The 224399-nt window shown below is 60.5% G+C and carries 220 protein-coding genes, 1 tRNA gene, 2 pseudogenes and 1 riboswitch (2 of these 224 running past the window's edge); of the genes and pseudogenes, 109 read left to right on the forward strand and 114 right to left on the reverse strand.

Features of this window, described 5'->3' with window-relative positions:
* Positions 1-1215 carry the 5' portion of a tetratricopeptide repeat-containing sulfotransferase family protein gene (locus ACR0NJ_RS00290; RefSeq protein WP_480815138.1) on the reverse strand. It extends 570 nt beyond the left edge of the window, so 1215 of the gene's 1785 nt are visible here — the first part of the coding sequence; the start codon lies at positions 1213-1215; its stop codon lies beyond the left edge, outside the window.
* Here ACR0NJ_RS00290 and ACR0NJ_RS00295 point away from each other — a divergent pair.
* Positions 1139-1801 (forward strand): SOS response-associated peptidase, encoded by a 663-nt coding sequence (locus tag ACR0NJ_RS00295; protein WP_480815139.1) that lies wholly within the window; start codon positions 1139-1141, stop codon positions 1799-1801. The two genes, ACR0NJ_RS00290 and ACR0NJ_RS00295, sit on opposite strands and share 77 nt — an antisense overlap.
* 43 nt (positions 1802-1844) lie before the next feature.
* Positions 1845-2897, forward strand: coding sequence for a tRNA 2-selenouridine(34) synthase MnmH (gene mnmH / locus ACR0NJ_RS00300; protein ID WP_480815140.1), 1053 nt, complete (start codon positions 1845-1847; stop codon positions 2895-2897).
* Here the strand turns inward: mnmH and selD are convergent.
* Genes selD through ACR0NJ_RS00335 form a run of 7 tightly spaced genes read right to left on the reverse strand, consistent with a single transcriptional unit; the run spans position 2888 to position 10965 of the window.
* Complete coding sequence (selD, locus tag ACR0NJ_RS00305; protein WP_480815141.1) at positions 2888-5047, reverse strand: selenide, water dikinase SelD; 2160 nt, start codon at positions 5045-5047, stop codon at positions 2888-2890. The genes mnmH and selD overlap by 10 nt on opposite strands.
* 5 nt (positions 5048-5052) lie before the next feature.
* Positions 5053-5439 carry a Na+/H+ antiporter subunit G gene (locus tag ACR0NJ_RS00310; RefSeq protein WP_480815142.1) on the reverse strand — a complete coding sequence of 129 codons (387 nt, stop codon included), beginning with the start codon at positions 5437-5439 and terminating at the stop codon, positions 5053-5055.
* A 7-nt stretch (positions 5440-5446) separates the two neighbouring features.
* A complete protein-coding gene (locus tag ACR0NJ_RS00315; protein ID WP_480815143.1) occupies positions 5447-5716 on the reverse strand; it encodes a K+/H+ antiporter subunit F in 270 nt (89 codons plus the stop codon).
* Positions 5713-6210, reverse strand: coding sequence for a Na+/H+ antiporter subunit E (locus ACR0NJ_RS00320; RefSeq protein ID WP_480815144.1), 498 nt, complete (start codon positions 6208-6210; stop codon positions 5713-5715). Before ACR0NJ_RS00320 ends, ACR0NJ_RS00315 begins: the two co-directional genes overlap by 4 nt.
* Positions 6210-7739 carry a monovalent cation/H+ antiporter subunit D gene (locus ACR0NJ_RS00325; RefSeq protein ID WP_480815145.1) on the reverse strand — a complete coding sequence of 510 codons (1530 nt, stop codon included), beginning with the start codon at positions 7737-7739 and terminating at the stop codon, positions 6210-6212. Before ACR0NJ_RS00325 ends, ACR0NJ_RS00320 begins: the two co-directional genes overlap by 1 nt.
* Positions 7736-8095 carry a Na+/H+ antiporter subunit C gene (locus ACR0NJ_RS00330; RefSeq protein WP_480815146.1) on the reverse strand — a complete coding sequence of 120 codons (360 nt, stop codon included), beginning with the start codon at positions 8093-8095 and terminating at the stop codon, positions 7736-7738. Before ACR0NJ_RS00330 ends, ACR0NJ_RS00325 begins: the two co-directional genes overlap by 4 nt.
* Positions 8095-10965, reverse strand: a complete 2871-nt coding sequence (locus tag ACR0NJ_RS00335) for a monovalent cation/H+ antiporter subunit A (RefSeq protein ID WP_480815147.1) — start codon at positions 10963-10965, stop codon at positions 8095-8097. Before ACR0NJ_RS00335 ends, ACR0NJ_RS00330 begins: the two co-directional genes overlap by 1 nt.
* A gap of 220 nt (positions 10966-11185) precedes the next feature.
* Between ACR0NJ_RS00335 and ACR0NJ_RS00340 the strand changes: the two genes are divergently transcribed.
* On the forward strand, positions 11186-11659 hold the full coding sequence (locus tag ACR0NJ_RS00340) for a rhodanese-like domain-containing protein (protein ID WP_480815148.1): 474 nt from the start codon (positions 11186-11188) through the stop codon (positions 11657-11659).
* Complete coding sequence (locus tag ACR0NJ_RS00345; RefSeq protein ID WP_480815149.1) at positions 11656-12480, forward strand: CE1 family esterase; 825 nt, start codon at positions 11656-11658, stop codon at positions 12478-12480. Before ACR0NJ_RS00340 ends, ACR0NJ_RS00345 begins: the two co-directional genes overlap by 4 nt.
* On the opposite strand, the gene mdoH is transcribed toward ACR0NJ_RS00345, so the two are convergent.
* From mdoH to cbiE, 13 genes are all read right to left on the reverse strand, one after another.
* Positions 12481-14349 (reverse strand): glucans biosynthesis glucosyltransferase MdoH, encoded by a 1869-nt coding sequence (mdoH, locus tag ACR0NJ_RS00350; protein WP_480815150.1) that lies wholly within the window; start codon positions 14347-14349, stop codon positions 12481-12483. It lies immediately after the preceding gene.
* Positions 14346-15845: an OpgD/OpgG family glucan biosynthesis protein gene (locus ACR0NJ_RS00355; RefSeq protein ID WP_480815151.1), complete on the reverse strand. Its 1500-nt coding sequence runs from the start codon at positions 15843-15845 to the stop codon at positions 14346-14348. The genes mdoH and ACR0NJ_RS00355 overlap by 4 nt, the downstream gene beginning before the upstream one ends.
* On the reverse strand, positions 15842-17059 hold the full coding sequence (locus ACR0NJ_RS00360; RefSeq protein WP_480815152.1) for an OpgC family protein: 1218 nt from the start codon (positions 17057-17059) through the stop codon (positions 15842-15844). The genes ACR0NJ_RS00355 and ACR0NJ_RS00360 overlap by 4 nt, the downstream gene beginning before the upstream one ends.
* A gap of 28 nt (positions 17060-17087) precedes the next feature.
* Complete coding sequence (locus ACR0NJ_RS00365; protein ID WP_480815153.1) at positions 17088-18458, reverse strand: tetratricopeptide repeat protein; 1371 nt, start codon at positions 18456-18458, stop codon at positions 17088-17090.
* Between the two features lie 179 nt (positions 18459-18637).
* Positions 18638-19822, reverse strand: a complete 1185-nt coding sequence (locus ACR0NJ_RS00370) for a CaiB/BaiF CoA transferase family protein (RefSeq protein WP_480815154.1) — start codon at positions 19820-19822, stop codon at positions 18638-18640.
* The gene (locus ACR0NJ_RS00375; protein ID WP_480815155.1) at positions 19809-21428 is read right to left on the reverse strand and encodes a thiamine pyrophosphate-binding protein; all 1620 of its coding nucleotides are present in this window, start codon (positions 21426-21428) and stop codon (positions 19809-19811) included. The genes ACR0NJ_RS00370 and ACR0NJ_RS00375 overlap by 14 nt, the downstream gene beginning before the upstream one ends.
* A 79-nt stretch (positions 21429-21507) precedes the next feature.
* Positions 21508-21972, reverse strand: coding sequence for a DUF302 domain-containing protein (locus ACR0NJ_RS00380; protein ID WP_480815156.1), 465 nt, complete (start codon positions 21970-21972; stop codon positions 21508-21510).
* A gap of 106 nt (positions 21973-22078) precedes the next feature.
* Complete coding sequence (gene cobF, locus ACR0NJ_RS00385) at positions 22079-22822, reverse strand: precorrin-6A synthase (deacetylating) (RefSeq protein WP_480815157.1); 744 nt, start codon at positions 22820-22822, stop codon at positions 22079-22081.
* The gene (gene cobA, locus ACR0NJ_RS00390) at positions 22815-23543 is read right to left on the reverse strand and encodes a uroporphyrinogen-III C-methyltransferase (RefSeq protein ID WP_480815158.1); all 729 of its coding nucleotides are present in this window, start codon (positions 23541-23543) and stop codon (positions 22815-22817) included. The genes cobF and cobA overlap by 8 nt, the downstream gene beginning before the upstream one ends.
* Positions 23540-24868: a cobyrinic acid a,c-diamide synthase CobB gene (locus ACR0NJ_RS00395; protein WP_480815159.1), complete on the reverse strand. Its 1329-nt coding sequence runs from the start codon at positions 24866-24868 to the stop codon at positions 23540-23542. The genes cobA and ACR0NJ_RS00395 overlap by 4 nt, the downstream gene beginning before the upstream one ends.
* On the reverse strand, positions 24861-25655 hold the full coding sequence (gene cobM / locus ACR0NJ_RS00400) for a precorrin-4 C(11)-methyltransferase (RefSeq protein ID WP_480815160.1): 795 nt from the start codon (positions 25653-25655) through the stop codon (positions 24861-24863). The genes ACR0NJ_RS00395 and cobM overlap by 8 nt, the downstream gene beginning before the upstream one ends.
* A complete protein-coding gene (locus ACR0NJ_RS00405) occupies positions 25652-26020 on the reverse strand; it encodes a cobalamin biosynthesis protein (protein ID WP_480815161.1) in 369 nt (122 codons plus the stop codon). The genes cobM and ACR0NJ_RS00405 overlap by 4 nt, the downstream gene beginning before the upstream one ends.
* A complete protein-coding gene (gene cbiE, locus ACR0NJ_RS00410) occupies positions 26017-27216 on the reverse strand; it encodes a precorrin-6y C5,15-methyltransferase (decarboxylating) subunit CbiE (RefSeq protein ID WP_480815162.1) in 1200 nt (399 codons plus the stop codon). Before cbiE ends, ACR0NJ_RS00405 begins: the two co-directional genes overlap by 4 nt.
* Here cbiE and ACR0NJ_RS00415 point away from each other — a divergent pair.
* Positions 27215-27964, forward strand: coding sequence for a cobalt-precorrin-6A reductase (locus tag ACR0NJ_RS00415; protein ID WP_480815163.1), 750 nt, complete (start codon positions 27215-27217; stop codon positions 27962-27964). The two genes, cbiE and ACR0NJ_RS00415, sit on opposite strands and share 2 nt — an antisense overlap.
* Here the strand turns inward: ACR0NJ_RS00415 and cobJ are convergent.
* Genes cobJ through ACR0NJ_RS00450 form a run of 7 tightly spaced genes read right to left on the reverse strand, consistent with a single transcriptional unit; the run spans position 27937 to position 35893 of the window.
* Complete coding sequence (gene cobJ, locus ACR0NJ_RS00420) at positions 27937-28689, reverse strand: precorrin-3B C(17)-methyltransferase (RefSeq protein WP_480815164.1); 753 nt, start codon at positions 28687-28689, stop codon at positions 27937-27939. The genes ACR0NJ_RS00415 and cobJ overlap by 28 nt on opposite strands.
* Positions 28686-29414, reverse strand: a complete 729-nt coding sequence (locus ACR0NJ_RS00425; protein ID WP_480815165.1) for a precorrin-2 C(20)-methyltransferase — start codon at positions 29412-29414, stop codon at positions 28686-28688. The genes cobJ and ACR0NJ_RS00425 overlap by 4 nt, the downstream gene beginning before the upstream one ends.
* Complete coding sequence (locus tag ACR0NJ_RS00430; RefSeq protein WP_480815166.1) at positions 29411-30040, reverse strand: precorrin-8X methylmutase; 630 nt, start codon at positions 30038-30040, stop codon at positions 29411-29413. The genes ACR0NJ_RS00425 and ACR0NJ_RS00430 overlap by 4 nt, the downstream gene beginning before the upstream one ends.
* Complete coding sequence (locus ACR0NJ_RS00435; RefSeq protein ID WP_480815167.1) at positions 30040-31167, reverse strand: cobalamin biosynthesis protein CobG; 1128 nt, start codon at positions 31165-31167, stop codon at positions 30040-30042. Before ACR0NJ_RS00435 ends, ACR0NJ_RS00430 begins: the two co-directional genes overlap by 1 nt.
* On the reverse strand, positions 31164-34457 hold the full coding sequence (gene cobN / locus ACR0NJ_RS00440; protein ID WP_480815168.1) for a cobaltochelatase subunit CobN: 3294 nt from the start codon (positions 34455-34457) through the stop codon (positions 31164-31166). Before cobN ends, ACR0NJ_RS00435 begins: the two co-directional genes overlap by 4 nt.
* 3 nt (positions 34458-34460) lie before the next feature.
* Complete coding sequence (gene cobW, locus ACR0NJ_RS00445) at positions 34461-35516, reverse strand: cobalamin biosynthesis protein CobW (protein ID WP_480815169.1); 1056 nt, start codon at positions 35514-35516, stop codon at positions 34461-34463.
* Positions 35513-35893 carry a DUF1636 family protein gene (locus ACR0NJ_RS00450; RefSeq protein WP_480815170.1) on the reverse strand — a complete coding sequence of 127 codons (381 nt, stop codon included), beginning with the start codon at positions 35891-35893 and terminating at the stop codon, positions 35513-35515. Before ACR0NJ_RS00450 ends, cobW begins: the two co-directional genes overlap by 4 nt.
* Before the next feature lie 83 nt (positions 35894-35976).
* Positions 35977-36180, reverse strand: a riboswitch (cobalamin riboswitch).
* A gap of 34 nt (positions 36181-36214) precedes the next feature.
* On the opposite strand from ACR0NJ_RS00450, the gene ACR0NJ_RS00455 reads away from it, so the two are divergent.
* Entirely contained in the window at positions 36215-37282 is a 1068-nt protein-coding gene (locus tag ACR0NJ_RS00455) for an NAD(P)-dependent oxidoreductase (protein ID WP_480815540.1), read from the forward strand.
* 41 nt (positions 37283-37323) lie between these two features.
* Here the strand turns inward: ACR0NJ_RS00455 and ACR0NJ_RS00460 are convergent.
* A tRNA-Cys gene (locus ACR0NJ_RS00460) sits at positions 37324-37397 on the reverse strand.
* Positions 37398-37625: 228 nt separating this feature from the next.
* Here ACR0NJ_RS00460 and ACR0NJ_RS00465 point away from each other — a divergent pair.
* From ACR0NJ_RS00465 to ACR0NJ_RS00475, 3 genes are all read left to right on the forward strand, one after another.
* Positions 37626-38279, forward strand: a complete 654-nt coding sequence (locus ACR0NJ_RS00465) for a protein-L-isoaspartate O-methyltransferase family protein (protein ID WP_480815171.1) — start codon at positions 37626-37628, stop codon at positions 38277-38279.
* Between the two features lie 95 nt (positions 38280-38374).
* Complete coding sequence (locus tag ACR0NJ_RS00470; protein WP_480815172.1) at positions 38375-39793, forward strand: TolC family outer membrane protein; 1419 nt, start codon at positions 38375-38377, stop codon at positions 39791-39793.
* 74 nt (positions 39794-39867) lie between these two features.
* Positions 39868-40692 (forward strand): hypothetical protein, encoded by an 825-nt coding sequence (locus ACR0NJ_RS00475; RefSeq protein WP_480815173.1) that lies wholly within the window; start codon positions 39868-39870, stop codon positions 40690-40692.
* A gap of 3 nt (positions 40693-40695) precedes the next feature.
* On the opposite strand, the gene ACR0NJ_RS00480 is transcribed toward ACR0NJ_RS00475, so the two are convergent.
* The gene (locus tag ACR0NJ_RS00480) at positions 40696-42150 is read right to left on the reverse strand and encodes a cobyric acid synthase (protein ID WP_480815174.1); all 1455 of its coding nucleotides are present in this window, start codon (positions 42148-42150) and stop codon (positions 40696-40698) included.
* Between the two features lie 61 nt (positions 42151-42211).
* On the opposite strand from ACR0NJ_RS00480, the gene ACR0NJ_RS00485 reads away from it, so the two are divergent.
* Entirely contained in the window at positions 42212-42781 is a 570-nt protein-coding gene (locus ACR0NJ_RS00485; RefSeq protein ID WP_480815175.1) for a cobalamin biosynthesis protein CobQ, read from the forward strand.
* 67 nt (positions 42782-42848) lie between these two features.
* Here the strand turns inward: ACR0NJ_RS00485 and ACR0NJ_RS00490 are convergent, their stop codons facing one another.
* The gene (locus ACR0NJ_RS00490; RefSeq protein WP_037310273.1) at positions 42849-43169 is read right to left on the reverse strand and encodes a DUF6280 family protein; all 321 of its coding nucleotides are present in this window, start codon (positions 43167-43169) and stop codon (positions 42849-42851) included.
* 218 nt (positions 43170-43387) lie between these two features.
* On the opposite strand from ACR0NJ_RS00490, the gene efp reads away from it, so the two are divergent.
* Positions 43388-43951: an elongation factor P gene (gene efp / locus ACR0NJ_RS00495; RefSeq protein WP_480815176.1), complete on the forward strand. Its 564-nt coding sequence runs from the start codon at positions 43388-43390 to the stop codon at positions 43949-43951.
* Positions 43952-43997: 46 nt separating this feature from the next.
* Here the strand turns inward: efp and ACR0NJ_RS00500 are convergent, their stop codons facing one another.
* Positions 43998-44945 carry an ABC transporter transmembrane domain-containing protein gene (locus ACR0NJ_RS00500; protein WP_480815177.1) on the reverse strand — a complete coding sequence of 316 codons (948 nt, stop codon included), beginning with the start codon at positions 44943-44945 and terminating at the stop codon, positions 43998-44000.
* Positions 44946-45048: 103 nt separating this feature from the next.
* Positions 45049-45786 (reverse strand): CAF17-like 4Fe-4S cluster assembly/insertion protein YgfZ, encoded by a 738-nt coding sequence (gene ygfZ, locus ACR0NJ_RS00505; protein ID WP_480815178.1) that lies wholly within the window; start codon positions 45784-45786, stop codon positions 45049-45051.
* A 73-nt stretch (positions 45787-45859) separates the two neighbouring features.
* Between ygfZ and ACR0NJ_RS00510 the strand changes: the two genes are divergently transcribed.
* Complete coding sequence (locus tag ACR0NJ_RS00510; RefSeq protein ID WP_480815179.1) at positions 45860-46534, forward strand: TIGR04283 family arsenosugar biosynthesis glycosyltransferase; 675 nt, start codon at positions 45860-45862, stop codon at positions 46532-46534.
* Positions 46535-46544: 10 nt separating this feature from the next.
* Here ACR0NJ_RS00510 and ACR0NJ_RS00515 read toward each other — a convergent pair.
* Positions 46545-47300: pseudogene (locus ACR0NJ_RS00515) on the reverse strand (hypothetical protein); the annotation flags it as partial.
* Between the two features lie 105 nt (positions 47301-47405).
* Between ACR0NJ_RS00515 and ACR0NJ_RS00520 the strand changes: the two are divergent.
* Positions 47406-48176, forward strand: a complete 771-nt coding sequence (locus ACR0NJ_RS00520; RefSeq protein WP_480815180.1) for an alpha/beta hydrolase — start codon at positions 47406-47408, stop codon at positions 48174-48176.
* A gap of 12 nt (positions 48177-48188) precedes the next feature.
* Here ACR0NJ_RS00520 and ACR0NJ_RS00525 read toward each other — a convergent pair whose 3' ends face one another.
* The 3 genes from ACR0NJ_RS00525 to ACR0NJ_RS00535 form a co-directional block, all read right to left on the reverse strand.
* Complete coding sequence (locus ACR0NJ_RS00525) at positions 48189-48470, reverse strand: hypothetical protein (protein WP_480815181.1); 282 nt, start codon at positions 48468-48470, stop codon at positions 48189-48191.
* 1132 nt (positions 48471-49602) lie between these two features.
* A complete protein-coding gene (gene parE / locus ACR0NJ_RS00530) occupies positions 49603-51561 on the reverse strand; it encodes a DNA topoisomerase IV subunit B (protein ID WP_480815182.1) in 1959 nt (652 codons plus the stop codon).
* A gap of 100 nt (positions 51562-51661) precedes the next feature.
* Entirely contained in the window at positions 51662-52603 is a 942-nt protein-coding gene (locus ACR0NJ_RS00535; protein WP_480815183.1) for a YHYH protein, read from the reverse strand.
* A gap of 168 nt (positions 52604-52771) precedes the next feature.
* On the opposite strand from ACR0NJ_RS00535, the gene ACR0NJ_RS00540 reads away from it, so the two are divergent.
* The 3 genes from ACR0NJ_RS00540 (at position 52772) to ACR0NJ_RS00550 (ending at position 55950) form a co-directional block, all read left to right on the forward strand.
* On the forward strand, positions 52772-53380 hold the full coding sequence (locus tag ACR0NJ_RS00540; RefSeq protein WP_480815184.1) for a carboxymuconolactone decarboxylase family protein: 609 nt from the start codon (positions 52772-52774) through the stop codon (positions 53378-53380).
* A 166-nt stretch (positions 53381-53546) separates the two neighbouring features.
* Positions 53547-54470, forward strand: coding sequence for a polyphosphate kinase 2 (ppk2, locus tag ACR0NJ_RS00545; RefSeq protein ID WP_480815185.1), 924 nt, complete (start codon positions 53547-53549; stop codon positions 54468-54470).
* A gap of 127 nt (positions 54471-54597) precedes the next feature.
* Positions 54598-55950, forward strand: coding sequence for an MATE family efflux transporter (locus ACR0NJ_RS00550; RefSeq protein ID WP_480815186.1), 1353 nt, complete (start codon positions 54598-54600; stop codon positions 55948-55950).
* A 2-nt stretch (positions 55951-55952) separates the two neighbouring features.
* On the opposite strand, the gene ACR0NJ_RS00555 is transcribed toward ACR0NJ_RS00550, so the two are convergent.
* Complete coding sequence (locus tag ACR0NJ_RS00555; RefSeq protein WP_480815187.1) at positions 55953-56354, reverse strand: hypothetical protein; 402 nt, start codon at positions 56352-56354, stop codon at positions 55953-55955.
* 12 nt (positions 56355-56366) lie between these two features.
* Positions 56367-57569, reverse strand: a complete 1203-nt coding sequence (locus ACR0NJ_RS00560) for a pyridoxal phosphate-dependent aminotransferase (protein WP_480815188.1) — start codon at positions 57567-57569, stop codon at positions 56367-56369.
* 92 nt (positions 57570-57661) lie between these two features.
* Here ACR0NJ_RS00560 and ACR0NJ_RS00565 point away from each other — a divergent pair, with 92 nt between their 5' ends.
* From ACR0NJ_RS00565 to ACR0NJ_RS00575, 3 genes are all read left to right on the forward strand, one after another.
* Positions 57662-58054, forward strand: a complete 393-nt coding sequence (locus ACR0NJ_RS00565; RefSeq protein WP_480815189.1) for a helix-turn-helix domain-containing protein — start codon at positions 57662-57664, stop codon at positions 58052-58054.
* Positions 58051-58308, forward strand: coding sequence for a succinate dehydrogenase assembly factor 2 (locus tag ACR0NJ_RS00570; RefSeq protein ID WP_480815190.1), 258 nt, complete (start codon positions 58051-58053; stop codon positions 58306-58308). The genes ACR0NJ_RS00565 and ACR0NJ_RS00570 overlap by 4 nt, the downstream gene beginning before the upstream one ends.
* A gap of 78 nt (positions 58309-58386) precedes the next feature.
* Complete coding sequence (locus ACR0NJ_RS00575) at positions 58387-58884, forward strand: MarR family winged helix-turn-helix transcriptional regulator (protein ID WP_480815191.1); 498 nt, start codon at positions 58387-58389, stop codon at positions 58882-58884.
* On the opposite strand, the gene ACR0NJ_RS00580 is transcribed toward ACR0NJ_RS00575, so the two are convergent.
* From ACR0NJ_RS00580 to ACR0NJ_RS00590, 3 genes are read right to left on the reverse strand one after another with little or no spacing between them, the layout of a single operon-like run.
* Positions 58885-59595: a DUF1194 domain-containing protein gene (locus ACR0NJ_RS00580; protein WP_480815192.1), complete on the reverse strand. Its 711-nt coding sequence runs from the start codon at positions 59593-59595 to the stop codon at positions 58885-58887.
* Entirely contained in the window at positions 59592-60293 is a 702-nt protein-coding gene (locus ACR0NJ_RS00585; protein ID WP_480815193.1) for a DUF1194 domain-containing protein, read from the reverse strand. The genes ACR0NJ_RS00580 and ACR0NJ_RS00585 overlap by 4 nt, the downstream gene beginning before the upstream one ends.
* On the reverse strand, positions 60290-60718 hold the full coding sequence (locus tag ACR0NJ_RS00590) for a VOC family protein (RefSeq protein ID WP_480815194.1): 429 nt from the start codon (positions 60716-60718) through the stop codon (positions 60290-60292). Before ACR0NJ_RS00590 ends, ACR0NJ_RS00585 begins: the two co-directional genes overlap by 4 nt.
* A 177-nt stretch (positions 60719-60895) precedes the next feature.
* Between ACR0NJ_RS00590 and thyX the strand changes: the two genes are divergently transcribed.
* On the forward strand, positions 60896-61807 hold the full coding sequence (thyX, locus tag ACR0NJ_RS00595) for an FAD-dependent thymidylate synthase (RefSeq protein WP_480815195.1): 912 nt from the start codon (positions 60896-60898) through the stop codon (positions 61805-61807).
* Positions 61808-61962: 155 nt separating this feature from the next.
* Here the strand turns inward: thyX and ACR0NJ_RS00600 are convergent, their stop codons facing one another.
* Positions 61963-62169 (reverse strand): cold-shock protein, encoded by a 207-nt coding sequence (locus ACR0NJ_RS00600; protein ID WP_008758035.1) that lies wholly within the window; start codon positions 62167-62169, stop codon positions 61963-61965.
* Positions 62170-62384: 215 nt separating this feature from the next.
* Between ACR0NJ_RS00600 and ACR0NJ_RS00605 the strand changes: the two genes are divergently transcribed.
* Entirely contained in the window at positions 62385-62702 is a 318-nt protein-coding gene (locus tag ACR0NJ_RS00605) for an ArsC/Spx/MgsR family protein (RefSeq protein WP_480815196.1), read from the forward strand.
* A gap of 41 nt (positions 62703-62743) precedes the next feature.
* Positions 62744-63111, forward strand: a pseudogene (locus ACR0NJ_RS00610) (hypothetical protein).
* A 1-nt stretch (position 63112) separates the two neighbouring features.
* Here the strand turns inward: ACR0NJ_RS00610 and ACR0NJ_RS00615 are convergent.
* From ACR0NJ_RS00615 to thrS, 5 genes are all read right to left on the reverse strand, one after another.
* Positions 63113-63631 carry a hypothetical protein gene (locus tag ACR0NJ_RS00615; protein ID WP_480815197.1) on the reverse strand — a complete coding sequence of 173 codons (519 nt, stop codon included), beginning with the start codon at positions 63629-63631 and terminating at the stop codon, positions 63113-63115.
* 2 nt (positions 63632-63633) lie between these two features.
* Positions 63634-64389 carry an HvfC/BufC N-terminal domain-containing protein gene (locus tag ACR0NJ_RS00620; RefSeq protein ID WP_480815198.1) on the reverse strand — a complete coding sequence of 252 codons (756 nt, stop codon included), beginning with the start codon at positions 64387-64389 and terminating at the stop codon, positions 63634-63636.
* Positions 64386-65243, reverse strand: a complete 858-nt coding sequence (gene bufB / locus ACR0NJ_RS00625; protein WP_480815199.1) for an MNIO family bufferin maturase — start codon at positions 65241-65243, stop codon at positions 64386-64388. The genes ACR0NJ_RS00620 and bufB overlap by 4 nt, the downstream gene beginning before the upstream one ends.
* A gap of 70 nt (positions 65244-65313) precedes the next feature.
* On the reverse strand, positions 65314-65616 hold the full coding sequence (locus ACR0NJ_RS00630) for a BufA1 family periplasmic bufferin-type metallophore (RefSeq protein WP_480815200.1): 303 nt from the start codon (positions 65614-65616) through the stop codon (positions 65314-65316).
* Positions 65617-65838: 222 nt separating this feature from the next.
* Positions 65839-67830, reverse strand: a complete 1992-nt coding sequence (thrS, locus tag ACR0NJ_RS00635) for a threonine--tRNA ligase (protein ID WP_480815201.1) — start codon at positions 67828-67830, stop codon at positions 65839-65841.
* 221 nt (positions 67831-68051) lie between these two features.
* Here thrS and ACR0NJ_RS00640 point away from each other — a divergent pair, with 221 nt between their 5' ends.
* From ACR0NJ_RS00640 to ACR0NJ_RS00655, 4 genes are all read left to right on the forward strand, one after another.
* Positions 68052-68801: an alpha/beta fold hydrolase gene (locus tag ACR0NJ_RS00640; protein WP_480815202.1), complete on the forward strand. Its 750-nt coding sequence runs from the start codon at positions 68052-68054 to the stop codon at positions 68799-68801.
* Positions 68801-69793, forward strand: a complete 993-nt coding sequence (locus tag ACR0NJ_RS00645; RefSeq protein WP_480815203.1) for an alpha/beta hydrolase — start codon at positions 68801-68803, stop codon at positions 69791-69793. Before ACR0NJ_RS00640 ends, ACR0NJ_RS00645 begins: the two co-directional genes overlap by 1 nt.
* Before the next feature lie 46 nt (positions 69794-69839).
* Positions 69840-70454 (forward strand): hypothetical protein, encoded by a 615-nt coding sequence (locus ACR0NJ_RS00650; protein ID WP_480815541.1) that lies wholly within the window; start codon positions 69840-69842, stop codon positions 70452-70454.
* Between the two features lie 85 nt (positions 70455-70539).
* The gene (locus ACR0NJ_RS00655; RefSeq protein ID WP_480815204.1) at positions 70540-71256 is read left to right on the forward strand and encodes an alpha/beta fold hydrolase; all 717 of its coding nucleotides are present in this window, start codon (positions 70540-70542) and stop codon (positions 71254-71256) included.
* Here ACR0NJ_RS00655 and ACR0NJ_RS00660 read toward each other — a convergent pair.
* Together ACR0NJ_RS00660 and phaZ are read right to left on the reverse strand one after the other, a co-directional pair.
* A complete protein-coding gene (locus tag ACR0NJ_RS00660; protein WP_480815205.1) occupies positions 71247-71831 on the reverse strand; it encodes a DUF6151 family protein in 585 nt (194 codons plus the stop codon). The genes ACR0NJ_RS00655 and ACR0NJ_RS00660 overlap by 10 nt on opposite strands.
* A 5-nt stretch (positions 71832-71836) precedes the next feature.
* On the reverse strand, positions 71837-73108 hold the full coding sequence (phaZ, locus tag ACR0NJ_RS00665) for a polyhydroxyalkanoate depolymerase (RefSeq protein ID WP_480815206.1): 1272 nt from the start codon (positions 73106-73108) through the stop codon (positions 71837-71839).
* Between the two features lie 111 nt (positions 73109-73219).
* Here phaZ and ACR0NJ_RS00670 point away from each other — a divergent pair, with 111 nt between their 5' ends.
* From ACR0NJ_RS00670 to ACR0NJ_RS00685, 4 genes are all read left to right on the forward strand, one after another.
* The gene (locus tag ACR0NJ_RS00670; protein WP_480815207.1) at positions 73220-75022 is read left to right on the forward strand and encodes a PHA/PHB synthase family protein; all 1803 of its coding nucleotides are present in this window, start codon (positions 73220-73222) and stop codon (positions 75020-75022) included.
* Between the two features lie 130 nt (positions 75023-75152).
* Positions 75153-75599: a phasin family protein gene (locus ACR0NJ_RS00675; RefSeq protein ID WP_480815542.1), complete on the forward strand. Its 447-nt coding sequence runs from the start codon at positions 75153-75155 to the stop codon at positions 75597-75599.
* Positions 75600-75734: 135 nt separating this feature from the next.
* Positions 75735-76286, forward strand: coding sequence for a polyhydroxyalkanoate synthesis repressor PhaR (gene phaR, locus ACR0NJ_RS00680; protein WP_480815208.1), 552 nt, complete (start codon positions 75735-75737; stop codon positions 76284-76286).
* Positions 76287-76297: 11 nt separating this feature from the next.
* On the forward strand, positions 76298-77053 hold the full coding sequence (locus tag ACR0NJ_RS00685; RefSeq protein ID WP_480815209.1) for a trypsin-like serine peptidase: 756 nt from the start codon (positions 76298-76300) through the stop codon (positions 77051-77053).
* Between the two features lie 3 nt (positions 77054-77056).
* On the opposite strand, the gene ACR0NJ_RS00690 is transcribed toward ACR0NJ_RS00685, so the two are convergent.
* From ACR0NJ_RS00690 to ACR0NJ_RS00720, 7 genes are all read right to left on the reverse strand, one after another.
* Complete coding sequence (locus tag ACR0NJ_RS00690) at positions 77057-78271, reverse strand: DegT/DnrJ/EryC1/StrS family aminotransferase (RefSeq protein ID WP_480815210.1); 1215 nt, start codon at positions 78269-78271, stop codon at positions 77057-77059.
* A 115-nt stretch (positions 78272-78386) separates the two neighbouring features.
* The gene (locus ACR0NJ_RS00695) at positions 78387-79691 is read right to left on the reverse strand and encodes an NAD(P)/FAD-dependent oxidoreductase (RefSeq protein ID WP_480815211.1); all 1305 of its coding nucleotides are present in this window, start codon (positions 79689-79691) and stop codon (positions 78387-78389) included.
* A gap of 57 nt (positions 79692-79748) precedes the next feature.
* Positions 79749-81107: a glutamine synthetase family protein gene (locus ACR0NJ_RS00700; protein WP_480815212.1), complete on the reverse strand. Its 1359-nt coding sequence runs from the start codon at positions 81105-81107 to the stop codon at positions 79749-79751.
* Positions 81107-81787, reverse strand: coding sequence for a type 1 glutamine amidotransferase (locus ACR0NJ_RS00705; protein WP_480815213.1), 681 nt, complete (start codon positions 81785-81787; stop codon positions 81107-81109). The genes ACR0NJ_RS00700 and ACR0NJ_RS00705 overlap by 1 nt, the downstream gene beginning before the upstream one ends.
* A gap of 59 nt (positions 81788-81846) precedes the next feature.
* Positions 81847-83166 (reverse strand): glutamine synthetase family protein, encoded by a 1320-nt coding sequence (locus ACR0NJ_RS00710; RefSeq protein ID WP_480815214.1) that lies wholly within the window; start codon positions 83164-83166, stop codon positions 81847-81849.
* Between the two features lie 135 nt (positions 83167-83301).
* Positions 83302-85488, reverse strand: a complete 2187-nt coding sequence (locus ACR0NJ_RS00715) for a xanthine dehydrogenase family protein molybdopterin-binding subunit (protein WP_480815215.1) — start codon at positions 85486-85488, stop codon at positions 83302-83304.
* Positions 85489-85491: 3 nt separating this feature from the next.
* Entirely contained in the window at positions 85492-85956 is a 465-nt protein-coding gene (locus ACR0NJ_RS00720; protein ID WP_480815216.1) for a (2Fe-2S)-binding protein, read from the reverse strand.
* A gap of 139 nt (positions 85957-86095) precedes the next feature.
* Between ACR0NJ_RS00720 and ACR0NJ_RS00725 the strand changes: the two genes are divergently transcribed.
* Both ACR0NJ_RS00725 and ACR0NJ_RS00730 read left to right on the forward strand, forming a co-directional pair.
* Entirely contained in the window at positions 86096-86710 is a 615-nt protein-coding gene (locus ACR0NJ_RS00725; protein WP_480815217.1) for a TetR/AcrR family transcriptional regulator, read from the forward strand.
* 92 nt (positions 86711-86802) lie between these two features.
* Positions 86803-87801, forward strand: a complete 999-nt coding sequence (locus ACR0NJ_RS00730; protein ID WP_480815218.1) for a GlxA family transcriptional regulator — start codon at positions 86803-86805, stop codon at positions 87799-87801.
* A 13-nt stretch (positions 87802-87814) separates the two neighbouring features.
* Here the strand turns inward: ACR0NJ_RS00730 and ACR0NJ_RS00735 are convergent, their stop codons facing one another.
* From ACR0NJ_RS00735 to ACR0NJ_RS00750, 4 genes are read right to left on the reverse strand one after another with little or no spacing between them, the layout of a single operon-like run.
* Positions 87815-88375 (reverse strand): sarcosine oxidase subunit gamma, encoded by a 561-nt coding sequence (locus ACR0NJ_RS00735; protein ID WP_480815219.1) that lies wholly within the window; start codon positions 88373-88375, stop codon positions 87815-87817.
* Positions 88368-91322, reverse strand: coding sequence for a sarcosine oxidase subunit alpha family protein (locus ACR0NJ_RS00740; protein ID WP_480815220.1), 2955 nt, complete (start codon positions 91320-91322; stop codon positions 88368-88370). Before ACR0NJ_RS00740 ends, ACR0NJ_RS00735 begins: the two co-directional genes overlap by 8 nt.
* Positions 91319-91606, reverse strand: coding sequence for a sarcosine oxidase subunit delta (locus ACR0NJ_RS00745; protein ID WP_480815221.1), 288 nt, complete (start codon positions 91604-91606; stop codon positions 91319-91321). The genes ACR0NJ_RS00740 and ACR0NJ_RS00745 overlap by 4 nt, the downstream gene beginning before the upstream one ends.
* 12 nt (positions 91607-91618) lie before the next feature.
* Positions 91619-92869, reverse strand: a complete 1251-nt coding sequence (locus ACR0NJ_RS00750) for a sarcosine oxidase subunit beta family protein (protein WP_480815222.1) — start codon at positions 92867-92869, stop codon at positions 91619-91621.
* A 196-nt stretch (positions 92870-93065) separates the two neighbouring features.
* Here ACR0NJ_RS00750 and dusA point away from each other — a divergent pair, with 196 nt between their 5' ends.
* The 4 genes from dusA to ACR0NJ_RS00770 are packed head-to-tail and all read left to right on the forward strand — an operon-like array spanning position 93066 to position 96471.
* Positions 93066-94061, forward strand: coding sequence for a tRNA dihydrouridine(20/20a) synthase DusA (gene dusA, locus ACR0NJ_RS00755; RefSeq protein WP_480815223.1), 996 nt, complete (start codon positions 93066-93068; stop codon positions 94059-94061).
* A 41-nt stretch (positions 94062-94102) separates the two neighbouring features.
* Positions 94103-94927 carry a sulfite exporter TauE/SafE family protein gene (locus ACR0NJ_RS00760; protein WP_480815224.1) on the forward strand — a complete coding sequence of 275 codons (825 nt, stop codon included), beginning with the start codon at positions 94103-94105 and terminating at the stop codon, positions 94925-94927.
* Positions 94924-95706, forward strand: a complete 783-nt coding sequence (locus ACR0NJ_RS00765) for a hypothetical protein (protein WP_480815225.1) — start codon at positions 94924-94926, stop codon at positions 95704-95706. The genes ACR0NJ_RS00760 and ACR0NJ_RS00765 overlap by 4 nt, the downstream gene beginning before the upstream one ends.
* Positions 95707-95742: 36 nt before the next feature.
* Entirely contained in the window at positions 95743-96471 is a 729-nt protein-coding gene (locus ACR0NJ_RS00770) for a SpoIIAA family protein (protein ID WP_480815226.1), read from the forward strand.
* A gap of 353 nt (positions 96472-96824) precedes the next feature.
* Here the strand turns inward: ACR0NJ_RS00770 and ACR0NJ_RS00775 are convergent, their stop codons facing one another.
* Genes ACR0NJ_RS00775 through ccmI form a run of 3 tightly spaced genes read right to left on the reverse strand, consistent with a single transcriptional unit; the run spans position 96825 to position 98766 of the window.
* Complete coding sequence (locus ACR0NJ_RS00775; RefSeq protein WP_480815227.1) at positions 96825-97058, reverse strand: DUF1289 domain-containing protein; 234 nt, start codon at positions 97056-97058, stop codon at positions 96825-96827.
* Positions 97059-97075: 17 nt separating this feature from the next.
* Positions 97076-97540 (reverse strand): Holliday junction resolvase RuvX, encoded by a 465-nt coding sequence (gene ruvX / locus ACR0NJ_RS00780; RefSeq protein WP_480815228.1) that lies wholly within the window; start codon positions 97538-97540, stop codon positions 97076-97078.
* Positions 97537-98766 (reverse strand): c-type cytochrome biogenesis protein CcmI, encoded by a 1230-nt coding sequence (gene ccmI / locus ACR0NJ_RS00785; protein ID WP_480815229.1) that lies wholly within the window; start codon positions 98764-98766, stop codon positions 97537-97539. Before ccmI ends, ruvX begins: the two co-directional genes overlap by 4 nt.
* 176 nt (positions 98767-98942) lie before the next feature.
* Between ccmI and ACR0NJ_RS00790 the strand changes: the two genes are divergently transcribed.
* From ACR0NJ_RS00790 to ACR0NJ_RS00815, 6 genes are all read left to right on the forward strand, one after another.
* A complete protein-coding gene (locus tag ACR0NJ_RS00790) occupies positions 98943-100187 on the forward strand; it encodes a sarcosine oxidase subunit beta family protein (protein ID WP_480815230.1) in 1245 nt (414 codons plus the stop codon).
* Positions 100187-100522 carry a hypothetical protein gene (locus ACR0NJ_RS00795; RefSeq protein ID WP_480815231.1) on the forward strand — a complete coding sequence of 112 codons (336 nt, stop codon included), beginning with the start codon at positions 100187-100189 and terminating at the stop codon, positions 100520-100522. The genes ACR0NJ_RS00790 and ACR0NJ_RS00795 overlap by 1 nt, the downstream gene beginning before the upstream one ends.
* Positions 100523-100526: 4 nt before the next feature.
* On the forward strand, positions 100527-100856 hold the full coding sequence (locus ACR0NJ_RS00800; RefSeq protein ID WP_480815232.1) for a sarcosine oxidase subunit delta: 330 nt from the start codon (positions 100527-100529) through the stop codon (positions 100854-100856).
* A gap of 67 nt (positions 100857-100923) precedes the next feature.
* Complete coding sequence (locus tag ACR0NJ_RS00805; protein WP_480815233.1) at positions 100924-103938, forward strand: sarcosine oxidase subunit alpha family protein; 3015 nt, start codon at positions 100924-100926, stop codon at positions 103936-103938.
* On the forward strand, positions 103931-104497 hold the full coding sequence (locus tag ACR0NJ_RS00810) for a sarcosine oxidase subunit gamma (RefSeq protein WP_480815234.1): 567 nt from the start codon (positions 103931-103933) through the stop codon (positions 104495-104497). Before ACR0NJ_RS00805 ends, ACR0NJ_RS00810 begins: the two co-directional genes overlap by 8 nt.
* A gap of 201 nt (positions 104498-104698) precedes the next feature.
* A complete protein-coding gene (locus tag ACR0NJ_RS00815) occupies positions 104699-105124 on the forward strand; it encodes a hypothetical protein (RefSeq protein WP_480815235.1) in 426 nt (141 codons plus the stop codon).
* Between the two features lie 120 nt (positions 105125-105244).
* Here ACR0NJ_RS00815 and ACR0NJ_RS00820 read toward each other — a convergent pair whose 3' ends face one another.
* The gene (locus ACR0NJ_RS00820; RefSeq protein WP_480815236.1) at positions 105245-106006 is read right to left on the reverse strand and encodes an FkbM family methyltransferase; all 762 of its coding nucleotides are present in this window, start codon (positions 106004-106006) and stop codon (positions 105245-105247) included.
* 100 nt (positions 106007-106106) lie between these two features.
* On the opposite strand from ACR0NJ_RS00820, the gene ACR0NJ_RS00825 reads away from it, so the two are divergent.
* The 3 genes from ACR0NJ_RS00825 (at position 106107) to ACR0NJ_RS00835 (ending at position 108475) form a co-directional block, all read left to right on the forward strand.
* A complete protein-coding gene (locus ACR0NJ_RS00825; protein ID WP_480815237.1) occupies positions 106107-106706 on the forward strand; it encodes a superoxide dismutase in 600 nt (199 codons plus the stop codon).
* Positions 106707-107038: 332 nt separating this feature from the next.
* On the forward strand, positions 107039-107770 hold the full coding sequence (locus ACR0NJ_RS00830; protein WP_480815238.1) for an ABC transporter permease subunit: 732 nt from the start codon (positions 107039-107041) through the stop codon (positions 107768-107770).
* Between the two features lie 243 nt (positions 107771-108013).
* A complete protein-coding gene (locus tag ACR0NJ_RS00835) occupies positions 108014-108475 on the forward strand; it encodes a host attachment family protein (protein WP_480815239.1) in 462 nt (153 codons plus the stop codon).
* Positions 108476-108513: 38 nt separating this feature from the next.
* Here ACR0NJ_RS00835 and ACR0NJ_RS00840 read toward each other — a convergent pair whose 3' ends face one another.
* Positions 108514-109065, reverse strand: a complete 552-nt coding sequence (locus ACR0NJ_RS00840; RefSeq protein ID WP_480815240.1) for an LOG family protein — start codon at positions 109063-109065, stop codon at positions 108514-108516.
* Positions 109066-109191: 126 nt separating this feature from the next.
* On the opposite strand from ACR0NJ_RS00840, the gene ACR0NJ_RS00845 reads away from it, so the two are divergent.
* The 3 genes from ACR0NJ_RS00845 to ACR0NJ_RS00855 all read left to right on the forward strand — a co-directional run bounded on the left by ACR0NJ_RS00845 (position 109192) and on the right by ACR0NJ_RS00855 (position 112979).
* A complete protein-coding gene (locus tag ACR0NJ_RS00845) occupies positions 109192-110652 on the forward strand; it encodes a LysM peptidoglycan-binding domain-containing protein (RefSeq protein ID WP_480815241.1) in 1461 nt (486 codons plus the stop codon).
* Positions 110653-110729: 77 nt separating this feature from the next.
* The gene (locus ACR0NJ_RS00850) at positions 110730-112535 is read left to right on the forward strand and encodes an ABCB family ABC transporter ATP-binding protein/permease (RefSeq protein ID WP_480815242.1); all 1806 of its coding nucleotides are present in this window, start codon (positions 110730-110732) and stop codon (positions 112533-112535) included.
* Positions 112536-112577: 42 nt separating this feature from the next.
* Positions 112578-112979, forward strand: coding sequence for a DUF2147 domain-containing protein (locus ACR0NJ_RS00855; protein WP_480815243.1), 402 nt, complete (start codon positions 112578-112580; stop codon positions 112977-112979).
* Positions 112980-113029: 50 nt separating this feature from the next.
* Here ACR0NJ_RS00855 and ACR0NJ_RS00860 read toward each other — a convergent pair whose 3' ends face one another.
* Complete coding sequence (locus tag ACR0NJ_RS00860) at positions 113030-116815, reverse strand: efflux RND transporter permease subunit (protein ID WP_480815244.1); 3786 nt, start codon at positions 116813-116815, stop codon at positions 113030-113032.
* Positions 116812-118044, reverse strand: coding sequence for an efflux RND transporter periplasmic adaptor subunit (locus ACR0NJ_RS00865; RefSeq protein WP_480815245.1), 1233 nt, complete (start codon positions 118042-118044; stop codon positions 116812-116814). Before ACR0NJ_RS00865 ends, ACR0NJ_RS00860 begins: the two co-directional genes overlap by 4 nt.
* A gap of 225 nt (positions 118045-118269) precedes the next feature.
* Here ACR0NJ_RS00865 and ACR0NJ_RS00870 point away from each other — a divergent pair, with 225 nt between their 5' ends.
* From ACR0NJ_RS00870 to ACR0NJ_RS00890, 5 genes are all read left to right on the forward strand, one after another.
* Positions 118270-118941, forward strand: a complete 672-nt coding sequence (locus ACR0NJ_RS00870) for a hypothetical protein (protein WP_480815246.1) — start codon at positions 118270-118272, stop codon at positions 118939-118941.
* 42 nt (positions 118942-118983) lie between these two features.
* The gene (locus ACR0NJ_RS00875; RefSeq protein ID WP_480815247.1) at positions 118984-120306 is read left to right on the forward strand and encodes a PQQ-like beta-propeller repeat protein; all 1323 of its coding nucleotides are present in this window, start codon (positions 118984-118986) and stop codon (positions 120304-120306) included.
* Between the two features lie 48 nt (positions 120307-120354).
* Entirely contained in the window at positions 120355-121818 is a 1464-nt protein-coding gene (der, locus tag ACR0NJ_RS00880) for a ribosome biogenesis GTPase Der (RefSeq protein ID WP_480815248.1), read from the forward strand.
* 164 nt (positions 121819-121982) lie between these two features.
* Entirely contained in the window at positions 121983-122969 is a 987-nt protein-coding gene (locus ACR0NJ_RS00885; protein ID WP_480815249.1) for a fatty acid desaturase, read from the forward strand.
* A gap of 91 nt (positions 122970-123060) precedes the next feature.
* On the forward strand, positions 123061-123666 hold the full coding sequence (locus tag ACR0NJ_RS00890; protein WP_480815250.1) for a helix-hairpin-helix domain-containing protein: 606 nt from the start codon (positions 123061-123063) through the stop codon (positions 123664-123666).
* 57 nt (positions 123667-123723) lie between these two features.
* Here ACR0NJ_RS00890 and serS read toward each other — a convergent pair whose 3' ends face one another.
* Complete coding sequence (gene serS, locus ACR0NJ_RS00895; protein ID WP_480815251.1) at positions 123724-125016, reverse strand: serine--tRNA ligase; 1293 nt, start codon at positions 125014-125016, stop codon at positions 123724-123726.
* A 298-nt stretch (positions 125017-125314) separates the two neighbouring features.
* Here serS and yajC point away from each other — a divergent pair, with 298 nt between their 5' ends.
* The 10 genes from yajC to ACR0NJ_RS00945 all read left to right on the forward strand — a co-directional run bounded on the left by yajC (position 125315) and on the right by ACR0NJ_RS00945 (position 132347).
* Positions 125315-125602, forward strand: a complete 288-nt coding sequence (gene yajC, locus ACR0NJ_RS00900) for a preprotein translocase subunit YajC (RefSeq protein WP_480613639.1) — start codon at positions 125315-125317, stop codon at positions 125600-125602.
* Between the two features lie 33 nt (positions 125603-125635).
* Entirely contained in the window at positions 125636-127300 is a 1665-nt protein-coding gene (secD, locus tag ACR0NJ_RS00905) for a protein translocase subunit SecD (RefSeq protein ID WP_480815252.1), read from the forward strand.
* A 1-nt stretch (position 127301) separates the two neighbouring features.
* Positions 127302-128270: a protein translocase subunit SecF gene (secF, locus tag ACR0NJ_RS00910; RefSeq protein ID WP_480815253.1), complete on the forward strand. Its 969-nt coding sequence runs from the start codon at positions 127302-127304 to the stop codon at positions 128268-128270.
* Positions 128263-129009: a TSUP family transporter gene (locus ACR0NJ_RS00915; protein ID WP_480815254.1), complete on the forward strand. Its 747-nt coding sequence runs from the start codon at positions 128263-128265 to the stop codon at positions 129007-129009. Before secF ends, ACR0NJ_RS00915 begins: the two co-directional genes overlap by 8 nt.
* Positions 129010-129018: 9 nt before the next feature.
* The gene (locus tag ACR0NJ_RS00920) at positions 129019-129372 is read left to right on the forward strand and encodes an Mth938-like domain-containing protein (RefSeq protein WP_480815255.1); all 354 of its coding nucleotides are present in this window, start codon (positions 129019-129021) and stop codon (positions 129370-129372) included.
* Positions 129373-129554: 182 nt separating this feature from the next.
* Positions 129555-130169 carry a heme ABC exporter ATP-binding protein CcmA gene (ccmA, locus tag ACR0NJ_RS00925; protein ID WP_480815256.1) on the forward strand — a complete coding sequence of 205 codons (615 nt, stop codon included), beginning with the start codon at positions 129555-129557 and terminating at the stop codon, positions 130167-130169.
* Positions 130166-130822: a heme exporter protein CcmB gene (gene ccmB, locus ACR0NJ_RS00930; RefSeq protein ID WP_480815257.1), complete on the forward strand. Its 657-nt coding sequence runs from the start codon at positions 130166-130168 to the stop codon at positions 130820-130822. The genes ccmA and ccmB overlap by 4 nt, the downstream gene beginning before the upstream one ends.
* A 61-nt stretch (positions 130823-130883) precedes the next feature.
* Positions 130884-131657 (forward strand): heme ABC transporter permease, encoded by a 774-nt coding sequence (locus ACR0NJ_RS00935; RefSeq protein ID WP_480815258.1) that lies wholly within the window; start codon positions 130884-130886, stop codon positions 131655-131657.
* A complete protein-coding gene (gene ccmD / locus ACR0NJ_RS00940; RefSeq protein ID WP_480815259.1) occupies positions 131654-131812 on the forward strand; it encodes a heme exporter protein CcmD in 159 nt (52 codons plus the stop codon). Before ACR0NJ_RS00935 ends, ccmD begins: the two co-directional genes overlap by 4 nt.
* A complete protein-coding gene (locus ACR0NJ_RS00945) occupies positions 131805-132347 on the forward strand; it encodes a DsbE family thiol:disulfide interchange protein (RefSeq protein WP_480815260.1) in 543 nt (180 codons plus the stop codon). Before ccmD ends, ACR0NJ_RS00945 begins: the two co-directional genes overlap by 8 nt.
* 167 nt (positions 132348-132514) lie before the next feature.
* On the opposite strand, the gene acnA is transcribed toward ACR0NJ_RS00945, so the two are convergent.
* Entirely contained in the window at positions 132515-135205 is a 2691-nt protein-coding gene (gene acnA, locus ACR0NJ_RS00950) for an aconitate hydratase AcnA (RefSeq protein WP_480815261.1), read from the reverse strand.
* A 227-nt stretch (positions 135206-135432) separates the two neighbouring features.
* On the opposite strand from acnA, the gene ACR0NJ_RS00955 reads away from it, so the two are divergent.
* The gene (locus tag ACR0NJ_RS00955) at positions 135433-136134 is read left to right on the forward strand and encodes a DUF1223 domain-containing protein (protein WP_480815262.1); all 702 of its coding nucleotides are present in this window, start codon (positions 135433-135435) and stop codon (positions 136132-136134) included.
* On the opposite strand, the gene ACR0NJ_RS00960 is transcribed toward ACR0NJ_RS00955, so the two are convergent.
* The 5 genes from ACR0NJ_RS00960 to purB all read right to left on the reverse strand — a co-directional run bounded on the left by ACR0NJ_RS00960 (position 136135) and on the right by purB (position 140559).
* The gene (locus ACR0NJ_RS00960) at positions 136135-137058 is read right to left on the reverse strand and encodes a lysophospholipid acyltransferase family protein (protein ID WP_480815263.1); all 924 of its coding nucleotides are present in this window, start codon (positions 137056-137058) and stop codon (positions 136135-136137) included.
* 114 nt (positions 137059-137172) lie between these two features.
* The gene (locus ACR0NJ_RS00965) at positions 137173-138246 is read right to left on the reverse strand and encodes a flagellar motor switch protein FliG (protein ID WP_480815543.1); all 1074 of its coding nucleotides are present in this window, start codon (positions 138244-138246) and stop codon (positions 137173-137175) included.
* Between the two features lie 96 nt (positions 138247-138342).
* Entirely contained in the window at positions 138343-138882 is a 540-nt protein-coding gene (locus ACR0NJ_RS00970) for a tetratricopeptide repeat protein (protein ID WP_480815264.1), read from the reverse strand.
* A gap of 104 nt (positions 138883-138986) precedes the next feature.
* On the reverse strand, positions 138987-139139 hold the full coding sequence (locus tag ACR0NJ_RS00975) for a chitin-binding domain-containing protein (RefSeq protein ID WP_480815265.1): 153 nt from the start codon (positions 139137-139139) through the stop codon (positions 138987-138989).
* 115 nt (positions 139140-139254) lie between these two features.
* Positions 139255-140559: an adenylosuccinate lyase gene (gene purB, locus ACR0NJ_RS00980; protein ID WP_480815266.1), complete on the reverse strand. Its 1305-nt coding sequence runs from the start codon at positions 140557-140559 to the stop codon at positions 139255-139257.
* An 89-nt stretch (positions 140560-140648) separates the two neighbouring features.
* Here purB and ACR0NJ_RS00985 point away from each other — a divergent pair, with 89 nt between their 5' ends.
* The 5 genes from ACR0NJ_RS00985 (at position 140649) to ACR0NJ_RS01005 (ending at position 143106) form a co-directional block, all read left to right on the forward strand.
* Complete coding sequence (locus ACR0NJ_RS00985; protein ID WP_480815267.1) at positions 140649-140981, forward strand: hypothetical protein; 333 nt, start codon at positions 140649-140651, stop codon at positions 140979-140981.
* A complete protein-coding gene (locus tag ACR0NJ_RS00990) occupies positions 140978-141400 on the forward strand; it encodes a DUF6314 family protein (RefSeq protein WP_480815268.1) in 423 nt (140 codons plus the stop codon). The genes ACR0NJ_RS00985 and ACR0NJ_RS00990 overlap by 4 nt, the downstream gene beginning before the upstream one ends.
* Positions 141401-141475: 75 nt before the next feature.
* Entirely contained in the window at positions 141476-142063 is a 588-nt protein-coding gene (locus ACR0NJ_RS00995; protein ID WP_480815269.1) for a biotin transporter BioY, read from the forward strand.
* A 141-nt stretch (positions 142064-142204) separates the two neighbouring features.
* On the forward strand, positions 142205-142765 hold the full coding sequence (locus tag ACR0NJ_RS01000) for a hypothetical protein (protein WP_480815270.1): 561 nt from the start codon (positions 142205-142207) through the stop codon (positions 142763-142765).
* Positions 142766-142776: 11 nt separating this feature from the next.
* Positions 142777-143106, forward strand: a complete 330-nt coding sequence (locus ACR0NJ_RS01005; protein ID WP_480815271.1) for a hypothetical protein — start codon at positions 142777-142779, stop codon at positions 143104-143106.
* 37 nt (positions 143107-143143) lie between these two features.
* Here ACR0NJ_RS01005 and ACR0NJ_RS01010 read toward each other — a convergent pair whose 3' ends face one another.
* Positions 143144-144358 (reverse strand): bifunctional alpha/beta hydrolase/OsmC family protein, encoded by a 1215-nt coding sequence (locus ACR0NJ_RS01010; protein WP_480815272.1) that lies wholly within the window; start codon positions 144356-144358, stop codon positions 143144-143146.
* Between the two features lie 203 nt (positions 144359-144561).
* Here ACR0NJ_RS01010 and ACR0NJ_RS01015 point away from each other — a divergent pair, with 203 nt between their 5' ends.
* Positions 144562-144756 (forward strand): hypothetical protein, encoded by a 195-nt coding sequence (locus ACR0NJ_RS01015; protein ID WP_480815273.1) that lies wholly within the window; start codon positions 144562-144564, stop codon positions 144754-144756.
* A 7-nt stretch (positions 144757-144763) separates the two neighbouring features.
* Here the strand turns inward: ACR0NJ_RS01015 and dddP are convergent, their stop codons facing one another.
* Positions 144764-146107, reverse strand: coding sequence for a dimethylsulfonioproprionate lyase DddP (gene dddP, locus ACR0NJ_RS01020; protein ID WP_480815274.1), 1344 nt, complete (start codon positions 146105-146107; stop codon positions 144764-144766).
* 123 nt (positions 146108-146230) lie between these two features.
* Here dddP and ACR0NJ_RS01025 point away from each other — a divergent pair, with 123 nt between their 5' ends.
* Complete coding sequence (locus ACR0NJ_RS01025) at positions 146231-146971, forward strand: heme-dependent oxidative N-demethylase family protein (protein ID WP_480815275.1); 741 nt, start codon at positions 146231-146233, stop codon at positions 146969-146971.
* Positions 146972-147007: 36 nt separating this feature from the next.
* On the opposite strand, the gene ACR0NJ_RS01030 is transcribed toward ACR0NJ_RS01025, so the two are convergent.
* Together ACR0NJ_RS01030 and ACR0NJ_RS01035 are read right to left on the reverse strand one after the other, a co-directional pair.
* Complete coding sequence (locus ACR0NJ_RS01030) at positions 147008-147907, reverse strand: hypothetical protein (RefSeq protein WP_480815276.1); 900 nt, start codon at positions 147905-147907, stop codon at positions 147008-147010.
* A 198-nt stretch (positions 147908-148105) separates the two neighbouring features.
* Entirely contained in the window at positions 148106-148903 is a 798-nt protein-coding gene (locus tag ACR0NJ_RS01035) for a lytic murein transglycosylase (RefSeq protein ID WP_480815277.1), read from the reverse strand.
* A gap of 189 nt (positions 148904-149092) precedes the next feature.
* Between ACR0NJ_RS01035 and ACR0NJ_RS01040 the strand changes: the two genes are divergently transcribed.
* A complete protein-coding gene (locus ACR0NJ_RS01040; RefSeq protein WP_480815278.1) occupies positions 149093-150454 on the forward strand; it encodes an MFS transporter in 1362 nt (453 codons plus the stop codon).
* 49 nt (positions 150455-150503) lie between these two features.
* Here the strand turns inward: ACR0NJ_RS01040 and glnA are convergent, their stop codons facing one another.
* Positions 150504-151910: a type I glutamate--ammonia ligase gene (gene glnA, locus ACR0NJ_RS01045; protein WP_480815279.1), complete on the reverse strand. Its 1407-nt coding sequence runs from the start codon at positions 151908-151910 to the stop codon at positions 150504-150506.
* Between the two features lie 30 nt (positions 151911-151940).
* The gene (locus tag ACR0NJ_RS01050) at positions 151941-152279 is read right to left on the reverse strand and encodes a P-II family nitrogen regulator (RefSeq protein WP_170472761.1); all 339 of its coding nucleotides are present in this window, start codon (positions 152277-152279) and stop codon (positions 151941-151943) included.
* Positions 152280-152448: 169 nt separating this feature from the next.
* Between ACR0NJ_RS01050 and ACR0NJ_RS01055 the strand changes: the two genes are divergently transcribed.
* Both ACR0NJ_RS01055 and tig read left to right on the forward strand, forming a co-directional pair.
* Positions 152449-154074: an NAD(P)H-hydrate dehydratase gene (locus ACR0NJ_RS01055; RefSeq protein ID WP_480815280.1), complete on the forward strand. Its 1626-nt coding sequence runs from the start codon at positions 152449-152451 to the stop codon at positions 154072-154074.
* Positions 154075-154260: 186 nt separating this feature from the next.
* Positions 154261-155592, forward strand: coding sequence for a trigger factor (tig, locus tag ACR0NJ_RS01060; RefSeq protein ID WP_480815281.1), 1332 nt, complete (start codon positions 154261-154263; stop codon positions 155590-155592).
* Between the two features lie 97 nt (positions 155593-155689).
* Here tig and ACR0NJ_RS01065 read toward each other — a convergent pair whose 3' ends face one another.
* The 6 genes from ACR0NJ_RS01065 to rpsF all read right to left on the reverse strand — a co-directional run bounded on the left by ACR0NJ_RS01065 (position 155690) and on the right by rpsF (position 159451).
* Entirely contained in the window at positions 155690-156544 is an 855-nt protein-coding gene (locus ACR0NJ_RS01065; protein ID WP_480815282.1) for an acyl-homoserine-lactone synthase, read from the reverse strand.
* Positions 156545-156651: 107 nt separating this feature from the next.
* The gene (locus tag ACR0NJ_RS01070) at positions 156652-157353 is read right to left on the reverse strand and encodes an autoinducer binding domain-containing protein (protein ID WP_480815283.1); all 702 of its coding nucleotides are present in this window, start codon (positions 157351-157353) and stop codon (positions 156652-156654) included.
* 224 nt (positions 157354-157577) lie between these two features.
* A complete protein-coding gene (locus tag ACR0NJ_RS01075; protein ID WP_480815284.1) occupies positions 157578-158057 on the reverse strand; it encodes a lytic transglycosylase domain-containing protein in 480 nt (159 codons plus the stop codon).
* A gap of 152 nt (positions 158058-158209) precedes the next feature.
* Positions 158210-158830, reverse strand: a complete 621-nt coding sequence (gene rplI, locus ACR0NJ_RS01080; protein WP_480815285.1) for a 50S ribosomal protein L9 — start codon at positions 158828-158830, stop codon at positions 158210-158212.
* Between the two features lie 12 nt (positions 158831-158842).
* Positions 158843-159070: a 30S ribosomal protein S18 gene (gene rpsR / locus ACR0NJ_RS01085; protein ID WP_005982441.1), complete on the reverse strand. Its 228-nt coding sequence runs from the start codon at positions 159068-159070 to the stop codon at positions 158843-158845.
* Positions 159071-159097: 27 nt separating this feature from the next.
* Positions 159098-159451 (reverse strand): 30S ribosomal protein S6, encoded by a 354-nt coding sequence (gene rpsF / locus ACR0NJ_RS01090; protein WP_039529890.1) that lies wholly within the window; start codon positions 159449-159451, stop codon positions 159098-159100.
* Between the two features lie 285 nt (positions 159452-159736).
* Between rpsF and ACR0NJ_RS01095 the strand changes: the two genes are divergently transcribed.
* Complete coding sequence (locus ACR0NJ_RS01095; protein ID WP_480815286.1) at positions 159737-160255, forward strand: hypothetical protein; 519 nt, start codon at positions 159737-159739, stop codon at positions 160253-160255.
* Positions 160256-160382: 127 nt separating this feature from the next.
* A complete protein-coding gene (locus tag ACR0NJ_RS01100; protein ID WP_480815287.1) occupies positions 160383-160955 on the forward strand; it encodes a YceI family protein in 573 nt (190 codons plus the stop codon).
* 52 nt (positions 160956-161007) lie between these two features.
* Here the strand turns inward: ACR0NJ_RS01100 and ACR0NJ_RS01105 are convergent, their stop codons facing one another.
* The gene (locus tag ACR0NJ_RS01105) at positions 161008-162234 is read right to left on the reverse strand and encodes a cytochrome b/b6 domain-containing protein (protein ID WP_480815288.1); all 1227 of its coding nucleotides are present in this window, start codon (positions 162232-162234) and stop codon (positions 161008-161010) included.
* Between the two features lie 175 nt (positions 162235-162409).
* On the opposite strand from ACR0NJ_RS01105, the gene fabD reads away from it, so the two are divergent.
* The 7 genes from fabD (at position 162410) to mltG (ending at position 168746) form a co-directional block, all read left to right on the forward strand.
* Positions 162410-163348: an ACP S-malonyltransferase gene (gene fabD, locus ACR0NJ_RS01110; RefSeq protein ID WP_480815289.1), complete on the forward strand. Its 939-nt coding sequence runs from the start codon at positions 162410-162412 to the stop codon at positions 163346-163348.
* Positions 163349-163390: 42 nt separating this feature from the next.
* A complete protein-coding gene (gene fabG, locus ACR0NJ_RS01115; RefSeq protein ID WP_480815290.1) occupies positions 163391-164128 on the forward strand; it encodes a 3-oxoacyl-[acyl-carrier-protein] reductase in 738 nt (245 codons plus the stop codon).
* A gap of 210 nt (positions 164129-164338) precedes the next feature.
* Complete coding sequence (locus ACR0NJ_RS01120) at positions 164339-164572, forward strand: acyl carrier protein (protein WP_039529899.1); 234 nt, start codon at positions 164339-164341, stop codon at positions 164570-164572.
* A gap of 139 nt (positions 164573-164711) precedes the next feature.
* Complete coding sequence (locus ACR0NJ_RS01125; protein ID WP_480815291.1) at positions 164712-165251, forward strand: GNAT family N-acetyltransferase; 540 nt, start codon at positions 164712-164714, stop codon at positions 165249-165251.
* A 123-nt stretch (positions 165252-165374) separates the two neighbouring features.
* The gene (locus ACR0NJ_RS01130; protein ID WP_480815292.1) at positions 165375-166118 is read left to right on the forward strand and encodes a 1-(5-phosphoribosyl)-5-[(5-phosphoribosylamino)methylideneamino]imidazole-4-carboxamide isomerase; all 744 of its coding nucleotides are present in this window, start codon (positions 165375-165377) and stop codon (positions 166116-166118) included.
* A gap of 204 nt (positions 166119-166322) precedes the next feature.
* A complete protein-coding gene (gene fabF / locus ACR0NJ_RS01135; protein WP_480815293.1) occupies positions 166323-167588 on the forward strand; it encodes a beta-ketoacyl-ACP synthase II in 1266 nt (421 codons plus the stop codon).
* Positions 167589-168746 carry an endolytic transglycosylase MltG gene (gene mltG, locus ACR0NJ_RS01140; protein ID WP_480815294.1) on the forward strand — a complete coding sequence of 386 codons (1158 nt, stop codon included), beginning with the start codon at positions 167589-167591 and terminating at the stop codon, positions 168744-168746.
* Positions 168747-168798: 52 nt separating this feature from the next.
* Here the strand turns inward: mltG and ACR0NJ_RS01145 are convergent, their stop codons facing one another.
* A complete protein-coding gene (locus ACR0NJ_RS01145; protein ID WP_480815295.1) occupies positions 168799-170058 on the reverse strand; it encodes a DEAD/DEAH box helicase in 1260 nt (419 codons plus the stop codon).
* Between the two features lie 327 nt (positions 170059-170385).
* On the opposite strand from ACR0NJ_RS01145, the gene ACR0NJ_RS01150 reads away from it, so the two are divergent.
* From ACR0NJ_RS01150 to ACR0NJ_RS01165, 4 genes are all read left to right on the forward strand, one after another.
* On the forward strand, positions 170386-171273 hold the full coding sequence (locus ACR0NJ_RS01150; RefSeq protein ID WP_480815296.1) for a DMT family transporter: 888 nt from the start codon (positions 170386-170388) through the stop codon (positions 171271-171273).
* Positions 171274-171475: 202 nt separating this feature from the next.
* A complete protein-coding gene (locus ACR0NJ_RS01155) occupies positions 171476-171820 on the forward strand; it encodes a hypothetical protein (RefSeq protein WP_480815297.1) in 345 nt (114 codons plus the stop codon).
* A gap of 100 nt (positions 171821-171920) precedes the next feature.
* Positions 171921-174191: a phage tail protein gene (locus ACR0NJ_RS01160; protein ID WP_480815544.1), complete on the forward strand. Its 2271-nt coding sequence runs from the start codon at positions 171921-171923 to the stop codon at positions 174189-174191.
* A gap of 8 nt (positions 174192-174199) precedes the next feature.
* Positions 174200-174496, forward strand: a complete 297-nt coding sequence (locus ACR0NJ_RS01165) for a DUF7742 family protein (protein WP_480815298.1) — start codon at positions 174200-174202, stop codon at positions 174494-174496.
* Here ACR0NJ_RS01165 and ACR0NJ_RS01170 read toward each other — a convergent pair.
* Complete coding sequence (locus ACR0NJ_RS01170; RefSeq protein ID WP_480815299.1) at positions 174477-174815, reverse strand: TraR/DksA family transcriptional regulator; 339 nt, start codon at positions 174813-174815, stop codon at positions 174477-174479. The genes ACR0NJ_RS01165 and ACR0NJ_RS01170 overlap by 20 nt on opposite strands.
* Before the next feature lie 84 nt (positions 174816-174899).
* Here ACR0NJ_RS01170 and cysE point away from each other — a divergent pair, with 84 nt between their 5' ends.
* Positions 174900-175709, forward strand: coding sequence for a serine O-acetyltransferase (cysE, locus tag ACR0NJ_RS01175; RefSeq protein WP_480815300.1), 810 nt, complete (start codon positions 174900-174902; stop codon positions 175707-175709).
* Between the two features lie 18 nt (positions 175710-175727).
* Here the strand turns inward: cysE and ACR0NJ_RS01180 are convergent, their stop codons facing one another.
* The 6 genes from ACR0NJ_RS01180 to ACR0NJ_RS01205 all read right to left on the reverse strand — a co-directional run bounded on the left by ACR0NJ_RS01180 (position 175728) and on the right by ACR0NJ_RS01205 (position 181629).
* Positions 175728-175970, reverse strand: a complete 243-nt coding sequence (locus tag ACR0NJ_RS01180) for a hypothetical protein (protein WP_480815301.1) — start codon at positions 175968-175970, stop codon at positions 175728-175730.
* Between the two features lie 156 nt (positions 175971-176126).
* Positions 176127-177428 carry a pyruvate dehydrogenase complex dihydrolipoamide acetyltransferase gene (locus ACR0NJ_RS01185; protein WP_480815302.1) on the reverse strand — a complete coding sequence of 434 codons (1302 nt, stop codon included), beginning with the start codon at positions 177426-177428 and terminating at the stop codon, positions 176127-176129.
* Between the two features lie 14 nt (positions 177429-177442).
* Complete coding sequence (locus ACR0NJ_RS01190; protein ID WP_480815303.1) at positions 177443-178813, reverse strand: pyruvate dehydrogenase complex E1 component subunit beta; 1371 nt, start codon at positions 178811-178813, stop codon at positions 177443-177445.
* Between the two features lie 15 nt (positions 178814-178828).
* Positions 178829-179818 (reverse strand): pyruvate dehydrogenase (acetyl-transferring) E1 component subunit alpha, encoded by a 990-nt coding sequence (pdhA, locus tag ACR0NJ_RS01195; RefSeq protein WP_480815304.1) that lies wholly within the window; start codon positions 179816-179818, stop codon positions 178829-178831.
* A gap of 175 nt (positions 179819-179993) precedes the next feature.
* Positions 179994-180293 (reverse strand): FtsB family cell division protein, encoded by a 300-nt coding sequence (locus tag ACR0NJ_RS01200; RefSeq protein WP_480815305.1) that lies wholly within the window; start codon positions 180291-180293, stop codon positions 179994-179996.
* 145 nt (positions 180294-180438) lie between these two features.
* Positions 180439-181629 (reverse strand): phosphoglycerate kinase, encoded by a 1191-nt coding sequence (locus ACR0NJ_RS01205; protein ID WP_480815306.1) that lies wholly within the window; start codon positions 181627-181629, stop codon positions 180439-180441.
* 134 nt (positions 181630-181763) lie between these two features.
* Here ACR0NJ_RS01205 and ACR0NJ_RS01210 point away from each other — a divergent pair, with 134 nt between their 5' ends.
* Complete coding sequence (locus tag ACR0NJ_RS01210) at positions 181764-182270, forward strand: peptidylprolyl isomerase (protein ID WP_480573455.1); 507 nt, start codon at positions 181764-181766, stop codon at positions 182268-182270.
* The gene (locus ACR0NJ_RS01215) at positions 182263-182820 is read left to right on the forward strand and encodes a peptidylprolyl isomerase (RefSeq protein WP_480815307.1); all 558 of its coding nucleotides are present in this window, start codon (positions 182263-182265) and stop codon (positions 182818-182820) included. The genes ACR0NJ_RS01210 and ACR0NJ_RS01215 overlap by 8 nt, the downstream gene beginning before the upstream one ends.
* Positions 182821-182891: 71 nt before the next feature.
* Here ACR0NJ_RS01215 and aqpZ read toward each other — a convergent pair whose 3' ends face one another.
* The 5 genes from aqpZ to ACR0NJ_RS01240 form a co-directional block, all read right to left on the reverse strand.
* Complete coding sequence (gene aqpZ, locus ACR0NJ_RS01220; RefSeq protein ID WP_480815308.1) at positions 182892-183581, reverse strand: aquaporin Z; 690 nt, start codon at positions 183579-183581, stop codon at positions 182892-182894.
* Between the two features lie 644 nt (positions 183582-184225).
* Entirely contained in the window at positions 184226-184726 is a 501-nt protein-coding gene (locus ACR0NJ_RS01225; protein ID WP_480815309.1) for a bactofilin family protein, read from the reverse strand.
* A complete protein-coding gene (locus ACR0NJ_RS01230; protein WP_480815310.1) occupies positions 184716-186047 on the reverse strand; it encodes a DUF5930 domain-containing protein in 1332 nt (443 codons plus the stop codon). Before ACR0NJ_RS01230 ends, ACR0NJ_RS01225 begins: the two co-directional genes overlap by 11 nt.
* Before the next feature lie 180 nt (positions 186048-186227).
* A complete protein-coding gene (locus ACR0NJ_RS01235) occupies positions 186228-187046 on the reverse strand; it encodes a ferritin-like domain-containing protein (protein WP_480815545.1) in 819 nt (272 codons plus the stop codon).
* Positions 187047-187130: 84 nt separating this feature from the next.
* Complete coding sequence (locus ACR0NJ_RS01240; RefSeq protein ID WP_480815311.1) at positions 187131-187592, reverse strand: peroxiredoxin; 462 nt, start codon at positions 187590-187592, stop codon at positions 187131-187133.
* 68 nt (positions 187593-187660) lie between these two features.
* On the opposite strand from ACR0NJ_RS01240, the gene ACR0NJ_RS01245 reads away from it, so the two are divergent.
* The 4 genes from ACR0NJ_RS01245 to ACR0NJ_RS01260 all read left to right on the forward strand — a co-directional run bounded on the left by ACR0NJ_RS01245 (position 187661) and on the right by ACR0NJ_RS01260 (position 194196).
* On the forward strand, positions 187661-191035 hold the full coding sequence (locus ACR0NJ_RS01245; RefSeq protein ID WP_480815312.1) for a YhdP family protein: 3375 nt from the start codon (positions 187661-187663) through the stop codon (positions 191033-191035).
* 44 nt (positions 191036-191079) lie between these two features.
* On the forward strand, positions 191080-192126 hold the full coding sequence (queA, locus tag ACR0NJ_RS01250; protein ID WP_480815313.1) for a tRNA preQ1(34) S-adenosylmethionine ribosyltransferase-isomerase QueA: 1047 nt from the start codon (positions 191080-191082) through the stop codon (positions 192124-192126).
* Positions 192127-192237: 111 nt separating this feature from the next.
* The gene (locus ACR0NJ_RS01255) at positions 192238-193509 is read left to right on the forward strand and encodes an MFS transporter (protein WP_480815314.1); all 1272 of its coding nucleotides are present in this window, start codon (positions 192238-192240) and stop codon (positions 193507-193509) included.
* A gap of 108 nt (positions 193510-193617) precedes the next feature.
* Positions 193618-194196, forward strand: coding sequence for a DUF924 family protein (locus ACR0NJ_RS01260; RefSeq protein WP_480815315.1), 579 nt, complete (start codon positions 193618-193620; stop codon positions 194194-194196).
* Here the strand turns inward: ACR0NJ_RS01260 and ACR0NJ_RS01265 are convergent.
* Positions 194193-194627, reverse strand: a complete 435-nt coding sequence (locus tag ACR0NJ_RS01265; RefSeq protein WP_480815316.1) for a hypothetical protein — start codon at positions 194625-194627, stop codon at positions 194193-194195. The two genes, ACR0NJ_RS01260 and ACR0NJ_RS01265, sit on opposite strands and share 4 nt — an antisense overlap.
* A 215-nt stretch (positions 194628-194842) precedes the next feature.
* Here ACR0NJ_RS01265 and lpdA point away from each other — a divergent pair, with 215 nt between their 5' ends.
* Positions 194843-196237: a dihydrolipoyl dehydrogenase gene (lpdA, locus tag ACR0NJ_RS01270; RefSeq protein WP_480815317.1), complete on the forward strand. Its 1395-nt coding sequence runs from the start codon at positions 194843-194845 to the stop codon at positions 196235-196237.
* Between the two features lie 134 nt (positions 196238-196371).
* Here lpdA and ACR0NJ_RS01275 read toward each other — a convergent pair whose 3' ends face one another.
* A complete protein-coding gene (locus ACR0NJ_RS01275) occupies positions 196372-197757 on the reverse strand; it encodes a M20/M25/M40 family metallo-hydrolase (RefSeq protein WP_480815318.1) in 1386 nt (461 codons plus the stop codon).
* A gap of 332 nt (positions 197758-198089) precedes the next feature.
* Here ACR0NJ_RS01275 and hemA point away from each other — a divergent pair, with 332 nt between their 5' ends.
* The 4 genes from hemA to ACR0NJ_RS01295 all read left to right on the forward strand — a co-directional run bounded on the left by hemA (position 198090) and on the right by ACR0NJ_RS01295 (position 202675).
* Complete coding sequence (hemA, locus tag ACR0NJ_RS01280) at positions 198090-199313, forward strand: 5-aminolevulinate synthase (protein ID WP_480815319.1); 1224 nt, start codon at positions 198090-198092, stop codon at positions 199311-199313.
* A gap of 129 nt (positions 199314-199442) precedes the next feature.
* Positions 199443-200651: a helix-turn-helix domain-containing protein gene (locus tag ACR0NJ_RS01285; protein WP_480815320.1), complete on the forward strand. Its 1209-nt coding sequence runs from the start codon at positions 199443-199445 to the stop codon at positions 200649-200651.
* 71 nt (positions 200652-200722) lie between these two features.
* The gene (gene ispG / locus ACR0NJ_RS01290) at positions 200723-201844 is read left to right on the forward strand and encodes a flavodoxin-dependent (E)-4-hydroxy-3-methylbut-2-enyl-diphosphate synthase (protein ID WP_480815321.1); all 1122 of its coding nucleotides are present in this window, start codon (positions 200723-200725) and stop codon (positions 201842-201844) included.
* A 138-nt stretch (positions 201845-201982) separates the two neighbouring features.
* Positions 201983-202675 (forward strand): DUF1194 domain-containing protein, encoded by a 693-nt coding sequence (locus ACR0NJ_RS01295; protein ID WP_480815322.1) that lies wholly within the window; start codon positions 201983-201985, stop codon positions 202673-202675.
* Here the strand turns inward: ACR0NJ_RS01295 and ACR0NJ_RS01300 are convergent.
* Together ACR0NJ_RS01300 and ACR0NJ_RS01305 are read right to left on the reverse strand one after the other, a co-directional pair.
* Positions 202672-203430 carry a DsbA family protein gene (locus tag ACR0NJ_RS01300; RefSeq protein ID WP_480815323.1) on the reverse strand — a complete coding sequence of 253 codons (759 nt, stop codon included), beginning with the start codon at positions 203428-203430 and terminating at the stop codon, positions 202672-202674. The genes ACR0NJ_RS01295 and ACR0NJ_RS01300 overlap by 4 nt on opposite strands.
* Positions 203427-204809 (reverse strand): M48 family metalloprotease, encoded by a 1383-nt coding sequence (locus tag ACR0NJ_RS01305; RefSeq protein WP_480815324.1) that lies wholly within the window; start codon positions 204807-204809, stop codon positions 203427-203429. The genes ACR0NJ_RS01300 and ACR0NJ_RS01305 overlap by 4 nt, the downstream gene beginning before the upstream one ends.
* Here ACR0NJ_RS01305 and ACR0NJ_RS01310 point away from each other — a divergent pair.
* The 3 genes from ACR0NJ_RS01310 to ACR0NJ_RS01320 all read left to right on the forward strand — a co-directional run bounded on the left by ACR0NJ_RS01310 (position 204808) and on the right by ACR0NJ_RS01320 (position 209842).
* The gene (locus ACR0NJ_RS01310) at positions 204808-205971 is read left to right on the forward strand and encodes a pyridoxal phosphate-dependent aminotransferase (protein ID WP_480815325.1); all 1164 of its coding nucleotides are present in this window, start codon (positions 204808-204810) and stop codon (positions 205969-205971) included. The genes ACR0NJ_RS01305 and ACR0NJ_RS01310 overlap by 2 nt on opposite strands.
* Positions 205972-206037: 66 nt before the next feature.
* Positions 206038-207258, forward strand: a complete 1221-nt coding sequence (locus ACR0NJ_RS01315) for an N-acetylmuramoyl-L-alanine amidase (RefSeq protein ID WP_480815326.1) — start codon at positions 206038-206040, stop codon at positions 207256-207258.
* A 94-nt stretch (positions 207259-207352) separates the two neighbouring features.
* A complete protein-coding gene (locus ACR0NJ_RS01320) occupies positions 207353-209842 on the forward strand; it encodes a penicillin-binding protein 1A (protein WP_480815327.1) in 2490 nt (829 codons plus the stop codon).
* On the opposite strand, the gene ACR0NJ_RS01325 is transcribed toward ACR0NJ_RS01320, so the two are convergent.
* Complete coding sequence (locus ACR0NJ_RS01325; RefSeq protein WP_480815328.1) at positions 209836-210669, reverse strand: aminoglycoside phosphotransferase family protein; 834 nt, start codon at positions 210667-210669, stop codon at positions 209836-209838. The two genes, ACR0NJ_RS01320 and ACR0NJ_RS01325, sit on opposite strands and share 7 nt — an antisense overlap.
* 71 nt (positions 210670-210740) lie before the next feature.
* On the opposite strand from ACR0NJ_RS01325, the gene prfB reads away from it, so the two are divergent.
* The 3 genes from prfB (at position 210741) to ACR0NJ_RS01340 (ending at position 214180) form a co-directional block, all read left to right on the forward strand.
* A complete protein-coding gene (prfB, locus tag ACR0NJ_RS01330; RefSeq protein WP_480815329.1) occupies positions 210741-211868 on the forward strand; it encodes a peptide chain release factor 2 in 1128 nt (375 codons plus the stop codon).
* A 104-nt stretch (positions 211869-211972) separates the two neighbouring features.
* Positions 211973-213373: an amidase gene (locus ACR0NJ_RS01335; protein ID WP_480815330.1), complete on the forward strand. Its 1401-nt coding sequence runs from the start codon at positions 211973-211975 to the stop codon at positions 213371-213373.
* A 24-nt stretch (positions 213374-213397) separates the two neighbouring features.
* Positions 213398-214180, forward strand: coding sequence for a DUF2189 domain-containing protein (locus ACR0NJ_RS01340; RefSeq protein ID WP_480815331.1), 783 nt, complete (start codon positions 213398-213400; stop codon positions 214178-214180).
* A gap of 12 nt (positions 214181-214192) precedes the next feature.
* Here ACR0NJ_RS01340 and ACR0NJ_RS01345 read toward each other — a convergent pair whose 3' ends face one another.
* From ACR0NJ_RS01345 to ACR0NJ_RS01355, 3 genes are all read right to left on the reverse strand, one after another.
* The gene (locus tag ACR0NJ_RS01345; protein ID WP_480815332.1) at positions 214193-214936 is read right to left on the reverse strand and encodes a helix-turn-helix domain-containing protein; all 744 of its coding nucleotides are present in this window, start codon (positions 214934-214936) and stop codon (positions 214193-214195) included.
* Between the two features lie 317 nt (positions 214937-215253).
* Positions 215254-215814 (reverse strand): acetolactate synthase small subunit, encoded by a 561-nt coding sequence (ilvN, locus tag ACR0NJ_RS01350; RefSeq protein ID WP_480815333.1) that lies wholly within the window; start codon positions 215812-215814, stop codon positions 215254-215256.
* Positions 215815-215881: 67 nt separating this feature from the next.
* A complete protein-coding gene (locus ACR0NJ_RS01355; RefSeq protein WP_480815334.1) occupies positions 215882-217633 on the reverse strand; it encodes an acetolactate synthase 3 large subunit in 1752 nt (583 codons plus the stop codon).
* A gap of 415 nt (positions 217634-218048) precedes the next feature.
* Between ACR0NJ_RS01355 and ACR0NJ_RS01360 the strand changes: the two genes are divergently transcribed.
* Together ACR0NJ_RS01360 and ACR0NJ_RS01365 are read left to right on the forward strand one after the other, a co-directional pair.
* Entirely contained in the window at positions 218049-218894 is an 846-nt protein-coding gene (locus tag ACR0NJ_RS01360) for a HalD/BesD family halogenase (protein WP_480815335.1), read from the forward strand.
* Positions 218895-218932: 38 nt separating this feature from the next.
* Positions 218933-219316: a bleomycin resistance protein gene (locus tag ACR0NJ_RS01365; protein ID WP_480815336.1), complete on the forward strand. Its 384-nt coding sequence runs from the start codon at positions 218933-218935 to the stop codon at positions 219314-219316.
* 126 nt (positions 219317-219442) lie between these two features.
* On the opposite strand, the gene ACR0NJ_RS01370 is transcribed toward ACR0NJ_RS01365, so the two are convergent.
* From ACR0NJ_RS01370 to ACR0NJ_RS01390, 5 genes are all read right to left on the reverse strand, one after another.
* Positions 219443-220798: a dicarboxylate/amino acid:cation symporter gene (locus tag ACR0NJ_RS01370; RefSeq protein ID WP_480815337.1), complete on the reverse strand. Its 1356-nt coding sequence runs from the start codon at positions 220796-220798 to the stop codon at positions 219443-219445.
* Between the two features lie 267 nt (positions 220799-221065).
* Positions 221066-221458 carry a VOC family protein gene (locus tag ACR0NJ_RS01375; protein ID WP_480815338.1) on the reverse strand — a complete coding sequence of 131 codons (393 nt, stop codon included), beginning with the start codon at positions 221456-221458 and terminating at the stop codon, positions 221066-221068.
* Between the two features lie 7 nt (positions 221459-221465).
* On the reverse strand, positions 221466-222290 hold the full coding sequence (locus ACR0NJ_RS01380; protein ID WP_480815339.1) for an arginyltransferase: 825 nt from the start codon (positions 222288-222290) through the stop codon (positions 221466-221468).
* A gap of 75 nt (positions 222291-222365) precedes the next feature.
* Complete coding sequence (locus ACR0NJ_RS01385; RefSeq protein WP_480815340.1) at positions 222366-222797, reverse strand: RDD family protein; 432 nt, start codon at positions 222795-222797, stop codon at positions 222366-222368.
* A 66-nt stretch (positions 222798-222863) separates the two neighbouring features.
* A complete protein-coding gene (locus tag ACR0NJ_RS01390) occupies positions 222864-223286 on the reverse strand; it encodes a DUF2852 domain-containing protein (protein ID WP_480815341.1) in 423 nt (140 codons plus the stop codon).
* Between the two features lie 142 nt (positions 223287-223428).
* Here ACR0NJ_RS01390 and ACR0NJ_RS01395 point away from each other — a divergent pair, with 142 nt between their 5' ends.
* Positions 223429-223818 (forward strand): DUF4440 domain-containing protein, encoded by a 390-nt coding sequence (locus tag ACR0NJ_RS01395; protein WP_480815342.1) that lies wholly within the window; start codon positions 223429-223431, stop codon positions 223816-223818.
* A 49-nt stretch (positions 223819-223867) separates the two neighbouring features.
* Positions 223868-224399, forward strand: partial view of a [protein-PII] uridylyltransferase family protein gene (locus tag ACR0NJ_RS01400; protein ID WP_480815343.1) — the 5' portion only. It continues 2264 nt past the right edge of the window; the window shows 532 of its 2796 coding nt (coding positions 1-532); the start codon lies at positions 223868-223870; the stop codon falls past the right edge of the window.

The following is a 224399-nucleotide window of genomic DNA, read 5'->3' on the forward strand; positions in this document are numbered from 1 at the left end:
GTCGAAGGTTCGTCGGTCCTGCACGAACTCAGCCGAAAGGTCAGCGCCCAGCATGAGCTCTCCACACCCGGTGATGTCTGGTGCAGAGCTCAGCATCATTTCCATCAGGGTCGTGCCGGATCTGGGTTGCCCGATGACGAAGATGGGCAGGGGCGCTTCTGCCAGATCAGAGGCTGGCAGGTCGACACCGACGGGAAACATTCCGGTAATCTGCTCAAACTTCTTATCTTCATCGGAATAGCGATACGGGTTGGTCTCGTGCTGGGCCGCGTTGGCGCGGGCAAACTGCGGCAAGGCGGCATCCAAGCCTTCGCTTTTCGATATCAACTGGGCCTTGGCGAATTCCAGGTCGGACAAGACGTTTTCATTTTCCTGAATTGCATCTTCGACAGACTTTAGCAGGTCTGGAACATTGTCTTTGTCCACAATCGAAGACATCTGAAAAAGCGCTTGTCTATGGTGGGGCTGAATCTCCAGAACGTCTTGCAGAATTTTCGTGCTGCCTGGCTTGTCGCCGCTTTGGTGTAGATTCAGTGCTTTTGCGAAAGCCACTTTTGGATCTGTCGGGGCTAACTCGTAAGCTTTAGAAATATCGCGTGTATTTTCCACAACGAAGCCAACACGAGCATAAGCGCGGGCGCGTTTGGTCAGAAGCTCAGGGTTGTCCGGGTCAGATTTCAGTTTTTTGGTCGCGTAGTCGATTATGGATCGCCAGTTTTGCCCCTTGAGTTTGATCTCCTCGATAACGCGGGCCAGTTCTTTGTTGTTTGGGAATTTCTCTGCCTTTTGTTCCGCATAAGTCAAGGCTCGGTCAATCTGCCCTGTCTGCATCAGCGCATTGGCCAGGTTTTCGACGAATTGCGGATCGTCCGGTTTCATCCGCGACGCTTCGACAAAATGCGGGATCGACCGTTTGTATTGCTTCATTTCGGTCAGAACAAATCCGGCAATTGCCTGATAGTCTGAATCCTTGGGGAATTTCTTGATACCCAGCTGCGCCTTTTTCAGCGCCTGCGGCAGTTTCCCGGCATCCAAAAGCTGAACTGCCTTGCTCTTCAGGGATTTCGTTGTTTGATTTTCCATATGACCCCGTGAGATTCTGTGCCTGTATGAAAAGCTTGTCGATGGTTCATTACCCATGTGCGGACGGTTTGCAATAACTCTTCCCTCCGACGCGATGGCTCGCCTGTTTTCGGCGCGGCCCGCGAATTTCATGCCGGATGTGCCGCACTTTAATGTTTGCCCGACAAATCAGGTGCATATGGTGCGATCCAATGGGCATGAGCGTAGATTGAGCGCGCTGAGATGGGGGTTTTTGCCACACTGGTACAAATCCGAAACGGCAGGTCCCCTGTTGATCAATGCTCGCGCCGAGACACTGGCTGACAAACCCGCCTTTCGGTCCGCCTGCCGGGAAAGGCGGTGTCTGATCGTGGCGACGGGGTTCTATGAATGGACCAAGACGGAACACGGAACCCGGCTGCCGTGGTACATCCACCGGCAGGACGGGGCTGCCATTGCCTTTGCGGGGGTCTGGCAGGATTGGGGCCCGGAAGAGGCCCGGATGGGAACCTGCGCGATTGTGACTACGGCGGCCAACCAAAATCTTGGCGCGATCCACCACCGGATGCCGCTGATCCTTGAGCCCGCCGACTGGCCGCTCTGGCTGGGAGAAGGCGGCAAGGGGGCCGCGCGCCTGATGCGACCGGGGGCCGAGGATATTCTGACCTTCCACCGGGTCGACCCGGGTGTGAACTCCAACAAGGCCAGCGGTCCGAAACTGATCGAGGCGGTGCAGTGAACCCGGCCTTTCTTTCCCCAGACCGGCAGGCTAGACCTTTGGTATGTCGCTGTCTTTCACCAATCTGCCCCAGCTTTATGCCCACCCGTTCGACAGCGTGATCGACGTGCGCAGCCCGGCGGAATTTGCCGAGGATCATCTGCCTGGCGCGATCAATCTGCCGGTGCTCAACAACGAAGAACGCGCGCGGGTTGGCACGGTTTACGTGCAGGACAGCCCGTTTCTGGCGCGCAAGCTTGGCGCCGCTTTGATGTTTCGCAATGCGGCCAATCACATCGAACAAAGTCTGAGCCATCATGAGGGCGGCTGGCGACCCTTGGTCTATTGCTGGCGCGGGGGGCAGCGGTCGGGGTCGTTCACCTGGATGCTGCAACAAATCGGCTGGCGTGCCGAGGTGGTCGAAGGCGGGTACCGAACCTATCGCCGTCTGGTGAACGCCTATCTGTACAAGGACGCCTTGCCGCACCGGTTGGTGGCGCTGGATGGGTACACGGGAACGGCCAAAACCGAGCTTTTGGACCACCTCGGCGCGCGCGGGGTTCAGGTGCTGGACCTTGAGATGCTGGCCAACCATCGCGGCTCGTTGCTGGGGGAACGGCCCGGCGGGCAACCCAGCCAGAAGGCGTTTGAATCCGCGCTGGCTGCCGCCCTGTGCGGGCTTGATCCAACGCGTCCCGTCGTTGTCGAAGCCGAGTCGTCCAAGATCGGCAACCTGATCCTACCGCCCAGTCTTTGGGCCGCCCTGTGCGCCGCGCCTCGGGTGCAAATCGCGGCTTCGATTGAGGCGCGTTCGACCTATTTGGCTGAGGCCTATGACGACATTCTCTCAGATTCTGAGCGCCTGCGCGACCGCCTCTCGCCCCTGCGGTTCCATCGTGGGCATGAGGTTGTTGATGGCTGGCTGAAGCTGATCGAGGCGGGCGACAGGCGGGCGTTGACCCGGGCGTTGATGGAGCAGCACTATGACCCGGCCTATGCGAAATCCCGTCGTTCTCAGCGCGTTGATGTTCTTGCGGAAATCGACATCGAAACGCTGGATGACGCGGGGCTTAGGGTTGCCGCGGCACAGATCGAAAGCCTGTTGGATCAGGTTTGAAGGCGCAGGCCGGGCGCTTCTGTCAATTGGCCAATGATCGCAGCTGGATAGCCTGTCTTTTGCAATTCCCCCAATAGCGCATCGGCCCGTTCCGGGTCGACAGCGGCCAGCAAACCGCCGGCGGTTTGCGGATCGAACAGCAGATCGGCCTTACCGCCTGTTGGCAATTCCGGCGCGTTGGAGCGGTTGTCTGCATAGATCGTTGATCTGACGCCCTGAGTGCTCAGTTCGAGCGCGCCATCCATAACCGGTACGGCGTCCAAATTCAGGGTCGCGCCGCAGCCCGAGGTTTCGCAGAGGCCAAGCAAATGACCGGCAAGGCCAAATCCGGTGACGTCTGTCATCGCGTGGGATTCCGCAAGAATGCGTGCGGCCTTGCCTTGCGGCTGGCACATCTGACGCAGCGCGGCGGCAATGTCTGCGCCGTTTGCCTGACCAGCCATTTCTGCCGCCATCATCACGCCGCTGCCCAAGGGTTTGGTCAGGATCAGGGCGTCTCCGGGCCTGCCGTTGGACAAGGTGATCGGCTCCCCATCGCACAGGCCGGTCAGAGTGAAGCCGAGGGTCATCTCATCCCCCATCGAACTGTGCCCGCCGACGATTTCGGCCCCGGCCTCGCGCAAGACCTCGGTGGCGACCGCCATGATCTCGGCCATCGTGCGCTGCTGCAGCGCGGGCGACATACGAGGCAGGATGATGGTGACCGTCGCGGCCTGAGGGTTGGCCCCCATCGCCCAGATATCCCCCAGCGCATGTACAGCAGCGATGCGGGACATCATGGCAGGGTCGGTGACGAAGGCGCGCAGGTGGTCAGAGGTAATCACCTGTTTCGCGCCGCCGGTGGTCAGCAGGGCCGCGTCATCGCCGGGCAGAGGCGTAATGTCGGGTCGGGTGGGGCCGGGCAGCCCGTCCAATGCCTCTCGCAGGGCACCGCGCCCAACCTTCGCGCCGCAGCCGCCGCACATGGGCTTGTCGCCCAACGTTTCGCGCAGACCCGCCGCATGATCGCGCGGCAGCGCCGGCGGCTTCATCTGTGGCAAATCGCGAAACCTGTTCATGAAGGACTGGTCGATGTGGTTCTTCCATTTCCACATCAACGGACCGCTGAGCGACGTTCCAAATCGCTCGGCCAAGGCGGATTTGCCGCCCAGTGAGATCAGTTTCAGGTAGTCCTTCTGCGGCACATAGGCCCGCATCTGACCGGCCCCCAAAGCCGCCCGCAGGTTTTGGTAGAGGACCGGAGCCTCGCGCACCGCGTAAACGCCCGCCTTCGGGCGCGGGTTCTCCGTTAGGTGCGCGCAGTCGCCAGCCGCAAATATCGCCGGATCGCTGGTCTGCAAGTGCCCGTTCACCTTCACGAACCCATCATGAAGCGCCAGACCGGTGTGCGCGACCCACTCATAGGGGCGGGCCCCGGCGGCCCCGGTCACGAAGGCGGCAGGGATTTGGCGACCGTCCGATAGGTCCACGTGATCACCGGCAATCCGCGTGATCGCGGCGTCTTCGATGACATCAACGCCCAGGTTGTGCATCACCTGCCGGATGGTGGCCGCAGCCTTAGGTTTCGTCGCCGTCAGGGCCTGCGCATTGTCGATCAGAGTCACCTGCGCCGCCCGCCCTTTGGATCGTAGCGCGTGGGCCATCGCCATGACCAGTTCCACCCCGGCGACGCCTCCGCCAATCACAACGACCGAGGCCGGTCCGCTGCCCGCAAGATACTCGGACCAGCGCGCGGCAAGCGGCCCGAGTGGTTTGGCCGGAACCGCGTGTTCGGCAAATCCGGGCATCGATGGCATGTCGGACGTGATCCCGACATTGATCGAGGCGACATCGAAAGCAACGGGTGGGCGCCCGGGCACGTGGACCTCTCGCCGGTCCGTGTCGATCCCCTGGGCCGAGCCAAGAATGACCCGGGCCCCGGCGAATCTTGCCAGCCGCACCAGATCGATATCCAACTCCCACCGGTCATAATGGCCTGCGACAAACCCGGGCAGCATGCCGGAATAAGGCGCGGTGGGGCCGGGGTTGATCACCGTGACGCGCGCGCCGGGCAGCGGGTTCATGCCCCATTTGCGCAGCAACAGCGCATGTGTGTGGCCTCCGCCTATCAGAACCAGATCGCGGGTCAGGGGCAGCGGAGGATTATGCATTGGACCTAGTTCGTGCTGTGATCAGGGACGTCTTCGACCTGCTCGACCGCGTGGGTGGCCCACAACTCGTCCTCGCCCGCGTCCGGCAGATCGCTGGGCTTTTCATGGCGGTGAATGTGCCATTTGGCAATAAACAGCGCCGTGATCGGGGCGGTCAGGAACAGGAACAAGGTGATCAGCAGTTCATGCAGCGACAGATACCCCTCGATCAGAACCGAATGGGTGATCGAGGCCAGCACCACCCCACCCACGCCCAACGTCGTCGCCTTGGTCGGCGCGTGCAGGCGCGACATCGGGTCCTTGAGTTTGATCATACCGAACGACCCGACAAAGCCGAAGATGCCCGAGACGATCAGGAATAAGGCGATCAGCAGTTCGAAGATGAATGTCATGCCGCCCTCACTCGATGATGTTGCCACGCAGCATGAAGCGCGCGTAGGCCACGGTTGAGACAAAGCCCAGCATGGCGATGATCATGGCGGCCTCGAAGAATATCTCGGTGTTCTGCGACAGGCCGTACAGGATCATCAGGGCGATCGTGTTGATCACCATCGTATCCAGAGCCAGAACGCGGGTGCCGACGCCATCCGCCGTGATGATCCGCCACAGGCACATCATGATTGCCGCCCCGAAACAGGCAAAAGCAAAGTAAATCGCGTATTCCATCATTCGAAGATCTCCTTCAGGCGGCGTTCATAGCGGTGCTTGATCTGGTCGCGCACCTCGTCCGGGTTCGGCGCGTCCAGGCAATGGACAAGCAGGTTGTGACCTTGCGCAGACAGATCGCAACTGACCGTACCGGGCGTCATCGTGATGGTGCCGGCCAGCACCGTGATCGCCTCGGGCGTGCGCAGTTCCAGCGGGATGCTGATCCAGTTCGGGTGCCGGTCGTCGTTCCGTTTGAACAGTATGATCCGGGCGACGGTTATGTTGGCCATCACGATATCCCAGAGCACCACCAGCATGTATTCGGCGATCATTGGCCAGTTGCGCAGCTTTGGCCGGTCGGGCCAGTAGGGCTGTGTGACAAAGGGGATGATAATCCCCAGTATCAGACCGAAGACCAGCGAGTTGAGCGACGGTTTGTTCGCCAGAAACATCCAGACCAGCGTCAGCAGGAACGTCAGTTGAGGATGCGGGAATATACGGTGCAGCAGCTTCATTACTCTTCCCTTCCCAAAACGGCCGAGATGTACTGATCGGGCGTGAACAATTGTTCGGCTGTGTTGCTTGTGTATTCAAGCGCCGGTCCCGCAAACAGCGTCAGCAGGATCAGACCGGCCACAACACCAAAGACCGAGCTGAAGGCGAGGCCCGGTTTGGGCTCTGGCGCGGTGGGCGCTTCTTCCGCGTCAGTATCGTCGCTGTATTCAGCCGCGTGGCTCTTCCAGAAGATCAGTGACCCAGCCCGTGCCAGTCCGACGATTGTGACAAAGGACCCGATCAGGATCACGGCCCAGACCCAATGGGCGTCCGGCGCGCCCCGCGACGCATCCAGAACCAACAGCTTGCCGATGAAGCCAGACAGGGGCGGCATCCCGGCCATCGCGATTGCGCCGACAAAGAACAGGGCCGCGATAAGGCCGCTTTGTGCCATGGGTCTTGTGGGCTCGATCACGCCGCCGCGCCGTTCCATGACCAGATCAGCCACAAGGAACAGCAGCGCGGTCGCCAGCGTCGAGTGAAACACGTAGTAAAGCGCCGCCGCCGTGGCACCCGGTGTGAACTGTGAAATCGCAATCAGCAGCGTGCCCATCGAGGTGATCGCGCAGAACGCCACCATCCGGGCGATATGCTGCGATCCCAGAATGCCGACGGCCCCAACCGCCAGCGTCACAAGTGCCGCCGGTTGCAGCCAGGCTCCGACCAGTCCTTGGGTCGCTTCAACCTCGGGGCCGAAGGCCAGCGTATACATCCGCAGGATCGAATAAGCCCCGACCTTGGTCATGATGGCAAATAGCGCGGCCACGGGCAGGGGCGCGTTGGCATAGCTGGCAGGCAGCCAGAAATGCAGCGGCAGAACAGCGGCCTTGATGCAAAAGACCAGCAGCAGAAGGACCGCGCCGACCCGCAGTAATGCCGTATCCTCGGGCGGAATTTCGGCCACGCGCACGGCGATATCCGCCATGTTCAGCGTGCCGGTCACAGCATAGAGTGTGCCCAGCGCAAACAGGAACAGGGTCGAGCCCAGCAGGTTGTAGGCCACGTACTGAACACCTGCTTTCAGTCGCACCGCACCGCCGCCATGGGTCATCAGGCCGTATGAGGCGATCAGCAGCACCTCGAAGAACACGAACAGGTTGAAGGCGTCGCCGGTCAGGAAGGCACCGCAGACACCCATCAGTTGGAAATGGAACAGCGCGTGGAAGTGTTTCCCGCGCTCGTCCCAGCCCGATGCAATGGCGTAAAGCACAATGGGCAAGGCCAGCAGGGCGGTCAGTAGGACCATCATGGCGGACAGCCGGTCCAGCACCATGACGATGCCGAACGGTGCGGGCCAGTCGCCCAGTTCGTAAATCTGAATGTCCCCTCCGGCGGCCTGCGCGGTGATCGTCAAGGCAATCCCCAACAACCCGACAACGCCTGCGACCGAGAAGATGCGCTGCAGATCCAGATGGTATCGCAGGACCATGATGATGAACGGGGCCAGGATCGCGGGCAGGACGATCGGCGCAACGATCCAGTGGTTCATGCGTCTTCTCCCGGCGCGTCCACGCTGTCGCTGGCGCTCATGTCGATATGGTCATTCTTTGCGGACAGATAGGCCGAGAGCGAGATCATCACGATCACCGCTGTCATCCCGAACGAGATCACGATGGCCGTCAGCACCAGCGCCTGCGGCAGAGGGTCGGTATAGGGGACCTCTTCGTATTTGTTCAGCACGGCCGGGGCGTTCAGCGCCAGTCGGCCCGTTGCGAACAGGAACACGTTCACCGCATAGGTGATCAGGGACAGGCCCAGGATGACGGGGAAGGTTCGGCGGCGCAGGATCAGGAAGATCCCGGCGGCGGTCATGATGCCTACGGCAGAGGCTACGAGCGCTTCCATCAGGCCTGCTCCTTTTCTTCGTCGTCTTCCGGCGGATCATCCCGCAGCGGGTTGATATCCATCGGGAACTCCTGCGCCATGCCCGGCTGCCAGGCAAAGCGCGAGAGGCTGTCGAGCGCCAGCATCACCGCACCCAGCACCGCAAGGAAAACACCGGTGTCGAACAGCATGGCGGTAGCCCATTCGAACTCTTCCAGCGGCGGCCAGTTGATGTAGCCGAAATCGCTGGTCAGGAAGGGACGCTCGTTGAACCACGCGCCGAGGCCCGTGGCGGCGGCGATCAGGACGCCCCAGCCGATGGTGCCGTGATAATAGAATCGCTGCCGTTCGATGGCCCATGTGTAGCCGCTGGCCATGTACTGCATCAGATAGGCGATGGCGACGATCAGGCCGGCGATGAAGCCGCCGCCGGGCTGGTTGTGGCCCCGAAAGAAGATATAGGCCCCCACCATCAACGCGATTGGCATCATCACACGGGTTACGACCACCATCATCAGCGGGTGCGAGTCGCCGGATTGAGGCCAATGCGGTTTGCGGTTCAGCAGGTAGCCGCGCACATTCGTGCTCAGCACCGCCTCGGTCAGGGCAAAGATGATCAGGGCTGCGATGCCGAGCACGATGATCTCGCCGAAGGTATCAAAGCCCCGGAAGTCCACCAGGATCACGTTGACCACATTGGTGCCGCCTCCGCCTTTGTACGAGTTCGCAAGGTGGAATTCCGATATCGTCGGAAACGCAAAGTCGCGCATCATGATCGCATAAATCAGCGCCCCGGTTCCTAGACCGGCCACTACCGAAATTGCTGCATCGCGCCAGCGCCGCGCGGCGGAACTGTCCCAGGGCGTTTCGGTCGGCAGGAAGTTCAGCGACAGCAGCAGCAGGATCATCGTCACCACCTCGACCGAAATCTGCGTCAGCGCGAGATCGGGGGCCGAGAGGTAGTTGAACGCAATCGACACGATCAGGCCGACGACACCGATCAAAACCAGCGACAACAGGCGGTTGCGGTGGAACCACATAATGGCCAGCGTTGCACCAACCAGACAAATCCAGCCGATGATCGGAATGATCTGCGCCGGAAGCGGCACGCGCGTTTCGACGCCGATGGTGCCGGTCGAATAGGCGTAGTAGCCCAGCCCGACCGTGAAGGCGACGAATATGATCGCATAGCGGCTTAGGACACCGTTATGCAGCTCGTCCGTAATCCAGCGGCTGAGCTTGGTGAGGGCGAGGATCACCGCCTCGAAAATTGCCTTGGCCTCGGGGCGGGGCAGGGCGTTCCAAATCTGCTCGCCACGCTTATGTGCGGCCAGCAGGGCCAGACCGCCAACCGTTGCTGCGGCTGACATGAACAGCGCAGGCGTGAACCCGTGCCATAGTTTCAGCGAGTAATAGGGCAGCTTTTCGCCCCCGATCACCGCGCTGGACACGACTGCGACCAGCGGCCCGACAATGGCAGCGGAATAAAGGCCAATCAGGATTACCAGAATGACAAGGAACGCAGGAGCAAGCCACAGCCCGACCGGTGGGTCATGCGGGTGCGCAGGGTAATCGCCGCGCTTGGGCCCAAGGAAGACATGGCTGACAAAACGGAAGGAATATGCGGCTGAGAACAGCGCAGCCAGAACCGCCAGCCCCGGCACCAGATAGTGCGAGTGCAGCCATGTGGTGTGGACCGTTTCCTCCAGCATCATTTCTTTCGACAGGAAGCCATTCAGCGGCGGCAGGCCCGCCATTGACAGGGCGGCGATGGTGCCGATGGTGAAGGTGATCGGCATCAAGTGGCGCAACCCGCCCAACCGCTTGACGTCGCGCGTTCCGGTCTCGTGATCCACGATCCCTGCGGTCATGAACAGCGCCGCCTTGAAGGTCGCGTGGTTGATGATGTGAAACACCGCGGCGACGGCTGCAAATTTTGTGCCGAAGCCTAGCAGCATAGTAACGAGCCCAAGGTGAGACACCGTGGAAAACGCCAACAGCGCCTTCAAGTCGTCTTTGAACAGGGCGATCACGGCCCCGATCAACATCGTCACCAACCCGGTGGTTGCGACGATGTAGAACCACGCGTCGGTCCCGGCCAGCACCGGCCACATGCGCGCCATGAGGAACAGTCCGGCCTTCACCATCGTGGCTGAGTGCAGATAAGCCGAAACCGGCGTCGGCGCGGCCATGGCATGCGGCAGCCAGAAATGGAACGGGAACTGCGCCGATTTGGTGAAACAACCCAGCAAGATCAGGATCAGCGCGGGCATGTAGTGGGGCGAGGCCTGAATCAGCTCCTTGTTCTGCAGAATGACGCTCAGGTCATAGGACCCCACGATATTGCCAAGGATCAGCATCCCCGCGATCATCGCAAGACCGCCACCGCCGGTAACCGCCAGCGCCATCCGTGCGCCCTGCCGCCCTTCGGGCAGGTGTTTCCAATAGCCAATCAGCAGGAATGAGCTAAGCGAGGTCAGCTCCCAGAAAACCAGCAAAAGCAGGATGTTATCGGACAAAACGATGCCCACCATCGCACCCTGAAACAGCAGCAGATAGGTGTAGAACTGCCCCATTGGGTCTTCGCGCGACAGGTAGAAACGGGCATACAGGATGATCAGCAGACCAATGCCAAGGATCAGCAGCGCGAACAGAAATCCAAGCCCGTCCAGCATGAAATTCGCGTTCAGCCCCAGCCCCGGTATCCAGTCGAAACGGGCGGTGACGACCTCGCCGCGCATGACTGCGGGGATGTGGATCAGCAGGCCCATCAGCGCGAGGAACGTTGTCAACCCCGCCGCCGAGGCTGCTGCGTTTCGTCCAGCCCGGATCAGAAGGGCTGGAAAGACAGCGCCGAGAAAGGGAAGGGCCGCGATAAGGAATAGGGACAAGTGCGATACTCCGGTCTGGGCGGTCTGTGTTCTGCCGATTTCTAAGGATAATTTATTGGCTGTCCAGATATTGCAAGTAATTCACAGAGTTCTAGGTGCGGAACCTCCCATTCAGTTTGGTGCTAAAAATGACGCGAACTTGATCCCGAGGTCTGATTTCAACGCGGCAATGCGGCCCCGGCTGTGGTAAAAGCGACCTGTCGGCGCAGGAGAACACGACATGGCGAACACAGGAACAAAAACCCGCAGGTGGGTAGTGTTGGGCGGTTGCACAGCGATCGCTGCGGGTTTTGCGATCCGCGAATATCGCCTGATCCCCGAAGCCTATGGGGGTGGCCAGCTTGATGTTGCCCGGGCCCACAGGCAGGCTTTAGCCCGAGAGATACTGCTGGTGGATATCCGCACGCCGCACGAATGGCGGGCGACCGGTGTGGGTGAAGGAGCCCACCCGCTTGACATGCGGCGCGACGATTTCGTGGCAGCTTTGACGCAGCTTGTGGACGGTGATCGGGGTGCGCCCGTGGCGCTGATCTGCGCGCGCGGTGTCCGCTCGGCCCGGTTGAGCAATCAACTGACTCAGGCCGGGTTTACCAACATCATTGATGTGCCAGAAGGCATGTTGGGGTCAGCGGCGGGTCCGGGGTGGGTGCGCACCGGGTTGCCGATTGAGACATACACAGAGGATGACGGATGAGCGTGAAATACGGGTTGGCCCTGTGCCTTGCGATTGCCGGCCAAGCGGCCACAGCCGCGTGCGGTGACGCCGACCAGATGTGCGAAACCGCATCCGGCGGATATTTCATAGAATTGCCCGAGGTCGAAAACCCGCCGCTTGTCGTGTTCCTGCATGGCTATGGCGGCAGCGCCACGGGGACGATGAAAAATCGTGGCATGGTGGACCCTCTGTTGGCGCGGGGATACGCGGTGATGGCACCCGAGGGGCTGGAACGCGCAAACCGGCCCGGGGTCAAAAGCTGGAACTTCTATCCAGGTTTTGGCGATCGGGATGAAACCGCCTTTCTGACCGAGGTTGTGCAGGACGCCGCAGACAGGTTCGGCATCGACGCGGAGCGGTCCATTCTTGGCGGGTTCTCGGCAGGGGCGTTCATGGTCTATTATCTCGCCTGCGCGGCGCCCGATACGTTTGCGGCCTATGTCCCCGTGTCTGGCGGGTTTTGGCGACCGCACCCCGAGGCCTGCGATGGCCCGGTCCGCATGTTCCACACCCACGGCTGGATCGACAACGTTGTACCGCTTGAAGGGCGGCTATTGGGCGGTGGCAGGTTCCATCAGGGCGATATCTTTGCCGGTCTGGAAATCTGGCGCGTTGCCAATGGCTGCGTCGATACCAAGCCCAGCGGGTTTTCCACCACGGATCAGTTCATGCGCCGCTACTGGAACGGCTGCGACGAAGGTGGTGCGCTGGAATTTGCCCTGTTCCCGGGCGGGCACACCGTTCCCAAAGGCTGGGCGGACATGATGGTGGACTGGTACGAAGGGCTGCCGGGCGGCTGATCACTCGGCCGGGGTGACGATGCCCTTGCCTTCGATCAGGCGCTTTAGCTCGTCCCGGTGACGGCGGGCCGAGCGGGTGATCGCAGGCTCACGTACATCCTCGCGCATGCCAACCATACGCCGCGCCGCGCCTGCAGATACGCCGCTCAGCGCGGATAGCGGGATGGCCAAAGCAAGGCTGATGGCAATCGGGGCCAACCAGACTGAGACCAGCCCAGCCAGAATGCCCACGCTCAGCGCCACGCCGCTGATGGTCTCGAGCGTGTGGCACAGGATCAGCGTACGCAGGTTATACGTGCCGCCGTCGCGCGCCTGTGGCGTCCAGCCTTTCTGGATGCCAAAGGCCGTCCGGATCACCGCGATCATCTGCTGTACCATCAGGATCGGCGCGTAGAGGATCGACAGCACGACCTCAGCCAAAAAGGACGTCAGGAATTTGCGCCCGCCGCCGAACTCGGAATAGCGCACCCCGCTCAAGGGCAGCGCCACTACGCCCAGCACCTTGGGCGCCAACAGCATCGCGTACATCACCAGAATGATCAGCACGTGCCGGGTTTCCGACATCTCGGGCCATTGCGGGAAAAGTGGGTTGTCGGGGCTGAAATAATGCAGGACCGAGGCGTCCTTGCCCTCACCAATCAGCGCCCACATCACCAGCAGAGCAAACCACAGCGGCGACATCAGATATCCGACCGCGCCGTGGAACATGTGGAACCGCGACACGGCGCGGAAGCCTGCCGAGCCCAGCAGTTTCAGATGTTGCAGGTTGCCCTGACACCAGCGCCGGTCGCGCAGGGCGTGGTCGATGAGGGTGGGTGGTGTCTCTTCATAAGAGCCCCGAATGCGCGGCAGGAAGCGCACGCCCCATCCGGCGCGGCGCAGCAGACCGGCCTCGACGAAATCGTGGCTCATGATCAGCTTTTCCTGACCGTTCAAGGCGCGCAGTTTCGGCAGACCGGCGCTTGAGGCAAAGGCCCGCGTGCGAATGATGGCGTTGTGACCCCAATAATTGCCCTCTTGCCCGCACCAGCGGGCGAGCCCTTCGGCGAAGGCGATGCCATAAACGCCGTTGGCGAACTGCTGCATCCGGGCAAAGACCGACTGCGCGCCGATCAGTTGCGGATAGCTTTGGATCAGGCCTGCGCCGGGATCGCGCGCCAGCGCATCGGTCAGGCGGGTGATGGCGCGCCCGGTCATCAGACTGTCGGCATCAAGCACCAGCATCGCGTCCCAATCGGCCCCCCAGCGGCTGACCCAATCGGTGATGTTGCCCACCTTGCGGTCAGTGTTCTGTTCGCGGCGACGGTAATATAGCTCCAGACCGGGCGCGAGGGTGGTGCGCAGCGCCTCGATACTGGCCTGTTCCTGCGCTGCGATCTCGGGGTCGCGGGTGTCGGACAGGATGAACATCGCGTAGTGATGCTGACCGCCCCGCGCGCGCAGGTCTTCCAGCATCGTGCGGGCGTTGCCTAGCACGTTCCACGGCACTTCGTTGTAGACCGGCATCAGCAGCGCCACACGCAGGGGTTGCGGGCGGCCCTGCCGTTTGGGCTGCTCCTGCCGCGAGAGCGATGCCATGCCCAGTAAAACAGTGCAGACCGTAAAGGTGATCCAGAAGAAATTAAACGAGATCAGCGTCAGCAGGATGCCTTCGACCAGATTGATCCCCTCGGCCCCGAACCAGTCGCTCATGACCCATAACAGGCCGAGCGCCGCCGCCATCGCGGGCGAAAACGCCAAAGCGCGCCAGAACCCGGCCGAGGTGCGCTTGCCCTGTGGCACCTGCGCATCGCGGAAGCCTGCGTTGAAATCTTGCGCAGGCATCGCCAGAGGAGCCTCGGGCGGCATGATATGCAGATCGCGGTTCATGTGGTCCAACGGTAAAGCCAGACTTCGGAAGCTGGCTGTTTGTCCTTCAACAACTGCGCGCGCAGCTCGACATAGGTGCGTTCTCCGGGTTCAAACGAAAATGCCAGCCGCAGACCGCCCGTGTCGGGGTTGCGTTGCAGAACACCATCCGAGGTTTCGGCGTGGGGCGAGTTCACAAAGATCGTCATCGCCTCGGGGTCGTCGAAGAGCTCGCTGTCCTCAAAGTCGATCACGGCCAGACGGCCCTCGCCAAAGGTGTTCTCGCCCATTGCCGTGTTGATCACACGCGGCATCGGGGTGCGCTGGGGCTCCTCGCCCCAGATCAGGCGGTAGGACAGATCAACCTGACTGCCTGCCGCATAGGGCTCCATCGGGCGCCAGTAGGCGACGATGTTGTCATAGATTTCCTGATCCGCCGGAATCTCGACCAGCGTAACGGTGCCTTTGCCCCAGTCGCCATTGGGTTCGACCCACAGGCCGGGGCGCTTGTGGTAATTCGCCTCAAGGTCCGCATAGTCCGAAAACTTGCGCTTGCGCTGCATCAAGCCAAACCCGCGCGGGTTCATGTCCACGAAGGACGAAATTTGCAGGCGTGTCGGGTTCGCCAGGGGCCGCCACAGCACCTCTCCGGCGCCGTTGCGGATCAGCAGGCCATCGCTGTCATGCACGGCAGGGCGGAAATCGTCGAACCGGCTGTGGTTCGTTTGATCGAACAAGAACATTGAGGTGCCGGGGGCGATGCCCACATGCGGCAGTTCCTCACGCGGGAACAGCGTGGCCTCGACATCCATGATGCAGTCGGCACCGGCAGTGACGTTGAAGCGATAAGCCCCGGTCACGCTGGGGCTGTCCATCAGCGCGTGGACGACCATGTTGCGCTGGCCGGGCTTGGGACGTTCCAGCCAGAAGCGGATAAATTCGGGGAATTCCTCGCCGTCCGGGTCGCCGGTTTTCAGGGCCAGTCCTCGGGCGGACAGGCCGTAGACCTCATGCAGACCGATGGCGCGGAAATAGCTGGCCCCCTGCCAGACGCAGAATTCATCGGTTTTGCCTGGGCGGTGCATCTCGGTCCGCAGGCGCAGACCGGAAAAGCCCAGCGTGTCGTCGATGGGGAGGGTCGGCACATCCTCGGACTTGTCGAACATTCCCAGATCGAAGGCGACCGGGCTGGTCATCCCGTCCTCGACGGTCGAAACCTTGACGGTGCGCGGGAAATAAAGGCCGGGGGTGAAGAAATCGACGTTGAAGGGCGTCTCGGTCTCGTACCACAGCGCGCGGTCCAGCCGGAAGCGGATGGAACGATACTGCTGATAGGTCAGGTCCTGCCATTCCTGCGGGACCATCTCGCGCTCAGAATAGGGGCGGCTGGCCATCTCGCGGGCCAGCGCGATCACGTCGTTGCGGTCAAAGGGAACATCCCCGCCCACGGCAAAGGTGGCCGGGGCAAAGGCGAGTGCCGAGGTTGATGCCAGAAATGCGCGACGCGTAAAATTCATTTTTTCGATTTCCAGGGTTGAGACTTAAACCAAGCGGCCAGATAGGCCACACCGATAATCATGGCAAAGCCAATCATGTTGGCTGCAAACACACTGGCAACATCCCGCCCGGTCTGGTCCAGCACCACGCCGATCAGACGGGCCGCAGCCATCGAGAATACGAAAACCGCAAGGGATTGCTGGCCGACCTTGGTGATCAGGGTCAGCAACACCTGCCAGACCCGCGCCGCAGCACTGTGCCCCGAAGCGATCAGGCGGTGGCCATGTTCCCCTGCCACAACCCAGCCCAGATAGGCCAGCGACAGGAAGTGGATGTAACGGAACAGCCCAAACTCGGTCTTGTTGCGAAGCTCCTTGGTGATCGGCCAGACCTTGCGGATTTCCTCGGCCAGATCAGGAAATGCCGCGTTGATCCAGGTAAACACTTTCCACGACCCAAAGGGCATGGACAGGATCAGGAACAGCGCAGCCGCCCAGATCAGCGTTTTTGATACCGGCGGGGCCGGTATCCAGCCGCGCATGAAGGCAAACCCGGTGAAGAACAGCAACTGCCAACCGAAGGGGTTGAAGAACCACTGTCGCTCCGACCACGGCTCGGCAGGCAGGGCCAGAACGCCGAACTGGGCCACCAGCCAAATGGCGATTGACGTCACCGCAACCGCCCAGAACCCGATCCGGTGCAAACCCATGAACAACGGCATCATCGCCAGAACCACCAGATACATCGGCAGGATGTCAAAGTAGTTCGGCACATAGGTCAGCGTGAACAGACCCACCATCTGCGGCAGGGGATCGTTGAAGAAATGCTGCAGGTTCAGGGACGAGACATAACTTTTCTGGAACAGGCCCGAGTTATCCAGCGCCGCCATGGTCATGGCGACAAAGAAGAACAGGCAGATATGCGCCCAGTAAACCTGCCAGATCCGAAACGCGACCCGGGCCGTGCCCATCAACCAGCCTTTGCGCGCAAAGGCCCCGCCAAAGGCAATGGCCGAGGCCATGCCGGAGCAGAACACAAAAATCTCGGTCGCGTCTGAAAAGCCGAAGCGCGCCGGAATCCAGTTGGCCCAGGGGTCGTTGGGAATATGCGCGATCAGGATGATGAACATCGCAATGCCGCGATAGAAATCCAATCGCGGATCGCGCGCGCGGGCAGGAGTGGCGGCCGAGGCCGCCACAGGCGCAAAATCAGAAGCGGGCGATACTGTCGCCATACGGTTTCTGTCCTTCTTGGTCTTTTTGTTATTCAGCCGGGACGCTTTGTGCGTCTCCGTTGTCGCGGGCCGCGTCGATCAATGCGCGGCGCGCCAGAGCGTAATTGTCCTCGCCTCCGTCCCGTTTGGCGCGGCGGTCGTCCAGGATGCGCTCGACAGCATCCAGACGACCGGCGCGCAGGCCGGAATCAATTGTGATGCGCTCGAATACATCACGTTGGGCGTGGCTGCCACCTGCCAATTGCATTCCGTCGCGTGCATTTGACAGAAAATCAAAGGCTTGGCCATAGAGACCGTCGCCAAAGGCTTCCAAACCCTTGGCCGCCGCGATGCCCGGGTCGGACATGCGAACAGGTGTGTCGCCTTGATTGCGCTGCGCGTCTTTCTGAATGCGCTGCAGCATCTGGCTTGTCGCCTCGGTGCGGTTGTCGCCGGTTAGGGCCAGCAGATAGTGCAGATCGGCGAAGATCAGGCAGCCATCCTCGGTCCGGGTGGCGCTGAGGTCGGCCAGTTCTTCCCAGCGGTTGCCGACATTGACACCCTCCAACTCCAGTCGCGACAGCAGCGAGGTCGCGTTGGAGATGTCGCGGTAATCGTCGGTTTTGTCTTTGCGGATATGTTCGTCATACAACTCCATCACGCGATCGACCTGAGCCAGATCCAGATGCATCAGCGCCTTGTGCCACCAGACGTGATAGCGGAAGTTGTTGCAATGCGCCCAAGCGTCCTCGCGCCCGGCCAGCCAGTCCAGACCCAGTTGCGCGTTGCCGGTCATTTCGTGCACATGGGCCACGGCGTGCAGGCCCCAGGCATCGTCCGACACCATCCACAGGGCCTGACGACCAGCGATCTCGGCCTTTTCATAAGCACCAGTTTCTTCCAGCGCGAAGGAATGGCAACCCAGCAGATAGCCGCGCCCGGGATGATCCGGCGCATAAGCGGGCAGAACCCGTTCAATCGACCGGCGCATGCCCGCGGAATCGCCCAGAACGAAACGGGTCGCATGGCTGAGCTTCATCGCCAGCGTGTCTTCGGGATGGGCGCGCAGAATCTCTTCGAATTTCTGAATGGCCTGCGAGGGCAGGTCGGCCAGATACATTTCGAGCGCCTCGACATACAGCCGTTCGCGCGCCGAGACCGGCTGACGCTCCATTGCGGATTTGGCCGCGTTCAGCGCGTCGATCGCGACCGCAATCATCTCGCGACGGCCCAGCAGAACCATGAACAGGCCCTTGGTGGCGTGACCCAGAGCAAAATCGGGCTCAAGCTCTAGCACTTTGCCCAGATGCTGAGGTGTGATTGCTGCGTGCGCCATGAACCCAAGCAGAACACCATTCCAGGCATCGACACTGGCCGGCTGGGTCAGGGTGTTCATTTGTCCAAAAACGTCTTGTTTCATGCTTGGGTCCAATCTGATTGCGACATGTGACACTGTCCGATTTATCAGAGTGTGCGAATGCGTCGTATCAGTATCGACCCTGCTCTCGAATTGGTGAAAACCCGTGTGCGCAAAAAGCGAAAAAAACCGCCGATTCAAGGGCATGTTTCAGCAACATGCTGCCGAAAAAGGCAAGTGTTTCAGTCTTCGAACGGATTTTCAGCGCCTAAAATAGCGTCAGTATCGGCCCCAAAGACCGGCGGTGCGTTGCGATATGTTACAGGCGTGCGCGACAGGTTCAGGGGATTCCCGATCAACTGCACCGTGCCGGGGTCGGCCTGCATCTCGATTTGCATCTGTCTGGCCGCGACCTGATCGGTGGCAAAGACCTGATCCAGGGACTGCACGGGACCGACCGGAACTTTGACCGCCTCAAGCTGAGAGATCACCGTTTCCGTTGCCAGCGCCCGCAGTGCCGGGCGAAGCACATCGTTCAGCGCGTCGCGATGTTCCAGCCGGGCCGGGTTGGTGGCAAAACGGGTGTCATCGGCAAGTTCGGGCATCTGAATAAAGCCGCAGAACCGTTTGAACTGGCTGTCATTTCCGACCGCCAGAATCACATGGCCATCCGAGGTCTCGTAAACCTCGTAAGGAACAATATTGGGATGCCCGTTGCCCCGCCGCTGGGGCACGCTGCCCGAGGTCAGGTAGTTCACCCCTTCATTGATCAGCCACGCGATCTGGGCATCCACGAGGGCCAGATCAATCTGCTGGCCTTCTCCCGTCAGGTCGCGGTGGCGCAGTGCTGCCAGAATGCCCACCGCTGCATACATGCCGCACATGACATCCGCGATCCCGACGCCGACTTTCATCGGCATACCCTCGGGGTCACCGGTCAGAGACATGATCCCGCCATAGCCCTGCGCCATCAGATCGTAGCCGGGTTTGTCAGAGTTGGGTCCGGTCTGGCCATAGCCCGAGATCGAGCAATAGACGAGGCCCGGCAACTCCTGCGACAGGGTTGCATAGTCCAACCCGTATTTCGCCAGCCCGCCGGGTTTGAAGTTCTCGATCAGAATGTCCGCATGCGAGGCCAGCCGTTTGATTTCCGCCTGTCCTTCGGGTGTTGCAATGTCGATGGCGACGGATTTCTTGTTGCGGTTGGCGGACATGAAATACGCGCTCAGGTCTGATCGGTTGCCCTCGGCATCTTCCACATAAGGCGGGCCCCATTGGCGGGTGTCGTCGCCGCCCGTTGCCGGGTTTTCGATCTTGATGACGGTGGCCCCCAGATCGCCCAGCAACTGGGTACAGGTCGGCCCGGCCAGAATGCGGGACAGGTCCAGAACCTTGACGCCTTTCAGTGGTCCTTCAGATCCGGCCATCATATCCTCCGCGCTCAATTTCGGCGGCGATAACGGTGAAACGGTCAGCCTTCAAGGCCTCATTCAGGGCGGCGCGCAGTTCTGAGCGGTTGCGCACGGTATGGCCATAGGCGCCAAAAGCCCGCCCCATCGCCGCGAAGTCATGGCGGTCGAAATCCACACCTCGGTTGCCCATCTGGCGCTGGCGCTGTTTCAACTCGATCAGCGCGAGGCTGGCATCCACGAACACAAGAAAGATCGGGTTGCCGCCCATCTCGGCAGCGGTCGACAGTTCTCCGGCGACCATCAGGAACCCTGCATCACCGGAAAAGCTGATCACCGGACGGTCCGGTTCGGCCAGTTTCAGGCCAATCGCCATCGGCACAGCACAGCCCATGGTGCAAAGCGCCGAGGACTGGATCAGGCCGCGCTCCTCGGAACAATTCCACATCTGGCTTAGCAGAATGCGATGCGCGCCGCTGTCTGCCGTGGCCAGCGATTCCGGGGGCAGGACAGCACGGGTTTCGGCGATCACAGCCGCCGGGCCCCAGTCGTCATCGGTTGGGAAGGCCTGCGCCAGCGCCGCCTTGACCTTGGCCGGTTCCCTTCCGGGCCATGTCTGGCGCGCGGGGTTGCCTTTGGCGACGGCTTCCAGCGTGGCACCGGTATGGGCGACCAGATTCAACCCGGCCTGATGCATGTAGTGGTCGTTGGGCACGGCCGAGATGTCGATGACGCGCTTGTCCTCGGGGTCCCAGATCTCGCGCCAGCCAGGGCGCATTTCGATGGGGTCGTAGCCCAGACACAGCACCAGATCCGCCTGTTCGATCAGCGGCACCAGATGCTTGTCGGCCAGCGGAGACAGTCCCGCGCCACCAAGGCACAGCGGATGATCCTCGGGCACGACGCCCTTGGCCTTGTACGTGGTCACGAAGGGAATGCTGAAGTGTTCCAGAAACGCCTGCACCACATTGCGCGAGTCGTCATAGAGCACGTCCAGACCGACAATGGCGATGGGCCGCTCGGCCTCGGTCACCCAGCGGCGGGCCTTTTCAACGCAGTTCCCCTCGGGCGCGACAGCGGCGATCTTGGCGCGGCGGCGGCGCTTGACGCCCGATACCCGCGTATCGGCGACCGAGATCGGCACGTCGATATGCACCGGGCCGGGGCGGGGCTGGTTGGCCAGCGTGACCGCCTTGTCCGCGACGATATCCGCGCCCTCGGCCGTCATCAGGAACGTGCCCTTGGTGATCGAGCGATAGACCTGTGCGTGGTCCATCACCTGATGGGTGTAGGTCAGCGCCTCATCCGCGTCGACGCAGCCGGTCAGCACGATCATCGGCACCCGGTCCTGCAGCGCATTGGCGACCACATTGATCCCGTTCATCGCACCGGGGCCAAGCGTTGCCACCAGAATCGCAGGCGCGCCATCACGGTGATGCACGGCCTCGGCCATGAACCCGGCGGAATTTTCGTGCTTGGCCAGATGAAAGGTGATCCCCGCCTGTTCCAAGGCATCCACCAGAGTTAGAACCTCGCCCCCGGGCATGCCGAACGCGTGGCGGCATCCGGCCTCGTACAGTCGTTGTGCCAGAAGATCAGCGGCGCGGGGGGGCAGGTCCTGCATCAATCGTGCTCCGAATTCGTTATTTCAATGCAGATTGCGGAGGATGCCCCCGGAAGCAAGCCGGATCACGCCAGTGTGACTATTTGACTGCGCTTTCCGCCACCGCCTGAAACTTTTCGTCCAGTTCCAGCGCGATATCGCTCAGGGGCTCGCCGCCCTCGTAAACGTAGGGCGCAAAGACAAAGCTCGGGGTTTTGTAGGACAGCGTGGCCGTTCCGTCCTCGTTCTCGGTCACATAGAACCGGATCGGCGCTTCGATCATCGCGGCGGTCGAGGTTCCTAGAACGCGGACGGCGTAGTCATTGTTGAACGCCCCGATGACCCGGTTGCCCGGAATGGTGATCCCGCGCGAGGCAGCAGCTTTGGTCGGTCCGGCCTGAGTGACCACGATCAGCCCGTTTTCCTTCACGGCTGCCTTGGTGTCATCGACCAGTTGCGCATAGCTTTTGCCGGTTGGATAGACGGCCCATCCTGCGGGCGGTTCCGCAATCTCGGCGCTGACGGGCAGGGCCAGAACACATAACATCGACCAGAACGCTTTCATCGGGGCAACCTCCTTGGCTAAGGGTGCGTGATTGATGCCAGAAAGCGGCACAAACGGCAGTCACATTCTTGTGTCCCCGGCGGCAATTCTTTGCAGACCGGGTGCGTCAGGTCCCACGCTTTCTCAGCACATAGATGTCCATGATCCAGCCGTGATCGGCGCGGGCCCGGGCACGGGAGTCGAGTATCTGCTGAGCCACCTCCGCCAAAGGACCGTGGATCAGAATTTCTTCTGTCATGCCCACATACGCCCCCCACCAGATGTCATAATCCGCCATCTCAAGGCTCTGGAATGAGCATTCGCCATCCAGCATCACCGCCACGTTCGATCCCGCTACGGGCCAGCCTTCCTCGCGGATGCGCCGCCCGGTGGTGACCACATAAGGCGCGCCGATATCGTTGATCGGGATCGCGTGGGCGGCTGTCAGGGCCTGCAAGGCGGTGATGCCGGGGATCACTTTGGTCGGCGGTTGCGGGTCCAGCCGCGCCGCGATGCGCAGGGAACTGTCATAGAGCGAGGGATCGCCCCAGATCAGCAGCGCGACGCTGCGCGCCTCGGGATGCGCCGCAATTGCCTCCTGCCAGCGCAGGGCGATGGCATCATGCCATTCATCCACGCCGCGCAGATAGCCGTCTTCCGAGCGGCGTTTGGGAATGTCGAAATAGGCGATTTTGGGGGGTGTCTCTGACACCTGCGCGATGATCTCCTCGCGCAGCCCGGCCAGATCGGCCTTGTTCTCACCCTTGCGCGGGATCAGGATCAGGTCCGCCGCACGGATGGCCTGCGCGCCCTGAAAGGTCACGTGATCGGGGTTTCCCGTGCCGATGCCGATCAGGGTCAGGTCATACATCGTCGAACTCTGCCAGAGGGCCATACAGGATCAATGCGGGGGCCATACCGATCTCGGACTGTAACTGGCCTGCCAACGCGCCGACCGTCGAGCGTTGCAGGGATTGTTCGGGCGTCGACACTGACTCGGCCATCAGCGCGGGTGTGTCCAGCGGCAAGCCGTGGGCATGCAGCGCCTCGACCAATAGCGGGAAAGTGCGTTTGCCCATGAACACAACCGTCGTCGCACCGGGGTCGGCGAGGGCGGGCAGGTTCAGGTCCTCGGGCAATTTGCCACTGACATCGTGGCCGGTGACGAACTGCACCCGCCGTGCCGTCAGGCGGCGGGTCAGCGGTATGCCTGCTGCCGCTGCCGCTGCCACGGCCGAGGGGATGCCCGGAATGATCTCATACTTGATCCCGGCGGCGCGCAGGGCCACCAGTTCTTCCTCAAGCCGTCCGAACAGCCCGCCATCGCCGGATTTCAGCCGAACGACGCGCTGCCCGGTCTGGGCGTATTCCACCAGCAACCGGCTGACATGATCCTGCTTGGGTGAGGGGCGACCGGCCCGTTTGCCCACGCCAACCAGATCAGCATCCTCACGCGCATGGGTCAGGATCGGCCCGCTGCTTAGGTCATCGAACAGCACCGCATCAGCCTTTTGCATCCGGTCCACAGCCTTCAGCGTCAAAAGCTCCGGGTCGCCGGGGCCGGAACCGATGAACGACACGAACCCGCTCATGCCGAGGCCTCGGCAATCAGGTGAAAGAACGTGCCGGTCACATTGCCCCGGACGGAACCAGTCTGAGGCCCCTCGGTCCCTTCGGCGTCAAAGACCCGCGCCAAAGGGGCATCCGGCTGGTCGATGATCGAGGAATAGTGGAACTCATGCCCCCGCAGCGCGGTGCCCACAGCAAGACCCGGCATCGGGGCCAGCAATTCTGCCCGGCGGTAGCCCAAGTTGAACTTGCGCTTTTCATAAGACGTCACAAGACCCAACAGCCCGGCCATCGCATGACGGGTTCCGTCTTTGTCGATCAGCCCCTCGCCCAAGGCCATATAGCCCCCGCATTCGCCGTGAACGGGTTTTGTCTCGGCATGCTTGCGCAGCCCGGTCAGAAAGGTATCAGCCGCGGCCAGCTTGCCAGCATGCAGTTCCGGGTATCCCCCCGGCAACCAAACCAGATCGGCATCCGCTGCCGGAGCCTCATCGGCCAATGGCGAGAACGGCAGAATATCCGCCCCAGCTGCGCGCCAGCCTTCCAGCAAATGTGGATAGGTAAAGGAAAACGCCTCATCCCGAGCCAGCGCAATCCGCTGGGCCGGAGGGCGCGGCAGCGCGGCTGACGATGGCCCAACAGGGCCTGAGGAGGCCGCCCGCTTGATCGCCTCAAGGTCCACATGTTCGCGCAAAAACGCGGCATATCCGGCAATGGCGCTTTCCAGATCGGGATGTTCCACCGCCTGTATCAGGCCCAGATGGCGTTCCGGCAGCGTCAGATCGCCCCGACGCGGCAGCACGCCCAGTACAGGCAGGCCCGCGCGTTCCATCCCCAAACGGGTCAGGCGTTCGTGACGCGGGCTGGCGCAGCGGTTCAGGATTACACCGGCAAAGGGCAGGTCCGGGTTATACATCCGAAACCCCAGCGCCGTGGCGGCCGCTGATTGTGCCTGACCGCCCACATCCAGAACCAGCACCACCGGCCAGCCCATGCGCAGCGCAGTCTCGGCACTGGAGCCGTGCCCTAGCTCCCCGGGCTTCGCGACGCCATCAAACAGGCCCATCGAGCCCTCGGCCACCACGATATCCGCGCCCCCGGCCTGCGCCGAAATCGCGCCTAAAAGCGGCTCACCCATCGCCCAACTGTCCAGATTGAACGAGGCACGCCCTGCCGCCGCCCGGTGAAAGGCCGGGTCGATGTAATCCGGGCCGCTTTTGAATGGTTGCACGGTCAGACCATCCTCGGCCAGAGCCCGCAACAAGCCCAGCATCACCGTCGTTTTGCCAGTGCCGGACGAAGGCGCCGAGATCAGAACGCCCGGAGGGTTCGCCATCACCTCAGTCATCGCCATGTCTCCAGCTTGACCACGGGCTGTCCGCGCTTTGCGGGCGGTAGCGGCGGTCGTAGGTTTTAGAATAGAGGCAGCTTTCGTCGAAGCCCTCACCGGCCAGCGCGGGGCCGACCATGATCAGGGCGGTGCGCGAGATGCTCTCGTCCAGCGCGCCCTTCAGGGTGGCCAGCGTTGCGCGAATTACCCTCTCATCCGGCCAACTGGCGCGGTAGACCACAGCGACCGGGCACTCCGCGCCATAGGCCGGGGTCAGATCGGCGATCACCTTATCCAGATTGCCGATCGACAGATGGATCGCCAAAGTCGCGCCAGTACGGGCGAAGTTCTCCAGTGTCTCGCCTTCGGGCATTGACGAGGCGCGGCCCGGCGTCCGCGTCAGAACCACCGATTGCGCGAGGCCGGGCAGGGTCAGTTCCGCGCCCAGCGTCGCTGCCGCAGCAGCAAAGGAGGGCACGCCGGGGGTGACGCTGACCGGGATGCCCATCTGTTTCAGCCGCCGAATCTGTTCCCCCATCGCCGACCAGACCGACAGATCGCCGGAATGCAGGCGCGCCACGTCGTGACCGGCGTCATGAGCGGCTTTGATCTCGGCCATGATCTGATCCAGATCCATCGGCGCGGTGTTGACGATCTTCGCGCCATCAGGGCAATGGCCCAGAATCTCATCCGGCACCAGCGAGCCCGCATACAGGCACACTGGGCAGGACGCGATGATATCGCGCCCGCGCAAGGTCAGCAGGTCGGCAGCGCCGGGACCGGCGCCGATGAAGTGAACGGTCATGTCTGTCCTCCGATGGCGACGGCGCAGGTGGCCAGCCGGTCGTCCGAAATCTGTCTGGGGGCAAGCAGCCGGGCACCGGGTCCGGCGGCAGCAAGGGCGGATGCCTCTGCCACGCTGCCGGTGCCATGGGTGGCCCGGCTGCGGGGCGAGCAGGTGAGCGTGCGCTGCCCGTCCAGATCGCCCGGCGCAACGTAATGCAGGGGCAGAGCGGTGTCTTCGGCGAAGGCGGCAAGACCAGCATGGCCCCGCTTGTCGGCTACAGTGGCCAGCGCGTCGACATGCTGCCCTGCGCAGGCCAGGTCAAACGCCGCCCGTAGGCTGTCGGCTGTAGCTGCCGAGGAAAACCCGAACCCCGCAACGATCATAAGGTCACGCTCCACTGCACAACCGGGTACGCGGATTTCCAGCCGCGCCGGGGGCCCAGCGGGGCCGAATGCGCGAGTTCGATGCGCAGCAGATCGCCCCCCAGTTTGTCGTGCCACTGCGCCAAAAGCGCCTCGCTTTCCAGCGTCACGGCGTTGGCAACCAGCCGGGTGCCAGCGGGCAGATTGGTGTGCAGCCAGTCCAGCAAATCCGTACTCAGCCCACCGCCGATGAAAACCACATCCGGATGGGGCAGACCGGGCAGAGCATCGGGCGCAGTGCCATGTATGACATCCAGCCGATCCTGCCCCAGCGTATCGGCATTGCGGCGGATGCGATCCGCACGGTCCTCCAGCGGCTCGATCGTTGTGGCCGTCAAGGTCGGGTCGCACATCAGCCATTCTATACTGATCGAGCCGGTGCCGCCGCCGATATCCCACAGATGCTCCCCGCGCCGTGGGGCGAGCGCCGACAGGGTCAGCGCGCGGATCGGGCGTTTGGTGATCTGGCCGTCGGTCTCAAAAATCTCGTCCGGCTTGCCCGAGGCCTTGTGTAACGCTTGTCCGTTACCACGCACCTCTAACCCTACACAGACCGGATGTTCGAACGTTCCCAACAGAGCCTCTGTCAGCGACACGCTGCGCGACCGTTCGCGCGGCCCGCCGAGGGCTTCCATGACGTGCAACGCGCTGTCGGCGAACCCGGTCTCCGTCAGATAGGTCGCAAGCTCTGCCACCGCTTTGCCGTCGCGCAGCAGCAAAATGGCGTGCAGACCCGAAGACAGGTGAGGCCGCAAACGCGTCAGGGGCGCGGCATGCAAACCGAAGGTCAGCGTGGTTTCCAGCGGCCAGCCCAACCGGGCCGCCGCCAGCGAAAAGGTCGATTGGCCGGGCAGGGCGCTCCACTCGGCGGCATCGAAATTGCGCGCGACGACTGAGCCTGCGCCGAACCAGAACGGATCGCCCGAGGCCAGCACCACAGTGCGCCGCCCGCGCAACCTTGTCAGGATCGGCAGGCCATCGGCAAAAGGAACAGGCCATTCAATGCGGTCCGCCTGGCCTTCGGGGATCAGCGAGAGGTGGCGTGGCGGGCCCATGATGACCTCGGCCCGGTCCAGCACTTGACGGCTTGCGGGCGACAGGCCATCCAGTCCATCTTCGCCCAACCCCAGAACGGTCAGCCACGGAGCTTCACGCATGTCTCACCTCCTGATCCTTGGTGGCACGACTGAGGCCAATGCCCTTGCCCGCGCAGTGGCAGAGCGCGGCGTTGCGGCGACCTATTCCTACGCGGGCCGGGTCGATACTCCGCGCGCGCAGCCCATCCCGGTGCGGGTGGGCGGTTTTGGCGGGGTCGACGGGCTGGCTCGCCATATCCGCGATCATCAGATTACCCATGTCATCGACGCAACGCATCCCTTTGCTGCGCAGATGAGCCGAAATGCGATCGAGGCTTGCGGTCAGACCGGCGTGCCGCTGGCTGCGCTGACCCGTCCCGCTTGGGTGAAGCAAGAGGGTGACAACTGGCAGCACGTGCCCGACATCCCCGCAGCGGTGCAGGCGCTGGCGGGTGCGCCGCGCCGCGTGTTTCTGGCCGTGGGCCGGATGCATCTCGAGGATTTCTCGGCCCAGCCCCAACACCACTATCTGCTGCGGCTGGTCGATGAACCCGCCGTGCTGCCGCTGCCGGATTGCGAGATTGTTGTGTCCCGAGGGCCATTCACCGAGGCCGGAGACCGCGCGCTGATGCACCGGCACGGCACGCAACTGGTCGTGTCCAAGAACGCAGGCGGCACCGGCGCGCGGGCCAAGCTGGATGCGGCGCGGGCGCTGGGGGTGACGGTGCTGATGATCGACCGACCGGCCTTGCCGCAGCGGACCGAGCTGGAAAGCGTCGCGCAGGTTCTGGACTGGCTCGCTCATTCCGGCGTGAACCTCGGGGTGTAGACGATCGGGGGGGCGTCGCGTTGGATCACACGGGTCAGGGATGACCCGACGATGACCACCGTCTGCATGTCCGCCATCTCGGGCGTTGCCTCGGCCAGCGTGGAAATCCGGATCGCCTCGTCCGGGCGTGAGACCGCGCGGGCGAACAGGATCAGTCGTTCGGGTTCACATTCCTCACGCAGGATTTCCAGCGTTTTTACAAAGCCTTCCGGGCGGGACTTTGAGCGCGGGTTGTAGAAGGCCATGGCGAAATCGCCCTGCGCTGCCAGCCGCAGACGTTTCTCGATCAACGCCCAAGGCTTGAGGTTGTCGCTGAGGTTTATGGCGCAGAAATCATGCCCCAGCGGTGCCCCGGCACGTGCCGAGGCCGCAAGCATCGCCGTGATCCCCGGCAGCACGTCAATCGGAGTGTTACGCCATTCGGACGGTCCGTTTTCCAGTGCCTCGAACACCGCAGCCGCCATGGCGAACACGCCGGGGTCACCCGACGAGACCACCACAACTCGTTTGCCATCGACCGCCATCTGCAAAGCGTGCTGCGATCGGTCGATCTCGACCCGGTTGTCGCTGGCGTGCAGGGTCAGGCCGGGGCGTTCGGCTATGCGGGCGACATAGGGGACATAGCCGACGACATCGGTGGCCTCAGCCAAAGCGGCGGTCACTTCGGGTGTGACCAAAGCCTCATCACCCGGGCCAAGGCCCGCGATCTTGACCCAACCGCTCATGGCCGCCGCCCCTGACCGTGGACCAGGATGATCGAAAAATAGGGGGTGATCCTGTCACAGGCGTCGGACAGTTTTGTCACCGTCTGGTTGGGCATCTGGGCGTATTCCACGATCCACGCACGGTCATAAAGACCGGCAGACTTCAGCGCCCGCGTCACCTTGTCGATATTGCGCCCGATCTTCATCACGACCAGAGCGTCCGTCTGCGTCATCCGCTCGGCCAGCGTGTCTTCGGGCAAGGTGCCCATCAGCACGGTCAGCACATCGTCGCCCCATGTGATTGGATCTCCGGTCGCGGTCCAAGCGCCGGACATACCGGTGATGGCAGGCACAACTTCTACATCAGATATGGTGCGTAAGCGGCTGTAAAGATGCATGAAAGAGCCGTAGAAGAACGGGTCACCCTCACATAATACAACCACATCCTCGCCTTGCTCGGAGAGCGCCTTCAGATGCGCCGCGCAGTCTTCGTAAAAGGCCGAGAGCAGCTTGTTATAGCGAGGATCGGTCAGTGGAATTTCCGTTGTGACGGGGTATTCCATCGGGAATTCCACAGCATCCTCGGGGATCATCCCGTTGACGATCTTGCGCGCCTGACCGCTGCGGCCCGGTTTACGGAAAAACGCCACATGCCTTGCGTTGCGCAGCAGACGATCTGCCCGCACACTCATCAGGTCCGGATCGCCGGGGCCGAGGCCGACGCCGTATATCTTGCCCGCGCTCATTCCGCGCGGCTCGCGATGGCGTTGACGGCGGCGACGGTGATGGCGCTGCCGCCCAGACGGCCTTTGACAATGCAGCACGGCACCGGTTGCGCAACCCACAGGGCGTCTTTCGATTCCACCGCGCCGACAAACCCCACCGGGCAGCCGATGATGGCGGCCGGGCGCGGGCAGTCGGGGTCCTCCAGCATATTCAGCAGGTGGAACAGGGCGGTTGGAGCGTTGCCGATTGCAACCACAGCGCCCTGCAGATGTGGACGCCAGAGTTCAAGCGCCGCAGCCGAACGGGTGTTGCTCATCTCGGCAGCCAAGGGGCGCACACGTTCGTCATGCAATGTACAGATCACCTCATTCTCGGCAGGCAGGCGAAAGCGTGTGACGCCCTCGCTGACCATGCGCGCGTCACACAGGATCGGCGCGCCGCCTTCCAGCGCAGTACGGGCGGCCTGCACAAAACCGGGCGAGAAATGCACGAATTCCTCCAGCCCGACCATCCCGGCGGCGTGGATCATGCGGACGGCAACCTGTTCCTCGTCGGTATCAAACCGGGCCAGATCGGCCTCGGACCGGATGGTGGCAAAGCTTTCCTTATAGATCGCCGCGCCATCGGTTTCATAAGTGTAGGGCATCAGGTGAAGTCCATGGTCATGAGTGTTTCTTCGGTGAGGCCGGTCTGGCAGGGCTCATCCCCTGCGCGGCCTTGTTTGACAAGATCAAATCGTCCATCTCGGCCGACCAGAGTGATATCGGCAGTCCCCATCCGGGCGCATCCTTTGGCACAACCTGAGACATGCAACGTACCGGGGGCGCGCGGGGCCAGTGCTCGTGCGATGTCGCGGGTTTCCACTTGCGCCTGCGGGCAGAACGGCGCGCCGGGGCAGGCGTCGGTGGTCATAAGCGGATCGGTGCCGTCCGTGACAAAGGCCGGGGCAGGTATCGCCGCCCCGCCTTCCAGCAGGATCAGCCGCCATGGGGTGACCCGCAGGGCCGTTGCGCCGCTTTTCTCTATCAAACCGGCAAGCTCGCGCGCAGGCAATTGCCCGAACGCCGCGCCGTAAAAGGTCCCTTGCGCGCAAGCGCCGGGTTCCAGCGCTGCGCCAATCGGTCCGGGCGCGGTGCCTTGCAACTCTGGCGGTAGACCATGTGCGGCGACGGCCCGCGCCATGCGGCGGGTCTCGGGGGTGTAGGTCTTGGCGAACCATCCGGCCAACGTGATTAGTTGATCGACGGCCTCAGCCTTGGACACGGTTCGTCCTGTCTCGGCCCCGTCAGCGCGCAGGATCAGGCCATCGGGTCTGGATTCCAGTCGGATATCCGCCGAATCCGCTGCAAGAAGGCGCGCGGGGCCAGTGTCGATGGCAAAGCCGAACTTGGCGGGCAGGTCGGGCAGGTCGGCCAGCCGGTCAATCAGTTCCTGTGTCAGACGCGTCGTCAGGTCGCCTGCTTCGTAGAGCGGGGTGACAAGAATATTGCGCCGTACCTCGATGCCCGGCTGCGCATCCAGCAAGTCTAGCGCGGCCAGTTCTGCCAGCAGCGGTTGATGATCTGCCTCCGCCACCCCGCGCAGTTGCAGATTGGCGCGGTTGGTCAGGTCGATGGTTCCATTGCCGAAGCGTTCGGCCAGCGCACATAAGCCGACTGCCTGCGCGGCGTCGAGACGGGCCAGTCGCGGGCGCACCCGCACAACCAAGCCGTCGCCCGACATCATCGGGCGGTGTGCGCCGGGGCACCATCCCTGAACGATGGGGGCGCTCATCGCAACCCCTCCAGATCGGCGCGGATCGAATTGCGGCGGGTGTCCCAAAGACCGGCCTCCAGCAGGGCGCGGAACCGGTCCTGCATGGCCTGATACGCTTGCGGATTGGCTTCTTGCAGAAAACTGTCGACCTCGGCATCGCCAAGCGTGGCGTCGTGGTACAGGTCAAACAGATGCGGCGCGACGGTGCCCGAAAGATGTGCGAATGAGGCCATGTGATCCAGGGTTGCTGCGATCTCGGCAGCCCCCCGGAAGCCGTGCCGTTGCATCCCTGCGATCCATCCCGGATTGGCGGCGCGGGCGTGAACGACACGGCTGATCTCTTCAGGCAAAGTGCGGGCGCGGGGGTTTTCGGGGTTGGTATTGTCCAAGTGGTAAAGCTGCGCGCTGCCGCCGGTGATCTTTTTGGCGGCGGCGAACCCGGCCTCGTGCGTGGCGTAGTCGTTGGCCAGCAACAGGTCGGTTTCAGTCAAATCCTGTAGGTGAACAAAGCCGTCGGCATTGGCCACGCGCTGCGTGATCCCGTCTTTGTCCTGCGCGACATGCTCGCCTTCCAGCGCAAAGGAACTGGCGTCCAGCCACGCCTCGCCCGCCTGCGCGCGGGCCTCATCAGTATAGGTTTCGGACAGGTGGGTCATGTTCAGACCATAGCTGCCGGGGGCCGGGCCATAGACGCGGGCCGCCGGTTCCTGACCGGCATAGGGGTTCCAGTCCGGAGCCTCATCCCGCGCCGACAGGGCGCGGACGGCTTGACCATAAAGCGCGGAAAGCGTCGGGAACACGTCGCGGAACAGGCCCGAGACCCGCAGCGTCACGTCCAGACGCGGGCGGCTGAGGTCGGTGATCGGCAGCACCTCGATGCCCGAGACCCGCTCGGACCCCTTGTCCCAGACCGGTTTGACCCCCAGCAGATGCAGCGCCATGGCGAATTCCTCGCCCGCCGTGCGCATCGTGGCCGAGCCCCAGAGGTCAACGATCAGACCCTTTGGATAATCGCCTTCCTCTTGCAAATGCCGCCGCACCAATTCCTCGGCCAGCTTCACGCCTTGGGTATAGGCGCCGCGGGTCGGCACCGAGCGCGGGTCGGTGGTGTAGAGGTTCCGCCCCGTCGGCAGCACGTCAGAGCGCCCGCGATAGGGGGAGCCAGAGGGACCGGCCTCGATCCGCTTTCCGGCCAGTGCGGCCAGCAGGCCCTTGCGTTCGGCATGGGCCGAGGGTGCGGGGTCGAAATTACCAGTGACCTCGGGCACCCGGCCAAAGATGTGCAAGCCATCGCCGAACTGGCTTTCCTTGATGTCACAGACAAAGCGGTCAATGCGGGTGATCGCCTCGGCGGTGCAGGTGGCTTGATCCAGCCCCAAATCACTTTCCAAACCGATAGCCTGTGCCTCGTCCCGGATATCTTCCTGCAGTCGGTCGCGGCGTTTGGGGTCGAGCCCATCTGCGTTCGAGAACTCGTCCAGCAACGACTCCAGCCGCACCATCCGATCTGGCGTGCCGCTTTCCTTCAGCGCGGGCGGGATGTGGCCCAGTGTGACGGCTCCGATCCGGCGTTTGGCCTGTGCGGCCTCGCCGGGGTCATTGACGATGAAGGGGTAGATCACCGGAAGGTCACGGATCAGCGCCTCGGGCCAGCAATCGGCGGACAGGGCGACCGATTTGCCCGGTAGCCATTCCAATGTGCCATGCGCGCCGATATGGATCAGTGCATCGGCGTGCAGGCTTTTGCGCAGCCACAAATAAAACGCAACATAGCCGTGGCGCGGGGTGCGAGACAGATCGTGGTAATCGTCATCGCGCAGTTCGGGCGTACCGCGTTCGGGTTGCAGCGCGACAAGGCCCTTGCCCCGGCGCAGAGCGGTGAAGTGGAAGGCACCATCAGTGCAGGCGGGGTCGTCTTCGGGTTTGCCCCAGACGGTTTGCAGGTCTGTGCGCAACTGTTCAGGCAGGTCCGCCAGCGCGGTTTGATACTCCGAAAGGGGCCACGACAACCAGACATCCGGCAGCGTTTCAGCAATCGGCTCGGCCGGCGCAGTGCTGTAGCCTTCGGCCTGCAAGTCGGACAGTATGGCCTCGGCCGAGGCCAACGCGTCCAGACCCACCGCATGTGCCATCTGCCAATCCTTGCCGGGATATGTGGACATGACCAGCGCGGGCACCCGATCCGCCTTGGGCTTGTCGTTCAGGTTTAGCCAGCCGGTCACGCGGTCGATGAGGGCCTCAATCCGTTCAGGCTCTGCGCGGTGGGCAAAGCGGGAGTATTCCAGATGTGGGTCGCGTTTGCCGGGTTCTTTGAACGACGCGATGCCTGCGCTGATCCGCCCGTCCACCTCGGGCAGAACGACATGCATCGCGAGGTCGGCAGGAGATAGACCGCGTTCCGCTTCGGCCCATGCTTTGCGGCGCGAGGTGGCCAGCGCGACCTGAAACACTGGCACATTCGCCGCGTCCAGAGGCGAGGTGCCCGACGCGCCTTTACCTGAGAACGACGTGGCGTTGATGATGGCAGACGGGTTCATGGCCGCAATGGTGTCGCGCAGCCAATCGGCGGCTGCGGGCGCTTTCAACGAGGGGGCGAAGAGGCCCACAGCCTCCAGACCCCGCGCGCGCAGGCTGCGGATCAGGGCTGCGACCGGGGCGGTATCAGCGGAGGTCAGATAGGCGCGGTAGAAGGTGACGAGGATGCGTTTGGTATCGCCGGAGAACGCCTCATCTACCGGGATCACACCGCGATCCGGGCACCATGCACCGCATTCGGGGATGGTTTTTGCCCCCATCACGGGACCTGCGTAAAGCCCCGCTGCCAGCGCCATCTGCGCCAGTGCCGCCTGCGCTGCAACCTCTCCGCCCGTGTCGCAGAGATGCGCCAAACGGCGGAGGGTCGAGACGGGTAAGGTGGAATACTCATCCAGCCGCGTGTCTTCGCGCCCATCGGCAGGCAGGACGGCCAAAGCGATCCCTTTGGCCTGCGCCAGCGCCAGAACCTGCTGCAAACCGTAGGACCAATAGGGCACCCCTCCGATCAGACGGATCAGGATGCCTTTGGCCCCTTCCAGCGTCTGCTCGACATAGGTGTCGATGGACAAGGGATGTTTCAGCGCCGTCAGATTGGCCAGCCGGAGGGTCGGCATCCGCCCTTCTGGGCCGCCGCCACGATGCCAGCCTGCCGCGAAAGCGCCGAGGTCACTGTCAGAAAAGGACAGCACCACCAGATCCGCCGGGCTTTGGCCCAGATCGGTCGGGGTCTCGGTTTCCTCGAGCCCGTGGCTTTCGCGGAAGACGACGTGCATGGCTTACTCGGCGGTCTCGGTCACGCCCACAAGGATATCGCGGATTTCGGCCTCTTTGATGTCGTCATGCTCAGCAATGACCACAAGGCGCGAGCGGCGGTCTTCGCCGGGCTCCCACGGACGGTCATACTGATGACGCACACGCGCACCTACGGCCTGCACCAGCAGGCGCATGGGTTTGCCCTGAACGGCGGCATAGCCTTTGACGCGCAGGATGTTGAGTTCCTTGGCCAGACGTTCGATCTTGGCAACCAGATCCAGCGGGTCGGCCTGTTCCGGCAGCTCGACGATGATGCTTTCGAAATCGTCATGCTCGTGATCGTGATGGCCGTCGTGATGGGAGGGACGAGCGTCCATGTCATCTTCGGCGGCGGCCTCAAGGCCCAGCACGACGCGCACGTCTACGGCACCTTCGGCCACCTCAACGACGGGCAAAGGGCGCGGGGCTTCGGCGGCGATGATCTCTCGCGCTTTCGCGACACCTTCGGGACCGGCCAGATCGGGCTTGGTCAGCAGGATGATATCGGCGCAGGAAATCTGATCTTCGAATACCTCGGACAGCGGTGTTTCGTGATCAATCGAGTCATCGGCCAAGCGCTGCGCGTCCACCGCCTCGACATTGGGCGCGAAACGACCCGCAGCGACGGCCTCGGCATCGGCCAGAGCGATCACGCCATCGACCGTGATCTTGGACCGGATATCCGGCCAGTCGAAGGCTTTCAGCAGCGGCTTGGGCAGGGCTAGGCCGGAGGTTTCGATCAGGATGTGATCGGGGCGCGGCTCCAGCGCCATCAGGGCCTCAATCGTGGGTATGAAATCGTCAGCCACGGTGCAGCAGATGCAGCCATTCGCCAGTTCCATGATGTTCTCGGCCGGGCAATCCGGGATGGCGCAGGATTTCAGGATATCGCCATCTACGCCCACATCGCCGAACTCGTTGACCACAACGGCCAGACGCTTGCCCTGCGGGTTCTGCATCAGATGACGGACCAGTGTCGTTTTGCCCGAGCCCAGAAAGCCGGTGATCACGGTGACGGGCAGTTTTTCGAGATTGCTCATTTCAGGGCTCCAATCGGGGGAATGCGGGCCGCACAGTTTTTGCGGAAATGTTCGGGACGCTCGCGCCATTTAACGAGGCCATCCTCGGTCGCGAGATACTTGGTGGCGCCGTCAACGATCACGTCAATGTGGTCGACCTCGTTCAGATGCTCGTACACGAATGTCCAGCGATCCGGGCCACCACGCAGCACGATGGAACAGCCCTCGTCACAGTTCGACAGGCATTCCACGGCTTTCAGCGTGATCCCTTCGGGCAGGTCCGCCTGTTCCAGCGCCTTGTGCAACAGGGTGCCGGGGCGTTGCGCGTCATCTTCGACGGGCAGCCCGCGACGGCAAGTGGTGCAAACCAGCAATTCGACCGGAGCGGTCTCGGTCATGTCTCTCATCCCCCCAAATCCTCATCGTGGGGGACGGGGTTTCATGCGGGTCCATTGACCCGACACCGGAACACCCCGTCCGGTTTCATTCTCGGGTGTTGGCAGGTCTCCCGGCTTGCGGATGTCAGAGGTGGTCCTCTGTCGGATGTCCCGCCTTCCCGGCATTCGCCAGTGGCTTGGGCACCCTCTCCGGTCACGGTCGCGGGGGCGGCTGCGTTTGGCGGATGATCCGCTGACGCATTCCCTTTTCATCTGCTGTCGCAGACACCAACGAAAGGGACATGCGGCAGGGTTGCCCCGCTTGTCAAGCGCAACACGCTGATCCGCGATCACGCGGGTAAAAAGCGACCTGTCCGGGTCGCTGGGCGGCATGATCCGGTTGGGCCGACGTGCTGGCATGGTTCGCAAGACGCGAACAGGAGGGTGCGGCGCATGAAAGTAGGGTTTATCGGGCTGGGCAATGTGGGGGGCAAGCTCTCGGGATCGCTGTTGCGCAACGGGATCGATCTGACGGTGCATGATCTAAACCCCGATCTGGTGGCCGCGTTTGTCGCCCAAGGGGCCAAGGCCGCTGAAAGCCCGGCCCAACTGATGCGCGATTGCGATGCGGTGATCACTTGTTTGCCATCCCCCGCTGCCTCGGACGCAGTGATGCAGGAAATGCTGCCCGAGGTCACCCCCGGCAAAATCTGGATGGAGATGTCGACCACCGACGAGGCCGAGGTCAAACGCCTTGGCGCGATGGTGATCGAACGGGGCGGAACTGCGGTGGATTGCCCGGTCTCGGGCGGCTGCCATCGGGCCGCGACGGGCAATATCTCGATCTTCGCGGGCTGTGATCGACAGACGTTCGAGCGCATCCTGCCCTTCCTGACCACCATGGGGCGGCGCATCCTGCATACGGGTGAATTGGGTTCGGCCTCGGTGCTGAAAGTGCTGACCAACTATCTCGCTACCGCCAACCTGATCACCTGCGCCGAGGCTTTGGTCACCGCCAAAGCCGCCGGGATGGACCTTGGCACCACCTATGAGGCGATCAAGATTTCGTCGGGGACATCCTTTGTGCATGAGACGGAAAGTCAGGTCATCCTGAACGGTTCGCGCGATATCTCGTTCACCATGGATCTGGTGAAAAAGGATATCGGCCTGTTTCAAGAGGTCGCCGATCGCGCCGGAGTGCCGCTGGAGATCAACCCGCTGATGATCAAGATTTTCGAAGACGGGATCGCGCGCTACGGCGACCGCGAACTGTCGCCGAACATCATCAAACGGCTGGAAGAGTCCACCGGCCTGGACATCCGCGCGCCCGGTTTTCCGGCTGAAATGGAGGATGATGAGCCTGAAGAGCCAGGGTATGAGGTGATCCCGCAAGGGCGCGCCGCAGAATAATGCGAGCAACCAGACCGCAAAACCAAGGTGTTTCAGAGAGATGGAGGCGAGTACCGGAATCGAACCGGTGTACACGGATTTGCAATCCGCTGCGTCACCACTCCGCCAACTCGCCTTTTCAAGTAAAATCAAATACTTGCCGTGGTGTGGAGGGCGTTTTAGCAGCTTTCGCTGGGGGCGTCCAGTGGGAAGAATGTAAAATCGGCGCTCGCCTCGCAAATTGAACGCCCTCGCCCCGGTAGCAAACCCGTCACAAAACCTCGGTTGCGGCATCTGGGCCGTTGCCGGTGCTCAAGGGATGTGGCACAAGCCAGATAATCAAGGGCTCAAGACGAGAGATCACATGACAGATTTCGCCACCCGGCGCCGCACGATGGTTGACACGCAGGTTCGGCCCTCGGACGTCACAAAATTTCCGATCATCGACGCTATGCTGAATGTGCCGCGCGAGAGCTTTGTGCCCGCGTCACAGCGTGAGGCGTCTTATGCCGATGGCTTGATCGACCTGGGAAACGGGCGCTGCATGCTTGAGCCGCGGACGCTGGCTAAGATGCTGGATCTGCTGAATATCTCTGGTGACGAAGCGGTGTTGGATATTGGTTTGGCGCTTGGCTATTCCACTGCTGTTGCGGCGCGTATGGCCGAGTTGGTTGTGGGTGTCGAGGAAGACGAAACCCTTGCGTCCGAGGCGCAAAGCCTGCTCAGTGACGTGAATGCCGACAATGCGATTGTCCATGTGGGACCTCTGGCGCAGGGTGCGGCTGAACATGGGCCGTATGACGTGATCATGATCCAGGGGGGCGTCGAGGAAGTACCGGACGATCTGCTGGGCCAGCTCAAGGATCATGGCCGCATTGTTTGCCTGTTTATCGAAGGCAATCTGGGAACCGTCCGGATCGGCCGCAAGTCCGGCGAACGGGTTAGTTGGCGAGATGCCTTTAACGCCAGCGCACCGGTTTTAGAAAGTTTTTCCGCAAAGTGTGCATTTTCGCTATAGTTGTTTGACAGATATTTTTGCCGCCTTGATTAGTTGAAAACAAAGACGCAAACTGCCGGAGAGGCAGCGTTATTTCGATTTGAGAGGATTTGGATATGCGTGGTACGGCGACAGGTAAGCTGGTCAGGGCGTTGGCTTTGACCGCTGGCATTGCCATCAGCGTGGTTCCCGGACGTGCAGCATGGGCGGACAATATTACAGATGCGTTCATCGGCGCGTATAACACCAGCGGCCTGCTGGAACAGAACCGGGCCCTGTTGCGTGCAGCGGATGAAGATGTGGCGATTGCTCTTTCGGCCCTTCGCCCGATCATCAACTGGACGGTTGATATCAGCCAGGAATACACAAGAACACGCACCGGAACGACGGTAACGACGACCAACCCGGCCCGGTTCTTCACCGGGCTGACTCTGACCCAGCTGATCTATGACGGCGGCGCGTCGGTGTTGGGCAAGCAATCTGCGCAGGAGACTGTTCTGTCGACCCGGCAAACGCTGATCGACATCGAACAACAGATTCTGTTCCGCGCGGCGACCGCGTATCTGAGCGTGCTTCTACAGGAAGAAACGGTTCAGATTCGCCTGAACAACGTGGACGTATCCAGCGAGGAACTGCGCGCCTCGAACGATCGGTTCGAAGTGGGTGAGGTGACGCGAACAGACGTTGCCCTCTCCGAGGCGCAATTGGCCAGTTCGCGTGCGGATCTGGCGGATGCGCGCGGTGATCTCAGCACCGCGCAGGCCGAATATGTGAACGCGGTCGGCAAGTCCCCGGGCCGGACGGCCGGTCAGCCGGGCCTGCCCAATCTGCCCCGCTCGCAGTCCGAGGCGGTTAGCCTGGCGCAGCGCAACCATCCGGCCATCCTGTCGGCCCAGCACCAGGTGCGGGCCTTGGACCTGATCGTACAGCAGCAACGCGCCAATCTTGGCCCGAACGTTAGCTTTGGGGCGAATGCCGGTGTGCGGGAAAACTTTGACGATGACGATTACCAGAACACGGCAGGCGTTGCGCTGACGCTCAATCAGTCGATTTACGCCGGTGGCCGTCTGGCAGCCGAGGTGCGCCGGGCCATGGCGACCCGTGATGCATCCCGCGCCAACCTGTTGAACGTGCAAAAGGACATCACGCAAGGTGTCGCCGATGCCTTCGCCCGCTTTGACTCTGCAACCGCCAGCCTGACAGCCTCGACCGAACGGGTGCGGGCATCGCAGGTCGCGTTTGACGGGATTCGCGAGGAGGCCACCTTGGGTGCCCGGACCACGCTTGACGTTCTGAACGCCCAGCAGGATTTGCTGGATGCGCAATTGGCCGAAGTCGCCTCGCGCACGGAACGGTCGCTGGCAGCCTATCAGTTGCTGCAGGCGCAGGGGCTGCTGACTGCGGAACGTCTGGGCCTTGCGGTGCAAATCTATGATCCGACACTGTATTACAATTTGGTCAAGAAAGCGCCGGCACGCGTCAGCAAGCAGAGCAAGGATCTGGATCGGGTCCTCAAAGCATTGCGGCGGGACTAAGGGGCGATACTACCTGTTGTGAGGTCTGCATTGTTTGGCTACACTCAATCCCGAGGATAGAGCGGTAGAGAACAATGACGGATAATGTCGTAAAAGCCGGTATCGAAGATGTCCTGTCTTCGGTGAAACGTCTTGTCAGCGAAGAAGCCCGGAAAGAGCCGGGATCGGACCCGAAAGCTACCGCGCGCAAGCCCGGGCGGCTGGTTTTGACGGATGCCCTGCGCATTGGCAAATCTCCGAAAGGGGATGCGGCACCGCTGAAGCTTGAACCGGAATACAGCGCCGAGAAATCGGCGAAGCCGATGCTGTTGCGGACCTGCGATATTGTTCGTGCGGGCACTCCGGCCAATCGGGATGACAAGGCTCCAGCGGTTGCTGAGAACCCTGTGACGGAAAGCGAACCGGCGGCCTCGCAAGACAATCCGACAGTCAGCCTGAGCGCCAAGATCGAAGCGCTCGAGGCTGCGATCGCCCGAACCGAGGATCAGTGGGAACCCGATGGCGACAGCGATGACGCCTATTCCGGTACGCCTGTTCAGTCCTTGCCGTGGAACGCGGAAAAAGGCTTTGCCGCTGAGAAGCCGGAAACACAGGATGAGCCAGAGTCATTCGTCTTTGTAAAAGAACCTGAGGCCGCGGCGACCTTCGTCCGAAGTTCAACAGTCTCAGCGCCCGAACCGGAACAGGTCGAGCGGGAAACGCCTGAGTCGGCAATCGACCCGGCGGAAGAGGCTGAAGCTCAGGCCTTACCCATTGATGAAGATGCCCTGCGCGAATTGATCGCGGATGTCGTCCGGCAGGAATTGCAGGGCGCGCTGGGCGAGCGCATCACCCGAAACGTCCGCAAAATGGTGCGGCGCGAAATTCATCGCGCTCTGGCCGCGCAGGACTTGGAGTAAGGCCTAGCGCCGGGGCGTCTGCGCCAGTTTCAGCAACTGATCCAGATCCATGTGCTGTTCCAGATGGTCGGCCAGAGCGTCCAGCGTTTGTTCGACCCCGTCCTCATAGGCGTTGTCCGACGTGACCCCCAGCTTTGACAGATAGCTGGCGCGGAAGGCGTCTGACGAAAAGATACCGTGCAGGTAGCTGCCCAGAATGCGACCGTTCGGGCTGGCCGCACCTTCGGGGCGGCCCTCGACCTCAAGCCACGCACGGGTGCAGTCGGGGCCCTCGGTTCGTCCCATGTGGATTTCATAGCCGCTGACAGGTTCTCCGCCGGGTATGGCGCGGGCCTCGGTCAGCGTGACCTGCTTTTTGCCCGCCATGACCGTGTCCACGTCCAGCAGGCCCAAGCCTTCGACTTTGCCGGGGCGACCGTCGACCCCGTGCGGGTCCGAGATGGTTTTGCCCAGCATCTGATAGCCGCCGCACAGGCCCAGAACATGCCCGCCCCGGCGCAAATGGGCATAGAGGTCAATCTCCCACCCCTGCGCCCGGAAATAGGCCAGATCGCCAATGGTGGACTTGCTGCCGGGCAGCAACACAAGGTCCGCATCGCCGGGCAGGGGGCGGCCTGCGGGGATGATTTCAACGCTAAGGCCGGGTTCCGCAGACAGTGGGTCCAGATCGTCGAAATTGGCCATACGTTCAAGCTGAGGGACAACTACCTTGCAGGCACCGCCCGTATGGGATCGGATATCCATCATATCTTCGGCGGGCAGCTTCCAGGCGTCATGGAACCACGGCACGACCCCTAGGCAAGGCCAGCCAGTGCGGGTAGCGATATCATCGCGCCCGTCATCGAACAGGGATACGTCGCCTTTGAAGCGGTTGACCGCAAAGCCCCGGATCAGTGACAGGTCATCTGCGTCCAGCACGGCCTGCGTGCCCACGATCTGCGCGATCACGCCGCCGCGATGAATGTCACCGACCAGAACCACGGGAATTTCAGCGGCACAGGCAAAGCCCATATTGGCGATGTCGCCCTTGCGCAGGTTAGTCTCGGCCGGGCTGCCCGCGCCTTCGATCAGCACAAGATCGGCATCGCTGCACAAGCGATCAAAGCTTTCCAGCGCCGCGCCCAGCAGTTTGGATTTGTCCTTTCGGTAGTCGCCCGCCTTCATCGTACCCGCGCGCTGGCCCTGCACGATGATCTGCGCGCCGGTATCGGTTTCAGGCTTCAGCAGGATAGGGTTCATATCCGTATGCGTCGGACGCTTGGCCGCGCGCGCCTGCAGCGCCTGCGCGCGCCCGATCTCACCCCCGTTTTCGGTCACGGCGGCATTGTTGGACATGTTCTGGGGCTTGAACGGAGCCACCCTGAGCCCCCGCCGCGTATAGGCCCGCGCCAGCCCGGCCACCAGAACCGATTTCCCGACATTGCTGCCGGTGCCCTGAATCATGATGGCGCGAACCATGGCCGTCTCCTATACGTTGAGGCGCAGATGACCTGATTTGGCCGAAAAGGGAAAGCCCCGGATGAACACGCCCGCTCATCTTTTGATCGGTGCCGCCGTTTTCGCGCGCCCTGCAAGGGGGGCAACCCTGTGGGCCGCGCTGCTGGGTTCGCTTTTGCCCGATCTGTCATTGTATCTGATGGCCGGGACGTCGCTTTACGTTCTGGGCATCCCACCGCAGGTGGTTTTCGACCAGCTTTATTTCTCAACCGCATGGCAAACGGTCTTTGCCATCGACAACTCGTTCATCCTTTGGGGGCTGGCCCTTGCGCTCGGCCTCTGGCGCGGGTGGAGGTTTCTGACGGTCGCGGCAAGCGCAGGTTTGCTGCACCTTGCATTGGATTTCTTCCTGCACGCAGGGGATGGCAGGCCGCAGTTCTGGCCGCTCAGTTCATGGGTCTTTCACAGCCCGGTCAGCTATTGGGACAGCTCCCATCATGCCCTGTGGGTCGCGCCGGTTTCGGCTGCGGCCTGTTTGGCGGCCTACGTTGTTTTGTGGCGGCGGGGGGCACCCGTCTGGGCCAAGCTGCTCTTTACGCTCATGCTGGCTGCCGAAATCTGGGTGGCCCGGCAGTGGCTGCTATTCTTCTGAGGTTAGGGTAAAAGAAAAACGCGCTCCGGTTATGGGAGCGCGCTTTTTCATCAGAATACGCCGTGGATCAGGCGGCTTCTGCCTGCTGAGCAGCGTTACGACGCTCGCTTTCTTCGCGCGACAGCGCGACCGAGGTGCGCACGCCACGGCCAACGAACTCCATCAGTCCGCTAACAACCCGTTCGTTCGGGTCGATACCGGCGCAGGACAGCACCTCGCGCCCATCGCGCGAGCGGGCCCAGCGGGCGATTTGTTCGGGGCCATTGCCGTACTTCTTGTCATCGGCGATGGCGTCATCCAGAGCAGCCAGCACAACGGCCGCGAAAAGTTTGCGTGCACGATTGCCTTGCTCGTTGTTAAAGGCAGTGCCGTCAACGAAATCTCTCATCTCGTCTTCCTTGTTGTTCTTGCTCTTGCATTTTCGGCGTGACGGTCCTTATGACCTATTAGGTGCGATTCGGATACACCTAAAATGCATATCTACGTTGCGTCATTTGCATGGCTTGCTGCAAGTGCAGCACTAGGTCTCGTTGTCTTGTCAGGTGTGGTCCCGCCAGATATAGGGACGGCAACTGACGCATCAACCGTTTGTGAAGGATTTATGTCATGCCCAAGATAAATGGGAACGAAATTCGCCCCGGCAATGTGCTTGAGCATAATGACGGGCTGTGGGCCGCTGTCAAAGTCGATCACGTAAAGCCCGGTAAAGGCGGTGCTTTTGCGCAAGTCGAGCTGCGCAACCTGCGCAACGGGTCCAAGCTGAACGAACGTTTCCGGTCGGCGGATAAGGTCGAACGTGTGCGTCTGGAACAGAAAGATCAGCAGTTCCTCTACGAATCTGACGGCATGCTGGTGTTCATGGATACCGAGACCTATGAGCAGATCGAACTGCCCGCCGATCTGCTGGGTGAACGCCGCCCGTTTCTGCAGGACGGCATGACTATTGTGGTCGAGTTCTACGAATCCGAGGCGCTGAACGCGACGCTGCCGCAGAAAGTCACCTGCAAGATCGTCGAGACCGAGCCGGTGGTCAAAGGTCAGACCGCTGCGAACTCGTTCAAGCCCGCGGTTTTGGACAACGGCGTCAAGGTGATGGTGCCGCCGTTCATCGGTCAGGATGAGATGATCGTGGTGAACACCGAGACCATGGAGTATTCCGAACGCGCGTAACGTTTGGCGATTTCAGGAGAATGACCGTGTCAGCAGGGCTGCGCGGTCATTTTTTATGTCTGGTGTATTTGCGATATCGCGCGGGATCGGGGCCAAACAGGCCGCGCATCAGGTCGAACTTGATCCGGTTGGCGCTGACTTGCCGGTAAAAGGCGATCAGAAAGGCTGTTGGCCCTTGTATCCGCGCAAGCCCGCTGGTGGCCGCCACCACGGTGCCCACATCGGTACGCCCCTGCAGAACCAACCAGCCGCCCAGCATCAGAACGCCAACCATTCCGGCCCCGTTAATCGCGCTGAGCAGGAATTTGGTGGACAGCTTCCAGACAAACATCCGACGCCGTGTCTCAAAGATGTCATCGAATTTAGCCTCGACATCCGCGACGGTGTTTTCGATGTCCTCGGTCGTCAGCGTGTCAGTGGCGCTGCGCAAGATATGGACCCGCTCGGCGACAAAGACGTTCACCTTGCGCTGCGAGACCAGAACGATGACGATCTGCGGCGCGATCATCGACAGGGCGATCAGGCCCAGCCCCGGTTGTGTTGAGGTGATGAAGCCGATGACGGTGATCAGGGTGCCGATCTGAACCACCGGGTCAGAAAAGGCTCCGCCCGCGAACTTGCCCAATTCCTCTGCCTCGGCCGAGATTGCAGTGGTCATGGTGCCCTTGCGGACGGTTTCACCGGTTTGACCCATATCGGCCGAACGGGCCAGCAGCCGCAGGCGTATCATCCGGATCAGATCCTCACCCAACGTGCCCGCGCGGTAGCCCAACAGCCACTTGAGCGCGAGGCTCAGCAGAACCACGGCCAACATTCCCGCGCCCAGCAAAAACAGGCGGTTTGTGTCAATATCGTCTGATGTCAGCTGGTTGATGATATTGCGCTGAAACTCCAGCGGCGCGGCAGCCAACCCCGCCACGGCCAGCGACAGTAGGATCAGGATGATCTGACGCCCGGCGCTGGCGCGCCAGATGGCGGCGTATAACTGAAACATGCAGGCACCCGTGTTGATCGTTTGCCTGCACTGTGACAGGACCGCTGGCACGGTTCAAATAGTCGCTGAATATCCGGTGTGCCGCGCGCGCAACAAACGGCGCCTAACCTGACAGCGTGATCCTGGCGTCGTCGGCCTGCATCTCGTCCCCGGCGCGGTCGAGGCGCAGATAGGCAATCGCCTGATCCCCGGACTGCGTGAACAACGTGCCCGCAGGTTTCCCGCCGGACAGGATTGCCGTTCCCACCGGGGCGCTGCCGTCGATATTCACCCGGCGCAGGCCTTTGCGCAACTCGGTCTTGTGCTTCATGCGGGCGGTGACTTCCTGACCGACATAGCAGCCTTTCTTGAAATCAACGCCATTCAGAACCTCGAACCCGGATTCCAGAATGTAGCTGTCGGGGGTCAGTTCGATCCCGCTTTCGGGGATGCAGTGGCGCACGCGGATTGCCTCCCAATCGGTGCCATCATCTCCTTCGGGCTCGGGGGCATACGCACGCCAGCCCAGATCGACATGGCGCGGATCGGGCAGGGCCCCGTCGGGCGCAGGACCGGTTCCCTGCTGCAGGTTCAGGTCGGTCGCCTCGATCGCGACTTCCGCGCGCAGCTTGTACATGCTGAGGCGCTTGAACAGCCCATCCGCCAGATCCTCGGCCACGTCCAGCAGGATCGCCTCTGCGTCCCGTTTCAGAAAGAAATCGGCCAGATACTTGCCCTGCGGCGTCAGCAACGCAGCATAGACCAGCCCGTTGTCCAGCCCGCGAATGTCATTGGTGATCAGGTCCTGCAAAAAGCTCTCGGCGTCCGAGCCGGTCAGGCGCAGAATGCGGCGGGTGGGCATGGCTTGGTCCTCGTCAATTGCTTGGGCACCGTGATATAGGAAGTCTCGCCGCCAAGACCAGAGGTTATCCGACGTGCCCGCGCCCATCAGCATCGTGATCCCGACCCTGAACGCGCAATCCGCCTTGCCCGATTGCCTGCAGGCGCTGATGGAGGGGTTGCACGCAGGTCTGATCCGCGAGCTTGTGATCAGCGATGGCGGATCAGCGGACCATACCCCCGAGATGGCCGAGGAAGCAGGGGCCGAATTCGTCACAGGCCCAGCATCCCGAGGCGGCCAACTGCGCCGGGGATGCGCGCAGGCCAAAGGCGATTGGCTGCTGATTGTGCACGCCGACACGGTGTTGCAGGAGGGGTGGACGAAAGTGGTCGCGGACCACCTGCAAACCGGCAAACCTGCTGCCTTTCGGCTGGCCTTCCACGCCAAGGGCTTCGCCCCGGCTTGGGTGGCCGGGTGGGCCAACCTGCGCAGCCGCATCTTCGGATTGCCCTACGGGGATCAGGGCCTGCTGTTGCCCCGCCACACCTATCTGGCCACAGGCGGATACCCCGACCAGCCGTTGATGGAGGATGTCGGGCTGGCCCGCAAACTGCCCCGCATCACCCTGTTGCCATCCCACGCGGTTACGAGTTCGGAACGGTACGAGAGGGCGGGCTGGTTTCGGCGCGGGGCGCGGAATCTGTGGACTCTGCTGCGCTACTTTCTTGGGGCCGACCCAAAGGCGCTGGCGCAGGCTTACCGGCGTTAAGCCGTGCGCCGCGCAGCTCGACCAGCGATTTGCCCAATCGGAACGGCGCGGCGAAGCTGACCAGACACAGGGCGATGATCTGCAGCACCAGAATATGGGCGTTGGCCTGCAGGTATTCCCATTCATCCTTCAGCTTGCTGACCTGGTCGATCAGATCGTCATATGCCTGCGCCAGGATCAGATAGTCGCCCGCAATCGCAGGTACCTTGCGGCGCATGTTGTCGATGGCGGCCTGTGTTGGCTCGTCCAGCGAGGTAAAGACCAGAAACTGATCGATGTCGAACGCGTCGGCCTTGGCGGCCATGCCCCGGATTTCCTCCATGTCATCTTTCGCCTGACGCCCGAACAGGAAGTGCAGACCCTGCAGTGGCGCGACCTCATTCGTGACCGCAATGAACAGGGGCAGATCGGCGTTGCTTGCGGTTGAGGCCGACAGGAACTCGACCTTTTCACACAAGACGGCGGTATCGGGGTCATAGGCCGGGTCGCAGAACCGCAACCGGAATCGCGCCGCGTCGCGGTCAAAGGCCAGTGTGGCGGCGTAGGCCACGTCAATCTGCCGGTCCAGCCGCGAACTGTCCGCCGAATACAGCCCCGCCAGAACCGCCACCAGCGCGCCGATACCGCCCAGCACGACCCAGACCAGATCGGCCACCTTCCACGCCCGGTGTCCCGCAGGTTTGCGGAACAGAAAACCGGTGCCCACCGATCCGATCAGAAAGAACAGAATCAGCAGAGGCAGTTGATTGTCCGTCACAAAACTCATGGCCTCAAGTGTAAGAAGTCCGATCCGTGACGCAACAGTGATCACGTTCAGTTGTAACCCGCTGCAGGATAGAGATACTGGGCCTGCGCAGAGGGAGAATGACCCATGACCAAAGAAATCGTTCTGATCCACGGGGCCTTTGCAGGGCCGTGGTGCATGCGGGACTATGCCGGGTTCTTTCGCGACCGCGGCTGGACGGTGCACACCCCCGCGCTGCGCTATCATGGCGGAGATCTAAGGGCCGAGCCCGATCCGGGCCTGACCGACACCAGCGTCAAGGACTACGCCGATGACATCGCCGATTTCGTGCAGGGGCTGGACAGCAAACCGGTGCTGCTGGGCCATGCCATCGCGGGCGTCGTCGCCCAGCAGGTGGCGTCTCGCGGGTTGGCCAGCGCCATCGTCCTGATCAACCCGAATGCGCCCTGGGGCACCTTGCCCGAAACCGACGACGAACGCGCCGTGCCGCGTGCGTTGATGGAGGGCGGGGCCTTCTGGAAACAGTCCATGCGCGTCGATTTCGATCTGATGGCCCCCTTTGCGTTGAACAAAATGCCCGAGGCGCAGCAGCACGAAGTGTTCGACCAACTCGGCCCGGAAAGCGGGCGGGCGATGTTTGAGATGTTCTTTTGGATGTTCGACGATCACCACGCGATGAAGGTGGATATCGACAAGGTAGACTGCCCGGTGCTGATCGTCTCAGGCACCGAGGACCGGGCCGTGAACCCCAACACCTGCCGCGCGCTGGCGAAGCTCTACGGGGACCGCGCGACCTTTCTGTCGGTCAAAAACCACGCGCATTTCCTGTTCATGGAGCCCGGCTGGGAAGGCCCCGCCGGGCAGATCTCCGGTTGGCTGGACGAAAAGCTGGGCTAAACCGGCCCGACGTCAGTTGTTGGTCGAAAACGTGCTTTGCGGTTTCCATTTGAGCGTATCGTCACTTTCGCGATGACAGCGCAACAGGCGTTCCTGCACCGTGCTGACCGTACTGGTGACGGTGTTGTCGCCCGTCAGCAAGACAAAGGCGTCCTCGGAATAGGCCAGACCTTCGTAATAGCAAAACCGCTTCTCCGCGCCGTCCGGAATGGGTGAGGCAAGGCTCAGCGTCTGCTGCGCTGCGGCTGCCGAGGCCAGCAGCGTCAGCGCCAGCCCGAGGGTTACTGTTTTCATATCGTCCTCCCGTTCGGAAATTGTCGTTCGAATTGGGTCTTGGACGCCCGGAACCTCAGATGTCGTTCTTGGATGACGGATTGAGGGTAAGTGTGAACGAGATCAACAGGTTAGGCAAGGGGGTGTTGGTGGGGATGTCCCTAGCGCACCCTCTTTAAACGCAAAGCACAGTGTAGGAATTAGCGCTCAAAGGACAAAAGGGGGTGTCGGTACAGCTAATAGTAAGGTGCCTACCGCTTGCGTGCCTGCCGCGTCGTCAATTTGCCAAAGTAAACAAACTAGGCTCTCAATGCAGGCTTATCGACCGCACTTTGAGCTCTTTGTGGGCGGCACCAATATAGCTTTTTTTACAAGCCAAATTTCCTTGTTCTTTTTTGCGTGTGATCTGCACAATGGAGCGAGCCAGTTCAGCTTGTCCCTTCTATCGTCGGCGCTTTTCACCAAGCAGGCTGCGGAAGGTTTTCCAGAGCACGAAACCGCAACACATTTTCTTGCCTGTGACTGGGTGGAATAGTGGCTCAGAGCATCTTTGCATCCACAGGTCGCTTTGTTGGAAACTCCAGTAACTATTACAACAAAGTTATCATTCTTGTTTACCGCTGAACCTTTCTTGCAATAGCTTTGTTTTTTCTCCAGAATCCATGTGCAATTCCCTTTAATGTAGAAAGGGTTGGTAAATCGACTTCTGTTGTGTGTTTCGCACATCGGCACAATATAAGACTGTCCAATCGGTCGACCTTCTGATGTCGCGCGTCTTATATGAGCGCCATCAACTGCATTTGAGTTACATCCAAGGTAGGAGCACTTCGCTCTCTTTGATTTGGCTCCTTTTTTCCAGTGATCCAATCGGCTTTCGCAGCCGCAACTTGGCAGTTTTCCAGAACCTTGGTGATGAACAACAGGCCAAAGTTCGGGGTCAAACTTTTGTTCTCCTCTCATTCCGTATTTTATATGTCGTGGCATTTTGGTTTTTCGAAAACCCTTTTGGTCACGAGAACAATAGCTTCGCAAATAAAAAATAAAATTAACGCTAACATATATGTCAATTGAACGCAAACTTCATCAGTTAGACTGCAACAGAAGAGTACTTTAGGTTTCAATAAACCTATCTATTCCAGTCTGAACCTCTTCCTCAAACATCCAACTCTTCTACAAACCGCGCGTTCTCCTGAATGTATTGGAACCGCAGTTCGGGCTTCTTGCCCATCAGGCGCTCGACGAGGTCTCCGGTTTCGCCGGGTTCGTCCTCGTCAATCGTGACGCGGATCAGTTTGCGGGAGGCGGGGTCCATTGTGGTCTCTTTCAGGTCCTTGGCGTCCATCTCGCCCAGACCCTTGAAGCGCGAGACGTCGATTTTGCCTTTGCCGCCCAGACCTTTTTCCAGCCATTCGTCACGCTCGGCCTCGTCCAGGCAATAGACGCGTTTGGCGCCTTGGGTCAGGCGGTAGAGGGGCGGGCAGGCCAGATAGAGGTGACCCGCGTCGATCATAGGCCGCATCTGGGTGAAGAAGAACGTCATCAGCAGCGAGGCGATATGCGCGCCGTCCACATCGGCGTCGGTCATGATGATGATCTTGTCATAGCGCAGGTCGTCGACGTTGAACTTGGTGCCAAGCCCCACGCCCAAAGCCTGCGTCAGGTCGTTGATCTCGGCATTGGTGCCCAGTTTCGAACTGGCCGCGCCCAGCACGTTCAGGATTTTGCCGCGCAGGGGCAGCAGGGCCTGGGTTTTGCGGTCGCGACCCATTTTGGCGGAACCGCCCGCTGAATCACCTTCGACGATGAATAATTCGGTGCCGTCGCGTGTTGAACTTGAACAGTCCACCAGCTTGCCGGGAAGACGAAGTTTTTTAGTGGCGGACTTGCGTTGTGTTTCTTTCTCGGCCCGTCGGCGCAGGCGTTCCTCGGCCCTTAGGATGAGGAAATCCAAGATCGCGCCGGCGGATTTTGTGTCGGCGGCCAGCCAGTTGTCGAAATGGTCGCGGACCGAGTTTTCGACCAGCCGTTGTGCCTCGACCGTGGCGAGGCGGTCTTTGGTCTGGCCGACGAATTCGGGTTCGGAGATAAAGCACGACACCAGCGCGCAGCCGCCGGTGATCAGGTCGTCGCGGGTGATTTGACCGGCTTTTTTGTTGTTGATCAGCTCGCCATAGGCCTTGATGCCTTTGAGGACGGCGGCCCAGAAGCCTGCCACGTGGGTGCCGCCTTCGGGGGTGGGGACGGTGTTACAGTAGGATTGGATGAACCCGTCGCGCGAGGGCGTCCAGTTGATCGCCCATTCGACCTTGCCGGGGGTGCCGAATTTTTCGTTGAAATCCACGGTTCCGGCAAAGGGTTGCTCGGCATAGGTGGAGGAGCCGTTCATCGTTTCTTTGAGGTAATCGCTGAGGCCACCGGGGAAGTGGAACGTGGCCTCGGTCGGGGTTTCCCCGTCGTCGATATGGGATTTCCAGCGAATCTCGACGCCCGAGAACAGGTAGGCTTTGGAGCGGATGGATTTGAACAGGCGGGCCGGTTTGAACTTGTGGTGGCCGAAGATTTCGGCATCGGCGTGGAAGGTCACGGTGGTGCCGCGCCGGTTGGGGGCCGCGCCGATCTTTTCCACGGGGCCCAGAGGGATGCCGCGCGAGAAGCGTTGTTCGAACAGCGTCTTGTCGCGCGCCACTTGCACGACCATCGAATCCGACAGGGCGTTGACCACGGACGCGCCCACACCGTGTAGACCGCCCGAGGTCTGGTAGGCTTTTCCTGAGAATTTGCCGCCCGCGTGCAGAGTGCACAAGATGACCTCCAACGCGGATTTGTCCGGGAATTTGGGGTGCGGATCGATGGGAATGCCGCGCCCATTGTCGCGCACGGTCAGGGCGTAGTCTTCGTGCAGTTCGACCTCGATCCGGTTGGCATGGCCCGCGACCGCTTCGTCCATCGAGTTGTCGAGGATTTCGGCGACCATATGGTGCAAAGCGCGCTCATCCGTGCCGCCGATGTACATGCCGGGGCGTTTGCGGACCGGTTCCAGACCTTCGAGCACCTCAATGGACGAGGCGTCATAGGCGGTCGTGTTTTCGGGCGTCAAAAGATCGTCGGGCATGGGTGCTGCTCTTGTTTTCAAGTTTTCCCCATTATGGCAGGTGATGTGGTCCGGGGGAAGAGGGGCGCGAGGTGTTGTGCTCCTCTTTGACCGGAAACGATCACTTTCTGAAAGACGGATCGGGAGTGCCGACGTAACAATTCATGATCCAGGGATAGGTCGTGGTGACGTAGTAGCCGTATTGGCCGTCAACGGTCATGCCGTTGCATTCATCCAAGTCTCCTTTGCCAGTAAACGTGTAGTCCTCAATATACGTGCCGTCGGGCATCCCGCCCGGGCCGTTTGGCGGGGCGGGGCGCTCTTGCGTTTTCAACTCGTACCCCGAGGTCGCGGCCCGGATCGTGCCATCAGCATCTTTGAAGATGGTTCCGAAGATCGGAAACCCGTCCGATGCGAAGCCGATCACGGGTGAGGGCTCGGTGACTTCGCGGTCGACAAACAGCGCGTTTGGGTTCGAGTGATAGTGATACCGGCCATCGGGCTGGGTATGGGCATTGTGCAAATCCACACCGAAATACTTGTCGTATGAGGGCGGGTCGATCAACCACGGGTCCCGGACCGTGCAACCGGCCAACACATTGCCGTTGTTGTCCGCGCGCGGCCCGTCCGGGCGGTAGCACCCGGCAGACAGCAAATCGACCGGCACGCCGTTGAACAGGACCGCGTTGTATGCCCGTTGTCCCAAAGGGGTTGGCTTTGCCGCTTTCTTTGGGTTTCGCGGTATTTGGAACTCGGAAATCAGAGGTCTGAAATCATTGGCGAAACGCGCGGTTGCCCCGTTGAAATCGTGGTTGGGGGTGCCGTTGGACGCAAGGGTGCAGGTTTCCTCGTCAGCCACGATTTTGACCTGAGCCCAATAGGTCGTTGATTTTTGGATGTCTTCGACTGTGGCAGAGTACGCGCCCACGTAGTCCGCGCAGTCTCCGGATCTGTTGGTGAATATTTTGTTTGTGATGTCGGTTCCGGCAACCTCTTGCGCAAGGGCAGAGAGTGGCAGGAGCGTTGTCAGGCCGGACAGTTTTATCAGTCTTGCGAATGTCATAGCTGTTAACCAATCGCTTTTTGGGGGTACGGGCAGCGTAGACGAGCCGATGTACTTATCAAGGGCTACTCAACGGCAGAATGGGCGGTTGTGTAATTTCATTGCTTGCACAATGACTTGCGCTGCAACAGCTTAAGACCAGAAACACGACTATCAAAAAGGGCGATCATGAGCTGGATCAAAACCATTCCCTTCGACCAGGCCACCGGCAAGCTGAAGAAGCTGTACGAGCGGGTGACTGGCCCCGACAACAATGTGGACAACATCATGATGGCGCATTCCCTGCGGCCGCATTCGATGGAAGGCCATATGGCGATATACAAGAACGTGCTGCACCATTCGGCCAATCAGGTTCCCAAGTGGTTTCTTGAGGTGCTTGGCGTCTGGGTCAGCTCGCTGAACCGTTGCGGGTATTGCGTCGAACATCATTTCAGTGGCTTACAACGGTTGTTGGGCGATGCCACGCGCGGGGACGAAATCCGTGCGGCAATTGAGGCGCGCGCGCCCGAGCAGGCCCCGTTGGACGCGGCGCAGATTGCGGCGATGCACTATGCGCGCAAGCTGACCGAGGCCCCGGCGGATTTGACGGAACAGGACGTGATCGCGCTGCGTGAAGCCGGGTGGGACGACGGCGAGATACTCGAGATCAATCAGGTCTGCGCGTATTTTTCCTATGCCAACCGGACGGTGCTGGGGTTGGGGTGTTCGACCGAGGGGGATGTGTTGGGCTTGTCGCCGAACAATTCGGATAATCCAGACGATTGGGGACATCGGTAGGGGCGAGGGGCCAGCCCCTCGCGCTCCCCGAAGTATTTTTGAACAGAAGAAGGGGTGGTCCGTAGATATTTTATCTGTACCAGACTCAGGTTTGATACCAATCAAAGCGCGTCTTGGCCTTTTCTGCTAGCCGTCACTGCGAACAGTGAACGCTAGGAGATTTTGCATGGACGCAGTTGCCAAGGTCGAAACAAAACCCCAGAAAATTACCGCTGAGCCGGTCGGCAAAACAGGGGCGGTTGCGCCCAATCTGGAAAAAATCCGGCAGGCTTTTGAAAGTGGCAAATACCCTTACGGGCGCAAAATGGCGCGCTCGGTTTACGAGGCCGAGAAAGCGCAGCTTCAGGCCGAGCTTTTGAAGGTTCAGCTATGGGCGCAAGAGACCGGGCAACGTTTTGTGCTGTTGTTCGAAGGACGCGATGCGGCCGGTAAGGGCGGCACGATCAAGCGTTTCATGGAGCATTTGAACCCGCGTCAGGCCCGTGTGGTTGCGCTGAACAAGCCGACCTGGGAAGAGAAGGGGCAGTGGTACTACCAGCGCTATGTGCAGCAACTGCCCACCGTGGGCGAGATGGTGTTCTATGACCGGTCCTGGTACAACCGCGCCGGGGTTGAGCGGGTGATGGGTTTCTGTTCACCCAACGAGTATCTGGAATTCATGCGGCAGACGCCCGAGTTGGAGCGGATGTTGGTGCGCTCGGGTATTCAGCTTTACAAGTATTGGTTCTCGGTCACGCAGGAAGAGCAGCAGCGTCGGTTCAAGAGCCGCGAAACCGATCCTTTGAAACAGTGGAAACTGTCTCCGATCGACAAGGCGAGCCTGAGCAAATGGGATGACTACACCGAAGCGAAGGAGGCGATGTTCTTCTATACCGACACCGCCGATGCGCCCTGGACCATCGTCAAATCCAATGACAAGAAACGCGCGCGCCTGAATTGCATGCGTCACTTCCTGTCGACGCTGGATTACCCGGACAAGGATCATAAAATCGTCGGCGAGCCCGATCCGTTGATCGTCGGGCAAGCGCATCATGTGATCCACCGCTCCGAACACATTCTAGGCACGGCCCTGCATCCGGAAGCGCGCTAGCTGGCGCAGCATCGTCATCACGCCGGGGAGCCCGGCGGGATGGCCGTTTGTCTCATATTGAAATTTTAGCGTTCCGCTCTTGTCCCGGCTTCGGCCCGCGCATATGGCTGGGGCGATGATGAAAGTGATGACATATCCCGCCCATGCGCGCGCGATTGCGGTGCTGGGCCTACCTCTGATCGGCGGGCATCTGGCGCAGTATGCGATCGGTCTGACCGACACCATCATGCTGGGCTGGTACGGGGTGGAGGCCTTGGCCGCGGTCACGCTGGCCAGCAGCTATTTCTTCGTGCTTTTTCTGTTTGGTGCGGGCTTCGGCTGGGCGGTGATGCCAATGGTGGCGACTGCCGCGGCAGAGGAAAACGAGACGAGCATTCGCCGGTCAACCCGCATGGGCCTGTGGTTGTCGCTGATCTATGCCGTCGTGGTCATGCCGCTATTGTGGTGGTCCTATCCGATCCTGATCGCCCTGAAGCAAGAGCCGCAAATTGCTGAAACCGCAGCACAATACCTGCGGGTGGCAGGTTGGGGACTGTTCCCGGCGCTGCTGGTGATGGTGTTGAAATCCTATCTGGCTGCGCTTGAGCGGACCCAGATCGTGCTGTGGATCACGGTTGTGGCCGCCGTGGTCAACGGGGTGACGAACTATGCGCTGATCTTTGGCAACTGGGGTGCGCCCGAGCTTGGCGTAATCGGTGCAGCCATCGCCTCGGTCCTGACGCAGGTCGTGTCGCTGGTGGCGGTTGTGATCTATGCGGTTAGGGCGCTGCCCGAGCACAGCCTGTTCCAACGCTTCTGGCGCGCGGATTGGGAGATGTTTTTTAGCGTCCTGCGCCTGGGCGTGCCCATCGGTCTGACAACGCTGGCCGAGGTTTCTTTGTTCGCAACCTCTGCCGTGATGATGGGCTGGCTGGGGCCGGTGCCCCTGGCGGCGCATGGGATCGCGCTGAACCTCGCGTCGGCGACGTTCATGGTGCATCTGGGCCTGTCGAATGTGGCCACCATCCGGGCGGGCAATGCGCTGGGTCGGCGGGACCGGGCGCATCTGGAAAAGGGGGCGATTGCGGTGACCGGGATGTCTCTGGTCATGTCGGTGCTGACGGTGATCCTGTTTCTGACCTGCGCCGAGCCTCTGATTTCGCTGTTCATGGAAAGCGACGATCCGCAGCGCCCGCAAATCCTGTTGATCGGAACCGGCCTGCTGGCCATGGCGGCGCTGTTCCAACTGGTGGACGGGGCGCAGGTGATTGCGCTGGGTCTGCTGCGCGGCCTGCAGGACGCCAAGATTCCGATGGTCATGGCGGCGCTCAGTTATTGGGCCGTGGGCATCCCGGCCTCGTATTACTTTGGATTTGTCCAGGGGATGGACGGGATCGGTGTGTGGACGGGGCTGGTGCTGGGGCTGGCCTGCGCGGCGGTGCTTCTGATGGCCCGCTTCTGGCTGCGATCTGTGCGGGAAATCGGCGTTCCGGCAGAATAAATCTAGTCCTTCTCCAGCCGGTCCGCCTTTTTCCGAACCAGCACCGAGCGCAGATCGTGCATCGCCATCAACAACCGGTCGGTCACATCCTCAAGCTGCTGATCCGACGCCTTTGACTGCGCCCACTGCGCGGTCAGGTTCAGGTAGTCAACAGCGCGGTGAATGTCGTCGATATCCCGCTGCGCCAGAAGCGTCTTGCGCGCGTCCATCCAGCGGGTGATCTCGGCCCTATCCGCCTCGGTCAGCGTGCGCTGGCCATGGGGTTTGACCTCGCCGTTGCGGATGTTGATCACCGCAATCTGGTCCATTTCGATGCGGCGAAACCGGTTCTCGGTGTCGATCCGGAACACAACGGCCCCGTTTTCGCGCACGCGGAAATAGTATTCGGGCAACTCGGTGGACATGTGCGGCTCCGGTCAGGTCAAGGCGGCGCAGAAGCGTTGGATACGGGTGCAGGCCTCTTTCAGCGCCTCGTCCGAGGTCGCATAGCTGACGCGGAAATTGGGCGACAGGCCGAAGGCTGCGCCGAACACCACGGCCACGTCGGCCTCTTCCAGCAGGGCGGTTGCAAAGGCTTCGTCGCTGTCGATGACGGTTCCGGCGGGGGTGGTTTTGCCGATCAGCCCGGCGATCGAGGGGTAGACGTAGAACGCGCCTTCCGGCGTGGGGCAGGTGATGCCGTCAATGGCGCTCAGCATGTCGACCACCAGATCGCGGCGACGTTTGAAGGTTTCGTTGTTCGGGGTCAGAAACGCCTGCGTACCATTCAGCGCCTCAACCGCGGCCCATTGGCTGACCGAGCAGGGGTTCGAGGTGGATTGCGACTGGATCTTGCGCATTGCGGCGATGATCTCGACCGGTCCCGCCGCGTAGCCGATGCGCCAGCCGGTCATGGCATAGGCTTTGGAGACGCCATTGCAGGTCAGCGTGCGGTCATAAAGCCCGGGCTCAATTTCAGCCGGTGTGTAGAACTGGAACCCGTCATAGGCGAGGTGTTCATACATATCGTCCGACATGATCCAGACATGGGGGTGGCGCATCAGGACATCCGTCAGCGCCTTCAGCTCTGCCGGGCTATAGCCCGCGCCGGTGGGGTTAGAGGGCGAGTTGAAGATGAACCACTTGGTCTTTGGCGTGATTGCGGCTTCCAACTGCTCGGGCGTCAGCTTGAAGCTGTTCTCCAGCGTGGTTTCCACGATGACCGGCGTGCCGCCCGCCAACAGCACCATATCGGGATAGCTGACCCAATAGGGCGCAGGGATGATCACCTCATCCCCCGCGTTCATCGTTGCCATCAGCGCGTTGTAGAGCGTCTGCTTGCCGCCGGTGCCGACCGAGATTTGCGCGGGCGTGTAATCCAGCCCGTGATCGCGCTTCATCTTGGCGCAGGCGGCCTGTTTCAACTCGGGGATACCGTCCGGCGCAGTGTATTTCGTCTTGCCAGCCGCGATGGCCGCCACTGCCGCATCCTTGATGTTCTGGGGCGTGTCGAAATCCGGCTCGCCTGCGCTGAGCCCGATAACATCGCGCCCAGCGGCCCGCAACTCGGCGGCTTTGGCCGTCATTGCAATGGTGGGCGACGGTTTAACGCGTGACAGTGTCGCAGACAGGAAACTCATGGTCGTCCTCGGTTTGAATGATCAACCTTTTCTGTCATAGGGTGCGCCCGAATGACGATCAAGAGATATGAGGCCGAGAAATGGAGACCCTGATGAGCAATGAAACCGACTGGTACGGTCCGGACTCAGCAACGTTCGGAGACCGGCTTGCGGGCGCGCGCGAGGCTGCGGGGATGACCCAATCCCAGATGGCCCGCCGACTGGGCGTTAAAAAGGCCACAATTGCCGCGTGGGAGGATGACCTGTCCGAGCCGCGCGCAAACCGCTTGTCGATGATGGCGGGGATGATCAACGTGTCGATCATGTGGTTACTGACCGGCGAAGGCGATGGAATGGATTCGCCGCAAGACACCGTTGAAGGCGATATCGATCTTGCCGATGCGGTTGCCGAATTGCGGGCGATCCGGGGCGAGATGCGGTCCAGCGCGGAACGCGCCGCGCGCCTTGAGAAAAAGCTGCGCGTGATGCAGGAGCAGGCAGTTTGACCGAAACACGCGACGTCCGTATCAAACGCATGAAAATGCGTTCGATGCGGCGTGGGATAAAAGAGATGGACCTGATCCTTTCCGCCTATGCGGATCGCAATCTGGACCATATGGATGCAGCCGGGCTGGATATGTATGACGCGCTGTTGCATGAAAACGATCAGGACCTGTATCAATGGGTCACGGGTCAGGTTCAGCCACCGGCCGTTTATGCCGATCTGATCGCGAATATCGGACAGACCTTTCAAAAATAACAGAAAATCCGGCTTAACCGATTATTGGTGAATTCGGTGCATCGTGTGTGAAACCGCGCGACTGAATCGGAGGGTCGGATGAGTATGGAAATGCAGGTCTCGGTGCCGGAAACCAAGGGGTTCATGACCAGCTATCTTGAGGCGCTGGCCCTTGTGGAACGGCTGCACCGGTTGCTGCTGGACGTCATCAAGGACGAATTCGAACGCGTCGGCGTGTTGGAAATCAACGCCGTGCAGGCGCTGCTGCTGTTCAACATTGGCGATCATGAGGTTACGGCGGGCGAGTTGAAAAGCCGTGGCTATTATCAGGGCAGCAATGTCAGCTACAACCTCAAGAAACTGGTCGAGATGGGGTATATGCACCATCAACGGTGCGAGATTGACCGACGCTCGGTCCGGGTGCGACTGACCCCGCGCGGGCGCGAGATACGCGATGTTGTGTCCGACCTGTTCTCGCGCCATGCCGAGGGGCTGCAGGGCCGGGGCGTTCTGGGGCTTGAAGGGATTGAGGATATCACCACCTCGCTGCGCAGGGTTGAGCGGTATTGGACAGATCAAATCCGTTACATCTACTGATCAGGGGCGCGCGTCTGACAGCACCAGACTGTCAAGCTCCCGGATTAGCTTAAGCACCATCGCGTCACCGTAGGCCTCGAAACCCAATGCAACCTCGACAAAGGCGTCGGGACCCAGAATGACCCACGCGTTGTAATAGGCGGACAACTCGCCCACCTGAACGTAGCGTCTATCGCCGTTGCGCGGATCGTCTGCCCCGATCACCAGACCGTTAATCGTTATATCTGTCGATCTGAGTTTGGATTTCACGTCGCGCGGATGCGGGCCCAGATTGTGCTTTCCGTCCCCCGACAAATCCAGCGTTCGTTTCCAGCACTCCGCCTGTTGCGCCAGCAGTTCAGCACCAAATGACATGGCCGCCCCGACGGCGGTTCCCTGCGGTGCCGCGCTGCGCCTGGTTTTCTTTAAGCCCGCCGTAATCTGCGACAGATCGGTGGCAGAACGGATCTCGGTCCAGTCCAGCAGTATCCTGTGATGCCCCGGTTCGCTCCACTCAAAGATCGCCAGGCGCACGGGGGTGGTAGAATTCGACAGGATCAGTTGGCTGACCTTTGGATGGCTCAAGGCTGACGCAAGGCCACCAAGCTGCAACTGGTATTCCCGAGCATCAACCGATCCGGACACGTCCAGTCCAAGCGCCAAGGCTTGACGGCACTGCGCCCCGGCGGGGCTGGCTGCTAAGCAAAGCATGGCCAGAACTCGCAGGATCATGGAGGGGATCCGTCCAGCGCTCCGATTTGCAATCCGCTCAACTCGCGTTCCAGCTTCTTGCGCATCGCGCGTTCGAAATCTTCGAACCCATAGGCAATTTCCAGAAACGCGCCGGGTCCGTGAAGGACATTGTTTTCGAAAAACGGGATCAGAAACAACTCCCCTTCAAAATCGGCGGCGTTGATCACCAGACCGTTCACAACCGTATTCTGAAATGGAAAGTGGCGGTAGGCGATCTGCGGTCCGTAGCCATCATTGTTTGTCCCGTCCCCGGACAGATCGATGGTCTGAAACAAGCATGGCGGGGCCTTTTGCATGAGCGAGGCGCCGAAGCTCAGCGCATAACCCATCGCAGTGGCAGATTCATTGTTGGACCGAACTGACTGACTGATCTGGTTAGCTGCGGCGTATAGATCGCCTGCGTTTTCAATCAGCCGCCAGTTCAGAATGACATGCTGATTGGTTTGCCCGCTCCACTCATAAACGGCCAATGCCACAGGCATGGGTGAGGAAAAGAAGGCCTCCTGAACCTCGGGCGCGATCAGGGCGGCGGCCAGTCCTTGTCGTTGCAGGGTGTCCTCGGTTGCATCCACCGAGACAGAGATATCCAGCGCAAGGGCCAGCGCCAGACGGCACGGCTCAGCGTTAACAGGGCTGGCCAGCGCGGCCAGGCCCAAAGCTATGATCGATCGGATCACCAGTGGCCGGTGCTCTCCATACTGGCCCAGGGTTCTGCCGGGGGCAGAGCATCCCCGTTCTGTAGCAGCTCAACCGAGATATTGTCGGGCGAGCGCACAAATGCCATGCGCCCGTCGCGCGGGGGACGGTTGATCACGATGCCATTGTCCTGAAGGTGCTGGCAGGTCTCGTAAATATTGTCGACGCCATAAGCAAGGTGGCCGAAATGACGACTGTCGCTGGGCAACCCGTCGTCGCCATCCCAGTTGTGGGTCAGTTCGATCGGCGCATCTTCTTGCCCCGGTGGGGCCATGAAGATCAGCGAAAAGCGGCCCTGTTCGCTGTCATACCGGCGCGTTTCCTGCAGGCCGAGCAGCTTGTAAAACGCCATGGATTTCTCCAGATCCTTCACCCGGATCATGGTGTGAAGATATGTCAGCCCCATCTCGGCTTCCTTTCGATGCTTATGGTTTAACGCAGCTTAGCGCGCGGACCTGATGTGTCGAGGGGGCAGAAGGAACACATTTTCAATATTGCCTGCATGGCCGTACATATGGCGGTTCCGGTGCTTGGGTTGTCGATATATAGTGGTCGGCGACTCATTGCTCGAAAGGAAAATTTCATGCCGCTGTCCGCCGATCAACTGGCCGAGGTCGAAGCGCAACGCGCGCAATCGCATCCAACACGTCGCGTCGTTGCAGAGGGCATGGAAGAGCGTCTTTACACAGCGCATCAGGTTCTGGACCACGGATTTGTCCGCGTGATCGACTATATGGGCGACGACGCCGCGATCTGTCAGGCGGCGCGCGTGTCCTATGGCAAAGGCACCAAATCGGTTCAGAATGACGAAGGGCTGATCCGCTATCTGATGCGTCATTGGCATTCGACCCCGTTTGAAATGTGCGAGGTGAAGCTGCACGTCAAACTGCCGGTCTTTGTAGCTCGTCAGTGGATCCGCCACCGCACGGCGAACGTGAATGAATACTCGGCGCGCTATTCGATTTTGGACCGCGAATTTTACATCCCCGCGCCCGAACATGTCGCCGCCCAGTCCGAGGTCAACAACCAGGGCCGCGGCTCTGCGCTAGAGGGGGCAGAAGCCGCGCGCGTGCTGGACATCCTCAAGGCCGACAGCGCGCGGTGCTATGACAACTACGAGAATATGATCAGCCAGGACGGCCAGCAGGGTCTGGCACGGGAACTGGCGCGGATGAACCTGCCTGCCAATATCTACACACAATGGTACTGGAAGGTGGATCTGCACAACCTGTTCCATTTCCTGCGCCTGCGCGCCGATCCGCATGCACAATATGAAATCCGGGTGTATGCGGAAGAGATGTGCAAGATCGTCGCCGACTGGGTGCCGTTTGCCTACAAAGCGTTCGAGGATTATCGTCTGGGCGCCGTGAACCTGTCTGCGCAGATGGTCGACAGCCTGCGCCGGATGCTGGCAGGAGAGGCGGTCACGCAGGAGAACTCCGGCATGACAGCGCGTGAATGGCGTGAGTTCGAAGCGATTATCCGCGAAGGTTGAACTGCAGGCGCATCGTCACAACACGCCATACAAAACTGCCCATGCGAATATCGGGTCAGCATGGGAACTAGGCAATTGCCGGATGGGGGCGGTCGGCGGCCTGAAATTGGCCGCCAACCTTCTCTGAAATTTCCCCGCGCAATGCGGGGCTGTTTTTACAACGGCTTCAAATCAGCTGCCATCTGGCGGCCATCGCGCCCGTCCTGCAACTCGTACGAGACTTTCTGATTGTCAGCGAGCCCGGTCAGGCCGGAGCGTTCTACGGCCGAGATATGAACAAACACATCCTTGCCCCCTTCGTCAGGGGCAATAAACCCATAGCCTTTGGTGGTATTGAACCATTTCACGGTGCCGGTTGGCATGTCCCGTGTCTCCTTCTACTTACGCATTGTCCCACAAATTGGTGGGGGCGGTGACAAGTGAGACAGCAACGCGGCCGGTTTTGGGGCAACCGATACACTCCACATTGCATGTTTCACCTTTTTCAACATTGCACGGTGAAGTAAAAAATCAAGAATTACCGCAGGCAACAGGCGGAAATGCCCAAAATAGAATCAAATGCAGGAGCAGTGACCAAATGCGACTTTTTGGCTTGAAGACATGCGATACGTGCCGTAAGGCGTTGAAATTCTTGCCGGATGCGGAATTTGTGGATGTCCGCAACGACGGCGTGCCGGAAACCGTGCTGTCGCAAGCTTTTGCCGCGTTCGGCGAGGCTTTGCTCAACACGCGCTCTACAACCTGGCGTGGATTGGATGAGGAGCAACGCGCGCGCCCTGTGATGGAACTGCTGGCCGACCATCCGACCCTGATGAAACGTCCCCTGATCGAAAAAGAGGGCGGCTTGTCGTTGGGTTGGACCGCTGAAACACGGGCTGCGCTTGGCGTTGCGTGATCGCGTACATATCTGGTGATCAGCAATCGCGAGGATATGGAATGCGTAGCGCCGCCATGGTTTTGGGTGTCATCGCCGGGTTGATCGGCATGATCGTCGGTTTCGTCGGGTACGGAATTGTCGAGGCGATCCGCCATTTTGGCGGCATCGAGGGCCTCGCCGAACAGGTTGACGACCCGCGCTGATCCAGACGGTTTCCATCCTTGCCCCGCTTTTGGCGATTGCTGGCGGCGCTATGGCCCATGCCCGCGCCTTGGTTGCGGGTCTGTTGCTGTTGCTGTCGGCGGCGGGGATGTACTACGCGTTCGGGTTTGGTGTCTTCACCATGTTCCCCATCGCATTTGCCGGCGTGGCCGGTCTGCTTGGGCTTGCCGCAGGTCAGCCGGACAAGCCCAAGGCGCATTTCTAGATCACTTCAGCCGCAACAACTTGTCCAGCGAGATCGGACCAGCCCCGTTGATGATGATCACCAGCATCAGGAAGGTCCACATCACGCGCTGATCCATCAGCGTGATAGCGTTGTCGAACAGGCTGCCCAAAGCGATATTGTGGCCAACCACATCGGTCAGGGTCTGCACCCAGATAAAGCCGATCATCGCCAGCGCAGCCGGACGCGTCAGCAGGCCGACCAGCAGTAGAACGGGCAGAACGAACTCGGCCACTGTGCCGAAGAAAATCACGATGCGCTGAAAGAAGGTCATCTGAGTTACGTCATACAAAACGGCCTCGGCCGCCTTGGGGAAGATCTGGCCAAACGCACCTGCCGAGGGCGAAAAGATCGAACCGTCGATCTTCAGCGTCGCCGAATTCCAGTAGTAGAAGAACAGAACCGCGATAAAGACCGCCCGCGCCAGGGTCGGTGTCAGCCAGCCCGAGGAATGGTCGACCTTTTCCATTGCGGAATTATAGGTTGAGATCAGGGCAGTCATGTTTACAGCCTTTCGATGGTCACAGAAGTTATCGCACTGCCTTGCAAAAGCAGCGCCAGAGTGGTTCCCAGATCAAACTCCGGGATGTCCGTGGTGGTTTTTTCAAATGCGTTGCCGATGGTGTCGCCGGCTTGTAAAAGCGCGATCCAAATGGCCCCGCCCGGAGGCAGCGCCTGCGGAACCGGGTCATAGTCGGGGCGGGTGATCAGCACATCCTCGGCCCGTGGCTCGGGTTTCGGGGCGTCGGCCTCGGTGTTGAAGCGCCAGATGGCGTGAATGGGCCAGTCCGAGCGGATGATCTGCATGGATGGGGCAAAGCCGAGTTTTGCCCGCATGATATCCTCGGGCGGCACGGCCAGTGCATCCGCCTGAGCCGGGGTGCTGTCGGCGGCGTGGTACGATCGCCGCAGCGCGAGTTCCAGCCGAGCGACGTCGGGCAAGTATCCCAGATGCGACAGCTGCGGCATGTCGGCCAGAAACTCGGGAAACCGGTCGCCATAGAACATCATCAATGGCGAGGACGGAGGGTGCTGTCGCAGGAAGATACCCGATAGACCATCCATATTCTGCGTGCCCAGCAGCTTGGTGATCACCGGAAACGCCTGCTGCATCGCCTCGGTCAGCGACACCGCCACGTTGTTGCGATAGACGCTGAACCGCCGACCTGCGGGCCGGGATTCGGCATCCGTCAACCCGTCCGGGACGGGGGCCTGCGCATCCAGCAACGCTGCCTGAAAGGTGGATTGAGACACACTCATGCGGGTACCCGGTCTAACGCGGTTTGGGCGCGTTCGGCCTCGGCCCGCAGCACGGGCCAATCCGGGACGTCGGTATCCCATTCAACCAACAGCGGTTTGGGGCCGGATTTGTCCAGCACGTAATCCAGCAGTGCCCAAACGGGGTCGACCACCTCTCGCCCGTGGCTGTCGATCAGCAGGGGATGGCCGTGGTCGTCCTCGTCTTCGTCATGTCCGCCCAGATGAATTTCGCCGACCTGATCCAGCGGATAGGCGTCGATATAGCCCTGCGGTGAAAAATCCAGATTGGTGGCCGACACAAAGACATTGTTGACGTCCAGCAACAGGCCGCATCCGGTGCGCTTCGAAATCTCGCGCAGGAAATCGGGCTCGGACCAGGTGCTTTCCTCGAACGCCAGATAGCTTGAGGGGTTCTCCAGCAGCATTTGCCGCCCGACCGTGTCCTGCAACTGATTGATATGGTCACAGACGCGCGCCAGCGTTTCGTCGGTATAGGGCAGGGGCAGCAGGTCGTTGAAAAAGCTGGTGTCGTGGGTCGACCACGCCAGATGTTCGGAAAAGCTGGCCGGATTCAGCCAGTCGACCAGATGTTTCAGACGCGCCAGATGATCCGGGTCCAGCGGACCTTCGCCGCCGATGGACAAGCCAACGCCGTGAACCGAGATCGGAAACTGTTCGGACAGGTGACGCAGTTGCGCCAGAGGTCGCCCGCCATCGCCCATGTAGTTTTCGGCGTGGATTTCCAGCCACGCAACGGGCTTGGCCTGTTCAAGGATTTGCGCAAAATGCTGCGGTTTGTAGCCAACGCCCGGCGCGGCGGGCAATCGGTTTGACCTGAGTGCGTCATCCAACATCTGCGAATCCCCTGATCATAGCAGAAGGGCGGGCGAACCTGCCCGCCCTTCGCAATTCATTCGGACAGCCTTATGCGGGCAGGTCGCGATCCAGCGGCTCGAGCGAGCCCTTGCGGTCGGTACCATCAGCGGTTTTCGGCAATTCGATATCGCCGCAGGTGCCTGCATCGACCAGCGTCCATGCGTTGCCCTGATAATCGACGGTCGAGGTGCCCGCGCAGGTGGTGCCGGGGCCTGCGGCGCAGTCGTTCTGACCGGCCAGCGAAACGCCATAGCATTTCTCTTTTGCCTGAGCGGTTGCGGTTGTCGCTGCGCCCGATACGGCGGCTGCCACGGCGCTTGCGATGACCAGTGTTTTTGCGGTGTTCGACATCTCGGTAATCCCTTTTGATGACTGCGTATGTCTGCTTGTGACAATGACAAAGGTAATGGCTTGTGGGCCGGGTTGGAATTCACGAGCCCGTGTCTCACAAGCGCGTCAGGCAACACTGTGCCCACTTGTGAGTTAACATACTGTTTTTGAATTGAAAAAGGGGAAATGTTTCAATCCGGCCCCGGATTTGGGGCCGGATTGGTGGCGATATGATGCCGAATGTTACAGCAGGTCTGGCGGAGTTGCCGCTTGCGACAGTTCAATTGTTACAGCCTCAAGCGATTGAACCTGCGTCTGTTTTTCACCCAGACGGCGAACGCTGACGGTGCGCTCGTCCACCTCGCGATGACCGACGGCCAGAATGACCGGCACCTTGCCGACCGAATGCTCGCGGACTTTGTAGTTGATCTTTTCGTTGCGGATATCGGCCTCGGCCCGGACACCCGCGGCTTTGAGCGTTTCGACAACTTCCATCACATAGGCGTCGGCGTCCGAGGTGATCGAGGCGACCACGACCTGACGCGGGGCCAGCCAGAACGGCAGCTTGCCTTCCCAGTTCTCGATCAGGATGCCGATGAAGCGTTCAAACGAGCCAAGGCAGGCGCGGTGCAGCATATAGGGACGGTGCCGGTCGCCATCTGCGCCGACATAGGTCGCGTCCAGACGCTCGGGCAGGTTGGGATCAACCTGGAACGTGCCGCACTGCCAGACCCGGCCGATGGCGTCGGTCAGATAGAAATCCAGCTTGGGGCCGTAGAATGCGCCGTCGCCGGGTTCCAGCGTATAATCCCGGCCCACCGCCTTGATCGCGTTTTCCAGCGCGCCTTCGACATAATCCCAGCTTTCATCGGTACCCACGCGTTTTTCGGGGCGGGTGGCAAAGCGGATCTCGAACTCTTTGAAGCCGAGCTCGTCATAGACATTTGCCAGAAAGTCGATGAAGCGCGCGCATTCTTCTTGGATTTGGTCCTCGGTGCAGAAGATATGCGCGTCGTCCTGCGTGAATCCACGCACGCGCATGATCCCGTGCAGAGCGCCCGACGGTTCAAACCGCGAGCACGACCCGAACTCGGCCAGCCGCAGCGGCAGATCGCGATAGCTTTTGAGGCCCTGATTGAACACCTGCACGTGGCAGGGGCAGTTCATCGGCTTCAGCGCGTTGATCCGGGTCTGGTCGCGGTTTTTCGAGCTGGCGTCGTCATTCTCGCCATCGCGGCTTTCGTCGACTTCGACGAGGAACATATGGTGCTGGTATTTCTCCCAGTGGCCCGAGGCCTCCCACAATTTGCGGTCGACGACCTGAGGGGTGTTGATCTCGTTATACCCGCCTGAACGCTGTTTGCGCCGCATGTAGTCCTGCAGTTGGGTGTAGATGGTCCAGCCGTTCGGGTGCCAGAACACCTGACCGGGGGCTTCTTCCTGCATGTGGAACAGGTGCATCTCGCGGCCCAGCTTGCGGTGGTCGCGTTTGGCGGCCTCTTCCAGCATATGCAGGTGCGCCTTGAGCTTTTCCTTGCCGGTGAAGGCCACGCCGTAGATGCGTTGCAGCATCTGGCGCGAGCTGTCGCCGCGCCAATAGGCCCCGGCGATGGACATCAGTTTGAACGCATCACCCGGCAGCTGACCGGTGTGCTGCAGATGCGGGCCGCGGCAGAGGTCCTGCCAGTCGCCGTGCCAGTACATGCGCAGCGGCTCATCCCCGGGGATGGCCTCGATCAGTTCGACCTTATAGGGCTCGTCATTGGCGGTGTAGAAATCGATCGCGCGCTGACGGTCCCAGACTTCCGTTGTCACGGCGTCGCGCTTGTTGATGATTTCCTTCATCTTTTTCTCGATCAGGCCGAGGTCCTCGGGGGTGAAGGGTTCGGTGCGGTCGAAGTCATAATACCAGCCGTTTTCGATGACGGGGCCGATGGTGACCTTGGTGTCAGGCCAGATTTCCTGCACCGCGCGGGCCATGATATGGGCCAGATCGTGGCGGATCAGTTCATTGGCCTGTTCTTCATCCTTCATCGTGTGGATGGCGATCTGCGCGTCGGCGTTGATGGGCCATTGCAGGTCCCAGTGTTTGCCGTCGACCGTGGCCGAGATGGCCTTTTTGGCCAGCGAGGTCGAGATGTCAGCCGCCACCTGCGCTGGTGTGACGCCAGCGTCATAGGATCGTGCATTGCCATCGGGGAAGGTGAGTGAGACGGATTTTGAATCCAGGGCCATATCGGCTCTCCTCGTCGGTTTGGCGCCCACTGAACGCCCGGTTGCGGGTTATGTGTGTTGCGCGCTGCTTTGGCAGGTGGAAGAGCCTGTGTCAAGGGTCGGGAGGAGGGGCGCTCCCCCCCGCGCTCCCCGGGATATTTTTGGCCAGATGAAGGACGGATCGGGGAATTGCGGTTAGGGGTGGGACGTGCATGATGAGGGAGAATAGCGGCGAGGGTTTCATGGCAGCGACAGAATTTCTGGAGACGGCGCAGGGGCGGCGGTTGGCGTATCACAAGAGTGAGGGCGCAGGGCCGACCGTGGTTTTTCTGGGCGGGTTGAAGTCGGATATGGAGGGCACCAAGGCGGTGCATCTTGAGGCCTGGGCGCAGGCGCGCGGGCAGGCGTTTTTGCGGTTTGACTATTCGGGCCATGGCGAGAGTTCTGGTGCGTTTACAGAAGGTTGCCTTGGGGATTGGCATGAGGATACCGTTGCTGCAGTGACATCTCTGATCGATGGGTCGCTGATTATCGTGGGGTCCTCAATGGGCGGCTGGCAGGCCTTGTTGTTGGCCAGAGAAATTCCCGCGCGGATTGCCGGGATGGTGACCATCGCTGCAGCGCCCGATTTTACCGAAGACGGGTATTGGGCGTCATTTACCGACGAACAGAAGGCCGCGCTGGAAACGGTTGGTCATGTGGAATTGCCTTCGGACTATATGGAACCCTACATCATCACTAAGCGGATGATTGAGGATGGACGGGAACGCCTTGTCCTGCGCGCGGCTTTGAACCTGCCCTTCCCGGTGCGGTTTCTGCAGGGCACGGCGGATACGGCGGTCTCTGTCGAAGCAGCGGTGCGGTTGCTGGAACATGCTGAAGGCCCGGATATGCAGTTGCGGTTGGTGAAAGATGCGGACCATCGGTTCTCGGATGGGCCGTGCTTGGGCCTGATCGAAGAGGCGGTACTTGACGTGCTGGGGGCAGACTGATGCGGCGTTTCGGGTGGATATTGGGGCGCCTGCTACTGGCGCTGATCGTGGTCGGCGGGCTGATCTACTGGTTCGGGCCACGGGAAGAGGTGGACCTGAACCCCTCTTTCGATGCCCGCAAGTTCGGCGAAGGCGTTCAGGTCTATTTCGAAAGCATCGAGTCGGGTTTTGACGACATCACGCCCGGCGTCGAGAAACGCGTGATCTGGCAGGACGGGTTCAAGGAACAGCGCACGCCGTATTCGGTGCTTTACGTGCATGGGTTCTCGGCCAGTTCCGAGGAAATCCGCCCCGTGCCGGATCGGGTCGCGGATGCGTTGGGGGCCAATCTGGTCTACACGCGCCTGCAGGGGCATGGTCGCGAGGGCGCTGCCATGGGTGAGGCGACGGCCTCGGGCTGGATGCAGGACATGGCCGAAGGGTTGGCCGCCGCCCGGGCGGTGGGCGACAAGGTTGTGGTCATCTCGACATCGACCGGGGGTACATTGACTGCGGCGGCGGCGTTGAACCCTGAACTTAGAGTGGATGTAGCGGCGATGATCTTTGTTTCGCCCAACTTTGGAGTGAATTCGCCAGTTTCTTTCATGCCGGGCCTGCCTTGGGCGCGGGACTGGCTGCCGCTGGTGATGGGGGAAGAACGGGATGTTTCCAGCCCGGACCCTGAAAAGAACAAATACTGGTCGGTTGTTTACCCTTGGGTGGCCGTGGTGCCGATGACGGTTCTTGTGGATACAGTCTATGCCCTTGATTTCTCGGGCACGACAGTGCCTGCGTTGTTCATGTTTTCCGATGACGATCAGGTTGTGCGGCCAAAGCGGACTCACAAGGTGGCCGAGGCTTGGGGTGGGCCGGTGACCGTTGAAACGGTGACAATGGGGCCCGGTGATGATCCGATGTCGCATGTCATTGCGGGCCGTCTCATGTCACCGGGCCAGACCGATGCGGCGGTCGAGGCGATGTTGGCGTGGCTGAAGGGGCAGGGGATCGAATGACCTCCTTTCAATCCGGGCGGGTCTGACCATGCGCAAACCGGGCAGCATGTGGAGCCTTGAGACGCTTGGGCGCGTGCGCCTGTCGCGGCATTTCTACATGCGGGACTTTCTGTATTCCGAGATCGGAAGCTTTCATCAAAAACAGAACATTCCCGACGATCCTGATTTGGCCATTGAAACGGGCCGCGCCTTTTGTGAGACCCTGCTGGACCCGTTGGAGGAGACCTTTGGCCGGATCGCCGTGCGCTCGGGCTATCGCTCCCCGTCGCTGAACCGGTTTGGCAATGAGAACCGCCTGAACTGCGCGCGAAATGACAATCCGATGGAATGCCATATCTGGGATCGCGGCGAGGGTGAGGCGCGCATCGCGGGCGCGTCGATCGTGATCCCGTGGTTCGCGGATCGCTATGCTCAGGGCCGTGACTGGCGCGATCTGGCATGGTGGATGCATGACCACCTGGATTATTCCGAGATCTGGTTCTTCCCCAAGCTCTGTGCCTTCAATCTGGTGTGGCGGCCCCGGCCTCATCGTCGGATCGACAGCTACATCGCCCCGCGCGGGTGCCTGTTGCGACCGGGGGCCGAGCCTGAGGAAGACCTATGCCAACGGCAATCCCGATACGCCGATTTCCCCACCTTTCGCGGCATTCGTTATCCGTGAAGTTTTCCTTGCCCCACCGGGACAAAACTTTCATCCTGAGAGCAAAGGGAAGGACTCGGATAACCGAGCAAAGGGAGGGACCCGCGTGATCGAGCCGCTGGTGTTTTTACCTGAATTTATGGCCGACGCCCGGCTGTTTCGTCCTCAGGTCGAGGCACTGTCGCGCGTCAGAGCAGTGACTGTTGCGCCGATTTCGCAGGGCGAGCGGATCGAAGAAATCGCCTCGGGCCTATTGGATCAGTTGCCGCACCGATTTGCTTTGGCCGGGCTTGGCATGGGCGGCGTTGTGGCGCTGGAACTGATCCGCCGCGCGCCCGAACGGGTGTCACGCCTGTGCCTGATGGCAACCGATGCGCAGGCGGACACGCCGCAGATGGCAGCCGGGCGCGAGGAATTGATCATCGGTGCGCAGGCCGGTCGGTTGGAGGAGGTCATGCGTAAGGTCGTGGGCTCGGATGCACTGGCTCCGGGGCCGCAACGGATACCGCACCTGAACACCCTTCTGGCCATGGCGACGGAACTGGGGCCTGAGGTGTTTGTGCGACAGATACGGGCGTTGCAGCGGCGACCCGACCAGCAGGGTGAGCTGCGTCGGATCAAGGTGCCGACACTGATCTTGTGCGGTGCGCACGACACGCTGACGCCGGTTCGAAAACACGCCTTCATGGCCGAACTGATCCCCGAGGCCACCTTGCAAACCATTGAACACGCTGGGCATCTGCCAACGCTGGAGGCTCCAGACATCGTGAATGACACGATTGGGGATTGGCTGAACGCGCCTCAGATGATGGCTTACGTATAAAGCGCGGCCCGTTCGTATTTTCTGATGACTGTAGGCTCGGCGACCGGCGCTCCGGTCTTGGGATCAAAGAACGGAGTTTCTTTCCAGCTTCCGGACAGTCGGGATTTGACGACGCGTCGCAGCAAGCCGATGGCGGCGGGTGCCAGATGTTCATGCTTTTGTTTGCCATTCGGTCGTGGCACAAACCCCCGCGTTTTGACCGGGCCAAGGCGCGACGGGTCGACGAGCCGTTTGACGATGAACCCGGCGAACGGGAATTTCGGGGTATTCGGCGTGGTCGCCAGCGGGGCGTTGCAGCATTTGGCATACCACCGCAGCATGCCCTTTGGGCTCAGCTTCATCACAGCCAAATGGTCTGCACCCTGATCAATCACGATGGCCTCGGGTGCCATCTGCAACACCTCAACAGGGCCGGGGGCCGGGTCGGGCTGCCCGAAATACAACTGCGCGGCGCGGCAATCATGGCAGAAACAAACGGCATGCGTGCTGAGCGGCAAACCCGACGCCGCGATGCGACCGCTTAGTTCCCCGCAGGTGCAGGCAAAGGCGAGGCTGGCTGACGCGCTCTCGCCCATCTGCCTCAGGCGACTTTGTTGCTGTTGGCTGCCCGACGACGCGGTTTGCGGCTGTTTTCATTCATGAAATTGATCACCAGCGGGCGGATATTGTCCCGCCAGCTACGCCCGGCGAAAATACCGTAGTGGCCCGCTCCGGGTTCCACATGGCTGGCCTTTTTGCTGTTCGGCAGGCCGGTGCACAGGTCCAGCGCGGCGATGCACTGACCGGGGGCCGAGATATCGTCATTCGCGCCTTCGACGGTCTTGACCGCAACATCGGTGATTTTGCCGATATCCACCTTGTGACCGGCAACGACAAATTCGTTGCGGGCGATTTCCCGGTTTTTGAAGATGCGTTCAACGGTAGACAAGTAAAATTCTGCCGTCATGTCCATGACCGCCAGATATTCATCATAGAAGCGGTTGTGGGCGTCGTGATCCGACGCCTCATCCCGAATGATGCGCTGAATCTGGTCAGAAAACGCTTTGGAATGGCGATCTGCGTTCATGGACATGAACGACGCCAGTTGTAGCAGGCCGGGATACACCATCCGGCCAGCCCCCTTGTATTTGAAGCCAACGCGCTGGATCATGGTCTTTTCCAACTGACCCATCGTGACACGCCGACCAAAATCAGTCACGTCCGTTGGGGTCGCGTCCGGATCGACGGGGCCACCGATCAACGTCAGTGTGCTAGGCTGGGCCTTGGGCTCGACCTCGGCCAGATAGGCCGTGGCGGCCAATGTCAGCGGCGCGGGCTGGCACACGGCGACCACATGCGTGTCGGGGCCAAGTTCCTTCATGAAATCGACAAGGTAGAGGGTGTAATCCTCGACATCGAACTTGCCTGCGGACACGGGAATATCGCGCGCGTTATGCCAATCGGTGATGTAAACCTCGCAATTGACCAGCAGGCTTTTGACGGTCGACCGCATCAAAGTGGCATAGTGCCCGGACATCGGCGCGACCAACAGCACCTTGCGCGGTTGCGTCTCACGCCCGTTTACCTTGAAGTGAATCAGGTCCCCGAAGGGGCGTTCCAAAACCGTGGTGACATCAACAAGATGATCTTTACCGTCTTCGCAGGTGAATGTGCGAATACCCCAGTCGGGCTTGACGACCATGCGCTGGAATGTGCGCTCTGTCACCTCACCCCAGGCGGCCATCCATCCGAATGCCGGGTTGGGAACCATAGAAAACATGGGATAAGACGCCATCGCGCTTGCAGTGGCACCAAGCCACTGGTTCGTGTTGCGCATGGTTTCCATCAGGTCATAGGTCATCATGTAGCGCATCGACGGGGCCTCCTGTGCGGTGTCGTGTAAGTCCGGACCATTCGTCGCTTTGCCCCCCGACGCCCACGACGCTATTCTGCATGGCAGCGAGATTAGGTGGGAATTGTTAAAATGACAACAAGTGAAGGTCAAATGTCTGACATTAGCGAAGAACATATTGAACGGCTTAAAGAAAATATGGAAAAAGTCGAACAGCTTTCCAAACGTTTGGTCGAGGTTATGGCTGTGAAAAAGCCCCGAACCTCTGCGTTGGACGGTCCGAATCAAGATCTTTTCGCGCGAGCAGCAACCTCCTATTGGGCCGAAGCTTGGCAGAATCCCGCCAAACTTCTTGAGCAGCAGATCGAGTATTGGGGCAAGTCGGTCATGAACTTTGCCGAAGCGCATCAGGCGCTGACAACAGGCGAAGTCGAAGACGAAGAGGCCAGACCCACAGACAAGCGGTTCTCGAACCCCTTGTGGGAAAGCAATCCGTACTTCCGTTTGATCCGACAGCAATACCAGACCAATGCCAAAGCACTGGAACAAGCCGTGGCATCGGTGGAAGACCTGGATCAGACCGACAAACAGCGGCTTCAGTATTTCTCGCAGCAGATCATCGACATGATGGCCCCCACCAATTTTCTGGCCACCAACCCCGATGCGCTGGAGAAAGCGATCGAGACCGAGGGGCAATCGCTGATCCAGGGATTGGAAAACCTTGTATCGGACCTGGAAGCCAATGACGGCGAGCTTGTGGTCAAGCTGGCAGATGACAGCGCCTTTGAGATCGGCGGCAACCTGGCGACCACGCCGGGTGATGTGGTTTACCGCAATCGCATGATGGAACTGATCCAGTACAAACCCGTGACGGAAACGGTCTGTGAAACGCCAATCGTCCTGTTTCCGCCCTGGATCAACAAGTTCTACATTCTGGACCTGAAAGCCCAGAACAGCATGATCAAGTGGATCACTGAACAGGGCTATACCCTGTTCGTCGTCAGTTGGATCAACCCGGATGCCACTTACGCGGAAGTCGGTATGGAGGACTACATCGAAGATGGTTTCCTGGCCGCGATTGAAGAGGTCAAAAAGATCTGCAAGGTCAAGCAGGTCAATGCCGTCGGCTATTGTATCGCGGGAACGACCCTGAACCTGACGCTGTCGCTGCTCAAGCAGCGCGGCGACAAGTCGGTCAAATCGGCGACGTTCTTTACCACCCTGACGGATTTCGGTGAGCAGGGAGAATTCACGCCCTTCCTGCAGGACCATTTCGTAGACGGTATCGAGGAACACGTTGCCAAGGAAGGGCTGCTGAACGCCTGGATTCTGGGGCGCACCATGTCCTTCCTACGGTCGCGCGACCTTGTTTATACGCCCGCCATCCGCAATTACATGATGGGTGAGACACCGCCTGCGTTTGATCTGTTGTTCTGGAACGGGGATGGCTCCAACCTGCCGGGTAAGATGGCGGTCCAGTATTTGCGCGGCCTGTGCCAAAACAACGACTTTGTCGAGGACGGTTTCGAGTTGATGGGGCACAAGTTGCACATCAGCGACGTGGATGTTCCGATCATGGCGATCACCTGCGAGACCGACCATATCGCCACCTGGAAAGACTGCTTTCGCGGATTCCGGCAGACCGGGTCGAAATCCAAGACCTTTGTCGTGTCTGAATCGGGGCATATCGCCGGTATCGTTAACCCGCCCAGCAAGAAGAAATACGGCCACTACACCAATCCCGACCTAAAGGCGGATGCCGATACCTGGCTGAAAGAGGCGGACTTCCACGAAGGGTCATGGTGGCCGCTATGGGAGGCCTGGTTGAAGAAGCGCTCAGGCAAGCAGGTTCCGGCCCGCGATACGGGCGATTCGGACCATGAGCGCCTGTGCCCGGCTCCGGGGTCCTATGTTCTGGTCAAGGCAAACCGCTGATTTCATTTTGAAATTCAATTTTTCTGCAGCGCAGCAAGAAAATGCTTGCAATGCTGCGCTGCAGAAATCATATTGTCCTCAAGCTGATGAAAGCCGGGGTGGGCCCGGTTCGGCAAAAAGGATTAGGACAATGGCAAAGACGCAAGACTTCACCGCGATCATGAAAGACATGATGGGCGCATTCCCGGTAGACACCGCCGCAATGGAAGACGCCTTCAAATCGACCGCTTCGCTGAACGAAAAGCTGTCGGGCGTTGCTCTGGAAGCAGCTGAAAAATCGGCTGAAATCTCGAACAAATGGACCAAAGAAACTCTGGCCAAACTGACCGAGATGTCGAAAGCAAAGGCAGAGCCTGCTGACTACGCAAAAGCTGCAACCGACTTCGCAAGCGCGTCGGCTGAAGTTGCTGCCGAAAACATGGCCGCTTTCGCTGAAATCGCGAAAAAAGTTCAGACCGAAACCGTCGAACTGCTGATGGCTGCCGGTAAAGACGCTGCAGAAGAAGCAACTGCTGCTGTCAAGAAAGCTACCAACGAAGTGACGACCGCTGCCAAGAAAGCGGCCGCCGCCAAGTAAGGAAGGGGCGCGACAGGCACCCATTCCTCCCAACTGGTGCAGTTGCGCTGGGCAGGTCGCTTGACCTGCCCTTTCTTTTTGTGCTGCAGTCGCATAACCTGTGCTGCAATGCATCATCCTTGGGGAGGGTTAAGGGTGTCGAACCAGGAAAAACCGTTGTTGATCAAGCGTTACGCCAGCCGTCGGCTGTATAACACCGAGACCAGCGACTATGTCACGCTTGAAGATATCGCGGGGTTCATCCGCGACGGGCGTGAAGTACAGATTATCGACCTGAAAACCGGCGACGACCTGACGCGCCAGTATCTGCTGCAAATCATTGCCGAGCATGAAAGCCGGGGCGAAAACGTTCTGCCGGTGAACGTGCTGAATGATCTTGTGCGCAGCTACATGGTTCCGGGCGGCGGGATGATGCCGCAGTTCCTGCAAAGTTCGTTCGAGATGCTGCGCGAAAGCCAGTCCAAGATGATGGAAAACATGAACGCCATGAATCCGATGTCCCAGATGCCGGGGTTCGAGGCGATGCAGGCGCAGCAAAAGGCGTTCCTCAAGGCGATGACCGGGGGTTTGTCGGGCAACTGGTCCGGCCCCGACAGCGACGAAGAACAGGCCGAACCCAAAGAGGATCTGGACGACATCAAAAAGCAACTCGCCGAGCTGCAGCAGAAGCTGTCCAAGCTGAACTGATCCTTCAAGCGATGCGCTGGCTTGCCGTTTGCGTCGCTTTGCTTTTCGCTCCGGCGGCAATGGCGCAAGGCCGCTTCACCGAAACCTGGTCGCCTGTTTGCACGCTGGGTGCCAGTGCGGATGCCGGATGCGATGACATCCGCGCGCGCGAGATTCTGGATGCCTCCGCCGCGCCATGGCGTGCCGTCGGCAGGGTCAACTTTGCCAGCCGGTCTCAACGATCGCATTGCACGGGTGTCCTGATCTCGGACCGGCAGGTGCTGACCGCAGCCCATTGTCTATACAACAGCGCCCGCAAACGCTGGATTCCCGCCGCTAGCATCCGCTTTGCGGCAGGCTATCAACGTGGAGAGGCCGTTTCGGTTTCAACCGTCGAAAGCTATCGGTTGCACCCCGATCAAACCGCCATTGGTTTTGATAACCGTCCCGAACTGGATTGGGCCGTGCTTGAGCTGGCTGAACCCGTCGGGCAATCCCTGGGGTTTCTGGGACTTGCGGAAGCCGACGCCCGGCCTGTCGCCGGAACAGTTGCCGGTTACCCCGGCCTGCGGCCTCATGTCCAGAGCCGGACAAAGGATTGCCGTCCGCGCCCGGTGGCTAAAGGGCTGATGATCGCGACCTGCCCGGTGATGATGGGCGATTCTGGCGCACCGCTGTTGGTGCAAACCCCATCGGGCCTGCGGGTTACCGGCATCCTGTCACGTATCGCGGCGACCCCGGGAGGGATCACCGCAATGTTTGTGTCTGTGGATGCGATTACGGATTGACCCTCAGGTCCCGTAGGCAGGAACCGGCCCGATCACCTCACCGACCGAGGCCAGCAGGATGTCGGCAATCACGTCCAACTCTTCGCGGGTCAGGCGCACTGGAAGGCGAACGTCGCAGGCCTTCATCAGCATCTCGCGGGTCTGGGGCAGGTCGAACTTTTCGGGCAGGAACTGCCAGTTCCAGAACGCGCGGGCGTTGTCCTCGCTCAGACCAAAGACTTGAACCTTGACGCCCCTCGCCTCCGAGGCTTCGGCAAAGGCGCGGATTTCATCCTCGCTCAGCCCGACCAGATTGAACTGGATCGAATCCGGCGCGCGGCGTTCCGGGGCCAGCGGGGCAGGGACGTCGATATAGGGCGATGTGTTCAGGCGGTCGGCCACGTAGTCGTGGTTCGCCAGCCCATCACGCACGCGCCGCGCCAGTTCCGGAATTTGCGGGCGGATCACGGCGGCGCTGAGGTTGCTCATACGCAGGTTATACAGCGGCAACTGGTTCTGCCAGCGGGCAAAGGCGTCGCGTAACTCGGGCGAGTTGTCGCCATGCGGGCCCTTGTGCTTTTTCCAGTTGTGCTCATAGGCACCCGACATGATCACCGCGCGCGCAACCAGATCGGCGTCATCGGTGATTAGGATGCCACCTTCGCCCGCGTTGATCATCTTGTAGGACTGGAACGAGAAACAGCCGACCTTGCCAATGGTGCCTATATTGCGCCCGTGCCAGGTGGTGCCCAGTGAATGCGCCGCGTCCTCGATCACCGGGATATTGCGCGCATCACACAGCGCCATGATCGCGTCCATGTCCGAGGTGTGACCGCGCATGTGGCTGATGATCACCGCCTGAACATCGTCAAGCTTGGCCGCAAAATCCGCCATGTCGATGCGATAATTGTCACCCACTTCGCACAAGACCGGGATGCAGTCAGCATGCACGATGGACGAGGGCACGGCGGCAAAGGTAAAGCCCGGGATCAGCACGCGCGCGTCGCGCGGCAGGCCGAGCGCTTTGAGCGACAGGAACAAAGCGGCGGAACAGGATGACACCGCCAGCGCATATTTCGAGCCTAGCAATTCGGCAAACTCAGCCTCGAGCAAAGCAACCGGGGCGTCCTGCGGTGCGGTATAGCGGAACAGATCGCCGGATTGCATCAAAGCATCAATCGCCTCGCGGGCGGCGGCGGGGATGGGTTCGGCATCATGAACGTTGGGCGGCAGTGTCATATTTGGAAATCCCGAATTCTAACTTTTGTTTATCTAAATCAAAGAGCCTGCCAATGCCAAGTCCCCTTTCGCCGGGTCGGCGAAATTTCACCAAACTGTCGCAATGGGAAATGGGTCAGACCCCCAGCCGGTCCCGCAACGCGTACCACGTCATCGCCAGCACCAGCAGGGGGCTGCGCAACGCTGGCCCGCCGGGAAAGGGCAGGGCGGGCACGCGGGCTAGGGTGTCAAACCCTTCGGCCTGTCCCTGAATGGCCTTTGCCATAAGCTGACCGGCATGGGTAGCCGTGCCGACGCCATGACCTGAATAGCCCGAGGCGGACAGAATATTGGGGGCCACCCGCGCAAGATACGGCATCCGTCGCATGGTTATGGCCAGTGTACCGCCCCAAGCGTAGTCGATTTGCACATCGCGTAGATGCGGGAAAATCTGCATCATCGGCTTGCGAACCGTAGCGGCGATGTCAGAGGGGAAGCGATAGCCATAGCTTTCGCCGCCGCCAAACAGCAGCCGGCCATCAGCGCTGAGACGGAAGTAATTCACAACGAACTTCGTGTCAGCGATGGCCACGTCCTGCGTCAGAACCTTGGCTGCATCCGCGCCCAGCGGCTCGGTCGCAGCGATGAAGTTGTTGATCGGCATGACCCGCGCCGCCACTTGCGGGTTCAAACCGCCCAGATACCCGTTGCAAGCCAGGATGACGTGATCCGCAGTGACCGTACCTTGTGCCGTCCGGACAGAAACGCGTGGGCCTTGTTCGACGCTCAGAACCTCGGTGCTTTCATGGATGCGCGTGCCTGCTTGTGCGGCGGTCCGGGCCAGACCCAGCGCATAGTTCAGCGGGTGTAGATGGGCCGCCCCCTTGTCCAGATACCCGCCCTTGTAAGCGGGCGAGGGGCACAGCGCACGGCCCGCCTCAGCATCCAGAGGCTCAATCTGGTCGTACCCGTAGCGACCGGACAGATGCGAGGCGTGGTCATGCAGGTCGCGCCGCTCGCCATCGCTCAGCGCCATGCTGGCAACGCCGGGTTTCAGATCGCAGTCGATCTGATGGCGCGAGATCAGGGATTTCACCAGCGCTCTAGCCGCCTCGGCCAGGTCCCACAGCTTGGCGGCGTCGTCATCGCCGACCAGCCGCTCCAGATCCTCCTGATCCATCCGCTGTGCGCTGCCCAATTGACCGCCATTTCGCCCCGACGCACCAAAACCCACGCGATGCGCCTCAAGCAGAACAACGTAAAAGCCCGCCTCGGCCAGATGCAGTGCTGCGGACAGGCCGGTATAACCGCCGCCGACAATGCAGACATCCGCCTTACAGTCGCCATCCAACGCTGGAAACCGGTCCATCGAATTGGCCGTTGCCGCATACCAACTGGGCGGGTACTCTGCCTTCCGGTCATTGGAATACAGCAGGTTCATGCTGCGCCCCGGCTTCTTCTCGTTCCAAATACGGACATCCCGGACGGTCCCAAATGCCTAGACATTCAGCAAAAGATGCTCTCGCTCCCAAGGAGAGATCACTTGCAGGAATTCTTCATACTCGGCCCGTTTTACGATGCCATAGACGCGCGCGAATTCCGGCCCCAGAACCTCATGCAAGGCAGTGGCTCCGTCGAACAAGTCCAGCGCGCTGCCCATGACCTGCGGAATGTCGCCATCACCCTCATAAGCATCGCCGTGGAACTGACGGCGGGGGCGTTCCTGCTGGGTCAGGCCCAGATAGCCACAGGCCAGCGACAGCGCGATGCCCAGATACGGGTTGCAATCCATCCCGGCAATGCGGTTTTCGACCCGTCGCGCTTCGGGGCCCGACAGAGGCACACGGATGCCCGTGGTGCGGTTATCCCGCGCCCATTCCAGATTGATCGGCGCGGCGTGGTCCTTCACATAGCGCCTGTACGAGTTCACGTAGGGTGCCATCACCGCAAGACCGGCGGGCAAGTGGTTCTGCAGACCGGCGATGTAATTGTAAAATGCATCCGTCTCGCCACCCTGCGGACCGGAAAAGATGTTCTGACCGGTTTCCATGTCGATAATCGAGTGATGGATATGCATGGCCGAGCCTGGCTCGTCCTCGATCGGTTTCGCCATGAAGGTGGCGAAACAGTTGTGCCGCAGGGCGGCCTCGCGGATCAGACGTTTGAAATAGAACACCTCATCGGCCAGCTTCACCGGATTGCCGTGGCGCAGGTTGATCTCAAGCTGACCGGCCCCGCCTTCCTGCGTGATGCCGTCGATCTCGAACCCCTGATGTTCGGCGAAATCATAGATATCGTCGATCACCGGGCCGAATTCATCCACGGCGGTCATCGAATAGGCCTGACGCGCCGCTGCCGGACGACCCGAGCGGCCCATCATCGGCTTGATGCCTTGCGCCGGGTCCACGTTGGGGGCGACCAGAAAGAACTCCATTTCCGGGGCTACGACCGGTTTCCAACCCTTGTCGTGATACAGATGCACGACGCGTTTCAGCACGTTTCGCGGACTGAACGGGATCGGATTGTCATCGCGATCATAGGCGTCGTGGATCACCTGCAGCGTCCAGTCGCCGGTCCACGGCGCGGCGGACGCGGTCGAGAAATCGGGCTTCAGGATCATGTCCCGTTCGATGAACCCATCCTCGCCCGCCGCTTCGCCCCAGTCGCCGGTGATGGTCTGGTAGAAGATGCTGTCGGGCAGGTGGAAATAGGACTGCTTTGCGAATTTCGACGCAGGCACCGCCTTGCCGCGCGCGATGCCGGGCAGGTCCGAGATGATGCACTCGACCTCATCCAATCGGTGCCCGTCAAAATAGGTGCGCGCGGCCTGCGGCAGCTGATCTGTCCAGTCGGCCATCAGGCCCTCGCTTTCTTGAGAAACTCGGCCATGTAGTGCGCGATACTGGCGTTGTCATCCGGGGCGGTCCGCCGGTTTGCAGCCGCTTCCATCAGGGCGTCGGGCACAAGCCCTTTGCCGCGCGTGCGCATCAGGCCGGTCACGAAATCATTCGAAAACTCGGGGTGGGCCTGAACCGTCCAGATCGTGTCGCCATAAGACAGCATCGCATTCCGGCAGAAGTCGTTCTGCCCCACGACGCGCGCGCTTGCGGGGGCCTCGACAACCTGATCCTGATGCCAGGCGTTCAACCAGACCTTCTTGCCGTCAAAGTCATATTCGGTCCGGCCCACGGACCACCCGCCCGAGAACTTCTCGACCCGGCCGCCCAGCGCCTGCGCGATGATCTGGTGGCCAAAGCACACGCCGACAATCGGCTGGCCGCTGGCATGGATATCGCGGATCAACTGTTCGAGCTTCGGAATCCAAGGCAAATCCTCATACGCGCCGTGCCGCGATCCGGTGATCAGCCAGCCATCCGCATCCGCAGTGCTGTCCGGAAACACATCATCGACAACGGCAAAGGTTTCAAACTCGAACCCGTTGCCGTCCAGAAGCGCCGGAAACAGTTCATCATAGTCCCCGAATTCGTCTTTCAACCCATCAGGAGAGTGGCCGGTTTGTAGAATACCGATTTTCATGGTTCACCAAATTTGATCAAATTTAACCTACCCGAGTTGGTTTTGCCGGGCAAGTGGGGTCAGACAGCCTCGAGATAGCTCAGCCAGTGGTCCTCGGCGGGGCGGTCCGCAAAGCGCGCGATCTCTTGCCGTTTGGTCATAGCCATATACCGGATCAGGTCGGGCGGAAACAGGCGAGCGACCATCGGGTCCGTTTCAAAGGCGTCCACGGCGGCGGCCCAGTCAGGGGCCAGTTGCGGAAGGTCCTTGATCTGATAGGCGTTGCCCGAGATCGGGGCGGGTGGTTTCAAAGCATCTTCGATCCCCACCAGGGCGGCGCCCAGAACGGCTGTCAGCATCAAGTACGGGTTGATGTCCCCGCCTGCAACGCGGTGCTCAATACGCCGCGCTGCCGAGGCACCGCCGGGAATGCGAATGGCGGCGGTTCTGTTCTCATAGGCCCAGCTTGCACCGGTCGGCGCATGGGCGCTGGGCACAAGGCGGGTGTAGGAATTGCCGTGCGGCGCGAAGATCAGGGTGCTGCCGGGCATGGCCGCAAGGCACCCGGCTACGGCCGAGCGCAGAAGGTCGGTGCCCTCAGGTCCGCCATCATCGAATACGTTGCGCCCATCCTGATCAAGAACCGAAAAATGGACATGCATCCCGTTGCCTGCGTCGTCCGCATAAGGTTTAGCCATGAAGGTCGCGCCGAACCCGTGTTTCCTCGCCAAACCGCGCGTCAATGCTTTGAAAAGCCATGTATCATCGGCGCAGCGCATTGCCTCCTGATGGTTCAGGTTGATCTCGAACTGGCCGACACCGCTTTCCGAGATAGCCGTTTGCGCCGGGATACCCATCGCTGCACAGCCATCGTAGAGGTCAGTAAAGAAATCCTCGAACGCGTCCATTTCGGCTACGGACAAGACCGCCTCGTCCGACAGCCTGCGTCCGGTGATCGGGTTGATCGGGGGTTGCGGCTGCGCCCCGGAGGCGTCGATCAGGGTGAACTCCAACTCGGTCGCGGCGACCACGGACCAACCGCGTTGCGCATAGCGGTCCAGTACAGCGGAAAGGGCGTGCCGGGGGTCGCCGGGGAAGGGTTGGCCCGCGTCGTCGTACAGGCACATCGGCACCAGGGCCGTCTCAGCATCGAGCCAAGGCACAGGGACAGGGCCGCGTTCAGTAGGTAGCAGGACGCCGTCGGCATCCCCCGTTTCAAACACCAGCGGGCTGCCATCAATGTCAGCCCCCCATAAATCCACGTTCAACGCCGAAAGCGGCATCCGCACCGCGCCTTTGTCCAGTTTGTCGGCATAGGCAGGCGGCACGCGTTTGCCCCGCAACTGGCCATTCAGGTCACAGGCGGCGACGCGAAAACTGTGCAGGGCGCTCAGGTCCATGGGGGCCTCCGTTCCTCTCGTTTCCCGAGATGTACTGGAGCGGCCCGCTCTTGTCACTAAATTTGATCAAATTTTACGCTGAACCTTCAAACGATAATCCCCGCGCTTTGTCGCCAAGGCGCGGGGATCGAAGTGTCAAACGAAGTTGACGCCGTTCTCTGCCATCGGCATTTCGGCGACCTGCACCCCGGACAGGGCGTTGATCGCGTTCGCCAGCGCCGGGGCAGACGGCGGTGTGCCGGGCTCCCCAACGCCTGAGGGCGCTTCGGCAGATGGTACGATATGTACGTCAATGGCGGCGATGTCACCAATCCGCAGAGGCTCGTAATCCGGGAAGTTGAACTGGTCCACGGCCCCGCTGGTCAGAGTGATCTGATCGCGCATCACATGGCCGATGCCATAACCGATGCCGCCCTCCATCTGCGCCCGCACAACGTCGGGGTTCACGGCGATGCCGCAATCCACTGCGCATGTGACCTTTTCGATCCGAATGCCGTTTTCCGGGTCGCCGGACACCTCGACCACCTGCGCGGCGTAAGATCCGAACGACTTGTGCACCGCGACACCCTGCGCCCGGCCGGCTGGCACGTTACCCCAACCGGCCTTTTCAACGGCCAGTTTCAGGACGCCTGCTTTACGCTTTTGATCCGGGTCGGTGTCGTCAACCAGATGGGCCAGCCGGAATTCCACCGGGTCGCGGCCAGCAGCTTGCGCCACAAGGTCCATCATGGTTTCCATCGCATAGGCCGTGTGCGTATGCCCCACCGACCGCCACCAAAGGACCGAGGTCGCCTTGGGCGTGTCGGTCAACCCTACCGCCATGCCCGGTATCGCGTAGGGGCTGTCACCGATCCCTTCGATGGACGTGTGATCGATGCCATCTTTAACCACCATAGCCTCGAACGCGGTGCCCTTGATGATGGACTGCCCGGCAACCTGATGCTGCCATCCGACGATATTGCCATCGGCGTCCAGACCCACGCGCACCTTGTGGCCAAAGGCGGGGCGGTAGTAGCCGCTGCGAATGTCATCCTCGCGCGTCCAGACCAGTTTCACCGGGCGTGTGCGGTCGGTGACGACAAAGGCCAAAGCGGCCTCGACCTGATAATCCGCGTCCGGCGTGGCGCGACGCCCGAAAGAGCCACCGGCCAGCATCGTGTTGATGTGGATTTTCTCAGCGGGCAGTTGGAAGATCTGCTGATAGGCCATATGCGCCCCGGTCGGCATCTGCGCACCGTCATGCAGGACGATATCGCCCTCGGCGGTCTGTTCGATGGTGCAGTTCAACGGCTCCATCGGGGCATGGGCGAGCAACGGGAAGTAGAAGGTCTTTTCGATGACCTTGTCCGCCCCGTCGATTGCTGCCGCAACGGCTGCGGTGTCTGCCTTGTTCACATTATACGTTGGCTCAGCGTCCAGCGCGGCCATGATCTCGGCCCTGATCTGGTCGGAATCGCGGGTTTCCGCGCCAGACATGTCCCATTCGACCTCCAACGCATCGCGCGCCTGAATCGCGGCCCATGTGTTTTCGGCGTAAACCGCCACACCCGCCTGATTAGGCAGGACGGCGGCGTTGATATAGCCTTTGACCTCTTTCGACGCGCTGTCGTCAAAGCCGAGGGCGGTGCCGCCGCGCGCTTCGGGGCGCTTGATCATTGCGACCATCTGGTTTGGCAGATGAACGTCCATCGCGTACATCGCCTGGCCATTGCCCTTGATCGCCGAGTCCTTGCGGCGGACGGCTTCATTGCCAATCAGCCGGAACTCGGACGGGTCTTTCAGGCGCGGTTCCGCCGGGACCTCCAGTTGCGAAGCCGCAGCGACGAATTCCGCGATCGGAGCGGATTTGTCGCCCGCTTTGACGATACCGTCTTCGATGGTGACGCCCGAAGCATCCACACCCCAGCTTTGGGCTGCGGCGTTGAGCAGCATTTCCCGAGCGGCGGCCCCGGCCTGACGGTATTGCAGCCAGGAATTCGCCATCGCGGTTGAGCCGCCGGTGCCCTGAAACGGGCCGAGCGCCAGATTGTTGTAGACGTTGGGATCAGAGGGCGCGAATTCGTACGCGATCTGATCCATGGTCAGGCCGATTTCCTCGGCAATCAGTGTGGGTAGGCCGGTTGCGGGGCCTTGACCTTTTTCAAAGTGTTTGACGATGGCCGTCACGGTGCCATCGGCGTCAATCTTCACGAACGGGTTGAACATGGCGCTTTCGGAGGAAGCCGCGGCCAGCGCGCCATCAGGACGGGCACCAACCAGCAGCACGGCACCGGCAGCAGCGGCGCCTTTCAGAAATCCACGGCGAGAGGTGTTGAGTGTCATGGATCAGGCCTCCAGAATTTCGGACGCGCGCTGGATACCGGCGCGGATGCGTTGATAGGTGGCGCAGCGGCAGGCGTTGCCGTGCATGTAGCTGTCAATCTCTTCGGCGCTGGGCTTGGGGTTCTCGGACAGAAGACCCACAGCCGACATCACCTGACCCGACTGGCAATAGCCGCACTGCACCACGTCCAACTCGACCCAAGCCTGCTGGACGGCGGCCCCGATCTTGTCATCTCCGATGGCCTCAATCGTGGTGATTTCGGCATCTTCGACGTCTTCAACATAGGTTTGGCACGAGCGCACCGGCTCACCATTCAGATGCACCGTGCAGGCCCCGCAGGAGGCGACGCCGCAGCCGAATTTGGTTCCGGTCAGCTTAAGCTCATCCCGGATCACCCACAGAAGCGGGGTGCCGGGTTCGGCGTCGACCGTGTGGGTCTCGCCGTTCAGTTTCAGTGTGAGTGGCATGAGGGGGATCTCCATGTTGGGCTGGTTGCCTGAGTCGGTAAACTCACGGGTTTACTAGTGGCACAGAAAATCGAGTCTGTAAACTCTTGCGTTTACCTAGTGTTTGACCGCGGCCCGTCAATGGGTCTATAGCTCGGGCATGAGTGAAAGCAGCGCACTTAACGCGTCAAAGCATGCACAGATCATCGAAGCTGCGGTGGCCGAGTTTCAGGAAAAGGGCTTTGCCGCAGCCAGTATGGATCGCATCTCGGCCCGGGCCGAGGTGTCAAAGCGCACGCTGTACAAGTATGTGGAAAGTAAGGAAAACCTGTTCCGCTCGATCGTGATCGAACTGTCCAGCCGCTTTGCCGAAGTGGTGGAAATCCGCTACGAAAAAGGGCGCGATGTACGTGAGCAGTTAACCGAACTAGCCTGGGCCGAGGGCCGCATCCTGATGTCGTCGGATGTGATGGCGATGTCCCGGATGGTGATCAGCGAAACCTTGCGCAATCCGGTTCTTGCGGCCGAGGCGCAGGGCAGGCTGGACAAGACCGCAGCCTTTATCGACATGCTGCGCGACGCCGCCGAGGACGGGCAGCTGCAGATTGACGATCCGGAAAAAGCCGGGCGTGAGTTCATCGGCCTGATAAAGGCGCGGGCGTTCTGGCCCTTGCTGTTTTCGGGATCGGTGCTCAGCGAGGCCGAGATGGCGGAAACGATAGAGAACAGCGTTGAGATGATGATCAGCCGGTATGGAATCTCTGCCGACGGGTAAGGTGCCCGGGGCGGTTGCACTCATTTTCCGTTCAGCAAAAAGCAGATGGCCGTGATACAGCTACCCGGAATGAATCGGACCAGTAGCATATCATGACCCAAAGACAGACCCGCACCGGCTTTTTGATTTTTCCGGGCTTTCCCATGGCCTGCTTGACCTCGCTGATCGAGCCCTTGCGCGCCGCGAATGAGATTTCGGGGCAGGACGTGTTTTCGTGGTCCCTGATCTCGGAAACGTCCGGCAAGGTGCGGTCCAGCGCGGATGTGGACTTTGAACCCTCATTGTTGTTAAACGAACTGAAATCGCTTGATTATCTGATCCTTTTGTCCGCGCCAAGTGCCACGTTTTCCGATCCGCAATCCCCCGCCCATCTGCGTCGGCTACTACGGCACGGGACGCGGCTGGGGGCGGTCAGCGGCGGCATCTTTCCACTGTGCCGATCCGGGGCGGTGGGTGACGATACCGTGTCCGTGCACTGGTGCTACGCGGCGGCGTTTCGGACCGAGTTTCCGAAGATGGCCGCCTCGGATCAGGTGGTTGAAATCGGACCTCATATTGTCACCGCCTCGGGCGCGGCGGCGGCGTTTGATCTGGCGCTGAGCATGATCGAGGCGCAGCTTGGCCCCCGCATCTCGACCGAGGTCGCCTGTTGGTTCCAGCACCCGATGATGCGCAAGGCAGGCGTCAAGCAGGTGGTTCCGGTGGCGGCCAACGACCAGACCGACGCCAGCTTCCCGCCGCTGGTGGCCCGTGCGGTGGAACTCTACACGCAGAACCTTGCCGACCCCATGCCGATTGCGCGGCTTGGGGAAATCCTGAAGGTGTCGCCGCGCCATATTGAGCGCAGTTTCAAAAAGGCGACGGGCCGCAACCCGACCGGCTTTTTCCGCACTATGCGCATGCGGGCGGCGCGTCAGATCGTGATGTATTCGAACGAAAGGATGGGCGATATCGCCGCAGCAGTCGGTTATGCCAACGTTAAGGTGTTTTCCGGCCACTACCAGTCGGAATTCGGGATTTCACCCAAAGAGGACCGGCAGCGGATCAACCTGTATCGGGTGCAGGGCAACCTGCCGGTTCCGTCGCTTTAGCGATTGGTTGTTCTCAACCAGCCGCCCGCATTGCCGCCACAAGCGCATGGTGCAGCGATCCGGCGGCTGAGCGTGGCCCCAGAACCGAGATCAGTTGAGGCGTGCGGCAGATCACGAAACAGCCGAGATGGTCGATTGTAGTCCGCGTCGCCTCTCCCCCGGCGTAGTTGCGCAAATCCAGCGGGCACAGCAGTTCGAACACCGCCGCCAGCCCGTCGCCCTCCAAATCGAACCGGCACCAACCGTCGGTCTGTTCGGTGACGCTGGCCTTGCCGCTGGTTTGGGCGGTCAGTTGGGCCGCAAGGTCCTCGTGGCTATCCAGAGGGGCCTCAATCATCCATTGCTCCGGCCCGATCCAGAACGCGGACACGCTGCCAAGTGTCGCGTGGCCCGGTCCGGGGGCCGCGCCGCCGATGAAACCAGCCACCAGCGCTTGGGTTTCAGCCTCACCGCCCGCGCGCGCCGCGACCGAGGCAAGCGCCACGTCCGTCACTTCGCGCAGCGTGACGCCAGCTATTGTGTCCACCTGCGCAGCTTCCGCGAACAGGGGGGTAAGGGGTGTCAGATCATGCATGGAGGCGGTCTCCGTCCGGGTCGACAAAATGGGCGCTGACTACTTCGACGTCGTGATCCTGCCCGGTCAGGGGGCTGACCAGACGGATCGTCTCACCCATCCGGGCCTCGCCGGATTTCAGCAAGCCAAGCGCGATGTGACTGCCGATATGGGGCGAATAGCAGGCCGAGGTGACATAGCCCTGATCATGCGCCGCATCGACCGGATCGCCCTTGGTCATCAGATGCGCCCCTGCCGGGACCTGATTGTCTGGATCGACCGGTTTCAGCCCCACGAGTTTCAGCGCATCGTCCTGCATCAGCCCTTCGCGCTGCGATAGGATCAGGCCAATCGAGTCCTTCTTCTGGGACACCATCCGGCACAACCCGAGGTTAAGCGCCGTGGTCGTGCCGTTCAGTTCGTTCCCGGCTGCATGACCTTTCTCGATCCGCATCACGCCAAGCGCTTCGGTGCCATAGGGGGTGACGTCGAATTCCTCGCCCGCCTGCATCAGACGGCGGATCATTGCGTCGCCGTAGCGGGTGGGCACTGCGATCTCAAAGGCCAACTCACCCGAGAACGAGATGCGAAACAGTCGCGCCCGCAGCCCGCCGCAAACGGTGATCTGGCCACAGGCCATGAAGGGGAAAGCTTCGTTCGAGATGTCGAACTCGGGGTCCACCACCTTTTGCAGCAGCTTGCGTGCGTTGGGCCCGGCGACGGAAAACTGCGCCCAGCTTTCTGTGGTCGAGATTAGTTGAACGTCCATATCCGGGAACAGACACTGGCGCACGAATTCCATGTGACGATAGACACTTACGGCATTGGCGGTGGTTGTGGTGACGACGAAATGATCCTCGGCCAACCGGGCGGCGGTGCCATCATCCATGACGATTCCATCCTCGCGCAGCATCAGGCCATAGCGGGTTTTGCCGACCGGCAACTTTGCGAAGCCGTTGCAGTAGAGCTTGTTCAGAAAGGCCGCCGCATCCGATCCCTGCACGTCGATCTTGCCCAGCGTGGTTACGTCGCAAATGCCGACCGACTTGCGGGTCTGCAGCACCTCGCGATCGACCGATTGCCGCCAGTGGGTCTCGCCCGCGCGCGGGAACCATTGGGCGCGCAGCCACATGCCGGCCTCGACGAAAACCGCGCCCTGTTCCTCGGCCCAGCGGTGGCTGGGGGTTTTGCGGGTGGGGCGGAATTCTGCATCGCGCGAGCGTCCGGCCAGAACGCCGATGGCGGTGGGCGTGTAGGGCGGGCGGAAGATGGTGGTGCCGGTCTCGGGGATCGACTTGCCCGCAAGCTCGGCCATGATCGCCAGCGCTGGCACGTTCGCGGTCTTGCCTTGATCGGTGGCCATGCCCAGCGTCGTGTAGCGTTTCAGGTGCTCGACCGAGACAAAGTTTTCCTGATGCGCCAGCTTTACGTCTTTGGCGGTCACGTCGTTCTGCTGGTCCAGCCATGCCCGTTTCGCGCCCTGGACGTGCCAGACGGGCGTGATGTTGACGGGGGCGTCCTCGGCTTCGGGCAGGGCAGGGGGCTTGGCCGTTCGGCCCAGATCATCCGCCACAGTGACCGCAGCCTCGGCCCCGGATGCCAGAGCGCCCGCTGTCGAAAACACCCCCTGCGCTGCGCCTGCGACGGACAGGCCCGAAGGCAGCGCCGCACCGGGCACAAAACCCGCAATCGAGGCATCCCAGTCCGGCCGTCCGCGCTGATGGCATGTCAGTTGCAGATTCGGGTTCCATCCGCCCGAGACCCCAAGCGCGCCGCAAAAGACCCGCCGGAGGCTGCCGTCTTGTAGGGTGACATCCACGCTTTTCAGGCCCAGACGGCCTTGGGTGTCGTGGATGGTGGCCCCTGCCAGAACCTCGAAGTCATAGCTACGAGGGGCGTCGGGCCGGGTGTCGATCACGGCGGACACGCGCACGCCTTTGGCATGCAGGTCGGCGGCGGTCCGGTGTCCGTCGTCATTGTTGGCGAAAATCGCGACCTCTTGCGCCGGGGTAGTGGCCCAGCGATTGGCATAGGCGCGCATCGCCCCGGCCAGCATGATCCCCGGGCGGTCGTTGTTTTGGAACGCGATGGGACGCTCGGTTGCGCCTGCACACAGGATCGCGCGTTTGGAATAGATGCGCCACAGGATCTGGCGCGGCTTGCCGGGGTGGGGTTGGGGCAGATGATCACTGACCCGCTCAACCGCGCCGTAGATCCCGTGGTCGAAGGCCCCGATCACCGTGGTACGCGGCATCAGGCGGACATTGGGCAGGGCGGCCAACTCAGTGCAGGTGGCGGCGGCCCAATCCGCGCCGCTTTGATCACCGACCGCGATGCTTTCGGCATTCAGACGCCCGCCCATCAGGAAGTCTTCATCGGCAAGGATAACGTCCAGCCCGGCCCGGCCAGCGGTCAGAGCCGCCGCCAGACCCGCAGGTCCTGCGCCGATGATCAGCAGATCGCAGTGGCGGAAGCCTTTGTCATAGCTGTCGGGATCGGGCTCATGACTGACCGACCCCAGACCGGCGGCACGGCGGATAATCGGCTCGTAGAGCTTTTCCCAGAACGAAGCGGGCCACATGAACGTCTTGTAATAAAACCCGGCAGCAAGGAAGCCGGACAGCCGGTCGTTGATCGACATGGCATCAAAGGCCAGCGACGGCCATCGGTTCTGAGAACGCGCCTCCAGCCCGTCAAACAACTCAGCCGTGGTGGCGCGGGTGTTGGGTTCCTGCCGCGCGCCGCTGCGCAGTTCGACGATGGCATTGGGCTCCTCGGACCCGGCAGAGAAAGGCCCGCGCGGGCGGTGGTATTTGAAGGACCGTCCCATCAGGCGCACGTTATTCGCCAGCAAAGCCGAGGCGAGCGTGTCGCCCTTGTGCCCGATCATCTGCTTGCCATCAAAACGGAAGGAAAAGCTTGTGGCGCGGTCGATCAGCCCACCGGTCATACGATTGCTCTGGGTCATGTCGAACGCCCCTCGGCCCGGGCCACATCTCGGGCCAGTTCGACCTGCGTAATCTCATGCGTGGTGGTGTCGCGGGTCACGACCAGCCATGACCGGTCGCCCTGCTCGTGGAACCAAAGCTCGCGATGCATGCCAGCCGGATTGTCGCGCAGATAGCCATAGTCGATGAACCGCTCCACGGCATCATCGGCCTGCCAGTCCGGGCGCTGGATCATGCGGGCGTCGCCCAGATAAGTGAACTCAGCAGCATCGCGCGGCCCGAGGAGCGGATGGTTGATGATCATGTCTCTTGCCCCCTAGTGCAGGTTCGGCTGGTTGCCCGCGCCTTTTTCGTCGATCATCAGGCCCTTGGCGAAACGATCGAAGCGATAGGCGGTGGCGGTGTCATGCGGCCTGTCGGTGGCCAGCAGATGCGCATAGGCAAAGCCCGAGGCGGGCGTGGCCTTAAAGCCGCCGTAGCACCAGCCGCCGTTGAAATAGAGCCCCTCGATATCGGTCCGGTCGATGATGGGCGAGCCGTCCATGCTCATATCCATCACGCCGCCCCACATCCGCAGCAGCCGCACCCGGCCCAGCATCGGAAAGATCGCCATGCCGCCTTCACAGACATCCTCGACCACCGGCAGGTTGCCGCGTTGGGCATAGGTGTTGTAACCGTCGATATCGCCGCCAAAGACCAGACCGCCCTTGTCGGACTGGCTGACATAGAAATGCCCAGCCCCAAAGGTAACGACCCCCGGCAGGACAGGTTTCAACCCTTCCGAGACAAAGGCCTGCAGCACATGGCTTTCAATCGGCAGCCGCATCCCGGCCTTCTCCATCACGCGCGAGGATGACCCGGCCACGCAGGACGCCACCTTTTTCGCGCCGATATACCCGCGAGAGGTCTCGACCCCCAGAACCCTGCCGTTTTCGATGCGAAAGCCCGTTACCTCGCAATTCTGGATGATATCCACACCCCGCTGGTCGGCAGCGCGGGCGTAACCCCAGGCCACCGCGTCATGCCGCGCGGTGCCGCCGCGATGCTGGGCCAAAGCGCCCTTGATCGGGAAACGGGCATTGTTGACGTTCAGAAACGGGTATTTTTCCAGCACCTGCTCGGTCGACAGCAACTCGGCATCCGCCCCGTGCAGCAGCATCGCATTGCCGCGCCGGACATAGGCATCGCGCTGGGCGTCTGAGTGGATCAGGTTCAGAATACCCCGCTGGCTGACCATCGCGTTGTAGTTGAGGTCCTGCTCCAACCCCTCCCACAGTTTCAGCGAGAACTCATAGAACGGCTCATTCCCGTCCAGCAGATAGTTCGAGCGGATGATGGTCGTGTTCCGCCCCACGTTGCCGCCGCCGATCCAGCCCTTTTCCAGCACGGCAATCCGGCTTTGGCCAAACTCCTTCGCCAGATAATGCGCGGTGGCCAGCCCATGCCCGCCGCCGCCGATGATGACATAGTCATAGTCGGATTTCGGGGCCGCATCCCGCCATGCGGGTCCCCAACCCCGATGTCCCGTCAGGGCTTCTTTGATGACGCGCAGGCCAGAATATCGCATGAGATCGGACTCCTTTGCCCGACTATCGCGGGTTTTTGGCCGCTCGTCGCGCCTAAGTCGGACGAAATTGGGAAGAAATCGGACTCGGGCGTGCCTAAGACCCGCAAAGAAGGGCGGCTGTCTGCGGCCTGTGGATATGCTACACCGCAGTCGAATCAGGAACTGGCATCGCAAAGAAGCAGACGGAATTGGTGCTTTGAAAAGTAACGCAGAAAGAGCCGCGCTTCTAAGCGTTGCACCGATGATGGACTGGACGGATCGGCACTGCCGCTATCTGCACCGGCTGCTCAGTTCCCAGACATTGCTGTATACCGAGATGGTGACGGCCCCCGCCTTGGTGCGGGGTGGCGCGCTGCATCTGCTGGACTACAACCCCGAGGAACACCCGGTCGCCCTGCAGCTTGGCGGATCGGACCCGGATGAACTGGCGCAGGCGGCAAAACTGGGGGCCGAGGCCGGGTATGATGAGGTCAATCTGAACTGCGGCTGCCCCTCGGACCGGGTGCAATCCGGCACGTTCGGGGCGGTGCTGATGAAAGATCCCGCCCGCGTCGCCGAATGTGTCGTGGCCATGCGCGAGGCGGTGGATGTTGACGTGACCGTCAAATGCCGCATCGGCGTGGATGAGCAGGACCCGCATCAGGTTCTGCCCGCATTTCTGGAACGGATCAGCGCGGCTGGCTGCCAGCGTGTCACCATTCATGCCCGCAAGGCTTGGCTGCAGGGCCTAAGCCCCAAGGAAAATCGCGATATCCCACCACTGGATTACGACCTTGTGCACAAAATGAAGGCGGATTTCCCCGATCTGCATATCTCGATCAACGGGGGTATCACGTCTTTGGACGAGGCACGCGCGCACCTGGATGCGGGTCTGGATGGCGCGATGATCGGACGCGCTGCCTATCATCAGCCGACCGACATTTTGGCCTCGGCCGATACGCTGATCTTCCAGAGCGGCGCGGACAGCGATCCGATTGCCATCGTCCGGCAAATGGTGCCTTATGTCGAGCGGCACTTGGCCAACGGGGGACGCCTGCACCAGATCACTCGGCACATGCTGGGCCTTTTCGCGGGCCGTCCCGGCGCACGCGCGTGGCGGCGTGCCTTGTCCGAAGGCGCGGTGCACGAAGGGGCCGGGCCCGAGGTGATGCTGCAGGCACTGGATCACGTGGCCCCTATGGCCGAGGTCTGAAGGAACTGAACCACGGCCCGGATGGCCAACTTGGGGGGAAGATGCCCGACGCGATGTTGCTGGCCCAGATGCTGGGCCTTTTGCTTGTAATCGGGGCGCTGGCCGGAGTGCTGGCCGGGCTGCTGGGCGTTGGCGGCGGTATCGTTCTGGTGCCAGCCTTTTTCTACGCTTTTCATACGCTTGGCTACGGTGGGCCGCAGTTGATGCAACTGTGTCTGGCGACCTCGTTGGCGACGATCATTGTGACCTCTCTGCGGTCGGTGCTGGCCCATAACAAAAAGGGCGCTGTCGATTGGGATATCCTGCGCAGTTGGGGCCCCGGCATCATAATCGGAGCGATTTGCGGCGTGCTTGTGGCATCAGCTTTGCGGACGGAAATGCTGCAGGCCTTGTTTGGCGTACTTGGCATGGTCATTGGCGCATATCTGGGTTTTGGCCGGTCCGAGTGGCGGTTGGGCGACGCGATGCCCAAAGGGGTCAAGCGCGCCTTGCTGTCCCCGTGGGTAGGATTTCTGTCCGTGCTGATGGGCATCGGCGGCGGCAGTTTCGGGGTGCCGCTGATGAGCCTTTACAACACGCCCATTCACCGCGCCGTGGCGACGGCTGCCGGGTTTGGGGTGATCATTGCGGTGCCCTCGGTGATCGGGTTTCTGTTTCTCGATGTCGCTGCGGAACACCGCCCGCCGCTGACCATCGGGGCTGTCAACCTTGTGGCCTTTGCCATTGTTGTCACCATGACGATGATCACCGCGCCGTGGGGCGTCAAACTGGCCCATGCGATGGACCCCAAGCCGTTGAAGCGCGTCTTTGCGGTGTTCCTGACACTGGTTGCCTTGAATATGTTGCGCAAGGCTTTGGGACTATGAGCGATTTCCGGGCCAAAGGGTGGATCAGGTTTCCGTATGATCCAACGCTGGCCGAGTGGGTGAACCATGCCCTGCCCATTGCGCGGGCCGCGACCACCGATCCCGCCCATGCCGAGTGGCTGGATTGTGAGGGCACATGGTTCATCGGTGTCGATGCCCTGCCAAATGACGCTTTGGGCCGGGTAGGGCAGTCCGGCCCTCTGGCCGGGCGAGCGGCAGAGTTCATCGCGCAGCATTACGGGCCATTACCGCTGCACAAGGGGCAGATCTCGGTCATCTATCCCGGCTATCCACGCCCACGCCGGGGTGAGGGCGAAGCCGCCACGCGCTATCGCCGCAACCGGGACGCGGCCCATGTGGACGGGTTGCGCCCGATGGGGCCGGATCGCCGCCGCCGGGTGGATGAGCCGCACGCGTGGATACTGGGTATCCCGCTGACCGAAGCCAGCGCGGATGCTGCGCCGATGGTTCTGTGGGAAGGCAGCCACATCATCATGCAACAGGCCTTTGCCCGCGCCTTGGCCAATCAGCCGCGCGAGACGCTGCATCAGGTGGACATCACTGACATCTACCAAGCCGCCCGGCGTGAGGTATTTGAGACCTGCCCAAGGATCGAACTGCCCGCCAAACCCGGCGAATCCTACCTGCTGCACCGCCATTGCCTGCACGGAGTGGCCCCGTGGGGGCAGGGGGCCTCGGCCGGTCCGGATGGACGGATGATCGTGTATTTCCGCCCCGAATGCGCCGGGGGAGTGGCCGAATGGATCGAATCCCCATAACCTCCTGTCATTCTTTGATTTCGGAGGGTTTGGCTCATGATGACGGTTCACACAAGTACCGACGGTGCGCAGATCGAAGTCGAATTGTCGGGCGAGGTCACCAGCGCCGATTACTCTGACACACTGGTCCCCGCGATCGAGGCCGCGTTGGCCGAGCATGACGCGGTGCGCCTGCTGGCCATCGTGCAGCCGGAATTCAAAGGTTATGATCTGGGTGCGGTCTGGTCCGACACAAAGCTGGGTCTTGGCCATTGGCGCGGGTTCGACCGGATCGGCGTGGTTGCGGATCAGGGCTGGGTGCAGACCAGCATCCGGCTGGCCGCCCCGATCTTGCCCTGCCCAGTTCAGGTGTTCGAACTGGCCGAACTTGAGGAAGCCCGTCACTGGATACGCGAGTCTCTGGGTGCAATCCATGTCACCGATTTGGGTGGGCCCTGTGTACAAATCGGGCTGCTGGGCAAGCTGGACCCCGGCCAGTACAAACAGGCCGAGGCCGATCTGGACACGCTGCTACAGGGCCGCGATGGGTTCCGCCTGTTGATTGACCTGCGAGAGTTTGACGGCTGGCAAGGCCTGTCGGCGTTGGCGGCGCATTTTCGGGTGGCCAGCCGCCACATCGGGATGCTCGACCGCGCGGCGATTGTCGGGGATAAGGCCTGGCAACACATGGCGCAGCGGGTCGCGAGCCATGTTCTGGGGACGCGGACCCAGTATTTCCCATCGGATGATTTTGAGAATGCCAAAGCTTGGCTGGCCGCCGGTTAGGCAGGGCTTCGTGACTTGGGATGAAAGCCGGAAAACTGGGTGATCAATTCCAAAAATTGATGGAGGCAGTGCCCCGCACTTGGGCGAGCGAAATATGACGCAAGGGAATGCCTCGGCTGCGGGAATTTTTTCTTGATTGATTGGTCAAAAAGCAACAGAACGCGGGCGTTTCCCATCACGGACGGGAAGCTGCGTGATCGCGCCGCGCCGCCGTGGGTCGTCGGCTATTCGACTCCAAGCCCTTAGGTTTCTTACCCCCTCGGAACCCGGGCCTGACCTGCGGCGGCGCAAATCTTGGCCAGTGCCTGCGCAAGCGACGCCGAAGAGCTTCGGAAACAGCTAAAATAGTTGGATTAAGACCCGTTCAGACGCCCGGCGCGACCACCGCGGCGTTTCGAAAGCTGCGGCTTGCGCGAGGGCAGTTCCTGCATGATCTCGGCGCGCTCGGAACTGTCCATTTTCGACCAGCGCGAGATTTCGTCGATGGTACGGTAGCAGCCCGTACAGATCCGCTCGGTCGGGTGCACGACACAGATTTGGATGCAAGGGCTTTCGACCTCGTTCCGTTTCCAAACCATGTTCGTCATTTGCGGCCTCCGACCGGTTACAAAAAGCGCAGCCTGTCCAAGGCTCCCTGCAAGATATAGCCAGCCGCAACGTGATCGATAACCTGTCCGCGACGTTTTCGTGTCGTATCCGCCTCAAGCAGTGCCTTTTCTGCCGCAACGGTGCTCAGCCGCTCGTCCCAGAACCCGATGGGCAATTCGGTCAGGCGAGACATGTTGCGGGCAAACGCGCGGGTGGACTGGCAGCGCGGGCCTTCGGTGCCGTCCATGTTCTTTGGCAGGCCCAGCAGGATGCCTCCGATCTCGCGATCCGCGACGATTTCCAGCAGGCGCGCCGAGTCCAGCGTGAATTTCTTACGCCGTACGGTTTCCAGTGGGCTGGCCACGCCGCGCATCCGGTCCGACACCGCGACGCCGATGGTCTTTTCGCCAAGGTCCAGCCCCATCAATGCGGTCATGGGCGCGAGGCTCTCGGCAAAACCCTCGAACTCGTCATGGATCATTGCGCGATTCCGGCTTGCAGGGCGGCGGCGTCGATGATCTGCAGCGCGGCTGCGTCATCGGCGAAAACGGTCATGGCTTCATCCCGGATATCGATGGCGCGCTGGGCTTGGCCCAGAACCCCAAGGGCGGCGATCAGGCGGCCCCATTCCTCGGGCGAGCCGCCTTCAGTGGCCAAACGGTCCGAGAGTTGATCCACCATGCCTTGAATCATTCCCTGCCGCTCCTCGGGCGTCAGGTCCGCAGCGGCGGCCATGTCTTCCTGACTGGGGCCAGACCCGGATGGCGCGACGCTCAGGTCCGGTCCGTTGAAGACGCCTGCGCGAAAGGCCAGTTCGTTGATCTGCGCCCGAATGATATCCGCCCACGGCGCGCCTGCTGGTGCATCGTGCAGGGTTTCGGCCCACACGCGGTAGGCAATGTCCGGACGCCCGATCTGCGCCAGCATCTGCCCCCAGTAATACCGGGCTGGACCATGTTGCGGGTCGCGGTCTAATGCTTGTTGCAAGGCCTGTTCCGCCTCGGGCGAGATATAGCCGCCGGTGGCAAGGATCATCATCTCGGCCAGATCCGCGTAAGCGTCCGCTGTCGCCGCCTCGCCAGACAACTCGATCACCCGTTGCTGAGCGGTGTATCCGGCCTTGAAATTACCGGCGTTGGTTTCGTGTTGCGCCAACAGCATGTGCCCGTTCACATCGTCCGGTCGCGCTGCAACCGTTTCGCGCAACTGCTTGAGAAGGGACGCATAGCTTTCGTCCAATTCGCGTGGCTGTGGCCGGTTCGTAAACTCTTCGGCTGCGGCTTGGCCCGGGCGGTTCTCGCGCACTTCCTTGGCCATTTCCACTCGCGCGTTCAAAGGCAAGTCCGGCAGGCCAACAGCACCCATTCTGTAGTACATCGCGAGAGCCCCGCCAATCAGGAACACCGCCAGCACCGAAATGGTAATCACCGAAGCCATCCGAGATGGCCCCGCCTGATCCCCGTCCTGCTGCATCTGTGCATCCGCCGCCAGAATGCGACGCGAGATTTCGGTGCGCACCCGTTCTGCATCAGCCTCACCGATCACGCCGCGCGCCAAATCACGGTCCACACCGGCAAGCTGTTCGCGATACACGCGCAGATCATACGCCGCTGCCGGTTCCGCACCGCGACTGGTGCGCAGCAACGTGTAGCTGAGGAAAGCCGCAATCAGCAGCGCGATGAGGAGTATCAGAACCCAGAACGTCATGGTCCCTCCGGTATGGTTGTCCTGACTTAGACCTGCACGCGCCGGGAAAAAAGGGACAAAAAGACGCGAGGGGTACTCATGTCGCAATAGCGCAGTATTGTGACGTTGCATGGCGCGGGTATTATGCCGCCACACGGCATATGTGCGTGCAATCACCGAACCGGATGGATTCGCTTATGAAACACTACTCAGCCTTTGCGGTGGCGCGGGAAGCGCTGCGCTATCACACCGGATGGGAACGCGCCTGGCGTTCGCCCGAGCCCAAGAAGAAATACGACGTGATCATCGTTGGCGCGGGGGGGCATGGTCTGGCGACGGCATATTATCTGGGCAAGAACTACGGCATCCAGAATGTCGCGGTGATCGAGAAGGGCTGGCTGGGCGGCGGCAACACCGGTCGGAACACGACGATCATCAGGTCGAACTATCTGCAGGACCCCTCGGCGGCGCTTTATGAAAAGGCGCGGGGCCTCTACGAGGATCTGAGCCAGGACCTGAACTACAACATCATGTTCAGTCCGCGCGGTGTGATCATGTTGGCGCAGACCCAGCACGAGATTCGCGGCTATCAGCGCACAGCGCATGCCAACGCGCTGCAGGGCGTGAAGACCGAATGGATCGGCCCCGAGCGCGTGAAAGAGCTGGTGCCGATCATCAATCTGGAAGGTCCGCGCTATCCGGTTCTGGGCGGCCTCTGGCAGGAACGCGGCGGCACCGCGCGTCACGATGCGGTGGCCTGGGGCTATGCCCGCGCGTGCTCGGCCATGGGGATGGACATCATCCAGAAATGCGAAGTCACCGGCGTGCGCCAGGAAAACGGTCGCGTTGTCGGGGTCGACACCACCAAAGGCGCGATTGACTGTGATAAGCTGGGCATCGTGGTTGCCGGTCATTCGGGTCAGCTGGCCGAGATGGCGGGCTTCCGTCTGCCTCTGGAAGCCGTCGCGCTGCAGGCGCTGGTGTCCGAGCCGATCAAGCCCTGCATGGATGTGGTCGTGATGGCCAACACCGTGCACGGCTATATGTCTCAGTCCGACAAGGGCGAGATGGTGATCGGCGGCGGCACCGACGGGTTCAACAACTACACCCAGCGCGGATCGTTCCACCATATCGAGGAAACCGTGCGCGCACTGGTCGAGACCTTCCCGATGATCTCGCGCCTGAAGATGCTGCGCCAGTGGGGCGGGATTGTGGATATGACCGGTGACCGGTCTCCGATCCTGTCGAAAACGCCTCTGGGTGGGTGTTTCATCAATGCGGGCTGGGGGACCGGTGGTTTCAAGGCCATTCCGGGATCGGGCTGGGGCATGGCGCAGCTGATGGCGACAGGCCATTCACCGCTGACCGAAGCCTTTACGCTGGACCGTTTCAAAGAAGGCCGCTTCATCGACGAAAGCGTCGCCGCCGGGGTGGCTCACTGATGGATGTCCAGGAGTTTGTAAGCCAAACTCTCGTTCAGATATCGAGAGGTGTTCGCGAGGCGCAGCGGTTGTCAAAAGATGAGGGCGGAATTCCTATCGCACCTGGACGCATAAACGCTCAACCTTCGAGAGATGGGGATCAAATGATCTCGTTTGATCTGGAGGTGGCAGTTGTTGCTGGAGGAGAAGCCGGAGCAGAAGTTGCATCCTCCGGTTTCCTTAAAGTCGTGGGCCTCGACGCTGCTGCAAAAGCTGGTGTTTCTGGAGAAAAAGCAACAACGCAAAGGGTCAGTTTTTCTGTCCCGATGCACTTCAATGCTAATTACGTGGAGTAGCCACATGCTGATCCTGAATTGCCCCTATTGCGGCGTGGATGCCGAAGAGACCGAATTGGCCGCAGGCGGCGAGGCGCATCTGAAGCGCTACGGCCCCGGCTCATCGGATGATGACTTCCACGACTACTTGTTCATGCGCGAAAACCCCAAGGGCGTGCATTTCGAACGCTGGCGCCATGCTAATGGCTGCGGCAAGTGGTTCCATGCAGCGCGCTGCACGCAAACGCTTGAAGTGTTCGGCACCTACCCGGCGCAAACCACCGAGCCGCCGCAAGAGATCAAGGATGCCATCTCCGCCAAACGCCCCGGCTGGACGTGGAGAGAGTTCTCCTGATGCTTCATCTTTTCAAAAATACTCCCGCCGGAGGCCCCTGCGCCTCCACATGCGAAAGGTCCGCACCATGAGCACCCGCCTCGCAAAACAAGGCCGCCTGATCGACCGGTCGAAACAGGTTACCTTCACCTTCAATGGCACCTCGATGCAGGGCTATGAAGGCGACACGCTTGCCTCGGCCCTGCTGGCCAACGATCAGATGATGGTGGGCCGGTCGTTCAAATACCACCGCCCGCGCGGCATGGTCGCCAGCGGTGCCGAGGAACCGAACGCTCTGGTCGGTCTGGGGCAGGGCAACCGGTTCGAGCCGAACCAGCGCGCCACCACGACCGAGCTGTTCGATGGTCTGACCTCGATCTCGCAGAACCACTGGCCGAATCTGGAATTCGACATCGGCGCGATCAACACCCATCTGGCGCGGTTTCTGCCCGCCGGGTTCTACTACAAGACCTTCATCCATCCGAAACCGTTCTGGAAACACGTCTACGAGCCGTTCATCCGCCAATCCGCCGGTCTGGGCAAAGCGCCCGACAAGGATAGCCGTGATGCGGACACGTATGAGCATTTCTACGCCTTCACCGATGTGCTGGTGATTGGCGGCGGTGTTGCTGGCCTTCAGGCGGCCAAAGTGGCGGCTGCGTCCGGTGCCAAAGTCCTGCTGATCGAGCAGACCGCGCATTGGGGCGGTCGCGCTCCGGTTGACGGCGGCACGGTCAATGATGAGCCTGTGGATAAGTTCGTGGAACAATTGGTTTCCGAACTCGAAACAATGGACAACGTCACAATGCGTTTGCGCTGCATGGGCGCGGGTGTTTACGACCACGGCTATGCCCTTGGTTATGAACGGCTGACCGACCATAAGCCGGGTACGCAAGGCCCGCGTCATCGTCTGTGGCGGATCCGGGCCAAGCAGATTGTGACTGCAACTGGTGCGATAGAACGCCCGTTGTCCTTCGCGGGGAACGATGTGCCGGGCGTGATGCTTGCCTCGGCCATGCGCGACTATGTGGTCAACTGGGGGGTGACCCCGGGTGAACGGGTGATCGTTGCGACCAACAATGACGACGCCTATCGCACCGCGATTACCCTGAAACAGGCGGGTGTGGATGTTTTGCGCGTTGTTGACGCAAGGGCAACCGCCGGACCGCTGGCCGAGGAGGCCCGTCAGCTGGGCATCCGCGTCGATCCGGGCAAGGCGATTGCCAAGGTCAAAGGCGGCAAGCGCGTCAAGAAAGTCGCCCTCTGCAATCAGGACGGCATTGGCGGCGCGCGGGAAGAGGTCGACTGCGACGCGGTTGCCATGTCGGGCGGCTGGTCCCCTGTCGTGCACATGTGGTCGCATTGCGGCGGCAAGCTGATCTGGGATGAGGCCTATGCCCATTTCCGTCCCGATCCCGACCGTCCTCCGTTGGGGGCCGATGGTGAAGGGTTTGTGCTGGCCGCAGGGTCCTCGAACGGGCCGCTGGCGCTGGGTGACGTGCTGAAAGACGCGGATGCTACCGGTAAGGCGGCGGCCAAGGCCGTCGGGCTGACCGCGAAACGCACCAAGGCCCCGGTTGGCGAAACCACCGACGAAGCGCCGATGGCAGCGGTCTGGCTGATGCCCGCGAATGCCGAGGTTCAGTTGCGGATGAAATCCTGGCTGGATTTCCAGAACGACGTGAAGGTCTCGGACGTGCAACTGGCCGCGCGCGAAGGCTATGAGAGTGTCGAGCACACCAAGCGCTACACCACGCTGGGTATGGCAACCGATCAGGGTAAGTTGAGCAACATCAACGGCTTGGCGATCCTTGCTGATGCGCTGGATTCCGAAATCCCGAAGGTTGGCACCACCACCTTCCGCCCGCCCTATACGCCGATCTCTCTGGCGTCGATCGGTGGCGAGGCGCGCGGAGAGGTGTTCCAGCCGATCCGCCAGACCCCGATGCACAACTGGCATGACAAGAACGGCGCGGATTGGGAGCCGGTCGGCCACTGGCGCCGGACCTATGCCTATGTCCGCCCCGGTGAAACAGTGCATGACGCGGTGAACCGCGAGGTGAAAAACACCCGTGAAAACCTCGGGCTGCTGGATGCCTCGACCCTGGGCAAGCTGATCGTCAAAGGCCCGGATGCGGGCAAGTTTCTGGACATGCTGTATACCAACATGATGTCCACGCTGAAGGTCGGCAAATGCCGCTATGGCCTGATGTGTTCCGAGAACGGGTTCCTGATCGACGACGGCGTTGTCGCGCGGATCGACGAGGACACATGGCTGTGCCACACCACCACCGGCGGGGCCGAGCGCATCCATGGTCACATGGAAGAATGGCTGCAGACCGAATGGTGGGACTGGAAAGTCTATGTCGCCAACGTGACCGAGCAATACGCTCAGGTTGCCGTCGTGGGTCCGAACGCGCGCAAGGTGCTGGCGAAGCTGGGCGGTATGGACCTGTCGAAAGAGGCGCTGCCGTTTATGGAATGGCGTGACGGCAAGATCGGTGCGTTCGATGCACGGGCCTATCGCATCTCGTTCTCGGGAGAGCTGTCCTATGAGATCGCGATTCCCGCGTCGCAGGGTCAGGCGTTCTGGGACGCTCTGATGGATGCGGGCAAAGAGTTCGGCGTGATGCCATATGGCACCGAATGTCTGCACATCCTGCGGGCCGAGAAGGGCTTTATCATGATCGGCGACGAGACCGACGGTACTGTGATCCCACAGGATCTGGGGCTGCACTGGGCGCTGTCGAAAAAGAAAGAGGATTACCTTGGCAAACGCGCCCATACGCGCAGCCATATGGCCGATCCCGACCGCTGGAAACTGGTCGGTCTTGAGACTGTGGATGGATCGGTTCTGCCGGATGGTGCCTACGCGGTGGGTGAGGGCGTCAACGCCAACGGTCAGCGCAATATGATCGGGCGTGTCACCTCGACATATTACTCGGCCAATCTGGACAAGGGCATCGCCATGGGCCTGATCAAGCACGGGCCGGACCGGATGGGCGAGATTGTCGAATTCCCCGGCACCGACGGCAAAACCTATAAAGCCAAGATCGTGGACCCGATCTTCTACGACAAAGACGGGGAGAAGCAGAATGTCTGAACCCATCAGCGCACTGAACCACGCCAGCTATGATGGCATCGCCAAGGTCGAGGAATGCGGTCTGCAGGGCATGATCACCCTGCGCGGCGATCTGTCGGACAAGGTGCTGGCCAAAGCCGTCAAAGACGCCACCGGCCAGAAGGTGCCGGGCCAGCGCGCGGCTCTGGTTGAGGGCGACACCGGCGTCTGCTGGATGTCCACCGACGAGCTGCTAGTGCTGGTGCCTTATGCCGAGGTCGAGGCCAAACTGGCCGCCATGACCAATGCGCTCAGCGGCACGCATGCTCTGGCCGTCAACGTCTCGGATGCCCGCGCCGTATTCCGCATCTCGGGCAGCAGCGCGCGTGAGGTGTTGGGCAAGCTGGCCCCGGTCGATCTGTCGGCGGGCGCATTCCAACCCGGCCAAATCCGCCGCTCGCGTCTGGCACAGGTGGCGGGTGCGTTCTGGATGGATGATGCCGAGACCTTCCGCGTGGTCTGCTTCCGCTCGACGGCGGATTACGTCTTCAAACTGCTCAAAGTCGCGGCGCAGCCGGGCAGTGAGGTTGGGGTTTACTGAGCGCATAAACCAACAAAACAGCCACATGTCGCGGCCGCCTTTTGAACAAGGCGGCCGTTTTCATTTTGGTCTTGAACAAGGGTCCAGCGGTCATTTATGGAGAAAGCCGACGGGCGGTCTCTCCTTAAGATTGTTTTGTGATTAAAGGAGCATAAGGTCGCAAGTTGCAGTGTTATTCGCATAACTTGAGAGCATAAGAAGATGAAGAAACTGTTGGCCGCCCTGGCTTTGACCCTGGCCGCAACCACAGCGAACGCGGAAATCCTGACCTACGACTGCACCCTGCACCGTATGGAGCGTGGGTGGATTCCGGAACGTGTGATCCTGAGTGTCGATGCCGAAAACAAGCGTGCGCGCGTTTACGATGGTTATATCAAGAAATTTGATGGCCAGCCCAAGGATGTCAGGTTCAAGGAAACGCGTAAAGGCGACTACCGGCTGATGTGGAAGATGAAAATTCCCGCCACCAATGGTGGGCTGATCTATGTCAGTTACACGGCCACGCTGAATCCTGAAAAACAACGTGTGGACATGGTGGCCAGGTTCCCGCAGGCAAACGCGGCGAACCGGCCCTCGGGGTATGGCGGTTGTTCTGTGAACACGGGTGGGTCGCTCTACGCCTCTTAATGCGACATCCCAGCCTGTTCGGGTCGCAAAACTAGGAGCCTCGGGTTGGTCCCGGGGCTTTCGTAAACACACCTCGTGCAACCTGGCCGGTCAGTGGATGCAGAGCTTGGATCAGGTGGCTCAGAAATGCAGCAACACGGTTCGGTACTTTGTCAGAGCCTTTTGTGAAAGAAGCCGTTCAGGTGACAAAGTCTGGAGGGTTTCATCCTTGAGATTGGGGTAGAAGTCCAGCATTTGCAGCAACTTCTGGGTCGCCTCAAACCGGTCGCCTTCCGCAAGCAACGGCCCGTGCAGCGACAGGAACAGGGCGGGTTTTTGCTGTTTCAGCCAGTTCACCAGCGCGGGCAGAACGAAAAATTCCGCCCCCTCAATATCCATCTTAACCAGAGACACGCGCGACAGATCATTCGCCGCCTCAAACTGATCCCACCCAATCGTCAGCGCATCCGAACCATGCGCGCCATCATGGAGTAGGGAACTGGTGGAATCCCCCGGCTCGCCACGGACCGAGGCCATGCGGGCCACGCCAAACTGGTTCGACAAGGCCACGCCAAAGGCTGAGACATTGCGGATGTCGTTCAGATCAAGATTCCACGCCAGATGCCGGAACGCGGTGGGGTCCGGCTCGAAACACCAGACATGCCGCGCCCTGCGGCTGCCATACAGGACCGTCGGGCCGATCCACGCGCCAATATCCAGATAATCGCTTTCGGGGCTCAGGAACTGGTCCAGAACGGCAAATGTCTCGGGCTCCCAATCGCCGGCAGAGGCTTTGCGCCAGAATTTCGAATGATAAGGGTCCAGCCGGAACGTTTCGCCGTTCAACCGGCCATCATTGTACCCGCGGGCGCGGTAGAACATCTTGCGCGCCTGTGTCAGCATCGCGGACCTCCGGGTTTTCTTGTCGCGGCCCTTGACCTGCGGCGCTTGTCAAAGCATGTAACCTTTGGAACCGCAACAATCATTTCAACAGGGGGCCGAGATGGCTTTTGAACTTCCTGATCTTCCTTATGCACATGACGCGCTGGCAGCCAAGGGTATGTCCGCGGAAACATTGGAATATCACCACGATCTGCACCACAAGGCCTATGTCGACAACGGCAACAAGCTGATTGCAGGCACCGAGTGGGACGGCAAGTCGCTGGAAGAGATCATCACCGGCACCTACGACGCAAACGCCGTCGCGCAGAACGGTATCTTCAACAACATCAGCCAGCTTTGGAACCACAACCAGTTCTGGGAGATGATGGGCCCCGGCGACAACGCCATGCCGGGTGAACTTGAGAAGGCTCTGGTTGAAAGCTTCGGCTCGGTTGACGAGTTCAAGTCACAATTCAGCGCCGCTGGTGCTGGTCAGTTCGGCTCGGGCTGGGCGTGGCTGGTCAAGAACGCCGATGGCTCGCTGGCCGTGACCAAAACCGAGAACGGCGTGAACCCGCTGTGCTTCGGCCAGACTGCACTGCTGGGTTGCGACGTCTGGGAGCATTCGTACTACATCGACTTCCGCAACAAGCGTCCGGCTTACCTGTCGAACTTCCTCGATAACCTGGTGAACTGGGAAAACGTCGCATCGCGGATGTGAACACTGGTCCATTAAGGACTTGCCTGGGCCTGCCTGCGGAGACGCTGGCGGGCCTTTTTCATAGAACAAGGTTGGCTATGACCAATTAGTCTGTTTCGGACAGCGTTGGTTCAGTCCGAAATACGGTGCACATTCCCCTTTCGAGCCTGGTCTATCCGCTGAAAAAATCAAGGTTTTTTGCGTGGGCATGTACTGTTCACCTTGCGGGTGAGTTTTGACCATGACAGACCTGAATTGGCTGGCTTCAAAGACGTCTCTTCAACAATTGGACCCGTAGTTTGCGTGGAAACCGAATCTTAGATCATTTGATCCTTTTGGCCGGTGTAGTCCTGATGAGCGGTCCGGTCTGCTTGCTGATCTGGCAATTGCTATCCGCTCTTGACCCCTTGGATCTGTGGGGGCTGTTTGTGCAGGTCTGGCGAGATGGCGTAAGCAGCGCGGGCATTGGGGCAGGGGCGATGATGTGGAATTCGCTCGTTTTGGCGCTTGGGGTCGCTGTCATCAAAAGTGCTATCTCACTGCTGGCGGCTTATGCGTTGGTTTTCTTTCGCCTGCCCTTTGCGGAGGTGCTATATGGTTTGATCCTTGTTGCAATGTTCTTTCCGATCGAGACACGGATTTTGCCCACCTTTGCAATCACCAATGAAATCGGGTTGTTGAACACCTATGCCGGAATGATCCTTCCAATCACAGCCAGCGGGTTGGGTGTTCTGGTGTTCCGGCAATACATGCGGCAAATCCCGACCGAGGTGATGGAGGCCGCTCGAATTGACGGTGCTGGGTCGCTGCAGATTCTGGTCGATATCGTCATCCCGATATCTTTGCCGATGATCGCTGCGGTTTTTGCGATCTTGTTCGTTTTGGGTTGGAACCAGTATGTCTGGCCGATCATGATCACGACGACCAGCCAAGATCATGATACGCTGGTCCGAGGGATGGCCTATACCGGGTTTGGCGGCACGGCAGGAATGGTTCTAGCGCTTTTATCACTATTGCCGCCTGCACTTGTCGTGCTGTTACTGCAGCGATGGTTGATGCGCGGTCTGACCGCAGGCATTCACTAAGAGCATTTTTCTTGTCAAAAGCGAATACACCGCCGACAAGGGTGAAAACCTGCCGACGCGTCAACTTTCGATACCCCCACCTATTGTAAGCGGCCCCGCGATACCTAGCTTATATTGTGCGGGAGGGAGAAATCCGCACATTCAAAAACTACGGGCGGCGCGCCTGCAGCCATAGGCGCGCGACAGAATAATTGTGCCCGGCGGATGAGGGATACCCAAAAGAAACCTTAACAGGAGATCACGATGGTCGCACTTGCACAGGGAACATGGGTTATCATTGCAGACGGGGAAAAGGCGTTGTTCATGGAGAACATCACCGACGCCGAGGACCCCAATCTGGTTGTCCTTTCGGTCGAGGAACAGGACACCCCGAAATCGAAACCAACCGACCGGGCCGGGCGTCGAAATGACAACGGTCCGAACCAGAAGTCAGCCGTCGAGGATGCAAGCTGGAAGACCCATGCCAAATCTTTATTCGTGCAGGATCTGGCCAATCTGTTGAATCGCAAAGGGTTGAAAGGGGCCTTCAAGCGCTTGGTTCTGGTCGCCAACCCACGCGTGCTCGGCCTGCTGCGCCGTCGGCTGCACAGCGAAGTGCTGGCCAAGGTCGTGGCAGAGGTCGACAAGACGCTGACCAATCATCCCTTGCACAAGGTCGAGAAGGTTCTGACGCACCGGCTAAAGCCTGATGCGCGTCTGGCCTGATCCATCCTTCGGGCGGCGCAGGCCGCCCGATCCCGCCTTTACTTCAGTTTTTCTCGCAACGTAGACATCGCCGATTCCGCGTCCTCAACCCAGGTGATGAACTCGCCCAGCGAGGCATCGGCAAAGCCCTGATCAATCACCTGATCCAGCAGCCTGCGCAGCGCGTCCCAATATCCGTCCACATTCATGACCAACATGGGTTTGTCATGCAGGCCCAGTTGCCGCCATGTCAGCGCCTCGAACAACTCGTCCAGCGATCCGGGGCCTCCGGGCAGGACGACGACGGCGTCGGCGTTCATGATCATGACCTTTTTACGCTCGTGCATTGTTTCGGTGATCACGAAATGAGTCAGGTCAGTCTTACCGACCTCGCGCTGAACAAGGTGCACGGGGATGACGCCGAATGTTTCGCCCCCCGCCGTCTGCGCCGCCCGCGCCACTTCGCCCATCAAGCCGACATCTCCGGCCCCATAGACCAGCCGCCAGCCTTCGTTTGCCAGTAATGTGCCGAACTGCCGCGCGGCCTCGGAATATGCCGCATTTTCACCATTGCGTGACCCGCAATACACACAGACAGATTTCTGGGACATCTAAGGAGGTCTCCGGGCTTGTGTCAGACGTTTTGACCCGTGATAGCGAGATTGATAGATTGGCTCAACTGTCCGCCGGAATGCCTGTAAGTCAAAGCATTTGCGCCGCGGAGCGAAAGGAAAAGAATGGACGCCAAATCGGGAAACGGAAGCTCCGGGAATTTTGTTTGGGGGGTGATTGCCGGTCTTGTCGCAGTTTTGGGCGCGGGTGGCCTGTACCTGTCGGGCGTTTTCAGTACCCCGCCCGAAGTAGAACAGCAGGAGCAGACCGCAGAGGCCCCGATCTCGGAAAGCCAGCCGCCCGAGGCCCCCGCAGCCGTTGAAGACAGTGCTCAGGCCGCTGAGCCGGTTGAACTGGCTGCCGAGGAGGAGCCCGCTGCTGAGCCAGTGGAAGAGGCGGCTGCGGAACCGGCTCCTGATCAAACCGAGGAAATCGCGTCAGAGCCGGAGGCAGAAATCCCTGTCGAGGCGGCAGGGGAAGCGGAGCCGACCTCTCTGGGGAAGCCAGTTCTGGATCAGATATTTGTTGAGAAGGACGGCAACGCCCTGCTGTCCGGGGATGCAGAACCCGGCAGTCGGATGCGGGTACTGCTGAACGGGGCAGTGCTGCATGAGTTCACCGTTGGCCCCGGCGGTCAGTTTGCGGAATTCGTCACCATCCCGTTCAGCGATGCGGCGCAGGGGCTGGTTCTGGAAAACTCGGACGGAGAGCGGACGGCTCGGTCGGATGACTACTTGATCGCAGCGCTGCCGAAACCGGCAGAGCCACAGATCGCCGCCACTGACGTGCCGTCCGCAGAAGACCAGCCAGACGCCGCTGAGGATGCCGAGCCGCTCGGTGAAACTGAGGTCGCCAGCGTCACCGAACCCGTGGCGCAGCCCGAAGTCGCCGATGAGACGCCGACGGACGCGTCCAATGAGCCACAGACTGAAACATCCGAAGAGCCTCTGACTGCCGAGGCCGAACCTCAGACCACCGGTAGCGAAACTGAGACCGCCGAAGCGCCTACCGAGGCTGCGCCCGAAGATCAGCAAATCGCTGTTCTGCGTTCCGGTGAAGAAGGGGTCGAACTGGTTCAACCCCCGGCGACGCAAAGCGATGAACCGGAACAGATCGCTCTGGACACCATCGGATATTCGGACACGGGCGATGTCGAACTGACCGGGCGTGCGCCGGACGGGTCGGCTGTGCGCCTTTATCTAGACAACCGCCTTGTCGCCGATCTGGACCCGGAAGACGATGGCAACTGGCGGGGTGAGCTCGAGGGGATTGACCCTGGCGTCTACACCCTGCGAGTGGATGAAGTGAATACGGACGGAACCGTTCTTAGCCGCGTGGAAACGCCGTTCAAGCGCGAACCGGTCGAAGTTCTGCAAGCCGCCGAAGCCGCAACAGGCGACACGTCGCTTGAACAGGCGGCCCCGATCCGCTCGGTCACCGTGCAAAGGGGCGACACGCTGTGGGCCATCTCACGCGAGCGGTTTGGCGATGGCGTACTGTATGTGCGCCTGTTCGAGGCCAATCGCGAATTGATCCGCGACCCCGATCTGATCTATCCGGGACAGATATTTACAATTCCCGAATGAAATCGTCTCTGGCCTCGGCGCGGGCCGGGGTCTATCTCTGACCGCAGACAAGGTACGTGATGAGACGGACAGCCCCAATGACCACCGCTGATATGCCGGACCCAGATGAACGCCGCTCTGGCTGGCGCACGATCCGCAAGGTCGCGCCTTACCTTTGGCCGGATGATGAGCCCTGGGTCAAACGCCGGGTGGTCATTGCGATGGGCATGCTGGTGCTGGCCAAGCTGATCGCGGTGTACACGCCGATCCTGTACAAGGGCGCGGTTGACGCCTTGGCGGGTGAGGGCGTGCCGCCGCTGGCGCTGGGGGCCGTGGGGCTGACCGTCGCCTATGGCGTGGCGCGGATGATGACCGTGGGGTTCCAGCAATTGCGCGATGCGGCCTTTGCTCCGGTGGGGCAGCGCGCGCTAAGGGCGCTGGCGCTGGAGACCTTTCAGCACATTCACCAGCTTTCGATGCGCTATCACGTGACCCGTCGCACTGGCGGTTTGAGCCGCATTATCGAGCGTGGTGTCAAAGGCGTTGAATTCCTGCTGCGCTTCCTGTTGTTCTCGATTGGGCCGCTGATCCTGGAACTGCTGTTGGTGGCCATCATCCTGATGTGGCTGTTCGACGTTTGGTATCTGGTGGTCGTCGCCGTCACCATCGCCCTTTACATTTGGTTCACCTTTGCCGTGACCGAGTGGCGGGTGAAGCTGCGGCGCGAGATGAACGATCAGGATACCGAGGCCAACCAGCGCGCCATCGACAGCTTGCTGAACTTTGAAACCGTCAAATATTTCAACGCGGAAACGCGCGAAGCTGAACGCTATGATGTGTCGATGAAAGCCTATGCGGGCGCCGCGTTGAAAACGGCCTATTCGCTGGCCTTCCTGAATTTCGGCCAGTCCTTCCTGATCACCTGCGGCCTGATCGGCGTCATGGTTCTGGCCGCGATTGGGGTGCAGAGCGGGTCTTTGACCGTTGGCGATTTCGTCATGGTCAACGCTTACATGATCCAGATTACAGTGCCGCTGAACTTTCTGGGCACGGTCTATCGGGAAATCCGGCAGTCGCTTGTGGATATGGGGCAGATGTTCGATCTGCTCGAACAACCTGCCGAGGTTAAGGACAAGCCCGATGCGCCCGATCTTGCCGTGAACGGTGGGGAAGTGACTTTGGAGAATGTCCATTTTGGCTACGATCCCGAGCGCGAAATTCTCAAAGGCGTGTCTTTGACCGTGCCAGCAGGGCAGACGGTGGCGATTGTCGGGGCGACCGGGTCCGGCAAGTCTACCATCGGGCGGCTGCTGTTTCGGTTCTACGACGTGACCGGAGGTGCGCTGAAAATCGACGACCAGGACGTGCGGGACGTTACCCAAACCAGCCTGCACGCGGCCATCGGCGTTGTGCCGCAGGATACCGTGCTGTTCAACGACACGATCCGCTACAACATCGCCTATGGCCGTGACGGCTCCACTCAGGAGGATGTTGAGGCTGCGGCAAGGGCCGCTCAGATCCATGACTTTATCGCTACGCTGCCGGAAGGGTACGACACCAAGGTCGGGGAACGTGGCCTGAAGCTGTCAGGCGGTGAAAAACAGCGCGTTGGCATTGCGCGGACCTTGCTAAAGAACCCGCCGATCCTTTTGCTGGACGAGGCGACCTCGGCGCTGGATACGGACACCGAGCAGGACATCAAGGATGCTCTGGCCCGCGCGGGTGAGGGGCGGACGGTGATCACCATCGCGCATCGCCTGAGCACCATCGCCGAGGCCGACCGAATCGTGGTTCTGGAAAGCGGCGAGATCATCGAACAGGGCACGCATGACGAGCTGCTGTCCCAGCAGGGACGCTATGCACAGCTTTGGAACCGTCAGCAATCGGACAGTCAGGCGGCCTGAGAGAAAATCTGTTAGACTGACAAGCATAACGGAGGTGGTGGCATGCGGAATATATCGGTTGGAGTCCTGATCTCGACACTTGTCGCCCTGATACCGGTTGCGGCGTGGGCGGACCCGATCGTGGGCGTCTGGAAGACCGAGCCGGATCGCAAGAACCTGACCTCTCACATCCAGATCACCGCTTGCGGGGACAAGTTTTGCGGCAAGATTCTCTCGGCCTATGACAGTAGCGGCAAGGAAGTGCAGACGCCGAATATCGGCAAAAAGCTGTTCTGGGATGTGGCGGGCGAAGGCGGCGGCAAATACGGCGGCGGTGAGTTCTGGGTGCCGCTGATTGACGTCGATGCGGTGCCGCAGATGACCCTGCAGGGCGACCAGCTTAAGGTCAAAGGGTGTGAGCACCATATCTGTGCCCATCAGACCTGGACCAGATTGCAGTCCTAGCTTTTCGTAGTCCAAAGGAAAATGACGAGCCCTGCGGCTCGCCATTTGCTCTATTCAGCCGCTTTCAGCGGCGGGCCGGGGGGATGATCGCCCATTGGATTTTCATCCGGTGACTGGGCGGGGGTATCGCTCCAGACAATCTCGGTCGATTGCATGTCGCGCGCGGTGCGCCCGATGGCCATATCCTGCGCGATCTTGCTGGACCGGCCCGCAGTGACCCTTGCCAGAACCTTGCCCAGCCATATCGCATAGGTCGTCACCCAGACCCGCAACGCCAGGAAGGAAGGCGTCACGATCAGCGTCAGAACCGTGGCAATGCCCAACCCGAACACCACGGCGGTCGCCAGTTGCTTCCACCACAGCGCGGTCGGGCTGTCGATGGAATAGCCGCCGTTGATGAAGTCCAGCGACAGGCCGAACATCATCGGGGTCAGGCCCGCCATTGTCGTCAGGGTGGTCAGCAGAACCGGGCGGATACGCGCCTCGGCCGTGCGAACGATGGCGTCGATCCGGGGCATATAGCGGCTGTATTCCTGATAAGTATCGATCAGAACAATGTTGTTGTTCACCACGATTCCCGCCAGCGCCACGATGCCCGTGCCGGTCATGATGATCGAGAAGGGTTGTTGCATCACAAGCATCCCGATCAAAACCCCGGTGGTGGACAGAACCACCGCCAGCAACACCAGAAGCGAGTTGTAGAACGAGTTGAACTGGGCCAGCAGGATCACGAACATCAGCCCCAGAGCACCGGCGAAGGCGTTCATCAGGAAGGCACCGGATTCCTCCTGATCCTCCTGATCACCGGTCCATTCCCAGCTTATCGCTTTCGAGAAGGGGTCTGTGTCCAGCCACTCGGTCAGAACGGCGATCCGTTCGTTGGGGTTGATCAGGGCAAAGCGCGCGTCTCCGCTGTCGATGGCGGCGCGCAGGCTGTCCGTTGTTTCGGCGCCTGTCAGTTGCAGAAGCTCGAACCGGGTGCCATCGGGACTGGCGATCACCGTGCCTTTGGGTTCGGCCCCCTCGGCCACTTCGCGAACAACGGCCAGCCGTTGTTCAGCACCTTCCGGTCCGTCGACAATCACCTTGGACAGGCCGGGTTCTACATCGGCTTTGACGTCGTAATACCGCTCCTGATCAATCCGGTTGATCTCGGCCAGTTTCGCAACCGGCTTGCGGGTGATAAAGTTCGACAGTGGCACAAGGCCGTCCGGTGTGCGCACCTTGAGCGAGTCCAGTGTGGACAGCACGCGGTCTTCTTCCGGCAGGCGGACGCGGATTTCGACCTCTTCATCCGTGTTGTCGGGGCGCATTTCGCCGAGCAGAATGCCGCGCGTGACCAGTTGCACCATCGCGCCAACCGTGGCCACATCCGCGCCGAACCGACCGGCCTGCGCGACATCCACGTCGATCTGCCAGTCGATGCCGGGCAGTGGCATCGTATCCTCAATCTTTATCAGGCCGGGCGTTTCATCAAAGACCGCGCGCGCAGAGAGAGCGGCGGCGGTCAGGTCTTCCCAGCCATCCCCCTTGATGCGCAGATGCACGGGTTTGGCCGAGGCAGGGCCCTGTTCCAGCGGGGTGATTTCAACGATGATGCCGGGAAGTTTGGCCAGTTCGGCATTCAATTCGTCCAGAACATAGTCGCCGTCAAACTCGGGCGAGATGATGCTGCGCTCGAACAACCCGCCCGCAACGGTTTCGGTGATGTTGGGGCGGTCTTCCCACGGGATGATCTCGAACTGGACACGCCCGACCGTGTCGGCGGGCGAGGATGCGCCGCCGTCGTTCTGGGTCAGGCCGCCTTCGCCCGCAAAGGCAAACACGTTGGTCACAGCCGGATGCGCGCCGATCACCTCTTCGGCGGCTAGCACCATCTCGTCCTTTTCCTCAAGCGACAGGTTGCCCCGTGCGCGGACAAAGGCCGTGGCCTGTTCCGGTTCGGTTTCGACGAAGAATTCCACGCCCCGGTTGTTGGCTCCGAAATAGGTCATAACGGTCATGACGCAGAAAGCGACGACAACAATCGAAACAATGGGCATGATCGGGTTACCGACCAGAAACTTGACGACGTACCCGAAGGGCGTGTGTTCTTTGGCGGTATGAACACGCTCTTCCCGACTGCGTTCGATCTTGGCCGCGCTAAGGGTGACGGAGCCAGCAAACCCGCCAGCGACCAGAAGCAGAGCGCCAAAGATCACCCCGCCTGCGCTGCCTTCGGGCATCAGATAGGCCGGGTTCAGCATCTGCATCGCGCCGAGGAAGATCATGTAAAGCGACGGCGGCACCAGAATCGCGCGCAGCCACCACGGCGCGGCCCCCCGCAGCCAGTGTGCGGCATGGTCAAAGACGCGGCTGAGGCGGCCCGAGACGCCACCCACCACCGGCAGGTAGATCAGCGCGACGATCAGCGAGGAGGACAGCACGAAGATCAGTGTGATCGGCAGCATCTTCATGAACTCACCCGGAACGCCGGGCCAGAACAGCATCGGCAGGAAGGCGCAGAGCGTCGTTGCGGTGGACGACACGATGGGCCAGAACATCCGCTGCGCCGCCTCGACATAGGCGTGCATCGGGCCGATGCCTTCCTTGATGCGCTTGTCGGCGTATTCCACGACGACAATGGCTCCGTCGACCAGCATCCCCACGGCCAGAATCAGCCCGAACATCACCATGTTCGAGATGCTGACGCCCATCACCGCGAGGAAGGCGAAACTCAGCAAGAATGAGGTCGGGATCGCAAAACCCACCAGAAGCGCCGCGCGTGTACCCAGCGAGGCCAGAACCACGATCATCACCAGCGCGATGGCGGTCAGAACCGAGCCTTCAAGCTGGCGCACCATGGAATCCACAATGCGGCTTTGGTCGTTCGAGGTGCCGACATCGACCGCTGCCCGCAGTTCGGCGGGCCATTTTTCCTGCGCGGCGGCGAGGGTCTCTTTGACCTGCGCCACGGTGTCGATCAGGTTGAAGCCTTTACGCTTGACCACCTGCAGGGCCACGGTCGGTTCGGTGTCGAACCGGGCGGTGCCTTCGCGGTCTTCGAATGTGTAGTTGATCTCGGCCAGTTCGCCCAGCGTCACCACGCGGTCGCCGTTGACCTTGACGGGCAGGCTATAGATGTCTTCGGCGGTCTTGAACGAGGACGGAATCTTGACCGAGAAACTGCCCTGCGCCGTCTCGACCTCGCCCGCAGCGATCAGTTGGTTGTTGTTCTGAACGACGGTGATCAGTTCGTCGGCTGTGACGTTGTAGGCCTCAAGCCGCAGCGGGTCGATGATTACCTCAAGCAACTCGTCCCGGTTGCCCGCGATCCCGGCCTCAAGGACGGAATCCAGCGCCTCAAGATCGTCCTGCAGGTCTTTGGCCACACGGGCCATTGTGCGTTCGGGGACGGCACCCGTCAGGTTGACGATGACGATGGGGAATTCGGACAGGTTGATTTCCGTCAGCGTGTATTGCTCGGCCCCTTCCGGGAAATCGGCCTGCGCACTGTTCATCGCGTCACGCACATCGGCGGTGATCGCGGTTTTATCCCAACCGAAATCGAACTCCAACGCGATCCCCGCATAACCTTCGGCAGCGGTCGCGGTCATCTCTTTCAGGCCGTCGAGATCCGCAAGCTCGGTCTCCATCGGCTTGATCAGCAGGTTTTCCGAATCCTCGGCGGAGATGCCGGGGAATTGCACCGACACGAACAGGGCGGGGATTTCGATATCCGGTTCACCCTCTTTCGGCAGACCGACATAGGCGAACCCGCCGACGATCAGCGAGATCGCGATAAAGGCCAGAACCATTCGGGCCCGGCCAGCGGCCCAACTGACAACACCCGTCATTGCGAGACGTCCTGATATGTCGGCGCGACGGCGACGCCGCGTGTGACGAATTCCTGTCCGACAACGATGACCTCGGCGCTTTCGGGCAGGCCGCCCAGCCAGACGCCATCAGCGGTATCGCGCAGCAGGCGGACCGGGACGAAATCAACCACGTCGCCATCGCCGACAATGCGCACACCCAATTGCCCGTCGTTGTTCAGCGTCAGCGCGGATTGCGGCAGCAAATGCGCCTTCGCGCCCTCGGCCGCGATGCGGATTTCTGCGGTTTGGCCGTCGCGGATGGTCAGGTCGGGGTTCGGAACGCTGATCTCAACTTCGAAGGTGCGTGTGGTCTCGTCCGCCGAGCGGCTGAGGAAGGTCACAAGCCCCTCGACTTGCTGCCCCGTCACCAGCCGGGCAGAGGCCTTTGATCCAACGGTGATCCGGTTCACCTCGGTCTCGGGCACAAAACCGACCAGCTTGATCGGGTCCAGTTGAATAACGGTCGCGCAGAGCGCGCCGGGTTGCATCAGGCTGCCCAGTTCGGCAGTGTCGCTTTCCAGCAGGCCCCGAAAGGGGGCTTCGATTGTCAGGCGGTCCATCTCGCGCTCGGCGGCTTCGACCTCGGCAGCGGCGGCTTCGATGCCAGCGCGTGTGGCTTCAAGCCCGGCTTCGGCGGATTTGATGCCAGCCTTCGCCGAGCTCATGGCGGCTTCGCTGGAGATACGGCGGGTTTCCGAGCCGAACCCGGTTTCCGACAGCTTGCGAGCGGCTTTCAGGTTGATATCGGCCTCGGCGACCAGCGCGTGGGCTTCGACCAAGCGCGCTTCGGCTTCTGGGATGCGGCTTTCGGCTTCCAGCTTGGCGGCCTTGGCTTCAGCCAGCGCGGCGGGGCGTGATCCGGGGTCCAGTTCGCAGAGCAAATCACCCGCTTCGACAAACGCACCCCGGCGCTTGGGTTCGGACGTCACGGTCGAGGTGGTTTCGGCCAGAACTTCGACCTGTCGGTTCGCCTGCGTCTCGCCCCGCAGCAGCACTGCGCTGTCGATTTCACGCGCAACCGAGCGGAGCGCGACTACGCCAACCGCGTCTTGGTCCGTAGCCGCCTGTTCAGGTGACGTTGCGTCAGATAGGTCCTCGGTCGGGGCTTCTTCGCGCCCGGCAAAGGCAAACAACGCGTCGCGTTCAAAAACCAGCAGATATAGCGCAGCAATCACCAAGGCGGCATTGATGAATGAAATCAAACGCATAAAGGACCTCTCTTGGAATTATTAGCCACTTTGACCGCTAAGTACTGGTATAAAAATGGGGCACGTCACAGGGCTTTTCCACGCTGAACTGAATAGTTCAATATGTTTTTTTGCGCAAGGGCGCGGCATGACGGTGAAAATGGGCAAAATCGGACCCTTGGCTTGGCTTTGGCGGCGGGGTATGACATGGCGCACGAACGCGCAGTACACAGCCTGGGGACACGGATGAGCAACGTCGACAGTTTCATTGATGAAGTCACGGAAGAGGTGCGCCGCGACCGGATGTACCTGCTTTTGCGGCGCTGGGGCTGGGTTGGCGTTCTGGTCGTGGTCCTGATCGTGGGCGGGGCTGCGTTTAACGAATACCGCAAGGCGCGGGACACCTCACAGGCGCAGAACCTGGGCGATGAGATTCTGGCCGCGCTGGCCCAGAATGAGTCCGCCGCACGTGCATCCGGCTTGCAGGCGGTTCAGGCGCAGTCGCCGGGCGGTGACGCCGTGCTGAACATGCTGCTTTCCGCCTCGCAAGTCGAGGCAGGGTCCGAGCAGGATGCGGTCGCAAGCCTGAACGCGGTAGCCACGCAGGGTGACATCCCCGAGATTTACCGTGCCGTGGCCAGCTTCAAGGCGCTGCTGCTGCAAAGTGAAACACTCCCCGCCGCAGATCGCAGGCTGCAGTTCGAAGCTCTGGCCACACCCGGGGCACCACTGCGCCTGCTGGCCGAGGAACAGCTTGCCCTGATCGACGTGTCCGAGGGCAATATCGACGCCGCGCTGGACCGGCTTCAAGCGCTGCGTCAGGATGCCGAGGTCGGCGTCGATCTGCAGCAACGTGCGGCTCAGCTGATCGTTGCGCTGGGTGGTGAACCTGAACCGCTTGTGGCGCAGCAGGGCTGATCTGGCGGGGCAAGACGAAATGACAGGCGAGTTCGGATTATCATGGTGACAAGAGTATTTTCCCGCATGGGTTTGCCGATTGCGGCACTCGCATTGACCGCGCTGGCCGCCTGTGAAGAGCCCGAGGCGATCCTGCCCGGTGCCCGTGAAGATATCCGTCCGGCCTCGGACCTGGAAACAGTCGAAAGACAGGGCTCGCAACCGATCAGCCTGCCGGGACAGTCCGCAAATTCAAGCTGGTCGCAAAGCCCGGGAACGCCCGCCTACCGGACGTCTAACGCCGCGCTCAGGGCGACGCCGCAACGTATTTGGTCCGCTTCGATTGGCGACGGCGACTCGCGCAAACAACGCATCACGGCCGAGCCGGTCGTGGCAGGCGGGCTGATCTATACGCTGGATGCCGGAGCTACCGTATCTGCGGTGTCGCCGCAGGGGCAGGTGGTCTGGGACACGAACCTGATCCCCTCGCAGGATGGCGATTCGGATGCCACGGGCGGAGGTTTGGCCTTCGCCAACGGCGTGCTCTATGTCTCGTCCGGGTTCGGGCGGCTGACCGCGCTGGACGGCAAAACCGGGGCGATCCGCTGGCAGAAACGCCTGAACGCAACCGGCAGCGGTGCGCCGTTGGTCAATGACGGGCTGCTGTATCTGGTGGCCGGCGATGAAACCGGCTGGACGGTTGATACCAAAGACGGTCGCATCGCCTGGCAAATCGACGGCACTCCAAGCGTGGGCAACGTTCTGGGCGCGCCTGCGCCGGTGATTGCATCGGATCTGGCCGTGTTTGCCTTTGGCTCGGGCGACATCGCCGCGACGTTCCGCCGGGGTGGTATCCGCCGCTGGAACGCGTCAGTCGCCGGTGGCCGCCGGGGCCGTGCAGCGGCGCAGATCGTGGACGTCACCGGCGGGCCGATGGTGGCTGGCGATACGATCTACATCGGCAACCACTCGGGCCGCACGGTGGCCTTCGACTCGGGCTCGGGTGAGCGTCGCTGGACGGCGGATGAGGGGGCCGTTGATACGGTCTGGCCTGCGGGCAACAGCATCTTCCTGATTAGCGACCGCAGCCAGTTGGTGCGTCTGAACGCCGCCGATGGGTCGATCATCTGGGCGCAGGACCTGCCGGGTTTTGTCAAAGACAAGCGCGGTCGCCGAGGCCCGATCTTTGCCCACTATGGCCCGATCCTTGCGGGCGGGCGGATCGTTGTCGCCTCGAACGATGGGTATCTGCGCTTCTTCAACCCGGTTGATGGGGCGCTGTTGCATCAGGTTGAGGTACCGGGCGGTGCAACCACCGCGCCGGTCGTGGCTGGGCAAACCTTGTATGTTGTCTCGACCAAGGGCGATCTACACGCTTTCCGTTGACGGCAAGATGCGCTAAAGGGCGCTTCTTGAGTCTTGAAAGTTGAGAACATGTCGCTGACCCTCGCCATCGTGGGCCGCCCGAATGTGGGCAAATCCACCCTGTTCAACCGCCTTGTGGGCAAACGTCTGGCCCTGGTCGACGACCAGCCCGGCGTGACGCGTGATCTGCGCGAAGGCGAAGGGCGGCTAGGCGATCTGCGCTTTACGGTAATCGACACGGCGGGTCTTGAGGATGCCACCGATGACAGCCTGCAGGGCCGGATGCGCCGCCTGACCGAGCGTGCGGTGGACATGGCCGATGTCTGCCTGTTCATGATCGACGCGCGGGTTGGCCTGACCCCGACCGATGAGATGTTCGCAGAAATCCTGCGCAAGCGGTCCAAACACGTGATCCTTGCCGCCAACAAGGCCGAAGGTTCCGCGGCGGATGCCGGTGTGTTAGAGGCCTATAATTTGGGCCTCGGCGAACCTGTCCGCCTGTCCGGTGAGCATGGCGAGGGGATGACGGACCTATATACTCAACTGATGCCTCTGGCGGATGCAGCTGAGGAACAAGCCGCTGACGACCCGCCCGAAACCGATATTGAACTGGATGAGGATGGCGAGGGCGAGGCCCCGCTGATCACCGCCTCCAAGCCACTGCAAGTGGCGGTTGTGGGCCGTCCGAATGCCGGGAAATCAACCCTGATCAACAAGATCATGGGCGAAGATCGCCTGTTGACCGGGCCCGAGGCCGGGATCACCCGCGATGCGATCAGCCTGCGTATCGACTGGGCTGACCCCGAGGGCGGTAGCACCCCGATGCGTATCTTTGATACCGCTGGGATGCGCAAAAAGGCCAAGGTGCAGGAGAAACTGGAAAAGCTCTCGGTTTCGGATGGTCTGCGTGCGGTGAAATTTGCCGAGGTTGTCGTCGTCCTGCTTGACGCCGCTATCCCGTTCGAACAGCAGGACCTGCGCATCGCCGATCTGGCGGAACGCGAGGGCCGCGCGGTGGTTGTCGCCGTGAACAAATGGGACATTGAGGACAACAAGCAGGAAAAGCTGCGCGAACTGAAAGAGTCCTTTGACCGCCTGCTACCGCAACTGCGCGGTGCGCCACTGATCACGGTCTCGGCAAAAACAGGCCGGGGGCTGGAACGCCTGCGCGCTGCCATTCTACGCGCCCATGACGTGTGGAACCGCCGTGTGCCAACCGCCGCGCTGAACCGCTGGCTGACCGCGATGTTGCAGCAGCACCCGCCACCAGCCCCGCAAGGCCGACGGATCAAGCTGCGCTATATGACTCAGGCCAAGACCCGCCCGCCGGGGTTTGTGGTCATGTGCTCGCACCCCGACAAGATGCCCGACAGCTATTCGCGCTATCTGGTGAACGGCCTGCGCGAGGATTTCGACATGCCTGGCACCCCGATCCGCCTGACATTGCGCGGGCAGGGCGACAAGAATCCCTATAAGGGCCGGCGCAAGAAAAACGCCGGTGCGTTGGCCAAACATCTCAAGGGCCGCGCGTAACTGCGCCAATTTTCAGCGTTTTTGCTGTGGGGGCGTGACAGCCCCTTTTCCCCGCGCTAGCATTCAGTTGCGTGCATTTGTTTTCGCGCGCGCTGCTTGTTTGCGGATCGACCGCGCCTAGTTTTGAGATAAGGGAAATCGGGCCATCGTGGGGAGCGGGCTGGATGGATTTAAGAGAGTATACAAGGCAATACGCGGTACAAGACAACCGACTGGCCGCGCTGAGCTACTTCGGAACATTTGCGGTGTATTTCGCATCGCTGGCGTTGGCGATTGTCTTTGTCGATCGCTGGTACGTCATGGTCCCCGCCGGGGTCGTCTTCGCCTTTTCTGCCGTGCGTCTATACGTGCTGCAGCATGATTGCGGGCATCATTCGCTGTTCGAAACCCGCCAGCAGAACGAATGGGCCGGGCATGGCCTGTCGCCTTTTACCTTCGCGCCGTTCGAGGTGATGAAGCAGAACCACAACCTGCATCACGCGGGCATCGGCAATCTGGAACATCGCGAAACCGGTGAGATTCACACCATGACCCTGCGGGAATGGAATGATGCGGACTGGAAAAAGCGCCTGTATTACAGACTTTACCGCAATCCGTTCATCCTGGTTCCGGTCGGGGCGCTGTTTACTTATTTCATCCGCTACCGCTGGCCCAAGAACACCGTCCGTTTCGGGGTCCGGGGGGTCTTGCTGCACAACCTTTCGATTGTTGTGTTTCTGGGCCTGTTGTACCTGACCGCAGGCTCCACCGGCATGCTGGTCTGGCTGGTGTTTTCGATTCTGGGTGGCATGCTGGGCGTGTTCCTCGTGTATCTGCAACATAATTTCGAGGACACCTACTGGGACCGCCGCCCCGATCTGGACCCGCAACTGGCGGCGCTGCACGGTTCGTCGGCGCTGGATTTCGGCTGGTGGTTCGACACGGCGGTGGCCTGCATCACGTTGCACGACATCCACCACTTCAATGCGCGAATCCCGTCCTATCGGTTGCGTGCCTGCCACTATAACCTGCCACCGGAATACACCCCCCGCCGCATCAAATTCCCCGAGGCGTTGGCAGCGCTGAGGCTAAAGCTTTGGGACGAGGACGCAAAGCGCCTTGTGCCCTTCCCGAAAAAGGAACGCACAGCCGATCTTGCTCATAGCAGCTAAGGCTGTAGGCTGATGCAGCGCGAAAGTTGGTTTGCAGGGGTGTTTCCCTGCGCATGTACGAAGATGATGAGAGACAGAGAGAGGACCGATAATGACCGCAGTGACCGATGTTAAAGGTGTAGGAGCAACGCTGGCGCAGGCGCTTGCCGCGAACGGGTTCAAAACCGCCGAAGCCCTGGCCAAGGCGACCCCCGCCGCTCTGGTCAAGGTCCCCCGCGTGGGTGAAGCGCGCGCAGCTTCGCTGATTGCCGCCGCGAAAGAGGCGGTTACAGCCAAACCAGCCGCCGCAAAACCGGCCTCACGCCGGACGCCCGCCCGCAAACCGTCCACGCGTAAGCCAGCGGCACGAAAACCGGCGGTCCGAAAACCTGCCGCGCGAAAGACCGTAGCCGCCGCCGCTGCCGAGAAGCGGGCGGAAGAGGCCGCGCGCAAAGCCGCCGAAGAAAAAGCCGCCGCTGAACTGGCCGCGGCGAAGGAAAAGAAAAAGGCAAAAGCCAAGGCCAAGGCTGAAAAAGCCGCGAAGAAGCGGAAAGAGATGGAGGCTGCGTTCTCGAAGGCCAAGGACAAGGTCAAGGAAAAGTCGAAGAAGGGCAAAAAGTCCAAAAAGGACGAAAAGAAAAAAGGCGACAAGAAGAAAGACGGGAAAAAGAAAGACGCGAAGAAGGATGGCAAGAAGGGTAAAAAGGCGAAGAAGTAACCTCCTCGCCTTTCCGATTTCTGAACCGGCGCCGCGACAGACGCGCGCCGGTTTCTTTTAGGCCAACGTGCCGTCGGTCTGCAGGGTCAGCTTGCCGCCCAGATAGGGGGACAGAACAGCGGGCAGGGACACGGTGCCATCCTCGTTCTGGCCATTTTCCAGAACCGCAATCAAGCAGCGCCCGACCGCTAGGCCGGAACCGTTCAGGGTATGCACATATTCCGGTTTGCCGCCGCCCTCGGGACGGAAGCGCGCGTTCATCCGGCGGGCCTGGAAAGCCCCGGTAGTCGAGACCGAGCTGATCTCGCGATAGGTGTCCTGACCGGGCAACCACGCCTCGATGTCAAAGGTCCGGCGCGCGCCAAAGCCCATGTCGCCGGTGCACAGAACCACGGTGCGATAGGGGATGCCCAACTGCTCCAGCAGATCCTCGGCGCAGCGCAGCATGCGTTTTTGTTCCTCGTCCGAGGTGTCGGGGTGTGTGACCGACACCATCTCGACCTTTTCGAACTGGTGCTGGCGCAGCATACCGGCAGTATCCTTGCCGGCGCTGCCTGCCTCGGACCGGAAACAGACGGTGTGGGCGGTCATGCGGATGGGCAGGGCGGATTCGTCCAGAATATCGCCCGCCACCGAATAGGTCAGCGTGACCTCGGAGGTCGGGATCAGCCACCAGCCATTGGTGGTCTGATAGCTGTCCTCGCCGAATTTCGGCAGCTTGTCGGTGCCGTACATCGCTTCATCCCGGACCAGTACCGGAGTTTGGGTCTCGGTCAGGCCGTTCTTTTCGATATGCGTGTCCAGCATGAATTGCGCCAGCGCACGGTGAATGCGGGCGACGCCTTTGGTCAGGTTCACGAACCGGCTACCGCTGGATTTGGCGGCGGTCTCAAAGTCCATCGCGGCCGCAACGGCGGGAATGTCGTAGTGCTCTTTCGGAGCGAAAGCGAACTCGCGCGGGGTGCCCCAGCGGTTGACCTCGACGTTGTCGTTCTCATCCGCGCCCTGCGGCACGTCGTCGGCAGGCAGGTTTGCGATGCGGGCCAGTTGATCGGTCAGCAACGCGTCGAGGTCCTTGGCCTCGGTCTGCATGCGGGCCACTTCGGCCTTTTTATCGGCCACCAGCGCGCGCAGGCGTTCGAATTCAGCCTCATCCCCGCGCCCTTTGGCAGCACCGACTTCCTTGCTGGCCTTGTTCTGCTCGGCCTGCGCGGTCTCAGCCGCCAGAATCTTGGCCCGGCGGCTTTCGTCCAGCCGCAGCAGGTCTGACGACACCGGCGCGTCCCCGCGGCGCGCAAGAGCGGCGTCGAATGCGGCAGGATTTTCGCGAATAGCGCGGATGTCGTGCATAGTCCAAGTCCTTAATGCGTGAATCACTGTTGCCGCTTATGCACTATCTGACAGGCGGGGTGTAGCACCGGTTGCGCAAATTGTGCCGAAGGGCGTTTTACCTGCCAATCGCGCCGCAATACCCCTGTTGCATCGCGCGCCTAGGGCATATCTGCAACGGTCCGGCCCATCTTTGACCGAACGGATAGCTCCTAGGTGAGACACTGCGCCGCCTTCGCTTGCAAACGCGCATGTCTACGCATAGGTTCCGGCCAAATTTGCGGAACGGTGCCGCAATCCAAAACAAAAGGAATATCCCATGGAAGGTGGCGCAATCGCCCAGTTTCTCCCGCTGATCCTGATCTTCGCGATCATGTATTTCCTGCTGATCCGCCCACAGCAGAAGAAGATGAAGGAACATCAGGCCATGGTCGAGGCCGTGCGCCGGGGCGATCAGGTCGTCACCCAGGGCGGGATGATCGGCAAGGTGTCCAAGGTCAAGGAAGGCGAAAACGAGATCGAGGTCGAGATCGCCGATGGTGTGAAGGTGCGCGTGGTCAAATCGACCATCGCTCAGGTTCTGAACAAGACCGAGCCTGCGAAGTAACTTCGCCCTACAACCTATTCAAAAGGCAGGGTAATGCTGCAAATTGATACCTGGAAGCGGGTTCTGATCTGGCTGGTCTGTGTGACCGGCCTGCTTCTGGCCCTGCCGAATGCGTTTTACACACGCGTCGAGCAATCCAATGATGCGAAAGCCGCGATAGAGCTGGGGATCGATACGGCCGAGATGCAGGCCGAAGCCGGGCAGTGGCCGAACTGGCTGCCGTCGTCTCTGGTCAATTTGGGCCTCGATCTGAGGGGCGGCGCGCATCTGCTGGCCGAAGTGCAGGTCGGCGATGTGTACGAATCCCGGATGGAGGCGATGTGGCCCGAAATCCGCGATGCCCTGCGGGACGAGCGCGCGGTTGTGGGCACGATCCGCAAACAGGACTCGGCCCCGGATGAGATTCGCGTCCGCATCAGCCAGCCCGAGGGGTTACCCCGTGCGCTGGAGGTTGTGCGCGGACTGGCCCGTCAGATTCAGACCCTGACCGGGGTTGGCGCAACCGATATCGAGGCCCGCGCCGAGGGCGAAGACACGATTGTCGTGCAACTGACGGATGCCGAGAAACTGGCTTCGGATGATCGGACGGTGCGTCAGGCGCTCGAAATCATCCGCCGCCGGATTGATGAGGTCGGGACCCGCGAGCCGACGATCCAGCGGCAGGGCGCTGACCGGATTCTGATCCAGGTGCCGGGCATCGGCAGCGCAGGTGAGTTGAAGGATATCATCGGCACGACCGCGCAGTTGACCTTCAACCCGGTTGCCGGTCGCGGCACCGACCCGGATGCCATAGCTCGTCCGGGTGAAAAGGTTGTGCCTTCTATTGACGAGCAGGGGGTGTACTACACGCTGGACTCCGCACCCGTAGTAACCGGCGAAGAACTGGTCGATGCACAACCATCCTTCGACCAGAACGGACGCCCTGCAGTCAACTTCCGCTTCAACACCTCCGGCGCGCGCAAATTCGGCGATTACACGCTGGAAAATATTGGCGCGCCCTTCGCCATCGTTCTGGATGACGAAGTGATCTCGGCCCCCGTGATCCAAAGCCACATTCCGGGCGGTTCGGGCATCATCACCGGCAACTTCACCGTCGAGGAAAGCACCAATCTGGCCGTCCTGCTACGCGCCGGTGCGCTGCCTGCGGGGCTGGATTTCCTGGAAGAACGCACCATCGGCCCCGAATTGGGGCAGGACAGTATCGACGCGGGTAAAGTGGCGACCACCGTGGCCTTCATCGCAGTGCTGGCCTTCATGGCGCTCAGCTATGGTCTTTTCGGCCTCTTCGCCAATGTCGCGCTGATCATCAACGTCGGCCTGCTGTTCGGGTTGCTCTCGCTGATCGGGGCCACGTTGACCCTGCCGGGTATTGCCGGGATCGTCCTGACGGTCGGTATGGCGGTGGACGCCAACGTGCTGATTTTCGAACGTATCCGCGAGGAACTGAAATCCGCCAAAGGCCCGGCGCGCGCCATCGAACTGGGCTATGAAAAGGCGCTGTCGGCCATTCTGGACGCCAACGTCACCACCTTCATCACTGCAACGATCCTGTTCGCCATGGGCAGCGGCCCGGTTCGCGGCTTCGCCATCACCTTGGGGCTGGGCATTCTGACCTCGGTCTTCACGGCGATCTTTGTGACGCGCCTGATGATCGTGATGTGGTTCGAACGCCGCCGTCCGAAAATGATCGAGGTTTGACATGAGACTGAAACTCGTACCGCAAAACACCTCGTTCGATTTCTTTAGCCGTTGGAAGGTCTGGCTGGGCATCTCGGGCCTGCTGATGGTTCTGGCCTTCGGGTCGTTCCTGCTGCAAGGCCTGAACTTTGGCATCGACTTCCGGGGCGGCACCACGATCCGCACCCAAAGCGCGCAGGAAATCGATGTCGGTGCCTATCGCGATGCCATCTCGCCGCTGGAACTGGGCGATATTACGATCACCCAAATCTTCGACCCGACGTTCGGACCGGATCAAAACGTCGCAATGATCCGTATTCAGGCGCAGGACGATGCCGAGGCGGTTTCGGCCGCCACCGTGACGGCTGTCGAAGAGGCGTTGAAAGTCGCTGCGCCGGACATCGAGTTCGTGTCGGTCGAATCCGTGGGCCCCAAAGTCTCGGGTGAGTTGATCCAGACCGCCGTCATCGCGGTGGCCTTGGCCATCGGAGCAGTCCTTGTCTACATCTGGCTGCGTTTTGAGTGGCAGTTTGCGCTGGGGGCGGTGGCAGCACTTGTGCATGACGTGATTCTGACCATCGGCATCTTCTCGGAACTGCAGATCCGCTTCGATCTGGCGATCATCGCGGCGCTGCTGACCATCGTGGGCTACTCGCTGAACGACACCGTGGTTGTCTTTGACCGCGTGCGCGAGAACCTGCGGAAGTACAAGAAGAAGGACCTGAAAGAGGTCCTGAACATCTCGATCAACGAAACGCTAAGCCGGACGGTCATGACGTCGGTCACGACCCTGCTGGCGCTGATTTCGCTCTATGTTCTGGGCGGCGACGTGATCCGGGGGTTCGTCTTCGCGATGATCTGGGGTGTGATCGTGGGGACTTATTCCTCGGTCTTCGTGGCCTCGACCATCCTGCTGTGGCTGGGGGTCAAACGCGACTGGTCCAAACCGTCGAACACGGCGGGTAACCAGTTTGCCAACGTGGATGCCTGAGTTCTTCGGCCAGCCCCTCGAAGGGCTGGCCATCCTCTTTTTTGCAGCCTTTCTGGGCGGCGTCGTGCGCGGGTTTTCCGGCTTCGGTACCGCGCTGATTTTCCTTCCAATCGCAACCCCACATCTCGGCCCGTTCGGCGCGCTGATCGGCCTGACCATCATGGATATCTTCGGCCCGCTGCCCAACCTGCGCCGCGCCTGGGCCGAGGTCGACAAGGGCGACCTAACCCGACTGGTCGGCGGATGCGCTGTGGTATTACCTGTAGGCCTATGGGTGCTGACGCAGGTCGACCCCGAGGCGTTTCGGTATGCGGTCAGCCTGCTCGCGCTCTTCATGCTCGCGGTTCTGATATTGGGGCTCCGGTATAACGGCCAAGTCAGCCGCGCGATGGTCTCTGGCATCGGCGCGGCTGCGGGCTTTCTGGGTGGAGTCGCCGGTCTGCCGGGGCCTGCAGTAATCCTGTTCTACATGTCCCGCCCGCTGCCGGTGCAAGTGATCCGCGCCACGATCCTGCTGTTTCTGTTTGCGTTCGACTTCCTCCTTCTCGGTTACCTGACCGGAATCGGGCGGGTGACATGGGTCGCCGCCGCGCTGGGGCTTGCTCTGGCAATCCCGAATCTCGTGGGCAACTGGCTGGGCGGATGGATGTTCCGCCCCGAGCGAGAAAGGCTCTACCGAGCAGCCGCCTATCTGGCCATCGCACTGGCGGCCTTGTCGGGCCTGCCGCTTTGGGGCTAGAACCGCTGCATGCGCCTGAACGAGATTAAATACACCAACGCAGTCCCGATCGACGGCTACGGTCCCGGCTTCTTCCGCATCGGCGGACAGGTACACGAGGGCTCGGTTCTGACCGGACCCACCGGAACAACAGGGTGGGGCGGCTATGACGACCAAACGCCCCTGATGAACTTAGCAGATCACATCGACGTCTTGTTCATCGGCACCGGCAAAGACCTGAGCCACATCCCGCCCGAGCTGCGCACCCAGATCGAAAACGCAGGCATCGGCGTCGAAATCATGAACTCACCCGCCGCCTGCCGCACCTACAACGTGCTGCTCTCCGAAGGCCGCCGGGTTGCCCTCGCCCTGATCCCCGTCTGAGGGATCCAATCTTCATCTGTCCAAAAATATTCCGGGGAGCCACCATTGGTGCGCCATTGGTTCGAGCGCCAATGGCGGCGGGGCTGGCCCCTCGCTCCGCCCCGACCAAACAAGCCCAACCCTCACCACTCTGCGGCAATTCCGTCCTTTTGTCCGCCCACACAATCCGCTAAGCGGGCCACATGACACTGATTGTGACCGATCTGACCATCACCCGTGGCGGCGTTCCCGTGCTCGAAGGGCTAAGCTTCACGCTCCACTCCGGCAAGGCGCTGATCCTGCGCGGGCCGAACGGGATCGGCAAAACGACCCTGCTGCGCACGCTGACCGGGTTGCAACCGCCCCTGGAAGGGCACATCGAAGGGGCAGAGGATCAGATCGCCTATGCGTCGCATTCCGACGGGCTGAAACCCACCTTGTCGGTGACAGAGAACCTCAGCTTCTGGGCCTCGGTCTTCGGTACCACAACGATCCAACCCGCTCTTGACGCCTTTGCCCTGAACGATCTGGCAGACCGTCATGCAGGCAACCTGTCGGCAGGACAAAAACGCCGCCTCGGGCTGGCGCGAATGCTGGTCACGGGCCGTCCGATCTGGATGCTGGATGAACCCACAGTGTCTCTGGACAAAAACGCGGTGCAGATGTTCGCCGATGCGGTGCGCGCGCATCTGGGGCAGGGCGGCTCGGCCCTGATCGCCACCCATATCGACCTTGGCCTTGACGGAGAGGTTCTGGATGTCGGCCCCAACAAGGCCAAACCCAAACCCATCGACGACTTCGACGGAGGTTTCCTGTGATCGCCCTTCTGCTGCGCGACCTGAAACTGGCCTTCCGCGCGGGCGGAGGCTTTGGGCTGGGGCTGGCCTTTTTCCTGATCGTCACGGTCCTGGTGCCCTTCGCCGTCGGCCCGCAATCGTCCCTGCTTTCGACCATCGCTCCCGGCGTTCTGTGGCTGGGTGCGCTGCTGGCCTGCCTGTTGTCGCTGGACCGCCTTCTGGCGCTGGATTGGGAAGACGGCTCGCTCGATCTTCTGGCTACGGCCCCGCTGCCGCTCGAAGCCGTGGTCTCGATCAAAGCGCTGGCCCATTGGCTGACAACTGGTCTGCCGCTGGTGCTGGCAGCCCCGTTTCTGGGCGTGCTGCTGAACTTGCCGGTGCCCGGTTTCGCCTGGCTGGTGATCTCGCTGCTGATCGGCACCCCCGCCATGAGCGTGATCGGCACCTTCGGCGCGGCCCTGACCGTGGGCCTGAAACGCGGCGGCCTGCTGCTGTCGCTGCTGGTGCTGCCGCTTTACGTCCCAACCCTGATCTTCGGGGCCGAGGTCGCCCGCCGCGGTGCCATCGGGATGGAGGTTCAGACACCGCTGCTGATGCTGGCCGGGATCACGGCGGCCACAATTGCGCTGTTGCCTTTTGCAAGCTCCGCAGTGTTGCGGATCAATCTGCGGTGAAGCGCCACAAGATTGACCGAGGTCAATTGAGAAAACACCCGAGTCGGACTAGATAAGGCCCATGTCTATCGCAGCCAAAGCCAACGCCCTCTGGGAATATGCCAACCCGCGAAAGTTCCTCGCGACCAGCGAACGCGTTCTGCCGTTCTTCTGGATCGCCTCGGCGACCTGTATCGTGGTCGGTCTGGTCTGGGGTTTCTTCTTCACGCCGGATGATTACAAGCAGGGCTCGACGGTCAAGATCATCTACCTGCACGTTCCGGCGGCGCTGATGGCCATCAATTGCTGGCTGATGATGCTGGCAACCTCGCTGGTCTGGTTGGTGCGGCGCCACCATGTCAGCGCGCTGGCCGCCCGCGCTGCCGCGCCCATCGGCATCGTCATGACCCTGATCGCACTGGCCACGGGCGCGATCTGGGGCCAGCCGATGTGGGGCACCTGGTGGGCCTGGGACCCGCGCCTGACCTCGTTCCTGATCCTTTTCCTGTTCTACCTGGGCTATGTCGCCTTGTGGGAAGCGATCGAGAACCCCGATACCGCAGCCGACCTGACGGCGGTCCTTTGTCTGGTGGGCTCGGTCTTTGCGATCCTCAGCCGCTACGCGGTGAACTTCTGGAATCAGGGTCTTCATCAGGGCGCATCGGTCATGCGGGCCGGAGCGGTTACTGGCACCGATACCGAAGAAAAGGTCAGCAACATCTTCTTCTACCCGCTGCTGATCTGCATCATCGGCTTTGTGCTGCTGTTCGTTGCGCTGGTGCTCTATCGCACCGGTACTGAAATTCGCGCACGCCGGATCAAGGCGTTGCTGGCACGGGAAAGGGTGGGCGGATGATCCCCGATCTTGGAAAATATGCGGACGCTGTCTTGTCCTCTTATGCGGCGTCCATCCTCTTGCTGGTGGCCTTGGTTGTGTTCAGCATCATGCGGGGCCGCAAGGTCCGCGCCGAGATGGAGAAGGTCGAACAAAGGATGACGCGCAATGGCTAAAGTCTCGCCCCTGATGATCGCGCCGCCGCTAATCTTCGGCGCTTTTGCCGTTCTGGCGGGGATCGGAATGTTCCGCGACGACCCCAACGCGCTGCCCTCGGCTCGTGAAGGCCAGACTGCGCCGCCCGTTGTCCTCACCGAATTCCCCGGCAAGCAATTATTCGATGATGCCACGCTGCGCGACGGAGAGGTCAAGCTGGTCAACTACTGGGCCAGCTGGTGCGCCCCCTGCCGCGCCGAGCACCCCAACCTCGAAGCGCTGGCCCAAGAGGGTATTCCCGTCCTCGGCATCAACTACAAAGACCAGTTGGACAACGCCGAAGGGTTCCTGACCGAACTGGGCGACCCCTATGAAGCCATCGGTCGGGACGAGCAAGGGCGCATGGCGCTCGATTGGGGCCTGTACGGCGTGCCCGAAACCTACGTGATTGACGGCGAAGGCACGGTCATTCTGCGCTTCGCAGGCCCGATTACCCAGCGCGTTATCGAAAGCACGCTTCGTCCCGCGCTGGAAAAGGCGGCTGGCGGCTCATAACCGATAGACGCCCGTTACCAACGCCACCTTGTCCACGCTCACCAGCACCAGAAAGCGGCGCGGCAACGACTTCTTCTGTTCAAAAGTACCTCGGAGCGCGAGGCAGAGCCTCGCATAAAGAAAGGACGCCCGCAGGCGTCCTTTTCAACATCCGAACCGGCGAAACCTCAGCCCGCTTTCGCCAGATTCCTCAGCACATACTGCAACACACCACCGTTTTCGATGTATTCGATCTCGGGTGCGGTATCGATCCGGCATTTCAGGGTTATGGTCTTCTCGGTCCCGTCGCCGTAAACGATGGTGCAGGGAACCTCCTGCAGCGGTTCAACCGCGTCCAGCCCGTGGATCGAGACGGTTTCATCCCCCTTCAGACCCAGCGTCTTGCGGGTATCGCCGCCGGTGAATTCGAACGGGATCACGCCCATACCAACGAGGTTCGAGCGGTGGATACGCTCAAAGCTCTCGGCGATCACCGCCTTGACCCCCAACAGCGCGGTACCCTTGGCCGCCCAGTCGCGCGAGGACCCCGCGCCATACTGCTCGCCGCCGAACACCACCAGCGGAGTGCCATTGGCCTGATGCGCCATCGACGCCTCATAGACCGAGGTCTGCTGGCCGTCCGGACCCAAAGTATATCCGCCTTCTACGCCATCCAGCATCTCGTTCTTGACGCGGATATTGGCGAAAGTGCCACGCATCATGACCTCGTGGTTGCCGCGACGTGAACCGTAAGAGTTGAACTCGCGCGGCTGAACCTGACGGGCGGTTAGATACTTTCCAGCGGGAGTCGTCGTGGCAAACGACCCGGCGGGCGAGATATGGTCGGTGGTGATCATATCGCCCAGGATCAACAGAACCTTGGCCCCGTCGATATTCGAGATCGTCCCCGGCTCGGCCCCCATGCCCTGAAAATAGGGCGGGTTCTGGATATAGGTTGAGGTCGGCGGCCAGTCATAGGTTTCCTGTTGCGGAACATCGACGCCTTGCCATTTCTCGTCACCCTTGAAGACGTCCGCATATTTGGTCTGGAACGCCTCGCGGGTCACGGTCGCCTCGACCAGTTCGGCAATCTCGCTCTGGGTCGGCCAGATGTCTTTCATGTAGACATCTTTGCCGTCCTTGTCCTGACCGATGGGTTCCAAGGTCAGGTCAATGTCCAGCGTACCGGCCAGCGCGTAAACCACAACCAGCGGCGGTGAGGCCAGATAGTTGGCGCGCACATCCGGGGAAATCCGGCCCTCGAAGTTCCGGTTGCCCGACAGAACCGAGGTGGCGACCAGATCGCCCTCGGCGATGGCATCAGAAATTTCGGCCTGAATCGGGCCCGAGTTGCCGATACAGGTGGTGCAGCCATAGCCCACAAGGTTAAAGCCGATCTTGTCCAGATCATCCTGCAAGCCCGCAGCCTCAAGATAAGCCGACACGACCTGCGAGCCCGGTGCCAGCGAGGTTTTAACCCAAGGCTTGCGATCCAGCCCCAAAGCAGCCGCTTTGCGCGCAACCAGACCGGCACCGATCATCACATAGGGATTCGAGGTGTTGGTGCAGGAGGTGATCGAGGCGATCACGACCTTGCCCGATTCCATGGTGTAATCCTCGCCTTTGACGGCGACTTCCTTGCCCATGGGGCGCTTGAACGTCTCGGCCATCTCTTTGGTGAAGGCGGCTTTGGCATCGGTCAGGGCGACATAGTCCTGCGGGCGTTTCGGGCCCGAGATCGCCGGAACGATGGTGCCCATGTCGAGGCTCAGCGTGTCGGTGTAAACCGGCGCATAGTCCGCGCCGCGCCAGAAGCCGTTTTCCTTGGCATAGGCCTCGACCAGCGCAATCCGATCTTCGTCGCGGCCGGTGTTGCGCATGTAGCGCAAGGTTTCCCCGTCGATGGGAAAGAACCCACAGGTCGCACCATATTCCGGCGCCATGTTGGCGATGGTTGCGCGGTCGGCCAGCGGCAGACGATCCAGACCCTCGCCGTAGAATTCAACGAATTTACCTACCACGCCCTTTTCGCGCAGCATCTCGACCACTTTCAGAACAAGGTCCGTACCCGTGGTGCCTTCGACCATGGAACCGGTCAGTTCAAAGCCCACAACCTCGGGGATCAGCATTGAGATTGGCTGGCCCAGCATCGCGGCCTCGGCCTCAATGCCGCCTACACCCCAGCCCAGAACGGCCATGCCGTTGACCATGGTGGTGTGGCTGTCGGTGCCAACCAGCGTATCGGGATAGGCGACCTCATTGCCAGCCTGATCGGTATCGGTCCATACCGTCTGGGCCAGATATTCCAGGTTCACCTGATGGCAAATGCCGGTGCCCGGGGGCACAACGCGGAAGTTGTTGAAGGCGTTCTGGCCCCATTTCAGGAACTGATAGCGCTCCATGTTGCGCTCATATTCGCGGTCCACGTTCATCTGGAACGCGCGCGGGTTGCCGAACTCGTCGATCATGACCGAGTGGTCGATGACCAGATCGACCGGGTTCAGCGGGTTGATCTTCTGCGCGTCGCCGCCCAGTCCCTTGATCCCGTCGCGCATCGCGGCAAGGTCAACGACCGCTGGAACGCCAGTGAAGTCCTGCATCAGCACCCGGGCAGGGCGGTACGCGATCTCGCGTGGGTTCTTACCGCCATTGGCGGCCCATTCGCCGAAGGCTTTGATGTCGTCGACCGAGACCGAGAACCCTTGGTCTTCGAACCGCAGCATGTTTTCCAGCACGACTTTCAAAGCGGCGGGAAGTTTGGAAAAATCTCCCAGACCAGCCTCTTGCGCGGCGGGAATGGAATAATAATCAATCAATCTGCCATTCACGTTCAGGCTGCGCCGAGCCCTGGCTGTATCGTGTCCAACTTTGATTGGCATCTAATGGCCTCCCTCTCAAATGACTTGGAACGCGGGATTCGCTGCACGTTATCTGTATCACGTTTCTGCCCTGTTCAAGGTTTCAGAGGAGCCCACGGCCAGAAAAATGTATGCCATTGTGCACAGAGATATTTCGGCCGGGCGGATGTGTCTCAAGAAACGTTGATTGGCGATTGATCGGCAGAGCCAGTAAACCTTGATGCACCGAACCTAGCCCGAGACCCATCATGCTAAAAGCCTTTGCCGTAGCGGCAACCGCATCCCTTTCATTCACTGTTCCGGTCACAGCCGGAGAGGATCCCGTCGTGATCGAGTTGTTTACGTCGCAAGGATGTTCGTCCTGTCCGCCTGCGGACAAGATCATGCATGATCTGGCCCAGCGGGATGACGTGATCGGTCTGGCTCTACATGTGGATTACTGGGACTACATCGGCTGGAAGGATGAATTTGCCGATCCCGATCATGCGAAGCGTCAGCGCGCTTATGCGCGGCAGGGCGGGCGGTCGATGATCTATACGCCGCAGATGGTCGTAAACGGCCAGCAGGATGTTGTCGGGGCAAAGGCCGGTGAGTTGAACCGCCTGATTGACTCCCATCTCACAGCCGCTGCGGAAGCCTACGTAACCGCTGTGCGGTCCGGCAACGATGTGACGGTGGAGGTGACGCCTGCCGAATTGCCCGAAGGCGAGAGCTTTGATGTCCGCGTCGTGCAGTACACCCCAATGCGCCATGCCTCGATCCGCCGGGGTGAGTTGGCGGGGCACGAGTTGGACTATGCCAATGTCGTCGAAAGCTGGCAGGTGGCCGGGCGATGGGATGGGGTTTCCACGCAACAGTTCTCGGCCACGCTGGCCTCGGACCTGCCTGCGGTTGTTCTGGTGCAGCGGGTCGGGCACGGGCCGATTGTGGCAGCCGCGCGGGTCAAGTGATCAGGGCATGTCCTTGGGGTGCACGCCCAGGCCGTTCCAGCTTTTCCAGCGGCGGTGAATCCAGAACCACTGGCCCATATGCTGGCGCACCATCTTCTCAAGATCGTCATTGGTGAACTGGGTCATCGTCTTCGCATCGGTGTGCGGAACCGGGTCGTGCAGGACGATCTCGAAATCGACACCATTGGGTTGTCGCACCGCATAGCATGGGATCAGTACGGCGTTGTATTTGATTGCTAATTCGGCATTCAGAACGGATGTGACCGCGGGCTTGCCAAAGAACATCAACTCTTCACCGCCCTGCGCATGCAGATCCGAGACGATGGCGATGATACCTGCTTTCTTCAGCGACCGGACCATCTCGACCATGCCGCGGCGGCCTTGCTCGAACATGGGTGCGCCGGTTTTGTAGAACGCTTCAACATAGGCATCGTTGAAATAGGGGTTGGCCATCCGGCGGTAGAGGCAGCCGATCGGTTTACCGGTGCGGGCCTGCAAGGCGACGCGGGCCGCCAAATAATGGCCGAAATGGGCTGTGATCATCATGATCGGGCGGCCTTCGGCGACGGCGGCGTCAAAAGCCTGAACCCCCGGACCGGACACTTTGGCGGTGCTTTGGCGCTTGGTGAAATCCTCGGGCGAGAAATGCTCCATGATCGCGCGCCCGGCATTGTCGGGAACATCGCGGCAGATGCGTTTGACCTCGGCCTCGGGCAGGTCGGGGCAGGTGAGTTTCAGGTTCCGTCGCACCCGGTTGGTGAAGCCGATCAGGGGGGTCACACCGCGCGCTAGCGCCCCCATCGTTGCGATGCGCCGTTCGTAGGGCAGCAGACGCATTGCGCCGATCAGCCCTTTCAGGAATAAGCTGGTGGTATAGTATTTTCCAAGCTCAAACCGACTGAGCTCCGACTTTTCGACGGGCATAAAGGCGTCTCACCGCAAGTTGCGAATTGTTGGCCCAGACATACAGCCCGTCGCTTTCAACCTCAAGCGCGCATCGTGGGCGGTGGGGTTCAAGGGGCAACACGCTGAGAGTTGTTAGACATCGTCCTCCTCGGCCTCGGACACGATCAGGGTGATCGCGTCTTCGCCAGACAAATTCTGAATCGCGGTCACGACCTGCGTCATCGCGTCCTCGGCCTCGGCCCGCTTGACGCGGCCGCGTTCACCCATTTCCTCGCGCAGGTTTTCCGCCATGCGTGAGGAAATGTTGGACAGCAGGAACTCGACCGACGCTTTGTCATCCTCGGCCGCAGCCCCGGCGAGGGCGGTGATCAGAACCGGTTGTTCGATCTCCCGAAGGATCGCCGGGATATCCCGGGGCATAACGCGGCTCGCGATGTGCGCGAAGGTGAACAGTGACTGGCGCACCACGCTGGCAAAATCGGCGTCTTCTTCGTCAAGCGCATCCAGCAAGCCATCCCGGGTTGAGGCGGCGGACTGGTTCAGGATCGCGCCGACCCGTGCGCCGGGATCGTCGGCAAAGGCCTGAGGCAGGCGTTGATCCAGTTGCGCGGCCAGAGACCAGCCAATGCGATCGACCGCATCAGGCGTGACATTTGCGGTTTTGGAAACAGCATAGGTTATCCGCCGCGCCACCGGGCCGGGCAGGTGGCCCAGCAACTGCGCCGCCTTGGCCGTATCTAGTTTGGAGAGCATTACCGCCGCCACCTCGGTGCTTTCGGCCTGTGCCATGGCGGCCAGATCCTCAACCGCGACATCGCGCAATCGCTGCCACGGATCGCCGATCTGGCGCACCCCGGCCACTTTGCGCAGGCGTGCAGCGGTGGTTGGGGCGATCTTGCCATTCACCGCGTCCAACGCCCCGGCCAGCCCGTGGGGAAAAGCCAGACCGACGCTGTCCAGGGCATCGCCGAATTCCTGCGCCACCGCATCCAGCGTCACGCGGTCCACCAGACCCATTTGCCCAAGTTGGTGGGTCAGCTTTTCCTGCAGATCGTCGGGCAATTCCTCCAGCGGGATATCTGCGCCTTCGTTCAGCAGAAGGCGCACGACAACGGCGGCCTTTTGCCGGTTATTCAATGCCCGGGCAACGACGCGCGGCGCGTCACCAACCGTCTCGGCGACGGGGGCGGATTGCCCCGGTGCCATCTGAATCAATGCGTTTGAATCCTGCATCTGCCCATGGTGCCAAAAACTCTGTTCCACAGGCAGATTAGGGGGAATCGGGTAAAGAAAAGCTGAAGCCTAATAGCTATAGGTCAGACCCGTTCTGATCGCCTCGCGCAGCGAGGCCTCGGCCCATGTGCCTTCGCCGCCACGGGCCTTGATTTCGCGCCATTGCGCGATGGCGAGGTCGGTTTTGCCTTCGGACACAAAACCCTGACCCATGTAGCTGCGCGCCAGAATATTGTCGGGGTTTTTGTCGATCGCGTCCTGATAGAACACATTCGCCAGTTCAAGCTCACCCAATTTGCGATAGGTGAAGCCCCAATAGGTCAGAACGCGGTCGTCATTCTGATCCATGATGCGCAGGATGTCTTGCGCATTTTCGAACTGCCCGTCATACGCCAGTTCACGCACCGCGTCATACAGCTGATCTTCGGTGAAGTTGGTCTTGTCCGGCTTCACACACCGCCCACGATCCTTGTCGTAGACGCGCCCGAACAGGCATTTTTTGGTGGTGTTGGTGGGCTTGGGCGGGTTGCTGTCGCCGCCTGCGGCGTGGACATAGGGGGCAAAGGCAAAGGCTTGAAAGGCAATTGCAGAAGCTAAAATGAGGCGCATTATACTACTCCGGTCTCAGGGCTGCTTTTTGAAATCATAGCGTGATCTTCACAAAAGCTAACACCGGCCGGGTCGCAATTATTCACAAGCAGGACAGAAAAATGTCAGCTATTGACAATTTTCATGCAGCTTTGGCTTTCGCTGTCCCAGAACGTGCCGGGGGCGCAGGACTGCGTTTGTTTGGAGTGACCGCTGCAGGCGATGCCTGCAGATGCCACGCAGACCAGCGCGAATGAGCAGAGAATGGTGCGGATCATGGTGCCTCTCCCATCAGAAAGTCATGGGCAGGATAGCCGATTTTGGGCGATCTGGCAAAAGACAAGGCCCGGGCTGTGTGGGGCCCGGGCCTTGTGAAGAACGTGGTCGCGGGATTTAGTCGCCGAATACCCGTGCAAAGATCGTATCGACATGCTTGGTGTGATAGCCAAGGTCGAACTTTTCCTCGATCTCTTCGGGGCTCAGCGCGGCGGTGACATCAGCGTCTGCCAGCAGTTCCTCTTTGAAATCGGTGCGGTGTTCCCAGACCTTGAGCGCGTTGCGCTGGACCATGGCATAGGCGTCCTCGCGGCTGACGCCGGCTTGGGTCAGCGCCAGCAGAACCCGTTGGCTCATGACCAGACCGGGGAACTTGTTCATGTTCTCCATCATGTTCTCGGGGAAGATCAGCAGTTTGTCGATCACGCCGGTCAGGCGGGCCAACGCAAAATCCAGCGTGATGGTCGCGTCCGGCCCGATCATACGTTCGACCGAAGAATGCGAGATATCGCGTTCGTGCCACAGCGCCACGTTCTCCATCGCGGGGATCACCGCCGCGCGGACCATGCGCGCGAGTCCGGTCAGGTTCTCGGTCAGCACCGGGTTCTTCTTGTGCGGCATCGCCGACGAGCCCTTTTGGCCCATCGAGAAGAACTCGGCCCCCTCCAGCACCTCGGTCCGCTGCATGTGGCGGATTTCAACGGCGATGTTTTCGATGCTGCTGGCGATCACGCCCAGCGTGGCAAAGAAGGCGGCGTGCCGGTCGCGGGGGATGACCTGAGTGCTGATGGGTTCGGGCACCAGACCCATCTTGTCGCAGACATGCTCTTCGACCGCCGGGTCGATATTGGCAAAGGTGCCGACCGCACCGCTGATCGCGCCGGTGGCGATTTCCGCGCGGGCGTCGCGCATGCGGGACAGGTTGCGGTCCATCTCGGCATAGAAACGCGCGAAGGTCAGGCCCATGGTCGTCGGTTCGGCGTGGATGCCGTGGCTGCGGCCGATACGAACGGTATCCTTGTGTTCGATGGCGCGGCGCTTGAGGGCGGCCAGCAGACCTTCGAGGTCAGCAATCAGAATGTCCGCCGCGCGGGTCAGTTGCACGTTCAGGCAAGTGTCGAGCACGTCAGAGCTGGTCATGCCCTGATGCACAAAACGCGCTTCCTCGCTGCCCACATGCTCGGCCAGATGGGTCAGGAAGGCGATGACGTCGTGTTTGGTGACGGCCTCGATCTCATCAATGCGGGCCACGTCGAATTCCACGTCCTTGGCTTTCCACACGGCCTCGGCATTCTCACGCGGGATCACGCCCAGATCGGCCATGGCGTCGCAGGCATGCGCCTCGATCTCGTACCAGATGCGGAACTTGGCTTCAGGCGACCAGATGGCGACCATCTCGGGGCGGGAATAACGTGGAATCATTGGCAGCGGCACCTTATTGTGATTTGGCAGGAGGCGTTGCGGCGGGGTTTAAACCCGACCCGCCACAGGAACAAGGTGCGAGTAGACAGATGAGACGGTTTGCCCTGATTTTGGCCCTGTGGCCCGGCGTTTTGGCTGCAGACGAGTTCACGCGGCTGACCGGCGATCAGATTCTGTCGGCGCTGATCGGCAAGCGGCTGGAATACGGGCAGGGCGTGTCGCAGACCTTCGACGAACATATGCTGACGCAGTTTTTCTCGGGCGGTCCAAGCGCTGGCCGCTGGGCGGTGCGCGAGGATCGCTATTGCTCGCAATGGCCGCCATCCGATGTCTGGGCCTGTTACGACGTGCTGCAGAACGGTGAGACGATCCGCTTTGTCGGGGACGCTGGCGATATCAACGACGGAATTTTTTCCGAGTGAGCTTGCCGCGCCATATCTCTGATTTCGCAGGCACTTGGGTGCTGAAGCGCATCATTCGCGACGCCAGGGCCGGTCAGATTGTCGAGGCGGAGGGTCAGGCGGTGTTGGTCCCTGATGACGAGGGGTTGACTTATGACGAGCAGGTTACGCTGCTTCTGCCGGGGCAACCTTCGATGAAGGGGACGCGGCGGTATCTGTGGCGGGATGCCGGTGACAGGGTTGCCATCCACTTCGATGACGGGCGTTTTTTCCACAACCTGAAACTCAATCTGGAGCAGGCCGCCGATCACCATGATTGCCCGCCCGACAGCTATGGTGCATTATACGATTTCACGGATTGGCCGCGCTGGAGCGTCCGCTGGACGGTGTCGGGGCCGCGGAAATCTTATGAAATGGACACTGAATACCGGCTGCGATAGCGTAATCATCTTGCCATTTCCGCATAGTGCGGGCAATGCTGCAGCCGCAAATCCATCCGACAGCGGAGAAAAGAAATGAATGCGAATGTTCTGGCCGAAGCAATCGGCCCGCGCGAGGGGACCGCGCTGCGTGTCAAACAGGTTGTTCTGGTCGCTCTGGGTATTCTGGCGCTCGCCGTGGCCGCCAAGATCAAGGTTCCGATGTGGCCGGTTCCGATCACCATGGGCACCTTTGCCGTTCTGACCATCGGCACCGCCTATGGCGCGCGTCTGGGCCTGATCACCATGATGGGCTATTTGCTCGTCGGTGCGCTGGGTTTTGACGTTTTTGCCGGCTCGTCGGCCGAGAAATTTGGTCTGACCTATATGATGGGCGGCACAGGCGGCTATCTGGTCGGCTACGTGCTGGCAACCGTCATCTTGGGCGCGCTGGCCGCGCGCGGTTGGGACCGTTCGGTCGGTAAGATGGCTGTGGCGCTGCTGCTGGCCAATGTCGTGATCTACGTTCCCGGCCTGATTTGGCTGGGTCAGCTTTACGGCTGGGATCAACCGATCCTGCAATGGGGTCTGACACCGTTCCTGGTGGGGGATGCGATCAAGCTGGCACTGGCGGCTATGCTGATCCCTGCGCTGTGGAAACTGGTGGGTAACGCCCGTACCTGATCGGCTTTGCCTCGAAGGTATTTGACCCGCGCCGGGACCGCTCCTGGCGCGGGTTTTTTGTTGTCCTGTCAAACGTGTACTGGACAAAGCTGTGGCTCGGCGTTCAATCTGATGGCAGAGAAACCATCAGGCTATTGAGATATGCGTATTTTTTTAGGCTCGGCCCTTACCGCCTGCGCGACTTTGTGGATGTGGGGTGCAGAACCCGCCGCCGCCGAGACACCGGTTACATACACCGACGAAGGGCGCGCGCTGTTCCGCTTTTCAGTTCCCGACTTCTGGCTCCTGCGCACCGGAGGCCCGCGCGAGATTGAAGATACCGAACTGGGCGACGCCCGCGCCGTGGCGCGGGTAATGGGGTTCCGGCCCGTGACGGATGACAAGGTGTGGATGGGATTTGTCTCACCTGCGGGTGTTGGCTCCATTGAAGGCGCCGTGCGATACCTTGAAGATATTGATAAATTTCTGGTCAAAGACCCGACTGTTACCAGCACAAGCGACACAAGGATCGGTGGTCTGCCTGCACGCGTGTTTCGGGGCACCGGCAGCCGTGACGGGCGTGGCGTGAATTTCACTGCGACCGTGATTGACCTGCCGAACAATCGGGTCGCTGTTGCGGTTGTCATCCTGCTTGATGGGGCCAACCCGGCTTATGTGGACGATGTGAATGACGTGTTCGCGTCGTTCCGGTCCCTGCAGTGACGGAGGCGCATATGACCCGCAAACTTATTAAACGGTCGGTTCTGGCGCTGGGCCTCGGCGTGGCGAGCATCACTCTGTCCGCCTGTGATGGTGTGACGGTTGGAGTTGGGTACGGGTATGACCCGTTTTACGATTCGATGCTGTGGAACGACTACTACCACGATGTGGATGTCGATATTGACGTGGACCGCCCGAACAGACCGGATCGCCCTCCTGTGGGTAAACCTCCGGCGCGTCCGAAGCCGCCGATTGCGAAACCTCCAGCGCGGCCCCGACCGCCGGTTGCGCGTCCGCCTGCGGCCCGTCCGCCGATCCACCGGCCCGCGCCGCGGCGTCGCTGATCGCTGGGTGGCCCCTGATGCGTCTGGGGCCGCCGGTTCAGTCCAGCAATTCGGTGGTGATCTGCGCTGTGCCTTCCAGCGTGCGGTGCACCGGGCATTTATCTGCGATTTCCAGCAGGCGGTCCCGTTGTTGCTGATCCAGCGGACCTTCCAGCCGGATCTTGCGGCGGAACTGGTCTACCTTGCCTTCGCTTGCCAGCCCCGCGTCCTGAGCGTGCACCTTGTCGTGGCAGATATCGACCGTGATGCCAGTCAGCGGCCAGTTTTTCCGCCTTGCATACATACGGATGGTCATCGACGTGCAGGCCCCCAAACCGGCCGAGACGAACCCATAAGGCGACATGCCCTTGTCGGTGCCCCCATATGACGCAGGTTCATCGGCGACGGAGTGATGGCGCGGCCCCGCCTGAATGTCCTGGAGGAAACCGTCCGGGCCAGCCTCGGTCACGCGAATGATGCCTTCGGGCGCGCCGGGGGGTGGGGCCGGGGGGCAGAGGGTCACATAGCGCGTCACCCAGGCCGCGATGACGTCAGCGGCGTATTCCGCGTCCGAGGCGCGGGTGATCAGGTGGTCGGCATCGTCAAGGGTCACAAAGCTCTTTGGGTGTTTGGCGGCCAGAAAGATTGTGCTGGCGTTGTCGATGCTGACGGTCTCATCCCGGGGCGCGTGCAGGATCAGCAGGGCGGCCTTGAGCTCGGAAATCGACGGTGTCAGCGCGGCCTCGGCGATGTCGTCCACGAAGGCTTTACGGATGCGGAAGGGGCGACCGCCTAACGAGACCTCGGCGCTGCCTTCCTGCTGAATCTCCGGCAGGGCATCTGTAAAATGATGCGACACGTGGCCGGGATCAGCGGGGGCGCCCAGAGTTACAACGGCCTTGACCGACGGAATGCCCGCCCGCGCGCGCAGGACGGCAGCACCGCCTAGCGAATGGCCGATCAGCAGCGCAGGGGCCATGTTCCGCCCTGCAAGGTATTGCGCGGCGGCGATCAGGTCCTCGACATTCGACGTAAAGGTGGTGTTGGCGAATTCCCCCTTGGAATGGCCCAGACCAGTGAAATCGAAACGCAAAACGGCAATGCCCATGGCCGCCAGCCGGGCCGAGATGCGCCGCGCCGCCGGGATGTCCTTGGAGCACGTGAAGCAATGCGCAAACAACGCCGTTGCCAGCACCGGTCCATCCGGCAGATCGAGCCGCGCCGCCAGTTGGCTGCCGTCATGTCCGGCAAAAGTGATGCGTTCCGTGGGCATGTCGGCTCCTTGGGTTGCTGGGGGAATGCCCCTGATATTGTGTGTATCCGCGTGGGGTCACAACCCTTTTGTCACCCGCGTCACGTGAAGGTGAGCGATTTCGAACAATCTAATTTCGTGATGTATTATAAAACAAACATTCGTTTTCATTATTTCATGTGCTCCCCCATGTTGGAGCCACGGACAAACCAAAGGAGGTCCTCATGGCCCATACAGCATCAACACCCCAAGTATCTTCGGCCCATAGCGGGACGCTGATCGCAATCGTTCTGGCGTCTGTGCTTGGTTTTGCACTGGGTCAATCCTGGCCGGTGACCGGGTATTCGGCGCAGCCGCAGGCCGTTTCAGAAATCGAGGACTGGCACGGCAATGTCCGCCGGTCCAGCTGGTCGCAATAGCCGTGCCCTATTCCAGACCCATCAGTTGCGGGTCAAACGGGTACTTGGTCAGGTTCTCGTAGCCATCTTCGGTGATGAGAACCTGATCTTCCAGTTTGACCGAGAAATCCCCGCCCACTTCACCTGCGGCGACTTCGACACACAGAACCATTCCGGGTTCCAGCGGATAGTCATAGGCCCCCGCAACCGCCTTATCCGGATAGGCGACCAGCGGCCATTCATCACACAGACCGACGCCATGCATCAGGCAGCCGTATTTCTGCGCCTGAAACTTGTCGTCCAGCCGGTGCGAATTTGCCGTCAGTTCCGGGATCATGACGCCGGGTTTCAGCATCTCCATATTCGTCATGATATGCTCATGCGCATGCTGCATGGTATAAATCATGTCAGGGCGGGGCTTTTGATCCCCGATCCACCAGGTGCGAGAGATATCGACACAAATTCCGTAAGAGCCGATCAGGTCGGTATCAAAGGCAATGATCTCGTTCTGTTGGGTGATCCTCGGGCCGCATTCCTGAAACCACGGGTTGGTGCGCTGGCCCGAGGCCAGCAGCCGGGTCTCGATCCACTCACCACCCCGCCGGATGTTTTCGGCGTGCAGTACGGCCCAGATGTCATCCTCGGATGTCTTGCCATCGCCCACATTGGCGCGCGCAAACCTCTCCATCTCAGCCACGGCGGTTTCGCAGGCGTGGCTGGCGCAGCGCATGGCAAGGATCTCATCCGGGCCTTTGATGGCGCGGGTCTTTTCGGTGACTTCTTCGCCCTCCATCACCTCGAAGCCCTGCGCCTCCAAGGCGCGCAGCCCGTGCAGCATGATCTTGTCGACGGCCAGACGTTTGTTGCCGCCGCCATGTTCGTTGACCAGTAGGCGGATTTCGTTCGACAGGACGTCGGCAGCCACATCCACCTTGTCGCCGCGGTCGAAATAGAACAGGTCCGCGCCCGAGCGCTGCTCGCGCACTAAGGGATTGAATTTGGAAAGAAAAGGCGAATTCTTATAGTCCCAGATCACCATATATCCGTCGGCACACAGCAGCACCGCCCGGAACGGGTTATGCGTGTTCCAAAGCTGCATATTGGTGCTGTCGGTGGCGTAGCGGATGTTCAGCGGGTCAAACATCAGCAGCCCGCCGTACCCCCGATCAACGATTGCCTGTGTCAGCCGTTTCCAGCGAAACTCGCGCATCCGTTCGAGGTTGGGTAGCTCTAAACCCGCCGCTGCCCATTCATCAAAGGCCAGCTGGGTCGGCCCGATCTCGATCCGGTCATTGTCGTTGGGGGTGCCATCGCCGAGGGTTGCGCCCTTGGTCGGGTCGATCTTGCGGGTATCCCGGTAATGATGGTTCACGGCGCGCCTCCCTGCTTGCATATTTAGCCTGCGGATTCATCAGTTTCCCGTCTCGGTGATTTGCGACGGCTCCGTTGTCGCTTTTTGACCGACATTTGCGCATCCGGATGATAGGTCAGGCACATGACGGTGCTGCAGACCTCCATCCCTTACAATCCGCTCGACCATCGTGCGCTGCCGGGTATTCAGCCCGCCACGATGGACACTTGGCTGCATCAGGACGAGGCGTTTGCGGGCCAAATGCAGCGTCGAGAAACCCTGTTGGCCGAGCGCCGCGAGGATGTTCTGGCGCTGAGCCCCAGCGCCGAACCTGCAGCGCGGGAACTGCTGGAGCTGGTTTTGGCCCAGATCTATCAGGGCGACGCCGACCGGATCACACGGCCAGACGGCGTATCTGTGGCAATCGACCGGGATCACCCATTGGACACCCTGTGCCGACTGGTGCAGGAGGATTTCTGCATTCTGCAAAAGAGCGGCGACGAACATGTGCTGACTGGGGCTATCCTGTGCTTTCCCGCCAGTTGGCGCTTGTCCGAGAAATTCATGCGCCCGCTGATGAATATTCATGGGGCCATCGAGAGTTATGACGGCAACATCGCCCGGCGGGTGCAGCGCCTGTTCGATGGTATCCAGCCTGGCCGTCCGCTGTGGCGGTTCAACGCGCTTTGGTATGCGGACGCCGAGTTGTACCAACCGCGCAGCACCTATGAACGGCGGGAAACCGTTGAGCCCGGCACCGCCGGATATCTGCGCAGCGAGCGCCAGACATTGCTGCGCTTGCCCGAGACTCGGGCGGTGGTGTTTTCGATCCACACCTATGTTCTGGCCGCGAACCATGTGCCAAAAACGGAAAACCCCGCCTGACGGCGGGGCCTCCTAGGAGGGTCTTCTGTAATTCTGTTAGTGCCCGAGCATCCCGGCCACGCCCGCAAAGGCATTGCTGGCATTCAGGCCGACGATGGCTACGGAAAAGACAAGCACCTGAGTGTTAAGGCGGAAGTCTTCACCACGCAGCAGGTTCACGGCGGCCATGGACAGGGCGATCGGGGTGGAGACACTGGCGATAACGCCGGTCATGCACCATGTGCCAAGGCGCAGCACATCGCTGGGTTTGTCATCATCTTCATCCGACCGGGCCAGGTCGGCAGGCATCACATCCGTATCGGCTGAGCGGAACGCGATGCTGAGCAACTGCTCGTCCGTCAACTGGATCGGGCGCGCCTCGGGGGCGTTTCCGTCGGCGGTTTCCTCGGGCGTGGCGACGGTCAACCCTGCGAACTGGCCAGTGACGGATTGGAAAATCTGTTTCCTGTCCCGCGGTTTTCTGGATGCCAGCGTGTCAAAGGCGCTCATGAACTGCTCGACCGTCAGAACCGTGTGCGGCGACAGCCACTCGACACGTCGCGTAGTGCAGATGTCAATCATGCGGTACAGGACAACCACAAGCATCAATTCCGAAATCTCGCTGTCATCCAGAAGCGGCGAAACCGGTGTGACCGTTACCACCAGCCGGTTGCGCGGGCTGCTGACCTTGGGGCGGGTCAGGGTTTTCAGACCGGCGGCGCGATCCATGCGCTCGTACCGATCCTCGGCTTTTTCGGCCTCAGAGGTCAGAGACAGCCGCACCAGATACTGACTGGATACGATGCTGGCCTCGGTCTGGCTGAGCAACGCCTTCCGCTCGACCAAATGACCGTAGTCTTCCAGCGTTGCCGCGACGATGGTTCCGAAGCGTTCGATCGCGCCTTCGGTATCGCCGTCAAATTGCAGGCCGCCATGGTAGCTTTGCTTCCGAGACACAGCTCTGTCCTCTGTTGCATTTCGTCTGACACCACAACCTAGCGACCCTTCTGGGGGAGAATTTGACGAAAATGCAAAAAAAAGAAATTTTCTGAGGATTGATTACGTATTGGAAACCAAGGAAATTCGGCTTTTTTCGAACACTATGGCGACAATGTGGCGGAAATGGGTGGATGCGATGTTGGCAGCAAGGCGGGGCTAGCCGTCGATTCGGGCCGCCATAATTGCGATGGATTGCTGGTAGACCGAAGCGGCGTTCCATTGTTGGATCACGGCAAAGTTTGGCTGCCCCGGCTGATACCCACGGCCGGGCTTCCAGCCTTTCTTGCGCAGGAAATTCGCAGTCGAGGCCATTGCGTCGGTCATGTTGTAGAAATCCACGCGGCGATCCCCGGTGGCGTCGACCCCATAGGTCAGCGCATTGCCGGGCAGGAATTGGGTATGGCCCAACTCGCCATGTTTCGCCCCCTTTGTCGCCATAGTGATACTGCCCTGATCGACCAGTTTCAGTGCCCCAATTGCGTGCGGGATAAAGAACTCGGATCGGCGACAATCATAGGCCAGTGTTGTGATTGCGGAAACAACCTGACTGTCGCCCATGAAATTTCCAAAGCCTGTCTCCATGCCGTGGATGGCAATCAGCACGCCCGCCGGAACGCCGTATTGCCGTTCGAGCGCGGCATAGAATTCAGGATTGCGCGCCTTGCGCTTGCGGCCCTGCGCAACGATTGTATCCGCACCGCGAATGCGCATGAACTTGTCCAGCGAATACTTGAAGCTTTTCTGGTTCCGGTCCGCGGCAATAGTCCGTGTCGCGTACTGGGTCTGGGCCAGCGCCTGCAGGCCCTTTTTCTTGACGCCGGCTTTGCGCGCCTGTTTGGCAAAGTCCTTTTTCCACGCCTCGAACCCGCTGCTGGTGTTTCCGCATTGCGCCGCATACCCGGCAGAGGCGAGTGACACCGCAACGGCGGCAAGAGGACCGACAAGACGTTTCATGAACCGCTCTTTCTTTGTTTCTTTGAGGGTAAGAATAGCTGGCCCGGTTGCCGCAAAGAAGTGAATTCCCGCCGCTGCGGGAAATTGGCCTTCGGCTGCAACCGGGTTGATACACGGGACAGCCCGGCCCTTGACGCCTCTTTCGCGCAGCGTGTTCAATAAAGGGCATTCAGACAGGGCGGTTGATGCATGAGCAAAGATGAGAACAGGCGCTGGTGGGTGCTGGGGGCCATGGGCGCAATTCTTGGCGTCATCCTGCTGGATGAAACCGTGGTGGGTGTTGCCTTGCCCACGATCCAGAAAGACATCGGACTGAGTGATCTGGGCGCGCATTGGGTGGTCAGTATTTACCTGCTGGTTCTTGCCGCTCTTGCCGGGGCAGCCGGGCGGTTGGGTGACACGATTGGGACGCGAACACTGGTTGTCGTTGGCTTGCTGCTGTTTGGCCTGTCTTCGATGGCGGCGGGGTTTGCCAATAGCGGCACCGCTATCGTCATTGCGCGCGCGGTGCAGGGTGTCGGGGCTGCGATCATCTTTCCGCTCTCGCTGGTTCTGGTATCGATATCCTTCGAAGACAAAGACCGAGGCATGGCGCTTGGTATATATGGTGCAATTGGCACAAGCTTTCTGGCCCTTGGTCCTGTGGTGGGCGGGTTGCTGACGGATTACCTGTCGTGGCGCTGGATCTTCTGGATCAATCCTCCGATCGTTCTGGTCGTCGCCTTTATTACGTGGATCTACTGGCGTGACCCGCCACATCGCGAGGAACCGGCCTTTGACTGGATCGGGCTTCTGCTGTTGATCGGTGGGCTGGGGCTGACCGTGTTTGGCATTATGGAGGGGCCGGAGCGCGGATGGGGTCAGATCGACGTGCTGGGGCCGTTGATCCTGGGCATTCTGATGCTGTGCATTTTGGTGCCGATGGAGTTACGGGTTCCTGCCCCGCTGATCGCCATGCGGCTGTTTTCAAACGGCACCTTTGCGGCGTCGAACATGATTGTCCTGCTGGCCCAATTCGTCAAAATCGCAACCTTTGTCTTCGGTGCGATGTATTTCCAGAGGGTCAGCGGTCTGTCCCCCCTGATGGCAGGCGTCGCGTTGCTGCCCGCCGTTGTGCCGCCTGTGCTAACCGCGACCATTGCGGGCAAAGCGGCGGATACTTACGGAACCCGCTTGCCGTCCCTGCTGGGGGTTCTGGGGACTCTGGCCGGGTTGGTCGCCATGGCAATTGGGATGGGGCTGGGTGTCAACCTGCTGGTCTATGCAGGTCTGCTGTTCTCGGGCGTGGCGATCTCGTTCCTGTTCGTACCGCCGCAGCGCGCTGTCATGATGTCCGTCCCGCCGGGAATGCAGGGGCAAGCCGGGGGGATCGTACTGAGCAGCCAGCTATTGGGCGGCACATTCGGTATGGCAATCTGCAGCACGATTTATGCCATGACCGGGTCGTTCGCGGCTGTGTTCTGGGTTACGGCGGCGGTCTCAGCCGTGATCTTGATCTATGCCCATTTCGCACTGGAGCAGTCTGATCCCGGCGCGATGGAGCAAACGTAAAAGGGGCGCCCCGAAGGACGCCCCTGATTATTGACCTCGCAAGGCGGAATTAGCAGCTGTAGTACATGCCGTATTCAACCGGGTGCGGGGTGTGCTCGTAGGTTTCGACCTCTTCCATCTTCAGTGCGATATAGCCGTCGATCTGGTCTTTGGTGAACACGTCGCCCTGCAGCAGGAAGTCGTGATCGGATGCCAGAGCTTCCAGCGCTTCGCGCAGCGAACCACATACGGTCGGGATGTCGGCCAGTTCTTCTGCAGGCAGATCGTACAGGTTCTTGTCCATGGCTTCGCCTGGATCGATCTTGTTCTTGATGCCGTCCAGACCAGCCATCAGCAGAGCGGCAAACGCCAGATAGGGGTTCGCGGCCGGATCGGGGAAGCGGGCCTCGACGCGCTTGGCTTTCGGGCTTTCGGTCCACGGAATACGCACGCAGCCCGAGCGGTTGCGGGCCGAGTAGGCGCGCAGAACGGGGGCCTCGAAGCCCGGGATCAGACGCTTGTAGCTGTTGGTCGAAGGGTTGGTGAAGGCGTTCAGGGTTTTGGCATGCTTCAGAACGCCGCCGATGAACCACAGCGCCTCGTCCGACAGGTCGGCGTATTTGTCGCCAGCGAACAGCGGCTTGCCGTCTTTCCAGATCGACATATTCACGTGCATACCGGTGCCGTTGTCGCCCGCGATTGGCTTCGGCATGAAGGTCGCCGATTTGCCATAGGCGTGGGCAACGTTGTGGATGACGTATTTGTATTTCTGCAGCTCGTCGGCCTGCTTGGTCAGGCTGTCGAAGATCAGACCGAGCTCGTGCTGGCAGGACGCAACTTCGTGGTGGTGCTTGTCGACCTTCATGCCCAGACGCTTCATGGTCGACAGCATTTCCGACCGCAGGTCCTGCGCTTCGTCAACGGGGTTCACGGGGAAGTAGCCGCCCTTGACGCCCGGACGATGGCCCATGTTGCCCATCTCGTATTCGGTATCGGTGTTCCACGATGCATCAGTTGCATCAACTTCGTAGGATACCTTGTTGATACTGTTCGAGAATCGGACGTCGTCGAACAGGAAGAATTCGGCCTCAGGGCCGAAGAAGGCTGCGTCGCCGATGCCCGAGGATTTCAGGTAGGCTTCAGCTTTCTGCGCGGTGCCGCGCGGGTCACGCTCGTAGGCTTCGCCGGTGTCGGGCTCAACGACCGAGCAGTGCAGGCAGATGGTCTTTTCCGCGTAGAACGGATCGACATAGGCGCTGTCGGTATCGGGCATCAGTTTCATGTCGGATGCTTCGATGGATTTCCAGCCGGCGATCGACGATCCGTCGAACATGAAGCCTTCGTCCAGGAAATCTTCGTCAACCTGATCGGACATGATGGTGACGTGCTGAAGCTTGCCGCGCGGGTCGGTAAAGCGGATGTCGACGTAATCAGCGCCTTCGTCCTGGATCAGCTTGAGAACTGCGTCCTTGCTCATACTCACTATTCCTCTGATTGGAGTGTTCGGTTACAGCGCGTCCGAGCCGGTTTCCCCGGTGCGGATACGAATGGCTTGTTCAACAGGCGAGACGAAGATTTTGCCGTCGCCGATTTTGTCTGTCTTTGCCGCGGACACAATGGCGTCGATGGCGGCGTCGACCTGATCGTCGTCCAGAACGACCTCGACCTTAACCTTGGGCAGGAAGTCGACGACGTATTCCGCACCGCGGTACAGCTCGGTGTGGCCTTTCTGACGACCAAACCCCTTGACCTCGATCACGCTCAGGCCCTGGACGCCGACGTCCTGCAATGCCTCTTTCACTTCATCGAGTTTGAACGGTTTGATGATCGCTTCGATCTTCTTCATCCCGGGCTCCCTTTAACTCTTGTCAGGATGGCAGTGACCACGTCTAAGATCGGGCGGCAATCTGAATGCGAAATTGGCCGTGTCGATGTGCGGGGAAAACAGGCAGCGGGTTAAATTTTGATCGATTTGCACAAAAAGTAATCAGAATTGAATCGCCGTAGGATTTGAGATGACGGAATTGCTGACAGCCGCGCAGATGCGGGCCATCGAACAGGCAGCGATTGAGTCTGGTGAGGTGACCGGGCTGGAGTTGATGGAACGGGCCGGGCGGGGCGTTGTTGAGGCGATTTTCGAGGAGTGGCCGGAGTTGGAAAGGCGAGGGGCCAGCCCCTCGCGCTCCCCGGGATATTTGGGGCCAGATGAAGAGGATCCTTTGCGCGCGATGGTTCTGTGCGGACCGGGGAATAATGGGGGTGACGGGTTTGTTGTAGCGCGGTTGTTGCGTGATCTGGGTTGGGAGGTTGAGGTTTTTCTGTATGGCGATCCGGAGAAGTTGCCGCCGGATGCGAAGACAAACTACGAAAAGTGGGCCGCGTCGAATGTCGTTCGTGATTGGGATGATAACGAAATTGAAGATGTTCTAGACGGTAAAGACCATGATCTTGTTGTTGATGCATTGTTCGGGACTGGTATCACGAGGTCGATGCCGGATGATACTGAGCGAGCGTGGCACGGGTTCGTCCCGACTGTGACGCATACTCCTTCAAAAGAGCGACGGCAAAAATATGTTGCGGTAGACTGTCCAAGCGGTCTTTGCTGCGATTCCGGCAAGAACTTTGGCGCTTTCCCAACAGACTTAACTGTTTCGTTCCATTCCCCAAAGCTTGGGCATTATTTGGTGGGGGATGGTCAATACGGCGGAGGTCCGGGGCTCTCGAGCAAAGTTGTGGTCGCCGACATTGGTCTGAACTCCATTCATATTACGGGCGTAGTCCAGTTGGAGACCGACCCCATGCACAGGGGGTTTCGTGGGAAATGGGACGCTCAGCACAAGTACAACCACGGCCACGCTCTGGTCCTTTCGGGCGGTCCGGCCAAAACCGGGGCGGCTCGTCTTGCCGCGCGTGGGGCATTGCGGATCGGTGCAGGGCTGGTGACGGTGGGGGTGCCACCGTCGGCGCAGTTTGAACTGGCGGCGCAGGTGACGGCCATCATGTTGCAGCGGGTTGAAGGGGCGGAGGGCCTGTCATCGGTGCTGTCGGACGAGCGGTTGAATGCGTTGTGCCTCGGGCCGGGGTTGGGCTTGGAGCGGGCGCAGGAGCTTGTGCCGGTTGCCCTTGAAGCCAAGCGCGCGACGGTGCTGGACGCTGATGCGCTGACAGCATTTGCGGATGATCCCTTGGCGTTGTTTGCGCAACTGCATGAGCATTGCGTTCTGACTCCGCATGGTGGGGAATTTGCCCGGCTGTTTCCGGATATTGCCGAGAAACTGGCGGTCGTGCCAACGACAGGTCCGGCCTATTCAAAGGTGGATGCGACGCGTGAGGCTGCCAAAAGGGCAGGGTGCGTGGTTCTGTTCAAGGGGCCTGACACGGTGATCGCTGCGCCGGACGGACGGTGCTCGGTCAACGCGGCATTTTATGAGCGCGCGGCACCGTGGCTGGCCACTGCAGGGTCCGGCGATGTACTGGCGGGGTTCATCACCGGATTGCTTGCGCGCGGGTTCAGCCCTATGCAGGCGGCGGAAACTGCAGCGTGGCTGCATGTGGAATGCGCGCGAAACTTTGGTCCGGGCCTGATTGCGGAGGATTTAACCGAGCAGTTGCCTGTTGTCTTGCGGAAGATTGGGGCCTGAGCGCCTCGTCGTTTAAACAAGCGGGCGTGGGGTGCCGGTTGATCCGCATTTTTCGCTCAAAAGCCGGTCAAAACAAAGCGGATTGGACAGTTGCCCCTTGCACGCAGGGGGCTGGGCAAATAGAAGGCCTCAAATTTGCCCGGCGCGCCCGTTTTGCGCGCCCCGAATCCTATGGGGACTACCATAATGCAGGTTACCGAGACGCTGAACGAAGGTCTGAAACGCGGCTACAACATCACCGTGACCGCGGCTGAGCTGGACGAGAAGGTCAATGAGAAACTGACCGAAGCGCAGCCCGAAGTCGAAATGAAGGGTTTCCGCAAAGGCAAGGTGCCGATGGCGCTGCTGAAAAAGCAGTTTGGCCAGCGCCTGCTGGGCGAAGCGATGCAGGAAAGCATCGACGGCGCGATGAACAAGCATTTTGAGGACAGCGGCGACCGTCCGGCCCTGCAGCCCGAGGTCAAGATGACCAATGAGGACTGGAAAGAAGGCGACGATGTCGAGGTCGCGATGTCCTATGAGGCGCTGCCGGAAATCCCCGAGGTGGACCTGAAATCGGTCGAGCTGGAAAAGCTGATCGTCAAGGCGGATGATGCAGCGGTCGAAGAGGCGCTGAATAACCTCGCTGAGACAGCGCAGGATTTCAAAGCGCGCCGCAAGGGTTCGAAAGCCAAGGACGGCGACCAGATCGTGTTCGACTTTGTCGGCAAGGTCGACGGTGAAGAATTCGAAGGCGGTTCGGCCGAGGACTATCCGCTGGTTCTGGGTTCCAACAGCTTCATCCCCGGTTTTGAAGAGCAACTGGTTGGCGTGAAAGCTGAGGAAGAAAAAGACGTCAACGTGACCTTCCCCGAGGAATACGGTGCCGAGCATCTGGCCGGTAAAGACGCCGTGTTCACCTGCACCATTAAAGAGGTGAAGGAACCGGTCGCTGCCGAGGTAAACGATGATCTGGCCATTAAATTTGGTGCCGAAGATCTGGCCGCGCTGAAAACTCAGATTTCCGAGCGTCTGGAAGCCGAATACGCAGGTGCATCGCGCGCGGTCATGAAGCGTGCGCTGCTGGACGTGCTGGACGAGAAGGTTTCGTTCGATCTGCCGCCGTCGCTGGTGGATGCTGAGGCCAAGCAAATCGCGCATCAGCTGTGGCACGAGGAAAACCCCGAGGTTGAAGGCCACGACCACGCCGAGATCGAGCCCACCGACGAGCACAACAAGCTGGCCGAGCGCCGCGTGCGTCTGGGCCTGCTGCTGGCGGAACTGGGCCAGAAGGCCGAGGTTGAAGTGTCTGACGCCGAGATGACCCAGGCGATTATGAACCAGGCACGTCAGTACCCCGGTCAGGAACGTCAGTTCTTTGAATTCGTGCAGCAGAACGCCCAGATGCAGCAGCAACTGCGCGCGCCGCTCTTTGAAGACAAAGTTGTGGACTATGTGTTCGAGCTGGCGCAGGTCGCTGACAAGGAAGTCAGCAAAGACGATCTGCAAAAAGCCGTTGAGGCACTGGAAGAGGAGTAATCCTCTTCCGCCCCTTTCGCCGGGGGCAAAATAAAACGGAGCCACCGGGAAATTCGGTGGCTCCGCTAGGGTGGCTTTTCTCTATGAGGTGAGGGGGTCAGGCCTCATGAGCAAAAGCACGGGGGGTCTGCAATAAAGCGGTCTTCTGTTCGGGCGTGAAGGTGTCGGTCAGCGCCTCGATCAGTTTCAGGACATCCTGCCGTTCCGCTTCGGTCCGCGCCGCGCTCATCTGCTCGACAAAGTACTTTTCGAGATCGGTAAGCGGTTTGTGGTCGCGGTTGGCGGGGCTGAGTTCAGCCGCCTTCTTGGCGTTGAACAGATCCAGCGCCTGTTCTTCTTCCAGGAAGACATCTTCGTGAATGCCTGCAAAGTCACGGACGGCCGAGATGCGTTCCTCGGTACAATCCAGCAGGGCGGCCAGTGCGGCGACCTTGCCCATCGGGACGGTTTTCCCGACATAGTCATAAGGTGCGCAGGCCGACCGTTTCAGGACGCGGTCCATGACCGGGTCGATAACGGTGATGATGTCCTGGATACCCGAGTTTCGGGCGTATTCAAGCGAGCCGATCATCAGTTCGCAGGTGGCGTACGAAACTGAATTTTTCTCTTTCCCGCGTGTGAGGCGCTGGGTATCGACGCAGAACCGGGTGGATTCCCACATGGTTGCGCTGCGGAGTGGTGCTTCTCCGTCAAGGATCGCCGAGAATACGTCGGACAACATATGCGGTCCGGTGGTCTGAAGGGCACGCACGGCTGCGACGACATTCCCCCCGTCGTCGAGGCCGATTACATATGCCGGATCCAGATGGTCGAATTCATCGATTTCTTTGCCGTCTTCGATTTTGACGTCCCAGCCAAGGCGGCCGCCAAATACTCGTGCTCTCAACTCAAACATTTCGTCAAGAACGTCGCTGAACATATGTCTGTTCAGGCCATCTACCACGATGATCATTTCTACCCCCTTCGAGTGGTTGTTCGGTAAACTAGACGTTACCGGCTTGGGGGAGAATTTCTATTGGGGGTTTCCCGTATTTTGACGGAAATCGGCCAATTTTGTGTTTAACCTGGGGTAATAAGCCCAATTGCCACTGCGCGCCCGACGGCCTGTGGGGTGGTCAGTGCACTAAGCTTTTCCCGGCTGGAACGCAAGTGTACTTCTACGGTGCGGTGGGAAATCGACAAAATATCGCCGATATCCTGCTGAGATTTGCCTGCAGCCACCCATTGCAGGATCTCGGCCTCACGCGTCGAAAGGGTCGGATGATACAGGGCCCCGGTCAGATCATCCGAGGATACGACGTTGTCGTGGATATGCACTGCCATCGACTGCAGGTCGGCGATGACGTGGGTAAAGAGCTTTTTCCACTCTTCTCGGCTGCATTCCCGCGTGGCGCTCAGCAATCCTATATCACCATAAGGGCCGCGGACGGGAATCGTGACGCCCTGACTGGGCAGCCCAAAATCATGGGCATCTCTGAAGACGCGCTGAAAATCGGGGCTGCGTTCCAATCTGCTCCAATCCACGGGGGCAATACTGCGGCGCGCCATGTGGATGGTTGGATCGATCATAATCAGGCCCTGGTCCTGATAATGCTCTTTCCATGCATCGTCGTAAGTTACGTAGCCAGCCACTGTACCGGCTGCTGGGTTCATACCGGCATAAGCAGCATGATCCATGTCGTGCTTTTCGCAGACCTGGTGAAGAAACTCGGTGTATCGAGTTTCTGAATCCGGCAAAGTGCTCAGATCAAAAATTTCCATGCGGCGCCTACCAGCTGCGGCCCATCTTAAACTCGGTGGTGTTGCCGAGCTTTAACTTGACTTAGAGTGGAACCCAATTTACCTCACGGTAAAAACAACATCACACTTTTTTGACTATGACAAGACAACGCACTTAATGTGCGTGCATTTCGCGTGTCTGTGGGCTCTGATTAGAGTTATATTTGTCACTAACGGGCCTACGTTGGCCGATTGTGTCACAACCTTCAGGGTGCGGGCACCAGACCAGTCTCAACCAACATCCCCCGGGCTTTGGCCTCGGGGTAGTAGCCTTTGGCGTACAAAAAGATCGCTCTTTTTTGGTCTCCGTCCGACAAAAGCCACGCCCCGCGCAGGTATTTTCCGGCAAACTCCAAGTTCGTATCCGCGTCCAGCAACCCGTTCGCGTCGCCCTTGTATCCCATTGAACGCGCGGTGGCGGGCAGGATTTGTAGAAGGCCGTAGTAGGGTCGGTTCACGGCCCAAGGGCGATGGGTGCTTTCGCGGATCGCCAGCTTGTGCACCAGTTCGCGCGGCATCTCATAATGGTCAGCCCATTTGTTGATCGAGGCGCGCAGTTCTGGTGTTTCATTGGGGTAGAGCGGTGGATCGAACGGTTCCGCTTTCTGATTGCTGGGCCCGCTACACGCCGCCAGTGGAGCAACGAGCAAAAAGGCCAATATGCTGCGGCGAAGTAGTTGGGGCATAAGGTTTCTCCGAAGTCCGAGGGCCGATGATAGGGGTTGGGTTTCAGACCGCAACTGTCGCTGGAAATTCTGGCTGAAATTCGCTGGTGCGCGGGTGAAAAAAAGGCCGCGCAGAGCAGCGCGGCCTTTCAATTCTGGTGCTGTCAGCCGGATCAGGCTTTGGCTTCGTCTTCTTCAACCGGTGCTTCTTCGGCAACCAGTTCTTCGTCTTCCGACGCAGCCGAGCCAATATCGTCAAACAGTTCGGCGATTTCGAATTCAGCGGCGGCTTCTTCTTCAGCAGCCAGTTCCTGAATCGACTTGCCCGAAGCCTGCAGTTCGGCTTCTTCTTCCGAACGGGCGACGTTCATCTGGATCTCGACCTCGACCTCGGGGTGCAGTTTAACCGCCAGCGAGTGCAGACCCAGTTCCTTGATCGGTGCGATCAGGGCGATCTGTTTCTTGTCGACGGTAAAACCAGCCTCGGTTGCGGCGTCTGCGGCGTCACGCGGGGTGACCGAGCCGTACAGAGCACCAGCATCCGATGCCGAGCGAATCACGATGAACTGCTGACCGTCCAGCTTTTCAGCCAGTGCTTCAGCTTCTTTCTTGGTTTCCAGGTTGCGGGCCTCAAGCTGTGCTTTCTGGGCTTCGAACGAGGCGATGTTCGACTCGGACGCGCTCAGCGCTTTGCCTTGGGGCAGCAGGAAGTTGCGGGCGTAGCCGGGCTTGACGTCAACGACGTCACCCATCTGACCCAGTTTCGCAACGCGTTCCAGCAGGATAACTTGCATGTCAGTCTCTCCTTACTTCACGGCGTAGGGCAGCAGGGCAAGGAAGCGGGCGCGCTTGATCGCGCGGGCCAGCTCACGCTGCTTTTTCGCCGAAACGGCGGTGATGCGCGAAGGAACGATCTTGCCACGCTCAGAGATGTAGCGCTGCAGCAGACGGGTGTCTTTATAGTCGATCTTCGGCGCGTTGTCGCCCGAGAAGGGGCAGACCTTGCGGCGGCGGAAAAATGGTTTTGCGGCCATGGTTTAAGTCCTTTCGTCAGGCGTTGATCAACGGCGCTCGCGGCGGCCTTCGCGCTCATCGCGCTTCTGCATCTGGACCGAGGGGCCCTCGGCATGTTCGTCGACCTTGATGGTCAGAACGCGCATGACGTCTTCGTGCAGGCGCATCAGGCGCTCCATTTCCTGAACGGCGCCAGCGGGGGCGTCAGTCTTCAGGAAGGAATAGTGACCCTTGCGGTTCTTGTTGATCTTGTAAGCCATCGTCTTGACGCCCCAGTACTCGCTGTCGACGACGTTGCCGCCGTTGTCAGCCAGAACGGTGCCGAAATGTTCGACAAGGCTTTCTGCCTGCGCGTTGGACAGATCCTGACGCGCGATCATTACATGCTCATACAGTGGCATGTGCACTCCTGTTTATATCAAGGCGCATTTCAAAGGCGGGGTCATAGGTCCTTCGCGACCCTGCCACGAGAGGCTGCGCGATTCATATCGTTTGCGAAGGATGGCCCCGTATACACGTTTATGGCGGCGGGGCAAGCCCTGCCACAGATGCCCCTGTGAAGTCGCCCAATTTCCATTGGGCCGCCCAATTCCTGACGCTTTTCAAGCCGAGGTTGTTTTGTATACCGGATATTAACCGGAACGGACAACACTAATGACGGTAACCTTATGCAGGGTAAAAATGTTATGACCGCAACAAACACAAATACATTTCAGGAAAAGACGTCCGGCGCACGTTTTGAAAACTCTGTGCCGGTCATGATTGCCTTCGCGCCGAATTGGAAAGCCCGGCAGATACTGTCCCGCGTTATCGGCGTCTTTATGATTTTGGCCGCGTTCTCGATGTGGCTGATGCCCGGATCGGTCATCGGCGCGGATGTCTGGCCGATCAAATTGGCGGCTTCGATGCTGTTCCTGATTGTCGGTGTCAGCCTGATGACCGTTGAAATCCTCGATCCGCGGCCTGACGCATATTTTGACCCCATTCGCCGCGAAGTTCGTGTTCTGCAGAAAAATGAAGACGGACGTCCCCAAACCGTATTGCGCCGTGCCTATGATACGCTGGGCGGTGCGCGCTTCTCGGACGATGATGTCGAGTTGTATGACGTGGACGGCAGCCTGTTGATGAAACTGCCGCTGCAGTCGACAGATGTCAGCCGCGCGCTCAAAGGTCAGCTTAGCCAAAGCGTAACAATTTTCGCCTGAGTTTTATTCTGTTCAAAAAGGAACAGAGTTTGTGAAACAAAAATACTTGTGTGCCGCCCTAAGGCGGCACATTTTTGTTGTGAGCAACCCAAAATTGGTTTGCATCCACAAAAACGCGGAGATTGTCATGAAACCCATCCTACTTGCCGCCGCTCTGGCCGTGCCGGCAACCACGGCTTTTGCAAGCGCCGAAAAATACGTTCTGGACCCAAGCCACAGTCAGGTTGTTTTCAGCTATGACCACCTGGGGTTTTCGACCACCACCGGCATGTTCTCGGGCTTTGAGGGCGAGATCATGTTCGATCAGGAAGATCCGTCTGCCTCGACCGTCAGCGTGTCGATGCCTGTGCTTGAGATGTTCACCGGCTGGAAACCGCGCGAAGATCACTTTATGACCGAAGATTTCTTCGGCGCAACCGAAGGCGATCTGATCACCTTCACTTCGACCGGGATCGAAGTGACCGGCGAAAACACCGCCAACATCACCGGTGATCTGACCATGAACGGCGTGACCAAGTCGGTCGTTCTGGACGCCAAGCTGAACAAGGTCGATCAGCACCCGATGGCCAACAAGCCATGGGCCGGGTTCAACGCCACCACGACCTTGACCCGCAGCGAGTTCGATCTGGGCCAGTTCGCGCCGTTCGTCAGCGACGAGGTGCAGATCCAGATCTCGGTTGAGGCGCAAAAGGCCGAATAAACCTCAACCCCGAAACAGTGAAACCGCCGGTGGCCCTTGCCCCGGCGGTTTTTTATTCGCCCTGTGTGGCGGTCAGGTTGATCGTGACGATCACGGCAAAGGCCAGTGAATCCTCGGCAGGCATTGAAGCACCGATGCCGAAATCCAGGCGGTTCAACTCCAGTTCTCCGGATACCACTGCGGTGTTATCCTGCATCTCAAGCGTGAAGGGCAGCACGACGTCGAGGGATTTATCCCGGATGGTGAGTGGGCCACGGGCCTCGTAGCCGGTTTCGGTTTTGAACAGGTCGGCCTTGAAGCTGGCGGTCGGAAACTGGCCGTTGTCGAAGAAATCCGCCCCCATTGCCTGATCAGTCACTGTGCCCAGGCTGAGCGATCCGATGGCGATGGTCACATCGACGGACCCGGCTGGCCCGGGCTCGGCTGGGTCGTCAAAGGCGATCGCGGCGGTCCAGTCGGCAAAGCTGCCGGTCACCGGGCTGCCAAGCTGGGTGATGGTGATCGACAGCGTGCCGTCCTGCACCTGCCAGTCGGACTGGACCTCGGCCAGTTCGGCGGTGTCTGTCGCGGCGGTCGAGTGGTGGGAAAAGACCCCCATGCCGTACCCACCTGCCAGCACGGCACCCCAGACGGCAACTGCGGCCAGAACAGGCACAGCCGAGTGTTTCTGTGCCGGCGGCTGCGGGGCGTCGGACTGGCCAGGCAGCATGCGGCGCAATGTACTGTCTTTGTCGATAACGTGGTGTTTCAGGGCGCCCGCGATGTGCAGCACCAGCGACCCTCCCAGAACCCAGATGAACAGCCAATGCAGCGCCGCCGTCAGTTCCGCCAGATGCGCGGATTTCGGCACAAAGGGCAGGTTTTGGCCGAAGGGCCAGAAGATCGGGGCAAACCCCTCGGCGGCGGCGTGGTGAACCCAGCCAGTCAGGGGCACCAGCACCAGCGAGGCATAAAGCATCCAATGCACGGTCTCGGCGGCGAAGGCCTCGGGCTTGTTCTCCGCATTCAAGAGGCCCGGCTTGGGTTGTGACAGCGCCCAAAGGATGCGGGCGAGGGCGGCAAAGAAGACGGTGACGCCAACCGTCTTGTGGATCGTGAACAGACGTGCGGCGAGGGCGATATCTGCCTCGGTCGTCGGAATGTTCGGGTCATAGATCGCGTGTGCCAGGTTGTTCGCGACGCACCCCAAAGGCAGCGCCGTGAAGATCAGCAAAGCGATGAGCCAATGGAAGGTCTTGGTCACGCTGCCATAGCTGGAGAATGTGTTGGTCAGGGCCATTGGTCGAACGCTCCCGGGTTGGTCGGTTGGGACCAACCTAAAGCGGTGCGGACAGGACACAAGTAGGTGGCTGCGCACAACACCGGTGCCCGAATGCAGAGCAAACGCAGCGCTTGTGCCGCGTGCTCAGTCAGTTTACACCCCGCCGCAACCTAACGTCATCCATGAGGTTGCAATGACACTCGCGTTCGTTTTCCCGGGGCAGGGCGCCCAGACCATCGGTATGGGCAAGGCTCTGGCCGAGGCTTATCCCGCCGCGCAGGCCGTTTTCGATGAGGTGGACGAGGCGCTAGGTGAAAAGCTGAGCAGCCTGATCTGGGAGGGCGATATCGCCGATCTGACGCTGACGCAGAACGCGCAGCCTGCGCTGATGGCAACCTCGATAGCAGCGATGCGCGCGCTTGAGGCTGCGGGAGTCTCGGTCACGAAAGCAGCTTTCGTGGCAGGGCATTCGCTGGGTGAATACTCGGCGCTGGCGGCCGCCGGTGCGCTGAGCGTCGCAGACACCGCGCGTCTGCTGCGGACGCGTGGGCAGGCGATGCAGAGCGCCGTGCCGGTGGGCGAGGGCGCGATGGCCGCCATTCTGGGGCTCGATCTGGACGCGGTTCGCGCCGTCGCTGAAGAGGCCGCGCAAGGTGAGGTATGTCAGGCCGCCAACGACAACGACCCGACTCAGGTTGTGGTGTCGGGGTCAAAGGCCGCCGTGGAACGGGCGGCTGAGATTGCCAAGGAAAAAGGGGCGAAACGCGCGGTTATGCTGCCGGTGAGTGCCCCGTTCCATTGTGCGCTGATGCAGCCCGCTGCCGATGTCATGGCCGAAGCTCTGGCTGCGGTCGAAATCAAAGCGCCTGCCGTTCCGCTGATCGCGAATGTGCGCGCCGAGGCGGTCAGCGATCCGGACCTGATCCGGAAATTGCTGGTCGAGCAGGTCACAGGATCGGTCCGTTGGCGCGAAAGCGTTCAGTACATGGCGGCGCAGGGTGTGACCAAAACGTGGGAGATTGGCGCTGGTAAGGCTCTGTCTGGTATGATCCGCAAGATCGATCGCGCCATCGCGGGCAAGGCGGTGGGCACGCCCGAAGATGTACAAAAGGCTGTTCAGGCCGATTCGTAAGGACAAAACGCGCCCCACGGGGCGCAGTACGAAGGAAACAGAATGTTTGATTTGACAGGTAAGAACGCACTGATCACCGGTGCTTCGGGCGGAATTGGCGGCGACATTGCTCGCGCACTATACGGCGCCGGAGCCACGGTCGGACTGTCGGGTACGCGGGTTAAGCCTCTGCAGGCATTGGCCGACGAATTGGGCGAGCGTGCCCATGTGCTGCCCTGCAACCTGAGCGACCCCGAGGCGGTCGACGCTTTGCCAAAGCAGGCCGCCGAAGTGATGGGTTCGGTCGACATTCTGGTTAATAACGCCGGGATTACACGGGACAATCTGTTCATGCGCATGTCGGATGACGAATGGCAGAGCGTTATTGACGTGAACATGACCTCGACCATGAGACTGTGCAGAGGTGTTATCCGCGGCATGATGAAGTCGCGCTGGGGCCGGATTGTGAATGTTTCGTCTGTCGTGGCGGCAATCGGCAACCCCGGTCAGACAAACTACGCGGCTTCAAAGGCCGGAATGATCGGGTTTTCCAAAGCCTTGGCGCATGAAGTTGCGACGCGCGGTATTACCGTGAACGCCGTTGCACCGGGCTTTATTACGACCGCGATGACCGAGAAGTTGACAGAGGAACAGAAGAAGGGGCTGTTGCTCAAAGTTCCCGCAGGCCGCATGGGTGATCCCAAGGAAATCGCGGCAGCAGTGGTTTATCTTGCCAGCCCCGAGGCGGGTTATGTGACAGGAAGCACCTTGCATGTGAACGGCGGTATGGCCATGTTGTGACGGCGACACGGGGCGGATGCGAAAGCGTTTGCCTTGGGCGTTGTCTGTGCTATAGGCGGCGCATTCAAACAGGGGCCGGTCGTTCAGGTCGGCCTTCTACTTTCCCGCTGACACGGGACCCAAACCGCCCGGAACGGGCAAATCAAGGCCACCCCGCGCGGGCAAGGGCAGAACCGGGCAGAGCGCCCTGAAACGGAATGAGGAATTGATATGAGCGACGTCGCAGATCGCGTTAAGAAGATCGTTGTTGAGCACCTGGGTGTTGAAGAAGATAAAGTCGCGGAAAACGCCTCTTTTATCGACGACCTAGGCGCAGACAGCCTGGACACTGTTGAGCTGGTCATGGCCTTCGAAGAAGAGTTCGGCATCGAGATCCCCGATGACGCAGCCGAGACCATCCAGACCTTTGGCGACGCCGTCAAATTCATCACCGAAGCGTCCTAAGCGTTTCGAAGCTGATAGAAAGCGGCGCTTCCGGGCAACGGAGGCGCCGCTTTTTTGTTTCCGCACGAAATTCACGCTTGCGTAACGTGTGTGCGCTTATCACTGTTTCCACTGAGGCATAATTCCAAGTGGACAGACCATGATAAGATCCACCCCGATGATCAATACCGCCCGGCTGACGCTGTGTGCGATGCGGCCTGAGGATTTCGACCGGTTCGCCGAGATATGGCGCGACCCCTGTGTCGTGCGGCATATCGGGGGTTCACCCAAATCGCGGGGCGAGGCGTGGGATTCGTTTCTGCGCAATGCAGGCCATTGGCAAATGGCCGGATTTGGCCAGTGGGCGGTGCTGCAGCAATCGAATCGGAAGATGGTCGGACAGGCCGGATTCTTCTACGGCAATCGCAACTTGGGCGAAGATTTTGATGCCTTTCCCGAAGCCGGTTGGGTTCTGGCCCCCGAGGTGCAGGGGCAGGGGTTCGGGTATGAGGCTGCGAAGGCTGCTCATGACTGGTTTGATCGGGTGATTCCGGGACGTTTGGTCGCGATGGTCGATGCGAGCAACGTCGCTTCGCAAAAGCTTGCGAAGAAACTGGGTTACGTGGTCATGCGCGAAGAAACGTATGGGGGTACGCCTGTGCATCTTCTGCGACGGAACGGTCCGCCTGCCCGCGCATAATTCCGCCGAATTTTGCGCATGCCGCAAAAGGACCAAACTTTGCCGATCCCAGTCCAAACGCGCTTTTGGCGCGTGTGTATGGTATGCTGGATTTGCACAGCGATTGAGCGGAGGACCATGCTCATGAGGGTTTACCCAACAATGGAACTGCAGAACGGCCGGTGTGTCACGTTGGACAAGGGCCGACTGGAAGACGCGATGATCTGGCATGTTAACCCGGTCGAAACGGCGCGCAGTTGGTCTGCGGCTGGTGCTGACTGGATGCAGTTGACGGATTTCGATGCGATCGAAGGCCGGGACACCAATGCCGAACTTGTGGAAGAGATTATCCGGACATCCGAAATGTCGGTGCAACTGGCGGGCGGCATGCGCACCCGTGAACAAGTAGAGCATTGGATCGGCAAGGGCGCAGGGCGCGTTGTGATCGGTACGCTGGCCGCCTGGGACCCGAACTTGGTCAAGGAACTGGCCAAGCTTTATCCGGATCAGATCGTGCTGGCGGTCGATGTATGGCGCGGGTTCGTCATGACCGAAGGCTGGCGCAGCCAAAGCGCCTTTACGCCCGAAGCGTTTATCGACGCTTTTGCGGGAACACCGTTCGCCGCCATTCTTGTGACCGATATCGACAGCGACATGGAAGATGTCGAGGCGCAGCTGGGCCTGATCTCGGGTCTGGCACAGCATTCGCGGACGCCGGTGATTGCAAGTGGTGTGGTGCGCACAGTCGATGATATCTCGCGGCTGGCGTATATTCCCAACATTTCCGGTGCGATTGTCGGGCGCGCGTTGTTCCGTAAGACTGTGGACCTGACCGAGGCGCTCGCGGTGACGACCGGGGCGCATGAGCCGGTCGCGCAGTTCCAGTAAGCTTCCTAGCCCATGAAAACTGCGGCTTCTTCGGGAAACCGCAAGAGGCCGCATTTGCTTTTGGCGGATTTGGGCCGGTTTCCGTTTACCTTAAGAGGTATTGGCGTTCGTCTGATGGTGTGGATTGCGCTGTTGCTCTTGCCCCCGCCCCCTGCGCCGGGGTAAGAGCGGTTCTCATAACAGGAAGCAGGCAAGAGGCACTTCATGCGCAGAGTCGTTGTTACCGGTCTGGGATTGGTCACTCCTTTGGCCAGTGGGGTCGAGGAAACCTGGTCGCGTCTGTTGGACGGGGAATCCGGCGCAGGCCCGATCACCCTTTTCGATGCTGAGGCGAGCGGTGTCACAACCACCTATGCCTGCGAGGTGCCGCGCGGCGACGGTACAAACGGCACGTTCAATCCCGATGACTGGATGCCGCCGAAAGAGCAGCGCAAGATCGAGGATTTTATCCTCTATTCCATCGCTGCGGCTGAAATGGCCTGCAAGGACGCGGATTGGTTGCCCGAGGATGAAGAGGACCGTCTGCGCACCGGCGTGCTGATTGGCTCGGGGATCGGTGGGCTTGGGTCGATTGCAGAAACCGCGAACCTGATCCGCGACAAGGGCCCGCGCCGGGTTTCGCCCTTCTTTATTCCCGGCGCGTTGATCAACCTCGCGTCGGGGCAGGTGTCGATCCGGTTCGGCTTCAAAGGGCCGAACCACTCGGTCGTGACCGCCTGTTCAACAGGCGCGCATGCTATCGGCGATGCCAGCCGGATCATCCGCGCGGGTGACGCTGACGTCATGATCGCGGGTGGCGGCGAAGGCTGCATCTGTGAGATCGGTATCGCCGGGTTCAACTCGTGCAAGGCGCTTTCGACCAAATATGCCGACGATCCGAAAAAGGCGAGCCGCCCTTACGACATTGATCGCGACGGGTTCGTGATGGGCGAAGGGTCTGGCATCGTCGTTCTTGAGGACTACGAGCACGCAAAAGCGCGCGGCGCGAAAATCTATGCCGAGGTGCTGGGCTATGGCATGTCGGGCGACGCCTATCACATCACCGCGCCGTCCGAGGATGGCGACGGGGCCGAGCGCTCGATGAAGGCAGCGTTGCGCAGTGCCGGGCTGGAACCCAAAGATCTGGATTACATCAACGCACATGGCACGTCGACCATGGCGGATACGATTGAACTGGGTGCTGTTGAACGTCTGCTGGGCGATCACGCCAGCAATGCGACCATGACCTCGACCAAATCGGCCACTGGGCACCTGCTGGGGGCTGCGGGCGCGATTGAGGCGATCTTTTCGATCCTTGCGATCCGGGATCAGGTCGCGCCTCCGACGATCAATCTGGATAACGCTGCGGTGGAAACTCCGATTGATCTGGCACCCAACGCCAAGCGCGAGCGTGAGATCAATGTGGCGCTGTCGAACTCGTTCGGGTTTGGCGGTACCAATGCCAGCGTGATCTTCGGAAAGGTCAGTTAAATGTGGCGGGCCTTGGCATCGAACGCGCTGACCATTCTGGTGGTCAGCCTGTTTCTGCTGGGCGGCCTGATCCTGTGGGGTCAGACGCAGTACAAGGCCGAGGGCCCGCTGGAAACTGCCATCTGCCTGCAGGTCGAAGGCGGGTCGAACATGACCCGCGTCAGCCGCGAACTGGAGGATCAGGGGGCGATCAGCAGTTCGATGCTGTTTCGGATGGCGGCGGATTATACGGACAAGACGCAGCAGTTGAAGGCGGGCAGCTTTCTGGTGCGCGAGGGCGCGTCGATGGAGCAGATCATCGACGAAATCACCAGCAGCGGTGTCAGCACATGCGGATCTGAGATAGAATACCGGATCGGTGTCACCCGCATTCAGACGCGCGTGCGCGAGTTGAACCCGGCCACGCTGGATTTTGACGAGATCGCTTTGTTCGACGCCACGGATGAAGAAATCCCCGAAGCCTATGCCGAAAAGCGCGCCGAGGCGGATACCCGCTATCGGGTTTCGGTCGCTGAAGGTGTGACCTCGTGGCAGGTGGTTGAAGCGCTGAAGGGTTTTGAGGCGTTGACCGGTGAGGTCGCCGAAATTCCCGCTGAGGGGATGTTGGCCCCGGATAGTTACGACATCAAGCCGGGTGATGATCGGAGCGCGGTGCTGCAGGCGATGCAGGACAAGCAGCAATTGCGGATCAATGCTGTGTGGGAAAGCCGTCAGGATGACCTGCCTTTGGCGAACCCCGAGGAAATGCTGATCCTTGCCTCGATCATCGAGAAGGAAACCGGGGTGCCGAATGAACGCGGTCAGGTGGCCAGCGTGTTTGTAAATCGTCTGCGTCAGGGTATGAAACTGCAAACGGACCCGACGGTGATTTATGGTGTCACCAAGGGGCAGGGCGTGTTGGGTCGCGGCTTACGTCGCAGCGAATTGCGCCGTCCAACGCCTTGGAATACTTACGTGATTGACGGTCTGCCGCCGACGCCGATTGCCAATCCTGGGCAGGCGAGCCTTGAGGCCGCTGTTGCCCCGGACTCGACGAACTATGTGTTCTTCGTTGCGGACGGAACCGGCGGGCACGCCTTTGCCGAAACGCTGCAGGAGCACAATCGGAACGTCGCGAAATGGCGGGAGATTGAGGCCGAAAGGAACTCGGGCAACTAAATCCGAAGGTTTGAATTGAAAAGGGCGGTGTTTTGCACCGCCCTTTTTTTGTTTATGCGGCAGGCCGACGGCGAGGGCGGCGGCGTTTTGACGACGGTTTGGCATCTCCGTTCGCCGCCTGCGGTTTTGGGCCGCGACGGCGGTTGTTCTGACGCCTTGCTGGTTTCTTGGGTTCAACCGCTTCGGGCTGGGTGTCGCTGGCGACCGGAATCTCGATTTTCATCAGCTTCTGGATCTGGCGCAGCAGATCGACCTCCTCCGGAGAACAGAAGGCGATGCCTTCACCTTCGCGCCCGGCGCGGGCGGTGCGGCCGATCCGGTGGACATAGTTGTCGGGCACCTCGGGCAGGTCGTAGTTTATTACGTAAGCCACACCCGGAATGTCGATGCCGCGCGCCGCGACATCGGTGGCGACGAGGACGTTTATTTCCCCGGCCCGGAACGCCTTGATGGCGCGGTCGCGCTGGCCCTGGCTTTTGTTGCCGTGGATCGACGCAGCGTTAAACCCATCGGCCACGAGGCCTTTCATCAGCTTCTCCGCACCATGTTTCGTGCGCGAGAATACCAGTGTCAGGGCGTCCATGTCCTGAGACAGGATTTCGCGCAGCTTCGCCGGTTTCTCCGGCTTGCTGACGAAATGAACCGATTGCGTGATTTTGTCTGCGGCTTTGCCGGGGGGCGAGACCTGCACCCGTTGCGGGTTGGTCAGATACGCGCGGCTGAGCTCTTCCATCTGTTTGGGCATGGTGGCCGAGAACAGCATCGTCTGGCGCGGCGTTCCAAGCTGAGGCGCGATTTTGCGCAGGGCGTGGATGAAGCCCAGATCGAGCATCTGGTCCGCTTCGTCCAGAACCAGATGGCGGACGGAACCAAGGTCAACCGCGCCGCGATCCATAAGATCGATCAGGCGGCCGGGCGTTGCGACAAGGATGTCCGTGCCGCGCGACAGAAACGAAATCTGCTTGTTGATGGACTGTCCGCCCACAACTGTCGCAACCCGCAGTTTCGTCTTTTGTGTCAGGCCGCGCAGGCTTTCGGCGATCTGGTTTACCAACTCGCGCGTGGGGGCAAGGATCAGGGCCTTGGCGGTCTTGGGCGCGGGTTTGCCGGGTTGCGCCAGCAGGTGGTCGATCAGCGGCAGGCCAAAGGCCAGCGTCTTGCCAGTGCCGGTCTGAGCAAGACCCAGAATGTCATGACCGTTCAGCGCCAGCGGAATCGCCTGGTTCTGAATCGGGGTGGGTTGAGTGAAATTCGCGCGTTTCAGCGCGTCATTCAGTGCCGGCGCAAGGCCGAGCATATCAAAGTCGAACAAATATCTTTCCTTCCATGCCCGTGGCACTGACCAACGGGCAAGTCGTCATGGGCCGCATACGCGACCAGCGAGGGTTGTGCGAGACCTCGGGACAGGCAGGCGCATCCTGCTTTATCCGGTCTTCGCGTCAAGAACCCTGCGTGATGGGGAACTATGGGGTGGATCGGGCGCTGTGGGGGCCTTGGATGGCCCGAATGCTCACGCGGCAGCGCTGTTTGACAGGCACATGCGGTTTGCAAAGCACTTTGTCAAGCACCGAATGCGTACAGAACTTGCGAAGGTCAGGGCTTTGGCAGATACCGTGAGATAGGTTTTGCGGGACGGAACATGACGCTCAGAGCTTTCGAGGGGGCCGATTTGAGAACGGCCAGTATCGCCCTTGTCATCGGCGGGATGATGTGGGGCCTGTACTGGATCCCGGTTCGATATCTTGTGAGCCAGGGGCTGGACGGACCCTGGCCCGGGATCGCGATGTATACATCGGCGCTTGTCGTTTTGTTGCCCATCTTGTGGCAGGAACGGCTGGCCCTGGTGCGAGGATGGCGCGGGTTGATCCTGAGTGGGATGTTCACGGGCGCTGCGTTTAGCCTGTTTACTATCAGTCTGGTTTATACGGATGTCGTCCGCTCGATCCTGCTGTTTTATCTGACGCCGGTCTGGGGGACGATTCTTGGCATAGTGGTGCTTGGTGAGCGTCCAAATCTGGTGCGCGTTCTTGGGTTAGTTTGTGGCCTGGGTGGTATGTTTATTGTTCTGGGCGCAGAGCAGGGCCTGCCGTGGCCGCGGAACTCAGGGGATTGGTTGGCTCTGATCTCGGGCATCGCCTGGGCGTTGGGGACCCTCGGTCTTTACCGGACATCCGGTATTTCGGTGCCGGGCCAAGTCTTTGCTTTCATCGCGGGAGCGCTGGTGCTGTCTGTTTGCAGTTTGCCGTTCAGCGCAGGGCTTGAGCCCGCAGGTGGGGCGGGTCAACTGGCGGTGCAGATCGGCCCGTTTGCGTTGTTTTCTGCGTTTTACACTCTGCCGATGATCTTTCTGACCATCTGGCCCGCGACCAAGCTGACACCCGCACGCGTCGGGTTGTTGTTGATGAGTGAGGTCGTCGTTGGCCTGATCTCGGCGGCTGTCTTTTCAGGGGAACCGTTTGGGTTAAGAGAGTTGATCGGGGCCACGCTGATCGTGAGCGCTGCGTTTCTGGAGATTGTCCGGGGCTGAAAGCGCCCGGGCGAGGACGGTTAATAAACAAACCGAACGTTGGGTGTTGCGGGTGTGTTGCGTAAACTATTGACTTTGCGCGCTTTATTTTGCACAAGTTGTGTCATGCTAGAAGAAATGGGCGACGGCCCCGGGGTGACCCGGTGGCCGTTTTTCGTTTCTCTCGTGCGGAAAAACTCACGCATGAGGTCAATAGCCAAACATGACTTTGATTACCCCGGAAGAGCGGATTTCTCAGACGGCTGATTTGTTGCAGTCGCTTGAGAGATCCATTCGCGATCTGCGTCAGGCAGCGGAAGAACTGCGAAAACAGATCGGTGCCGGGGAGGATGCAGACCTTGCCGGAACAGGCAAGCAACTGGGTCAGCTAGAGGGGCTGATCCGCAGTTGCCAGAAAGTGGAGACAAGCTTTGTCGAACAACATCACAGACAAGCCGGTATTGCCCAAGGGGGCTATGCGCTCGACCTTGATCGGGCACGATCTGAGATCGGGTGCAGGCTGGCTCGCCTCCGCGCCTTCTGCGGTGCAGGACAGGTTTCTAAGTGAGATCGGGGAGGGGGGGCTGTGCGCCCTCCCTTTCTTGTTCGAGTTCTGGGCGCTGCCGCACCAGTTGCCGCCCGAGGGGGATTGGCGGTCGTGGGTGATCATGGGGGGCCGTGGGGCTGGCAAGACGCGGGCCGGGGCTGAGTGGGTACGGTCCATGGTCGAGGGGTCTTTGCCTTTGGATCGCGGCGAGGCGTGTCGTGTTGCGCTTGTGGGTGAGACCTTTGATCAGGTGCGCGATGTGATGATCTTTGGCGACAGCGGGATTTTGCAATGCTCGCCGCCGGATCGTCGGCCCACGTGGAAGGCATCCGAACGCAAACTGGTCTGGCCCAACGGGGCCGAGGCGCAGGCGTTTTCGGCGCATGACCCCGAGGGGTTGCGCGGGCCGCAGTTCGATGCGGCCTGGGTGGATGAATTGGGTTGTGCGGCCATAGACAAAGGTACAAACCAGCCCAACAAGTTCCTGGACCCTAAGTCGTCAGAATCCAAACTGCCGGCCTATTCTAACGGTCTACGGGACGATTTCATTCAGGTTCAATACCTGACGGCGATGCTGGGCTATTGGGGTGATGACAGCGTCAATCCGGTGTCGACCGTGTACGGTGCCCCCATGGTGGATATGTCAAACGCCTATGTCTGGGCCTGGGACGCACGCCCGTTTCCCACTTTCCCGAACCTGCGCAGTCAGTGGAGCGATGGCGAGAACTATGCGCGGGGCCATTGGTTGAACGGCCGCTCCGGGTCGCGAACGCTGGCGTCGGTGGTGACGGAAATCTGCCATGGGGCAGGGGTGACGGATATCGACGTCTCAGACCTCTACGGGGTCGTTCGGGGTTACGCGGTTGAGGATGTATCGGACGCGCGCTCGGCTCTTCAGCCGTTGATGCTGCGCTACGGGTTCGACGCGATCGAGCGCGGCGGTGTGCTGCATTTCCGCATGCGCAACGCGCTGGGCGCGACTTTGGTCGGCCCGGATCAACTCGCCATCAGCTCCGACGTGGAGGGTACGGTCGAATATCGCCGCGAGGCCGAGGCCGAAATGACCGGTCGGGTTCGCCTGCGCTTTGTGCAATCGGACGCGGATCACGATGTAGTCGCGGAAGAAGCGGTGTTGCCGGATGACAGCACCCATGCGGTGGCCGTCAACGAGGTGCCCTTGTCGATGACGCGTACTGAAGGCCGTCAGACGGTTGAACGATGGTTGAGCGAAGCGCGGGTCTCGCGTGACACGGTGCGTTTTGCGTTGCCGCCGTCGCTGATGCATCTGGGGGCCGGGGATGTGGTCAGCCTTTCAGATGATCAAAGCGGTGCGCGCTATCGGATCGACCGTCTGGAACAGGCCGAGATGCAACTGGCCGACGCGGTCAGGGTCGAACACGGGGTCTATTCCACTTCTGATCTCGCGGAAGATGCGGTGTCGGTGAAGCCGTATGTCGCACCTGTTCCGGTGTTGCCGGTTTTTATGGACCTGCCGCTGATCACCGGTGCCGAGGTGCCGCACGCGCCCTACCTTGCCGTCTCTGCCGATCCGTGGCCGGGCAGCGCTGCCGTTTATTCATCGACCAACGATGAAGACTACCGGCTGAGCGACGTGGTCTCGGGCCAGGCCGTGATCGGGTTTACCGAAACCCCGCTCAGGCGCGCGGCTAGCGGTATCTGGGACGAGGGTCCGGCGCTGCAGGTCAAGCTGATCGACGGTCTGCTGGAATCGCGCCCGCGCTCGGCCTTGCTGAACGGTGTCAATCTGGCTGCCATCGGCGACGGATCACCCAATAATTGGGAGGTATTTCAGTTCGCGGACGCCAGCCTGCAATCTCCGGGCGTTTACGCCTTGTCCGGTCGCTTGCGGGGACAGTTGGGCACAGATGCGGTGATGCCGGATGTCTGGCCGGACGGCTCAGTCTTTGTTCTGCTGAACGACCGAGTGTTCCAGACCAGTCTGCTGCGCACCGAGCGACGGGTGGCCAAGCACTACCGCATCGGCCCGGCTGCGCGAAGCTATGACGATCCGTCCTATGACTACATCGTTCAGTCTTTTGGCGGGAACGGATTGCGTCCCTATGCGCCGGTGCATGTGCGGGTCAAACCAACGGCTGCGGGGGACGAGGCGACCTGGATTCGCCGCACGCGTCTGGATGGCGATGACTGGGCTGGGCTGGATGTGCCACTGGCAGAGGAAAGCGAATCCTATCTGCTGCGCGCGCGGGCCAACGGCGCGGTGCTGCGCGAAGTGGTGACCGCGGAACCGCGATGGACCTACTCGTCTGCAATGAAAGCAGCGGATGGCCTGACCGGCCCCTATCAGCTTGAAGTGGCGCAGGTCTCGGCCAGCTACGGGCCGGGTCCGTTCGCCCAACTGGCGGTCGGGTAAACGACCTGATGCGGCCCGTGCTCCACGGTGATATCAGTTCTGCGGCGCGGGCTTTGCTGGCCGTGCCGCAGCCGGATCGCAACCGCCTGTGTGTCCGGATGATCGCCGAGGCGGAACTGGCGGATGCGCATGTCACCAACACTGGGCGTTTACACCCGGTCTACGGCAATGGCTCGCTGATGGCTGCCGCGCGCAACAGAGTGCTGCTGAATGAGCCCAGCTTTGACGATGTGCAATATTGCCAATGTTTTGAACTGGTTCTGAGCCACCTGATCCGGTTCCAGATCAACCGGCAGCGCAACTGACACACTTACTGGCGGCGAGGTCCAGGTTCAGTCGCCCCTCGGGAATCTCGTCGCCGCAATCTTCGCAGTACCCGTATTCATCTTCCTGCAGACGGGCCAACGCGGCCCTCAGACGGCGAGTTTCGAGGTCACGATTGGCCTGCTGCGCCTTGGCCATCGCTTGATTTTGCAAGGCATCCATCCGGCTTAACCGGCCAACGGCCTGCTGGTCCAACTCGACAACCGCCTGCGCCTGTTGGCCTGCAGTTGAAAGCTGGCTCAGTTCTGCCAGACGTGCGTGAATTTGGGCCTCGAAATAGCTGCGTTTGGAGTCATTCATTTCTGTTGCATCGCAGATCACGGGTTTGCGTTTGGTGTTTTTACCACTAAATGGCATTCTAGGCGCAGCAGAGGATCAAAAGCTATGTTCGAAAAGCGCAGCCAAGTCACATCCGTAGATCCGGTTTGGGGTCGCATCACGGCCGAGGCCAACGCGGCGGTCGAGAAAGAGCCCCTCATGGGGGGGCTGGTGCACGCCTGTATCCTGCATCACCGCAGTCTGGAGCGCGCCCTGTCGTACAGGGTGGCGGCGAAACTGTGCTCGAACGAGATGTCGATGATGGTTCTGCGCGAGATCGTGGATGAGGCTTATGCCGACGACTCCCACCTGATCGAGGCGGCCCGCGCGGATCTGATGGCGGTCTATGAGCGTGACCCGGCCTGCCACCGCCTGTTGCAGCCAATCCTGTACTTCAAAGGCTATCAGGCCATGCAGGCCTATCGCGTGGCCCATTGGCTGTGGCGGAAAGGGCGGCATGATCTGGCCTATTTCTTCCAAATGCGGTCATCCGAGATTTTCGGGATCGACATTCACCCGGCTGCCAAGATCGGCAAGGGGATCATGATCGACCACGCCCATTCCATCGTGATCGGTGAGACGGCGGTTGTGGGCGACAATGTCTCGATGCTGCATTCGGTGACCCTTGGTGGCACCGGCAAGGAAGAGGAGCAGCGCCATCCGACGATTGGCGACGGCGTTCTGATCGGTGCCGGGGCCAAGGTTCTGGGCAATATCGAGGTGGGCCATTGCAGCCGCATCGCTGCCGGGTCGGTGGTTTTGCAAGAGGTTCCGGCCTGCAAAACCGTGGCGGGTATTCCTGCGAAGATCGTTGGTGAGGCTGGCTGTGATCAGCCGTCGATCTCAATGGACCATATGCTGGGCAAAGACCAGTAAAGCCTGCAATCACTGGCTTCAGTTCGAGCGGCTGTTTCTTTTAAGCAGCCGCTCTTGGCGTCTCTGCTCGCGTCGTTGTTTGCGCAGTTCGATTTTCCTTTGCCGGTCTGCTTTTTGCTGAGCAATGACGGCGGGGTCCGAGGATTTGAATTTTGAGTTTTCGCCAGGATAGCTGTTGGGTTTGGCGACGCTCATCACAGGCGAGGCGGTGGCCAACAGGGTCAAAACGATCAGGCTTTTGGTGGTATTTGTCAGGCGCATCACACAACTTCTTCCAGCTTGGTTTGGCAAGATGAAGGTGGGATGTTTCGTCCTTTGGCGCAATCGTACGGGCGATCACGTGCGCTCAAATCCCGGCGCGGGGTGCGTCAACCCCGCCGGGCTGTGCGCCCGGCGGGGTCAAGAGGTTGAGGGCGTTTAGGCCAGCATCACCATTGGGTTTTCCAGATTATCCACAATGGCTTGCAGCAACTGAGCACCAAGCGCGCCGTCGATAACCCGGTGATCGACCGACAGGGTGACGGACATCACGGTGGCGACCGTCAGCTCTCCGTCATCGCCCACGACCGGTTTCTTCAAACCGGTGCCAACGGCCAGGATACCGGCGTGCGGCGGGTTCACGATGGCGTCGAAATTGTCGATGCCGAACATGCCGAGGTTCGAGACCGCGAACGTGCCGCCCTGATATTCATGCGGGGCCAGCTTGCGATCACGGGCGCGGCCTGCGAGGTCCTTCATCTCGGTCGACAGTGCGGACAGCGATTTGGTGTCGGCGTCCTGCAGGACCGGGGTGAACAGACCACCCTCGATGGCGACCGCGACGGCCACATCCGAAGGTTTCAGTTGCAGAACCCGGTCGCCCGCCCAGACGGCGTTGCATTCGGGAACCTGTTGCAGCGCGTTGGCGACGGCCTTGATGATGAAGTCGTTGACGCTGAGCTTCACGCCCCGGCCTTCCAACTGCTTGTTCAACTGGCTGCGGAACTTGAGCAGCGCGTCCAGCTTGATATCGCGACGCAGGTAGAAATGCGGGATGGTCTGTTTGGCTTCGCTGAGGCGCGCGGCGATGGTTTTGCGCATTCCGTCCAGCTTAACCTCTTCGTAGTCGCGACCTTCGTACATCTTGGCCACGGCGTCTGCGGATGGGCCAGCCGGTGCTGCGGCTGCCGGAGCGGCGGCTGCAGGTGCTGCTACAGGCGCCGGAGCAGTTGCCGTTGCACCTTCGACATCCGCTTTGACGATCCGGCCATGGGGGCCAGAGCCGGTGATCTGCGCCAGATCCAGACCCTTTTGCGCGGCGATGCGACGGGCCAGCGGCGAGGCGAAGATACGACCGCCATCCGCCTTGGCAGGCGCTGCCGGGGCAGGGGCGGGCGCCTCGGATGCCACTGGCGCGGCAGCTTCGTTGCCCGCGGCGGCTGCAGGAGCAGCCGCGGGGGCTGCGGCAGGTGCGGTGCCAATATCATCGGCGCTTTCGCCGTCTTCCAGCAGGACCGCGATGGCGGTATTGACCTTGACCCCTTCGGAACCCTCGGGGATCAGGATCTTACCGATAGTGCCTTCATCAACAGCCTCGAACTCCATCGTGGCTTTGTCGGTTTCGATCTCGGCCAGCAGGTCGCCGGAGGAGACGGTGTCGCCTTCTTTGACCAGCCATTTGGCAAGGGTGCCTTCCTCCATCGTCGGCGAAAGGGCGGGCATCAGAATTTCGGTGGGCATCTGTCTGTCGCTCCTTACCGGTAGGTCACTTGTTTGACGGCGGCGATCACCTCGTCGGTGGTGATCAGGGCCAGCTTTTCGAGGTTCGCGGCGTAGGGCATCGGAACATCCTTGCCGGTCAGCGTGATGACGGGCGCGTCGAGATAGTCGAACGCTTCCTGCATCACGACCGAGCTGATATAGCCGCCGACCGAGCCTTGCGGCCAGCCTTCTTCCACGGTCACCAGACGGTTGGTTTTCATCACCGAGTTGATGATTGCGCCAGTGTCCATCGGACGGATCGTGCGCAGGTCGATCACCTCGGCGCTGATGCCGTCTTCGGCCAGCTTGTCGGCAGCTTCCAGCGCGTATTGCATGCCGATGCCGAAGCTGACGATGGTCACGTCCGAGCCTTCGCGCCAGATGCGGGCCTTGCCCAGCGGCACGGTCAGGTCTTCCACCTGCGGCACGTCGAAGGAACGGCCATAGAGGATTTCGTTTTCCAGGAAGACCACCGGGTTGGGATCGCGGATCGCGGATTTCAGCAGGCCTTTGGCATCAGCGGCCGAGTAGGGCATTACGACTTTAAGGCCGGGGATCTGCATGTACCAAGCGGCGTAGTCCTGCGAGTGCTGGGCTGCCACGCGGGCGGCGGCACCGTTGGGGCCACGGAACACGATGGGGCAGCCCATCTGACCACCGGACATATAAAGCGTCTTGGCAGCCGAGTTGATGATCTGGTCAATCGCCTGCATGGCGAAGTTGAACGTCATGAACTCGACAATCGGTTTCAGGCCGCCAAAGGCAGACCCCACGGCGATACCGGCAAAGCCGTGCTCGGTGATCGGGGTGTCGATCACGCGTTTGCCGCCGAATTCGTCCAGCAGACCTTGGGAGATTTTGTACGCGCCTTGATATTCGGCGACTTCTTCGCCCATCAGGTAGACGTCTTCGTCGCTGCGCATCTCTTCGGCCATCGCGTCGCGCAGGGCTTCGCGAACCGTCTGCTGCGCCATCTCGGCATCTGCGGGCCAATCCGGCGACAGGTCAACGACCGGAGCCGCCGGGGCAGCGGCAGGAGCGGGGGCCTCGACCGCCGCAGGGGCGGCCTCGGTCACCGCTGCGGCTGCGGGTGCAGCCGCGGGCAGGGCGGAGGCGTCTTCGCCTTCTTCGACCAGAACCGCGATGGGGGTGTTCACTTTGACGCCTTCGGTGCCTTCGGCGATCAGGATCTTGCCGACGATGCCTTCATCGACGGCTTCGAATTCCATCGTCGCCTTGTCGGTTTCGATCTCGGCCATGATATCGCCCGAGGATACGGTGTCGCCTTCCTTGACCAGCCATTTGGCCAGCGTGCCTTCCTCCATAGTGGGCGAAAGGGCGGGCATGAGAATTTCGGTTGCCATGTCTTATTCGTCCTCTCAGGCGTAAATATCTGTCCAGAGCTCGTCCAGCGACGGCTCGGGGCTTTCTTTCGAGAATTCGGCGGCCTGATTGACGATCTCTTTGATCTCTTTGTCGATCGCCTTCAGGTCATCCTCGGTCGCGTGTTTGCCGGTCAGCAGCAGCTCGCGCACGTGTTCGATCGGATCGCTTTGTTCGCGGACCTTCTGAACCTCTTCGCGGGTGCGGTACTTGGCCGGGTCGGACATCGAGTGGCCGCGATAGCGGTAGGTTTTGACCTCGAGGATGTAGGGGCCCTTGCCCGCGCGGCAGTGCGCCACGGCCTTTTCGCCAGCAGCCTTGACCGCCAGCACATCCATGCCGTTGACGATCTCGCCGGGGATGCCGAACGCCTCACCACGGTGATAGATGTCCTTGGTCGAGGTCGAACGCGCCTGAGCGGTACCCATGGCGTATTGGTTGTTCTCGATCACAAAGACAACCGGCAAGTCCCAGATCGCCGCCATGTTGAAAGTCTCGTAAACTTGGCCCTGGTTTGCCGCACCGTCCCCGAAATAGGTGAAGGTCACGCCGCCGTTCTCTTTATACTTGTCGGCAAAGGCCAGCCCCGCGCCCAGCGGGACCTGCGCGCCGACGATGCCGTGGCCGCCGTAGAAATGCTTCTCTTTCGAGAACATATGCATCGAGCCGCCCTTGCCCTTGGACAGGCCACCCTCGCGCCCGGTGAGTTCGGCCATCACGCCGCCCGGATCCATACCACAGGCCAGCATGTGACCGTGGTCGCGGTAGGAGGTGATGCGTTTATCGCCCTCTTTCGCGGCAGCTTCGAGACCGACAACAACCGCCTCTTGTCCGATGTAAAGGTGGCAGAAACCACCAATCAGACCCATACCGTAAAGCTGGCCCGCCTTTTCCTCGAATCGGCGGATCAGCAGCATCTCGCGGTAGTATGTGGTCAGTTCTTCCGCAGAAACATTTGGTTTCTTTGTGGTTTTTCGCGCAGCCATTGTGGCGATCTCCCCCTTTCGGCAAGATAGTTTAGTGTTAAACTATCTCTTAAAGCATTTCCTTCTGTCTGGCGAGTGTAAATGTGACGCAGCGGCACCCCGTGCGGAATCCAGCCGGAAACCTGCCGCGAAGTCTTTGGTTCAATGGAGGTTTTGGGGAAGAGCCCGAATGGGTTTAGCGAATGACGATCTCATCCGCGCGGATCATGCCCAGAACCGAACGGGCCTGCTGATCCAGAAGGTCGAGATCGAGATAGGTGTCGGATAGTCGACGGGTCAGGTTTTCCATCTCGGTGATGTCGGCCTCAAGCGTGGCCAGGTCGCGTGACAGAGCATCCCGTTCCGCCGCAATCTCGACCCGCCGGAACAGGCCGTAGTCGCCCTGCACGGCGGCAAAGGTGAAATACACACCCAGCATGAACGCCACCGAGAAGAAAAGGACTGCGCCCAAACCGGGCCGATTGGAACGGGACACTCTGTTACCGCCGTATGAAACTTGCCTCAAAAACGCGCCCTTTGCGGGCATCTGAAAGCACTATGTCACAGGTGATTCGCCTTGTGAATCCCTTGATTAACGGAAATTCCGCTTTCGAGTCAGAAAGTCACAGGGCGCGCCGAAACTACTGCTCCAGCGCGGCGACGCCGGGGAGGGTTTTACCTTCCATCCATTCCAGAAACGCGCCGCCGGCCGTCGAGATATAGGAAAAATCTCGCGCCGCGCCCGATGCGTTGAGCGCCGCAACCGTATCCCCGCCCCCCGCGACCGAGACCAACTGACCAGACCGCGTCAAAGCCGCCGCTTTCAGCGCGGCGGCGTTGGTGGCCGCGTCAAAGGGTTCAAGTTCGAACGCGCCCAGCGGGCCGTTCCAGATCAGCGTCTGGCTTTGCCCGAAGATGTCCGAGATCGCAGCCACGCTGTCGGGGCCTGCGTCCAGGATCATGCTGTCCTCGGGGCATTGATCAGCAGGCAGCACCTGATGCGCGGCGTGGGCTTCGAACTTCTGAGCAGTAACGATATCCGTCGGCAACACGATCTTGCAGCCCGAGGTCGCGGCCTTGGCAAGAATGTCGGCTGCGGTGTCCTTCATCTCGCGCTCGGCCAGTGATTTGCCGACGCTCACGCCTTGGGCCACCAGAAAGGTGTTCGCCATCCCGCCGCCGATCACCAGAAAATCCACTTTGTCGATCAGGTTACCCAGAAGCTCCAGCTTGGTCGACACTTTCGCGCCCCCAACCACAGCCGTCACGGGACGCTTCGGCGCGCCCAACGCGCCTTCCAGCGCCTCAAGTTCGGCCTGCATCAAACGACCGGCGCAGGAGGGCAGAAGGCGGGCGATTGCCTCGGTCGAGCTATGGGCGCGGTGCGCAGCGGAAAACGCATCGTTGCAATAGGCATCGCCCAGTCGCGCCATTCCGGCGGCCAGATCGGGATCGTTCTTTGTCTCGGCTGCGTGGAAGCGAGTGTTTTCCAGCAGCAGAACCTGACCGGGTTGCAGCGCCTGCGCCGCCAGTTCCGCCTCGGTGCCCACACAGTCGGCGGCAAACAGAACCTCGGCCCCGAACGAGGCCTCAAGCGTCGGAACCAACTGTTTCAGAGACAGGCTCTCGCGACGTTCCCCACCGGGACGACCGAAATGGGCCAACAGGATCGGCTTGCCCCCAGCAGCCAGAATATCGCGCACGGTGGGAACGATGCGCTGGATGCGGGTCGCGTCGGTCACAACGCCGTCCACCACCGGCACGTTGATATCGACGCGCACCAGTACGCGTTTGCCGTTCAGGTCCATGTCGTCCAGCGTTTTCCAGCCCATCGCGCAATCCTCGTGTTTTGATACCTTATTTAGGCGGTTCTTTTCCTGCATTTTGCCCTCAGGTCAATGCGTCACTTGGCTTTCACCCGCTTGGGGCATAGGTATTTGCCAAGACCAATCGACAGGAGGGCCTCATGGCCGAGATCAAAGACCCCGAAAACACCATCATCATCGAACTGAAGGACGGCAATGTCGTGATCGAATTGCTGCCCGACGTCGCGCCCCAGCACAGCGCGCGGATGAAGGAACTGGCGCGCGGCGGCGAGTATGACAACGTGGCCTTCCATCGTGTGATCGACGGGTTCATGGCCCAGACCGGTGACGTGCAGCACGGCGATATGGAAGACGGGTTCAACCTGCGTATGGCAGGCACCGGCGGGTCGTCGCTGCCCAACGTTCCGGCCGAGTTCTCGAAACTGCCGCATGACCGGGGCACGCTGGGCGCGGCGCGGTCGCAGAACCCGGACTCGGCTAACTCGCAGTTCTTCATCAACTTCAAGGACAACCACTTCCTGAATGGCCAGTACACGGTCTATGGCCGCGTCATCGACGGCATGGAGCATGTGGACGCCATCGTGCGCGGCGAGCCGCCCGCGAACCCCGACCGCATGATCAGCGTCAAGGTGGCCGCCGATGCATAAGCTGGCCGCCGCATTCGCCCTGCTGGCCAGCCCCGCGCTGGCCACAGGCCTTGAAATCGAGGTCGAGGGCGAGGGTGCAAACGGCACCATCACCGTTGACCTGTTCGATGACGTTGCCCCGAAACACGTGGAACAGATCGCGGCGCTGGCGTCCGAGGGTCAGTATGACGGCGTGGTGTTTCACCGCGTGATCGACGGCTTCATGGCCCAGACCGGAGACGTTCAGTACGGCAATCAGACCAGTGACGGTTTCAACGCCAGCTACGCCGGGCGTGGTGGTTCAAACCGCCCCGATCTGCCTGCCGAGTTCTCGGACATCACCTTTGACCGGGGTGTCGTGGGCATGGCGCGGTCGCAGAACCCCAACAGCGCCAACTCGCAGTTCTTCATCATGTTTGCACCGGGTCCGTTTCTGGACGGGCAGTATACGGTCGTCGGTCAGGTCACAGGCGGCATGGACGTGGTTGACGCGATCAAGCGCGGTGACGGCCAGAACGGGGCTGTTATCGGCCAGCCCGACGTGATGAAAAAAGTCACCGTCACCGAGTAACGAAAGACCCCGGCGCTGCCTGCAGTGCCGGGGTTCTGTTTCTTCACTGCCGCTGATGGCAAAGCAGTGTGTCAGTCATCCGACGACATCGCCTTCCAGATCAGCGCACCGACCGCGCCTCCGATCAGCGGGGCGACCCAGAATAGCCAAAGCTGCGCAAGGGCAGGGCTGTCGGCAAACAGCGCCACGCCGGTCGAGCGGGCCGGGTTGACCGAGGTGTTGGTCACCGGGATCGACACCAGATGGATCAGCGTCAGCCCCAGACCGATTGCGATGGGGGCAAAACCAGCAGGCGCACCGCTGGACGTTGCGCCAAGAATGATCAGGATGAAGAACGCGGTCATCACAATCTCGATCACCAACGCGGACATCAGCGAATACCCTCCAGGGGATGCCTCGCCATATCCATTCGATGCAAAACCGCCGACCCCGGCGAAATCCGGTGCGCCGCTGACGATCAGATACAGAACCACAGCCGCCGCAATCGCGCCGATCACTTGCGCGGCCCAGTAGGGCAACAGGTCCTTGGCCGGAAAGCGCCCGCCGATCATCAAACCCAGGCTCACCGCCGGGTTGAAATGTCCGCCCGAGATATGGCCCACCGTATAGGCCATCGTCAGAACCGTCAGGCCAAAGGCCAGTGAAACACCCAGCCACCCGATGCCCACATCTGCAACACCCGCCGCCAGAACCGCGCTGCCACAGCCGCCAAGGACCAGCCAGAATGTACCGAAGAACTCGGCCATAAGTTTCGATGACATGAAAACACCTCCGCAAATCAATGGGTTTTAGTTTAATTCAAATAGTATTTTTTGTGAAATTGAAGGATAGGGGGATTTTTTGCCAGGATAAGGCAGATTGGAACCACAAATATTGTATATGTGCAGCTCGACGTCCAGCAGAATGAGCGCCCGCTGTGAGCCCCTTACAGACATACTGTTCGAACAACCAAAATCTAAAGATCGTCTTTCTTGTCAGAATAAAGTGGTGAGTCCTGTTTGATTTTATCGATCCAATTCGACAGGTGAAAAATGTAAATCCCAAAAGGGATTCCTACCGTCACAAGGGCTAAAACAGCCAAAACCCAAACTAGAATTGCCCGGTAGTATACGCCCACACTCGAAAGATAGCCGACTATCTGCGATTCAAAGAAAATCATGGAAAATGCGCAGACACCGCAAAAGGCGCTAACTGCTAGAAGCTTTTTTGTCATGAGAACACAAGTCCGATCAGACAAGTTCAAAGTGTGCAGTTCGACAAGTTCTTATCTTATCTTCCAATTGGTTTGAACGACTGCTTGGTCCTCATATCGACATTCCAAACCGCGATGAGCGCTCCAAAAAACAGAGCGCCACAGGACCTCCTGCGGCGCTGCCGATTTCTGTCACTGTGTCGGGATTGAAGCTTACTGCTTCACTTCCGCCGCCGGGTTTGCGCCCGATTTGCCGCTGCGGCCCGGGTTCAGGGGGTCGTCCTGACGCTGGACCGAGCCTTCGAAATGCGCGCCGCTTTCGATGGCGATGGTCTTGTGGATGATGTCGCCTTCGACCCGTGCGGTCGAGGTCAGGCGGACCTTCAGACCACGCACGCGACCCACGATGCGGCCGTTGACAACGACGTCGTCGGCGGTGACTTCGCCCTTGATGGTGGCGGTTTCGCCGATGGTCAGCAGATGCGCGCGGATGTCGCCTTCGACGGTGCCTTCAACCTGAATATCACCGCTCGTCTTGAGGTTGCCGGTGATGTGCAAGTCCGAAGACAGGACCGATGCCGGAGGTTTGGGCTTGGGCGGGGTGCTGGCCTTGGTTTCAGCCGGTGCAGGGGTCGCCGGTGTGGCCGGAGCGGCCGGTTTTGCTGCCTCGGCTTCTTTCGACCCGGGCTCGTTGATTTTGCTCTTAGAAAACATTTCTCGCAGCCTTGATGTAAGTCATTGGGTTTACAGGTTTTCCGTTCACACGCACCTCATAGTGCAAATGTGTGCCGGTAGACCGTCCGGTGCTACCCATATCAGCAATATGATCCCCGCGCGAGACCCTTTGACCGACCTTTACGTTGATCTTGGTGTTATGAGCGTAAAGTGTCTCAATTCCGAAGGCGTGCTTGATCTTGACGAGCCGCCCAAAGCCCGATTGCCAGCCCGCGTGGGTGACGACTCCGTCAGCGGTTGCAAAGATATCTGTGCCATGTGCGCCCGCGAAATCCGCGCCGTTATGCATACGCCGACCACCGGTTTTGGGGTCGCGACGGGTGCCGTAGCCGCTGGTATAGCGCACGGCTGCGTTTACCGGGCTGGCGAAGGGGGCTTTTTCAGCGGCAATGCGATAGAGGTTCAGCTGATCCATCTGTTGCAGCAATGTGTTCGCCCGGACCTCGTCCGCAGACAGGTCTTCTTCTTCACCGCGTGTGCTGAAGGATAAAGGGGTCAGCGGACCGCCCATACCGCTATATCCGCGCCGGACCTCTTCGATGATGCGATCTGTGGGCATGCCTGCGCTGCGGAACATCTTGTCCAGCGGCTCGACCGAGATCACCATTGCCTCTTCCAACTGGCGAAAAATCTCGTCGTTGCGTTCCTGCATCAGGCGGATTTCCAGTTCCAGATCGTCCCGCTGATCCAGCGCGTCCAGCGCATTGGCGGCGATCTGGTCACGCTGCTCTGCCGTGCGGGCCAGCGCGTCGGTCATGAATTCCATCTGAGCAGGGTTGGCGACCGAGGCCATATACATGTCGGTGCCGTCAGTTTCCTGCTGCAGCTTGGCCAGTTCGGTCCGAACCTCTTCGCGCTGCTTCATGGTGGCGCGCAGGGTGGTCTGGATCACTTCGATCCCGGTCTCCAACTCGCGGCGGCGGTTCTCCGAGGCCAGAAGTTCCGACTGCATCGCCGAAATCTGCTCTAACGCCGCATTGAACCGGTCCTGTGCCGCCAGCGCTTCCTGCGCCCGCGCATCGCGTTCGGTCGACAGGATGTTCAGACGTTCCTGATAGGTGGCCTGATCCCTTTTCGCCTGCTCGCGGAAGTTGCCCGACCCGATGCTGTCCATCAGCAGGATCGCCGTGGCCACCGCTGTCCAGCCGACCATGACCGCGACACCGGCGACGGCTGCCACCTGCGTCTCGGAACTCAGACGGATAAACCGTGTGTCTTTGTCGGATTTCAGAAAGACCCGGCGTTCGGGAAAGTGCCGTTCAAGCAGCGCATGTAGTTTGATTGCCAGACGTGTTCTCACGCGTCTTATCCTCTCGTCCCCAAGATCGGGACCGGTCGTGAGTGAGTGCGTCGCCGTCCCTTGGGGCGTTTGCATAAAGGGCCGGTCGCGGTCGGGCAAGTTTGTTGACCCATCCGCCGCGATCCATGCGGATTTTCCGCGGTTCATCGGCGGGATATTGCCGAAATTAACGGAAACACATCATTTTGAGACCTGACCGGGCGCAGGCAGGTCTTCGGTCAGCGGCCAGTAGAAGTCGGGCGGCAACCCGGCCTCGGCGCGTTTTTCTTCGTTGAACGGGGGTTTGAGCACCCCGTGGAAATAACGCCGGACGAGATCGTGGAACACGTCCTTCGGGTCGGCGTTTTCGCGACCGCAGAGGAAATGGAACCATTTCGATCCATAGGCCACATGGCCGACCTCTTCCGCATAGATCACCTCCAGCGCGGCGATGGCCTTATCGGCTTTGGCCTTGCGAAAGATTTCGATCATGCCGGGGGTGACGTCCAGTCCGCGCGCCTCTAGCACCATGGGAACCACGGCCAGGCGGCCCATCAGATCCTCGGCAGTGTCTTCCGCCGCACGCCACATGCCCGCATGGGCGGGCAGGGCGCCGTAATGGCTGCCCATGCTTTCCAGGCAATCGCAGACCATCTCGAAATGGCGCGATTCTTCTTCGGCGCATTTGACCCAGTCGTCGTAGAACCCGATGGGCATCGGCACATGCCCGAACCGAGCGATGATGTCCCAGTGCAGATCGACCGCGTTAAGCTCGATATGCGCCACCGCGTGCAGCAGGGCGATACGCCCGGCCTCGGTGCCCGGCCGCCGTTTGGGTACGTCGCGGGGGGACAATAGTTCGGGCTTTTCGGGGCGGGCCGGGTTCGGCGGTGGCGTGGCTGTGCCGACCTCGATCGCTTCGGCCTCATCTTTGCGGGCGGCGAACCACGCGGCGGCGTGGCGTTTGGACAGGGCGGTTTTGGCCCGCCCGTCCGCTGTTGTCAGTACCTCGGTCGCCATTTGGGTCAGTGTTTGAGGCACTCTGTCGCTCCGCCTGCTTGCTTCGCTGCGGGTGATAGACCGAATGGCGCACGGGGTCGAGTGTCAGAGGGCTTTGACCGCCTCCAGCACCTCGTCGACATGGCCGGGCACTTTGACTTTGCGCCAGACGCGGGCGATCTTACCCTCGCCGTCGATGATAAAGGTCGACCGCTCAATCCCCATGGATTTGCGCCCGTACATGTTCTTTTCGACCCACACGCCGTAATCCTCGCACACGGTCGAACCTTCGTCCGACAGAAGCGGCGTGGTCAGCCCGTGCTTGGCGACAAACTTGTCGTGCTTGGCCACGCTGTCCCGCGAGATGCCGAAAACGTGAGCGCCGGAATCCGCAAAGGCCTGAAGTTGTTCTGAGAAACCAATAGATTCCTTGGTGCAGCCCGGCGTATCATCGCGGGGGTAAAAGAACAGAACGACGGTGCCACCGCGCAGATCGGAAAGTGTCACCTCGCCGCCACCGTCCCGCGGCAGGGTGAAGTCAGGGGCCATGTCTGAAATGTCGGGCATTGGAAACTCCGGTAAAGAGAATTAAGGGCTGCCGATTATCATAGGGCATCCCGGACGGGTGGAAAGGCGTGGATAGCAAATTGGTGCAGCAGAAACAGGAAGGTAACGAGACGGCGGGGAAACCCAAACGTCGCCGTTCCCGCCGCCGTGCTGCCGGGCTGTGGGCCATGCGGGGCACGTTGCTTCTGGTGGTTCTGGCGCTGTTTGCCGGTTTCATGGTTCTGGGCCAGACCATCCACGCGCCCGTCTGGGTTCGGGATCGGGTCGAGGCCCGGTTGGAACAGAACATGGGCGGGCTGCAAATCCGCTTTGGCGATGTCAGTTTCATCATTCACGAAGGGTGGCGGCCGCGCTTGCGCCTGACGGATGTCAGCATCAGCGACGCGGCGGGTCAGCAGATCGCGCAGGTGTCGGACATGCGCGCAAGCCTTGCGATGCGCCCGTTGCTGCGCGGGCATGTGCGGCCCAAACGGATCAACCTCAGCGGGGCCCAGATCGCGCTGACACGCGGGGTGGACGGGGCGCTGACCCTGACCGTGGGTGCGGGGAGTGCTCCGGTGCAGGAGGCTCCGAACCTCGCCCAACTGATCGAAACTGCGGATGAGGTCTTTCTGTCTCCGGCCCTGTCGGCGCTGACCTCGGTTCAGGTGGATGCGATTACGCTGGATTTCACCGATCTGCGGCAAGGGCGGTCCTGGGTCATGGATGGTGGCCACATACAGGCCACGCGCAACGCCAGTGAAATGCGCCTAGCCACCGGCTTCTCGGTGCTGTCGGGCCGCGACTATGCCAGCGAGATTGAGGCGAACTATACCAGTGTTCTGGGTACCCCGTCGGCAAGCTTCGGCGTTTCGATCACCGATCTTCCGGCGGAAGACATCGCCGGGCAAAGCGCGGCGTTGGCCTGGTTGCAATACCTGCGCGCGCCAATATCTGGTGCCCTGCGCGGCAGCGTGGATGGCGACGGTGCAATTGGCCCCCTGTTCGCGACGCTGAACCTGGGCGCGGGCGCGCTGCAGCCGAACCCCGAGACCCTTCCGGTTCCGTTCGACTCGGCGCGCACTTATTTCACCTATGATCCCAAGCAGCAGGCGCTGGACTTCAACGAAGTGTCTGTCATGTCCGCTTGGGGGTCGATTCAGGCGGATGGCAAAGCCTTTCTGCAGGGTGTCGAAAACGGCGTGCTGGAGAGCCTGTCCGCACAACTGCGGTTTTCAGGGCTGAACGTGAACCCGGCGAACCTGTTTCCTGAACCGCTGGATCTGACACATGCGGAACTGGACCTTCAGTTGAAACTCGACCCGTTTCGGCTGCGTGTCGGACAGTTGACGATTGAAGATACCGAACACACGCTCCGCGCGCGAGGCGATCTGGTGGGCTTGCCCGATGGCTGGTCGGTCGATCTGGACGCGCATCTGGACGCGATGACCTCGGATCAGGTGCTCAGCTACTGGCCCGAGCGTCTGGCCGCCAAGCCGCGCGACTGGGTGACGAAAAACCTGCACGAGGGCGAGTTGTCGGACATGGATTTCGCCCTGCGTCTGCGCCCCCGTGAAAAACCGGATATCTATCTGGATTTCGGGTTCAGCAAGGCGACGATTCAGTTCGTCAAAACGTTGCCTCCGATTCAAAACGCGCAAGGGCAGGCCATCCTGATTGAAAACAGGTTCACCGCTACGGCTGAAAGCGGTGTTGTGATCGCGGATGAAGGCGGGGCCGTTGATGCCTCGGGCACGTCCTTCATCGTGCCCGATACCGAAATCAAGAAATCTTCACCCGCCATAGCGCGGATCAATGCGGCGGGCAGCGTGACAGCCGCCTTGTCCCTGCTGGATCGTCCACCGCTGAGTCTGCTCAGCAAAGCGGGGCTGCCGGTCGATCTGGCGGACGGGTCCGTCGCGTTGTCGGGAACCCTGTCCCTGCCCATGAAAAAAGGGTTGCAGTTTCAGGAGACCGAGTTCCACTTCTCTGGCGATCTCGGCAATCTCAGCAGTGACCGTCTGGTGCCTGGTTTCGCGGTCAGTGCCGATCTGCTTGACCTGAGCGGCAATCAGAACGGTGTGGAAATCGACGGGCAGGGCCTGTTCGGAGACGTCCCGATTCAGGCCCGCTGGTATCAGCCCATTGATGGCAAAACCGCGCAACGCAGTGAGTTGACGGGACAGATCGAACTGTCGCCGCGCCTGATGGACGAGATCAATGCTGGCTTGCCGCAGGGCATGCTGACCGGCAAGGGGCTGGCGGATATCACGCTGGGCATCGGCGCGGGCGAGCCGCCGAAGCTAAGCGCATCCTCCGATCTTGTCGGCGTTGCGCTTGCGATCCCCGAACTGGGCTGGCGCAAGAGCGCGAACGGCACCGGCACGCTGACCGCCGAGGCTACGCTGGGGGATCAGCTAAAGGTGGATTCCCTGCGTCTTGATGCTGCTGGCTTGCGCACGTCGGCCTCGATTTCGTTCAAGGAAGGCGAGTTCGACCGCGTGCAGTTCAGCTCATTCGATTTGGGCAACTGGCTGGCAGTTCCGGCAGAGCTGGTGTCGCGCGGCTCGGCGGCTCCGGATATCCGCGTTTTGGGCGGTGTGCTGAATCTGGGCCGCTCGACCTTCGGCTCAGGCGGCGGAGGCGCGGCGGATAGTCCAAAACTGGACGTCACGCTGGACCGTCTGCAGGTCACCGAGACAATTGCGCTGACCGGGTTCAAAGGTGCGTTCCAGACCAGCGGAGGCGTCCGTGGTCCCTTTACGGCTCTGGTCAACGGTGGCGCCTCGGTCCGGGGGGAGGTCACCCCGCGCGACGGGCGCAGCGCGGTCAACCTGAAATCTGACAATGCCGGGGCCGTCCTGCGGTCTGCCGGAGTGCTGACACAGGCGCGCGGCGGCGGCTTTGACCTGCAGCTTGAACCGGTCACTGCGCCGGGCAGCTACGACGTGATCCTGAAAATCGTAAACACGCGCATTCAGGATGCTCCGGCCATGGCCGCGCTGCTGAACGCGATCAGCCTGGTCGGGTTGCTGGATGAGATGGCGGGGCAGGGCATCTTTTTCTCGACCATCGACAGCCGGATGCGGATCACCCCAACCGAAATCAAGGTGCTTAGCGGCAGCGCGGTTGGCCCGTCGATGGGCCTGTCCTTTGACGGAACCATCGATACAGTGGCCGGGCTGCTGAACCTGCGTGGCGCGATTTCTCCAATCTATCTGGTGAACGCCATTGGAAGCGTGTTCACCAAAAAGGGTGAGGGGGTCATTGGCTTCAATTACACGCTAACCGGGCCGCTTGCCTCGCCCAAGGTCTCGGTTAACCCTCTGTCCGGTCTTGCCCCGCTGTTCCTGCGCAATCTGCTGCGCCCGCCAGCGCCCAAGGTTTCCGACGGACCCAACGCGCAGCCGCAAAAGCCGGACGAGCTTAAGAAGACGTTCGGGTCAAAGGCAAGCGACCGGTAAACCGGCATATGGCCGAATCTGTTGCAGCACTGTAAGGCGCGGCCATGAAACTGAGCGACTTTGATTTCCACTTGCCCGAAGACCTGATCGCCACCCGGCCCGCCAGCCCGCGCTCGTCGGCGCGGCTGCTGGTGGCGCAGGGCGACGCGATCACCGATAGTCACGTGTTTGACCTGCCGCACTGGCTGCAGCCCGGCGACCGGCTGGTGCTGAACGACACGCGGGTGATCCCTGCGCGCCTGAGCGGTCGGCGTCATCGAGACAGCGCTCAGGGGCCCGTGTCAGCCGCGATCGAAGCCACCCTGCTGGACCCTCAAGCCGATGGTACATGGGCCGCTCTGATCAAACCGCTGAAAAAGGTGAAGCCAGGTGAGCGTATCGTTTTCTCGGACGACCTGAGCGCCACCCTGGAGCGGGTAGAAGACGGCCAAGCCTGTTTGCGCTTCAACCTGTCAGGTGAGGATTTCGACGAGGCGCTGGAACAGGCTGGCGCGATGCCCCTGCCGCCCTACATCGCGGCTAAACGCCCGGCGGATGAACAGGACAAGACCGACTATCAGACCATCTGGGCGCGCAACTCGGGTGCCGTTGCGGCCCCAACGGCCTCTTTACATTTCGACGAACCTCTGATGCAGGCTTTGACGGATCGCGGAGTGCAGATCAGCCATGTCACCCTGCATGTGGGGGCGGGCACGTTTCTGCCCGTTAAAGTCGAAGATGTGACGACCCACAAAATGCACGCGGAATGGGGCCGGGTCAGCGCCGCAGCCGCCGAAGAGGTCCGGGCCACCAAAGCGGCGGGCGGGCGTGTAATCCCGGTCGGCACCACAGCGCTGCGCCTGATCGAAAGCGCCGCGCGCGGCGGTCGGATCGAGCCATGGGAAGGCGAGACAGGAATCTTCATCTATCCCGGCTTTCAGTTTCAGGTGACAGACGCGCTTATGACCAATTTCCACCTGCCAAAATCCACCCTGCTGATGCTGGTCTCTGCCCTTATGGGGCAGGCCCGGATGCGCGACGTCTATGCGCATGCTACTTGGCAGAAATATCGTTTCTTTTCCTACGGTGATGCGTCGCTTTTAATCCCGTGATGGGCGCGTTCCGGGCATCAAACTTCCAGAATGTCGTAGATAAGCGCGACCAAGGCGGGTTTTGATCGCAAAACAAAGGCCAAACAGGTCGGCAACACTCCGGAGGCCCCAATGATTCAGGTCCTGTCCAGCGCGTGGGCTCTTTTGCTCGGCATGGGGCTGCTGATGGTCGGAAACGGCCTTCAGGGCACGATCCTGGGTGTGCGTGGCGAGATCGAGGGCTTTTCGACCCTGCAGATGTCTTTTGTCATGTCGGCTTATTTTGTCGGGTTTCTGGGTGGCTCGCGGCTTGCCCCCGAGATGATCCGCCGCGTTGGCCACGTGCGGGTGTTTGCGGCGCTGGCCTCATTCATATCGGCGGTTATGATCATGTACCCGATGCTGACCGATCCGGTCGCTTGGGTTCTGGGCCGCGTCCTGATCGGGTTCTGCTTTTCGGGTGTGTATGTCACTGCGGAAAGCTGGCTGAACAATGCGGCCAGCAATGAAAACCGGGGACAGGCCCTGTCTCTTTATATGATCGTTCAGATGTCCGGCATAATCGGGGCACAGGCTCTGGTGCTGGCCGGTGACCCGGCGGGGTATGAGACCTTCGTGATCGCGTCGATCCTGGTTTCGGTCTCGTTCGCGCCGATCCTTCTGTCGATTTCTCCAACCCCGGCTTTTGACACCACCAAACCGATGACCCTGCGCGAGTTGATGGGTAAATCTCCGCTGGGCTGTGTTGGCATGTTCCTGCTGGGCGGCGTGTTCTCGGCCCAGTTCGGTATGGCATCGGTCTACGGCGCGCGCGCCGGGCTGACGCTGGTCGAAATCTCGACCTTTGTTGCCGCGTTCTACATCGGGGCCATTGTGCTGCAATATCCGCTGGGCTGGTTCTCGGACCGTATGGACCGACGCTTCCTGATCCTGCTTGTTGCCGCGACAGGGGGATGTGGCGCAATCACCGGCATGATGTTTGGTGTAACCTTCCCGATCCTGCTGGCCGCCGCCTTTATCATTGGCGGCATGTCCAACCCGCTCTATTCCCTTCTCATCGCTCACGCGAATGACTTTTTGGAACCCGAAGACATGGCTGCCGCCTCGGGCGGGCTACTGTTCATCAACGGGCTGGGTGCGATTGCCGGGCCGTTGATCACCGGTTGGCTCATGGGAGATGGGGTCTTTGGACCGCCGGGCTTTTTCCTGTTTATCGCGCTTCTTTTGTTCGCAACGGCGGCCTACGCGCTGTACCGCACGACCCAGCGCGCGGCGATTCCCGTGGACGAAACCGGCACAATCTCCACATTGTATCCAACAGCGTCACCTGTTGCGCTTGAGGTGGCACAAGAGGTCGCTATAGAAGCCGCCGAAGCGGACCAGGATACGCAAGATGTTGCCTAGGACACGAGATTATGTCGCCTATGTTGCAATATGTTACTGTAACGGTTCTGTAAAACGGATTTAAATAAAGATACGTCCCTGGGGAGGGTGCAAATCGGAGTTTAGGGCATGGTTGGTCCTGAAAGTGTATTGAGTTATTGGTTAGATGAGGTTGGTCCCAAGGGTTGGTATCTGCAGGATGAGGCGTTGGACGCCGACATCCGCGACCGTTTCATCGAGACATGGAAGGTAGCGAACGAGGGCAAATTTTCGCTCTGGCTGACCTATCCAAGCGGTTCCTTGGCGTACATCATTCTGATGGATCAGTTCCCGCGAAACATGTTCCGGGGCGAGGCCAGGGCCTTTGCCACCGACCGGGCGGCGCTGGCGGCAGCAAAGTGTGCCATTGATAAGGGTTGGGATCTAAAGATTGACGAACCGGCCCGGCAGTTCTTTTACCTGCCGCTGATGCATTCGGAAAACCTGTGTGATCAGGAACGCTGCGTGCGTTTGATGTGCGAGAACATGAGCAGCGACGATTCAAGCAATCTACTGCACGCACGGGCGCATCGCGAAGTGATCCGCAAGTTCGGGCGCTTTCCATATCGGAACGAGGCCCTGTCCCGCGCCACGACCGAGCATGAGGCAGCCTATGTCAGCATGGGTGGCTACGGCGCGACGGTGCGCGAGTTGCAGGCGGCCAGCTAAGCTTCTGGCACGCAGCCCCGGATTTCGATCATCTGATCGGCAATGACGTCGGCTGATGTGGTGATCGCCTGATCTATCAACAACTCTGGCGAGTTCGCCATATCCGCAAACCGCGTCTGAACGGTTTGCAGCTTGTCCTCGATCTGTTCCAGCCGACCCAACGCCTGATTAAGACGCTGCGCCGTCGCCTCATCCAGCACACCACCATCGGTCCGCAGGTCCGCCAGTTCACTGCGCAGGTTTGTAAGCTCGCCGCGCAGTTCCTGCGCCTGATCGTGGAAAGGGGCCACGACCTGCAGGTTCTGCGCAAATTTTGATGTGACCCCGTCGACTGTCGAGACAAGCTTCCAACCCAGAAACAGGCAAAGTGCCACTAAAATCAGCGTCGCGTTCAGCAGGGCAAGTAAAAGATCTTTGAGCGTTTTGGCCATGGTAAGCCTTTCGAATATCTTGGAATTGGGAAAGTCTGCGGCGTTCAACCTCTTCTTTTCTAGCTATTGCGCCCCCTCGGGTATAGGCTGAAAACCGCACAATGCGACCAAATTGACCCTGCGTCGCTTTTGTCGCGGGGCAGTGTGTTGATGCGTTGCGGAAATTAGTTTAACGGTAAACTAAATTTTCTATCGACCTGCGCCGAGAGGGACACATGGCTGCACAATCTTTTGATCTGATCGTAATTGGCGCCGGGCCAGGGGGCTATGTCGCCGCAATCCGCGCTGCACAGCTGGGGCTGAAAACCGCAGTGGTTGAGCGCGAGCATCTGGGCGGCATCTGCCTGAACTGGGGCTGTATCCCGACCAAGGCGCTGCTGCGCTCGTCCGAGGTGTTCCACCTGATGGAGCGCGCCAAAGATTTCGGTCTGAAGGCGGACAAGGTCGGCTACGATCTGGACGCGGTTGTCAAACGCTCGCGCGGGGTTGCGGCGCAACTGTCCGGTGGCATTGGGCATCTGCTGAAGAAAAACAAGGTTGCCGTGGTGATGGGCGAGGCGACGATCCCTGCCAAGGGCAAGGTCAGCGTCAAGACCGACAAGGGCACCGAGGAACTGACGGCCAAGAATATCGTGCTGGCCACTGGCGCGCGGGCACGCGAGCTGCCGGGTCTTGAGGCCGATGGTGATCTGGTCTGGACCTACAAGCACGCGCTGCAGCCGCCGCGGATGCCCAAGAAACTGCTGGTCATCGGCTCGGGCGCAATCGGCATCGAATTCGCCAGCTTCTACAACACGCTGGGCGCCGATACGACTGTGGTCGAGGTCATGGATCGCGTACTGCCCGTCGAAGACGCCGAAATCAGCGCCTTCGCCAAGAAGGCCTTCACCAAGCAGGGCATGAAGATCATGGAAAAGGCGATGGTCAAGCAGTTGGACCGCGCCAAGGGCAAAGTCACCGCCCATATCGAAGTGAAGGGCAAGGTCGAGAAACACGACTTTGACACCGTGATTTCAGCCGTGGGTATCGTTGGCAATGTTGAAAACCTCGGGCTTGAGGCTCTGGGTGTGCAAATCGACAGAACCCATGTGGTCACCGATGAATTCTGCCGAACCGGCGTCGATGGCCTCTATGCCATCGGTGATATCGCGGGTGCGCCCTGGTTGGCACACAAGGCCAGCCACGAGGGCGTCATGGTCGCCGAGCTGATCGCGGGCAAACATGCGCATCCCGTCAAACCCGAAAGCATCGCGGGCTGCACCTACTGCCAGCCTCAGGTCGCATCGGTGGGTTATACTGAGGCGAAGGCCAAGGAGCTTGGCTATGACATCAAAGTCGGGCGCTTCCCCTTCATCGGCAACGGCAAGGCCATCGCGTTGGGCGAGCCCGAGGGGATGATCAAGACCATCTTCGACGCCAAGACCGGCGAATTGCTGGGCGCGCATATGATCGGGGCTGAAGTGACCGAGATGATTCAGGGTTATGTGGTGGGTCGCCAGCTGGAGACCACCGAAGAAGACCTGATGAACACGGTCTTCCCGCATCCCACCCTGTCAGAGATGATGCACGAAAGCGTGCTGGATGCTTATGGGCGTGTAATCCATATGTGAGGGAAGGGGGCTCTGCCCCCGCCGCGGCAAGCCGCGACTCCCCCGGGATATTTATTGGCCAGATGAAGCAGGGGATCCACACTTCATCTGGCTAAAAATATCCCGGAGCGCGAGGCAGAGCCTCGCAAAAAGTCCTAACGGTTCAGAGCGTCCAGAATGCGGGCCCAAGAGCGGATGCCCTTGTGGAAGCTTTTGACGTCATACTTCTCGTTGGGCGAGTGGATGGCGTCATCATCGTTGGCATAGCCCACCAGCATCGAATCTAGCCCCAGAACCTCGTGGAAGTAGCCGACCACAGGGATCGAGCCGCCCATGCCGGTAAACACGGCCTCGCGGTTCCATTCTTCGGACAGCGCGCCGCGGGCGGCTTCGAACTCGGGGCGGTCGAGGTTCATGACCGAGGCGGGGTCGCCCGCCACGTTGTCCTCCCACTCGATCTTCGCATCGGTCGACAGGCGGTCTTCGACGTGTTTGCGGATCTTGCCGCGCAGCGCGGCGGGGTCCATGTCGCCGACCAGACGGCAGGTGATCTTGCAATGTGCCTTGGACGGGATCACGGTTTTGGTGCCGACCCCTCGATAGCCACCCCACAGGCCGTTGATTTCAAGCGTCGGGCGGGCCCATTGCTGTGCCAGCGTCGAGTATCCCTTTTCGCCGTGCGGCTGGGAATAGCCCACCGAGTTCAGGTATTCCGTCTCGTCAAAGCCGCAGTTCTCCCACTGGTGCAGTTGCTCGGCCGAGACCTCGTGGACGCCTTCGTAGAAGCCGTCGACGGCGACGCGGCCGGTGTCTTCGTCATAGAATGACGCGATGATCTTGGACACTTCGCGCAGCGGGTTCAGGCCGGGGCCGCCGTAATGGCCCGAATGCAGGTCGATGCGCGGGCCGGTGAGGGTGAATTCCTCTTCGAGCAGGCCGCGCAGTTGCGAGGCAATCGAGGGAACGCCGCGCGAGACCATGGACGTGTCGCAGACCAGCGCCAGATCGGCCTTCAGTTCCTCGGTATGATCCTTGAGGAACGGCACCAGCGAGGGCGAGCCGGATTCCTCTTCGCCTTCGAAGAAGAAGGTGATGCGGCAGGGCATCTTGCCGTGAACGGCCTTCCACGCGCGGCAGGCCTCGATAAAGGTCATCAACTGGCCCTTGTCGTCGGACGAACCCCGCCCGCGGATCACTGTGCCATTTTCAGTTTCTTCAAGCGCGGGATCGAACGGGTCTCGATTCCACAGGCTCAGTGGGTCGACGGGTTGGACATCGTAGTGGCCGTAGAACAGCACATGGGGCCCATCGCCATCTTCGCCCACATGACCAACGACCATCGGGTGTCCGGTTGTCTCACGCTTGTCGGCCGCAACACCCAGGCTTTGCAGATCTGCAACCAGCCAACCGGCGGCCTGATCCACTTGTTCCTTGTAAGCCGGATCGGTCGAGATTGACGGGATACGCAACAGTTCCATCAAACGGTCGATCGAAGTTTGCAGATCGGAATCGATCCGGCTAAGCACAGCGTCTAAAGACATAGCGGGCTCCTGATTTTGGTGGTGTGTGCGGGACCCTATCAGGGTCAAAGGTGCCGTCCAGTGGGCACCGCGCCGAAATTCGTCTAATATCGGAAACCTGTCAACGAGGTGTATGTGCCCTGCGTCGTTTCCTCGCGTCTGATGGCCATAACTTCACTTGTGGCAGAGGGGCCAAACTTATATTTGATGCAAATCAAAGTTGGGTTCTGCGGTTTGGCTGTACTGAGTTGAGGCATAAGAACGCAAATAGCCGTCCAGACAGAAAGATCTGTCAAAAACGGCGGAATTCTTGTCCGGGGCGGGAAGCGCGTCGGGCAGACAAGGAGGGTCCGGTGGACTATACTGCTCAGCTCGATACAGCGATTGCCAGGCTGCATGACGAAGGACGTTACCGAACCTTTATCGACATCGAACGTCGCAACGGACATTTCCCGCATGCAGTGCGGACCCGCCCGGACGGGTCGCATCAGAACATCACTGTCTGGTGTGGCAACGATTATCTGGGCATGGGGCAGAACCCTGTTGTTCTGGAAGCCATGCACGAAGCCGTCGATGCGGCCGGTGCCGGATCGGGTGGCACCCGCAATATTTCGGGCACAACTGTCTATCACAAACGGCTTGAGGCCGAACTGGCCGATCTGCACGGCAAAGAGGCCGCGCTGCTGTTCACAAGTGCGTATATCGCCAACGACGCAACCCTGAGCACGCTGCCCAAGCTGTTCCCCGGTCTGATCATCTATTCTGACGAGTTGAACCACGCCTCGATGATCGAAGGCGTACGCCGCAATGGCGGGGCAAAGCGCATCTTCCGCCATAACGATGTGGCCCATCTGCGCGAACTGCTCGAGGCTGACGATCCTGCGGCGCCCAAGCTGATCGCGTTTGAGTCGGTTTATTCGATGGATGGCGATTTCGGCCCCATTGAAGAGATTTGTGATCTGGCCGATGAGTTCGGCGCGTTGACCTATATTGATGAGGTCCACGCGGTTGGCATGTACGGCCCCCGCGGCGGTGGCGTGACCGAGCGGGACCGTCTTGCCCACCGGATCGACATTATCAACGGCACACTGGCAAAGGCCTATGGCGTGATGGGTGGATACATCGCCGCCAGCGCCAAGATGTGTGACGCCGTGCGCTCCTATGCGCCGGGGTTCATTTTCACCACATCGCTGCCTCCGGCAGTTGCTGCGGGTGCTGCAGCCTCGGTTGCGCATCTGAAACGCGCGCCTGAATTGCGCGAGCAGCATCAGACACAGGCAAAAATCCTCAAGCTGCGGCTAAAGGGGATGGGTTTGCCGCTGATTGACCACGGCAGCCACATCGTTCCGGTTATCGTGGGTGACCCGGTGCATACCAAGAAACTCAGTGATATGCTGCTGGATGACTATGGCATTTATGTGCAGCCGATCAATTTCCCGACCGTCCCGCGCCGAACCGAGCGTCTGCGCTTTACCCCATCCCCAGTGCATGGACCCGACGAAATGAACCGTTTGGTGCAGGCGATGGACGAACTTTGGTCACATTGTGCGCTAAATCGCGCCGAACTTGCAGGCTAACCTCACGGTTAAGTGTGCAACTGGTTTGTCGCATGTTAAGCTTACGCTAACAAAAACAACGGACGAATCGTTAAGGGAATGATTCGCCGTTAGCGCGAAACGCGCGACAGGCAAAATGGGGCGGCAGGAATGATTGGGCGCAGATCACAGCGCGATTCCGAAGAGGACACGGATGTCAGACCGAAAGGTTATGACGACTATGAGGTTCGGCTTGGCGACATGATGCGCGGTGAGCGCGCCACCATGGGCAAGTCGCTTCTGGACGTGCAGCGCGAATTGCGGATCAAGGCCACCTACATCGCCGCCATCGAAAACGCTGATCCCGATGCTTTCGACACACCCGGTTTCATCGCCGGGTATGTGCGTTCCTACGCCCGCTATCTGGGCATGAACCCGGATGAGACCTTTGCCGCCTTCTGCAAGGAAAGCGGGTTCGAGGTCGCCCACGGCATGTCGGCTGAGGCCTCGGTGGTGCGTAAACCCCTTGGCGGCACTCCGGCGCGTGGCCCGATGGGGCATGATCCGTTTATCTCTCCGAATACGCCGTTTGTTCCGGGCCGCGAGTCTCTGGTCAGCCAGATTGAACCCCGCGCAATAGGCTCATCGCTGGTGTTGCTGATGCTGATCGGCGGGATTGGTTATGGCGGCTGGTCGGTTTTGAACCGGATTCAGCAAGTGCAGGTCAGCCCGGTTGAACAGGCACCTGTGGTGCTGGCTGATCTCGACCCGCTGGATGCGGCGCGCAACAACAGCGAAACGGTCGAAACAGCGGCTGCCCCAACGGCTGAGGCGCTGGATCGCCTCTATCGCCCGCAGGCTCTGGACGTTCCGGTCTTGGTTGCCCGCGATGCTCCGATCTCGACCCTTGATCCGCGCAATGTCGGCACGTTCCGCCCGCCGGAACCGCCGAAGGTCGAGCTGGCCGAGGTGCATACGGTTGAAAGACCGGCCCTGCCGCAAGTGGTCGAACAGATTGACACCACGCTCAAAATTGTCGCCGTCAATCCGGCTTGGATGCGGGTGACTGCCGCCGATGGCAGCGTGATCTTCGAAGGCACGCTGGGTACGGTTGAACAAGGCAACGTGTTCGAAGTGCCGCTGACCGAAGAACCCCCGCAACTGCGCGCGGGCGCGTCGGGTTCAGTGTTCTTCTCGATGAACGGTGAACATTACGGCCCCGTAGGCGCGCCGGGCACGGTCGCCAAGGGCGTTGTTCTGTCGAAGGAGTCCGTGGCCGAAACCTATGCGGTTGCCGATCTGGAAGCCGAACAGAACAGCGCGCTGAAACAAGTCGTGGCCGAGCTTCAGTCGCAGGCGACAGAAGAGCCCGCCGAGTGATCTAGCCATTGCGGAGTTTAGGTTGCCGGACTATCTAAAGGCGCAACCCAGGCAGACGCGGACCGGTCCTCATGTCCCTTAATCACGTACGTCCATGGCGCGATATCTATCGCCGCAAATCCCGTCAGATCATGGTCGGGAACGTACCCGTTGGTGGGGATGCGCCGATTGCTGTGCAGACCATGACCAACACGCTGACCACCGACGTAGCGGCCACCGTCGCGCAGGTACAGGCCGCAGCCGAAGCGGGTGCGGATATCGTGCGCGTTTCGGTCCCCGATGAAGCATCTTCCAAAGCGTTGAAAGAGATTGTGCGCGAAAGCCCGGTACCCATCGTGGCCGACATTCACTTCCACTATCGCCGCGGGATCGAGGCTGCCGAGGCTGGGGCCGCCTGCCTTCGCATCAACCCCGGCAATATCGGTGACGAAAAGCGGGTCAAAGAGGTGATCGCCGCCGCACGGGACCACAATTGCTCGATCCGCATCGGGGTGAACGCGGGGTCGCTGGAGAAACACCTGCTTGAGAAATACGCCGAGCCATGCCCCGAGGCGATGGTCGAAAGCGGGCTGGAACATATCCGCATTCTTGAGGACAACGATTTCCACAACTTCAAGATCAGCGTCAAAGCCAGCGATGTCTTTCTGTCCGCCGCCGCCTATCAGGGCATAGCCGAGGCCACCGACGCGCCGATCCATCTTGGCATCACCGAGGCCGGAGGGCTGGTCAGCGGCACCATCAAATCCGCCATTGGCCTGGGCAATCTGCTGTGGATGGGCATCGGCGACACGATCCGTGTCAGCCTGTCAGCCGATCCGGTGGAAGAGGTCAAGGTAGGCTTTGAAATCCTGAAATCCCTTGGCCTGCGCCATCGTGGGGTGAATATCATCTCCTGCCCCTCCTGCGCGCGTCAGGGGTTTGATGTGATCAAGACGGTCGAGGCGCTTGAGCATCGGCTGGAACACATCAAAACGCCCATGTCCCTGTCTATCATCGGCTGCGTCGTGAACGGCCCCGGAGAGGCGTTGATGACCGACGTGGGCTTCACCGGCGGCGGGGCTGGATCGGGCATGGTCTATCTGGCGGGCAAGGCCAGCCACAAGATGTCGAACGATCAGATGATCGACCACATCGTCGAGCAGGTCGAGAAAAAGGCCGCTGAACTGGATGCCGCGCAGGAGGCGGCAGAGTAGCGTTTCGTAAGAACCCGACAGGTGCCGCCAGATCGTAAGATTAGCAAGTCTCGCAAACGAGGCTTCAATGCCAACGAGGTCGGCTGACGGCCACGCAGGTGTTGACAGATTATATCCTCGTAAGGCCATGATTTGCATATGCGGATCGCGGCCCTTCTTCTTTCAATCACCTTCATCGCCATAGCGGACACCGCCCGCTCTTGCGAACTGGCCTTGGCTTTGGCGCTTGATGTTTCGGGCAGCGTGGATGCCGACGAACACAGGTTGCAGCGTCAGGGGCTGGCCTCGGCGTTGCTGGATTCTGACGTTGTAACAGCGGTGTCTGCTCAACCCGGCGGGGTCGCGCTTATGGTTTATGAATGGTCGGATTCGCGGCAACAGAACCAAATTGTCGCCTGGCGGCTGGTGAAAGGCACTGCCGGGTTGAACGCGGTGGCCGCCGAGGTTCTAGCGGCGCCAAGAAGCGCGACAGGCGCGACCGGGATTGGCCCGGCGGTGGCCTTCGGTGCGTTGATGTTCGAATACGGGCCGTCCTGCAAGCGGCGGGTGATTGATGTGTCCGGGGACGGCAAACACAACAACGGTTTTCGTCCACATGTGGCACGTGAAATGCCCGCCATGCAGGGTGTAACCGTCAACGCTCTGGTCATCGAGGGGGCCGAGCCCGAGGTGTTGGCCTATTACGTCGACCACGTCATCTCGGGCAGCGGGGCGTTTGTGGAAATCGCCGCCGGATACGCCGACTATGCGGCGGCGCTCCGGCGAAAACTGCTTCGCGAGATTCCTGTACCGGTTGCCCGACAGGACCAGCCAGAGGCCCGATCCAATTAACCCTGCTCGGCCCGAACCCCGTCGGCAATCTGCTGCATCTGTTCTGCAGGCAGGAAGCCCCGCAGCATTTCGGTGCCCAAAACGAAGGATGGCGTACCCGTGATCCGCATCCGCTGTGCCAGTGCGCGGGTCTGGGCGATCTCTTCGGTCACCTTGTCGCTGTCCATCGCATCGATGATCGCATCGCTGTCCAGCCCAAGACCGTCCGAGATGCGGCGCAAGGTGACCTCGGATGGTTCACCGCCGAACTCCAGCAGCGCGTCGTGAACCTGCTTGTAAGCATCGCCACCGGCCACCTGCTTGGTCGCGATGGCAAAGCGTGACGACAGGACCGAGCCTTCGCCCAAAATCGGCAGTTCCTTGATCACCAGCCGGATATTGCCGTCTTCGGCCAGCAGGCTTGCCACCTCGGGTACGGCCCGGCGGCAATAGCCGCAGCGATAATCCATGAACTCGACCAGTGTGATATCGCCTTCAGGGTTGCCGCCGACCCAGCTATAGCCGTCGTCGAACAGCTCGTCCGCGTTGGCGGCGACCAGTTCCTTGTCGGCATGCGCTTCAGCTGCGGCGGTGCGTTCTTCCAGAATGTTGATTGCCTCAAGGATCACTTCGGGGTTTTCCAGCAGATACTCCCGAACCTGCTCGCCGAATTCGTCTTTTTCGGCGTCACTCATGGCGTTCAGGTCCAGCGCCTGTGCGGGACTGGTGAGCATGGAAAGCCCCAGAAGGGCTGGTGCTGCATGTCTGAGGATCATTTCCGTTTCCTTTTTTCCTTTTCGGCGCGTTGTGAAGCAATCAACACATCCTGCGCCCTTTGCCAACCCGGTGAGCCTTCGGGCAACTGCCCGATGGCCCGTTTCGCGTGAATGCCTGCATCGGCCAGTTTGCCCTGCAGCGCATACCGTTCTGCGGTGACGGTCGAGGCCATCCCGCTATTGCCAACCTTAGCGTAAGCCGCCCCTAGATCGCGCATCAACCGCGCGTCGCGGTAGTCGCGGGCGCGTGCGTTTTCAAGAGCTTGCAAGGCTTCCTTCGTCTTGCCCTGTGCCAGTAAAGCCCGCCCATAGCCCGCCAGAATCAGCGAGTCATTCGGGGCCATCTCAACCGCTTGCCCATATGCTGTAACAGCCTCTTGCAACTGCCTGTTTTCCAGCATGATTTGCCCTTTTAGTTCGTAGTAGAACGGATCTTCGGGGCGCATCGCCAAAGCCTCGTCAATCGCGGCGCGGGCGCGGGCCAGATCGCGGTTCTGGTGATGGGCCGAGGCCTCGCGCATCATGCGAATGTCGTAGTCGGTTTCCTCATGCGATCGACGCAGGGTCCATGTGGGTGAGCGCAGAAAGGCCGAGAGTTTGCCTTTGACCCGTGCGAACCAGTAATCGGCATTGGCATTCGGCTGTGCCTTGTCGCCGAACTGATCCAGAAACGTCTCAGCCACGCGCAGGCGTTCGCGACTGGTCGGGTGTGAGCGCATATAGGGGTCCTGATTGGCTGGGCTCAGCAATTCCTGACCGGCAAACTTTCGATGCAGCTTAACCATGCCACTGGGTGAGATGCCTGCCCATCGCAAATAGCTGGCTGCACTCCGGTCGGCGGCGGATTCCTCGGCCCGTGTATGCCCCAGAAAACTGCGCAGGGCGGCAGATTGCGTACCTGTAGCGATCCCGGCCGCGGCTTCCCCAGCGCCGGCGGCTCCGGCGATCAGGGCGAGGGCAGTGCCCAGACCGGCCTTGCGCTTCGCGGCTTTCAGATTTTCGGCGCGCCGAGCCAGGTGGCCGTTGGCGATATGCGCCGCCTCATGCGCGATTACGGCTTGCAGCATGTCGGGGCTGTCCACCGTCAGAATCAGCCCATAATTCAGATAGATAGCGTTGTAGTCTATGACGAAAGCGTTGAAGGTGCTGTCATTGACCACCAGGATGCGCACGCGATTGGTGTTCAGGCCAGCGGCGCGCAGTACCGGAAAGGCCAGTTCGCGCAACCCGTGTTCTATATCAGCGTCCCGGATCAGGCCTTGCGCATGGCTTTGCGCGGCTGCTGCCAGCCACATCACCGCAGCCAGCATCAGGGCCGGGATTGACGCCAGCCTGGATACGCGTTCAAAAGCCATGGCTGCAACATGGGAGATGGGCATGAGAAACTCAACCCGGTCCGGGGTCGATCCTTTCATTGTGATGGATGTGATGGAGGCCGCGCGCAAAGCCGAGGAGGCAGGTCGCCACGTGATCCATATGGAGGTCGGCCAGCCCGGAACCGGTGCCCCCAAGGGCGCGACTAAGGCCTTGGCAAGCGCAATGGAACAAGGCCCGCTGGGCTATACCGTGGCGCTGGGTCTGCCCGCGTTGCGGCAGCGCATCGCCCGGATGTATGGCGAATGGTACAATGTCGATCTGAACCCCGAGCGGGTGGTGATCACCCCCGGATCCTCGGGCGGTTTCCTGCTGGCCTTCACCGCACTGTTCGACAGCGGCGACCGCGTTGGCATCGGCGCGCCGGGATACCCCTCGTACCGTCAGATACTGAAAGCTCTGGGTCTGGTGCCCGTCGATCTGCCCACTGCGCCGGAGAACCGGTTGCAACCAATTCCGGCCGATTTCGCCGGGTTGGACCTGCAGGGGCTTATGGTTGCTTCACCCGCGAACCCCACCGGCACCATGCTGGATCACGCGGCCATGCGCGCGCTGATCGACGCAGCGCAGGGGCAGGGCGCATCCTTCATCAGCGACGAAATCTACCACGGTCTGGAGTATGAGGCCAAAGCCGTCACCGCGCTAGAACTGACGGATGAGTGCTATGTGATCAATTCGTTCTCCAAGTATTTCTCGATGACCGGCTGGCGCGTCGGCTGGATGGTGGTGCCCGAGGATCAAGTGCGCGTGGTCGAGCGCATTGCGCAGAATATGTTCATCTGCGCGCCGCATGCCAGTCAGGTCGCGGCACTTGCGGCGATGGAGTGCGAGGACGAACTGCAGGCCAATTTGGACATCTATCGCCAGAACCGCGCCTTGATGCTGGACAGTCTGCCCAAAGCTGGCTTCACCAACATCGCGCCGCCTGACGGGGCGTTTTATGTCTATGCCGACGTGTCGGACCTGACCAATGACAGCCGCGCCTTTGCGGCCGAGATTCTCGACAAGGCCGGTGTCGCCGTCACGCCCGGTCTGGATTTCGACCCGGAACGCGGCCACACGACGCTGCGCTTTTCCTACGCTCGTGCCACCGCTGACATTCAAGAGGGGCTGGACCGGCTGCATACCTTCATGGCCGAGCGCGGGGCGATCACGGAACGGGCCTGAGCCGTTCACAAACGCCACCCGATGGGATAGGCTGGCGCGCAAACGATCTCGGGAAAACTTGAGGCCATGAGCAGGATACTCTTTTGCATCGCGCTGATCTGGGCGCTGGCTGGTGCTGCCGTTGCGCAGGATTTCAGCGCGTTGGCGCGTATTCAGCCTAAGGACAGCCGGATCGTCGATACCGGGCAGACCGGTGTACGCGTGGACCTTAGCCTCAGCCAGGGTGTGCCATACCGCATCTTCACCCTGCGCGATCCCTACCGGATGGTTCTGGATTTTCAGGAGGTGGACTGGACCGGCCTGAACCGCGACGACTTCCTGCAATCCAAGCGCATCAGCGGTGTGCAGTTCGGTGCCTACGTGCCGGGCTGGTCGCGTCTGGTTCTGGAACTGGGCGCGCCGATGGCTGTAGATACAGCGGATTTGCGGATCAATGAGGTCTCGGGCACGGCGCTGTTGTCGCTGCATCTGAAAGGCACCGATTTTGACGCTTTCAACGCCTCGGCAGGTGCGCCGCGCAACCCCGGTTGGGATTTGCCGGAACCGGCGGTGATCGACGGTGTGGTCCCGCGCAATGCAGACCGCACCCTGCGCGTGATGCTGGATCCCGGCCATGGGGGCATTGATCCGGGGGCCGAGGTCGGCGGGATCGACGAGAAGACCATGATGCTGGTCTTTGCACGGGAGCTGCGCGAGCTGCTTTTGCGGTCAGGCGGTTACGAGGTGGTTCTGACTCGCGTCGAGGATCAGTTCGTCTCGCTGGAACGCCGCATTGCACTGGCGCATCGGGCCGGGGCGGATGTGTTCATTTCTCTGCACGCCGATTCACTCTCGGAAGGGCAGGCACATGGCGCGGCGGTTTATACCCTGTCTGCGGATGCGTCGGATGTGGCCAGCGTGAAGCTGGCCGAACGGCATGACCGGGGCGACCTGATTTCAGGTATCGACCTGAACGGGGCCGACGATCAGGTGGCCGATGTCCTGCTGGACATGGCACGGCAGGAAACCAAACCCCGCACGAACGCGCTGGCGCAAGCTTTGGCGAACGGCATGGCGCAGCAGGGCGGGCCCATGAATAGCAAACCCTTGCGCACGGCCTCTTTTTCGGTGCTCAAGGCGGCGGATATCCCTTCGGTACTGGTTGAACTTGGATTTCTTTCCAGCGCCAGAGACTTGAAAAACCTGAAAAATCCGGAATGGCGGGCGAAGATGGCGGTGGGCATCAAAAGCGGTCTGGATGACTGGCACCAGCAGGATGTGATCCGGCAAACCCTGATTGGTCAGTGACCCGGGCGTCCAAAACGGCTAGAATGCGCTTGTGGTTTTGACCCTTGTGCCGTGCATCCCTATATAGGCGGCAGCGCGAGAAAAAGGCAGTAACGTGATCCGGTTCATTCTTTCGATTTTCGGGGCGATCTTCAGCCTCGTAACTTTGGGTATCTTCATGGCCGCACTGGTGATCGGTGCGGTCTTTTGGATGTATGGCCGTGACCTGCCCAGCCATGAATCGCTGGCGCAATACAAGCCGCCAACCATCAGCCGGATATACTCGGGCGAAGGGCAACTGATCGACGAATTCGCACAAGAGCGCCGCCTGTTCACGCCGTCGGAAGAAATCCCCGATCTGGTGAAACAGGCGTTCATCTCGGCGGAAGATAAGAATTTCTACACCCATCAGGGCTATGACCCGCGCGGCATCATCGCCGCCGGGGTTGAGGCTGTACGGACCAAAGGCGAAACCGTGCGGGGTGCCTCGACCATCACGCAGCAGGTGATGAAGAACTTCCTGCTGTCCGGCGACCGCCGGGCCGAGCGCAAGATCAAGGAGATCATCCTCGCCACACGGCTTGAGGATACCTTGGACAAGGAACAGATCCTCGAACTCTATATGAATGAGATCTTTCTGGGCCAGAACTCTTATGGCGTGACGGCTGCTGCCCAGACCTATTTTAACAAGACGCTGCAGGAACTGGCCCCGCATGAGGCGGCGATGCTGGCCGCGATGCCCAAGGCGCCCTCGGATTACCACCCGGTGCGACAGAAACAGCGCCTGCTAGACCGCCGCAACTACGTGCTGCGCGAGATGCGTCAGAACGGCTATATTGATCAGGCCACCTATGATACCGAGGTCGAGATGCCCCTGCGCTCGGTGCAGAACGGCGATTTCGAAAGCTTCCGTACTGCTCTGCCGCCTCGTGACTATTTCACCGACGAAATCCGCCGCCAGCTGAGCGAGGATTTTGGCGAGGGTGAGTTTTTTACCGGAGGCTTTACCGTCCGTGCGTCCGTGGACGAAGAAATGCAGGTCGAAGCAGCCCGTGCGCTGCGCGAGGCGCTGCAGAAATATGACCTGTCTCGTGGCAAATGGCGCGGCACGGGTGAGGTCATCGCCGAAGAAAAGCTGGCAGATGAGGCGCAATGGCGCGAGGCGCTGTCCATCATCGAAATCCCGCGCGATGTGGTGCTGCCGACCCAATGGTACCCTGCCGTGGTGCTGAACGTAGCCGATCAGTCCCTGACCGTCGGGATCGAGGACGGCCCTGCCGACGGCATCATTCCACGCTCTGACATCAAGTGGATGCAGGGCGACTTTGCCGCGAACTTCAAACGCGGTGACGTGATCCTTGTCATGGCGGGGGAAGAGGGCCAGTGGTCCGCCCGTCAGGTGCCCGAAGTGCAGGGCGGCTTTGTCGCGATGGACGTGAACTCGGGCCGCGTTCTGGCTATGCAGGGCGGGTTCTCGTATCAGGACACCGTATTCAACCGCGCCACGCAGGCGCAGCGCCAGCCGGGGTCTTCGTTCAAACCCTTCGTCTATGCCGCCGCGCTGGACAGTGGCTATAGCCCGGCCACCATCGTTGTGGATGCCCCGATCGAGGTGAACACGCCCCAAGGCCTGTGGCGGCCCAAGAACTCGTCCAACAAGTTCTACGGCCCCACGCCGCTACGCACGGGGATTGAACAATCGCGGAACCTGATGACCATTCGTCTGGCGCAAGAGGTCACGATGCCGGTTGTCGCAGGCTACGCCGAACGGTTCGGCGTTTATGACCGCATGGGCGCGTTCCTAGCGAACTCGCTGGGGTCCGAGGAAACCACGCTTTACAAAATGGTCGCCGCCTACGCGATGTTCGCCAATGGCGGTGAGCGGGTCGAGCCCACTCTGGTCGACCGAATTCAGGACCGGTTCGGCAAGACCATCTATCGCCACGACGACCGACAGTGCCTGGATTGTAACTCAAGCTGGCTGGAACCGGATGAGTCGCCAACCATTGAGACCAACCGCTCTCAGGTCATGGACGCAATCACCGCGTATCAGTTGACCTCGATGATGAAGGGCGTTGTGGATCGCGGCACGGCGTCTCGCCATGTGAACCTGCCGGTGCCGACAGCGGGTAAAACCGGAACAACCAACGAATCCAAGGACGCGTGGTTTATCGGCTTCACATCCAACATCGTCGCCGGTTGCTACATCGGTTACGACCGTCCCCGCCCGATGGGGCGTGGAGCTTACGGCGGCACCATGTGCGGCCCTGTGTTCCAAAGCTTCATGGAAAAAGCGGTCGAGAAATACGGCGGCGGCCCGTTCGAAGTGCCTCCGGGTGGTCATTTCATCAAGATCGACCGCTTCAGCGGCGCGCGTCTGCCCCAAGAGGCCAGCGGCGAATATGTGGTGGCCGAATACTTCCGCGATGGCGTCGATGGGTTCATCGACCGAGTTTATGACGGCGGCTTCGCCATCGGCTCGGACCTGCCGCTGTTCGAAGAGGTTCAGCGCGCCGGTGTTCAGGTGCAGACCTCGACCGGTCAGACTGTCATCGTGGGACCAAAGGCCACGCAGGGCGATGTGACGACCGGCGGGCTTTATTGATCCGCGATCTGTAGGAAAAGGTGCAGCAAATCGGCCTCATCGTCATCAGTGATGAGGCCGTTTGACCTCCAGAAAATCGACAAGGCGCATTTTGCGGCTGCCCATTTGGCAAGGCGGGCGCGTGATATCTGCATCGCGTCGGCGTAGAGTGTTAGGCAGGCTTCGACCTGTCGCCTTTGGCGCACCAGATCGGGCATTCCTTTTGGGTGACGAAGTGCATTGGCGAGTTCAAAAGCCGGATCGCCCAGATATCCTTTGGCATCAATCACACAGGGACCATCCGGCGTCAGGATGACATTGTCCGGGTGCAAATCCCCATGCAGCGGCGTTGCTGTTGTCTGAGTGTCCAGCAGGTCCTGTGCCAAGGCGATTGCGCGCCGCATGTGCTGCTCCAAAGGGTGGCAACTATCGGCGAACGTGCAATCAAATAGCGGGGTGAACACCTGATGCAAAGGTTTCAGGCCCGCGCATTGAACCGTGGGTGCGCGGTGCAGCCGCCGCGCCGTGCCGGCGAGCATCTGCAGGGCGCGATCCGGCTGACCCGCCCGGGCTATGTCGCCCAAAGATTGCCCCTCCAACCACTCCATCAACACGGCGTTTCGCGCCTCTGCCAGAACCCGAACAGCGCCGCGATCTTGCCAAAGCCTCAGAAGCTCTACCCCGGCGGCCTCATTGCCCCGATCCGCCCGGCGATAGAGTTTCAACGCGGCTGGACCATTGGCCGTTTGAACCTTCAACACCTGCGCATGGCCGGTGTCGGCGACTTGATACAGAAGGCTCAGCCCCCACTCATCTGCAAACTTCTTCGCCGTGCTCAGCATTCCCATCCCGCCCGTCTTGTGGTGGCCTGCGCCTCTTGCTATCACGCAGGCCTGATTGAGCAAGTTGGGACAAGACCATGCGCGCCGAAACCCAGAACATCGTGGCGGAAATCGAAAAGTCGCTAGAGCTGCTGGCGCAGCGCATGGACTATGAAACCGCGCCGCATCGGCTTGAGGAGTTCAATGCGCGCGTCGAAGACCCCAACCTGTGGGACAGCCCCGAAAGCGCCCAGAAACTGATGCGCGAGCGTCAGATGCTGGTGGACGCCATTGAGACCTACGAGTCCATCAAGACCGATCTGAGCGACAATATCGAACTGATCGAGTTGGGCGAGATGGAAGAGGACGAAGAGGTCGTTCAGGATGCCGAAGCGGCCATCAAGGCGCTTGGCGCGAAGGCCGCCAAGAAAGAGCTTGAGGCGCTGCTGGATGGCGAGGCAGATGGCAATGACACCTTCCTCGAGATCAACTCGGGCGCAGGCGGGACCGAAAGCTGCGATTGGGCCTCGATGCTCGCGCGGATGTATGTGCGGTGGGCCGAGAAGAAGGGCTATACGGTCGAGCTGCAATCCGAGACAGCGGGGGAAGAGGCAGGGATCAAATCCGCCGCCTATAAGATTTCCGGGCATAACGCCTATGGCTGGCTGAAATCGGAAAGCGGCGTGCACCGGTTGGTAAGGATTTCGCCCTATGACTCGGCAGCGAAGCGGCATACCTCTTTTAGTTCGGTTTGGGTCTATCCCGTGGTAGACGACAATATCGAGATCGAGGTCAACCCGGCGGACATCCGCATTGATACCTACCGGTCTTCGGGCGCGGGTGGTCAGCACGTTAATACCACAGACTCGGCGGTGCGGATCACGCACATCCCGACCGGGATTGTTGTTACTAGTTCCGAAAAGTCGCAGCACCAGAACCGGGATATCGCCATGAAGGCGCTGAAATCGCGGCTGTATCAGCAGGAACTCGACCGCCGCAACGCGGATATCAACGCCGCGCATGAGGCCAAGGGCGATGCGGGCTGGGGCAATCAGATCCGATCCTATGTGCTGCAGCCTTACCAAATGGTGAAGGACTTGCGGACGAACCACGAAACCTCGGACACCAAAGGGGTTCTGGACGGTGATTTGGACGGGTTCATGGCCGCAACGCTGGCGCTGAACGTCGCTGGCAAAAGCCGGTCCGAGGCGCAGGGCGAGGGATAAGTCGCCAGCGCTGCGGTCTGCGTTAAAAATACATCTAAACAGCAGGTTTAAATGATCTGCGCGTCTGGTTAGGCTGGCTCTGAAAGGCAGCATCACAGGCGAAAATGATCCATCCCGTCACATCGGCCACCGAGTTGCTGGGCCAGCTGGCAAACCGCCAGTTGTCGGCCCTCGATCTGATGCGTGCAACGCTGGACCGGATCGAAGCAGTCAATGGCGCGGTCAACGCCATCGTCGCGCTGCGGGACAGGGATGCGTTGCTGGCCGAGGCGCAAGCCCATGATGACGGACCCATCCGGGGGCCGCTGCACGGGCTGCCGATTGCGGTCAAGGATCTGGTCAATGTGGCGGGGGTTGTGTCGTCTCAGGGCTCTCCGATTTTTCGGAACTTTGTGCCGGATACCGACGCCCTGATCGCTAAACGGATGCGGGCGGCAGGGGCGATACTGATCGGCAAGACAAATACGCCCGAGTTCGGTTTGGGCTCGAACACGTTCAACTCGGTCTATGGGGCGACCCGGAACCCGTATGACACCGGGCGCAGTTGCGGCGGGTCTTCCGGCGGCGCTGCCGTTGCGCTGGCGACGGGGATGGCGGCGCTGGCGGACGGGTCCGACATGATGGGCAGCCTGCGCAACCCGGCGGCGTGGAACAACGTTTACGGGTTCCGGCCCAGTTGGGGCAGGGTGCCCTCCGATCCGGTCGGTGACGGGTTCCTGCATCAGCTTTCGACACTTGGCCCCATGGCTCGCAGCCCCGAAGATCTGGGGTTATTGCTGGACGTGATCTCAGGGCCTGACCCCAGATCGCCATTGGCTGCACGCAGCGAACCTGTGTCGCCGGTGCAAGCCACCGACCTAACCGGCGTTCGGATCGGCTGGCTGGGCGACTGGGGCGGGGCGTTTCCGATGGACCACGGCATACTAGACCTGTGCCGGGACGCGCTGACCGTGTTCGAAGACCTCGGTGTGCAGGTCGATGCGGTGCCCCCGCCTTTCGACCCGGAAGAGATTTGGAACAGCTGGATCACCTTGCGCTCCTGGAACGTCGCGGCGAACCTTGAGCCTTTGCTGGACCAGCGCGCATCGCTGAAGGACAGCGCGCAGTGGGAGCTGGATCGCGGCCTCGCGCTCACAGCGATGGAGGTGCATAGAGCCAGCCTGATCCGGTCTGGCTGGTTCCGAAAAACCGCAGTGTTGTTTCAGGATTATGACGCTCTGGTTCTGCCTGCCGCTCAGGTCTGGCCCTTTGGCATCGAAGCCGAATACCCGACCCGGATTGCTGGGCAGGAAATGGATACCTATCATCGCTGGATGCAGGTGACGGTTCCTGTCAGCCTGATTGGGCTGCCCTGTCTGGCCGCGCCCGCAGGCTTTGGTGCCAACGGATTGCCGATGGGTGTGCAGATCTTCGGCCCACGCGGGGCAGACGCACGCCTGCTTTCGATAGGGGCGGCCTATCACGCGGCGACGAAATGGCCGGAAAGAAGACCGGCGATGCCATAACGCCGGAACGGGAGGAGGAGACACATGGACAAACCCTTTGGCGTGCCTGAGATGCGCCCGGCTGATACGGCTATGCTGCGCACAGCCTTGCAACAGGCCTGGGGCGATTTTCGCCGTGCCCCGCTGTTCGGGCTGATCTTTGCGGGGTTTTATGTTCTGGCCGGATGGGCGATGGCCTGGGTCACGATTCAGACCGGAACAACGTTCTGGCTGGTTCTTGCAGCCATCGGTTTCCCTCTGATCGGCCCGTTTGCGGCGGTGGGTCTGTATGAGGTTTCTCATAGGCTTGAGCAGGGTGAGCCGCTGGATATGGGCTCAATCTTCGGCGTCGTTGTGCAGCAAAGCCGCCGTCAATTGCCGTCGATCTGCGCCATTATCGTTGTCATGTTTCTGTTCTGGTTCTTCCTCGGGCACATGATCTTTGCGCTGTTCATGGGCCTGTCGACGATGACCAACGTGTCTTCGTCACTGGAAGTGTTCTGGACCTTGAACGGTCTGACAATGCTGGCCGTAGGCACCGCGGTCGGGGCTATATTTGCAACGCTTTTGTATATGCTCAGCGTGCTGTCGATCCCGATGCTGCTGGATCGAGAGCTGGATTTCGTGACGGCGATGATCTCCAGTTATTCCTATGTCGCGGCCAATCTGCCCGTCATGCTGGGGTGGGGGGCATTTATCGCAGTCGTGACGTTCGTGTCGATGATCCCGTGGTTTCTGGGCCTGTTTCTGGTGCTACCGCTATTGGGGCATGCCAGTTGGCACCTGTACCGCCAGATCACGCAGGGTTCTGAGGTCGCCGAAGGCTAGCGCCACTCGCGTTCAACCTTCGTTGGTTGCCAATATGCCGACCTCTTGGTTCGCCGCATTGCGGGCGGCGCCAAGCACGGTTTTCGCGTTTTGCCCCAGATGGTGCACATCGATCAGGCGTGTTTGTGTGCCGCCATTCGGCGGGTTTGACATTGCGATCAGCTTGCCACTCCAGACTTGTTCGGCGTCATTCGGCGACCTGGAAATCAGATAAAGATGGCTGTTCTCACCATTGCGGCGGGACAACAGGATATAGGTTTGCCCTGCGGTACTGACGGCGATGCCCTTTATCTCGCGCGCTTTGGGTAACGCGCGGGGCATGGTTGAGCGGGGCGCGTACCCGCGGACCAGCGTGCATTGAGGCAACCGCTTTGCGTATAACAGGTTCAGTGTGCCGCCACCGCCGCGTTCGGTTACACGATAGAAACCTGATTGAAACCCGGCATTGTGTGAGGAGTCAGAGCCCGAGCCCAAAAACTCGGTCAAAAGCGACGCTGCCGGATGATCCACGGGCCGCGGAATGTCATCCAGATCGGTCAGCAGAATGCGGGCATCGACGTCGAAAAACCGGCAGATGCGATCCAGAACCTCGGGGCGTGGAAAGCTTTCGCCGGTCAAGTAACGATTGAACTGGGTCCGATTGATGCCCAACTGCCGGCATAGCCCCGAGACGGTCGGGTACCGCCGCACCAACCGCTTGAGATTCGAGCCAAACATGGCGCGCAGTTCCGCCGGGCTGCGAATATGGTCGGTCATACTATCCCAGGCCTTGCTTCCAACACTGAGGAAAAACCAAAACGACGTCGATCAGCAGACCGAACGCGCGTCAGAAATCATAAAGATGAACCCCTGCAACGTTTCCCCTTCTACCGCTGCGGAAAGCAAGCTAACGCGCTGCAGGTCAAAGGCAACAGTTTTGCGCGGTTTTGTCTGAGCTTTATTGTGGAGGTGGGCCAAAAAGCACGCATTTTCTGCACATGCCCGTTGGCGTACCAGATGGGTTGCAGCGTATTTGTGACAGGAATTGGAAACCTTCGGCTGGTCGGCCAGCCGAAGGCGCATGAAATTCTAGGTCAGTCGCCACGCAAGAGGGCGGCAACACCGGTGCGGGCGACCTCGACCAGACCCAGCGGCCGCATCAGATCGGCGAAGGCGTCGATCTTGTCGGGTGCGCCGGTGATTTCGAAGATGAAAGAGTTCAGAGTGCTGTCCACCACATTGGCGCGGAAGATATCGGCCAGCCGCAGCGCCTCGACTCGTTTGTCGCCTTCGCCGACCACCTTGATGATCGCTAGTTCCCGCTCGACCGAGGGACCCTCGACCGTCAAGTCGTGAACATCGTGAACGGTCACGATCCGACCCAACTGCGCCTTGATCTGCTCGATCACCTGCGGGGTTCCGGTGGTGACGATGGTGATGCGGCTCAGGTGGCCGGTATGGTCAACCTCGGCCACGGTCAGGCTTTCGATGTTATAACCACGGCCCGAGAAAAGGCCGATCACGCGGGCCAGAACACCGGGTTCGTTTTCGACCAGAACGGCGATGGTGTGCCGTTCCTGAACGTCGGAAAACGTGGGTCGTAGGTTATAGGCCGAGTGGCGGGTAGAGCCTTTTTTGATTTGTAGGGCAGACATTTACGTCCCTTTCATCATCCTGCGATGGTCGGGCACCGGGGCGCCCGACAAAATTCGTCGAATTTTGTTAAACCAGAACCGAACCTTTGGAGTCGATCACGCCCTGCGTTTCGGCCTCGCCCAGCAGCATTTCGTTGTGGGCCTTGCCCGAGGGGATCATCGGGAAGCAGTTCTCGTGCTTCTCGACCAGACAATCGAAGATCACCGGGCCGTCGTAGTTGATCATCTCCATAATCGCGTCGTCCAGATCGGCGGGATCGCTGATCATGATGCCCTTGGCCCCGAAAGCCTCGGCCAGTTTGACGAAATCGGGCAGGGCTTCGGACCACGAATGCGAGTAACGCTCGCCATGCAGCAACTCCTGCCACTGGCGCACCATGCCGAGGCGTTCGTTGTTCAGGATGAACTGCTTCACCGGCAGACGGTACTGCACAGCGGTGCCCATTTCCTGCATGTTCATCAGCCACGACGCCTCGCCTGCCACGTTGATCACCAGCGCGTCCGGGTGCGCCATTTGCACGCCGATCGAGGCCGGAAAACCGTAGCCCATCGTGCCCAGCCCGCCCGAGGTCATCCAGCGGTTGGGGTCTTCAAAGCCCAGATACTGCGCGGCCCACATCTGATGCTGGCCGACCTCGGTGGTGATGTAGCGGTCGTGCTTCTTGGTCAGTTCCTCAAGCCGCTGCAGCGCGTATTGCGGTTTGATCGACTTTTCGCTGTTGGTGAAGGCAAGGCAGTTGATCTTACGCCATTCGCTGATCTGGTTCTGCCACTGCTGCACATTCGCGGCATCGATCTTACGCCCGCGCGCTTTCCAGACCTTCAAAACGTCTTCCAGAACATGCGCCACGTCGCCAACAATCGGGATGTCAACGCGGATGACCTTGTTGATCGACGAGGGGTCGATGTCGATATGCACTTTCTTCGAGTTCGGCGAGAACGCATCAATCCGGCCCGTAATCCGGTCGTCGAACCGCGCGCCGATATTGATCATCAGGTCGCAGTCGTGCATCGCCATGTTGGCCTCGTAGAGACCATGCATGCCCAGCATCCCCAGCCAGTTTTTACCTGACGCAGGGTAGGCACCCAATCCCATCAGGGTCGAGGTGATGGGGAAACCGGTCGAATCCACCAACTCGCGCAGCAACTGGCTGGCCGCCGGGCCTGAGTTGATGACGCCACCGCCCGTATAGAACACCGGTTTCTTGGCTGTCTCCATCGCGGCAACCAGTTCGGTGATCTCTTCCAGATCGCCTTTCAGCGCAGGCTGATAGTGCGAGGTCGAAGGCTTGGGCGGGCTGTATTCGCCGGATGCAAACTGGACGTCCTTCGGAATGTCGATCAGCACCGGACCGGGACGGCCCGATTTGGCAACGTGGAAAGCCTCGTGCATCGTCTGGGCCAGGGAATCGGTGTCCTTCACCAGCCAGTTATGCTTGGTGCAGGGGCGGGTGATGCCCACGGTATCGGCCTCTTGAAACGCGTCAGAGCCAATCATGAAGGTCGGAACCTGACCGGTCAGAACCACAATCGGGATCGAATCCAGCAATGCGTCAGTCAGCCCGGTCACCGCGTTGGTTGCGCCGGGGCCGGAAGTCACGAGCGCAACGCCGGGTTTGCCAGTCGAGCGCGCGTAGCCTTCGGCGGCGTGCACGGCACCCTGTTCGTGGCGCACCAGAATGTGGCGAATGTCGTTTTGCAGAAAGATTTCGTCATAGATCGGTAGCACGGCGCCGCCGGGGTATCCGAATACCGTGTCCACGCCCTGATCCTTGAGGGCCTGAACCACCATCTTTGCGCCGGTCATCTCACGTGTCATCTGCTTTGCTCCGTTCGCGACATGTGTCTTGCGTTCTGCATAAAAAAAGCCCCCGAGATTTTTTCGGAGGCGCATGGGTTCGATTATGGTTTACCGTTACCGGCCCATGCGCGTGGTTCCTACGATTACGACTAGCGCTTTCATCGCCAGAGGCTCCTTTTCTGCTTGCGGGGGACATTATGACCGGGCGATGGGGGCGTCAACAGGCAAATGACCCAATTTTCTAACCGGAGGGGTGAATTTTGCGACATTTTCTTGCGCAGATTGCCGCATCTGCGGAATTTCCGCGAATTCAGGTACGTTGTGGCGAATTTGCGCATGTCGAAATGCGTCAACGTAATGTCCCAAACTGACATGAGATGCCCGTTTGTCCGAGTCACGCTGTTCCTGACAAGTCAGTTCACGGAGGCGGATTATGTTGATGGATTTGGTGGATCTGGGCCGATACCCGATCGATCGGCCGGGCTCGCGGGCCTATGATCAGATGATTGCGGACTTGCGGCGGGAACTGGATCGGGACGGATGCGCCGTTCTGCCGGGCTTTGTTCATGAGGCCGGGTTGGAAGTGTTGGTGCGTGAAGCCGATGAGGTGGCGTCCAAAGCCCACCGGTCCTTCAACAGAACAAACGCCTATTTCTCCAAAGACGACCCGCGGCTCGGGATCGGCCATCCGATCCGCCGCTTCTACGATCGTTCAAATGCCTTTGTGCCAGCGGATAACTTTCCCAAATCCGGACCGCTGCGTCGGATTTACGAGTTTGAAGGCTTCATGCCGTTTGTCCGTGATGCGCTGAACGAAGCAGAAGACCGGTTCTTTCGCTATGACGATCCACTGGCGGACGTGATCATCAACGTGGTCGAGGAAGGGCAGGGATTCCCGTGGCACTTCGATACGAACAATTACACGGTGACCCTGGCCATTCAGAACGGGGAAGCCGGCGGCTGCTTTGAATATGTCCCGAACCTGCGTAGCGCTGAGGATGAGAATTTCGGCGCCGTGACCTCGATCCTGGACGGGAACAGGGGCAGAGTGCGCGAGTTGGAGTTGCAGCCGGGTGACCTGCAGATATTCAAGGGCAGATACGCGCTGCATCGGGTTGCTCCGGTCAAGGGTGCGCGCAGCCGGTATGTGGGGATTTTCTCATTTGTCGAGGCGGAAGGGATGTGTGGCGGGATTGAGCGGACGCAGCAGCTTTACGGGCGCGTGCTGCCACACCACTATCAGCGGGCCGGGATACGGCAGGACGATCTGTTGGACTGAAACGTGTTAGTCTTTCAGTGGCCAACACGGGGGCTGACATGTCAAAGATACTGCAAATAACGCCATTTGTTCTGTGTTCGTCATTGAAGACGCAGATTGAGTTTTACTGTGACCGTCTGGGCTTCACCTGCGGCTTTCAACAGGAAAACTACGCCTATCTGTCACGCGGGCCGGTTGCCATTCGGCTGCTGGAATGCCCACCCCGCGATGACGGCAAGCCGCTTGGGGACAACCAGTCGTTCTACATTGATGTCGAGGGGATCGACGCGCTGTATGAAAGCCTGTTGCCTGATCTGGAGGACTTGCCGAAGGGGCGTGTGCGGCCTCCGTTCGATCAGCCCTATCTGCAGCGCGAGTTTCATGTTCTGGACGAGGACGGGACGCTGGTGTTCTTTGGTGAGGATATTCGGCCTCGGAGCTAGGGGAAAGCTCCCGCCCATCGTCAACACGCCTTTGGCGTGCCTCCTCTGGTTGGGCCCGGCAGCGCTGCGCGCTGCGGTGTAAAGAAAAATGCCCGGAGGCCGTTTGGCCTCCGGGCTGTTGGTTTGTCAGCTTGGTTTTGCGTGGGTAAGTTTTGCAAACTCAAGCTCGGCCTCGTGGTCGATTTCCAGTTGAGACAGGTCCCTTTTGCCAGCCTCGGGGTCGTTGAACACGGCGCGGTCCAGCTTGCCGACCCGGTCTGCCACGATCGTCGTGACGACCGCATCACCGGTGATGTTCACCACGGTCCGCATCATGTCGAGGATCCGGTCAACGGCCAGAATGATCGCGATACCGTCGAGCGGCATGCCCAGCTGGTTCAGGACCATGGCCAGCATCACGATGCCCACGCCCGGAACGCCTGCGGTGCCGATCGAAGCCAGAACCGAGATCGAGATGATGGTCATGTAGCCACCAAGGCCCAGATCAATCCCATAGGCGTTGGCCAGGAACACGGTCGCCACGCCATGCATGATCGCGGTGCCATCCATGTTGATCGTCGCGCCCAGCGGTACCCCGAACGAGGCGACCGAGCGGTCAACGCCGATCCGCTGCGTCACGCATTGCATGCTGGCCGGGATCGTCGCGTTCGAGCTTGAGGTCGAAAACGCGAATACCTGTGCCGAGCGCATTTTCCGCAGGAACGCCAGCGGGCTGAGGCCGGTGAACACATAGAGCAGGGCCATCAGCGTGACGCAGAGGTGGAACACCAGAGTCAGGCTGATCGTGGTCAGATAGCCCATCACCGGCACGAACAGGCCGAAGCCTTCCATCGCGAAGGTTCTGGCGATCAGGCAAAACACGCCGATGGGGGCAAAGGCCATGACGATTTCGACGATCTTCATCGCCAGATCGTTCATGAACTCGCAGCCTTCGACAAACGCTTTGGCGCGGCTGCCGATCATCAGAACCGCAACGCCTACGACGATGACGTAGAAGATGATCTGCAGCATCTCGCCATTGGCCAGCGCATGAACCGGGTTCTTCGGCACGATGTTGGCCAGAATCTGCCAGGCCGATTCCGCCGAGTTAACGGCAACATTGTGATCCGCCAGATGCATGCTCTCAAACCCGCTGCCGGGGTTGATGATATTGGCGAAAGCAAGCGCGGTTGTGACCGCCAGCGCGGTTGTCACAAGGTAGGTGACAAAGGTCAGACCGCCGATGCGGCCCAGTACTTTGACGTCTCCGATCCCGACCACGCCGCAGAGCAGCGAGAAGACCACAAGCGGTACCACAAGCATCTGCAGGGCGTTCAGGAACATCTGGCCGACCATGGCGAACAGGCCGTTGGTCAGGCCGTTTTCAAGGGCCGGAATATCAAGGTAATTCAGCGTAATGCCAAGAATAGACCCCAAGGCGAGGGCCAGCATGATCTGCGTCGTCAGGTTTGCAGACAGCACTCTGCGGGCGGCGTATTTCATTTTTCTTCCCCTTATCGCACTCAGCGCGCCGGATCGGGGATCCGGTGCCGAAATCATTATGTCCGTGAAGTCCGGCTGTGCCGGTCGTAATCGAAACGCACGCTCTGCCGAGCGGGTTCAAAGTATTTGGTGACGTTGCGTCAGTTTTCAACTGCTTAAAAAATATGCGAGTTCACATTTTTGCAATAAAATTGTGCAGAAGTGATTGCTTGGGGTCAGGTAATTTGGGCTAAAATCAGAAAAATTATTTTACTACAGGGGCTTGGATCAGTCTTTGAACATGATCAGGTCCCAGCGATTGCCAAACGGATCGCGCCAGACAGCGACGGTTCCGTAGGGCTCGTGCCGGGGATCTTCCTCGAACTCGACCCCCTTGGCCAGCATTGCTGCATGGTCGCGGTGAAAGTCATCCGTCTGCAGGAAGAAGCCCACACGCCCGCCGGTCTGGTTGCCGATGGCGGCCTTCTGACCGGCCGAGATGGCTTTGGCCAACAGCAGCGACGCGCCGTCCGATCCGGGCGGCGTAACCCGAACCCAGCGTTTCCCGCCGCCCAGATCAATGTCCTGCGTTAGCTCGAAATCCAGCGTCCGGGTATAGAACGCGATCGCGTCATCATAGTCCGGCACCACAAGGGTGACGGCGTGCAGGGATTGTTTCATATGGGGATCAGCCCTTGGTGGGGTGGCGGTCCGGCAGTTGGATACTGGCCACCTGCTCGGCAATCGGAGCGGTCGACAGCGGGTGGTGGGCCGTGCCGGTAAAGGCCTCGGGGTCTTTGATCTTTTGCCAGTTGCCCTGAATGTAAACCTCAAGCCCCGCGAACTTGGCCTTGTACCCCATCTTCGGGCTGCCGGGGACCCAATAGCCGAGATAGACGAAAGGCAGGCCAGCCTCGCGCGCGATGTCGATGTGATCAAGGATCATATACGTGCCCAGCGAGTTCTGGGGCTGGTGCGGATCGTAGAAGGAATAGACCATACTCAACCCGTCATCCAGAACGTCCGTCAGGCTGACGGCGATCAGATTGCCGGTTTCGGGGTCCACATATTCCACCACGCGGCTGCGGATCGGGGTTTCCTCGATCATCGCCGCGAACTCGAACACGTCCATGTCAGCCATGCCGCCATCGGCGTGGCGGGTGTCAAGGTACCGACGGAACAGTTCGAACTGCTCGTCCGTAGCCCAGGGCGAGGTGGCGCGTCGTTGCAGGTAGGAATTGCGCTTTGCAGCCCGTTTCTGGCTTTTGCGCGGGCGAAAGGCCGACACGTCGATCCGGGCCGACAGGCACGCCGCGCAATCGGTGCAGGACGGGCGGTAGAGAACGTTCTGGGACCGGCGAAACCCTTGTTGCGACAGAGAGTTGTTCAGCTGATCCGCGCCTTCGCCCTGCAGTGCGGTGAACAGCTTACGCTCCATCCTGCCCTCAAGATAAGGGCAGGGCTGAGGTGCCGTCACATAGAACTGTGGCGCGATTGGCAGCGTGTGTCGCATGAAGGTCCCGTGTTTCCTGAGACCGGATGATAGCAACGGTTTTTTGTGCCGCCAAGAGATTAACTGAGGCGCAGATCAGGCGCGCTGGTTGATCATCACGGTGCCAAGGAAGGCGTCGGTCAGGCCCTGACAGCGGGCGCTGGTCAGCATCATGATGATCGAGACGATCTGGACCACGAAAAACGCCATGCTGATGAAGTACCCGGCAGTATGGGCCACGGCTTTGCCCATATCCATGCGCTCGCCAAAGGCGTCGCGCAGTTCGATTCCCATAAAGCGCATGCCCAGCGTGGCAGAGCCGTTGGAAATGGTGATCACCCGGTAGACAAAGCTGATCACACCGTAGATCAGCGGCAGGAAGAACAGCCCCATACCGAAGGTCAGGAAAATCGGCACGATACATAGCAGCGAGATAAAGGCGATATCGAACAGCCACGCGACAAAGCGCTTGGTCGTCACGGACCGGTAGAACTCGGGCTGGCTGTCGGGATCGGGCAGGTGATTCATGGTTTGATTTCCAGATGGGCAGTTGGCGATACCCTGTCCCGATTTGGTGGGACAGGGCAAGAGGGATCAGGCAGGTTCGCCCTTATCCGCTTCGTCATGGTTTTCTCGGGCGCGTTCATCCATGAACTGGTCGAACTCGGCCTTGTCCTTGGCCTCGCGCAAGCGGTGCAGGAAGGCTTCAAAGTCCTGCTGTTCGCGTTCCAGCCGCGCCAGCGTATCGGCCTTGTAGGCGTCAAACGCGCTGTTGCCCGACGGTTTCATAGCGCTCATGTGGCTGTGCCAGGATTTGCGGCGGCTGCAGGACTTGCTGAACATGCGTTTGCTCCAGATCATATAGGCCAGAAGGGCCAGGCCCACGGGCCAGAAGAAGATGAATCCAAGGACCATGGCTGCGATCCAGGCACCTTTGCCTTTGTCGTCCATCCAGGCCTCGGCACGGTGGAACCATCCCGGATTCGAAGGGGCGGCGGGTTCGGACAGTGCGGTCATTTGGGCTCTCCAGGGTTGATGTAAATTCCTTTCACATTGTCTAGATGGGGTTCCGTTGGGGTGTTGCAAGAGGTCAATGTGAAAAAGATTTACATCCTGCGATCTGGTTGACGATTTGGCGCATCACACGCAGGCTGTCCTTATGGATATGGATGACAAAAAGCCCGCCCCGACCCTTGGTGCAATCCTCGATCTGGAAAAGCAGGTTTGGATGGCATTGGTCGATGGGAACGCACAAGCGGATCGCGCGTTGCTGAGCGCTGATTTTCTGGGCGTGTACCCCTCGGGCTTTGCTAATCGGGACGATCACGTGGGGCAGTTCGCCGATGCACCGACAATGGCCGAGTTCAAACTGAGCGACGAAAAGCTGCGGGTCCTGACGCCTGATATCGTGCTTTTGTCCTATCGCGCCGACTATCTGCGGCCCGACGCGCAGGGGTGGGAGGCGATGCTGATCTCATCACTCTGGGAACGCCGACACGAGGTCTGGGTCAACAGCTTCAGCCAGGACACTCCGGTCGAACAGGCCTGACCAGATTGCCCCATTGACGCCGCCCCATGGCGATGCGCAGGTTGCGCATATGACTGACGCTCTTGCTATTCACCGTCTGCCGCACGCCTTTGATCAAGCCTTGGGGGAAGAAGCCCGTGCTTTGATGCCTGATCTGACCACAGAACAGGGTGATCTGATTGCTGGAACGGCAGGGTCCAGCCCCTATCTCAAAGGCCTGATCGAGCGCGAGAAAAACTGGCTGCCACAAGCGCTGCACAGCCCGGATCAGGCGTTGGCGGATGTCATGGCGGCGGCACGGGCCCTGCCGCCCGATCAGTTGAAGCCCGGGCTGCGGCAAGCCAAGCGCCGGTTGGCGTTGCTGACCGCACTGGCGGATATCGCCGGGGCGTGGCCTTTGGAAAAGGTGACAGCGGCACTGACGGATTTCGGCGCGCTGGCCGCGGATGTGGCGGCCAAGGCCGAGATCGCCGCCCTGATCCGCCGCAAGAAACTGCCCGGCATGACCGAGGAGGATGTCGAAACCGCGGCCGGGATGGTGATCCTCGCCATGGGGAAAATGGGCGCGCATGAGCTGAACTACAGCTCGGATATCGACCTGA

It is taken from the genome of Ruegeria sp. F11 (assembly GCF_056533855.1).

Coding starts and splice junctions, on each gene's coding strand:
- ACR0NJ_RS00295 (WP_480815139.1), top strand. CDS start 1,139: ATGTGCGGACGGTTTGCAATAACTCTTCCCTCCGACGCGATGGCTCGC.
- mnmH (WP_480815140.1), top strand. CDS start 1,845: ATGTCGCTGTCTTTCACCAATCTGCCCCAGCTTTATGCCCACCCGTTC.
- selD (WP_480815141.1), bottom strand. CDS start 5,047: ATGCATAATCCTCCGCTGCCCCTGACCCGCGATCTGGTTCTGATAGGC.
- ACR0NJ_RS00310 (WP_480815142.1), bottom strand. CDS start 5,439: ATGACATTCATCTTCGAACTGCTGATCGCCTTATTCCTGATCGTCTCG.
- ACR0NJ_RS00315 (WP_480815143.1), bottom strand. CDS start 5,716: ATGATGGAATACGCGATTTACTTTGCTTTTGCCTGTTTCGGGGCGGCA.
- ACR0NJ_RS00320 (WP_480815144.1), bottom strand. CDS start 6,210: ATGAAGCTGCTGCACCGTATATTCCCGCATCCTCAACTGACGTTCCTG.
- ACR0NJ_RS00325 (WP_480815145.1), bottom strand. CDS start 7,739: ATGAACCACTGGATCGTTGCGCCGATCGTCCTGCCCGCGATCCTGGCC.
- ACR0NJ_RS00330 (WP_480815146.1), bottom strand. CDS start 8,095: ATGGAAGCGCTCGTAGCCTCTGCCGTAGGCATCATGACCGCCGCCGGG.
- ACR0NJ_RS00340 (WP_480815148.1), top strand. CDS start 11,186: ATGGCGAACACAGGAACAAAAACCCGCAGGTGGGTAGTGTTGGGCGGT.
- ACR0NJ_RS00345 (WP_480815149.1), top strand. CDS start 11,656: ATGAGCGTGAAATACGGGTTGGCCCTGTGCCTTGCGATTGCCGGCCAA.
- mdoH (WP_480815150.1), bottom strand. CDS start 14,349: ATGAACCGCGATCTGCATATCATGCCGCCCGAGGCTCCTCTGGCGATG.
- ACR0NJ_RS00355 (WP_480815151.1), bottom strand. CDS start 15,845: ATGAATTTTACGCGTCGCGCATTTCTGGCATCAACCTCGGCACTCGCC.
- ACR0NJ_RS00360 (WP_480815152.1), bottom strand. CDS start 17,059: ATGGCGACAGTATCGCCCGCTTCTGATTTTGCGCCTGTGGCGGCCTCG.
- ACR0NJ_RS00365 (WP_480815153.1), bottom strand. CDS start 18,458: ATGAAACAAGACGTTTTTGGACAAATGAACACCCTGACCCAGCCGGCC.
- ACR0NJ_RS00370 (WP_480815154.1), bottom strand. CDS start 19,822: ATGGCCGGATCTGAAGGACCACTGAAAGGCGTCAAGGTTCTGGACCTG.
- ACR0NJ_RS00375 (WP_480815155.1), bottom strand. CDS start 21,428: ATGCAGGACCTGCCCCCCCGCGCCGCTGATCTTCTGGCACAACGACTG.
- ACR0NJ_RS00380 (WP_480815156.1), bottom strand. CDS start 21,972: ATGAAAGCGTTCTGGTCGATGTTATGTGTTCTGGCCCTGCCCGTCAGC.
- cobF (WP_480815157.1), bottom strand. CDS start 22,822: ATGTATGACCTGACCCTGATCGGCATCGGCACGGGAAACCCCGATCAC.
- cobA (WP_480815158.1), bottom strand. CDS start 23,543: ATGAGCGGGTTCGTGTCGTTCATCGGTTCCGGCCCCGGCGACCCGGAG.
- ACR0NJ_RS00395 (WP_480815159.1), bottom strand. CDS start 24,868: ATGACTGAGGTGATGGCGAACCCTCCGGGCGTTCTGATCTCGGCGCCT.
- cobM (WP_480815160.1), bottom strand. CDS start 25,655: ATGACCGTTCACTTCATCGGCGCCGGTCCCGGCGCTGCCGACCTGCTG.
- ACR0NJ_RS00405 (WP_480815161.1), bottom strand. CDS start 26,020: ATGATCGTTGCGGGGTTCGGGTTTTCCTCGGCAGCTACAGCCGACAGC.
- ACR0NJ_RS00415 (WP_480815163.1), top strand. CDS start 27,215: ATGTCTCACCTCCTGATCCTTGGTGGCACGACTGAGGCCAATGCCCTT.
- cbiE (WP_480815162.1), bottom strand. CDS start 27,216: ATGCGTGAAGCTCCGTGGCTGACCGTTCTGGGGTTGGGCGAAGATGGA.
- cobJ (WP_480815164.1), bottom strand. CDS start 28,689: ATGAGCGGTTGGGTCAAGATCGCGGGCCTTGGCCCGGGTGATGAGGCT.
- ACR0NJ_RS00425 (WP_480815165.1), bottom strand. CDS start 29,414: ATGAGCGCGGGCAAGATATACGGCGTCGGCCTCGGCCCCGGCGATCCG.
- ACR0NJ_RS00430 (WP_480815166.1), bottom strand. CDS start 30,040: ATGCCCTACACTTATGAAACCGATGGCGCGGCGATCTATAAGGAAAGC.
- ACR0NJ_RS00435 (WP_480815167.1), bottom strand. CDS start 31,167: ATGAGCGCCCCCATCGTTCAGGGATGGTGCCCCGGCGCACACCGCCCG.
- cobN (WP_480815168.1), bottom strand. CDS start 34,457: ATGCACGTCGTCTTCCGCGAAAGCCACGGGCTCGAGGAAACCGAGACC.
- cobW (WP_480815169.1), bottom strand. CDS start 35,516: ATGAGCAATCTCGAAAAACTGCCCGTCACCGTGATCACCGGCTTTCTG.
- ACR0NJ_RS00450 (WP_480815170.1), bottom strand. CDS start 35,893: ATGACCGAGACCGCTCCGGTCGAATTGCTGGTTTGCACCACTTGCCGT.
- ACR0NJ_RS00465 (WP_480815171.1), top strand. CDS start 37,626: ATGACAGATTTCGCCACCCGGCGCCGCACGATGGTTGACACGCAGGTT.
- ACR0NJ_RS00470 (WP_480815172.1), top strand. CDS start 38,375: ATGCGTGGTACGGCGACAGGTAAGCTGGTCAGGGCGTTGGCTTTGACC.
- ACR0NJ_RS00475 (WP_480815173.1), top strand. CDS start 39,868: ATGACGGATAATGTCGTAAAAGCCGGTATCGAAGATGTCCTGTCTTCG.
- ACR0NJ_RS00480 (WP_480815174.1), bottom strand. CDS start 42,150: ATGGTTCGCGCCATCATGATTCAGGGCACCGGCAGCAATGTCGGGAAA.
- ACR0NJ_RS00485 (WP_480815175.1), top strand. CDS start 42,212: ATGAACACGCCCGCTCATCTTTTGATCGGTGCCGCCGTTTTCGCGCGC.
- ACR0NJ_RS00490 (WP_037310273.1), bottom strand. CDS start 43,169: ATGAGAGATTTCGTTGACGGCACTGCCTTTAACAACGAGCAAGGCAAT.
- efp (WP_480815176.1), top strand. CDS start 43,388: ATGCCCAAGATAAATGGGAACGAAATTCGCCCCGGCAATGTGCTTGAG.
- ACR0NJ_RS00500 (WP_480815177.1), bottom strand. CDS start 44,945: ATGTTTCAGTTATACGCCGCCATCTGGCGCGCCAGCGCCGGGCGTCAG.
- ygfZ (WP_480815178.1), bottom strand. CDS start 45,786: ATGCCCACCCGCCGCATTCTGCGCCTGACCGGCTCGGACGCCGAGAGC.
- ACR0NJ_RS00520 (WP_480815180.1), top strand. CDS start 47,406: ATGACCAAAGAAATCGTTCTGATCCACGGGGCCTTTGCAGGGCCGTGG.
- ACR0NJ_RS00525 (WP_480815181.1), bottom strand. CDS start 48,470: ATGAAAACAGTAACCCTCGGGCTGGCGCTGACGCTGCTGGCCTCGGCA.
- parE (WP_480815182.1), bottom strand. CDS start 51,561: ATGCCCGACGATCTTTTGACGCCCGAAAACACGACCGCCTATGACGCC.
- ACR0NJ_RS00535 (WP_480815183.1), bottom strand. CDS start 52,603: ATGACATTCGCAAGACTGATAAAACTGTCCGGCCTGACAACGCTCCTG.
- ACR0NJ_RS00540 (WP_480815184.1), top strand. CDS start 52,772: ATGAGCTGGATCAAAACCATTCCCTTCGACCAGGCCACCGGCAAGCTG.
- ppk2 (WP_480815185.1), top strand. CDS start 53,547: ATGGACGCAGTTGCCAAGGTCGAAACAAAACCCCAGAAAATTACCGCT.
- ACR0NJ_RS00550 (WP_480815186.1), top strand. CDS start 54,598: ATGACATATCCCGCCCATGCGCGCGCGATTGCGGTGCTGGGCCTACCT.
- ACR0NJ_RS00555 (WP_480815187.1), bottom strand. CDS start 56,354: ATGTCCACCGAGTTGCCCGAATACTATTTCCGCGTGCGCGAAAACGGG.
- ACR0NJ_RS00560 (WP_480815188.1), bottom strand. CDS start 57,569: ATGAGTTTCCTGTCTGCGACACTGTCACGCGTTAAACCGTCGCCCACC.
- ACR0NJ_RS00565 (WP_480815189.1), top strand. CDS start 57,662: ATGAGCAATGAAACCGACTGGTACGGTCCGGACTCAGCAACGTTCGGA.
- ACR0NJ_RS00575 (WP_480815191.1), top strand. CDS start 58,387: ATGAGTATGGAAATGCAGGTCTCGGTGCCGGAAACCAAGGGGTTCATG.
- ACR0NJ_RS00580 (WP_480815192.1), bottom strand. CDS start 59,595: ATGATCCTGCGAGTTCTGGCCATGCTTTGCTTAGCAGCCAGCCCCGCC.
- ACR0NJ_RS00590 (WP_480815194.1), bottom strand. CDS start 60,718: ATGGGGCTGACATATCTTCACACCATGATCCGGGTGAAGGATCTGGAG.
- thyX (WP_480815195.1), top strand. CDS start 60,896: ATGCCGCTGTCCGCCGATCAACTGGCCGAGGTCGAAGCGCAACGCGCG.
- ACR0NJ_RS00600 (WP_008758035.1), bottom strand. CDS start 62,169: ATGCCAACCGGCACCGTGAAATGGTTCAATACCACCAAAGGCTATGGG.
- ACR0NJ_RS00605 (WP_480815196.1), top strand. CDS start 62,385: ATGCGACTTTTTGGCTTGAAGACATGCGATACGTGCCGTAAGGCGTTG.
- ACR0NJ_RS00615 (WP_480815197.1), bottom strand. CDS start 63,631: ATGACTGCCCTGATCTCAACCTATAATTCCGCAATGGAAAAGGTCGAC.
- ACR0NJ_RS00620 (WP_480815198.1), bottom strand. CDS start 64,389: ATGAGTGTGTCTCAATCCACCTTTCAGGCAGCGTTGCTGGATGCGCAG.
- bufB (WP_480815199.1), bottom strand. CDS start 65,243: ATGTTGGATGACGCACTCAGGTCAAACCGATTGCCCGCCGCGCCGGGC.
- ACR0NJ_RS00630 (WP_480815200.1), bottom strand. CDS start 65,616: ATGTCGAACACCGCAAAAACACTGGTCATCGCAAGCGCCGTGGCAGCC.
- thrS (WP_480815201.1), bottom strand. CDS start 67,830: ATGGCCCTGGATTCAAAATCCGTCTCACTCACCTTCCCCGATGGCAAT.
- ACR0NJ_RS00640 (WP_480815202.1), top strand. CDS start 68,052: ATGGCAGCGACAGAATTTCTGGAGACGGCGCAGGGGCGGCGGTTGGCG.
- ACR0NJ_RS00645 (WP_480815203.1), top strand. CDS start 68,801: ATGCGGCGTTTCGGGTGGATATTGGGGCGCCTGCTACTGGCGCTGATC.
- ACR0NJ_RS00650 (WP_480815541.1), top strand. CDS start 69,840: ATGTGGAGCCTTGAGACGCTTGGGCGCGTGCGCCTGTCGCGGCATTTC.
- ACR0NJ_RS00660 (WP_480815205.1), bottom strand. CDS start 71,831: ATGGGCGAGAGCGCGTCAGCCAGCCTCGCCTTTGCCTGCACCTGCGGG.
- phaZ (WP_480815206.1), bottom strand. CDS start 73,108: ATGCGCTACATGATGACCTATGACCTGATGGAAACCATGCGCAACACG.
- ACR0NJ_RS00670 (WP_480815207.1), top strand. CDS start 73,220: ATGACAACAAGTGAAGGTCAAATGTCTGACATTAGCGAAGAACATATT.
- ACR0NJ_RS00675 (WP_480815542.1), top strand. CDS start 75,153: ATGGCAAAGACGCAAGACTTCACCGCGATCATGAAAGACATGATGGGC.
- ACR0NJ_RS00685 (WP_480815209.1), top strand. CDS start 76,298: ATGCGCTGGCTTGCCGTTTGCGTCGCTTTGCTTTTCGCTCCGGCGGCA.
- ACR0NJ_RS00690 (WP_480815210.1), bottom strand. CDS start 78,271: ATGACACTGCCGCCCAACGTTCATGATGCCGAACCCATCCCCGCCGCC.
- ACR0NJ_RS00695 (WP_480815211.1), bottom strand. CDS start 79,691: ATGAACCTGCTGTATTCCAATGACCGGAAGGCAGAGTACCCGCCCAGT.
- ACR0NJ_RS00700 (WP_480815212.1), bottom strand. CDS start 81,107: ATGGCCGACTGGACAGATCAGCTGCCGCAGGCCGCGCGCACCTATTTT.
- ACR0NJ_RS00705 (WP_480815213.1), bottom strand. CDS start 81,787: ATGAAAATCGGTATTCTACAAACCGGCCACTCTCCTGATGGGTTGAAA.
- ACR0NJ_RS00710 (WP_480815214.1), bottom strand. CDS start 83,166: ATGGACCTGAGCGCCCTGCACAGTTTTCGCGTCGCCGCCTGTGACCTG.
- ACR0NJ_RS00715 (WP_480815215.1), bottom strand. CDS start 85,488: ATGACACTCAACACCTCTCGCCGTGGATTTCTGAAAGGCGCCGCTGCT.
- ACR0NJ_RS00720 (WP_480815216.1), bottom strand. CDS start 85,956: ATGCCACTCACACTGAAACTGAACGGCGAGACCCACACGGTCGACGCC.
- ACR0NJ_RS00725 (WP_480815217.1), top strand. CDS start 86,096: ATGAGTGAAAGCAGCGCACTTAACGCGTCAAAGCATGCACAGATCATC.
- ACR0NJ_RS00730 (WP_480815218.1), top strand. CDS start 86,803: ATGACCCAAAGACAGACCCGCACCGGCTTTTTGATTTTTCCGGGCTTT.
- ACR0NJ_RS00735 (WP_480815219.1), bottom strand. CDS start 88,375: ATGCATGATCTGACACCCCTTACCCCCCTGTTCGCGGAAGCTGCGCAG.
- ACR0NJ_RS00740 (WP_480815220.1), bottom strand. CDS start 91,322: ATGACCCAGAGCAATCGTATGACCGGTGGGCTGATCGACCGCGCCACA.
- ACR0NJ_RS00745 (WP_480815221.1), bottom strand. CDS start 91,606: ATGATCATCAACCATCCGCTCCTCGGGCCGCGCGATGCTGCTGAGTTC.
- ACR0NJ_RS00750 (WP_480815222.1), bottom strand. CDS start 92,869: ATGCGATATTCTGGCCTGCGCGTCATCAAAGAAGCCCTGACGGGACAT.
- ACR0NJ_RS00760 (WP_480815224.1), top strand. CDS start 94,103: ATGCCCGACGCGATGTTGCTGGCCCAGATGCTGGGCCTTTTGCTTGTA.
- ACR0NJ_RS00765 (WP_480815225.1), top strand. CDS start 94,924: ATGAGCGATTTCCGGGCCAAAGGGTGGATCAGGTTTCCGTATGATCCA.
- ACR0NJ_RS00770 (WP_480815226.1), top strand. CDS start 95,743: ATGATGACGGTTCACACAAGTACCGACGGTGCGCAGATCGAAGTCGAA.
- ACR0NJ_RS00775 (WP_480815227.1), bottom strand. CDS start 97,058: ATGACGAACATGGTTTGGAAACGGAACGAGGTCGAAAGCCCTTGCATC.
- ruvX (WP_480815228.1), bottom strand. CDS start 97,540: ATGATCCATGACGAGTTCGAGGGTTTTGCCGAGAGCCTCGCGCCCATG.
- ccmI (WP_480815229.1), bottom strand. CDS start 98,766: ATGACGTTCTGGGTTCTGATACTCCTCATCGCGCTGCTGATTGCGGCT.
- ACR0NJ_RS00790 (WP_480815230.1), top strand. CDS start 98,943: ATGAAACACTACTCAGCCTTTGCGGTGGCGCGGGAAGCGCTGCGCTAT.
- ACR0NJ_RS00795 (WP_480815231.1), top strand. CDS start 100,187: ATGGATGTCCAGGAGTTTGTAAGCCAAACTCTCGTTCAGATATCGAGA.
- ACR0NJ_RS00800 (WP_480815232.1), top strand. CDS start 100,527: ATGCTGATCCTGAATTGCCCCTATTGCGGCGTGGATGCCGAAGAGACC.
- ACR0NJ_RS00805 (WP_480815233.1), top strand. CDS start 100,924: ATGAGCACCCGCCTCGCAAAACAAGGCCGCCTGATCGACCGGTCGAAA.
- ACR0NJ_RS00810 (WP_480815234.1), top strand. CDS start 103,931: ATGTCTGAACCCATCAGCGCACTGAACCACGCCAGCTATGATGGCATC.
- ACR0NJ_RS00815 (WP_480815235.1), top strand. CDS start 104,699: ATGAAGAAACTGTTGGCCGCCCTGGCTTTGACCCTGGCCGCAACCACA.
- ACR0NJ_RS00820 (WP_480815236.1), bottom strand. CDS start 106,006: ATGCTGACACAGGCGCGCAAGATGTTCTACCGCGCCCGCGGGTACAAT.
- ACR0NJ_RS00825 (WP_480815237.1), top strand. CDS start 106,107: ATGGCTTTTGAACTTCCTGATCTTCCTTATGCACATGACGCGCTGGCA.
- ACR0NJ_RS00830 (WP_480815238.1), top strand. CDS start 107,039: ATGAGCGGTCCGGTCTGCTTGCTGATCTGGCAATTGCTATCCGCTCTT.
- ACR0NJ_RS00835 (WP_480815239.1), top strand. CDS start 108,014: ATGGTCGCACTTGCACAGGGAACATGGGTTATCATTGCAGACGGGGAA.
- ACR0NJ_RS00840 (WP_480815240.1), bottom strand. CDS start 109,065: ATGTCCCAGAAATCTGTCTGTGTGTATTGCGGGTCACGCAATGGTGAA.
- ACR0NJ_RS00845 (WP_480815241.1), top strand. CDS start 109,192: ATGGACGCCAAATCGGGAAACGGAAGCTCCGGGAATTTTGTTTGGGGG.
- ACR0NJ_RS00850 (WP_480815242.1), top strand. CDS start 110,730: ATGACCACCGCTGATATGCCGGACCCAGATGAACGCCGCTCTGGCTGG.
- ACR0NJ_RS00855 (WP_480815243.1), top strand. CDS start 112,578: ATGCGGAATATATCGGTTGGAGTCCTGATCTCGACACTTGTCGCCCTG.
- ACR0NJ_RS00860 (WP_480815244.1), bottom strand. CDS start 116,815: ATGACGGGTGTTGTCAGTTGGGCCGCTGGCCGGGCCCGAATGGTTCTG.
- ACR0NJ_RS00865 (WP_480815245.1), bottom strand. CDS start 118,044: ATGCGTTTGATTTCATTCATCAATGCCGCCTTGGTGATTGCTGCGCTA.
- ACR0NJ_RS00870 (WP_480815246.1), top strand. CDS start 118,270: ATGAGCAACGTCGACAGTTTCATTGATGAAGTCACGGAAGAGGTGCGC.
- ACR0NJ_RS00875 (WP_480815247.1), top strand. CDS start 118,984: ATGGTGACAAGAGTATTTTCCCGCATGGGTTTGCCGATTGCGGCACTC.
- der (WP_480815248.1), top strand. CDS start 120,355: ATGTCGCTGACCCTCGCCATCGTGGGCCGCCCGAATGTGGGCAAATCC.
- ACR0NJ_RS00885 (WP_480815249.1), top strand. CDS start 121,983: ATGGATTTAAGAGAGTATACAAGGCAATACGCGGTACAAGACAACCGA.
- ACR0NJ_RS00890 (WP_480815250.1), top strand. CDS start 123,061: ATGACCGCAGTGACCGATGTTAAAGGTGTAGGAGCAACGCTGGCGCAG.
- serS (WP_480815251.1), bottom strand. CDS start 125,016: ATGCACGACATCCGCGCTATTCGCGAAAATCCTGCCGCATTCGACGCC.
- yajC (WP_480613639.1), top strand. CDS start 125,315: ATGGAAGGTGGCGCAATCGCCCAGTTTCTCCCGCTGATCCTGATCTTC.
- secD (WP_480815252.1), top strand. CDS start 125,636: ATGCTGCAAATTGATACCTGGAAGCGGGTTCTGATCTGGCTGGTCTGT.
- secF (WP_480815253.1), top strand. CDS start 127,302: ATGAGACTGAAACTCGTACCGCAAAACACCTCGTTCGATTTCTTTAGC.
- ACR0NJ_RS00915 (WP_480815254.1), top strand. CDS start 128,263: ATGCCTGAGTTCTTCGGCCAGCCCCTCGAAGGGCTGGCCATCCTCTTT.
- ACR0NJ_RS00920 (WP_480815255.1), top strand. CDS start 129,019: ATGCGCCTGAACGAGATTAAATACACCAACGCAGTCCCGATCGACGGC.
- ccmA (WP_480815256.1), top strand. CDS start 129,555: ATGACACTGATTGTGACCGATCTGACCATCACCCGTGGCGGCGTTCCC.
- ACR0NJ_RS00935 (WP_480815258.1), top strand. CDS start 130,884: ATGTCTATCGCAGCCAAAGCCAACGCCCTCTGGGAATATGCCAACCCG.
- ccmD (WP_480815259.1), top strand. CDS start 131,654: ATGATCCCCGATCTTGGAAAATATGCGGACGCTGTCTTGTCCTCTTAT.
- ACR0NJ_RS00945 (WP_480815260.1), top strand. CDS start 131,805: ATGGCTAAAGTCTCGCCCCTGATGATCGCGCCGCCGCTAATCTTCGGC.
- acnA (WP_480815261.1), bottom strand. CDS start 135,205: ATGCCAATCAAAGTTGGACACGATACAGCCAGGGCTCGGCGCAGCCTG.
- ACR0NJ_RS00955 (WP_480815262.1), top strand. CDS start 135,433: ATGCTAAAAGCCTTTGCCGTAGCGGCAACCGCATCCCTTTCATTCACT.
- ACR0NJ_RS00960 (WP_480815263.1), bottom strand. CDS start 137,058: ATGCCCGTCGAAAAGTCGGAGCTCAGTCGGTTTGAGCTTGGAAAATAC.
- ACR0NJ_RS00965 (WP_480815543.1), bottom strand. CDS start 138,246: ATGGCACCGGGGCAATCCGCCCCCGTCGCCGAGACGGTTGGTGACGCG.
- ACR0NJ_RS00970 (WP_480815264.1), bottom strand. CDS start 138,882: ATGCGCCTCATTTTAGCTTCTGCAATTGCCTTTCAAGCCTTTGCCTTT.
- ACR0NJ_RS00975 (WP_480815265.1), bottom strand. CDS start 139,139: ATGATCCGCACCATTCTCTGCTCATTCGCGCTGGTCTGCGTGGCATCT.
- purB (WP_480815266.1), bottom strand. CDS start 140,559: ATGATTCCACGTTATTCCCGCCCCGAGATGGTCGCCATCTGGTCGCCT.
- ACR0NJ_RS00985 (WP_480815267.1), top strand. CDS start 140,649: ATGAGACGGTTTGCCCTGATTTTGGCCCTGTGGCCCGGCGTTTTGGCT.
- ACR0NJ_RS00995 (WP_480815269.1), top strand. CDS start 141,476: ATGAATGCGAATGTTCTGGCCGAAGCAATCGGCCCGCGCGAGGGGACC.
- ACR0NJ_RS01000 (WP_480815270.1), top strand. CDS start 142,205: ATGCGTATTTTTTTAGGCTCGGCCCTTACCGCCTGCGCGACTTTGTGG.
- ACR0NJ_RS01005 (WP_480815271.1), top strand. CDS start 142,777: ATGACCCGCAAACTTATTAAACGGTCGGTTCTGGCGCTGGGCCTCGGC.
- ACR0NJ_RS01010 (WP_480815272.1), bottom strand. CDS start 144,358: ATGCCCACGGAACGCATCACTTTTGCCGGACATGACGGCAGCCAACTG.
- ACR0NJ_RS01015 (WP_480815273.1), top strand. CDS start 144,562: ATGGCCCATACAGCATCAACACCCCAAGTATCTTCGGCCCATAGCGGG.
- ACR0NJ_RS01025 (WP_480815275.1), top strand. CDS start 146,231: ATGACGGTGCTGCAGACCTCCATCCCTTACAATCCGCTCGACCATCGT.
- ACR0NJ_RS01035 (WP_480815277.1), bottom strand. CDS start 148,903: ATGAAACGTCTTGTCGGTCCTCTTGCCGCCGTTGCGGTGTCACTCGCC.
- ACR0NJ_RS01040 (WP_480815278.1), top strand. CDS start 149,093: ATGAGCAAAGATGAGAACAGGCGCTGGTGGGTGCTGGGGGCCATGGGC.
- glnA (WP_480815279.1), bottom strand. CDS start 151,910: ATGAGCAAGGACGCAGTTCTCAAGCTGATCCAGGACGAAGGCGCTGAT.
- ACR0NJ_RS01050 (WP_170472761.1), bottom strand. CDS start 152,279: ATGAAGAAGATCGAAGCGATCATCAAACCGTTCAAACTCGATGAAGTG.
- ACR0NJ_RS01055 (WP_480815280.1), top strand. CDS start 152,449: ATGACGGAATTGCTGACAGCCGCGCAGATGCGGGCCATCGAACAGGCA.
- tig (WP_480815281.1), top strand. CDS start 154,261: ATGCAGGTTACCGAGACGCTGAACGAAGGTCTGAAACGCGGCTACAAC.
- ACR0NJ_RS01065 (WP_480815282.1), bottom strand. CDS start 156,544: ATGATCATCGTGGTAGATGGCCTGAACAGACATATGTTCAGCGACGTT.
- ACR0NJ_RS01070 (WP_480815283.1), bottom strand. CDS start 157,353: ATGGAAATTTTTGATCTGAGCACTTTGCCGGATTCAGAAACTCGATAC.
- ACR0NJ_RS01075 (WP_480815284.1), bottom strand. CDS start 158,057: ATGCCCCAACTACTTCGCCGCAGCATATTGGCCTTTTTGCTCGTTGCT.
- rplI (WP_480815285.1), bottom strand. CDS start 158,830: ATGCAAGTTATCCTGCTGGAACGCGTTGCGAAACTGGGTCAGATGGGT.
- rpsR (WP_005982441.1), bottom strand. CDS start 159,070: ATGGCCGCAAAACCATTTTTCCGCCGCCGCAAGGTCTGCCCCTTCTCG.
- rpsF (WP_039529890.1), bottom strand. CDS start 159,451: ATGCCACTGTATGAGCATGTAATGATCGCGCGTCAGGATCTGTCCAAC.
- ACR0NJ_RS01095 (WP_480815286.1), top strand. CDS start 159,737: ATGACCGCAACAAACACAAATACATTTCAGGAAAAGACGTCCGGCGCA.
- ACR0NJ_RS01100 (WP_480815287.1), top strand. CDS start 160,383: ATGAAACCCATCCTACTTGCCGCCGCTCTGGCCGTGCCGGCAACCACG.
- ACR0NJ_RS01105 (WP_480815288.1), bottom strand. CDS start 162,234: ATGGCCCTGACCAACACATTCTCCAGCTATGGCAGCGTGACCAAGACC.
- fabD (WP_480815289.1), top strand. CDS start 162,410: ATGACACTCGCGTTCGTTTTCCCGGGGCAGGGCGCCCAGACCATCGGT.
- fabG (WP_480815290.1), top strand. CDS start 163,391: ATGTTTGATTTGACAGGTAAGAACGCACTGATCACCGGTGCTTCGGGC.
- ACR0NJ_RS01120 (WP_039529899.1), top strand. CDS start 164,339: ATGAGCGACGTCGCAGATCGCGTTAAGAAGATCGTTGTTGAGCACCTG.
- ACR0NJ_RS01125 (WP_480815291.1), top strand. CDS start 164,712: ATGATAAGATCCACCCCGATGATCAATACCGCCCGGCTGACGCTGTGT.
- ACR0NJ_RS01130 (WP_480815292.1), top strand. CDS start 165,375: ATGAGGGTTTACCCAACAATGGAACTGCAGAACGGCCGGTGTGTCACG.
- fabF (WP_480815293.1), top strand. CDS start 166,323: ATGCGCAGAGTCGTTGTTACCGGTCTGGGATTGGTCACTCCTTTGGCC.
- mltG (WP_480815294.1), top strand. CDS start 167,589: ATGTGGCGGGCCTTGGCATCGAACGCGCTGACCATTCTGGTGGTCAGC.
- ACR0NJ_RS01150 (WP_480815296.1), top strand. CDS start 170,386: ATGACGCTCAGAGCTTTCGAGGGGGCCGATTTGAGAACGGCCAGTATC.
- ACR0NJ_RS01155 (WP_480815297.1), top strand. CDS start 171,476: ATGACTTTGATTACCCCGGAAGAGCGGATTTCTCAGACGGCTGATTTG.
- ACR0NJ_RS01160 (WP_480815544.1), top strand. CDS start 171,921: ATGGGGGGCCGTGGGGCTGGCAAGACGCGGGCCGGGGCTGAGTGGGTA.
- ACR0NJ_RS01165 (WP_480815298.1), top strand. CDS start 174,200: ATGCGGCCCGTGCTCCACGGTGATATCAGTTCTGCGGCGCGGGCTTTG.
- ACR0NJ_RS01170 (WP_480815299.1), bottom strand. CDS start 174,815: ATGAATGACTCCAAACGCAGCTATTTCGAGGCCCAAATTCACGCACGT.
- cysE (WP_480815300.1), top strand. CDS start 174,900: ATGTTCGAAAAGCGCAGCCAAGTCACATCCGTAGATCCGGTTTGGGGT.
- ACR0NJ_RS01180 (WP_480815301.1), bottom strand. CDS start 175,970: ATGCGCCTGACAAATACCACCAAAAGCCTGATCGTTTTGACCCTGTTG.
- ACR0NJ_RS01185 (WP_480815302.1), bottom strand. CDS start 177,428: ATGCCCACCGAAATTCTGATGCCCGCCCTTTCGCCGACGATGGAGGAA.
- ACR0NJ_RS01190 (WP_480815303.1), bottom strand. CDS start 178,813: ATGGCAACCGAAATTCTCATGCCCGCCCTTTCGCCCACTATGGAGGAA.
- pdhA (WP_480815304.1), bottom strand. CDS start 179,818: ATGGCTGCGCGAAAAACCACAAAGAAACCAAATGTTTCTGCGGAAGAA.
- ACR0NJ_RS01205 (WP_480815306.1), bottom strand. CDS start 181,629: ATGGGCTGGAAAACGCTGGACGACATGGACCTGAACGGCAAACGCGTA.
- ACR0NJ_RS01210 (WP_480573455.1), top strand. CDS start 181,764: ATGGCCGAGATCAAAGACCCCGAAAACACCATCATCATCGAACTGAAG.
- ACR0NJ_RS01215 (WP_480815307.1), top strand. CDS start 182,263: ATGCATAAGCTGGCCGCCGCATTCGCCCTGCTGGCCAGCCCCGCGCTG.
- aqpZ (WP_480815308.1), bottom strand. CDS start 183,581: ATGTCATCGAAACTTATGGCCGAGTTCTTCGGTACATTCTGGCTGGTC.
- ACR0NJ_RS01225 (WP_480815309.1), bottom strand. CDS start 184,726: ATGTTTTCTAAGAGCAAAATCAACGAGCCCGGGTCGAAAGAAGCCGAG.
- ACR0NJ_RS01235 (WP_480815545.1), bottom strand. CDS start 187,046: ATGGCGACCGAGGTACTGACAACAGCGGACGGGCGGGCCAAAACCGCC.
- ACR0NJ_RS01240 (WP_480815311.1), bottom strand. CDS start 187,592: ATGCCCGACATTTCAGACATGGCCCCTGACTTCACCCTGCCGCGGGAC.
- queA (WP_480815313.1), top strand. CDS start 191,080: ATGAAACTGAGCGACTTTGATTTCCACTTGCCCGAAGACCTGATCGCC.
- ACR0NJ_RS01255 (WP_480815314.1), top strand. CDS start 192,238: ATGATTCAGGTCCTGTCCAGCGCGTGGGCTCTTTTGCTCGGCATGGGG.
- ACR0NJ_RS01260 (WP_480815315.1), top strand. CDS start 193,618: ATGGTTGGTCCTGAAAGTGTATTGAGTTATTGGTTAGATGAGGTTGGT.
- ACR0NJ_RS01265 (WP_480815316.1), bottom strand. CDS start 194,627: ATGGCCAAAACGCTCAAAGATCTTTTACTTGCCCTGCTGAACGCGACG.
- lpdA (WP_480815317.1), top strand. CDS start 194,843: ATGGCTGCACAATCTTTTGATCTGATCGTAATTGGCGCCGGGCCAGGG.
- ACR0NJ_RS01275 (WP_480815318.1), bottom strand. CDS start 197,757: ATGTCTTTAGACGCTGTGCTTAGCCGGATCGATTCCGATCTGCAAACT.
- ACR0NJ_RS01285 (WP_480815320.1), top strand. CDS start 199,443: ATGATTGGGCGCAGATCACAGCGCGATTCCGAAGAGGACACGGATGTC.
- ispG (WP_480815321.1), top strand. CDS start 200,723: ATGTCCCTTAATCACGTACGTCCATGGCGCGATATCTATCGCCGCAAA.
- ACR0NJ_RS01295 (WP_480815322.1), top strand. CDS start 201,983: ATGCGGATCGCGGCCCTTCTTCTTTCAATCACCTTCATCGCCATAGCG.
- ACR0NJ_RS01300 (WP_480815323.1), bottom strand. CDS start 203,430: ATGATCCTCAGACATGCAGCACCAGCCCTTCTGGGGCTTTCCATGCTC.
- ACR0NJ_RS01310 (WP_480815325.1), top strand. CDS start 204,808: ATGAGAAACTCAACCCGGTCCGGGGTCGATCCTTTCATTGTGATGGAT.
- ACR0NJ_RS01305 (WP_480815324.1), bottom strand. CDS start 204,809: ATGCCCATCTCCCATGTTGCAGCCATGGCTTTTGAACGCGTATCCAGG.
- ACR0NJ_RS01315 (WP_480815326.1), top strand. CDS start 206,038: ATGAGCAGGATACTCTTTTGCATCGCGCTGATCTGGGCGCTGGCTGGT.
- ACR0NJ_RS01325 (WP_480815328.1), bottom strand. CDS start 210,669: ATGGGAATGCTGAGCACGGCGAAGAAGTTTGCAGATGAGTGGGGGCTG.
- prfB (WP_480815329.1), top strand. CDS start 210,741: ATGCGCGCCGAAACCCAGAACATCGTGGCGGAAATCGAAAAGTCGCTA.
- ACR0NJ_RS01335 (WP_480815330.1), top strand. CDS start 211,973: ATGATCCATCCCGTCACATCGGCCACCGAGTTGCTGGGCCAGCTGGCA.
- ACR0NJ_RS01340 (WP_480815331.1), top strand. CDS start 213,398: ATGGACAAACCCTTTGGCGTGCCTGAGATGCGCCCGGCTGATACGGCT.
- ACR0NJ_RS01345 (WP_480815332.1), bottom strand. CDS start 214,936: ATGACCGACCATATTCGCAGCCCGGCGGAACTGCGCGCCATGTTTGGC.
- ilvN (WP_480815333.1), bottom strand. CDS start 215,814: ATGTCTGCCCTACAAATCAAAAAAGGCTCTACCCGCCACTCGGCCTAT.
- ACR0NJ_RS01355 (WP_480815334.1), bottom strand. CDS start 217,633: ATGACACGTGAGATGACCGGCGCAAAGATGGTGGTTCAGGCCCTCAAG.
- ACR0NJ_RS01360 (WP_480815335.1), top strand. CDS start 218,049: ATGTTGATGGATTTGGTGGATCTGGGCCGATACCCGATCGATCGGCCG.
- ACR0NJ_RS01365 (WP_480815336.1), top strand. CDS start 218,933: ATGTCAAAGATACTGCAAATAACGCCATTTGTTCTGTGTTCGTCATTG.
- ACR0NJ_RS01370 (WP_480815337.1), bottom strand. CDS start 220,798: ATGAAATACGCCGCCCGCAGAGTGCTGTCTGCAAACCTGACGACGCAG.
- ACR0NJ_RS01375 (WP_480815338.1), bottom strand. CDS start 221,458: ATGAAACAATCCCTGCACGCCGTCACCCTTGTGGTGCCGGACTATGAT.
- ACR0NJ_RS01380 (WP_480815339.1), bottom strand. CDS start 222,290: ATGCGACACACGCTGCCAATCGCGCCACAGTTCTATGTGACGGCACCT.
- ACR0NJ_RS01385 (WP_480815340.1), bottom strand. CDS start 222,797: ATGAATCACCTGCCCGATCCCGACAGCCAGCCCGAGTTCTACCGGTCC.
- ACR0NJ_RS01390 (WP_480815341.1), bottom strand. CDS start 223,286: ATGACCGCACTGTCCGAACCCGCCGCCCCTTCGAATCCGGGATGGTTC.
- ACR0NJ_RS01395 (WP_480815342.1), top strand. CDS start 223,429: ATGGATATGGATGACAAAAAGCCCGCCCCGACCCTTGGTGCAATCCTC.